This window comes from Pseudomonas brassicacearum, from assembly GCF_000585995.1.
GTDB classification, from domain to species: domain Bacteria; phylum Pseudomonadota; class Gammaproteobacteria; order Pseudomonadales; family Pseudomonadaceae; genus Aquipseudomonas; species Aquipseudomonas brassicacearum_A.
Window position 1 is genome coordinate 3,831,272 of record NZ_CP007410.1, and the last position, 230,686, is coordinate 4,061,957.

The window sequence follows — 230,686 nt, forward strand, 5'->3', positions numbered from 1 at the left end:
GTGCGGGCAAGCCACAGGGCTTGTTGTCGCGACCGCTACATCAGCCGAAATCGGCCGCATCAGCAACTTGCTGTCAGGCGTTGAAACACTGACGACACCGCTGGTGCAGCAAATGAACATTTTCGCCCGCTGGCTGACGCTATTGATTCTGTCAGTCGCGGGTCTTTTACTCGTCTACGGTCACTTTGTCAGGCACTACCCCTTCACCGAGATGTTCATGGTTGTGGTGGGGATGTCAGTGGCCGCGATACCCGAAGGGTTGCCCGCCGTACTCACGATTACCCTGGCGGTCGGGGTTCGAGCGATGGCCCGCCGCAATGCCATCGTCCGGCGCCTGCCGGCCATCGAAACGCTGGGCTCGGTATCCGTCATCTGCACGGACAAGACCGGCACCCTCACCCGCAACGAAATGATGGTCGCGTCGGTGGCCGTCAGTGACCTGACCTTCACCGTCGACGGTGCGGGGTATCAGCCGGAAGGCAACATGAACCTGGAGGATCAGTTGATTGATACCGCCAATCATCCGGTATTGGCCGAGCTAGGGCATGCGGCCAGCCTCTGCAACGACGCCGCGTTGAGACAGCATGAGCGGGCATGGAAGGTCGAGGGCGATCCGATGGAGGGTGCCTTGCTGGCGTTTAGCGCAAAAGCCGGCATCGACCACGAACAAGCACGACGCACGTGGGTTCGCACCGACGCCATTCCGTTCGACGCAAAACACCGCTACATGGCCACGCTGCATCACAATCACGAGCGGCAGGCCACCATTTATGTGAAAGGCGCGCCCGAGCAGATCCTGGCCATGTGCACGCAACAACGCTCCAGCACTGGCGCGGTTGAGCGGCTCGATACCGACTACTGGCACAAACAGGCCAATGCCATCGCCAGTAAAGGCCACCGAGTCTTGGCGTTTGCAATCAGGCCGGTACAGCCCGAACACACCGTGTTGGAATTAGGTGACGTGCAAGGGACACTGACCCTGCTTGGCCTGGTGGGCATGATCGACCCTCCTCGCGCGGAAACCAGGCAGGCCGTCGCACAATGCCAGGCGGCCGGCATCGCCGTGAAAATGATCACCGGGGACCACTCCGGCACCGCCCGCGCCATCGGCCATCAGATTGGCTTGCAAAACCCCGACAGGGTCCTGACCGGCGTCGATCTGGACACCATGAACGACGCCGTGCTGAAAGAAGCGTTAAAGGAGGTGAACATCTTCGCCCGCACCAGCCCTGAACATAAGCTCCGGCTGGTGATGTTGCTGCAATCGAATGGCATGACCGTGGCAATGACGGGCGATGGCGTCAATGACGCGCCAGCACTCAAGCGTGCAAACGCCGGTATCGCCATGGGTGACAAAGGCAGTGAAGCCGCGAAAGAAGCCGCGGACCTGGTGTTGGCCGATGACAACTTCGCCTCCATCGTGGCCGCTGTGCGTGAAGGACGGACGGTCTACGACAACATCAAGAAAGTCTTGAGTTGGACATTACCCACCAACGCAGGCGAGACCATGACCATCATTGTCGCGCTACTGTTTGGCTTTACGCTGCCAGTGACCGCCATACAGATTTTGTGGATCAACCTGATCACCGCTGTGACGCTCGGTATCGCCCTGGCGTTCGAACCGACCGAAGAAAACAGCATGCGCAGACCTCCCCGCTCAAGGCACGAGCCTTTGATCGGCGGCGCGTTGGTCTGGCATATGGTGCTGGTTTCCATTCTTTTTCTTTGCGGGGTCTACGGCATTTTCGCCTATGCCCTCGACCGGGGTTATTCATTGGAATTGGCTCGCACCCTTGCCGTGAACACCTTGGTCGTCATGGAGATTTTCCATCTGTTCTTCATCCGCAATCTCTATGGAACGTCGCTGACCTGGAAGGGCGTTCGCGGTACGAAGGTAGTGTGGGCGACCGTCGCGGTGGTGACGTTGGCTCAATTCGCCATCACCTACGCGCCGCCGCTGCAAGCCGTGTTTGCGACGCAAGCGGTCCCTTTCATGGATGGGCTGCTGATCATCGCGGTGGGCATTGCACTGTTCGCCATCATCGAGATTGAAAAACAGATTCGATTGCGTCTAACCGAGTCCACGCGTGTCGTCGCCTAAGACTCACCCCGGATTTCATTGGGTACCGATACAGCCGCTCAATGCAGGTACTTCAACCCCGCAGCAAGCACCAGTGTCCCCAGGCCTGCCCAACCGGAAAACAGCCATCGCCAGGCAATGGCTCGAGGGACAAAACCCACCCCCCTCACAAACGCCACGCTCATGGCGGCGAACAATGCGCCAGCCAACCCATGATCGACGCTCCCATCGGGGGTAACCATCATGGGAGGATAAAGCGTGCCAGCGAGCATGATGGTGACGGCAACACTCAAGCTCAACCCATGGATGCTCGAAGATGGTTGGACCTCTGACCCTTGTGCCATCACCGCGGTACCTCATCATGTTCAGACGAAGCTCGACCCGCTTCGTTCTCGCCCCACATCGCATTCAAGATCGCCAACAGTAAGGCGAAACCGACTCCCAGCATCCAGGCGAAATACCACATGTCTTTGATTCCTTTGCTGGCCTAGTAGGCTGAATGTTCGTTGGCTTTGATTTGCGCAACGGTGACCTTGCCGCGCATGACGCGATAGGCCCACGAGGTATAAATCACGATCATCGGCATGAAGATCAACGTGGCCCAAAACATGATGGCCAGGCTTAGATGACTGGAGACGCTGTCCCACACGGTAAGACTTGCGGCAGGCATTGTTGATGACGGCATGATGAAGGGAAACATGGAAACGCCCGCGGTGCTGATGACACCGATCACCGCAAGCGATGACGCAACAAATGCCGCCAGCGTGCGGCGCATCATCAACAACATGGCGGCACAGACGGCACCTGCCAAACCAAGCGCGGGCAACAGCCACAGCAAAGGATAATGGCCATAGTTCGCCATCCACGCCCCCGGTTCGCGTACCACGGATTTACTGAGGATGTCGGGTAGCCCAGCGGTATCAACGACCGAGGTAATGCGATAGCCCTCGATCCATTGCAGCCAGATCCCCGCCACAATAAACGAGCACACCAGCACGATCGCAGCGCCCACCGCGCCTTTTATGGCCCTGGACTGAATGCCACCTTCCGTACGATGGGCCAGATACGTACCGCCCTGCAGCGTAATCATGGCGCTGCTGACAATGCCGCTCAGCAGTGCGAAAGGGTTGAGCAATTGCCAAAAGCTGCCGGTGTAGGTTGACACCAGATACTCACTGAAGTGGAACGGTACGCCCTGGAGCAAGTTGCCAAACGCGATGCCGAACACCAATGGCGGTACGGCCCCACCCACGAAAAGGCCCCAATCCCAGGTGCTGCGCCAGGTCGGATTGTGAATCTTGCTGCGATAGTCAAACCCCACCGGACGAAAGAACAGCGCCCAGAGGACCAGAATCATCGCCCAGTAGAATCCGCTGAACGCAGTGGCGTACACCACTGGCCATGCGGCGAACAATGCGCCGCCGGCGGTAATGAACCAGACCTGATTCCCATCCCAATGCGGCCCCACGGTGTTAATGACAACCCGCCGCTCCATGTCATTGCGGCCAACGAATGGCAACAACGTGCCGACGCCCATGTCATGGCCGTCCATGATGGCGAAACCTATCAGCAGGACGCCGACCAGCGCCCACCAGATGATCTTGAGGGTGAAGTAGTCAAGCATGGTGAAGCTCCTTCAACTTGGCGTCGTGGACATAACGGCCTGTGCCGAGGCTGCCGGGCCCTTGGCGGGCGAACTTGACCATCAGGAACATCTCCACCAGCAGCAGCACGGTGTAGAAAACGACGAACCCCGCCAACGAGCCGTACAGGTTATTGACGCTGAGGGTCGAGACACTCATGTGGGTCGGCAGCACGCCGTAGATGGTCCAGGGCTGACGACCATACTCGGCGACGAACCAGCCCAGTTCACAGGAGAGCCACGGAGCAGGCAGCATGAGCAGCGCCCAACGGAGTAACCAGCGGCTTCGTGAGCAAGTCGATTTCAGTGTGCTCCAGAAGGCGAGCGCGAAGAGCAGCAGCATGGCAAAACCCAGGCCTACCATGATTCGAAACGCCCAGAACATGGGGGTGACACGCGGTACGGTATCGTTTACCGCCTTTTCTATAATGGCGGGTGTCGCTTGGTTGACGTCTTCGACATACCGTTTTAGCAACAAGCCGAAACCCAGATCAGCCTTGTATTCTTCAAACGCTTGAAGTGCCGCCAAGTCGCCGCGATTGGCCCTGAGCGCTTCAAGTGCATTGACCGCGGGAATACCGCGCAGGATTCGAGCCCGGTTCTTTTCCTTGATCTCGTGAATACCTGGAATTTGCTTGCTCACCGAGCGCGTTCCAATCAGGCCCATTACCCATGGCACCTCAACTTCCCAGTTATTTCTGGACTCGGCTTCGTTGATGCTGGCCACCAGCGTAAGGCCGGCTGGCGCGGGCTTGGTTTCCCACATTGCCTCCATTGCGGCCAGTTTGGTTTGCTGTGCTTCACCCACCGTGTAGCCGGACTCATCCCCGAGCACGATCACACTCAGCACTGACGCCAGGCCAAAGGCCGCCGCAACGCGAAAGCTACGTTTGGCAAACTCGACATCACGATTTTTCAGCAGATACCAACTCGAAATCGACAGCACGAACATTGAGCCGGTGACGTAACCTGCCGAAACCGTGTGGACAAACTTGGCTTGCGCCACGGGGTTGAAAACCACTGCCCAGAAATCGACCATTTCCATGCGCATGGTGATGTAGCTGAACTCCGAACCCACCGGGTTCTGCATCCACCCATTGGCAATCAGGATCCACAACGCCGACAGGTTCGTGCCAATCGCCATCAGCAGTGTGACCAGCAAATGATGCTGTTTCTTCAGGCGGTCCCAACCAAAAAAGAACAACCCGATCATGGTTGACTCAAGGAAGAACGCCATCAGCCCCTCGATGGCCAGCGGAGCACCGAAGATGTCTCCGACGTAGTGCGAGTAGTACGCCCAATTGGTTCCGAACTGAAATTCCAGGGTGATACCGGTGGTCACTCCCAGGGCGAAGTTGATGCCGAACAACTTGCCCCAGAACCGCGTCATGTCTTTCCAGATGACATTGCCGGTCATCACGTAGACGCTTTCCATGATGACCAGCAGCCACACCATGCCCACGGTGAGCGGTACAAACAGAAAGTGGTACAGCGCAGTGGCCGCGAATTGCAGCCGTGACAAATCCACCAGTTGTTCTGAGATCACTTGCTTGCCCCTTGAGCCGAGGTGGGTCCGCCGAACCTGTCGCTGATGGTGTTCGAGTCGACGCTGACGCGCGAATCCTTGATGAACAGCCACCACAGCACGGTCAACACAACCAGCTTGATCAGTACTGCTGTGAGCAGATGGCGACGTAGTCGTTTATCGGAAATAGTCATGACCCGGCTGTAGCACGGGCCATGCCAAAGGCAAGATCTGATTTTTTATTGATATAAAACAATCAGTTACTTAAACCGATAGGAGTCCTTCGTTTACCTTGGAGAGGAAAAGGCCCTGCCAGACTGCCGGCATGGCAGTCGCTGGCAGTCATTGGCAGTCGGGCTCGTTGGTGCTCAGGCCAGCCCCTGCTCTTTCAAGCGTCGGTACAACGTGCGCTCACTCACACCCAAGTATTTGGCCAGTTCACTGCGGGTCCCTTTGAAGGACGCCACTGTCTGTTCCAAGGTTCTGTTATCGGGTATTGGCGTTAATGACTGAGCCGATATCGCCGCAGTGGCCGGGGGTAGGTGCACAGCGTGAATAACGCCGTCATCGGCGAACAGACTGGCTCTTTCCAACACATTGCGCAGCTCGCGGATATTGCCCGGCCAGGAAAACCGTTGCAGTTGCTCCAGGGCCTGGGGATCGATGGTCAGCCGGCGTTTACCCGCACCGGAGCGTTGCAGGAATGAGTTCACCAGCAAACCGATGTCTTCAAGCCGGTTGCGCAAGGGAGGCAGGTGAATGGGAAAGACGCTGATACGGTAGTAAAGGTCTTGCCTGAACTCACCCTTCGCGACCATTTGCTCCAAAGGCTTGTGAGTCGCAGCCACCAATCTGAAATCCGCATGCTGGGTTTCTACGCTGCCAACACGGCGATAGGTTCCAGACTCAATCAGGCGCAGCAATTTCACCTGCATGGCCAAGGGAACGTCGCCGATTTCATCGAGAAACAACGTACCGCCCTGGGCCGTCTCTACCAGGCCCACCTTGCGCATGGTGGCGCCGGTGAACGCGCCCTTCTCATGGCCGAACAGCTCGCTCTCGAACAAGGATTCGGTCAGCCCGGAGCAATCAACTACAACAAAAGGCCCCGTGGCGCGATCACTGCCTTCATGCACGGCGCGGGCGAACAACTCCTTGCCCGTGCCGGATTCTCCCAGCAACAGTACCGGCAGCATTGATGGCGCTACCCGTTGCAGTTCCAACAGGGCCTGGTTGAAGGCCGGTGAGCGGCCCACCAGCCCTTCGTTGCTGGGCCGCGCCGACGCACTGCGCACCTGGGTGAGACGTTCCACATAAGCGGTAATGACGCCCTGCTCATTCAGGATGGGGCGCAGCTCCACGTCGACATGCTCTGGTCCGCGGGGCGTGTGGTGGATGTGCAGGACCCGATCCGGACCGCGCATCTCCCTGGCCTTTTTCATCGGGCAATTCTCACCGGCCTGGTCGCAGGGGACATCGTAGTGGTGGGAAACCTGATAGCACTTATGGCCAATGAAAGGCTTGTCGGCGCTGCCGAACTGACGCAAGTAAGCCGTGTTCGCCGCCAAGATGTTGTAGTCGGGGTCGAGGACGATCATCGGCTGCGGCTCGTGCTCGAGAAACGAAACCAGGGACTGCACCTGTTCGGGGTGCGGAAGCGGCGTTAACGACGTCTGCAGGGTGTTTGTCATCGTGGCTCCTGTGACTCCATCCCAGACTGAGGTGGCACTGCCACTATGCCAATAAATACTGCCAATGGCAGTGATTTTCCACGCGCGCGGCAGACGCTGCGCCAGAACCTGAAAATAAAACCATAAAAATCAATTAGTTAATTACAAAAATTCGGTTCATGCAGGCATGGCAGATTTATTGCTGTATCCATCCTGTGAGCGGCTCGCAGAGTCCCCAAGGAGACAAGTCATGCCCGTAAAACTGCACGTCGAAGGATTTTTCGATCCTGAAACCCACACCGTCAGCTATCTGGTTCTGGACGAATCGACCCGCCACTGCGCGTTGGTCGACAGCGTCCTGGACTACGATCCCAAATCAGGCCGTACCCAAACCACTTCCGCAGACAGGCTGATCGCCCGAGTGGCCGAACTGGATGCAAAGGTCCAATGGATTCTGGAAACCCACGTCCATGCCGATCACCTCACCGCCGCGCCGTACCTGAAAGAAAAACTCGGCGGCAAGATAGGCATCGGAAGCCGGATCGCCACCGTGCAGGAAGTCTTTGGCACGCTGTTCAATACTGGCGGCGACATGGCCCGAGACGGGAGTCAGTTCGACCATCTGTTTATCAATGACGAGCCGTTCACGCTCGGCACGTTGCAATGCCACGCCCTGCATACGCCAGGCCACACGCCCGCCTGCATGACCTATGTCATCAGCGACGGCAGGGAAACAGCCGCGTTTGTCGGCGATACACTGTTCATGCCGGACTACGGCACCGCACGCTGTGACTTCCCCGGCGGCGACGCTCGCGCACTGTTTCATTCAATCAACAAGCTCCTGAGCCTGCCGGCCAACACCCTCCTCTACACCTGCCACGATTACCAACCGGGTGGCCGCGAGGTGCAGTTCGCCAGCACCGTGGCCGAGCAACGCGCCGACAACGTTCATGTGCGTAACGGCATCAGTGAAGAAGAATTTGTCGCGATGCGCACCAAGCGCGATGCGTCGATGGACATGCCGACGCTGCTCCTGCCATCGGTGCAGGTCAACATGCGCGCCGGGCACTTTCCCGAGCCGGAGTCGAACGGTACACGCTACCTGAAGATCCCCCTCAATAGGCTCTGACGTCCCCATAAGAAAAATACTCATCACGGAGACATTCATGGACATCCGCCACCTTGCGTCCGGCTTATCGGTATCCGAGCAGATTCTTCCCAATCAACTGAGCGAACTCAAAAACAGCGGCTTTCGCGCCATCATCTGCAACCGACCGGATGGCGAAGGCAGTGATCAACCCTTGTTTGCCGAGATCAAACGCGCGGCGCAAGCGATGGGCATCGAGGCGCACTACTTACCTGCCGAGTCCGGCAAGGTTACCGACGAGCAAGGTGTTGCCTTCGGCAAGCTATTTGAATCGTTGCCAAAGCCGGTGTTGGCGTATTGCCGTTCCGGCATGCGTTCGACAACGATGTGGGCCCTGTCGCAAGCCGACCATCAACCTTTGCCGCAGATCGTCGAAACAGCCAAGAAGGCCGGCTTCGACATGAAAGGCGTCATCCGCAGGATTGCCAACAAGGGACGCACACCGGTTGAAGTGGCCGAGGCCGAACATGCCGTGGTCATTATCGGTGGCGGCGCCGCGGGCATCGCGACAGCGTCGAGCTTGTTGGCACGCGAACCAGGCCTGGACATTGCCATCATCGACCCGGCGGACGTGCACTATTACCAACCTGGCTGGACGCTGGTCGGCGGCGGAGTGTTCGAGGCGTCCCGAACGGCCCACACGATGGCTGCGACCATTCCCCGGGGCGTGCATTGGATAAAAGCGGCCGTAGCGGCTTTCGAACCGGAAAAAAACGCCGTCATTCTCGATGGATGCAGGGTTGTCCGATACCAACAGTTGGTCGTGTGCCCCGGTCTCAAGCTGGACTGGCACGCCATTGAAGGCTTATCGGAAACACTGGGGCGCAATGGCGTCACTTCAAACTATCTGTATCACCTGGCCCCCTATACCTGGCAACAAGTACAGCAACTGCGCAGTGGCCGGGCCATTTTCACGCAACCGCCCATGCCGATTAAATGTGCGGGTGCCCCTCAAAAAGCGATGTATCTCTCTGCCGACCACTGGAAGCGTCAAGGGCTGCTCAAGCATATCGAGATCGATTTCTGCAGTGCCGGCACGGTGCTGTTCGGCGTTTCTGACTACGTGCCGGCGCTGATGGAATACATCAAGGCCTATGGGATCGACCTGAGTTTCGGTAGCACGCTGACTCGCGTAGACGGGCCGGCGCAAACAGCCACTTTCAGCTGCGTTAAGTCCGATGGCAGTACTCACCTGGTGACGCACGACTTCGACCTGCTGCATGTGGTGCCACCCCAGATTGCGCCGGACTTTATCCGCATCAGCCCCCTCGCCGACGCGGCGGGCTGGGTCGACGTCGACCCCGACAGCTTGCGTCATAAAACCTGGACGAATGTTTACGCGTTGGGAGATGCCGCCAACACCAGCAATGCCAAAACCGCGGCCGCAGCGCGCAAGCAAGCGCCCGTGGTCGCCCACAACGTGCTGGCGGCAATGGGCAAGGCCAAAGGCAGCGCCCATTACGATGGCTACGGTTCCTGCCCGCTGACGGTGGAACGGGGCAAGATCGTCCTTGCTGAATTCACCTATGGCGGCAAGGTTGCCCCCAGTTTCCCGTCCTGGCTGATTGACGGCACCCGACCATCGCGGCTGGCGTGGCTGCTCAAAGAGCGGATTCTTCCACCCCTGTATTGGAAGGGCATGCTCAAGGGCCGTGAGTGGTTGGCAAAACCAGAGCTGGCAGACCTATGAAATCCACGCTGACCGCCAGGAGACCGAGATGATTGCAGTCTTGCTGCTGGGCTTGACGGTGGGCGTGATCCTGGCGCTGACCGGCGCGGGCGGAGGCATACTCGCGGTCCCGTTCCTGGTCTTTGGCGTGGGATTGAGCATGGCCGAGGCCGGGCCGATTGGTTTGCTCGCAGTGGGCTTAGCCGCCACCCTGGGCGCGGTGATGGGCCTTCGAAACGGCATCGTGCGCTATAAAGCTGCGCTTCTGACCGCCGGCGCGGGGATCGTTTGTTCCCCCCTTGGCCTTTGGTTGGCTCAACGGACACCCAACGGCCCCTTGACGATCATGTTTGCCCTTTTGCTGATGTACGTGGCATTCCGGGCCTTTCAAAAATCACTGCATTCTCGCGCCGGAGCAAAGCTACCCGGCACGCGCAAACCACCGCCCTGCGTCTTGGATGAGAACCGAGGCAAGCTGAACTGGACCGGCCCCTGTGCCTGGGCGCTCACGGCTTCAGGCGTAGTCGCAGGGGTGCTTTCCGGCTTGCTCGGAGTCGGCGGCGGTTTCGTCATGGTCCCGGCGCTCCAGCGCTACACCAATTTGAGCACGCAGTCGGTGCTCGCCACCTCTCTGACGGTGATTGCACTGGTTTCCATGTCAGGGGTTGTGGCGAGTTCGGCGGCCGGCCACTTGCAATGGGCGGTAGCCGTGCCATTTTCCATTGGCGCAATCATCGGCATGGGCGGCGGGCGCCTGATCGCGGCCCGGCTGCCGGAACCCTACCTGCAAAAAGGCTTTGCCCTTTTGTCTACGCTGGTGGCGATGGCCCTCCTGGTGAAGGCCCTGGGTTGAATATCAACGATGATGTACCGGAGAACACTCATGAATGTTGACTGGCTCAACTTCACACCTTGGTCATCCCTGGCCGGCGGCATGCTGATAGGCCTGGCTGCCAGCCTGTTCGTCGTCGCCAACGGGCGCATTGCCGGCATCAGTGGGCTGATCGGCAGTCTCCTGCAGCGTGGTAGCGAGGGCGTCGGCGAGAAAGCCCTGTTTCTGCTGGGCCTGCTGGTTGCACCGCTTTTATGGGGGCTGTTTGCCACGTTGCCGACGATTGAGTTCCACAGCGGCTGGATCGGGCTGGTCGTCGCCGGTCTGTTGGTGGGTATCGGCACCCGCTATGGCTCGGGCTGCACCAGTGGCCATGGGGTATGCGGCCTATCCCGCCTTTCACCGCGTTCAATGATCGCCACGGCATGCTTCATGTTCAGTGGTTTCGCGACGGTATTTGTCCTGCGTCATGTGATAGGGGCCTGAACATGCTCAAACTGACCGCATTCATAGCCGGCCTGTTGTTCGGCTTGGGCTTGCTCCTGGCGGGCATGGCCAACCCGACAAAAGTACTGGCCTTTCTGGATCTGACTGGCGCCTGGGACCCTTCCCTGGCCCTGGTGATGATCGGGGCGATCGGCGTTGCCATCGGCCCACTGACTTGGGCACGCCAGCAGTTCCGTTCACTGCTGGGAAGCCCTATGCAGTTACCGGTCAAGCGTGAGCTGGACCCGCGCCTGATCGGCGGTAGCCTGGTGTTCGGCATCGGCTGGGGAATAGCGGGTATCTGTCCCGGCCCCGCCGTGGCGATCCTGCTGACCGGACACTGGCAAATCCTTGTGTTCATGCTAGCCATGCTGGCTGGCATGTTGTTGTTCACGGCGCTGGAGACCCGGCGCCCCCATTGATCGGGAGATCAGCATGAATGCCAATATCGGAACCATCGACCGTAGCCTGCGCATCATCATTGGGCTTGTACTCATCGCCTTGAGCCTGACCGGCGTGATCGGCTTGTGGGGCTGGATCGGCGTGGTGCCGTTGGCCACCGGCATTTTCCGCTTCTGCCCGGCCTATCGGTTGCTGGGCATCAGAACCTGTAAGCGTTAATGAGACAGGCACTGCCCCTTCCGTCGTAGGGGCACAACGCCCCTGCAAGCACACCTCAAGGCTCACCGTCATGACTCATTCGAGCGCCGGCCAAGTAGACGTCGTCATTGTCGGCGGGGGGCAATCCGCCTTGGCGGTCGCCTACTTCCTGCGTCGCACCCCATTATCGTTTGTCATCCTCGACGCCGAGCAAGCGCCCGGGGGCGCCTGGCGACATGGCTGGAATTCGTTGCGCCTGTTTTCTCCGGCCACCTGGAGTTCGATTCCTGGCTGGATGATGCCGCCTACGCAAGAGGGCTATCCATCGCGCAACCATGTCATCGACTACCTTCAACAATACGAACAGCGCTATCGATTTCCGGTGGAGCGCCCCGTGCGGGTCACTCGCGTGGAGCGTACGCAGACGGGTTTGCGGGTGTGTTCTGACCACAGGCATTGGGATGCCAAGGTGGTGGTCAGCGCCACCGGCACGTGGAGCAACCCTTACATCCCGCACTACCCGGATGCCGAACTGTTCGCCGGGCAACAATTGCACTCGGCCCACTACGTCCAGGCGCAGCCGTTCGCGGGCAAGCGCGTGTTGGTGGTGGGAGGCGGCAATTCCGGGGCGCAGATACTGGCTGAGGTTTCCAACGTCGCACAGACCACCTGGGTGACGCCCGTCGACCCCTTGTTCTTGCCCGACGACGTGGATGGGCGCGTGTTGTTCGAGCGCGCCACCGAGCGCTGGAAAGCCCAACTGGAGGGACGCATCATCGAGCAGCCCGTGGGTGGGTTGGGTGACATCGTCATGGTCCCGCCCGTGGTCGATGCGCGGGCGCGCAACGCACTCGAATCCGTGCGGCCTTTCGAGCGCTTCACGCGAAACGGCGTGATCTGGGCCGATGGCTCCGAGTCCGCGGTGGACGTGGTGATCTGGTGCACCGGCTTCAGACCCGCCCTGCAGCACCTCGATACCCTGGGAGTGATCAACACCGAAGGCCGTGTCGAGGTCCAAGGCACCCGCTCGACGCTAGAACCCCGGCTATGGCTGGTCGGCTATGGCGAGTGGACAGGTTCGGCTTCCGCCACGTTGATCGGCGTCACCCGCACGGCCCGCAGCACGGTCAACGAAATCACCGCCGTCCTTGTCGATCAATCGGTTGCCTAGCCCGGCTACACCTCTGGAGGTGTGGACATGAACGAAATGACTGCGCGCTGGCCGCAGCGTAATCCCCGCCTTTTTTTGGCGGCGGCCGTGCTTGTCTGGTTCGGCATGTACGAGGTCCTGACTCCCGTTTCAGAGTTTCTGGTCGCCACGCTGCCTGTTGATCGTGATAGCCGCTTGGGGGATGCCTTACAGTTCTTTCTCTATGACACTCCCAAGGTGCTGATGCTGCTGACCGGCATCGTGTTTTTAATGGGCATGATCAACACCCACTTCACACCTGAACGCACCCGCGCAATATTGGCGGGGCGCAGCGCGGGCATGGCCAATGTCATGGCGGCGTCACTGGGCGTGTTCACTCCGTTCTGCTCCTGCTCTGCGGTTCCTCTGTTCATTGGGTTTGTCCAGGCAGGCGTACCGTTGGGGGTGACCTTCTCGTTTCTCATTTCCGCCCCCATGGTGAATGAAGTCGCGTTGACGCTGCTGCTGGGCTTGTTTGGCTGGAAAGTTGCGCTGCTGTACCTGAGTCTCGGTTTGTTTATCGCGGTGGTCGCAGGCTGGATCATCGGGCGTTTGAAAATGGAGGACTACCTGGAGGATTGGGTTCGTGACATGCCCAAGGTCCAGGCATCCGCTGGAGACGCGAGCATGCCGCTGCATGAGCGCATGCAAGCCGGGTTCAGCAGCGTGCGTGAAATCGTCGGGAAAGTATGGCCTTACATCCTCGCGGGCATCGCCATTGGCGCTGGAATTCATGGCTATGTGCCTGAAGACTTCATGGCCAGTTTCATGGGTAAAGAGGCGTGGTGGTCTGTCCCCGCGGCGGTCCTGATCGGCATACCCATGTACATCAATGCCGCCGGAATCATTCCCATTGTCCAGGCGCTACTCGGCAAAGGTGCAGCGCTGGGCACCGTTCTGGCCTTCATGATGAGCGTCATTGCCCTCTCCCTCCCTGAAATGGTGATTTTGCGCAAAGTGCTCAAAGTCCGCCTGATCGCCACATTCATTGGCGTCGTCGCCGTCGGCATTCTCGTCGTCGGTTATGTGTTCAATTTGGTTCTGTAGGTCCACCTGTCGAGGTTTCCCATGAAAGACATCAAGGTGCTAGGTACCGGTTGCTCCAACTGCAAATCGACGATCGCCATCATCGAGCAAGTCGCTCAAGCGAAAGGCGTCCCTGTGAAGGTGGAAAAAGTGGAGGATCTGCGTGAGATCATGAGCTATGGGGTTATATCCACACCCAGTGTTGTCGTTGATGGCAAGGTCGTTCATTCCGGAGGCATCCCAAGCCGGGATAAGGTTGAGCTGTGGCTTGGCGCATAAACTGGCTGACAGTCGGCAGCTGCTGTGAGCGGGCCTCTGGCAAGACGGGCCTCCCCGCGCTGCGCCACCCATGATAGTTTCTCTGCTTTCAGTCGCAGGTCTGACCGCCGGCCTCTCTGTTGCGCTACTCCTTGCGCGGTCGGAGTGACTCCCGCCAGTAAACAATGAGATACGACTCATGAGTAAAACGCCCTATGCTCCGCCCAGGGTCTGGAAAAACGAGGCCCCGTCCGGCGGCCATTTCGCCAGCATCAACCGCCCGATTGCCGGGCCGACCCACGAAAAGACACTGCCGATCGGCAAACATCCGTTGCAGCTCTATTCGCTGGCCACGCCCAATGGCGTGAAGGTGACCATCCTGCTGGAGGAGTTGCTGGCGCTCGGGCATGCCGGCGCGGAATACGACGCCTGGCTGATTCGCATCAACGAAGGCGACCAGTTTTCCAGCGGCTTTGTCGAGATCAATCCCAATTCAAAAATCCCGGCTTTGCAGGATCGCAGCGTAGAGCCGCCCGTCCGCGTCTTCGAGTCCGGTTCGATCCTGCTTTACCTGGCGGAAAAATTCGGCGCCTTCCTGCCCACCGACCTGGCCGGCCGCACCGAAACCCTGAACTGGCTGTTCTGGCAGATGGGTGCAGCGCCCTACCTGGGTGGCGGCTTCGGGCATTTCTACGCCTATGCGCCGGAAAAGTTCGAGTACCCCATCAACCGCTTCACCATGGAAGCCAAGCGTCAGCTGGATGTCCTGGATCGGCGCCTGGGCGAAAGCCAGTACCTGGCCGGCAACCACTACACCATTGCCGACATCGCGGTCTGGCCCTGGTACGGCCAACTGGTGCGCAACAACGTCTATTCAGCCGCCGAGTTTCTGTCTGCACACGAGTACACCCACGTGCAGCGCTGGGCGGAAGAAATCGCCCAGCGGCCTGCGGTCATCCGTGGGCAACGGGTCAATCGGACGTGGGGCGATGAGGCGAGCCAGGTGCCGGAGCGGCATCAGGCTGAAGATTTGGGCTGAACCTGCCCTGTCGCTACCGGCAGCCTAGAAACCGATTTGGCCGATTGCGCCCTAGAGTCTCCAGTCTCGAAGGCGCAATGGCCCAGGTTCCCTTGCCTGGATGGCGACTAATCGTAGAACGGTTCAACCGCCGCGCGGCTGCCGACAAAAAAGCTGTCCGCGACCAGGCGCAGCGGCTGCAAGTCCACGTCGCTGGTTTTGTCGGCAATCAGCTGTTGAAAATGGCGATACACCGCCGCGTACTCACCCTCGTGCGAAACGGCCTGGCGCACACCGTCAATGCTCAACAGTGCACCGCCGTTGTCCAGGCGCAAGACGCCTTCGCGACAGCGAATCTCGATGCTCCAGAGCTCATCATGGCCGTGGTCGAAATCAAACTCCGCGCGGACATCGAGATGGCGCGCGTCGGACATCTTGATGCTGGCGGCGATGGGCGACTGGCAGTTGCTCGGAACCCGCAGTTCCGCAGACTCGACGAACAACGGCAGCGCCAGCAGATGGGTCGCAATCGACAAGGCATTGATGCCGGGATCAAAGACGCCCAAGCCGCCGGGTTGCCAGATCCACGCCTGACCGGGGTGCCATTTGCGCACGTCTTCTTTCCAGTCGATCTTCACGCTTTCCAGGGTGCGGGTGGCCAGCCAGTCACGAGCGACTTCGATGCCGGGCGCGTAACGCGAATGCCAGGCGAACAGACCGCTGACGCCTTGCGCCTGGATCTGATCCACCAACACCATCGCCTCACCCAACGTGGCGCACGGCGGTTTTTCGACCAGCACGTGTTTGCCAGCGGCCAGCGCTTGCTGCACCAACGCGAATCGACCTTGCGGTGGCGTGCAAAACGCGATGGCGTCGACCTGCGGCCCCTTGTCGAGCAGTTCGCCCAAGGACCGGAAATTCTCTACGCCGGGGCAAGGTTGCCCTTGCGTGGCGACAGACACCAGCTGGAACGCGGGGTTGGCGAGGATAGCGGGATGGTGTTGATCCTGGGCAATCTTGCCGTAGCCCACCAGACCGAGACGAATCGGTTGCATCAATGACTCCAGTTTTTGTCTTTATGATGGGTCAGCAAACTAGACGTAAATCGCGTGGCGGACAATGGGTTGTCGAGCCTTCGCAAGTATTTCAAGCCTGCTCCTGTTCGCGCCGTTGTTCGCGGGCAGCCGTCATGACATTCGAAATCCGGCCGAAAAACGGCTTCAGGCGCTCACGGGGTGCATCGTGTTCCACCACCAGGGCGGCGACCTCTTCACACGCCGCCACTTGATAGTGAGCCACGCTGGACAGCTTTTCATTGGTCACGGCCGCCACCACCTGACCGCTCGCGGCGACCACTGCGCGCTTGAATTCTGCGTCCTCCAGACCGAACGCCGTGACGCCGTTGTCCGGGTCAATGGCGCAGGCGCCGAGAAAGCACACGTCAAAACTGAATTGGCGCAATTGCTGTACCGCCGTCAGCCCGATCGCGCCTCCCGCCACCGGGTTCAAACGGCCGCCCAACAGGATGACCTCGGCATGAGGCAGCTTCATCAACTGCACCGCAATCAATGGCGAATTGGTCGTGAGGGTCAACTGCAGTTGCGGGTCGATGGCGCAGGCGATGGCCAGGTTGGTCGAACCGGCATCGATGAACACATGCTGGCCGTTTCGCAGCAACGAAGCCGCCGCGTGCCCAAGACTGTGCTTACGCGCGGGGTCTTGCTGCACCCGAACGTCCAGCGGCCCTTCAGGGCCGGGTAACAGGATCGCGCCGCCGTAGACGCGTTTGCACAAACCTGCCGCCGCCAAGGCGCCCAGGTCGCGCCGGATCGAGTGTTCGGAGACATTGAATTCGCTGGCCAGATCAGCGGCGATCACCCGGCCGTACTGGGCCAGACGCTGGCGGATCAGTTGCTGGCGTTCGCCGGGAAACGCTTCGTTAGGTGAAGTCATGGGATTAACAACCTGCATGAACGAGCATAAATAATCACAAACGAGCAAAATATGCCGACTATTCAGCGAGGCGTCAAATCGAAGGTTGGCGAGGTTGGTGTACAGGGTTGAGATAAATCCTACGGCATAAGCGAGCCGCGCTATGCCCTCTGGCAACAAGAAAAAATCGACAAGTTCCCTGCCCAGCGAGACAAGGCCCTGATCGAGTCCGGCGTAAGGTTCACCAATGGCTACTGGCAGCGAACCTACAACCTGCAGGACGGTGACCTACAACAAGCACCGACCAGGGGCGAAAAAACCGAATTCGCCGGAGCCACACAACACTCGGCGCGATGCGCAAAGGAACTGTTTAGTTGAGGCAGCTAAAAAGCTTGGAGTAGATGCTTGGCCTGAAGAAATGGGAATTATCTGACACGGCGCATTCGACAAGTCATGAAAGGCAACATGGCCGGTTGATGACCTTCAGCATGGACAGCAATCGTGTGTTCACCGCTGGGCACCGCAGCATCGCTTGCGGGCGACACGACCACTATCTTACCGGTATCGATCACGTACCGTGCCGACACTACTGAGTAACCCTAGACCAGATAGATAGCAGTTTGATATCTTCAGGTTCTTGGAACTTTTGGAAATGGAACTTCATGAAGATTTTCTCAGCTCTGGGTATTTGCACCCTCACAGTATCGCTTGTGGGCTGTGCTGCGTTGGAAGTGAAACCCTATCAGCCCGCGCCTGATGGCGTTTCTATTGTCAAAAATCAATACGGCAGTTACAGCGTAGAGTCCATTAGGATCACGAAGGCAGGCCCGCAGGCGGGCACTGATGCACTTCAGTTCTGCTTTGCGCAGAATGTGCCTGGGATTAACGGCACCCCGTTGCTCAACCCATCCAAGACCAGAATCACTGTTCAGGGTAAGGATCAGGTAACATTCATTGTCCCAATGACGATGGGTACTCCTCTAAGTTATGTAATAGTCTTTTCCCTGACTCAAAGCCAGTCTGCTATAGGTCAAATTTACGAATTCACGAATCTAAAAATTAGAGGAACGTGGACTGCTAATGAAGCTCCCCTGCCGGGAACGAGTGAGGCAAACCAATACGTCGATAGCGCCCGCGCCAAAGCAGAAAGCATCAGCAGCGCCATCAGTAGCTGCCTTGCGGCGGAGGCATAGCTCAGCCGCTTTCTGTTCCATGCAGAACCCCGCCAAGTGTTTTTTTGTGTCTAAGCATGGCGCGGTGCGCAAACCAATGCCAAGCCACCGTCCAGATCACCGCTGCTGCTGATCGGACCGGTACGCTTGACACCAAAACCGCGGAAGGCAGCCGAATCAATGGAATCGGCAGACAGCAGTTTCTCCCCTGAGCGCCGGTGAAATGTAGTGTTCTTTACGGGTCGATTTCGATCAGTCGTGACAGACAGGAGCCGGCCATTAGCGGACGAAATAGTTGAGCGCCGGTCTACGAGTTGCAAACGTGGACCGGCGTCTCATCCTCAAATATCTAGGTTCGATAGGTAGTCTCTAGTTTTCTGGGAGTACTCTTTGGCTTGGGCATCTTGGAATGATATTCCAACTTTTGCACCAAGCTTGTTAGCGTCCAAGCAATACATTGGCCCCTCTGCCCAAATGATCTCATCATCGATCAGATTTTGAAGTAATGCTTCCCCAACCCTACCCTTGAGCATCCTGAAGTGGTCAATCTTGTCACGGAAGCGGGCGAGTTGGCCTTTGCTGTGAGAACGAAATGCCATAACCAATCGCCGGAGGGTGCGTAATCCCTCTGAGACATGAGCTGCTTCTCCCTGCCCATCTGTGATATTGAAAGAGGTCCATGGGTAAGCTTCAGAGCCGGGCCAAGAGACTCTAAAAATTGCTGTAGGTCTTACTATCGGCGCTGAAACACTGTTTCCAGCGAGTAGCTCTTGCGCCTCCAAAAGCACTACCTCCTCAGTGCTTTTTGGATCGGTTTTCACAACGACTTGATCGCAGGTGAGAAATAGTTGTTGGCATTGCACGATAGCTGGAGAAATAAGTTCCAGCTGACCTCCGAGGCCCAACTGAACGTTAGTGTGTTCACAATCTATTGATACACCAGATACTTTCCGCCCCAGAGTAATCAATCCCTCCGCAGGGGAATTCAATACGTAGGAGTTCGACCGCCCACTATCTCTTTCAACTATTATTTCGCTCGCCAATGTATCATCTGCATTTTCACTTATATACAGTCGCACCTTATCCCCAGTGGTAGCTTTTGAAACTACAGAATCAAACAGGAAGCCTAAATGCTCCGCAGGTGCGTTGCTCTGCCCATCATCGAAAGCCAGGTAGAAATCAAATAGGAATGGATTTGCAGTGTGCTTTGCTGAAGAGATATATTTTTCTGCACTTTCTCTTACATTTTTAAGCTCGCTCTTAAGAGCTGCGGCAATGATAGCAGCTTCAAAAACGGAACTGGAGGCACCTTTGCCATCTCCGTTTAAAAAAGGATGCTGAGGCAGTAAGTTCTTAACTGCATGCTCGTAAACCGCTACATGTTTTTGTGCCACGACATCGGGAACAGGTGGTGCAGGCAAATTAAGCATCTTGCAAGCCAGCCGATGTAACTGCTCTTCCGGCGTATAAAGATCTTCAGGAAAGTCCGGATGGGCATTCTTAAGCTGAATTGTTAGCTTACCCGCTTCTCGGCTCAAAATCTCACTAGCAAGACTAGTGAGAACCTCGCCCTCAAGCACTCTCCGCATGTCCTCATTGATTCGAGCAGGATTTTGTTCGGCCGCGATCACCTTTGCCACCGCGTCCAGTACGGGCGCATAGCCAACAAAACGATCTGCATCAGCCTGAGACAACCTACTTATCCCGGATATTACCTCTGTAACTGCCTCATCATAAACTTTTGCATGATTGGCCAGAGAAGAAGATAAATGCGGATACTCCAATAAATCATTTTGAGTCATGTGCGAAAGAGCAACGAGCCTTGCCATTACGAACTTCTTCGCTTGCTCTGTATCAAAAAATTCAATGTCAAAAATAGGAGCTGCGACCCCCGAGTTTTCATTTATTAGTAGCCACGCTTCTTCTATTATCCCAACTCGACCAAGCAAAACAATCGGCGCGCTACCTTTTGTTGCAACCTTTGCTACGTCGGCAAGAAAATCTTCGAATCCAGATTGGGTCACTCGCAATCTAGCTTCATCGAGAGCGTCTATTACAATGGTTGTAGTACCCTCTGACCACGCGGCGAGAAGATCTGTATATACTAGCCCGCCTATTAGATAATTCCCTGCAACAGTGGACGCCTCTGCCAAGTCGAGATAGACAGCACCAGTTAAAGCGCATATTTCCTTTGCGTGTGTTGATTTACCTACCGCACCTGGTGCCGCAATCAGCCAAACACTCTGGCTTAAATCTGAAAAACCGGACCGCGGAACAACATTTGCAGGAACGAATGACTTCATTGGTGTCAGATCGCCATACCAACCGGGGAGATCCAACGAGTTTTGCCGTTTTATTACGCCGGCTAAATGAGTTGACCAAAATTCACTGAACGAATATTCCATTTCCTTCCCCACGTATGATGTCAAATTGACAGTCGGCTGCAGCTCGCAGAGAACATTATCAGTTTTACGAACTTATGCCAGCGTTATGCCATTACCTACATCGAAGGTCGTACACCACCTCAAACGCACTCTGTTTGGGCTGGTAGACGGGCCTGAGCGACTGCTATTGGCTATTGTGTTGAAAAAGTCGCTCCTTCCAGGCTGCGCACGTACTGACTGCTGAAAATTCCTTTTCTTGCGCGCATCTACGCGAAATCTGAACCCGGAACCCTCTGCTCAAAGCGAAGATTTCAAGCTCAGACGCGTACTTTTCTGCCGTGGAAACCATGGTCGACTTTTTCAACAGAATCGGCCGAAAGCAGTCGGTCGCGGCTGACCACTATCGAGCCAAACCTATCGGTCGCGGACAGCGAGTGCTTGGGGGAGAATTGTCCCGGCATTGACTAATCCAATTCAGCATCTACAGTGATGGCCATACGATTTCACGGTAGGGACATCATGCAGATCGAGCGCGTTGAGATTCAAAATTTCAGACTGCTTCAGAACGTCGACCTTGGCCTAGAAGACGGCACGACGCTGATCGTAGGACGCAACAACTGCGGCAAAACCTCCATCGCTGAGGTGTTCCGCCGGCTCCTTTCAGACCGGACTCCCTCATTCAGGCTTGAGGATTTCTCCCTGGGAAGTCACGAAGAGTTTTGGACGGCATTCAATGCGTTTCACGGCGGAGTAGCTCGCTCCGACGTTGCTGCCATGCTTCCCGTTGTAAGGGTCACATTGGACATTTCCTATGACGTAGGTGCTCCAGACTTGGGGCCGCTGAGCGAATGCATAGTAGACCTAGATCCAGATTGTTCTTGTGCGCGCATCGTCTTGACGTATGGACCGCGTGCGACAGGCCTTGAGTCGCTTTTCGCGGAAATGAATGTCCCCGACGCTGAGCAGGAGGATCAACGTCCTAGCTTCTTCAGCCTGATCAAAAAACGTTTGGCGGCGGCCTACGAGCCCCGTCTGGAAGCGATTGACCCCAACGATCCTACGAACCGAAAGGACCTCGACCTAAAATCACTCACTACGTTGATCCGCGGCGGATTCATCAATGCGCAACGGGGCCTAGATGACGACACACACCGAGAGCGCGATGTTCTTGGGAAGGTGGTGGAGGTGCTGTTCCAATCGGCATTGACTGACCCCACAGATCCCGAGAAACGGACCACAGCCGAACAGCTCCATGGAGCGGTGGAGAAAATTCAAAAGGAATTGCATGACGGTTTCAACGCGGGACTGACTTCGCTGCTCCCTACGTTCGAGCTTTTCGGCTACCCAGGGTTAGATGACCCAGGCCTCACCACGGTGACGACCTTCGATGTCGAGCGCCTGCTTAAAGACCACACGCAGGTTAGATACCGGGGTGTAAACGGCCTAACCCTCCCGGAAAGCTACAATGGACTCGGCGTCCGCAACCTGGTGTACATACTTCTGCAATTATTGAAATTCTTCAGGGAGTTCCAAGCTACACCGGCAGCAGCAAGCGTACACCTCATCTTCATTGAAGAGCCTGAAGCTCATTTGCATCCGCAAATGCAGGAGGTCTTCATCCGACAATTACATCTCATCAAGGACGCGTTCGAGCAGCAACTGAATGACAGCCGTCCTTGGCCAGTGCAGTTTGTAATTTCCACCCACTCTCCACACATGGCCAACGAAGCGCGCTTCGAGACCATGCGTTACTTTCTCTCGGTGACCAACGAAAACGGGATCCGGCAGTCCAAGATCAAAGACCTGAGGCAGGGTATGCGCGGGGCTCCCGCACCGGACAGAGATTTTCTATATCAGTACCTGACGCTCACCCGCTGCGACCTATTCTTTGCAGACAAAGCCATCTTGATCGAGGGGACATCAGAGCGCTTGCTGCTGCCAACCATGATCGCCAAAACTGACGCGGCGGCGGTCGGTGAGCCTCAGCTGGCAAGTCAGTATTTGACGGTTATGGAAGTTGGCGGCGCGTATGCACACCGGTTCCATGACCTGCTTACTTTCTTGGAACTGCGTACGCTGATCGTGACTGACATTGATTCCGTTAAGCCGAACGCAGATAGAAAACGAAAAGCCTGTCCTGTTGCTGAGGGGCTGTACACGAGCAATGCCTGCCTCAAAGACTGGTTTGAGGCCGAAGTCACTCCTGCCCAACTACTGGCGAAAACACCAGCAGAGAAGACCAGAGGGTTAACGCGTCTCGCCTACCAAATTCCGGAAGGGGTTGAACCAGGGCCCTCAGGCAGAAGCTTTGAGGACGCATTTATCCTGGCGAACCTTAATCGATTCGAGCTGGGCCAGGGTGATGTTGCATCCCTAGCTTACGAGCATGCAGCAGACCAGAAAAAGTCAGCCTTCGCATTGAACTACGCGATCGATGATACGAACTGGAGCGTACCTAAATACATTGCTGAGGGATTACGTTGGCTTGCAGTTGGGGCGTCGGTCGTCGATGCCCAAATGGCTGCTCGGGCCATGGCCGCAGTGGTTGAAGCTGCTGGCGAGGCAGTGGCCGCTGAAGGGGAGCAAGGCGATGCCTAACAATCACGAAAGCCCCGCGGACAGAGCCGGGCGGGAAGCGTTGGAACGTATGTTCGCCTGTTTGGAAGAAGGTCAAAGCTTTCGCCTGGAAGCAGGTGCTGGAGCTGGTAAGACGTACTCACTGGAGAAGGCTCTGAGCCGATTGATTGAGCACAGAGGTCAGGCATTGATCCGGGAGCGTCAGCAAGTCGCGTGTATCACTTACACCAATGTGGCAAAAGACGAGATCATCTCTCGGTTCCAGGCGCACCCTGCGATCCGAGCCGAGACCGTGCATGGTTTCTGTTGGTCATTGCTCAGAGATTTTCAAACATCACTGAGAGAATTCCTTGGTGCTGAATCTTTTTGGCGAGAGCGCCTTGAAACGGTTGGTGGCGTAGGCAATAGGCGAATCCATTACGAAATGGGTATTCCACGCGTATCCGAGGACGAGGTCTCGATTCGGCATGAAGATGTCCTGACCTTGATGGTTCAGGCGCTTCCGTCTCCGAAGTTCAGGGCCGTATTGACCTCCCGATATCCCATCCTCTTTGTCGACGAATATCAGGATACGGATGAACACTTTGTCGGAGCACTGAAATCGTGGTTTCTAGATCGCGGTGAGGGGCCGATGATTGGTTTATTTGGTGACCATTGGCAAAAGATTTACGATGACGGCTGCGGCCTGGTAGAGCATGAGGCACTCCAGCCAATCGAAAAAAATGCGAATTTTCGCTCAGCATCGCGGATTGTCGATGTGTTGAATCAGATGCGACCAGGTTTGCATCAGGAGGTAAGAGATCCGGAATTGATCGGTGAAGCCCGGGTGTTCCATACCAATCGCTGGCCTGGAACAAGGCGCACAGGAATCGGGGGTGGGCACTGGACTGGCGACACTAGTCCTGAAGCAGCTCGTGCTTACTTCGAATGCTTGAAAGCTCAGCTTAACGTCGAAGGATGGGACCTCTCTCCCCAGAAGACCAAGATTCTGATTTTGAACCATAAGGGTATTGCTCGTGAGCAGGGGTACTCCTCGATCCCTCCAATTTTTGGACAGTTCAACGATCCGTGGCTGAAGAAGGAAGATCCGCACATCAAGTATCTCGCAGATCAGCTTGAGCCAGCATGTGTCGCATATCAACAGCGTAGATACGGCGCCATGTTTGGGCACCTGGCGAGTGATCGGCCAACGATTCGAAGGCACAGCGACAAAGTCGCTTGGACTGAGGCAATGGATACGCTCCTCGAACTGAGATTGACCGGTACCATCGGCGAGGTGATTGACCACATCATAGCCGTACCGCAGATGCAACTCCCCAATGCGGTGCTACGAAATGAGCAAGGGTTACATGCCGCCGGTGTTGAACCAGGTGAGGACGAGCCACGCAGGATTACTCAGCTTCGAAAGCTAAGGGAAGTTCCTTACTCGGAGCTGATAGCGCTAGACCAATTCATTGATGGGCATACGCCGTTCGCGACAAAACACGGGGTAAAGGGAGCCGAATTCGAAAACGTGATCGTTGTGCTGGGCCGCGGCTGGAACCAATATAATTTTGCTGAAATGCTCGAGTGGTTTCAGCTGGGGCCACCGGCGAACAGGCGTGAAAAATTCGAAAGCAATCGGAATCTCTTCTACGTTGCGTGCTCTCGTCCCAAGGTCCGTTTGGCTCTGCTTTTCACTCAACTGCTGAGCCAGGCAGCGATAGCTCAGATCACCGCGTGGTTCGGCGCTGAGCATGTATTTGAGTTGCCTGCTGACCCTGGGTGAGAATTTTCGTGCTGCTCTCATTGTGAAGGTTAGTCGGTGCATGTCACATCCGACTAGCCGCCATCCCGTCCTCGTAATCATTCAGAGCCCCTGCTCAACGATTGGTCCAAGGTACAACAGTAAAGCGAAATTTCGCAGTGCTGCGCGTCCTGATGGCCGCTCATGCCCGATTGCTCCCTTTTGGCAAAGACAGCTTAGGGTCGATAACGGCCCTTGACGAAAAAACTATCGGCCGCACCACGGCCCATGCAGCGAAGGCAGTAACTGCAAAGGGTTGGCTTGCTTCCACTCAGGCGTGCCTGGTTCCCTTGACCTTTACACCAACGATCCAGGCTCCATGAGCAATCACGAAGAATTCCCACAGCAGTGGGGCGACCACCTCCACGCTGAAGCTCCGATTACCGCACAAGAGTGCGTACCGCCTAAGACCTCTAGCACACTGCGGCTTGAGGACATATACCCCGAGCCATTCGAGCAGCTGTGCAGGTGGCTGCTTTAGAAAGAACACACGCTCACGGGCTGTCAGCGCCTGGGTAATAAAGGAAAGGTTTCCCAGCACGGCATCGACTTATTCGCATTGATCGTCTGAGCAAGGACCGTTTATTGGTATTCGAATGCAAGTGTTGGAAGATTTCACCGGCCGCGACCTGACCACTGCGGTGGACCGTTTCCTAGCTGGCAGGTGGGCAGAATCCGCAGGACGCTTCACACTAATCCTGGCGCAAAACACCATTAGATCTCTTGATGAACCTTGGGTTGAAGCCCAGCGCAAATTATCGGCGCGTGGAATCGAGGCAGATTTATGGACTGCGGAACACCTAACGGAAAAGCTCAAGAATGCCCCTGACGTGCTCACCCGTTTTTTGTCCGGGCCGCATGTCGATCAGTTCTGCAATCAGTGGATGCAACGAGTGGGATTCCAAGAGACATTGCTAAAAGCGATTAAGGATCCAAGAGCAGAAGTTTCAGCGTTGGCACATGAGTTTCTGGACAGCGCTGGTACTTGGATCCCTCTCATGAAGAAACAGGTCGCTCCGCCCGATGTTTGATGCGCTGTACGCCGGGCCCCTAGACTTCTGGCAATGCCCAGTTCTCCAGTCTACTCCGGCTACAGCGGCCATCTTTTTAGCGCCCCGGCTACTTATGGTGGCTGTGCGAGGGTTCAACTGACCGCATCGAACTGCGACCTCTTTGCTGGTGACCCCGTACAGCTGCCTCCCTCTGCAAAGCATCAAAGCCCAATGAGTGACGTTGAAGGCGGCAGCCAGACGCCCACATGGAAAACCCGACCTCCCGCCCCCCCACAGAACGCACCGTCGTTGCGAGCGCGTTCTCGGCTAATCCCTGAAACCTTCCACTGTCGTGTTGTCTGCGGCGTGATTTCGTTTAAGCATTTAAGCGCACACAACTCCGCGCAAAGCACTGTGTTTGCAGTAATACAAACCCAAGATAACAACGAAGATACGTCGCCCCGTTTAATTGTCGTAAACACACCGGCGCGGACACGTTTAAATACATTCGTAATTACACCCTAAAGGCTACGAAACCTTGCACCCTTACTTACGTGTGCGTCAGAATCCGCTGGCTTGTGCGCTTTGCCCCCGGCCTCTATCGTTTACCTGCCACTGCCCATCAGTGGTCGGGTTTAGTAGCCCATCAGGTTTGGTAAGGTGCTTGAGCACCGTTCAGTCAGGTCCTTTCTGTTCCTGCACTAAATGGTGGTTGTGCGCAGGGCGTCCTCGGGCGCGCCGGGTTTTGCCAATTCCTACCGGTCTACTAACCTGCGTACAGCCGCCACCCTTCTTTTAGTAGAGAACGGTTGCAGCTCCTATGTAGGAATTGTCAATTATGTTCAAAGTAACTCCGAACCCCCCGGATATCGATCCGGTACTCTACGGCGACTCTCTCGACCCTAAAAAGCTGAAAGAGGCGGCAGACCGCGCGCTCAGCTTCTACCTCAATCCCGGGGCAACGAAAACGCAGATACTGCCCCGCAAGCCCAGCACGATCTTCACCATCGACGCAGCGGTGGATGACGAAACGTTGCTGGTCGAGGCATGCGAATCCCTGGCATCCGCCAGCGTGATGGTCAGCGATCTGGCCGACTTAACGGACGGCCCACGACGCCAAACCATGCTGGTGCTGCAACGGGTCATCATGTTGGGTGAGTTAGCGGTCAATCGAGTACTGGACAACCACAAGCCTGGGTAGTCGCCAGGCGGATAGCGAGGGCGCTTGCGCCCTCGCTATTTAGCACATTCAAAGGTCCTCTGTTGACCGCTGCTCTCCATTCGATTCAGGTGGCAGGCGCGACTTCCTGACATGCCCCCTCCTCGGCCCACAGCTAGACCACTAAAGATTTCCAGCCCAGATCCCAGGTTTGCGTGCCGCCCACGGCAAAGCACGCTCCAACTGACCAGCCAGGCGAAACAGCCGGTCCTCCCGAGCGAACCCCGCTGAGAACTGCAGGCCAATGGGCAAGCCCGTTTGCGGATCCACTGCCAGAGGCACAGACATCGACGGGGAGCCGGTCACATTCGCCAATGCCGTAAACGGTGAATGGGCAAAGACCCGATCCATCCAGCCCCTGCCATCCAGAAGCGCCTGCCCATCGTTATAGCCGCCTATCACCGGAGGCAGCGCCGGCAGCGTCGGGCTCAACAAAATGTCGTACTGGCTGAAGAAGCGCCCCATGCTGCGGGTCACCAGGTTTCTCAGGTGCATGGCTTCGAGCAGGTCGATGGCGGTGAGTTGGCTGCCCCACTCATGCAACGCCAGCGTGGCCGGTTCAAGCGTGCTGGCGTCGATGGGACGGCCGGTGCCTGCTGCGAGGGCGTTGATCCAGGCGGCGGTATTGGCTGACCAGAAGCGGCCATTCAGCTCCACGAAACCTTCCCAGCTCAGGCCCATGTCCAGGCTGATTTCTTCCACGCGATGCCCCATGTCCTGGAGTTGCACAGCGACGTCGCGGGTGGCGTTGACGACCGACTCAACGGAGCGAGCGCCATTGAGCGGATGCAGGAGAAGACCAATGCGCAGTGGTTCGGGCTCGCGAATCGTTTGCGACAGATAGGTATGCTGCGGCCTCGCGATTTCAAAGGGATCGCCGACGGCTGGGCCCTCGATTGCATCCAGCAAAGCCGCGCTGTCGCGCACCGTACGACTGACAACACCGTGGACGGCGAGCCCGGCCCATACCTCGTCCACCGCCGGTCCCATGGAAACCCGGCCCCGGCTGGGCTTGAGGCCGAAGAGCCCGGTAGACGCCGAAGGGACGCGGATGGAACCGCCGCCATCCGTGGCATGGGCCGCAGGCACCAGGCCGGCCGCCACGGCGGCGGCCGAGCCACCGCTTGATCCCCCGGCACTGCGGCTCGGGTCCCACGGATTGCGAGTCGGCCCTGAAAACAACGCTTCGGTGGTGGTACTGGCGGCCAGTTCCGGTGTGGTGGTCCTGCCGAGGGTGATCAGGCCGGCCTGGCGCAGGCGGATCATCAAGTTGGAGTCTTCCTCGGCGATGCAGCCGGCGGCCAAGCGACTGCCCAGCTCATTCAAGCGGCCCTTGGCGGTAAGACCCAGGTCCTTCACCAGAAAAGGTACCCCCTTGAACGGCCCGCTGGCGGCCTGCGACTCATCCCCCCACACCTCGACCAATGCGTTGATCTGCGGGTTGAGCTGCTCGATGGCGGACAGCGCCGCAGCGCTGACTTCGGCCTGAGTGACTTGGCCCCTGGCGATCAGCTCAGCGAGCCCGAGTGCGTCGTATGCTGCGTATTCAGTGATTTTCATCAAAATTCTCCCAGCCACTTTCCTGATAAAAGCGCTATGATTTGTACTTACCAGTATCGGACGATACTAATGAGTATAGTTAGATACCAGATAGTATCGCTGTCAAGCGGAGAAAGACATGCGGCCCGAACGAATTCCACAACTGGCCCCCCGAGAACGCATTCTCGATGCAGCCGAGGAGCTGTTTTTCAATGAAGGCATCAGCCGGGTCACGGTGGACGCCATTGCGGCGAAGGCCAAGTCGACCAAGATGACCGTCTACCGGCATTTCGATTCGAAAGACGCCTTGGTGCTGGAGTGGATACGGCTGCTTGTCGATCAGTATTCCGAGGTCTTCGAAACGCTTGCGACACGGCATGCCGGCGATCCCAAGGCGCAGATCCTCGGCTTTGCCGAGTTCATCGCGCAGGACCTTTCGGCGGCGTCCTACCGGGGTTGCCCGTTCACCAATTCGCTGGCGGAAATACCCGAGCCCGGGCATCCCGCTCGCCAACTGATCGAAGCGCATAAGCAGCGCCAGTTCCTGCGTTTGGCGGCGCTCTGCACCGAGGCCGGTTTAGCCGAGCCGAACGAAGTGGCCATGGAGCTCACTTACCTGATGGAGGGCGCCCAGGTTGTTTCGCAGAACAAAAGCATCGAGCGCGTGGGGGAAAACCTGATCAGGATGATCCAGAAAAAAATCGACGGATAAGCCGGGTAATGCGGTGGCCGAACAGTGTCGGGGCTGCCGTTGGCAGTTCGATTTTGAACAGGATGGTTCGCGCGTCGCGCCTGATGCCTGCCCCAGTGCCAACAAATCCTTGGGTTTTAACCGCCGACTCATGCTTGAGCTCCGCCAATCGTCTACGATGTCCCAACGGTCACTCTTGCGGCGGTTCGTCGTTGCAGCACGATAAACCTTCAACTCAAAAACCCGACTTCAATGGGCAAAACTCAAGCAGGCATTAACCCAGCCGATAACCATTGTGTTAATGGATCCCAGCCCTCGCCGGGTTCTGCTGGTTGCATAGGGTAACTATCGATGTTTTTACCACTCAGCCGCCTATTCATGTGTGGCCTTCTGATGTTCCTGGCGGCAAGCGGATCTGCGGCAGAGGCCCCGCTGCGCATCGTGACGGAGGAACTCCCTCCCTACAACATGACGCAGGATGGGCGCGTGACGGGCATGAGCACCGAGGTGGTCCAGGCCGTACTCAAGGAAATCGGCGTAGAGGCCTCCATCCAGTCCATGCCGTGGGCGCGAGCGTACGAACTGGCGCTCAACGAAAGTAACGTGTTGATTTATTCCATCGTCCGTACGCCCGAACGCGAATCGCTTTTCCAGTGGGTTGGGTCCATTGGCGGTCCAACCAAATGGTTCATGTATTCGCTGGCTGACCGCCCGATAAAACTCAATTCGCTGGCCGATGCTCATGGTCACCAGATCGCCACCGTCAATCAGGACGTGGGCGAGCAGTATCTGGTTTCGAAGGGTTTTCGCATCGGTGAGGAATTGCAGTCGAGCACCAAGTACGAGCACAACTACCGCAAGCTCAAGGTCGATCACGTGGAGCTCTGGATTTCCAACGAACTCAACGCGTTGTACCTGACGCGCCAGAACGGTGATGACCCGGCAAAAGTGCTGATTCAGTCGCTACCGCTTCCCGAACTGAGCAGCAACGGCGGCTTGAACATGGCATTCAGCCGCAAGACGCCCATCCAAACGGTTGAAAAATTCCGTGCCGGCCTGGAGACGATCCGGCGCAATGGCGTTTACGACGCCATCGTGCGCAAGTGGTTGTGACATGGCCAGCCATGTCAGAGCGATGACCGCCCAGCGACCAAAGAACAAGGTATTCAGCTCACTGGGGCGACGCCTGGTGCTGGCCACGTTGTTGTTCTGCCTGATCTTCACCTTGGCCATGGTCACCTTGCGGACCTGGATGGCTTGGGAAAACAATCTGACGGAAATGAATTCGGAGCTTGTCCTGATCGATCAGGTGTTCCAGAACACCCTCGCCCACGCCATCTGGGAAATGGACCGCGAGTCTTTGGACAAACAGCTTTCCAGCGTCGCGAACGCCGCGCCGGTGGGGCGTGTGGTGCTGAATATTCTGCGACCGGGCCAAGCACCTGAAGTTATCGAACTGAATCGGTATACCGTCGATTCATCAGGCGTGAAGCCCGTGCTGCATCGCCAACTCGTTGCGCAACCCTACATCGGAGCCAACGAAAAGGTCGGCGAGCTGACCATCGAGGGCGACAACCGATTGCTTTGGGAACGCCTCTGGGACGAAGCACGCAGCATCGTCATTACCCAGGTTATCCAGTCGTTGCTGCTGGCCGGCCTGGTCATGACCATGTTCAACCGCCTGGTGACCGTGCACGTGGTCCAGATCGCCCGGCACCTGAGCGGGCTCGCGCCGCAAACACTCAAGCATCACCTCAAGCTGCAGCGCTCGGTAGACCGCCAGGACGAGCTGAGCCTGCTCGAGTTTCAAGTGAACCAACTCCAGGACAATCTCCATACCCATTTGGAGCGCCAGCATTCGGATGAACTGGCGATTGCCGCCAGTCGCGATCAGTTGGCCGAATTGGTCGAGGCGCGTACCGCGGAACTCAAGGCTGCCAACCAGGCCCTCGAAGCCCTGTCGCGTCACGACGCTTTGACGGGCCTGGCCAACCGTCGCTATTTCGACGAATTGAAGGAAGTCGAATTTCGCCGCGCGGTCCGCCACAAAACCCCGCTGGCAGTGCTCATGTGCGACGTCGATTTTTTCAAAATCTACAACGACACCTACGGCCACATACAGGGGGACCAGTGCTTGAAACAGATCGCTGAAACCCTGAGCAGCGTTTTCGGACGCTCCGGCGAAGTGACCGCTCGCATAGGCGGTGAGGAGTTCGTCGTGCTACTGCCAAACATCGATGCACAGCAGGCCTGCGAAGCTGCCCAGCGGTTCCGTGAAAGCCTGGCCGCCCGCGAATTGCCCCATAGCGGCTCGGCGGTATCGTCTTTCGTCACCGTAAGCATCGGCGTCGCCGAGCTCGACCCGCAGACCATGGATCATTTCGATCAACTGCTGCAACGCGCCGACCAGGCGCTGTACCGGGCCAAACACCAAGGGCGCGATCGCGTCGTTTTATAAAGCCATCGTGGCAATGAGGTCTCTATGCGCTATCGCCTGATGCTCTGCTCCTGCTTACTCCTGGCCCTGGTCAGTTTCAAAAGCCACGCCGAGGCGATTGAAGTGGTGACCGAAGACTCCCTGTACGCGCATGCCCGTGACGGCAAGCTCGTCGGGCCGGGCATCCGCATCGCCGAAGAAACCTTGGAACGTGCAGGACTCACCGACCATCAAATGATGTTGTATCCGTGGGCACGGGCTTACGAAAAGGCCTTGCACGAGCCCAATGTGTTGATTTTCCCATTGGATCGTACGCCGGCCCGGGAGCAGCTTTTCAAGTGGGTGGGAGAAATACATCGGGTGACGACCCACCTCTATAGAGTGCGGGGAGACGAGGCCATCACCATCAACAACCTTGAAGATGCCAAGCAATACAGCATCGGCGTGGTGCGAAATGACGCCAAGCAAATTTACCTGCAACAGAAAGGCTTCACCCGGCTGGTCGTCTCAACGGATAACCACGACAACTTTCAAAAGTTGCTGAATCATCAGGTCCAGTTGCTGGCGATGCCTGAGAACACGGCGCGCCTGATGAGCAAAGATACCGGTGCGGACTTCACCTCCCTGGAGGCGGTCTATTCGCTCACTGAGCAGCCCCATAGGGTCAACATTGCCTTCAGCCTGAGCACCCCGGACGAAATCGTCGCCAGGGCCCAACAGGCGTTCGAACAGCTCAAGGCTTCCGGCGAAGTGGCGCGGATCATGAGCGAAGAGCGGTAAGCGTAAGCGTCCCGAATCGGCTGTCCGTCGCGGCAGGTGCATGGACGCACGCTGCTGGTTAGTACCCGTGCGCTGTTGATGCTTGAGCGTTAAAACTTCACCGCGGGGCTATAGAACCCAGGACAGCCCTGGCTTCTCGCATGAAGATTTCCAGCGTCTTGGGCCCGATGCCCTCAAACGTCAGTAACCACCGCTCAACGTCTTTTATGCCGTCAGTACCGCGACGAATAGCTTCCAGGCGCATGGGCATTTCTTTGTCTATACGAGCAGCCAATACGCTTAGGCGTCGCGCTGTGGATTCGTCATAACGGGCATAGCCTGCCTGGCCCAGCAGCCTGACCAGCTCACGATGAGTGCACTGGCTGAGCCTGCCGGGCGTATCGAGGCCATGATGATCAACCAATATCCGATAGGCCTGCAACGCCACGCTGGAACGTATTCGCTTCCCCAGGAGAAAACTTGCGAGCAGCCATTTGTACAGGCCATGACGACGCTGATCGGCGACTTCGATGCCCAGATCCGTTGCGTTGACAGGGATCACTTTTGCGTCACCTCAACATTGCCTATTTCCGTCAGCCAGATAGTAACTGTCTGCCTTGGATCAAAAAACACCAGGCCGTCGCCGTAGCTAGGCCACCTTGAAGCGATTGACCAATTGCTGCTGGTACTCGGCCAGGCGCGCCAGTTCCTGGCTGGTGATTGCCGTCTGTTCGGCACCGGCACTCACTTGGATAACCAGGTCGTTGATGTCATTCACGTTGCGATTGATGTCCTCGGAAACCGCACTCTGTTCTTCGGCCGCAGAGGCGATCTGAATGTTGCGGTCGCTGATAGTCGCCACGCCCTCGGCGATCTCCATCAGCAGCTCGCCCGCTCGCTCGACTTTGTCCGCGCCATCCTGAGCCTTGCCCAGGGTCTGTTGCATGGAGATGGCCGCACGATCCGAACCGGCCTGCAGGTTGCTGATCATCCGTTGAATGCTGCCCGTGGACTCTTGGGTCTTTTGCGCCAGGGTACGCACCTCAGACGCCACCACCGCAAACCCGCGGCCATGATCACCGGCCCGCGCCGCTTCAATGGCCGCATTGAGGGCCAACAGATTGGTTTGTTCGGCAATGCCGCGAATCACATCGAGCACGGAAGAAATGGCATCGCTTTCATGTTTGAGGTCGCCAATGATGCCCGCCGTTTCCTCGGCCTGCCCGGACAACTGGCGAATCAGCCCGATGGTACTTTCGATCTCTACACGTCCTTGTGCCGTACTGATATTGACCTGCTTGGACATCCGCGCGGCATCGTTGGTACTTTGCGCCACCTCGCGCACTGTAGCGCTCATTTGATTGATCGCGGTGGCCACCAGCTCGGTGCCTTGGCGCTGCTGTTCGACACTTTGGCTGGTCTGAATCGTTACCGCGGAGGACTCTTCCGCCGCGGTTGCAACTTGTGCCGTGGCATTGCCGATTTCCTGCACGACCCCGCTGATTTCTTCGGCCATGCGATTGAGGTTGCGCGAGATCTGGCCGAATTCGTCATTGCTCACATACGTTGCCCTGGCAGTGAGGTCACGCTGTGCCAAGTCATTGATGACCCGATTCACGTCACGTACCGCCAGATCGATCGTGCGAATGATCACATACGACAGCACCACCACCGCCAGCAGTGCCACGACGACCGCACCGAGGGTCAGCCATAAGGCGCGGCTTGCGGCATCTCGCTCCTGCATGGCCAGACTGCTGACATTTTGGCCGAGGGTTTCCTCCACTTGGCTCATCATGTCGATGCGCTGCGTGGCGACTTCAAACCAGGCCTCGGGTTTGATTCCCAGCGATTGACCCAATGGCACTTCGAACGCCAGGCGCTGCAACTTGCCCACTTCAATCGCAGCGGGCTTTTGCATTTGCTCATCGAACTGTTGGAGCAACGCTGGCTGGGCCTTGCGGCGGAACGCATCGGAGTAAGCAGCGAACTCCCCCAGATTGCGACTAAAACGTGATAACAAGGTTTCGTCGAAACGATCCTGGCTGAACACCAGGCCGAGCATAACGCGTTCGCGTCCGGCGCGCTCTTTCATCTCGATAAACTGATTAAGGGCACCGAGGGCATGAATAATGTCCGCGTTATTGATCGTCGCTTCCAAAGAGTGGGTATACCCCACCAGCGCTTGAATGATCGCGGTATAACGAACACCCGATTCGGTGCTGTTTATATTTAGCTTATCCACCTGCCCACGGATGGCGGGCAACTCATCCAATGCGCGAAGGACATTGTCCAACTGCTTGCCCCCCGACACCGACAATCCGCGCACCGCCTCGACCGACGCGTTGGAGTCCTTGCGCATCTGGGTCATTCGCTCGCCCATGGACTTGCCAGCGCTGCCCAGGAATACGCCGCTGGCGCCCCGCTCGCGCTGCAGTGTGGTGATCAGTTGACTCAACTTCTGCGCCGTGGCGCTGGCGGTCACCGTCGCATCCATGTCATGTAGCGTCTTATAGTTATCCACTACAAAGACGCCGGCCAACGTCAGGAAGCCCAATAAAGGAAGGACCAGGATCAATAAAAGTTTCAGACGCAGCGGTGCATTCTTGAGCATGTCCGTTCAAGCCTCATTTCATACCAAATGTATTAACGCGTGAACTTGTTATTGAGCAGATTTATACACGCTGATCGTGAGGCCATCTTAACGCAATATCAAAGAGCCATCACTCTTTAATAATGAATAACTTCGTCTTTATACTGCTGTGGGCACAGGGTTTTTAGTTGCATTGATCAAGATCAATAACTGGCCGTTTATTGGATGCCGCACATCTGACATTCAAACGATTCATCAATAAGCGGCCATCATCCAGTGCGAACCGGCAGCCGAAACACCGTGCTGTTTCTCGACGAGAGCAGCTCGACCCTGGACGCTGCCAACGAAACGCGCTGCTATTAATCAAACAGGTGCTACCGCAGACGATCCTGATCAGCGTTGAACTCTCCCCTCCCCCGTAACGTCTAGCCCAAGAGAGGTCAGATATTCAGCCTGGGAAATCATTCGATGAGTCAATCGAACGCAGTGTCCGACTCCATGCAAGTCCTGATGCTGGAACGCAACGACTGGGTGCCCAACAACCCGCGCCTTCCAGTGCTTTTCTACCCCGCCGCCATCGCCGTCCAGGGCAGCGATGCGGCAGCGTTGATCGAGGAGACGTTCAATGCCAATGGATGGCCGCCGCAATGGCGCTACGGGATCTATGACTTCCATCATTACCACACCGAAGGCCATGAGGTACTGGGCATCGCCAGCGGTCAGGCGCGCCTGATGCTTGGCGGCCCGGATGGGCATGTCCTGGAGGTAAAAGCTGGCGATGTATTGCTGCTACCCGCCGGTACAGGTCACTGTAGCTTGCAGGCCAGCGAGGACTTCCTGGTTGTCGGCGCCTACCCTCCCGGTCAACAGGCCGACATTTGCCAGGAAGCACCGAGCAAGGCGCAACTGGCGAAGATCGACACGTTGCCGTTTCCCGACCAGGACCCGGTGCAGGGTCCCGAGGGTGCCGTCGCCCATTACTGGGTAAGTCGGCGATAAGCCCTGGCGCGGGACAGAAGAGCGTTGGCTTTGGAGTTCGCAAACGACGTTGCAACACGGCGTTCCTGCACGCGTACTGGCAGGCACGGTTTGTGGTCTATAGTTCCTAGCAGATCCAAATCCTTTTGCTCGGCGGGCAGGAGCACATCCCTCGAGCCGTAACCGTGTCGGATACCCAAGCGCCATCAATAGTGACCATGCAGGGAGCACACTATGCCGATCCAGCGGCCCCATACACTGAGGTTGGCCCCTGGCATTGCCAATTCCGCAGAGCCCAGTTCAAGTCCCAGGACCAGCCTGTTTCGGCGCAGCTTCGACCAGGCCAAAGAAGCCTACATTCTGTTTCCACTACTGGCCGTTCTCCTGTTGCTGGCTATCTGGACGGCCACCCTGTACCTGATCAAGGTCGAACAACTGCGCGCGCAGCAAGGCGCAGCGACGGCCAGCCTGGAAATGGGCGCCACGTACGAAGCGCAGATGCTGCGCGCCATTCACGAAATTGATCAAACCCTCAAGCTTGTCAAATACACCTTTGAGACCGAGGGTGAGCCTAATCCACTGCGCAAACTGCAAGAGCGGGCTTTGTTGCCGCCGGCCTTGGTGTTTGACGTCAGTGTGGTCAGTCCGGGCGGCGGGCTAATCGCGAGCACACGGGCACACGACAGGGAAAATATCGTTGACCCGGATGAGCAGCAGGCGCTGCGGCAAAACGACTTGCTGTCGATCAGTCGCCCCTGGAAAAACCCTGCCACCGGAGAATGGCGACTGCGCTTCAGCCGCCGACTCAACGCAGCAGATGGCGGGTTCTCCGGAATCGCCAGGGTCGAAGTCGACGCGGCCTATTTCGTCAGCAGTTATGACGCCTCGAAACTCGGCGACCAGGGTGCGCTCGGACTACTCGGAACCGATGGCATCTTCCGCGTACGACGTACCGGGGAAACCGTATCGGCCGGCGATACGGTGGATTACGCGGCGGTGGTACCAGACACCGAAAACACCGAAGCCGTACTCTCGATCAACGGATGGGACGGCGTGCGGCGCTATACCAGTGCCCGCCAACTCTACGATTTTCCACTGGCGGTGATTGTCGGGTTGTCCGAGGAAGAACAACTGGCCGTGGTGACCCGCCAGGCGCACACCTATCTCTGGCGCGCTGCGGGCGGCAGCTTGTTGCTGGTGTTGTTGGTGGGTCTGCTCGCCCGAATGAGCTGGCAATTGGCGCAAAGCCGTTTGCGCGCAGCCGAAGTCCAGACCCAACTGGCCGCTGCGGCGCGCCAGGCCGGTATGGCCGAAATCGCCACCAACGTCCTGCATAACGTGGGCAATGTGCTTAACAGCGTGAATATTTCCGCAGACCTGGTCACACGCAAACTGCGCACCAGTAAGGCCTTGGGGCTTGGCAAGGCGGTGCAACTGATGAACCAGCATGCCGACGATCTTGGTGACTTCATCTCCCACGATGAGAAAGGCAAGCTTTTGCCGAGCTACCTGAACCAGCTGGTGGACGCGCTTGCGATCGAACAACAGAGCATGACCGACGAACTCGAACAACTGACCAAAAGCGTTGATCACATCAAGGAAATCGTCTCTGCCCAGCAATCCTATGCGGGCGCATCCAGCATCGCCGAGACCGTGCAAATAAAGGCTCTGATCGAGGATGCCCTGCGCATGAACGCCGGGATACTCGCCGCGCGCCAGATAACCGTGGTGCGCGACTTTGCAGACACGCCTTTGCTGCAACTGGACAAGCACCGCGTGCTGCTGATCCTGGTCAACCTGATAAAAAACGCCAGCAGCGCGATGGACGAGCGACCGGAGCCAGGCCCGCAGATCACCCTTCACAGCGAGGTCCAGCAAGGCATCACCTTGGCCATCAAGGTGATCGACAATGGCGAAGGCATTGCGCCAGAAAACCTGACGCGGATTTTTGCCCATGGATTCACCACGCGCAAAGATGGCCATGGTTTCGGGTTGCATAGCTGCGTGCTGGCAGCCATGGAGATGGGAGGTTCGCTGGAAGCCCATAGCGAGGGGCCGGGGAAAGGTGCGACGTTTACGCTCAAGCTGGCGATCAATGCTTCTGATCAGGCTAAGTTTTCGTAATGCCAGGTCCTCGCATCCGGCAACGCCAAACAGCTCCGGTCATGGCGTCGCATCTAAATGACAGGTGCTTTATTTTCCGATGAGGTCGCGGTGATCCTATGGTGGCAAGACTTAATACACTGGCCTTGGCAATGGCGACGTTGTATGTCTGTCCCGTCAGTGCCGAGGATTCAGAAAAGTCGATATTTTCGCTGAGCAGTTTCGGCACCGTGGGGATCGTCCACTCAAGCGAAAATAAAGCCGATTTCACCTCCAGCATCTTCAAACCCAACGGTACGGGGCATGCGCGCAATTGGAGCGCCGATGTCGATAGTCTGGTGGGGGCGCAGCTGACCGCCAATTTCTCACCGCAGCTTTCGGCCGTGGTGCAGGTCATTTCTGAGCAGCAATATGACAACAGCTACGAGCCCTCCATCGAATGGGCCAACATCAAGTATCAGTTCACACCGGATTTCAGCATGCGTGTCGGCCGTACCGTGCAGCCGGCTTTCCTGTTCTCCGACAGTCGCAAGGTGGGTTACACCCTGCCGTGGGTGAGGCCACCAGGCGAGGTATACAGCCTCATACCGGTGACGAACACCGATGGTATCGACCTCAGCTACAGGCTGCATTTTGGTGATCTCACCAATACGGTCCAGGGCAACTATGGTCGCAGCAATCCCCACATGCCCAATGACATGGGCAAGATCCTGGCCAAGGGCTCGTGGGGCGTTTCCAATCTGACCGAATATGGGGCCTTGACCACCCGCATCACCTACCTGGAGACCCATCTGACCGTGGAGTCTTTCAACCCACTCTTCGATGGTTTCAGGGAATTCGGCGAGGAAGGCAACCGCATCGCGGACCGGTACGATACCAAGGACAAGCGCATGAAGTTCGTGGGCGTGGGGGCGATCTATGACCCAGGCAAATGGTTCGTCATGGGCGAATGGGGGCACTTCAACAGCCAAGCGGTAATAGGTACGGTCAGCGCCTGGTACCTCAGCGGTGGATACAGGCTTGATGAGTTCACGCCTTATGTGACTTACGCGCGATCAAGGACCGACAGCGAAACCTCCACCACAGGTTTGAGCACATCGGCTTTACCGCCAGACCTGGCGGGTGCGGCGACACAGCTCAACGCCGCGCTCAATTCGCTCATGGCCGCGAACAGCAGCCAGCAAACCCTTTCGGTAGGCATGCGCTGGGACTTCACAACCAATATGGACGCCAAAGTCCAGTATGACCACACCCGCCTGGGCCCGCGGGCAACCGGGCCTTTAGTGAATCATCAGCCGGGCTACGAGCCCGGCGGCAACTTCAGTTTGCTTAGCCTTTCTGTCGATTTTGTCTTCTGATGGAGCCGATCATGCGGTTTCTCAAACGCATTGGGTATGCGGTGCTAGGGACAGTCCTGTGCACAGGCAGCAGCTCCGTCATGGCCGATGTCGTGGTCGTGGTCGCCACCGCCAGTCCATTGAAAGCGCTCGAGCGCAATCAGGTGGCGGATATTTTCCTGGGTAAAACCAGTCGTTTTCCCAGCGGCGCACAGGCCATTCCAATTGATCAGACTGAAGATTCGGCGACCCGCAATGAGTTCTACTCAACGTTCACGGGCAAGTCCGCGTCCCAGCTCAAGGCGCACTGGTCGAAAATCATCTTCACCGGCAGGGGCCAGCCTCCCCTGGCTGTTTCAAGCGGCGCCGAAGTCAAGAAACGAATCGCAGAGAACCCCGACACCATTGGTTATATCGATGCACGCGAGGTGGACAGCAGCGTCAGGGCACTGTCGATCGACCCGCAATGATCTTCAGGCCGTTGGCCCCTTTAGGTAGCGACACCCGGATGGGCCGCCTGGGCTTGTAGCAACACCTTGAACTGATCGGCCGGTACCGGCTTGTTGAAGTAAAACCCCTGGAATTCATCGCAGGCATTGTCCCGCAGAAAATCGGCCTGCTCCTTGGTTTCCACGCCCTGGGCAACCACGGTCAGGCTCAGGGTCCTGCCCATCGCGATAATGGCCTCGGTCAAGGCTTTGTCTTCCGATACGCTGCTGACATCACAGATAAATGAGCGATCGATCTTGATGGCGTCGAGGGGAAACTGCTTGAGTGCAGAGAGCGAAGAATAACCGATACCGAAATCATCAATGGCGATCCGGATTTTCAGGCGTTTAAGCCCAGTCAACACGCTCAATGCCCTTTTGACATCCTGCATGAGCAGGCTTTCGGCGATTTCGAGCTCCAGCAGACTCGCTTCCATACCGGTTTCAGCCAGTATCTCGGCAAGGTCGACGAGTAAACGCTCATCGGCAAACTGACGGGCCGTGAGGTTCACGGCGATTCCCAGGTGCGGCAGCCCTTGCTGTTGCCAGGTAACGTTTTGCTGGCAGGCGGTCTTGAGCACCCATTTGCCGATCGGCACGATCAGACCAGTCTCCTCCGCCACCGGGATAAATTGCATGGGCGCGACGATGCCCAGGTCGGGATGATTCCAGCGCAAGAGCGCTTCCATCCCGGTGATCTGGCCGCTGCGTATATCTCGCTTGGCCTGGTAGTGCAGCTGGAACTCCTGGCGCTCCAGCGCGTGGCGCAAGCTCAGCTCAAGCGTCATCCGCTCCAATGAGTCCGCGTTCAGTTTCTCGGAGTAGAACTGAAAGTTGTTTTTGCCTTGTTGCTTGGCCTGATACATCGCGATATCGGCGTTTTTCTTGAGTGTCTGCTCGTCCAGGCCATCCTGTGGGAAGACACTGATACCGACACTGGCGGTCACACGAAACTCCTGGCCCTGAAGGTTGAACGGCCGGGCAATGGCGCCCAGGATTTTCTGGGCGGTGATCGCCACGTACTTGTCCTCGGACAGCTCCGGCAGCAATATCACGAATTCGTCGCCGCCCAACCGGGCCACCGTATCGCTGGCGCGCAGACAGGCCTTGAGTCGCAGTGCGACTTCCTGCAGCAGTTGGTCGCCGGCATCGTGTCCAAGCGTGTCGTTGATTTGCTTGAAACGGTCGAGGTCGAGGAAAAGCACCGCCAGTTGCCGATGATAACGGTTTGCCTCGCTGATGCTCTGGCTCAACATCTTGCTGAACAGACTGCGGTTGGGCAGCGACGTAAGGCCGTCGTGATAGGCCAGGTACTCGACGCTTTCGGCATAGGCGATTTTGGCTTCGGCGGCGCGCACGCGGCTTTGCACCAGTTGCCAACTCATCCGGCTCAGCAGACTGACGAACAACACCAGCAACAGGCTAGCGCCCGCCGCCCGCCACAGGTAGGCGCGTGCCTGCCGAGTCACGGCGGCCAATTGTTCCTCTTCGGACAATCCGACCACCACCGCCAGCGGATAATCATAGAGTTGGCGAGCATTGGTATAGCGTCGCACGCCGTCCCATCCAGTGATCGAGCGTACGGCCTCGGTATTTTCAGTGTCCGGCACCACTGCCGCGTAGTCGACCTCGTCGCCGGCCACTATGGCTTCGCCGGTGCGCCGCGCCCGGAAGACACCGTCGACGCCCAGCAAGCCGAGCAGGCCGTGATTGCCGAGTTTTGAAGCGTCATAACTGCTGACGAAATAGGCCGCATCGACCTCGACCATCGCCATCCCGGCGAACGCCCCGGCCCCCGTATTGAGAGGCCGGCTGAAACGCAGCTTCCATTCCCCCGTTGCAGGGCTTCTCCAGGGACGACTGATCGACAACCCATTGCCACGCCACAGCGCTTGCAGCTCATCCTGGGCGATCCTGCTGCCGGCTTCACTCGGCTGAGTACTCGCAACGATCAGGCCGTCAGCATCGACCACGCTGACGTCAAACAAGTAGGAGGATGGCAACAGCGCACGGGCCTTGAGCTTGGGCAGCGGGTCTTGCTCGCCCTCGGACTCGTAGGTGTATTTGACGAGTTTGAGGGTCTGATCGATTTCACGCACGGCCCGCAGAATTTGCGCTTCGTAGGTGGCACCGATCTCCAGGCTCGCCTCGGCAATGCCCCGCTGCGCACGAACCTGTTCGACCTTGATCAGGTACAGGGTACCCGCCCACAGGGCCAGCAACAGGAAAACGGCCAGCAGCGGGAACAGAAAGTAGGCTTCCTTGACTTGGTCGAAGCCGCGCTGAAGCAGATTGTTCGGCGTACCGGAAATGGCGTGCTCGGAATGGGCGATACCTGGGGCCGACCTCAGTATGTTCGACCGTTGGATCGCCATGGTGTGCTCCCTGCATTGTTCACGACTGACGGCTTGCGGATATCCAACGGGGTGACGGCACGAGGAGTCTGTCGTGCCTGACTGCCCTCCACGCAAGGATTTCCGGCGCTGGTAAAAACTATAGACTACAAACTGCGCCTGTCGTGGCGAGGGGATTTATCCCCGCTGGGCTGCACAGCAGCCCTAAACCCTTACATCCCGGTGTGCCTGGTTAATAGCGCCGGCAGTGTTGGGGCCGCTTCGCAGCCCAGCGGGGATAAATCCCCTCGCCACAAGATTTTGTGTCGATTAACTGATCGGCGTTAACATGCGCGGCCCTTACTCACTCAATCACCTTCGCATACACCGGCCTGTCCATATTCCCGCCGGACAAAATCACAGCCACCCGCTTCCCTGCCATCGTTTCACGCTCCTGCATGAGCGCGGCCAACGCAGCGGCACCGGCGCCTTCGGCGAGGTTATGGGTGTCGGTGTAATAGACGCGCATGGCCTCGGCAATTTCCTGGTCGCTGACCGATACGATCCGCGTCGCCGCCGCTGCGTAGATGGCGAACGCCTCGGGGATCGGCCGACGCACGGCCAGGCCGTCAGCAAAGGTATTGGCCGAGGCGGTTTCGCACAGTTCTCCCGTTTCAAACGATAACTTTGCCGCCAAAGCCTCAGTGGAAACCACGCCTACCACCTGGGTTTTCAGGCCCAAGGCATCACGGGCGGCAATCACTCCACAAATCCCCGATCCACAGCCAATCGGCACGTAGACGGTATCCAGGTCCGGCGCAGCCTTGAACAGTTCAAGCGCGTAAGTGGCCACGCCCTTGACCAACTCGATATGGAACGGCGGCACCAGGTAGAGGCCATGCACTCGCGCCAGGCGCGCAGCCTCTTCGCGGGCCTCATCGAAATCGCGGCCGAACTCAACCACCTCGCCGCCAAAGCCGCGCATGGCTTTGTTCTTTTCCACCGAATTGCCTTCCGGCACCACGATCAATGCTTTCAAACCCAGCGCGGTTGCCGACAGCGCCAGGCTCTGGCCATGGTTGCCACGGGTGGCGGTGACCACGCCTTTCACGTCGGGGTGAGCGTGTTTGAGCCAATGCATGAAGGTGATGCCGCCGCGCACCTTGAAAGCACCTGTCGGGGTATGGTTTTCGTGCTTGACCCACACCGTGCAACCCAGCCGCTCAGCCAGCAAGGGCCAGGCATATTGGGCGGTTGCCGGCATGACTTGGTAGACAGCGTGGGCAGCGTGTTCGATAGCGTCGAGCGTCAGTTTGTGCATGGGGTGACCTCCAGGTTTTGCCCAGTCTAGAGGCGGACGCCATACGACGGCTTTCAGAAAACTGACCTGACTTTTGTGCCCACTCTTCTCTACTATGGGTCGCATGAGCCATCGAAACCGCCTGCCGTCATCGCCCCCACCGGAACCGGTCCGTCGTATCGAGGCCGGCCCATGGGCGATCGAATTGTTACCCGGCTGCGCCTACGCGGCGCGATATGTCGCGACCCAGGCGGCGATCGGTTTTGCCTTTGACAGCCAACGCGGCGTGCATGCCATTGGCAGCGACCGGGTGCGGCCCTTCGAGGCCATGCCCAATGGCCTGGCGTTCGTCCCGGCCGAGTGTGATGTGTTCTCCGAATCACCCTGCGGCGGTGAATACCTGCGGGTCATGCGTACGGACGCTCGTCCATTGGTAGGGGATCGGGCATTCAACAATCGCATTGATCAGCAGGCCATTACCCTCGCACAGCGAATGCGCGGCGCGTTGTTGCAGCCATCGACAGAGGACGATTGGGAAGCCTGGGCCCTCGGACTGGCTGAACGGACGCTGGAGCACCAGGCGTTGTCGACACCGCCTCCTGGATCGATCACCGGCAGCCGGATGCGCCTGCTCGATGAATTCATTGACGCGGGGCTCGACGGCCCACTGAGTGTATCGGCGATGGCGGGATTGCTCGGATTGTCCGAAGGCTACTTCATGCGCGCCTTCAAGCAGGCGACAGGCAAAAGCCCCCATAGCTACCTGATCGACCGACGCCTGGCCAAGGCCCGAGCCTTGATGCGCGATTCAACAGCCCGGCTGGTGGAGATCGCCCACATTTGCGGCTTTAACTCCCAGGCGCACATGGCCACGGTCTTCAAGCAACGCCTTGGGGTCAGTCCGGCGCAGTTGCGTAGTCAATGGTCGACGGCCTACCGGGCAATCCTGCCCACTTGAATTTCAAGCCACCTGTTTATTTTTTGATCGTCTGTTGAAACGCTCCAACCGCCTGGCCGCGGTGCGGTTATCCACAGACATACTCACGGTTTTTCTGGATAAGTCGGGGCAAGGTGACTGAGCGGTCATCGCCTCAAGGGGGTTGAACCGCCGCCGGGGTGCGTTGCTCCAGCCGGGGCCCGACGCTGGTTTGCGCCCTGTCCACCAGCCGTTGCATCCAGGCGGCATCCTCCTCGTTGACCACGGCATAGCGGTTCGGCGGGAAAAACATCCAGTGATGGGCGGCCTCGACAAGGCGCTTGAGCTCATAGGCAGACAGCCAATACGGCGTCTCGATCAAGGGCATCGGCGCGCCGCTGAAACGCCGACCGAGGGACAGGTTGGTGCCGGGGGCAAAGGCGATCGCCAATTGCTGGCGGGGCTGCATCTGTTTGTCCAACGGCGGTATTCGCCCAACCGGTCCATAGCTGAAGTCGCCCGGATACTCTTCCTTGAGCACGAGCCAGTGACCCGCCGCCGTCTGGGCCAGGAGCCACTGCGATACGCCGGAGCCTTGTACGCACTTGAGTTCGCCGTCGGTCCATTGCATCAGGGTGTTGCAATCCGGGTCATAGTCGCTAGACCACAGGCTGGTGCCAGAGACCAGGGTATGGTGTTCAAGCTCGACCTGCCCTTGATCCGGCATGGACTTCCAGTAGCGTTTGGTCGGGTCACGTGTGTCGCGCAAGTAGTTGTGCAGCCCCCAACCGGCCATGAACAGCAGCGTCGCGAAGGTAAGCCAGCCAAGGGAGTCACCGACGATCCGGTCAACATCCACGCCCGGGGCGGATAGCGCTTGATAGAGCCACAGGCCCAGTAAAAACGCGAGGCCCGGCAGCACCGGCCCCAAGCACAACGGTGGCACCAGCACCTCGATCCAGCTGAAACGATGCATAAACGCACCCTCACGCGCCCAGGCGCGCTCCTCGTCGAGCATCGGCGCCTGTTCACGGGGGCCAATCGCGGGATCAGGGGTCTGGAAGCGCTTGAACAATGTGTAGGGGTTGTCGCTCATGGATCGAATCAGGCTCTAGGAGTCATCGTTCATCGGATCGTTGATCATGCTTGGATCAAGAACTGCTTGCATCATACGCGTGGGCTTGTAGGATCCCGGCGGTGCGATTAACAGAGGTTTACCGGGTTGACCAAAAACGGTCGGTAGGGCTCCCATTCGTCTACCCTCACAACGCGCCCTGCCATCCCCAGGCCAGGCGCTTAAACATTCTTGCGTTAATGTACCGGAGATCTTCCATGCTTAAGCGTTCCCTGGCCCTGGCCGTCGGCTTGACCCTGTCTTTTTGCACCCTGCTGACGCAGGCCGCCGACACGCTGAAAGTCAGCGCGATTCCCGATGAAGCCCCTACCGAACTGCTGCGCAAGTTCAAGCCGCTTGGCGCGTATCTGGAGCAGCAAACCGGTATGAAAGTCGAGTTCGTGCCCGTGAGCGACTATCCGGCCGTGGTCGAGGCGCTGGCCACCGACCGGATCGACATGGCCTGGCTGGGCGGCTTCACGTTCGTGCAGGCACGCCTGAAAACCGGCAATGCCATTCCGTTGGTACAGCGTGAACAGGACGCCCAATTCACCAGCAAATTCATCACGGCCGACCCTGCCGTCAAGTCCCTCGCCGACCTCAAGGGCAAGACCTTTGCTTTCGGCTCGGTGTCTTCGACTTCAGGCAGCTTAATGCCGCGCTATTTCATGCTCCAGGACGGCATCAAGCCGGAAACCTATTTCAGCCGCGTCGGCTATTCGGGCGCCCATGATGCCACCGTAGCCTGGGTCCAGGCCGGTAAGGTCGATGCCGGGGTCCTCAACGCCAGCGTCTGGGAAAAACTGGTCGCCGCCGGCAAGGTCGACACCACCAAGGTCAAGGTGTTTGCCACCACCCCGGCCTATTTCGACTACAACTGGACGGTGCGTGGAACCCTCGACCCAGCACTGGCCGCCAAGATAAAGGCCGCGTTCCTGGCCCTCGATCCGGCGAACCCGAAGGACAAGGAAATCCTCGATCTGCAAGCCGCCAGCCGCTTCATCGAAACCAAGCCTGAGAACTACAAGGGCATCGAGGAAGCCGCACGCGCCGCCGAACTGCTGAAATGACACTCCACCTGACCCAGGTCAGCCTGTCCCACGCCAACGGTGTCCAGGCGCTGCGTGGCGTGGAGCTGCACATCGGTGCCAATGAACAGGTCGCCATCATCGGCCCGTCCGGCGCGGGTAAGTCGAGCCTGCTCAACGTACTGGGCGTCGCCCTGCGTCCGGGGAACGGCGACGTGCAGGTGCTCGGCGAGCGAGCCTGGCAATTGTCCGCCCGCCAGCGCCAGCGTCTGCGCAGTCGCATCGGCCTGATCCATCAGTCGCCGCCGCTGCCACCACGCCAGCGCGTGATCACTGCGGTTCTGGCCGGCAAGCTGGGTCAATGGGGCGTTGGCAAGGGCCTGCTGAATCTGTTGCACCCGCTGGATATTCCAGGTGCGCGCGCGGCATTGTCCCGGCTGGACCTGGGTGACAAGTTGTTCGCGCAATGCCAGCAGTTGTCTGGCGGACAGCTGCAACGCGTGGGTATCGCCCGCGTGTTGTATCAAGCGCCCGACGTGCTGCTCGCCGATGAACCGGTCTCGGCCATGGACCCGGTATTGGCCGAGCACACGCTTTCGGTGCTCTGCCGCCATGCCCGGGAGCACAACGTCACCCTGGTCGCCAGCCTGCATGCGGTGGAGCTGGCCCTGGCCCATTTTTCACGGATCATTGGCCTGCGCGATGGACAGATCCTGTTCGACTTACCAGCCGATGCGGTCAACCGCGAGCTGCTCGACAAGCTCTACGCCAATGAGCAGTTGCAGTCCTCGCCACCGCCTGGGTCCACCTTGAGCGTGCAGATTCCCCGATGCTGACACGCGATACCCGAGACCCCGCCACCCGCCCTCGCCTGCTGCTCAGCCTGCTGGCGCTTGTTCTGCTGTGGCCGGGCATTCACCTCAGCGAGTTGGACCTCAGTGTCCTGCTGGCCAGTGACAGCCAGAGCGAGATGGGCCGCTTTGTCTCGGCCTTCTGGCCTCCGGCACATGGCAAGGAATTCATCGAGCTGTTGTGGCAAGCCACCTTGCAAACCCTGGCCATCGCCACGGCGGGTATGGCCCTGGCGTTGCTGTTGGCCGTTCCTGCCAGCCTCCTGGCCAGTCGTGCGCTGTCGCTGTCGGCGGCCTCCCGGGCCGGCCACCCGGGTTATTGGGGCCAACTGCTGCGTTGGCCCGTACGCGGCTTGTTGATCTTCCTGCGCAGCGTGCCGGAGATTGTCTGGGCCTTGCTTTTCGTGCGCGCCGTCGGCCTCGGCCCGACGGCTGGAGTACTGGCCATTGCGATTACCTACAGCGGCATGTTGGGCAAGGTCTACGCGGAAATCTACGAGTCGGTCGACCAGCGTCCGGCCCACACGCTGTTGCAGGCCGGCAGCGGTCGGCTTGCAGCCTTCTGCTACGGGATCCTGCCCAATGTGGCGGCGGAACTGTTGTCCTACACGGTGTACCGCTGGGAATGCGCCATCCGCGCCTCGGTGGTGATGGGCTTCGTCGGGGCCGGCGGCCTGGGCCAGCAAATGGATCTGTCGTTGCGCATGTTCGCCGGCGGTGAAGTGGCCAGTTTGTTACTGACGTTCCTCGTCCTGGTGCTGCTCGCCGATCAACTCAGCCGCCTGCTGCGCTGGAGGCTGGCATGAATCGGCTGATCAACGCGGTCATTGTCCTGTGCATCGGCGCAGCAGTTGTCGCCTCGTTCCTCTATCTGAGCATTGATCTCGGCGAACTCGGCGACAGCGGCAACCTGGCGCGGATGGGGGCTTATGCCCAGCGCTTCCTCAGCCCGGACCTGAGCCCGGGTCACCTGCGGGCGATCGGCCACGGCGCCCTGGAAACCCTGGCCATGTCCGCCATTGGCACGCTGCTCGCGGCGGTGTTGGGCCTGTTATTGGCCTTGCCCGCGGCCGGGCGCTATGGCTGGCCTTTCCAGAGCGCCTCGCGCCTGGTGCTCAATGCCTTGCGCGCGGTTCCAGAACTGGTCTGGGCCGCGCTGATGGTCCTGGCCGCCGGCCTGGGCCCGAATGCCGGTACCCTGGCGTTGGCCCTGCACACCACGGGAGTGCTCGGCCGATTGTTCGCCGAAGCGCTGGAAAACACCCCGCCACAACCCGCCGAAGCCATCCGGTTGCAGGGCGGCAATGCGCTATTGGCATTTTGCTACGGCACACTGCCAAACCTGCTGCCCCAGCTCCTGGCCTACGTCCTGTACCGCTGGGAAAACAACATCCGCATGGCCAGCGTGCTCGGCTTCGTCGGCGCCGGGGGCTTGGGGCAAATGCTCTACGTCAGCCTCAGCCTGTTCCAGGAAGCGCAAGGCAGTACAGTGATTCTGGCGATGCTCCTGCTGGTTTTCGCGGTCGACACCCTAAGTAGCTGGAGTCGTCAGCGCTGGGTCAAGGCGTGACTGCAGCGTCTCCCTATCAACCGAAATAACGTGCTATTCCAATGCCTGTTCCTTGGGGTGACATCTCAACCGTACCGAACAACACTATTTTTCCGTCGGGTTGCACAGCAATATCCCTGGCTTTATCTATTCCCGACATATCGGTCCTTACCCTGCCTTGCGAGCCGAACTCCATATCCAGTGCTCCGCTGGGATGCAACCGCATCAAGTTGAATGAACCATCCGTAAATGTGACTACCAGAATTTTATCGTCGAGCTGAACAGCTACGGCATTGCCCCGAGAATAGTATGGAGGACCCGTAAGATAAGGAACTCCGCTATTAAAGGCACTGTCCAGGCTTCCGTCGGAATTGATTCGTGTTATTAAAGTGTAGTACCCCTTCTCTTCAATTCTCACAAATCCCACCGCCACGATTTTCCTATCTCTCTGCTGCACAGCACTCAGGACATACGCTGAAGCAGTGTTTTTAACATCGATCGTCACCTTGCCATTCTCACCATAGGTCCCATCTACTGCACCATCGGGCAGAAAACGTGCAAACTGCATAGCGCCGTATTCCAAGCCTGTTTCAGACTTTGATCCAGCTAAAAGCAGTCGATTATCCGAAAGTACGATCAGAGAAAAAAAATCGTCCTGTCCGGCATACACGATGCCGCCGTTGCCGAAGGTCGGATCAAAATCTCCTTTGCTGTCAAGACGAATGAGCAGTTCTTCGTTAGTGGTTACCGAGAGGATGATTTTCCCGTCGGATCGGATTGCCAGAGCATTAGCCAAATCAGCTCCAGGCGTCAGATCCAAAAAAAGAAATCCTTGCGTCCCAAATGAAGTGTCGAGTTCTCCCGCAGGCAGCAGCTTGCAGAGAAAGAGCATTTGGGCCCCGTACTCTCCAAAGCTGCCAAATATTAGCGCGCTGTCATCCGAATCAAGTTCTAACAAGCACCTCACTATGCGGTACCCTGGAACAATACTGATGACCTTTACTCCACCGTCACCAAAAGAATCATCCAGATCACCATTGCTTAGGTGCCTTACTAAGACAAGGTCACCTAGATTGATATGGTACCCGGCCGTGAACATTTTCCCGTCGCTGCGTAATCGTGATGTACCCGACATGCGGAGTGTGGGGGTCGAGGGGGGAGGAAAATAAAGCACCTTTCCCTCGTCACCAAAACTTGGGTCGAGATCGCCCGCCGCTTGAGTTGCTTTCTGCGTAGCCATATCCGCTGCCCTTTAAAGGAAGGATGGAGCTACGGGTATAGAGGAAAGCCTTCTCGTGTCGCTACTGTCAAAGATGACAGTAGCGACAGATGGCGCGGGTGCCGTTGCATCCTTCCAGCCGACATTGCGGTGCGCTACCAAAGATCAGGGGTACGTCGAATAAACCCTGTCCTATCAACCGAAATAACGTGCTATCCCGATGCCTGTTCCCTGGGGTGAGGCGATCACCCAACCGGACACCACTATCTTTCCATCGACTTGCACAGCCACGTCCTGGGAGATGTCCACGCCCCCCATATTGGTCATGACTCTGCCTTGCGAGCCAAACTCAGTATCCAGTGTTCCGTTTGGAAGCAATCGTATTAACGTGAAGTTAGCGGTTTCGACGCTACCCAGGGATGCGCCTGCCGCCAGGATCTTATTGTCGGGTTGGATGGCCACGGCGCCATGTTTTACTTCGTAACCCTGGAAACCGATAAGTGCGGGAGAGCCGTTATTAAACGTACTGTCCAGGCTTCCGTCGGGATTGATCCGAGTAATTAAAGGATGAAAGCCTTTTGATCCAAGGTCCGCGGAACCCACGGCGACGATTTTCCCATCGCGCTGCCGTTTAGCTGCCGCTATTTGCACGAAGCGACTGGAGTTTATTTCAATCGTGACAAAGCCGTTTTCGCCGAAGTCAGTGTCGGGTCGACCATCGCTCAAATAGCGTGCGAACAGCACTGCGTTATTGTCAAACCCGGCTAAAAGCAGGCGGTTATCCGCAAGTGCGAGCACGGATGAAAACTCGCCCTGGCCAATCACCACGATGCCGGTCTTGCCAAAGGTCGGGTCAAGTTGCCCTGTGCTGTCGAGGCGAAGGAGCACTTCGTCATAGTCTTCAAAATCTCTCTGGACCCGCGCAGTGAGAACAATTTTCCCATCGGGTTGGATCGCCAGGGCGTGAACAGCATCCTCTCCAGCCGGCACATCAATGAACACCCGCCCTTCTCTGCCAAACGTGCTGTCCAGCTTCCCGTCAGACAGGGTCCTGATGAGATAGAGCATTCGTCCAGAGGCGTCTCCAACACTGCCAAATACCAATGCTCGATCATTGGATTGAAGTGTTAGAGAGGCCTGCAATGGGCGGCCATGCGGAATGAGACTGATGCGTTGAATGCCTTGATTGCCAAAGGCACCATCCACATCGCCATTGCCCAGATGACGGACTAAAACAAGATCAGCGGCATTGACCCCCACCGTGAGTATTCTTCCGTCGCTGAGTAATTTGGATGACCCTCCAAAAGCGCTTCGGTCGAGCGTGAAAAACACCCTCCCCTCGTGACCAAAGCCTGGATCAAGAGCGCCAGCGACTTGAGTTTTTTGCGTAGCCATTTGCGCTGCTCTTTAAAAGGAAGAATGGGGCTACAGGTATAGGGAAAAGTCTTGCCCTCTCACTACTGTCAGAGATGACAGTAGTGACGAGCGGTACGGACGCCACTTTGTCTCTCTGCGCCTACCAATCGGGTCATAAAGACTAGCAGAGGGTCATTTTGACTTGGCTCCACGCGAGTCAAAATAACCCTTAACAACTCCAACTAATTGATTTAAATAAAAATATTATCTGGCACGATTTCTGATCAAGTCTTATGCCCTTTTGGCGAATCTAGGAAGAGAGCCCATGAGTAATGAATGCAACCCTGGTCTTGGCGTAGTCACCGGTGCCAGTTCGGGTATCGGTCTGGCCGTCACCCAACGCCTGCTGGAGCGCGGATCGAAGGTCATCGCGATGTCGCGACAGATCGGTGGCCTCGGCGAGCTGATCGAGCGCTTTGGTGAGAAACTGTCCTGGCTGCCTGGCGACGTCACCCAGGCAAGCGATCAGGCCAGGCTGGCACAACTGGCCGCGTCCATCGGCCCAGTGGATTTCCTGGTGCCCAATGCTGGAATCGCGCAATTGGCCGACGGTCTGGACCTGACGGCTTTTGACCGCCAATGGGCCGTCAATGGCGCGGGTGCGCTCAATACCTTGAGTAGCCTGCGCGGGCATCTGGCGGCCCAGGCGTCCGTGGTCTTCATCGGTACGTTTCTGGAGCAAGTCACCTTCCCAGGGCTGGCCGCGTACATCGCCTCGAAGGCGGCATTGCGCGCGCAGATGCGCACCCTGGCCGTGGAGCTGGCGCCCTTTGGCGTTCGCCTCAACATGGTTTCGCCGGGGCCTACCGCCACACCGATCTGGGGCACCCTGGGCCTCAATGAAGAGACCCTTGGCTCAGTGGCCAGCACCGTCAACCAACGCTTGCTCAACGGTCAATTCCTGGAACCGGGTGCCGTGGCGGATGTCATTCTGTTCCAGTTGGGCCAGGGTGCACGGGGCGTGTATGGTCAAGACTGGGTGGTGGACAGCGGCTACACCTTGCGTTGATTGCGGCGAGTCCTGGCTGGAAGAGACAGCGGTTCGGCACAACAAAAAAACCGTCCTGAAATACCAGTCAGGTGCAGCGTGACCCCGTGACGAGGGAGCTTGCTCCCTCGTCACGGTGGTCGCCACGATAGACACGTTGAGCGGTTGGAGTCGCCAGCGTTGGGTCAACGTGTGATCTCGGGCGCTGTCTCATTGGCTGAGGTAACGCACTATCCCCACGCCTCTGGATAAGCCCAAAACCCACCCGGACACCACTATCTTTGCGTCGGCTTGCAAAGAGATGTGCATTGCCAAATCCAAACTGCCCAGGTCTGTCATGACTCGACCGTGCAATCCAAATTCGAGGTCTGGCGCACCATTGGGGAGGAACCGCATCAACGTGAAATTGGCGGTTTTTTCGGTCCCCAAGGAGGCTCCCGCCGCAATGATTTTATTGTCCGGTTGAATAGCCACAGCGTGATGCTGAGCTTCGTAACCTTGGAAACTGATGACAGCAAGTGCTCCGTGATTGAAAGTCTCGTCCAGGCTTCCATCAGGATTGATTCGCGTTGTCAGCGTATGGAACCCCTTTGACTCAAAGTTCGCAGAACCCACGGCCACGATTTTCCCATCCGACTGCCGCTCAGCGGCAGAAATTTCCGCGTATTGGCTGTTTTTTACTTCAATCGTAACAACGCCTTCCTCACCAAAAGAACGATCAGGTCGTCCATCATTCAGGTAGCGTGCAAACAACAAGGCACCATCTTTTGCCCCGGCGAAAAGCAGCCGGCCATCCGGGAGTATGATCAACGATGAAAAGTAAACCTTCCCGACAAACACCATCCCGGTTTCACCGAAGGTCGGGTCGAGTTCCCCTTTGCTGTCAAGCCGAAGGAGAACCTCATCATAATTCTCATATCCCCTCACAACCCTTGCGACGAGGACGATTTTTCCGTCGGGCTGGATCGCTAGAAGACGAGCAACATCTTCGCCAACCGGCAAATCAATAACGACGCGCCCTTCCTTGCCAAAGGTGGTGTCCAGTTTTCCGTCAGGCAAGATTTTGAGGATATAAAGGATTTCAAATTCTTCCCCAACATGGCCAAATATAAATGCTTGATCATTGGGTTGAACGGTTAAGACGTTTTTCCCTAGGCGCACGCCGGGAAAAATATTGAGGCGTGTGATTCCATGGTCACCAAAAGAATCATCCAGGTCGCCATTACTCAGGTGTCGCACCAAAACAACGTCATCGACATTGACGCCAGCCGATAATATTTTTTCGTCACTGAGTAATTTTGATGTTCCTAAAAAGCCGCCTTGGGCAAGAGTGAACAGCACTTTTCCCTCGTCACCAAAGCTTGGGTCAAGATCACCCGCCGCTTTAGCTGCTTTTTGCGTAGTCATATCCGCCGCTCTTTAAGGAAAGGATGGAACTACAGGTATAGGGGAAGTCTTTTCGCGTCACTACTGTCAGAGCTGACAGTAGTGACGAGCGGTTTTATGCCTTTATCAGCAACTCCCGTCGCACATCCGCCTCTCCCTGCAACAGCTCAACCACCCAATCGATAAACACCCGAACCCTGGGCGACAGCTGTCGGTGCGGCGGGTACACCGCTGAGATCGGCCACGTCGGCACGCCGTACTCGCTCAACACTTCGACCAGCCTGCCCTCGGCCAACTGCCGTTGCACGTGGTAACGCGGCACCTGGATCAAGCCGAAGCCCGCTTCACAGGCCGTTACATAAGCGTCGGCATTATTGACAGTCAACTCACTCGGCAATTGCAACTCGCGCACCTGCCCCGCCACTTCGAACTCGAACGGAAAAAATCGTCCATTGCCCGAGGCAAAGTTGATTGCCCGATGGGCCGGTAGATCTTCCAAACGCTGGGGCGTACCTGAGCGGGCCAGGTAGTCGGGGCCGGCGCAGGTCAGTTGCCGTAGCCGCACAATGGGCCGTGCCACCAGGGCCTGATCGACAATGTTGCCGGCCCGGATTGCACAATCCACACCCTCGCGCTGCAAGTGGACCTGCCGGTCGTGAAAACCGAGGTCCAATTGCAGCCCTGGATAGCGCCGATAGAAATCCGCCAGGTGCGGCAGGATCCAGGTGCAACCAAAGGCAATGGGCATGTCCACCCGCAAGATCCCGCGGGGCTGGCTGCGCTGGACCGACAACGAGCCTTCGAGGTCATCGAGGTCGTCCAGCAGTTGGCCGCAGCGCTGATAGTAGGCTTCGCCATCGAGCGTCGCGCGCACTTGCCGTGTGGTGCGCTGCAGCAGTTGCACGCCGAGGTGGGTTTCCAATTGCTGTATCAGCAGGCTGACGGTCGCCCGGGGCAGCCCAAGGTCATCGGCCGCCTTGCCAAAACCACCCAGTTCGACGATGCGCCTGAACACCTGCATGGCCTGTAATCGATCCATGGCTCGACTCACTATTTAGATATTACGAATAGTTAAACCAAAAATCGCGGGTTTATCCAGAAAACAGCTTATTGGAGACTAAACCGGTCATTTATTTCCAGGAGCAGTCAGCATGATCACCCGCCAACTCGGCCATCGCGGCCCCCACGTTTCAGCCATCGGCCTGGGCTGCATGGGCATGTCGGACTTCTACACCACTGGCGTCAACGAGCAGGAGGCCATTGCCACGCTCCACCGCGCCGTGGAATTGGGCGTAACCCTGTTCGACACCGCTGATATGTATGGACCGCACACCAACGAAGAACTGCTCGGACGCGCCCTGCACGGCAAGCGTGAACGCATTTACCTGGCCACCAAATTCGGCCTCGTGCGCAGCAGCGATCCCCATGCCCGCGGTGTCAATGGGCGCCCTGAATACGTCCGGCAATCGGTCGAAGGCAGCCTCAAACGCCTCGATACCGATTACCTCGACCTCTACTACCAGCACCGCATCGACCCCCAGGTGCCGGTCGAAGAAACCATCGGCGCCATGGCCGAGCTGGTCAAGGCCGGCAAGGTCCGCCACATTGGCCTCTCGGAAGCCAGCGCCGAGACCATCCAAAGGGCCCATGCGGTTCATCCACTGGCGGCGGTTCAAAGCGAATACTCGCTGTGGTCCCGTGATCCTGAACACAATGGCGTGCTCGATACCTGCCGGCGGCTGGGCATTGCCTTTGTCGCCTACAGCCCCCTGGGCCGCGGCTTTCTGACGGGCGAACTGAAGAGCCCTGACGACTTCGCCGCCGATGACTATCGCCGCTTCAGCCCGCGCTTCCAGGCTGACAACTTCAACCGCAACCTGGCGTTGGTGGACCGGGTCAAGGCATTGGCGGCGAACAAGCACATCAGCGCTGCACAACTGGCCTTGGCCTGGGTCCTGGCTCAAGGCGATCACGTCATCCCCATCCCGGGAACCAAGCAGCGTCAATACCTGGAGAGCAATGTGGCGGCCGCCGCGGTGGCCTTGAGCGCCGGGGAATTGGCCCATCTGGATGAGATTTTTACAGCCGAAGGGGTTGTGGCCGGCGACCGATACGCCGCTCAGACGATGACTTTATTGAACGGCTGATCGAGTCGCCGGGTTTCCCCTGGGAGGGGTACGAAAGTCGCTAATCAATTGGGCGCAGTCAACACAGACGAAAGGACACTGTGGGCTGGGGATGGAAATCGATAATTTGAGACTGGGTTATACGCAGAGGATCCTGCACTGGCGTTGCTGCACAGCCTGAACGCCGCCAGGCACCTCTGCGTAGCCACTGCTGCCCAATTCGCTCCTGCATACCCAGCCGTGGCCGATACAGAGTAAGGCCTCTGCACGTATACCTCGTATGCGTCACGTCGCACTCAACGAGTCCAGCCATGAACCTACTGAATCTCTTCAAGACGTCCCGAGCCCACACTCAAGGCGCTGCAAGCGTGGTTTGCACTGCAAGTGGGCTTGACCAGGCGCTGGCCAGCGTGCGCGTAGAACCGGTGCTGGTCACCGGATTTATCTCCCCTCATCTGGACATCGACCAAGTCGCCGCCAAGATCAAAAAGCGCTTCGCCCACAGCGCCATCAGCCTGTGCACGACGTCGGGCGAGCTGTGCAACGGCGCTAACGCGCTGTATTGCCAGACCGGCGATACGTGGGACCGGGTGGTGCTGCAACTGTTCGATGCCAGCGTGATTGTGTCGGCCGAGGTAGTGATGGTGCCGCTGGAGTGCGAAGACATTCGCGGCGGTGGCAAACGCCTGGCCATGCGTGAGCGCATCGCCAAACTGGTGAACAACATCAAGCGGGTGCAGGTGAACACGCCCATTGACCATCGCGACACCTTGGCCTACGTGGTGTTCGACGGTCTTTCGGCATCCGAGTCGTTCTTCATGGAGGCGCTTTATGAGTCTGGGCGTTTCCCTTGCCTGTTCGTCGGCGGCTCTGCCGGGGGCAAACTTGATTTCAAGAAAACCCTGATCAGTGACGGTCAACGCAGTTATCAGAACCATGCACAGATCGTTTTCCTCAAGACCGCAGCGGATGTGCGCTTCGGGGTCTTCAAAAGCCAGAACTTCCAACCGGCCGGACTGACTTTCAGCGTGTTGACCGCTTCGGTGGAAGACCGCACCATCGATCAGGTCATCGACAGCCGTGGCAACATCAAAAGCATGGTGCAAGCCCTGTGCGACGCCTTCGAATGCACTGCCCAGATGCTGGAAAAGAAACTGGCGGATTATTCATTCGCCATCCGCGTGGGCGAAGAGCTGTTCGTGCGCTCCATTGCCCGCATTGACTATCAACAGCAAATCATCCAGCTGTTCTGCGACGTCGCTCCTGGCGAAGAACTGGTGATGGTCAAGCGCACACCCCTTCGCGAAGCAACCCGACTCGACTACGAGAAATTCCTCAAGGGCAAAGGCGGCCGGCCGGTGGCGGCGATTCTCAACGACTGCATCCTGCGCCGGCTCAACAACAGCAACGAGTTGGGCAGCATGGCCGGTATTTTCGGTGATGTGCCTTTGGCCGGCTTCTCGACGTTTGGTGAAATCCTCGGCCTGAACCTGAACCAGACACTCACGGCGATTTTCTTCTTTCGGATGAGCAAGGGTGCCAGTTTCACCGACGAGTACGTCGACAACTTCATCGCCCACTACGGCGAGTTCAAGGCCTTTTTCCTGCGTCGTCAGATCAAGAAGCTGGCGGGCCTGAACCATGTCGTGGTCAAGCAGATCATGGCGTTCAAGATGAAAGACTTCAGCAGCGCCTTGGACACCCGCGGCCTGGACAGCACGATCCTGCCTGTATTCAACGGCCTGACGGACCTGGGCCAGGTCTTGGCCCACGCCAGCCAGCAGCAAGAGGAGATGGCCACGCAAATCAAGCATTACTCGGGCGAGCTGCACCTGTCGATGGATGACCTGACGGGCACCATCGATCGGCAAAACACCGTTGCCGAGCAGGCGGGCACGACCGTGGAGCAGCTTGCCACGCAAGCGGGTGAAGCGGTGGTCGGCGCTCGCGCCCTCGCCAGCTCAAGCCTGCGTATTCAGTCGATCGTGCAAGTGATTCAGCAAATCGCTGGACAGACCAACCTGCTAGCCCTCAACGCCGCCATCGAAGCGGCGCGGGCCGGTGAAATGGGCAGAGGTTTTGCCGTGGTGGCGGACGAGGTGCGTAAGCTCGCGGAAATCACCCGCAAGAATGCCGCTGAAATTGGCGTGGACATCGACCTGCTGTCAAAAGAGATCCAAGGCGTCGCCCAACAGATCGAAGACCAGTCCGTAGCCGTGAGCGCCCTACGCGAGATGCTCGATGTCTTGGAGGACTCCAGCCGCACCACCGAAGGCACGGCGCAACGCACGAAGACCATCGCTGACACCTTGACCGGGCTGACCCATGCCAGTGCTTGAGCCGCCACTCAAGGCGCCTTGATTAGGCAGGCGCGTCAGGGTATCGCCGTGGGCAATACCCTTAACGACAAGGTCAGTGCCGACGCCGGCTCAGGCCTTTTGTTCCTGCTTCAGCCGCTTGACCAGCGCTTGGGCGGCGGCCTCGGATGAAGCCGGATTCTGCCCCGTGATCAAATGTCCGTCCTCGACCACATAGCTCGCCCAGTCCGCTGCCTTGGAATATTCGCCGCCTTTTGCCTTGAGCATGTCCTCCACCAGGAACGGCACCACCTGCGTCAGCCCCACGGCCTCTTCCTCGGAGTTGGTGAACCCGGTGACTTTCTTGCCCTTCACCACAGGCTGGCCATCCGGGGCTTGAACGTTCTTGAATACGCCAGGGGCGTGGCAAACGGCGGCCACGGGTTTATTAGCGGCATAAAAGGCCTCGATGAGAACTTTCGAATCCATGTCCTCCGCCAAGTCCCAGAGCGGCCCATGACCTCCGGGGTAAAACACGGCATCGAAGTCATAGGGGTCGATCTCACCCAGCAGCATCGTATTAGCCAATGCCGCTTGGGCTGTGGTGTCGGTGCGAAAGCGACGAGTCGCCTCGGTTTGAGCGTCCTCTTCATCGCTTTTGGGGTCCAACGGTGGCTGTCCGCCCTTAGGGGAAGCGAGCGTGACGGTCGCCTCGGCGTCGACAAACACGTAATAGGGAGCGGCGAATTCCTCGAGCCAAAAACCGGTTTTCTTACCGGTGTCACCCAGCTGATCGTGGGATGTAAGGACCATTAAAATGTTCATGTGAGCCTATCCTCCAAGTGTAAAAGGGCGACGCGGGTCGTCCTGCATTACTTTCAGAGGCTACGCTGGCGTAGACGTTCCCCCCCATGGCTCAAGCCAGCAACTCAGTGATCCACCGGGCCTGCCGGGCGACTTCCTGGACCTTTTCCTCGGGCACCGCCTGACGCGCCCGGGCAAACTGAGCCAGGGTCCGTTGCTTCAAGCGCAGCATCCGCTGCCACTTGACCAGGAACGCCGGGCTGCGGGCCTGCATCTGCAGCGGGCCGAAGTACAGCTCCTCGGGGGTATACAGCACCGGCCCGACGCGCTCGGCGACGATGATTTCGTAGTCGAAGCGATTCTCTCGCAGCACTTCCTCGCAAAGGATGCGGTAACCATTTTCCATCAGCCATTGGCGCAGGGGCTGCTCGCCACCGTTGGGCTGCAGGATCAACCGCTCCTGGCCACTCAGGCGTGCCTTGCCGCTGTCGAGGATGTCGCGGATCGTCTCGCCGCCCATGCCGCAGATGCTGATCGCCGTAATGCCGTCTTCCGGTTCGATCGCCGCCAGGCCATTGGCCAGGCGCACGGTGATCCACTGTTCCAGGTCGTTCTCGCCCACGGTGCGTTCGGCCGAGCGAAACGGCGTCAATGCCACCTCACCGGCCACCGCCGCCACGATGGCACCACGGCGCATCAACGCCACCGGCAGGTAGGCGTGATCCGAGCCGATATCGGCCAGGCGTGCACCGGCTGGTACCTGTGCCGCCACTCGCTCCAGGCGCATGGACAATGTTTGTTCGTTCAACTACAGCCCCTTTTTCACCACGAACGTCCGGTCGCTTTGGCCGGATCGGGAAGCGATTCTGTCGAGCCACGCCGGGCATTTCAAATTCCCGCGACCAAAGCGGAACCTGGAGTACCCCACCGGCCTCACATGTTGGTAGGGGGTTTCCGATAAACCCTATGCACCAGCAGGTCTTTTGCTACCCTATGACATGATGCATGTAAGACATTCCCTGATAGCCAACCTCTTAAAGAGTGCCTCTGTGTCAGTGATTCCCCTAGTAGTGTGTGACGATTCCAACATGGCTCGCAAACAAGTGTTACGAGCCCTGCCAGCGGACTGGCCGGTCTCGGTCACCGAGGCCATCAACGGTCGCCAGGCCATGGACGCCATACGCCAGGGTTTGGGACAGGTGGTACTGCTCGACCTGACCATGCCGGAGATGGACGGTTACCAGGTGTTGAGCGCGTTGCGCGACGAAGGATTGAAGGCACAAGTCATCGTCATCTCCGGTGACGTCCAAGAGGAAGCGGTGCGCCGCGTGCTTGAGCTGGGCGCCCTGGCCTTCCTGAAAAAACCTTTCGACGAAGACGAGCTGCGCCAGACCCTCAGTCGGCTGGGGCTGCTGACGAAACCCGGGCAGACGCCGCAGCAGAATCGCTCGGAAACAAACACCGTCATCAGTTTTCACGATGTGTTCCGCGAGACGGTCAACGTCGCCATCGGCCAGGCAGCCGCCCTGATCGCCAGGGTACTCGGGGTCTTTGTGCAGTTACCCGTGCCGAACGTGAACATCCTCGAAGTCGGTGAGTTGCACATGGCGCTGGCCGATGCCGGCAGCTCCCAGCAACTGACGGCCATCTGCCAGGGATTTATCGGCAGTGGCATCGCCGGTGAAGCCCTGCTGATCTTTCACGACTCGGAAGTCTCCGATATCGCGCAATTGATGCAGCGCCAGAATGCCGATTACTCGGACCTGGAAATGCTGCTGGACCTCTCCAGCGTCCTGATCGGCGCTTGCCTGAGCAGCATTGCCGAACAGATCGACGTGGTGTTCTCCCAGGGCCACCCGCAGATTCTCGGCCAACACGCGGCCATTGATGAGCTGATCCTGCTCAACCAGAAGCGCTGGAAAAAGACCCTGGCCGTCGAGATCAGCTACAGCCTGGAGGGGCATGACATTCGCTTCGATCTGTTGCTGCTGTTTACGGAAGACTCGATCGAGCGCTTGACCCACAAACTTGCCTACTTGATGAATTGAGCCATGAATGATCCTGTTGATCTGACCGAATTCCACTGGTTGCTGACGATTGTCCAGAGCATCGATGTGGGTGTGGTCGTGCTCGATCGCGACTACCGTGTGCAGGTCTGGAACACCTTCATGGAGAACCGCTCCGGGGTCCAACCCAAGGACGCCCACAACCAGAATTTCTTCACGCTGTTCCCCGAGGTCGACCGCCAATGGTTCAGCCGCAAGGTGGAAAGCGTCGCCACCCTGGGCACACCAGCGTTCACTATCTGGGAGCTGCGTCCGTATCTGGTGCGGTTCAAGAACTACCAGCCGATCACCGGCCAGGAAGAGTTCATGTACCAGAACACCACGTTGCTGCCGCTGCACTCCCCTGACAGCAAAATCAACCATGTCTGCCTGGTGATCTATGACGTCACCGACGTCGCCACCAACCGCCATCAGCTCCAAGCCGCCAATGCGCAACTGCAACAACTCTCCAGTACCGACCGGCTGACGGGCTTGTATAACCGTGGTCACTGGGAAGAAAGCCTGAAAGCCGCCCATGCCCGCCACCAGCGCTATGGCAACGCCTTAAGCCTGGTGATGTTCGATATCGACCACTTCAAACGGGTCAACGACACCTATGGCCATCAGGCCGGCGACAAGGTGATCGAGCGAATTGCCAAGCTGGTGCGCGAGCATGTACGCGAATCCGATGTGGCCGGGCGTTACGGCGGCGAAGAGTTCGGCGTAGTGCTGTCGGATACCGATAAGGCCGGCGCACAAGTTTTCGCCGAGCGTCTGCGCCAGGCCGTCGAAGAACTGGAAGTGCGGCACAACGACCAGGACATCCGCTTCACCATCAGCCTGGGGGTGGCCGACCTGAGCCAGCCCTCTAACTCCCACGCCGACCTGATCGCCTGGGCGGACAGCGCGCTGTATACATCGAAGAAGACCGGACGCAATCGGGTGACGGTGTATGAGTAGATGATAAAGCGCGGAGCACGGGACCACCGCCGGTCACGTGCTCCGTTGGTGCTCGGAACGGCCTCCACCCTTACGCTATCGGAGAGAGAGTCGAGCAGGCCTCACACTTCATTCATCAATGGGCGCTGGGGAGCTTGCGCCATATTTGCTCAGCAGTTTTAGCGTGACGCCGTTCGTCCAGCCGAAGCCGTCCTGCAATTCATACTCGCCACCTCCCCCGCCATCTCCCCGTCCGGATAGATCGTATTTCTCTACGAGCTTGTTTTCGTTGCGATAGAGGTTCTGGACCTGCTGCAAAAAACGGCTGCCAATCTGTTGCGCCAGCGCGGTTTGCCGGTACCGGTCCAACCCCTCCACTGCGACCCACTGCAACGGTGCCCAGCCATTAGGCTCATCCCACTGCTGACCATTGCTGACCTGGGTCGTGGCGATGCCGCCGGGACGCAACAGACCGTCGCGCACCGCATCGGCCGTGCGGTTTGCATGCTCGACAGAGGCAAGACCGGTGTACAGCGGAAAAAGCGTAGCGGCGGTGAGTGACTGGCGCTGCTGGTTGCGTTGCCAGTCGTAATCCACGTAGAAACCGCCATCGGCATTCCAAAGGTGCTTCTCGATGGCCCGCTGGCGCAGCTCGGCGCGCCGGCCATAAGCCTGGATGCAGGACGTGTTCTGAATGGTTTCACAGGCTTTGGCGATGGTGCGTTCCAGGTGATAGATAAGACTGTTCAGGTCCACGGGCACAATCGACGTGGTGCGTATGGTCGTCAGGTTCTGACCGTCGCCCAACCAACGGGAACTGAAGTCCCAACCACTTTCGGCGCCAGCGCGCAGGTCACGCCAGACCTCCTGCTTGGGCCTCTGCGGCACCTGCTCGGCGGTGCTGACGTCTTGCAACCAGGACTCCTGGCGCGGCGTTGCGCTGGCATCCCAATAACGATTCAGAACGCTGCCGTCCGCGAGTTTGACGACGTGCCGGGCGGCCGCACCGGGCTTGAGCGCCTGGGCACCCTCCATCCAATAGGCGTATTCCTTCTGCAATTGTGGAAGGTAGCGTCCATAGGCCTGGTCACCTTCAATACGGGCCTGCAACTCGACCATGTAGGCAAAGAACGGCGGCTGCGACCGGCTCAGGTAATAAGTGCGATTGCCATTGGGAATGTGACCGTAGGTGTCGATCATGTAGGCAAAATTGTCGGTCATCTGGCGAACCCGTGCCTTCTCACCACTTTGCTCAAGCCCAAGCATGGTGAAATACGAATCCCAGTAATACATCTCGCGAAAGCGTCCACCTGGCACCACATAGGGTTGCGGCAAGGGCAACAAGCTGCTGTAGATCGGCACCTGGCTGTAGGTTCGGCTTAACACGGGCCAGAGGCTATCGATGTGTGCTTCGATCGAAGCGCCGGGTTTTGATGCCGGGCTTTCAGCTTCGCCGGATTCGATGAAATTGTCCTTCACGAAAGTGTTGATATCGAAGCCATCGCTGTCACGACGGGCCAGGTAATCGGCACGGATTTGCGCGGGGTCACGGTTGGGCAACGCGTCCACGAAGTGTTTCTGGTCTGTGAAAATCTGCTGGCGTTGCACCGCTTCAAACAGTTCAGGGTAAGCCTGATCGGGTGGCAGGTTGGCTCGCCCCTGGGCATTTTCATAGCTCCAAGTCGCGGGCGGTTGATTTGAGCACGCCGCGCAGAGCAACGCGGCGAAGGACAAGCTGGTGAAATATAAAGGTCGCATCAATGGCTCCATGTTGTCGTTCCTGACAAACGAGTGACATGAGCGGACGGGGCTGGGTTCACTTGAATCAGTTCTACAAACTTCATATTGGTCTGTCCAATATCACTTTATTAAAATTGGTCTTGCCAATATTTTTTCCGGCGTGTAGTTTTTAGGCGAAGATCCTCCGAGCGGGTCATTGCCCGCCTACAACAAAAAAGAGAGTCTCGGTCCCGGCAGCCGTGCGCTCACAACCCTCCTCCCGCCTGCAGGCATCCACTGCCTGCACGCCCGCCAAGGAGCATCAACATGCTGACTGTCATCTGTAACGAACCCGGCTCGTTAACCGCCATCGAGACTGAAAAACCCCTCAGGAAACCAGGAGAGATCCTCATCCGGGTCAAGCGTGTCGGGGTCTGTGGCACCGACCTGCATATTTTCACCGGCAATCAGCCCTACCTCGAATACCCGCGAGTCATGGGCCATGAGTTTTCCGGGGTTGTAGAAGAGACAGACAGCGCCAGCGACCTGGCCGTCGGTGACGTCGTCTACGTGATGCCTTACCTGTCCTGCGGGACCTGTATCGCCTGTCGCCAGGGCAAGACCAACTGCTGCACTCGTATCCAGGTGCTGGGGGTTCATTGCGACGGCGCTTTTACTGAGTACCTGAGTGTTCCGAACGAATTCGTACACAAGGCCGTGGGGGTTTCCCTGGACCAGGCAGCGATGATCGAATTCCTGTCGATCGGGGCGCACGCCGTACGTCGTTCAAATGTCCAGGCGGATAAGCACGCGCTGGTGGTCGGCACGGGTCCGATCGGCATGGCGGCGGCGATCTTCGCCAGCCTGCGTGGGGCGAAAGTCACGGTGCTGGATACCCGTGAGGATCGCCTGTCGTTCTGTAAAGAACACCTGGATATCCATGCGGCAGTGCAAATCGGTGAAGGCGACAAGCAGACCCTGGCTGAGCTCACCGGGAACGATTTTTTCGACGTCGTGTTCGATGCCACCGGCAACGCCCGGGCCATGGAGCGCGGGTTCGAGTTCATCGCCCATGGCGGCACCTATGTGATGATCTCGGTGGTCCGGGACTCCATCACCTTCTCCGACCCGGAGTTTCATAAGCGTGAAGCCACGCTGATGGGCAGCCGCAACGCGACCAAGGAAGACTTCCACTACGTCGAGCAGTGCTTGCGCGACGGGCTGATTCCGGATGCGGCCCTCAACACCCATCGACTGACCCTCAGCGATGTCGCCCACTCGTTCACCACCTTGCTCGACCCCAAACAGGGTGTCGTCAAGGCCATCATCGAGTGTTAGGACTGGGAGGACGAACCATGAACTTGCCTTCTTCTTTGTTGGTCTTGGCGTCCGGCGATGATGTCGCGGTGGCGCGAGGTGATATCGCCGAAGGTCAACGCCTGAGCGCCGATGGCATCGCGCTGATCGCCCGACAGGCCATTCCATCCGGCCACAAGATCGCTCTGCGCGCCGTGTTGGCGGGCCAACGGGTGCTCAAGTACGGCCAGACTATCGGCCAGGCAACCCAGGACATCGCACCCGGCGACTACGTTCACGTGCACAACCTCGACATGCCCACCACCAACGCCGAACACAGTGTGCGGAACGTCTACGTCCCCACCGTGCCCACCAGTGACGGCGCGACGTTCGAAGGTTTCGTCCGCGCGGATGGGCGGGTTGGGACACGTAATTACATTGGCGTCATTTCCAGCGTCAACTGCTCGGCCACCGTGTGCAAACACATCGCCAATGCGTTTTCTGCCGAGCGCCTGAAAGACTTTCCCAATGTCGACGGCGTCGTTGCAATCACCCATGGCAGCGGTTGTGGCATGGGGGCCAAAGGTGAAGGCATCGATATCCTCAAGCGCACGTTGCGCGGGTATGCCGATCACGCCAATTTCGCCGGAGTCCTGTTGATCGGCCTGGGTTGCGAGGTCAACCAACTCACCCCGCTGATGAACGAACTCGATGATCGCCCAGCCGCGCTCAAGGCTAGCCTGATCATCCAGGACGCGGGCGGTACTCGCGAAACGGTGCAACGTGGCATTGCCCATATTGAAGCGATGTTGCCCATCATCAACCAATGCCAGCGCACGCGCGTGGCCGCCAGCCATTTGTGCGTCGGCTTGCAGTGCGGCGGCTCGGATGGTTACTCAGGGATTACGGCGAATCCCGCACTCGGCGCGGCCGTGGATCTGTTGGTGCAGCACGGCGGCACGGCCATTCTTTCGGAAACGCCGGAAATCTATGGCGCTGAACACCTGCTGACCGCCCGCGCCGCGTCCACCGAGATCTCGTCTAAATTGATGGAGCGGATCCATTGGTGGGAAGCCTACGTACACCACAACGACGGTGACATGAACAACAATCCCTCGCCCGGCAACAAGGCCGGGGGCATCACCACCATCCTGGAAAAATCCCTGGGGGCCGTGGCGAAAGCCGGCGCTACCGGGTTGATGGGGGTTTACCAGTACGCTGAAACGGTCCAGGCCCGAGGCCTTGTGTTCATGGACACGCCCGGCTACGACCCGGTGTCCGCCACCGGCCAAGTGGCGGGCGGCGCGAATCTCATCTGCTTCACCACGGGTCGCGGCTCGACCTACGGCTGCAAGCCCACGCCGTCCTTGAAGATCGCCACCAACACTGGCCTGTTCCAACGCATGGAGCTGGACATGGACTTCAACGCTGGAGGCATTGTCGATGGCCTGGAGTCAGTGGCCGAGGCTGGTGAGCGGTTGTTTCGACTGATGCTGGAGACGGCTTCCGGACGCCGTACCTGCAGCGAGGAAAACGGCTTGGGCGATAATGAGTTCCTGCCCTGGCAGATCGGCGCAGTGATGTGAATCAAGCGCCTATGGTAGCCTTCGCCGACTATCTGATGGACGCCGCCCCATGGTCTCACCGCTAAATACCTCTGAGCGAAAGCCGTACCAGAAAATCGCCGACCAACTTCGCCACTACATCGCCCAGGGTGATTTCAAAGCGGGCTCCAGGCTGCCCCCCGAGCGCGATTTGACCCAACTGCTGGGGGTTTCCCGACCTTCGCTGCGCGAAGCGCTCATCGCCCTGGAGATAGAGGGCGACATTGAAATCAAGATGGGCTCAGGCGTATACGTGCGCGCCAGGCCCAAGGACGGGAAAAACACCAGCGTCACCTTGGGCGAGAGCCCATCGGAACTGATGCAGGCGCGCGCCTTGATCGAAGGTGAATCCGTGGTCCTGGCCTGTTTGCACGGCAAGAAAAGCGATTATCGCTATTTGCAGGAATGCATCGACGCCATGCGCGCCAGCATCGCCAACGGCCAGCCGCCATTGGAGGACGACCGTAAATTTCATCAACGCCTGGCCAAGATGAGCGGCAACTCCGCGCTGGTGCGGATCATCGTCGCGCTCTTTGATGAACGACACAATCCGATCTCGGCGCACCTGAGCAAACACTCAGAGAATGCCCTGACCTGGGAAGCCGCCGTCGTCGAGCATGAAGCGATCCTGCGCGCGGTAGCCAACAAGGATGTGCTCGGCGCGCAAACCTCGATGCGCCAGCATTTGAGCCGCTCGGAGAACCGCTGGCTGCGCGCCCTGGAGCCGGAGGAGTAAATAGATTGGCCGCTTTTGTGGCGAGGGAGCTTGCTCCCGCTGGGTTGCGCAGCGACCCCAATCAAGTTGAACACGGTCTGTCTGATGCACCGCGGGGTCAGGTTTTGGGGCTGCTGCGCAGCCCAGCGGGAGCAAGCTCCCTCGCCACGGGTTTGTGTTTGGCTGAACGACGGGGGGAATTGACCTGCCGACCTGGTGGCGAGGGGATTTATCCCCGCTGGGTTGCGCAGCGACCCCAATCAAGTTGAACACGGTCTGCCTGATGCACCGCGGGGTCAGGTTTTGGGGCTGCTGCGCAGCCCAGCGGGGATAAATCCCCTCACCACAAAAACGGCGCGGCATAGCTTTTGTGGCGAGGGAGCTTGCTCCCGCTGGGTTGCGAAGCGACCCCAATCCAGTTGAACACGGTCTGTCTGATGCACCGCGGGGTCAGGTTTTGGGGCTGCTGCGCAGCCCAGCGGGAGCAAGCTCCCTCGCCACGGGTTTGTGTTTGGCTGAACGATGGGGTGAATTGACCTGCCGACCTGATGGCGAGGGGATTTATCCCCGCTGGGTTGCGCAGCGATCCCAATCCAGTTGAACACGGTCTGTCTGATGCACCGCGGGGTCAGGTTTTGGGGCTGCTGCGCAGCCCAGCGGGGATAAATCCCCTCGCCACAAAAACGGCGCGGCATAGCTTTTGTGGCGAGGGAGCTTGCTCCCGCTGGGTTGCGAAGCGACCCCAATCAAGTTGAACACGGTCTGTCTGATGCACCGCGGGGTCAGGTTTTGGGGCTGCTGCGCAGCCCAGCGGGAGCAAGCTCCCTCGCCACAAAAAACGGCACGGCGGGGCTTAGGTGTTCTTGAGCTAGCCCAACTGCCGACGCACGGCCAGTTCCACGCCGCGAATCTCCGCCAGGCCCTTGAGGCGGCCGATCAGCGAGTAGCCGGGATTGCTTTTGCGGTGCTGGTCGTCGAGCAGTTGATGTCCATGGTCCGGACGCAACGGCAAGCGCGGTCCGCCTTCGCGCTCACGCCTGCGCTCTTCTGCCACCAAGGCACTGATGACCCCCACCATGTCGACGTCGCCATCCAGGTGATGGGCTTCGTGGAAACTGCGTGGGTCCGCTTCCCGGCGGGTTGAGCGCAGGTGGGTGAAGTAGATGAAGGGCGCAAAGTGCTTGGCCATCGCCACCAGGTCGTTGTCTTCGCGCACGCCATAGGAGCCGGTGCAGAAGGTCAGGCCATTGGCCGGGCTTGGAGCGGCGTCCAGCAACCATTGGGCGTCTTCAGCGGTGGACAGGATGCGGGGCAAGCCTAGCAGCGCACGGGGCGGATCGTCCGGGTGGATCGCCATGCGCACACCCACCTCCTCTGCCACCGGGATCACCGCGCGCAAGAAATACCCCAGGTGTTCACGCAACTTGGCTTCGTCGATGTCGGCGTAGGTGCGCAGCAAGGCCCGGAAATTTTCCAGGCTGTAATGTTCTTCGGCGCCGGGCAAACCCGCGATCAAGGTATTGACCAGGTTTTCGCGCTGAGCGGGCGTGAGTTGCTCGAAGTAGGCCTTGGCCTGCTGGGTATCCTCGGCGCCGTATTCGCTCTGCGCCCCCGGGCGCTGGAGGATGAACAGGTCGAAAGCAGCGAACGCGGTTTGATCGAACCGCAGTGCCCAGCCGCCATCCGCCAATTCATAGGTCAGGTCGGTGCGGGTCCAGTCCAGGACCGGCATGAAGTTGTAGCAAACGATATCGATGCCACAGCTCGCCAGGTTGCGCACGCTTTGCTGGTAATTGGCGATGTACTCGTCGCGCCGGCCGCAGCCGCGCTTGATGTCCTCATGCACCGGAATGCTTTCCACCACCGACCAGCTCAAACCGGCCGCTTCGATCATCTGTTTGCGCGCCGCGATGGCCTCCACCGGCCACACTTCGCCGTTGGGAATTTCGTGCAACGCCGTGACAATACCGGTCGCACCGGTTTGACGGACGTCCTCCAGGGAGATCGGGTCTTTGGGGCCAAACCAACGCCATGTCTGTTCCATGTTGTTCTCCTTGTTATCAGTTGGGTGCGGCAACGGTATGCAGAAGGCTGCCGACGCCATCGCGAACCAGGGCGCCATAGGCGCCTTGCACGGCATCGCGAAAGGCGGAGCGAGCCGACAGCTCGGCCGGGAAGACTTCATCCAGATCAAGAAAAGCATCCACCAATGACGGGCCTTCGAATCGCCCGGCAAGATCGGCAAAGGTGGCGCTCAATGGATCGTCAATCACCTGCACCGAACCAGCGGGCAACGGCTGCGTGCAGTAGCGAATCCAGGCCGCGATGCCCAATGCGGTACAGCCGATGCCACTTCCCTGGTCGAGCAATTGCTGCGCGCCAAGCAACCAGCGTTGCGGCAGTTTCTGCGAGCCGTCCATGGCGATCTGACGCAGCCGATGTTGCAGGCTGTCATTGGCAAAGCGCGCCTTTAGATCGTGGGCATAGACCGAAAGATCGATACCCGCTGGCATGTCCAAAGTGGGCGCTGCTTCCTCGGCCATGTAACGCCCGATCAGGCGCAACAGGTTCGCGTCACTGACGGCATCGAAAACCGTTTCATGGCCCACCAACAGTCCCACATACGCCAGCAACGAATGGCTGCCATTGAGCATGCGCAGTTTCATCGTTTCGAACGGGCGTACGTCCGCCACCATCTGCACGCCCTCCACTTCCCAATCCGGGCGGCCGAGAGGAAAGTGATCCTCGATCACCCACTGGCTGAAGCTTTCACAGACCACTGCCGCCGGGTCGTGACAGTCCAGTTGCTCCAGTCGCTGGAAGGATTCGTCATCCATGGCCGGCACGATGCGGTCGACCATGCAGCTGGGAAACGCCACCTGTTGGTCGATCCACTGGGCCAGTGCCTCATCCTGCCTCGCCGCCAATGCGCTGACCGCCTGGCGGGTGCGCTGGCCGTTGTCGGGCATGTTGTCACAGCACAACACGGTGAAGGCCGGGATGCCTGCGACGCGGCGCCGGCGCAGGGCTTCAAGGACAATGCCGGGCGCTGAGCGTGGCGTTTGCGGATGAGCGAGGTCATGGGCAATCACCGGGTCTTCGCTGCGCAACTGCCCGGAGGAAGGGCTCAGGCAATAGCCTTTTTCGGTGACCGTGAGCGTGACGATCCGCGTTTGCGGCGCGGCCATGCACTGCAGCAGCTGCTCCAGGTCAGCGCCGCCCTCGCCCACATACAAGGCCTGGCGCAGTACCCCGATCTCACGCAGCGTCACCTGTTCGCGGTCGCGGTACTCGGCAACAGTGTAGCGGCCGTCCCGCTCGCGCAATTGATCGACCAACCTGCGATTGGAGCGCAGGTTGGCACTGCACAGTCCCCAGTCACTTTCTCCATGGCGATTGAGATGGCGTTGCAGATAGACCGCCTGGTGGGCGCGATGAAACGCCCCCAAGCCCAGGTGCACGATACCGATCTGCGCCGCAGCGCCGGTGGAAGGTACACGTTTCACAACAGGCATCGACACGCTCCTTCTGTTCAGGGATGGCTCAGGGCCGAAGCCGATTGGGAACCTTGTGCACCCAAGTCGCCGGTATCAGCTACCGACAGGGGTTTTACATAGCGCGCCACACATACGGCACCGATCACGGTCAACAGCCCCGCCAACAAGAACGCACTGGTGAACGAACCGGTGAATTGCACCAGGAAACCGGTCAAGGTCGGGCCGACGATGCCCGAGGTGTTCGCCAAAAAGTGCATGAAGCCACTGACGCCGCCCACCCGCGCCGCCGGTACGGTGTCCTGGATGATCGCCCAGTAGATCGCCCCGGTGAGGTACAGGAAGAACACCGCCAAAGCCACGAGAATGACCGCCGGATACAGGGTCTTGACCATCCCGGCACAGGCGATACAGACGGCACAGGCCAGCAGGCACGTCACCAGCACCACTTTGCGGGAGAACATCATCCGCCCGGTTTTCTTGAACACGAAGTCGGAAATGAAACCGCCCAAGGCCAGGCCGAGGAAACCCAGCACCCAGGGAATGACTGTGGCGATGCTCATGTCCTTGACGTTCAGGCCGTGGGCCATGGTCAGGTAGCTCGGGAACCAGGTCAGGAAGAAGAACAGCGTGTAGTTATAGGAAAAGAACGCCAGGGAGGTAAACAACACTGTCGGCTGCTTGAGGTAGAAGCGCAACGGGAACACCGGTTGTGTCGCCAGCTCGCTTTGCCCCTCGGCCCGAAGAATCTCCTCGGCCCGCTCGCCCTCGGGCTTTTCCTTGACGAACTTGTACCACACCGCCGCCCAGATCAAGCCGACCACCATGATAATGATGAACGAGACCTTCCAGCCGTAGGTGACGGCGATAAAGCCCACCACCGGGCCGGAAATCGCCCCGCCCAGCGGCGTGCCGGACATCGACGTACCAATCGCCCGCGCCCTGCGCTTGGGGGCGTACCAGTTGTTGACCATCTTGCTGGTGGTCACGCTCAGTGGTCCTTCGCCCATGCCGAACAGAATCCGGATAAGCACCAGCGAAGCAAAGCCTACCGTCAGTACGGTCAGGCCGCTGAACAGCGACCACAACACCATCGCCAACAGCAACGTGGTCTTGGCGCCGTAGCGGTCGGCAGCCCAGCCGCCGATGAAGTTGAAAGCGGCATAGCCGACGAAAAAGCTACTGAAGATCATGCCCATCTCACCCGTACTCAGACCGTAGTCCTTCTGGATGAATGGAGCCGCCACAGACAATGCCGAACGGTCGAGGTAATTGATGACCCCGGCCAGGAACAGCATGATGATGATTAAGCTACGTCCTTGACCAAACATGGTGGAGCCTCCCGCTTGTTGTGTTTATTCGGTGAGGATGCCCATAACAGGCACGATGAAACCGGTGGTACAAACGGCTCAGTGATGGGCGTTCGTCAGCTCCACCAAGACCTTGCGGGTTTGCTCGGGGTGTTGCTCGATCAGCTCGATGGCGCCGGGCATCTCGTCGAAGGTGACGCGATGGCTGATCAGGTCCTGGACCTGTAACTGGCCGCTGGCAATCAGCTCGATCACCTTGGGGAACTTGCGGTTGTTGAGCCGCGAACCCACCAGGGTCAGTTCCTTCTTGATCATCTCCAACTGCACCAGGTCGCTGGGCGTGGCCGTGAAACCCAGTAGCCCGATGCGGCCGGCCGGCGAGGCCAGGCGCACCATCTGCGGCATCAGCGCCGGAATGCAGGCGGCATCGACAATCAACGGCACGCCCTCGCCCTGGGTGAGCTCACGCATCGTCGCTTCGACATCGACTTGCTGGCCGTTGAGGGTCCGGCTCGCGCCCAGGGCCCGCGCCGTCTCCAGGCGGCTGTCGATGACATCGGTCACCGTGATGTCGGTCAGGCCGAGCGCCCGGGCCATCTGCACCAACGTCAGGCCGATCACCCCGGCGCCGTAGATCAGGATGCTGTCCCCCGGATGGGGCTGCATGCGATCGAGCACATTCAGGGCAATGGAATAAGGCTCGACCAGAGCGCCGTGGCTGAGGGACATCGAGTCGGGCAAACGATGGGCGTTCTCTGCCGGCACGCAGACTTGCTCGCTGAAGCCGCCATCGCGGTGCACGCCGATCACTTGCAGCCGGGTGCAGACATTGGGCCGGCCGATGCGGCAGGGATAGCAGGTGCCGCAGCTGATCACCGGATCGATGCACACCCGGTCGCCCACTTGCAGGTGCTCTACCCCTTCGCCGACTTGCCGGACCACGCCGGAAAACTCGTGGCCGGTCACACGGGGAAAGCGCACGAATGCGTTCTGCCCGTGAATAATGTGCATGTCCGAGCCACAGATGCCGGCATACGCCACATCCACCTGGACCTCGCCAGGGGCAACCTGGGGTGAGTCGACCTGGGCCAACCCGAACTCGAAGGGTGCTCTTACCTGAAACGCTTTCATCGGGTTACTCCTGACGGGACATCCGCCCCGCTTTCTATGTGGTGGAAACGCTTTACCAGTGCCAGAGCGTGCCGTCTTCGAGACGGTTGACCGGCAGGCTGGCGCGTTTGTAGGGGTATTGGCGGGCGAGGTCTTCATCAATGTCGACGCCGTGCCCCGGTGCTTCGCCCGGCGTGAAATGGCCGTCCTCGAAGCGATAGGCATGGGGGAAGACTTCATCGATGCGCGCTTCGTGAGGCATGTGCTCCTGGATGCCGAAGTTGGGCACCCAGGTATCGAAATGCAGGGCCGCGCCCATGCACACCGGCGACAGGTCGGTGGCGCCGTGAAAACCGGTGCGCACCTGGAACAACGCGGCAAAATCGGCAATGCGTCGCACATGGGTAATGCCGCCGGCATGTACCAGCGTCGTGCGGATGTAGTCGATCAACTGTTCCTGGATCAGCTCGCGGCAGTCATGGATGGAGTTGAACACCTCGCCAACGGCCAACGGCGTGGTGGTGTGCTGGCGGATCAGGCGAAAGGCCTGCTGGTTCTCGGCTGGCGTACAGTCTTCGAGCCAGAACAGGTTGTACGGCTCAACGGCCTTGCCCAGGCGCCCCGCTTCGATCGGCGTGAGGCGATGGTGCACGTCATGGAGGATGTGCAGGTCGTCGCCAAAACGTTCGCGCACGGCGGCGAACAGCTTGGGTACGTAATTGAGGTATTTGGCCGTGTCCCAGACGTGTTCGGCCGGCAGGTCGCTGTCGGCCGGCTCGTAGCGCTCGCCGCTGCGCTTGGCGACGCCGTAGGTGGTGGCGATACCGGGCACGCCGCATTGCACACGCACGGCTTTATAGCCCAGCTCGACGTGGCGGGCGACCTCGTCCAGGCAACCTTCGATGTCCCTGCCGGTGGCATGCCCATAGACCATCACCCGCTCGCGGCTCTTGCCACCCAGCAACTGATACAACGGCATGTTCGCCGCCTTGGCCTTGATGTCCCAGAGCGCCACATCGACGGCGGCGATGGCGGTCATGGTCACCGGGCCACGGCGCCAGTACGCGCCGCGATACAAGTACTGCCAGATGTCCTCGATGCGGTGGGCGTCGCGGCCGATCAGCGCGGGAAGAACGTGTTCCTCCAGATAAGCGACCACCGCCAGTTCGCGGCCATTCAACGTCGCGTCGCCGATGCCGTAGATGCCCTCGTCGGTGACGATCTTCAGGGTGACCAGGTTGCGACCCGGGCAGGTAACGATGACGCGCGCTTCAATGATTTTCATAAGCTCAAACCTGTGCAACAGAAGGAAATGAGGGCGTTCCCATGCTGGGCATGGCCGCTTGGGGAATCAGCGCGCCTCGGTACTGGACAACCTGGGCAGCCAGGCGGTGGCCCCAGCGCGCGGCCTGCTCCGGGTCCCCGCCTTGCAGGCGGCAGGCCAGGTAAGCGGCGCTGAACGAATCGCCAGCGGCGGTGGTGTCGATGACATGGGCAACGTTCTGCGCGGGCACCTCGAAACGGCCCGCCGGGGCTTGGATCAAACAGGACGCGGCGCCGCGCTTGAGGGCCACTTCGCTGACGCCTGCCTGCGCATAAGCGCTGAACAAGGCGTCGGTATCGCGATAGCCGAACAGCATCGCGTCATCGTCCCACGTGACCAAGGCCAGGTCGGTCAGGCGCAGCAGATCGCGATAGGCCTGTCGGGCGATGTCGGGATCGGGCCAGAGGTGGGGACGGTAGTTGTTGTCGAAGACGATGCGGGTGCCCGCTTGGCGAGCTCGCTGCAGGGCCTGCATCAGGCGCTCGCGCCCTTCGAGCGTGAGGATCGCCAGGCTGATGCCACTCAGGTAGACATAGTCGAACCCCGCCAGCGCTTCCAGCATGGCGTCGGCCTCGGGACCGTCGAACATGCGCCGCGCCGCCGCTTCCCCACGCCAGTAGAGGAAACGCCGCTCGCCGTGTGGGTCGGTCTGGATGAAATACAACCCCGGCAGCGCGCCTTCGATCACCCGGACATGGCCGTCCGAGATCCCCTCGTTTCGCCAGGATCGGCCCATGGCCAGGCTGAATGCATCGCCACCCACGGCCGTCATGTAGTCCACGGTCACCGCGGTGCGCGCACTCAATCGGGCCAAATAGACCGCCGTGTTGAGCGTGTCGCCACCGAAGGTCTGGGTGATCGCAGCGCCCGGCTCACCGAGCATCTCGATCATGCACTCCCCCACCAGCGCCACCTTCAAGGGGCGGGTGTGTGAGCCATGAGTCCGTGTTTCATCCATCATTACGCGCCTTTCTTATGTTTTTAAAACGGCGTTTCATTTTTCTTTCAAGGCCCGAGTCTAGCCAGATTTCTCGCCCCGTCAAGCAAAAATGAAACAGCGTTTTGTTCTGCTTGCGTATATCCTTGGGTTTTACTTTCACGTTGGAGCCTTCATGGACAACAGCGTCATCCCAAGCAACGATCTGGTGTCGGCGGTTGGCCGGACCATGGCCGTACTCGAGGCTCTGGCCGAGCATCCGGAAGAAAGCGGCGTCTCGGAAATCGCCACCAAACTGGACATGTCCAAGGCCACGGTTTATCGCTTTCTGCAGTCGCTCAAGGCGCGGGGGTATGTGGTGCAGGATGCCGAGGATCGCTATCGCCTCAGCGTCCGGCTATTCGAGCTGGGGGCCCAGGCCCTGCCCCACCTGGACATCGTCCGGGAAGCAGAACCGGGCATGCGCCGGATCAACGAGCTGACGGGCGAGACGGTTCACCTGGGGATTCTCGACGAAGGCAGCATCGTCTACGTGCACAAGATCGACTCCAAGTACAACCTGCGCATGTACTCGCGCATTGGCCGGCGGGCGCCGTTGTACTGCACCGGCATCGGCAAGGTGCTGATGGCCTGGCTGGAAGAAGATGAGCTGCTGGCGCACCTCAAGGAAGAAAGCTTCGAGCGCCGCACGGCCAACACCTTGACCAGCGTCGAAGCCTATCTGGAAGAACTGGAAACGGTTCGCCGACAAGGCTATGCCGAAGACCATGAAGAGTTCGAAGACAACATGCGCTGCCTGGCGGCACCGATTCGCGACCGTTTCGGGCACGTGATCGGCGGCATGAGCGTTTCATTCCCGTGTTTTCGCTTCAGGGAAGAATTGAAGCAGGACTACGTCAAGCAACTGATGGAGGCCACGCAGCAGATTTCAGCTCAGTTGGGCTGGCACCCGCGTTGAGTCGCTGCGGGTGCTGAGAGTCAGTTCGGGCCTGATCCAACCTCACTCATACGGGACGTCGATATGAACCCTGTGATGGCCGCGACGACCTCGGCACCCCGCTCAAGGTAGGGCACATGCCCGCAATCCTCGATGACCTGGCCGCAGGCATCGGGCAGTTGCGAGAGCAGGTCCTCCAGGGCGGCGGGCAGGAACACTTGGTCATGTCGCCCCCAGATCACCAGGGTCCTCGAAGCGATCTGCGGAAGCCGTTCAAGAAGGACGTCCAGGCCTTCACGGCGAAAATCCTCGACGGCCCGCTGCACCGCAGCAAACTTCGATTTGCCGCTGGCCGCCATGGCCTGGGCCAGGCGTCCGCCTACTCGGGGCGGTTCCTTGAACACCAGGCTCCAGAAGCGCTTCATCTCCGCCACCGTACGATAGCCGAAGAGCGTTCCCTGCCCTTGCAGGCTGGCCTGCAAGGCCGGGCCGAGCGCCGCCGAGCCGAGACCGGCGGGTGCCAGCAAGACCAGATGACTAACCCGTTGTGGGTGTTTCGCGGCATACAGCCCCGCCACGCAACCGCCCAACGAGCTGCCGACCAGCACGAACGGCCCCTCGCCTAGCGTTTCCAACAACCCCTCCAGCTCCGCCAGCAAGGCCTGTGGTCCGAAGCCTGCGTTCGGCTCATAGGAGGATTGGCCATGCCCTGGCAGATCGACGAACACGCAGGAGTGATGCCGCGCCATCCCCAGAATCGCGGGCCCCCACTGGTCCTTGCTGGCGCCCAAGCCATGAAGGATGACCAGTGTCGGCCCCTTCTGACAGGCAGTGCCCTGAAGATAGGCCAAGCGCCCCTGCCCGCTGGTGTGCCAGCGCAGTTTCAAACCGAACTTCCAGCGCTGGACCTGGCGCAAGGTACCTAGCAACAGCCGATCAACGCTGTTCATCCGCCACTCCTCGCCCTTTGCTGCTGCCAGCCTTGAGAAAGAACTTTGCGGGTAGCCGGAGTTGGCAGAGCGCCACGCCGGACAACGTCAACACCGCCCCGATCACCAGGCGCTGGCTGATGCCTTCGGCGAGCATGATCTGGCTGACGGCGATTGCGAACAGCGGCACCAAGAGCAGGTACGGGCTCAGTTGCTGCATCGAGTTGCGTCCAAGCAACCAGAACCACAGGCCGAATCCCAGGAGACCGCCACTGAGCGCCGTGTAGAGGACTGCCCACCACGCCTGTGCGCTGGCCGTATAGACGCTCGCCCATTGCCCGCCTTCCTGGACGAAGGACCACAACAACAGTTGCGGCGCGGCGATGACCGCGGTCCAGGCACTCAAGGCCAGCGGATCCAGCGGCCCGAGACGCTTGGTCAACACCGATCCGACAGCGAATGCCAAAGCCGCCAGCGCTACCAGCAGCATACCGACGAATGTCCCGCTCGCCGACGGTTTGGCCAGCAGCACCAAGACACCGGCGAACGCCAGCAGAATGCCCGCCAGTACCCGCACCTTCAGGACTTCACCCAATAATGCGAACGCCAGAATCAGGGTAAAGGGTGCCGTCAACTGATAGATGATTGCCGAAGTAGAGGCATCTACCCGGGCGATGCCGCAATACAGCAAGCCAAAATGCAAAGTGCCGGTAATCGTGGCAATCACGGCCACGGACGCGAACTGCTCGCGCTTGATCCGCTTGAGCAGAGGCATGAGAAACAGCGCCATGATCGCGTAGCGCATAGCGACCATGAGGATAGGCGGCAGCTCGGCGCCCCCCATCTTCACGGCGGTAACCTGGGCGCCCCAGAGCAATGCGACCAGCAGCGCTAGCAATGAATCTTTCAATGGCATGACAGTTATCCCTTCTGAAATTGAATGGGCCGCAGGATTCTTTCCGGCTTGCTTGTGGCAACCCCCGCTGGATTCAGTCGACGGTAGTGCTCACAGAGCCGGTCCAGCGTCTCGCACAAGGCCTGCTCCGCTTCAGGATCGTGGGCCAGCTGTGTCTGGAAGCACGGCGGGAATCCCGATCCGACCAGAATCATCTTGTTGAGCAGTACGTTCAGCGCGACCTGGGAGAAAACAGCTGTGTGCCCATAGCGCCGACCGACGACCGCAATCGCCGCGAGCTTGTCGCGCAGCGGGCGTTGGCGTGGACGCAAGAAGCCATAGCCGACCCGCTCCAGAAACGCCTGGAAACGACTGTTGGTGCCGTAGGCGTGCATGACGGGGAGATAGAGCACCGCATCGGCGCGGTCCAGCCGCGCCACCAACTGTCCGACGTCGTCCTGCAACGCGCAGTCCTGGTCTGAACAGGCGTTGTCGGCATCGCAATAGTCGATCCGGTAGTCCTTGAGCCAGATGGCATCGACCTCGACCTCCTCGCCCAAGTGGCGGCGCACCAGCGCCACCACCCGTGCACTGACACCACAAGGTCGGCTGGAGCCGACAATGATGGTCAGGTTCATGATTCAGCAAGCCTCCCGCAGCCCTTCTTCGCCAGCCAGATAGGTGCGCAGCGCTTCTTCCATCAACTGCCCGGTCAACCACAACGTGACGCTGGCGACTTCCTTGATCTGGCGACGATCTTCCTCGGTCTTCACCGCACGTTGCATGGCCAGGCGTACTTCTTCGGCGTGCTTCTCATCGATGGTCGAGTGGGCAACGAAGAACGTCATCTGCTCGTCCTTCAAGCCCAGGTCGGTGCGGAACCTGTCCAGGATCGGCTGGATGTGCTCGTAGACGTCTTCGGCCCAATAGCTGTAGCCCAGCCGTGCGATCGGCCCCTTGCGGATAGCCACATCATTGAGGAAGGCGATCAGCGCCTGGGTTGGCGCCAGGGGTGCCGGCATGTCCTGCGGCAGCAGCCCGACAGACTCGAGGTCGCGCAGCACCATGCGCTCGTGACCCAGCTCTTCCAGGGCGTGCTTATAAACGAAGCGCAGTAGCGTCGTTTCTTCCGGGTCGCTACTGAAGGCGCAAGCGGCCTGGTTGACCGAGTTGTAGCGAGTGTAGTGGTACACCTGCAACATCAGTTGTTGGTAGAGGGCTGGCGGCGTGGGGTTGTCCAGGCTGAATTTCCAGTAGGCACCCTGCTTGATCTGGGCCCAGCCCGCTTCGACGATCGCGTCGAGTTCCTTGAAGAATGCTTGCATTTCAATTGGCTCCTTTAACGTTGTGGTAAACACTTTCGAGTTCCAGATACACGAGGCTGTAGCACCGCTCCACCTGCTCCCCGGTCCAGGTCACGTCATCCTTCAGCACACGCCCGCCCAGGCCGACATACAGCGCAGCCAGTTGGCCGCGACACAGTGCCGAGATGAATCGCAGGTGGGTGTTGGCTTTCAGCCAGATGGACGCCTGCAGGAGAAACATGCGCAGGTGCCGTCCTCCGCGGTAGCGCTCGTCCAGCACCAGCCGATTGGCATCGAAGGCATCTGTCGACTGTTGAAAATAGGCGTGCACATTGACGGCCCGCTCGACGAAGCTCAGGCCATGGCCCAGCGGTGTGACGCGCAATGTCCCGACCACTTCATCGTTGTCCAGATAGATCAGGTGATAGGACATGGCGTCGCGCAGCTGCTCCCTTCGATCGAAGTCATCCTCCTTCGCCGGGTTAGTCCCCAGGTAGCGACTGCGCAGTTGCCTGACGGACTCGAACAGATCACTGGCGCTGTCGATCACGCGAACAGACAAGCTCATCGGTGACCTCACTGGCCTTCGCGTTGATCGACGATGCGGGCTTCTTTCCAGCTGAACCAACTGCCAAGGTTCACGTGTTCGGCAAGATCGCCAACCACCATGACCGTGGCTTCGACACCCAGCCGTTCGCGCAGGCGCTCCTTGATCAGCAGCACCAGGCGTGCACGATCACCCTCGAAGAAGCGCGACATCTCCAGCTTGGCGATGACGGTATCGCGATCATTGGCGCGGCTAAGGACGATCTGATAGCCAAGGCACTGTTCGACGCCTTCAAGCAGCGCCTGCTCGATCTGCGCGGCCGAAAAGGCGCGATCGTTCAACTGCACGGCATCTTTCACTCGACCGACAACCTTGACGGTCTGGCGCATCGATTGGGGATAGCCCGGACGCGACTGGATCGAAACCAGGTCGCCTGTGCGATAGCGGATCAACGGCTTGCTGCCAGGGATCAGCATGGTCACGCACAACTCGCCGTCGCCGGTGCTGCCCAGGCTTTCACCGGTCTTGGGGTCAAGGACTTCGATGATGTAGTTCAGACGATGCGGCACCAGTTGGTCGTTGGCGTTGCAGGCCGCGATGATCATCGCTTCCTGGGAGCCATACAGGCTGTTGTAGGCCTGCGCGCCCCACAGGCTGTAAAGGTTGTTCTTCAACGCAGGGGTGCACAGCTCGCCACTCATCATGAAGGCACGCAGGGCGAAGTCTTCGCGTGGGTTGAAGCCCTGGCGCTCGGCTTCCTTGGCCATGGCCAGCAGAAGGCCCGGCGCCGAGGCGAGTACCCCGATGCGCAGGTCCTTGAGCAGCTGGAGCGCCTTGGGCCAGCCAATCACCGGTGAATGTGGCCAGATCTTGGCATTGCACAGATCGAGCTGGGTGCAGACATCGCCCAGGGTGTCACCGAAGGAATGAACCTCGGTGGGTCCCATGATGCCGACCACGGTCTTTTCACCCGGAAAATGCTTTTCGATCACCGCCTGGTAGGCCATGGCCAGTTGGCGATTGCTCGCGTAGCTTTCCTTGCGGTCCCGCGGGCATGGCGTAGCAGGCCCGGTAGTGCCGGTGGTTTCGTAATAGAAGATGCTGTCTTCCAGCGGGCCGGACAAGATGTCAAAGCCTGCCTCGCGCAAGTCATCCTTGGTCGTGAATGGCAAGGTGACGAGGTCATCCAAGGTCAGCGAGCGCTCGGCGATTTGGGCGAGGTGCCTGGCATAGAACGGCGAAGAACGCTTCACATGGCCGATCACCTCCCGCAACTGCTCCTGATGCCAGGCAGCCAGGGCGGTGTCGCTCAGGACATCGGTCCAATAGGCATGATGAATCGGATCGTACCGCTTCTTGAATGTGTCTAGATGCTCTTTCATTTCAGCCGCTCAGGTTTGATGGGTTACTGCAAACTCAACGGCCGCTACATTAGTGACAGAACTTACCAATACCCAGCTGCGGTATTGCACAGTTGTGCGCGCACGCGTTTCTTGTTAAAGGCACGCGCGATTACATATACGCAAGCACAGTTCCTGCTCCTGCCGACATTAAGAAATGACCAAATGATTAATATCCGTCGAGCAGTTGACAGCCCAGGGGCGCACTGGTAATTTCGCCGCACTGCCGTTCATTTCCCGCAGTGCCTAGCCAAGACTGGGATGTCTAAAAATGTACTATCACCTTTCTGCTATCAGTTCCTCCCACAGCTATCCCGACAGCTGTTCCCGGGCCATTCTGGCCATCTTCAAAAGCAATATCTGGCGTCGCTAATCCAGCGAAGACCGGAGCCTGTCTGCTGCTTGCCAGCAACATCCTGATCATTCACCCATGAAATCGAAGGCGCTCGCGCCTTGTGTCCTGCACATTGCCTGGCTGCAATCCGTTGCATGCCTTGTATTGCGCGCGGCATGAAAAGCGTCCGCCTCGAATATTCAGGATATCCGTCACTCCCTATTTAAAGTGTTCACGCACTTTATATTCCCGTGGCCCTCTCTTAATGGAGTGCCTGAATCGTTGCACCTTGAAAATGGTATTAGCCGTGAATAAACATTTAATTGACGTCAATGTTCTTCGCCGTGAGGAACGTCGATCTACGGATGCACTTGGCATATATGCAAATGCGCGGGCACAACTGGGTCGCGAGTCTGTCTTCATTCTTGAATCACTCTCCGGTCCGAGCCGTGATCGCAGGGCGACGATCATCGGGCTCGAGCCCCTGTTCGAGGTGTGTATCGATGAAGGCCAGGCGCAGCTGCGCGGCTGTCCTGCGCTGTGTGAACATTTGTCCGTCAGCCTGCGACAAATGGATGTGCAGATCGATCACCACCACAAAATCCATCTGCCGGACAGCGAGGCCGCATGGAACCTGCTGCGGGCTATCCAGGCTACCTTCCAGCCCGCGGCCAATGCGCCGTCCAGCCTGGCGTTCTTCGGCTATTTCTCCTACGACTGCGTGCGCCTGATCGAGCGACTTCCCGATCTGGCTGAAAAGACCTACGACTACCCGCTCATTGCCTTGTCGGTCTATCAGACACTGGTGTATTTCCACAGCAATGGCATTGTCGAAACCCTGATCAACAACCACCCGTTGTGGACGCCCCGCACGTTGGAGGACTACCCCTGCCTCACCACGCCTGCGGCGTGCGAGGCGGTGGACCTGCCAGCGTATCCAGAGGCCTTCGAGGAAGTCCGCACAGTCACCCCGGAACAGTTTTTCGAACGTGTCGAAGTCGCAATGGAGCACATCCGTGCCGGCGACGTGTACCAGATCCAGCTCGGCCACGAGATTCGCATCCGCTCGCAGGTATCGCCGTTCGATGTGTACCAGAACCTGCGCCTGCGCAACCCCTCTCCTTACATGTACCTGGCCCATGTGGGCGGTATCGACCTGATCGGTGCCAGTCCTGAGCTGTTCGTCAGGATCAAGGACGACTTGATAGAGATGCGCCCAATCGCCGGCACCGTTGGCAAGAAACCCGGTGTCGATCCCACTCAGTTGGTCCTGGAGCTGACCCGATCGGAGAAAGAGCGTGCCGAGCACCTGATGCTCATCGATCTGTGTCGCAATGATATCGGTCGCGTCTGTCAGGCCGGCTCGCTGGAGGTCGACGAGTTCATGCTGGTGGAGGAGTACTCGCACCTCTATCACATGGTATCGAACGTTCGTGGCCTGCTGCGCCCGGGCCTGGATGCCTATGACGTGATCAAGGCGTCATTCCCCGCTGGGACCATGTCCGGCGCGCCCAAGGTCAGGGCGATGGAGCTGATCGAGGGGATGGAGAGCAACCGCAGGGGCATCTATGCCGGGGCCTTGGGCCTGGTGGGGTTCGACGGCAGCGTCAATACCGCCCTGTGCATTCGCTCGACAGTCTTCGACGAAGGCACCTACCACTTGCGTGCATCCGCCGGGGTGGTCGCCGACTCGGTGCCCGAGATGGAGTGGAAAGAGACGTTGTACAAGATGGGTTCTGTATATCGGGCGGTGACCGGCCAGGAGATCGCACTGTGAAAGTATTCCTGATCGATGCCTACGACAGCTTCGTCTTTATCATCAGCCAATACCTGGAACAACTGGGGTTGGAAACCCGCGTCGAACGTCACGACGTGCCGGACCTCATCCAGCGCATCGAGGCTTTCTCGCCGGACTTCTGTGTGCTGGGTCCAGGTCCAGGGCATCCGGCCGACGTTGGCTACATCGAAGTGATCCGGCATTTCCAGGGCCGTTTGCCGCTGCTGGGCGTTTGCCTGGGTCATCAGGCCATCGGACTGGCCTTCGGCGCCCAGGTTTGCCGGGCCCCGCACGTGATGCACGGCAAGGTGAGCACGATCGAGAACGATGGCAGAGGCGTCTATGACCATACCCAAGCCCGTGCCATACAGGCCACCCGTTATCACTCGCTGATGATCCGCGACGAGCAGGTACCCGACTGTCTGGAGGTCACTTCGAGGTCCACTGACGATGGGTATGTGATGGGCGTGCGGCATCGCCACCTGCCGGTGGAGGGGGTGCAGTTTCACCCTGAAAGCATCCTGACTGAAAACGGCCTGGAGCTATTCCGCAGTTTCATCCGCTGTTACGTGCACCCGTGATTCGCCAGGAGGGGCGCACGCCCCTTCTTTTTCCATGCTCCGACTGTTTCATTCCCGCGATAACAAGAGCGACTCGTTTATGGACAAACTCAACTCCCCCGTCTGCGACCGGACCCAGGCCGGGCGTACCGCACCGCTGACCGCCTTCATGAGTCTCGCCAAAGATGCCAACCGTTGCGATTGGGAGCGTCTGGTCAACAAAGTACTGCGCCAACTCGGCTTCGGCAGCTACCTCATCAGCCTGGGACCGGTTGCACGCCGGGATACCGACCCGCTGGCCGGCCTCATCACCACCTTTCCCAAACGCTGGCTGGAACACTATCGCGGTGACGGGCTGATCGAGATCGACCCGATACTCAGGCACTGTCGACGCGAACTGGTGCCTTTTTTCTGGGACAGCGAGCGCAGGCGCGCCCGTGGACGCTCCCGGCACTTCTGGCAGCAACGCGAGCAACACGGCCTGCGCAGCGGCCTGAGCATCCCGTTGCGCTACGAGCTGCTCAGGGGAACACTGAGCGTGGCCTTCGATGACACCCAGATCACCGAACAGGAGGGTTTTTCCAACCCCGCCGTCTATCAATTGTTCATGCTCATCCCGTACCTGCTCGCCGGGATGCGCCATCAATTGCAGGGGCCTGCCCAACCCCGCCAGGACCTGACGCCCAAGGAAATGGACTGCCTGTATTGGGCCAGCGTCGGCAAGACCACCTGGGAAATCAGCCACATCCTGACCTGTTCCGAACGCACCATCGACTTCCACCTACTCAATGCCCGACGCAAACTCGGTTCAGTGAGTCGCCAGCAGGCCGTCAGTGCTGCGGTGGCCTGCGGGCTGGTCATGCCGACGGTTGTGGCGCCGATTTACAGCTGCTAGAAATAAGCACGATCACCGGGATCATCCATTGATCCCGACTCATACCTCACAGGGAGCGTCACCGTGTTTCCAATGGACATCTGGTTCACCTACACCACCGCCTGCGTATTGCTGGTGCTGTCTCCGGGCCCCGACAATCTTCTGGCGATAGGCCGCGGACTCAGCCAGGGTCGCTTGGCCGCCCTCGTGTCAGGCCTGTCGTCTGGCCTGGGCATCCTGTTTCATGTCACCACCGCCTCGCTGGGGCTGACGCTGCTGATCCAGACCTCGACGGTCGCCTTCTGGGTCGTCAAGTTGGTGGGGGCCGCCTATCTGCTCTGGCTCGGGGTCAAGGTGCTGCGCTCCAAAAGCCTGATCACCTTCGCGCCCGCCGCACGACAACCCCTGCGCAGCATCTTACTCACAGGCTTTCTTTCAGCAGCGCTCAATCCCAAGCCAGGGTTGTTCGTGCTGGCGTTCATCCCTCAATTCATCAATCCAGCGCTTGGCTCGGTCACTGTGCAAATGCTGGTCTACGGGTTCTGGTTCGCCCTGCTGACGGCCGTGGGATTCTCGCTGATGGGCATCTTCGCCACGCGCCTGTCGCAATACATTTATCAACGCCCGCGTCTGGCCAACGGACTCAACCTCGGCGCTGGGTTGACCTTCATCGTGTCAGGACTTTCCATCGCTGCGCTCAGCCAGAAATAGCGGCTCCAGGCGTCAGCGTTGCTCGGTACCCGGTGCACCGAGCGAAGTCGCGAGCAATGCTTCCAACCCCATCGGCTTGGCAAAATAATAACCTTGGGCCTGCCCTGCCCCCATCTCGCGCAGCAAGAGCAGCGTCGCTTCATCCTCGACGCCTTCGGCCACCACGCTCAGGTCCAGCGATTCGGCCATACGCACAATCGCCCGGACGATCGCGCGACTGCGGGAACTGGTGGTCAGCTCGAAGATAAACGACTTGTCGATCTTCAAGCCGCTGAAACGGTATTGATGCACATAGCTCAGGGATGAAAATCCCGCGCCGAAGTCATCGAGCACCACTGACATGCCGTTGTCGGCCAATTGCTGCATGGTCAACCGGGCAATGGCTGGCTCAGCCACCAGCGCACCTTCGGTCAATTCCAGGCAGATTCGCGATGGCGCGACGTTGTACCGGGCCAACAGCGCAAGCACATCCTCGGCGAAGTCCGGGCGCGCCATGCTGTAGCTGGAACAATTGACATGCACCGGCGGCCAATTGGCGTGCTGGGGCTCTGCGAGGATCACCGCGATGCTGGTGAGCATGTACAAATCCAGCCGACCGATCAGGCGCAACCCCTCGACATCCGGCAAAAACTGGCCTGGGGCGATGATCCGGCCGCCCGGCTGATGCCAACGGATCAGCGCTTCAAGGGCCAACAGCTCACCGGTTTCGACGCTGACAATCGGCTGGAAATACGGCAGCAGCTCGTCAGTGCGCTTGAGCGCATTGCGCAACGCCCCTTCGCGCTCGACCTGGTCAGAGACTTCACGGCGCACCTCCTGGTTGAACACCGCGTAGCTGTCGCGCCCGGCACTCTTGACCCGGTACATCGCCGCATCGGCATCGCGCAACAAATCGGCGGGAACCAGGTGGAACTGCGTGTCGGCGCTGACAATGCCGATACTGCAGGACGAAAAAACCTCATGGCCATTGATGAAAAACGGCAGGTCAAACACCGCCAGGATCCGTTCGGCGATCTCGATCACCACATCCAGCGACGCCTCGGGAGCCAGCACCGAAAACTCATCGCCCCCCAGGCGGGCCAGCATGTCGGAGTCGCGCAGACAACTGCGCAAACGCTGGGCCGCCTGCATCAACAACAGGTCGCCAAAATGGTGGCCGAAGCTGTCATTGACCCTCTTGAAACGGTCGAGGTCGATGAACATCACCGTCAGTTGCGCGCCTTCCCGCTCGAACCGCGACCAGGCCAGGTTGAGGCGCTGTTGCAGGTAGGTACGATTTGGCAGCCCGGTCAGCGCATCGTGGGCGTTTTCGTGTTGCAACTTGGCGTTGGCGTGATCGAGCTCGCGGGTGCGGTCCTGCACCCTCGCTTCGAGCTTGAGGTTGGCGGCATGGATCGCTTCTGCGGCCGTGCGTCGCGACAACGCGGTGTCGATGTGCCGTGACACGAACGTCAGCAGTTCCTGATCGCGCAGGGTATAGCGCACCTGCGAGGTATAGCTTTGCACCGCCAACACACCACGTACTACATCGCCATCGAACAACGGAATGCCCAGCCAGGAATGGAATCGGACGGACTCGTAGGACATTTCGAGCTCACCCTGCGCTGCCAAGCGATCCGCGTCCTCGGGGTCGATCAGGCAAGGTCGACGCTGACGAATAACATACTCGGTCAAGCCCCGGCAGCCACGCCGCGCCGCCGGGTGGGTTATTTCCCGCTCATCGACATAGTAGGGAAAGGTCACTTCACCGATCGTGTCGTCGAACAGCGCGATGTAGAAGTTCTGCGCGGACAGCAGGTCACCGACGATACCGTGCAAGGTTTGAAACAACTCAGCCATGTCCCCGGGCTGGCTCGACAGTTCCGCAATCTGGAACAGCGCGCTCTGCAGATGCTCGGCGCGCTCGCGGTCCGCCACTTCCTGGCGCAATGCGTCGTTGACTGCCGAAAGCTCCAGGGTGCGACGCCTCACCGTCTCTTCCATGCCCTCCCGGTTCAGAATCCGGTCCAGCGCCATGGCCACGTGACGGACCACCACCAAAAACAGCGCGCGGTCTTCGGCGCTGTAGGTTCGCGCAACGTCGTAGACCTGCATGGCGAGCATGCCAAACACCTCATCCGAGGCATTTTTCAACGGCGCGCCCATCCAGAACTCCGGGCGATCACCCACGCAGTAGAAACGGCCCTCGTCCTGGGCCGCGCGAATACCGGCGGCGTCGATCAGCAATGGCTGGCCGCTGGTCAACACCTGGCCGGTCAATGACAGGTGCGAAGGGTCAAGGTATTCGTAGTGTTGGGACTCCACCGCATCCACATCGATGATGTCGACGTAATACGGATAGTCAATCTTGCCGCTGCGCGGGTCATACAACGCCAGATAGAAATTCTCGGCGTCGATCAGGCTGGCGAGCAACTGATGAACGCCCACCAGAAATACAGACCGATCACGGGTCGAGCTGGCCAGATAGGTAATCTCATACAACACACGCTGAGTGATCTGGGCCCGGGCAAGGGTATCGGTCTGTACCCGAATGCCCAGGCGCTGGGCAAACTCGGCGAGCGCCGGTTCCCCGGCTTCGTCGACGGGCGCCAATAGCCAACCCAGCACACTTTCGCCTTTGCCGGTCGGCCAACGGTGCAGCTGCCAGGTCTGGCAGAAGGCTTCAAACTCTCCATTGGCAACGCTTGACGGCCATTGCACCCCAGCGTCGCCTTGCCCGACCAAATGCATTTGTTCGCCGGCGCGATAAACCGCCCACTGGGTGGTGTGAGCCCAGTGACGCGCCGAGTCGAGCAGTTGTTCAATCGTGTCTTCGTCGCCCGCGTACGCCATGCCGAAAGCATCCGAGTTTTCTTTCTGGTGAGATGTGGCAGTGTAATCGTTGAATTGCCGCGGGGGATCGCTCAATGGACGAAGACTCATCAGCGCTCCCTGAGCCAGAAGTGGCGAAATTGACTGACAGATTGCCAACAATGTGCCAGGGAGCCTTCGGTGTAAAGGCTCTAGTGTGCTGTCTCACAAATAAAGCGCCTCATGCCTGTGAGGCCATCGCCGCTCGGGCCCGTTGTATCTTGTTCGAAATATCTTCCCCCTTGTCTCTTTTACCCCAGGCGAATGAATGCCTGCTTCTACAGAAACACTGAGCTGAGAGGCTTGCTCATCAGAACACAGAAAAAGCGACTAACAGCATTTTCTTCACAATCTGCGGATCCTCACCACGAGATATCTGTGACGCAGCATTACTTAACTGCGCATCGATATAGACAGATGCAAATTCTGATGACATATCTGCAGAAAACTCACCTTTGGCCTTTGAACGCTCCACCCACTTACTGTAAGCAGTTAATGCTTGCTCCTGAATGAAATCGATTTGTGCCCGTGTTGCTTCACCCAAGTGCATGCGTGATTCGCGCATCTTTATCAAAAGACATCCTTTTGGGATCTGTTGATCATCACTCACTGAGGTGGCAAATGACACCAGGTTGTCAAGCGTCTCTTGAAACGGCATTTCTGTGTTTAACATCTGCAGCACAGAATCCAGTACCTGCTCTTGATATTTAAGAATAACGGCTTTCATCAAGCCATCTTCATTCCAAAATTCACGATAAAGACCTGGCTTCGATATATCACATCTTCTGCAAATTTCATTAAGGGATAAGCTGCGTACGCCCTCTTTCCAATAGGCTTCCATTGCCACATCCAAAACGTGATCACGGTCTAGGGTCTTAGGTCGTCCCCTTGAAGGTTTTGTTGGGTTTAAGCTCATTTTGTACCGCCCGGTATTTTAAATTGACACGCGATGCCCCTGCCCCTTATTGTACCGACCGGTACTTAATTGACAACCCAGCAGGAAAGAGAAATGAGCCAAGCACAAAAAAACGTCATCATCACTGGTAGCAGCAGTGGATTTGGCCTGAAGGCAGTGAAAGCCTTTGCGGACAAGGGCTACCGAGTGTTCGCCACCATGCGCGGCACAGAAGGCAAGAACGCCGCAGTCAAGACCGAGCTGGAGGCGTATAGCAACCTCGTCCATGTCGTTGATATGGATGTCACCAGCGACGAATCCGTCAAAACAGCCATTGCTGGTGTGCTGGCTAAAGCGGGCCAGATTGATATTTTGATTAACAATGCGGGCGTAATGTACCTTGGTATTACGGAGGCATTTAGCATTGCCCAAGCCAGGGAGCAGATGGAAACCAACTACTATGGCGCCATGCGCATTATACAGGCCGTCTTGCCTGCTATGCGGGAAGCCAAGTCCGGACTGATCATCAACACCTCATCAATGGTCGGCCAGATTTCGGCGCCGTACTTCTCTACATACGCCGCCACCAAGCATGCTTTGGAAGGCTACGTCCAAGGCTTACGTTACGAAGTGGCGCCCTTCGGTATTGACGTTGCCATCGTGCAACCAGGCCCGTTCCCTACAGGCCTGAGTGCGGGAGGGCAAGCGCCTTCCCGTCTTGACGTACTGGAGAGCTATGGTGACTTGGCCAAGATACCTGCCGCCATGTTCACAGAATTCGCGAAATTCATGCAGTCTGACCAGGCACCCGATCCACAGTTGGTCGTCGATACTTATTTAGCGCTAGCAGATATGCCTGCTGGCAAACGCCCTACACGTACAGCGGTCGGCATGGTTTGGGGGGTTGATGAAATTAACGCTGCCAAGCAACCCATTCAAGACCGTGTTTTAAAAGAAATGCAACTAGAGGATATTTTAGGCGGCGCTGACGCGTAACTTCCAGTAACAGGGCAAACTATTTTTTGCCCTGCCTCAGCTATATCACAAACGCTTCGAAGCGAGCGACTTTAGCCACCAGCCAGGCCCCTCCTGGGACAGGGATCACATAATGAAAGTTACACTTCTCTATAGCGGCCTACTTGCAATTTTGTTCATCGCACTGAGTGTTCGAGTAATTATTGGAAGAATAGGCCCTGGCAGTCCCAGTCTTGGCGATGGTGGTAATCCCGTCATGTTTCGGCGCATTAGAGGGCACGGCAATTTCGCTGAGTACGTTCCACTGGCGCTCGTGCTGATTGGTTTTCTAGAGTTAAGCGGCTCACCGCAATGGCAACTACACACACTCGGCTCAGTACTATTTTTTGGACGCATTCTGCATGGCTATGCCCTTTCGTTTACAAACGACAATCCATTTGGTCGTAACGTCGGCATTCTTGCATCTCTTTTAGTACTGTCTATCTCGGCAGTCCTTTGCATTTGTAGGTATTTTGGCTGGGCCTAACTAAGTGCTCAACGCGATCAGACTGCAGTGGGGCTACGCTCGATAGCAATTGGGCGTCGCCTTCGATTCGAGCGAGCAGCGCTCGCCATCACCCATTCCCAACCATCTGCCACAACGACGCCCCCACCCCGGTAATGCTCTCGCCGGCAATCAACCCCGCCGCCGCAGTGATGGCGAAGCGTTCTGTGAGACTCGGCCAGCGGCAGTTCACGACCCAAGTGAGCACGGCGCCCAAGGCCATCATCAGCGACACCGAGGCCGGCAAGACGAAGGCCAGGCCCAGGGCTGCGGTGCTTGGCAGGTAACGGGCGCGATGTTCAGGCAATAGGCTGTCGAGAATCCCTAGCAGCAAGCCGGCCACGCCGCCGATGAAAATCGCCCAGCGGATGCTCGCTGACAATGAATCCAGCCCCTGGGTCAGGGTTTGCGCCACAGCTTTCCAGGTCGCGACCGCCGGGGCCGGCCACTCTTCGGTCAGCAGCATGGTTTGCGGGTCCGGAATCAGGGCCAGGTAGGCCAACACCCCGACGATGCTACCGACGAAAATGCCCAGTGTCTGGGCGATCAACTGCTTGCGTGGCGTGGCGCCTATCGCCCGGCCCACCTTGAAATCGTTCATCAAGTCCGTGCACTGCCCGGCCGAACCGCCGGCGGTGTTGGCGCTCATCAGGTTGATCGGCACCTGCCCCGGCGCGATGATGCCGAAGCTCAACTGGGACAACTGTCCGATGGCGCCGATGGGCGGAATGCCCGTGGCGCCGACCACCCGGGCAGCCACGGCTGCCAGGCAGATCGCCAAGGGAATGGTCAATAAGGCCATCCACAGATTGATGCCGAACAACAGCGCTTGCAGGCTCACCACCAACACGATCGCCAAGGCGAAACCGGCAGCCGGCCCAGCCTTGGGCAGCGCCCAGATCACCCCACCGTCGGCCCTGGTGGACTGGTGCAAGGCCCACAAGCGAATCGCCAGGGAGGCCAGGGTCGAGCAGACCATCAGACTCACGCCCGGCCACAGCAGCCATTCCACCAGCGCAGCGAATTGCGGGCCGCTGCTGTCGGGCGGCAGCTGCACCAGGCCTTGCTCCAGCAGCCATGGCGCCAGCCCGCCCCACGCCAGCAAGGCGCCGAGCAGCAGGGTCAGGCCGACACGAATGCCGATGATCCCGCCGAAGCCCATTAACAGCAGCGAAGGGTCAGCGGTAAACGTCAGGCGCTCCAGATGAGGGGTCGGCGACCAGCGCGGGAAAGCCCACATGAAGGTATCGACCCACTTGACCAGCGCGGACAACAACGCGGCGCTGAGCAGCACCTTCAAGCGCGTCGCGGCTTCGCGACCGTGGTTGTAGATATGCAGCAGGGTTTCCAAGGTCGCCATCCCCTCGGGAAACTTCAGCGCCTTGTCATTGAGCAGCGAGGGCCGCAGGTACCAGGCGATCCAGATCCCGAGGAAGCTCACCGAAAAGACCCAGGCGATCATCGGGATGACGTCCAACTGTTGACCGGTCAGCAAGGTGTAGGCCGGGATAGGCGCGACCAGCCCACCGGAAATGATCGACGCGGCGGCGGAAGCCACGGTCTGGTTGATGTTGCTTTCGTGCAAGGTCCAGGGCAGTCCTGCACTCGAACGCTTGGCCAAGCCTTGCCAGAGGCCATAACCGATCAACAAGGCAATGATCGACATGTTGAACGACCAACCGATCTTCAACCCAGCGTAGACATTGGAAGGTGTCAGCAGGATACCCAGCACGATTCCCGTGGTGACTGCGCGCAGGCTGAGCTCGCGTTCGACAGGAAGGCTCAGGGGAATCGATGGCGAGGTTTCAAGCATGCGAATTCCTTATCGGCAATGAGACAGCGCGCTCACTCAACGGGGCGACCTAACAAGTGAACGCAGTATTGGCCCAAGGTTCACATGGCAGAGGGGAACCGTTGCGAGCCTGGTGCCGTGCCCAAGGCCATTCACCGGCATAAAAAAGCCCCGTAGCCGAATGGGGTACGGGGCAAGGAATTGGTTGGTTGCGGCCAACCAAAGGAGCACGGTAAGAAGCGTCGGCGGGACTTAGATGCAATCCTGGGCGGCACGTCCAAAACTCGAAGGCAGGAGGCTCGAGGCCAGCAAATGCCGCTCGTAGATGAAGACTTTGCCGCCATTCCCGGCCTTGTAGGCCTCCAGCACGTTGTCCGCTGCGACTTTGCTCGGTACGACGATCCGGTAGCTACGCTGAGTCTGGGAGACCGTCGGGTTCAACTTGCCGTCCTGCAGTTTCGGTACGACGCATTCGGCATATTCGGCGGGGGTCTTGTGGGTCTGCAAGGTCAGTGTCGGATCGTTTGGCGCGGAGGCACAACCGGCGAGCAGCAAAGAGGCAAACGCCATGACAGGCACGAATAAAGGGCGCATCAGTCTCATCCTGAAAATAAAAAGTTCGATTCATCTGACTAGGGAGCGGCGTCACGGGCTTGCCTTGTCAGCGCAATACCTTGAGCCGCGTGTTCGATGGGTGCGATTCTGCGGTGACGGCCCAGAAAGAAGAACTTGCATTTCTTGATGGTCATTATTACTTCTAGCAATAGTTGCGCGCCGTGCAGATGGACGCACACCCAATCACCACTGAAAAAGATTGCCGAGGCCTCTTCCTTGAGAACTTTTGACCTGATCCGCGACGCGGTCTTGCCCGACTTTCGTGATCGAGTGGCGGAGTACCTGATCCAGTACGAAACGGTGCTGCTGTCCGAAAACGCAACCGACCCGGAGCTTATCCGGGACACCGCCCACCAGTTGCGCGGCTATCTGCGCGGGTTGAACACCACCCGGGTATTGGGCATGGCGGATTGGGAGGAGCTGGACAGGCGAGTGGTGAACACGTGGCTGTAGGGCACGATCAACCAAGGGTGTCGACGCTGAGCAGCGAAATCCTGCTCTGAACAAAGCAGGCCATGTGGCAGTCGGAACAACAGACCTTCGGCAAAGAAACCTGGCCCATGCCTCTACGATCTGCTGTCCTCGCCACGTTGTTCACGTTGGCTGCCAACACTGCGGCCGCTGCCCCCGGGCCACTTCGCCTGGAAAACCTGGCACGCTGCGGCGACCTGCTGGATGGCCGGCGCCAGGACTGGTGCCTGACAGTGCGCGGGCTGGGTGAGGGAACACCGCAACTGAAACTGGGGGACAAGACGATCCCCGCCAGTACTGTCCAGCGCGAAGGGGACAAGCTGCGGTTGCGCCTGGACAGTGCCGAATACCAGAGCGGCCCTCTCTGGCTGGAGGACGGCCCGCGCACCAGCAATGCCGCCTGGCTGACCCTGCGTAACAGTCACGTACTGGCCGCCGGGCCGGACGACGTGGCGAAGAACATGGATGGCCTGAGCACTTACGTTGATCTGGTCAGCGTGCTGATCGAGGAAGATCGCGATGGTCCCCAGGAAGCCGAACGTCTTGCCAGCAAGTACGGGGCGAAAGTGGTCGGCAGCATCGCGCCCCTGAACCTGTACCAGCTGCGCCTGCCCGCCAGGGACCTGGTGCAGCGCGACGCGCTGGTGCTGCGTCTGGGCAGCGAGACCGGCGTGGATGCCGTGGTGGTCGAGGAGTCTGCGGCAGAAGAGAGCGAGCAAGCCCCCGTTCGCCCCGAGGAGCCGAAGAAACCCGACCCGGACTCCGACGAATGGGCTGCAAACCGCTTTCTCGACGCGGTGCATTACTACCAGCGGCGCATCCCCGGGCAGCAGGCGCCCAGCCGACCGCAACCGGTGCGCGTTGGCCTGATCGAGCGCGACGTGGATTTCGACACCGCGGATTTTGCCGACTACCTGGGTGCCTGCTCGATGCCGCGCACCTGCGTCTATGCCCGCGATGCGGATAAACCCGACAACCATGGCACCACCGTCGCCGGCATCCTCGCCGCGCGCTGGAACGACGGCGGCAACACCGGTTTTCTCCGTGGCCTGGACAAGGCAAGCGGCGGCTTCGAGGTCATCGTCGACCGTAATTCCGATGCCGGGATCACCGCTAACATCGCCGCCTCGGTCAACCTCGTAGAGGACGGCGTACGCGTGCTCAACTGGAGCTGGGGCATCCACCGGGTGGGCGCGAAAGACATCAAGGGCGATGACGTGGACTCCCTGCTGCGCTCGGGCATCGCCATGGGAGGCTACGAGGAACTGCTGGAGGAATTCTTCCTCTGGTTGCGCAAGGAACATCCCGACGTGGTGGTGGTGAACTCCGCCGGCAATGGGTCTTCATTCTCAGGCACCGATGAGTACCGCCTGCCCTCCTCCTTCATCACCGAGCAATTGCTGGTGGTCGGTGGGCACCAGCGCAACGAGCGCGCCGGGGTCGCCATCGACGACCCGGCCTATGCGCGCAAGCGCAGCTCCTCGAACATCGACATGCGCGTCGACATCACCGCTGCCGCTTGCACCCACGCTTCGACGACCGACGCCGGCCAGGACGGTGCCGTGCATTGCGGTACGTCTTACGCCACGCCGATGGTCGCCGGCCTGCTGGCGGCGATGCTGTCCATCAATCCGCAACTGCAACCCGAGCAGCTGCGCATGCTGCTGCGCCGCAGCGCCATGACCATCGGTGACAATCACGACTTCGAACAGATGGACGCGGAAGACCTTACCGCACCGATCCTGCCGTCGGAGCGCCGCTATCAGCTCAACGACAAGGACGTGGGTCGTTCGGCACGGCTGGATATGCAAAAAGCGTTGGATCTGGCGGAGCAGAGCCGCAAGCGTGTGCGTTGAATCCGGCCTGATAGTTAAGCTGATATCATCTGGAAAACGACAGCCGGGTAGCACAGCATGAATCGCCGCAAAAAAATCAACCAGCTATTAAAAGCCAACGCCAAAAAGGCCAGTGCCAAATTGGCGCCCAAGAACAAATCCAAGTACATCAGCAAAGCTGACCGCTTGAAGCTGGCAGCTGAATCCAGTGACGACTCGATGGTTTCTGCCGAAAGCTGATTGACGTAACCTTCGGCACCACTCATTCGCTTGTACGCAGCGCAGGGTTTCGCCCCCTACTCTGGCGCTGTCATTCGGTCATCAAGCAGGTTTTTTTGTAAGCCGGCAACCCTCCTGTTTGCCGGCGCATGGTCCCCTTGCCCTAGCTGTTCAAACCCCTGCAATGGCTTCGCGAACGAAGTCTTCATAGGTGCGCAGCGGGTGCCCAATGATGGCCTCCAGCCGTCCCACTGCTCCTTCAGCGGCTTGCATGCCGAACGCCTGGATACCCGCCATCATCAGGCGCATGTCGTAGGCCAACCAGGCGGGGCCGTATGCGGCCATTTGTCCTTCGAAGGCCGTTACATCGTCACCCCCATAGGCGATCTCGCGACCCAGGGCGGCGCTCCATATCTGCGCCACGGAAGCACCGGTGAGTGCTTGCGGCCCGACCAACTCCAGCGTCACACGATCCAGGGCAGAAGGTGCCTTGTCGCGTCGCAGCAACTCGGCAACGGCCACATCGGCAATGTCACGCGCATCTATCATCGAGGTACCCGCCGAGCCGATCGGCATCGGGTAGACCGAGTAGTCCTGAATCGTCTGTTGGACCATGCGTTCGTTTTGCATGAAGTAAGCCGGACGCAGGATGGTTGCAGGCATATCAAGGCTCTCGATCATGCGCTCAACCGTATGCTTGCCGGTGAAATGCGGAACATTGGTGAACTTGTCGGCATGGATCACCGACAAGTAGACGATGCGCTCGATGCCAGCCTCGCGAGCGAGGTTCAGCGCGATGAGGGCTTGCGTGACCTCGTCGGGCACCACGGCGTTGAGCAGAAACAGCGTACGCACTGACGAAAGCGCGACGCGTATCGAAGGGACATCGGTGAGGTCTGCGACAACCTCAGTGACGCCTGCCGGGAAGGTCCGTTTACCCGGTTGACGCACAAGGGCCTTGACCTCGGCGCCCGCGTCGGCAAGGCCCTGGGTGACGAGAGAACCAATGGTGCCCGTGGCACCGATCACGAGAATGCTCATTTTTGAATCTCCTGCATTGAATGTATGGATGGGTCAGCGAAAAACGTCGGTAACTATCGGGTTTCGATGACGAGACAGTATTTCGTTGCACTTACAAAACAAAGACCACAAAATCCAGACACCTCGTTTCAAAAATGGAACACCATGAATCTGAACGCGCTGATCGACTTCATCCTCGTCGCAACGAATGAGGGGTTGGGAAAAGCAAGTCGTGCGAGTGGTATTTCCAAGGCCACCTTGTCGCGGCGAATTTCCGATCTTGAAGAACAACTGGGGGTGAGGCTGATCGAGCGTAGCGCGCGCGGCCTGAAACTCACTGAAGCCGGCGAGCGGCTGATGTCTCGAACTGAAGGCCCGCTGAGTGAAGTCACCGAAGCCATGACGGCGGTCCGCGAGGGTGTTTCGATACCGCGCGGACGCTTGCGCGTGGCGGCCCCGGTGCTGTTCTCCCAGCTCGCGATGGGTCGTATTGGGGCCGAGTTCTGTCGGGCCTATCCGGAGGTCGAAATTGAAGTGGTGGCGGAGGATCGCCAGGTGGATCTCGTCGAGGAACAGTTCGACGTCGCCATTCGGATCAACCCGAGCCCGGACAGCAATCTGGTCGGCCGGTGCTTCGCCAAGGACCGGCTGGTCGTCGTGGCTGCGCCCGAAGTATCCAAGCCCGTGCCCGGTGCGATCAGAGCCGTTCCCGCTATCGTGACGTCGACGTTCCAGCCCACCCAGTGGAGTCTCGATGGTGGGCAGTTGGTTTTGGAGCCGATCCCAAAGCTGCGGTTCTCTTCGCTACTGATGGTCCGCGATGCGGCGATCACCGGGGGTGGCGTTGCCCTGATTCCACAGTCCATCGCATGGAACCAGCTTGCCCGTGGCGAGTTGGTCCAATGGGGGACGGTATTGGGTATAGAACCCCAGCTCTGGGTCCTGCACACCTCCAGGCGCCTCGCGGCGCCGAAGGTTCGCGCGTTCGTCGATTTCATCTGCGCTCAATACCCGGACATGTCCCTGGTGCTGAAGGGATAGCGGACCGCTCACGGGTCTCGGGTATTGATCCGCAGGCCAACAATCGCCACCAAGTGCCGAATCGTTGCCGCTGACCAACACCTCAACAGACCCGCTTGGGTGAATCGGTCAGGCGCCGAACGCACCGTCGATCGTATGCATCGCTCCCGTTACAAAGCTCGCTTCCGGCCCGGCCAGCCAAGCCACCATTGCCGCCACCTCTTCAGGACGACCGTGACGCTTGATTGCCATGAAGCTGTGCATCAGGTCCTTCATTGGACCGTCCTCTGGATTCGCGTCTGTGTCGATCGGTCCCGGCTGCACGATATTGATCGTGATACCGCGCGGCCCAAAATCCCGTGCCAATCCTCGCGCCATGCCTTGCAGTGCGGATTTGCTCAATGCATAGGACGCCATGCCGGGCACCGGCATGCGATCTCCGTTTACCGATCCGATCACGATGATTCGCCCGCCTTCCGGCATCTGCCGCGCCGCTTCCACCGATGCGTGGTACGGCGCGTGCACGTTGATGCGTAGCAGGCGATCGATCGCATCGGGGTCCTGTTCCAGCGCGTCGCCGAAGATGGCGATGCCGGAATTGACCACCAGCACGTCCAATGGACCGCTCTCCCGGACCCTGGCGATGACCGCGTCGCGGTCAGCGCTGTCCGTCGAGTACGCACTGCTGCCCGTTTCGGTGGCTAGCAGCTTGGCTGCCTCCGGCGAGCCCGAGTAGGTGAACGCCACATTCGCCCCCTCTGAGGCAAAGCGCCTTACTATCGCCGCACCAATGCCCCGACTGCCACCCAACACCAACACTGACTTGCCTTTGAAATCTGACATGATTTACGCCTCCTGATTAATGTAGCGCATGCTACAATACGCTCCATTCCATCTGTCAAAGCTTTTTTTGTAATCATGACTACAAATACTTTACCCACGCGTGGCCGCCCTCGCCGGTTCGATCCGGACGAGGCGGTTGCCACCGCCCAGCACCTGTTCCACGCCAAGGGCTACGACGGCGTAAGCGTTGCCGACCTGACCAAGGCACTCGGCATCAATCCGCCCAGCTTCTACGCAGCCTTTGGCAGCAAGGCGCAGCTGTACGCCCGAGTCCTTGATCGGTATGCCCTGACCGGGGCCGTCCCTCTATCGCAGATCCTGGCGGCCGACCAGCCGTTGGCTGTCTCGCTTGCGCAGGTGTTGGAGCAGGCTGCGCGCAGCTATGCCGCCGATCCTATGGCCACCGGCTGTATGGTGCTGGAGGGAACACGATGCAACGACTCGCAGGCGCGGGATGCCGCCTGCGGCTTTCACGTTGCTGCACAAGACTTGATTCGAAACAGCATCGCCGAGCGCTATCCGCAGGAGGCGGCTCGACTGGCGGATTTTGTCAGCACCACCATGGCCGGACTCTCCGCGAGCGCGCGCCACGGCCAAGGCCTGGACCGCCTCCTGGCCACCGCAGGGCTTGCCGGTATGGCGATCGCGCAGGTTCTTGCTGCCTGAGTTGTCTGAAGTTGTTGTCAGGACAACGTGTCACGCTTGGCAAATATGTTTGCCATCTCCGCCATGTGCTCGGTTCCCCAAGTGCACAGCGGGACGATCGCTTCAGCCAAGCTATGACCGAGCGGCGTCAGCGTGTAGTCCACACGCGGCGGCACCTCCTTGTAGTCGGTCCGCGCCAGCACGTGATCGGCCTCCAGATCTTTCAATGCCTGGATCAGCACCTTGTCACTGACGCCCTGGACCAAGCGCTTGAGTTCGCCGTAACGCTTGGGACCGTCACGCAGGAAAAACAGGACCAGCGGTTTCCACTTACCCGAGATGATGCGGAGCGTGGCGTCGAGCCCGCAGGAAAAACCGCCGGTACCGCAGGTTTGAATAGGTGTCGTCATTTGATACTTACCAAAAGGTGCATACTTGTCCTCAGGTTATCAGGCTTGCATAGTGGTCCTCAAGCGAGCGATTCCCTGCTTGCGCCCAACGCTAGAGGAATACACATCATGACCAGACTGAATGGAAAGACCGCGGTGATTACCGGCGGCGCTACTGGAATCGGCCTCGCCGCAGCAAAACGCTTCATTGAGGAGGGCGCCTTCGTGTTTATTTTCGGCCGCCGGCAGGAAGCGCTCGACGCCGCTGTGGCCGACCTCGGACCGAAAGCCCGCGCGGTGAAGGGCTCAGTCTCCAACCTGGCCGACCTCGACCGACTCTACACAGCGGTGAAGGCCGAACGTGGAAGCCTCGACATCGTCTTCGCCAACGCTGGGGCGGGAAGCCCGCTAGCGCTCGGCGAGATCACCGCCGAGCACATTGACGAAACCTTCGAGACCAATGTGAAGGGTACGATTTTTACGGTCCAGAAGGCGCTGCCGCTGATGGGCCAAGGTGGTTCGATCATTCTGACCGGCTCCAGCGCCGGCGCCACGGGCGCCCCGGCATTCAGCGTCTATAGCGCGAGCAAGGCGGCCGTGCGCAACCTCGCGCGGACCTGGGCGCAAGATCTGCAAGGCACCGGCATCCGCGTCAACGTGCTGTCGCCCGGGCCGACGGCGACCGAACTCGCGAAGACCGCGCTAGGCGAGGAAGGCATGAAGGTCTTCGCCTCGATGAATCCACTCCAGCGCATGGCTGATCCGGCTGAGATCGGCGCAGTGGCGGCCTTTCTCGCGTCGCAGGACAGCAGCTTCATGACCGCCAGCGAGGTCGCCGCCGACGGCGGCCTGGCGCAAATCTGACGCGCTAAACCCGCCCGGTTACTCCCCGAGTAACCGGAGCGTCGCTTGAGGGGACCCAATCTTGCGTTCAGTGAAAGGCTCGTTCTTCCCACGATCGACTGACCGGGGAACTACTTGATCTCTACCAGCCGGAGCGAATTGGAACCCTCCAAAGACAGGTGAATGACGGCGGCTTTGCTAGGGAAATTCGGCGCATCGTCATCGGTATTTTCCATCACCGGGAGGTCGATCAGAATCCGCTCTCCCGCCGGGTCACTGACCAGCTTGGCGTCCAGTTTGTCGATCGCACGCCAACTGTCGCCGCCAATACGGACCACGTCCAACAGGCTGTAATGTGACGCGCCATCTTCGCTCTCCTCGGGGGTGAAAGCGGCGAGGTATTGGCTGTAGTTGTTGCCCATGCCAAACCCCTCGACCGTAAAGACCGCCAGCGTTACCTGACTGTCCTCACCAGTATCCAGTGTCTGCGTCAGCGTCGCTTCAGGATAGCCGGTGGCATAGCTGTCCTTGACGAGTGCCACCAGGCGCTCGATTTGCTGCTCCAGGACTTTTGGTATGGGCGCCGGCTCGGCGGCATGACTCAGGGTACTGGTGAGAAACAGGCTGGCTGCAAGCAGACGCAAATTCATCAAGTGAAGTCCAAGGGTGTGGAGAGATCGACGCGGATACTAGCGGATTCTCTGCACCACCGTCTCCTGACAAAGTAGCCTGAGCTATCCGCACCACCCCTCCGAGCGAAGCCCGCGCACTGTATCTGCGACACACTCCAATACAAATTCCCCCTCGGACCGAAACATCCGGGACACATCGCAAACGCCAAATAGCCCCGTCCGTACACACCTGTCCCCTTGCCGGCTCCTGACGACTTACTCGCAGGGCCGGGTTCCGGGTATCAAGACAGCCGTCACGGTACAAGCCCCGCGCAACGTTGCCGGGGACACATAGCGCTTCTCAGGAGAAATGACACATGCACGCTAAAAACACCTTGAATACCGCTCGACTTGCGCTTGCCGCGCTGGCGATTTCCGGCGGCTTCAGCCTGGCCCAATCGGCCTTCGCAGTGGAGGCCCTGCCCCAGGGCTACCAATTGGCTTCAGCTGAGAAAACCTCCGAGGGCAAATGCGGTGAAGGCAAGTGTGGCGCGGCCAACACGACCAACAAAGTCAGCCAGTCGGAAGGTAAATGCGGTGAAGGCAAATGTGGCGACGCCTCCTTTGCCCGTACCGATAACGACCATGACGATCGCGTATCACTGAAGGAATTCCTGGCCGTCGCACCGACCCAGCAAGCTGAATTCGAAAAAATGGACAGCAATCACGACGGGTATCTGTCCGAGGCGGAAACCTACAAGTACTGCACCGGCCAATACACTGCCAACGGTAAGAAGGTGCCCACCGAGTTGTTCACCCGCATGAGCCAGGCCAAGGAATAATTCATCCATGCCCGCCCTCCTCGGCCACGCCAGGAGGGCTTTGTCATGTACGGAGACAGCCATGACTATTCTCGTCCCACCCACAAACGCGGGGCTCGGCCTGCGCCGAGCCATGCTTGGGGACCTCATGACGATGGACGCCGACGCTGTGGACTTTCTCGAATGCGCCCCGGATAACTGGATCGGCGTCGGCGGGGCCTATGTCCAACAGCTGGACCGGTTGGCCGAGCGGTACCCGCTCACCTGCCATGGGCTGTCGCTGTCGCTCGGTGGCGCCCAGCCGCTTGACCTTGACCTGCTGCGCGGGACACGTGAGTTTCTGAATCGCTACGCGGTGACTATCTACAGCGAGCACTTGAGCTACTGCGCCGATCAGGGCCATCTCTACGACCTGCTGCCGATCCCCTTCACCGAGGAGGCCGTGCATCATGTCGCGGCGCGCATACGCCAAGCCCAGGACGTACTCGGCCAGCGCATCGCGGTGGAAAACATCTCCTATTACGCCGCGCCCTTCCAGGCCATGAGCGAGATCGAGTTCATACGGGCCGTGCTCGATGAAGCCGATTGCGACCTGCTGCTGGACGTCAACAATCTCTACGTCAACGCCATCAATCACGGGTACGACGCCAGTCAGTTCCTGGCGGCTGTCCCGACGCAACGGGTCACTTACCTGCATGTCGCCGGGCATTACGATGAGGCCGACGACCTGAAGATCGACACCCATGGCGCATCGGTCAAGCAGGACGTCTGGGCGCTATTGCATCAGGCCTACCAACGACTGGGGCCCGTGCCGACGCTGCTGGAACGAGACTTCAATTTCCCACCCTTGCCGCAGCTCCTGGCGGAGGTCGACCAGATCAAGCACCTCCAGCGGCTCGGCCTGCCAACTGGATTGGAGGCGCAGCATGTCCGAACGATTGCTTGAACAACTGAGCTGCATGGCCGATTACGTGCGCGATCCGCGGCGTCCGGGCCCGCCGGGGGTGCAAACCCGGCGCCTGGCCGTCTATCGGCAACTGTTTCTCGGTAATATCGACTCACTGTTGGCGGGCAGCTTTCCAGTCATCCGGCGCACCCTGGCAACGGCCGACTGGCAGAGGTTGGTCAATGATTTCTATGCCGGGCATCGGTGCCGGACACCGCTGTTTACCGAGATCGCCGGTGAGTTTGTCAGCTACCTCGAACAACGCGCCGATAGCCATGGTTTCCCTGCGTGGCTGGTCGAACTGGCGCACCATGAATGGAGTGAAAGCGCCCTCCTATTGAGCGACGCGAAAGACCCCGCCCATGATCCGCGCGGCGACCTGATCCAAGGCACACCCGTGGTTTCGGCGCAGGCCTGGACCCGCGCCTACCTTTGGTCAGTGTGCGACATCGGGCCTGGTCACCAGCCTGTTGAACCGCCACCGGCGCCTACCTTGCTCCTGCTTCGGCGTCATGAAGGCCAAGTGACCTTCTCACGCCTTGCACCACTGGCGTACAGCTTGCTGGTATCGCTGACGGAATTTCCGCGCAGCGGCCACGAGCACCTGATCGCCCTGGCCGAAACGGCAGGTGTCCCCGCGCAGGAACTTCTTCCTGCCGGGGTGGCTGCGCTCAATGATTTCAGGGCGCAAGGCATCGTGCTGGGCACCGGTACGGACTGAAGCGAAGCGCCCCTAGGACGGCTTGCGCTTGTAAGCCTCCCGACGAGCCGTGCGCTCGTCCAGAAAGCGTTCGCTGATGGACGCTTGCAGGTCCTTGCGTTCCACAGCGACACCGCAGTTCGGACAAACACTGGCCACACCCACGTCATGACCACACGCGCGGTGCACAAAGTGCATCGCCAATCCATCGTCCTCGTGCTTACACCATTTTTCGCCCCAGGCGCGCAGCGCATAAATCACCGGGTAGAAATCCCATCCCTTATCTGTCAGGTGGTATTCGTAGCGTAGCGGCCGTTCGCTATAGGGCCGTCGCTCGACCATGCCGTCGGCTTCCAGTGCCTTGAGGCGCGAGGTCAGCATCTGCGGCGTCGCGCCGGTCTGGATCTGGATTTCCTCGAAGCGGGTCGTGCCCAGGTACAACTCGCGCAGTACCAGAGTCGTCCACTTGTCCCCCACCACATCGACGGAGCGCGCCACCGGGCACATCGTTTCGCTCGTCTCGTCTCGCATCTTCTGCTCGCTTTCCAGCCACTATTTTTTTCATAGTAACACAAGGACAGATCAGGTTATTTCGTTTGAAAATGCCATGTAACCCCATAAATCATTGACTATATGATTTTCATAGCTACTATGATCCATGCCTATCCAACCGGAGCATCCAGCAATGACCCAGCCTGTGTATTCCCCAACGCGAACCGGCCTGCTGTTGGTCGACCCCTATAACGATTTCCTGTCCAACGGTGGAAAGCTGTTTCCCCTGCTGGAGAACGTTGCCCAGGACGTCCACTTGCTCGACAACCTTCGCGCAAGTGTCGCGGCCGCCCGGCAACAGGGCGTCCAGGTGTTCTACGTTCCTCATCGCCGCTGGCAGCCCGGCGACTACGACAATTGGCAACACCCCAACCCGACCCAACGCCTGATCCAGCAACGCCATACGTTCGCCAAGGGCACCTGGGGCGGCGAATGGCACCCTGACTTCGTGCCTGAGGATGGCGACATCATCATCCAAGAGCACTGGGGCCAGAGCGGATTCGCCAATACCGACCTTGATTTCCAGCTCAAGCAACAAGGCATCACTCATGTGATCGTCGTAGGCCTGTTGGCAAACACCTGCATTGAATCCACAGCGCGCTTCGCCATGGAGCTGGGGTACCACGTGACGTTGGTCCGTGACGCAACGGCAGCTTTCAGCGCGGAGATGATGCACGCGGCGCACGAATTGAACGGGCCGACGTTTGCCCACAGCATCGTCGATACCCGCACGCTGACTCTGGCTTTGCAACAGCACTGAAGGGCGCGCCATGTCGTCAATCCCAGCGGTATCGAACACGATCCCTGCTCGCCTGGTTGTCGTGATGGCGGTGTGTTGCGCCCTCGCCGTAGCGGCCATTTATTACCACCAACCACTCCTGCCACTGATGGCCGCCTCATTCGGGCTGACGCCAACACAAGCTGGCCTGATCGCCACCTTGACACAACTCGGCTATGGCATCGGCCTGCTGCTCATCGTGCCACTCGCTGATTGCCGGCAGCCACGCAGGCTGGCGCTGTGGGCCATCGGCGCGAATACCGCCGCGTTGCTCGCCTGCGCCGCCGCGCCGAGCTTCGCGCTGCTGTGCGCGAGCAGCTTGGTGGTGGGCGTGACGGCGGTTACCGCACAGCTCATCATTCCTGCGCTATCGGGGCTGGCCGCACCGGTGGAGCGAGGCCGGGTCGTGGGCACCTTGCTGAGCGGCCTGTCGGCGGGATTATTGCTTGCACGAACGGTCGGCGGCGTGGTCGGCGAGCACGCGGGTTGGCGTGCGGTATTCCTGATGGCCTCGCTCGTCGATGGGCTGTTACTGGTCATCGTTGCCAAAAACCTGCCGGCCATGCCCCGCGTCGCCTCGATCCGCTACGGCGAATTGATGCGTTCGTTGGGCAGCCTGTTACGCGAGGAGCGCGTGTTGCGTTTCAGCGCAGCGAGCGGCTTCCTGATATTCGCCGCCTTCAGTTCCCTGTGGGCCACGCTGGCTGCGCTGCTGACACAACCACCTTACGGCTTCGGTTCCACCACCATTGGCCTGTTTGGCCTGGTGACTGTGCTGGGTATCGTCGCATCGCCACGCATAGGCGCATTGGCCGACCGCCTGGGCGCACGCACCGTAGCCCTGGCCGGCGCGATTTTTCTGGCCGTGGGCTTCGCTTGCATCGCCGCCGGCGGACGAAGCCTTGGTTGGCTGATCATCGGCATGGTGCTGTTGGATCTCGGCAATCGTACTGGTCTGGTCGCGAACCAGGCACGGATTCATACCCTGCGCCCAGAGGCGCGCAGCCGACTCAATACCGTGTTCATGGGGTCATACTTCCTCGGCGGCGCGGTCGGTGCGGCACTGGGCAACTACGGCGTGCACCGGGCTGGCTGGATCGGTCTTGCCGCAGTGGGTGCGCTGCTCGCCGTGGCGGCGACAACCATCAGCGCCCTCTCACCACGCGACTCACGCGTCACGCTGATGGACGCGTGTCCGTAAGTCATAGACGGCAACCGGTTGCTCAGCTATCAGGAAGCAGGGTTGATTCCAACGGCAGATGGCGGATATCCGACACGAGCCCGGGCGTGTGAACTGCGGTCAGCGCCCGGACCATGCCTGTGATGCCGCGTGAGTTTATGCCCGCGGCGGATACCAGGACTCAGGCTCTGGGTAATCCCAATCGGCAGGAAAAGCATAGGTTTCAAACACGGTGGTGGTATCGGCCTCGGTGCCGAAGAACGCGAAATGATTCACGCCCATCCAGGAGCCGGACTGCACGCACTTGAAGCCGCGGCGTTGCAGTTCAGCGATACGGTCTTCAAACGGGATGTTGTTGCAGTCATACGCAACGTGCTGGATACCTTCGCCATGCTTGTCCAGGAAATCGGCAAAAATCGTCGGGCCGGACACCGGTTCCATCAACTCCCAGATCATGTTTCCGGACTGGGCGAAGCAGACTTTCAGCACAAACTCGGCCGGCTCACCGTGGTAGGTCTGGTCCTGGGTGTTTTCCGGGCTGAAGGTGTATACCCGCCACGGGCCGATCCCCAGCTTGAGCAAGCCATCCATGGTGCGCTTGTGGTCACGGGTCACAATCGCAATCTCCACGACATTACCCAGGAACGCATCGATCTCGACGCCGGCATTCAACGCGGCCAGTACATTGGTTTGTTCAAGATGAGACATTTGCAATAACCTCTTTAATGATTGAATCGTTTCACAGCACTAACGTTTACTTAACCATCACCGTCGAGTGAACAACTTCTATTCGTCGGGAACGGTGCAATACGTAATAAATACCGCCGCCCACGCCAAACCCTGCCAGCCAGGATAAATCAATACCGCCCAATGCCATGGCGAGAGGGCCTTGAAGCGATTTAATGGTGCCCACTTGAAATAACCATGCCGCCAGCACACCGGCCGCAAGTGCAAATACGCCTTTCCAGTTCACGTCAGTGCAGGCACTTTCCAAGTGATGACAATAAAGCGACTTCAGATCGACCTGTCCCCGGCGAATCAGAAAGAAATCCACCAGCGTGATGCCCGCCCAAGGACTGATCCACACCACGAAAAACACCATCAGGTTTTCGAAGGCATGCACAAACTCGCCCGATTGCAGGAACAGATAAAGGAGGAACAGCGCCACCACGCCTGAGATCGTCGATACCGCCCAGCGCGGCAATCGTAGATCCAGGGACAACGTTGCCAATGCGGCCGAGTAAATGACCACGATGTTGGTGGCCACCGGACCATGTAACAGCACCAGGAGTACCGGCAACGCCATCGTGCCGAAGACGGCAATGATCAGTTGTGCTGGATCCGAGCCGGCACCCGCGGACGCAATCGCCGCGCCAAGAAACGCCAGCCACACGGTAGGCAGGAACATCCCGAGAAACGTCGACCGGAACACCTGGCCATCGGACAGTTTGGCCTGGGTGAAACGGGTGTAGTCCGAGGCGTATACCAGCCACGAAATACCCCAGCCGATCCCGATTGCCGTCATGAGGCTACTCATGGCAGACAGCTTGCCAATGCCCGCGACCGTGGAGGTCTGCCACTGGATATCCACATGGGTGAAGGCCAATCCGGTCATCACCACCATGATCAGGAGAATCACCGGCATGGTGTAGCGTTCAAAGCACTTGATGGCATTGAAGCCCCAGGCCGCGATACCGACCTGAAGGACCATGACGGCCAAGGCAATAGCGTACTTGAGCTCCATGCCACCGTTGATGCCGACTCTTTCCAGGGCGGCCACCGCCAAATCAAGCACTACCCAGGTGTTGGTGGCGACCCATCCCATCGGCATCAGTACCTGCATGAGGGTGGGCAAGTAGGCACCGCGTCGGCCGAACGCCAGCCGGGAGAGCACCATTTGCGGCACCCCTGTGCGGTGACCCATGATGCAGATGCCGCCGAACAGGGCCGCGCCCAACAGATTGCCGACCACGATCACCAGCAGGGTTTCAATCAGGCTCAGCCCCAGCTGGATACCGATGGCACCCAACACCCAGTTGATCGGAGCCACATTCGCTCCCGCCCAGATCCAGAACTGGTCCAACGGTGTAGAAGTACGCTGGCAATCGGGCACGGGCTCAAGGCCCAGTGCATCATAATTGGCCTCATTCATTAAGCTATTTTCAGATTCACGACGCGTTGACATTATTGTTTTCCTCGCTGACCGGCGACCACGTGAATCGCCCCGAGCCATTAAAGCGAGGCCTGCATGTTTAGGTAATTGATAATAACTAAACCGGCCTTTAGAAAAATCACCGCATTAAGTTCTTCTCAATTGCACAAACAAACCAAACATGAAACATCCACGCCCGCAGCGAAAACCAAAGAAGTTTCCAGACCGACCGACAAAGAAAAATCGCTTATTGAGTTTTATTTAACTGCATTCAAATAAATGTCAATAGCCGAACACCTGAGGGCGTGGCCAACTTGCTCCAGTCGCTGAAGTAATTCCACTTCAGAATGAACGGGAAACATGAAATGACCACCCTTCTTCACATCGATGCCAGCGCACGATCCGACCGCTCACTGAGCCGTAAATTGTCCCAGGCATTTGTCGAAGCCTGGCTTGAACGCGACGGCAAGACCCAGATCATCGCCCGTGACGTTGGACACAACCCTCCGCCCTTCGTGACAGAAGCCTGGATTGCCGCGGTCTTTACGCCCGAAGAGCACCTGACACCCGAAAAGCGCGAGGAGATTCGCCTCTCGGATGAACTGATCGATGAGATCGATCGCGCCGACGTCATCGTGATCGGCACCCCGATGTACAACTACGGGATGCCGGCCGCCCTCAAGTCCTGGTTCGATAAAGTGATTCGCATCGGAAAGACCTTCACCTTTGACTTGGCCCGGGGCGACTATCCGTTGGAACCCATCATGAGCGGCAAGAAGCTGGTGATCCTGTCTTCCCGCGGTGAATTCGGATTCGGTCCCGGTGGCGTTCGTGAAACCATGAACCACCTGGACACTCACATACAAACCTGTGCGCACTATCTGGGCGTAAACGAAACCCATGTCATCTCCATCGACTATCAGGAGTTTGGCGACGCTCGCCATGAAGCCTCCATCGCCAATGCCTTCGATGCCGTTCCGGTTCTGGTCAGGCAAATGATTGAAGAACGCCACAGCCAGCTATCTCCGGCCTGACTTTCTCCTCAGGACGTGAGCGCCAGTTGATGTCCTGCCAGGTCATTCAAGGCAGTGCCCCTGAATGACCTAGCCTCGCCCAGGAGCCATTCCCTGAACAATGCCAGGCTGCGCCGTGGACTGCCGTTGTGGCCTTCGATCAGATGGTAGGTAAAACCTGGCAAGGTGGGGCCCTCCACCCGACGAATGCGCCCGGAGCGAAGCTCATCGTCAATCAACACATCGCTGCATAGCAAGGGCCCCAAGCCCCGCTCCAGCGCATGCAGCGCGAGGGTTTCCTCGCTGTACCAGGAGATGCGCAAATCCCCGGTCGTGCCGTGCTTCATCCCGGCCAGCCAGACCGACCATGAGGGCGCCTCGAGCGCCTGGTTCTTCCATTTGAACGCCAGTAGCGGGCGATTATGAAAGTCGCTCATCGTTGCGTTGCGGTCGACCGGGCAAATACGCCTATCGGCGACTGCGATGAACCGGTCCTCGAACAGCACGGGGCCCTGCACATCAGCATCGACCGGCCCATATCGAATCGCCAGATCGACAGCGTCTGAACGCAGATCCACGACTTTCTCCGAGGCGTGGATGGACACTACGATGTTCGGATAAATCTCGTTGAACTTCGCCAGGCGCGGCATGAGCCATCGCTCCGCGAATGCCCGCGTGGTGGAAACCTGGACGGCATCACCCTCCTTTGCCCCGCCTAACAGGGCGAACGCCTGGGCAATCTGGTCAAAACCGTCTCGCAACAGCGGATAGATCGCTTTACCGGCGGGCGTGAGGGTCAATGTCCGGCCCCTTTCCAGAAGCTTCTGCCCCAACCCGTCTTCCAATTGCCGAACTTGATGACTGACCGCGGCGACCGTTACAGAAAGCTCGTTGGCAGCGGCAGAAAAACTCTGGTGACGTGCGACAGCCTCAAACGCTCGCACGGAATTCAGAGGCGGTATTTTGCGCATGGCTTTCTCCGGACACCCGACTGAGGTGCTTGTGACGGCTTCAGTGTCCTGCTGACAGACCACTTCCGCCAGCAGGTTTGGCGGTCTGTCAGAGGATGCAGTAGTGAACGTCCTGGGGCCACATCCCATTGACTGCCGTGATGTCTTGGGGGCAAGCGGACAGCACCACAATAGCGTCCATTTCCGCTTTGAGGCAGACATATTGCCCAGGCTGACTGACAGGCTCGGCGAACGCAATCCGCCCGTCCTGATGAACGGGAACGTTCATGAAGAGGTTCAAGGGGCTCGGCGTTTCGGGCGCAACCAAGCCGATGGCGTCCAGGGCCTGAAAGAGGTTTTCATTGCAACTGTCATGATGGCCGACAACGCCCAGTTGAACGTAACGAGTCGGATCACAAGCGGCGACCAGTGTGTCGTGGACACCCGGCGTGGTGTCCTCGATGAGCGTCAGGATCTGACGGCGTTTGTTGGTCAGGAAACTGTCACCTTGACCGGGGTTGAGCTTCAACCAGTAGGGACGACTGTGCTCCATGGACATGGCTTCCCGGAGGTCGTCCGGGTTGAAGGCCCAGGTGTCTACGACCTGTTTGCCATGGGTGTTGATCACCTGGAGGGCTTGCCCCTGATTCAGCCGGATCGCGACACCCCGCCGAGCAGGCAAAAGGACCCGCTCACCGGGGCAAGTCGAAGCCATTGTATTCATGTCGCTGTTCTCCTCTGCGAGCTGATGGACGGCGGACCGTGTACCTGCAATCCAAGGAAAACACAGAAGAAACCCTCAAACCAATAATATAAAGTGGCCCCGGTATAAGTTAAATCTATAGGGTGGCCCATGCGAATCCGGCAGCTTGAGTGCTTCAGAACCTTGATGATCCACGGCACCATGACCCGCGCGGCAGAGCTTTTGAATATTTCTCAGCCGGCCATCAGCAGTACCATCGCCAACCTGGAACATGAAACCGGTCTCAAGTTGTTCGTGCGCAAAGGCGGACGCTTGCAACCCACCCCTGAAGCCCGCTTGTTTTTCGTCGAGGCTGAGCGGGCGCTGGAGGCCGTGGAGAAAACCCAGCGCATCGCCAAGGAAATCCGCACAGGAAAACGCGGCCATCTGGCGATCGCCGCCTACGCCAGCATTTCCATCAGTCTGCTGCCCCGCTTGATGGCCGAATTCGCTAAAGAGCGCCCGGGCCTGGAGCTCAAGATCATCACCCGAAACTCCCAGTCCGTTCGCGAGTTGATCACTACGCAGCAATTCGACATGGCCATTGCCGAACTGCCGCTCGACTACCCGACATCGTGCATGGAGGTGATTTCCTATGAATGCCAGTGCATGGTGCCGATCGGTCACCCCCTTGCAGAACTGGACGTGATTACCCCGGCGGACCTGGATGGCGTGCCATTCGTTTCGCTGTTCAAGGGCGACCCGATCTACCAGCAGTTGGCCATGGCCTTTTCGGCGTACGGGTCATCCTGGAACGTGGTGGCCGAGACAGAATTCTTCGCCACGGCATGCGAATTGGTCGGCGCCGGAATGGGTGTCGGGATCGTCGATCCGGTGGTCAGCCGACCCTTCACCCGCAACCTGGTCCTCAAGCCCTTCAAGCCTGCAATCAAGTACGACATCGCGCTGCTGCTCCCCTCGCAGGAGGAGCCGTCACAACTGGCGCGTGAGTTTGCGCACTTCCTCAAGCAGTCGCTTTGAAGGGCCTGCTGATCGTTGAGCGCCGCGGCCCTAAGCGCAAACTTATAGGACCGCGATATGGGAATCCGCCCTCGGTTCGGTCCCACCACACAACACACCGCTGACAGGGTCGCGCAGTATGATTTGACCGCGCCCGTAGTCGGTCAAGTCGCTGGCGATCTGCACCTGATGACCACGCCGGGCCAAGGCATTGGCCAAGTCGCGGGGGGCACCTTGCTCAATCCCGACCTTCATCCCGCCCAGCCATTGCCAACGCGGCGCGTCCAGGGCCGCCTGCGGGTTGAGGCCGAAATCCACCAGGTTCATGACCATCTGCACGTGCCCTTGGGGCTGCATATAGCCGCCCATCACGCCGAAAGGACCGAGGGCCTGGCCGTTCTGGGTGAGGAAGCCAGGGATGATGGTGTGGAAGGTCTTCTTGCCCGGGGCCAGGCAGTTGGCGTGTTTCGCGTCGAGACTGAACTCCTGTCCACGATTCTGCAGGGCGATACCGCTGTCGGGCAGCACCACGCCGGAACCGAATCCGTGGTAGTTGCTCTGGATGAAGGAAACCATGTTGCCCTCTCCGTCAGCGGTAGCCAGGTACACCGTGCCGCTGGCATGGGGATCACCGGGCTTGGGAGGCTGGGCCTGTTCACCGATCTGCCCGCGGCGTCGGGCGCTGTATTCGTCACTCAGTAAATCAGCCACCGCCACGCGCATGTGCAACGGGTCGGTGATGTAGTGCAGGCCATCGCTGTAGGCCAGCTTCATAGCCTCCAGTTGGCGATGCCAGGTCTGCTGGCTGTCACGGTGATCGAAGCTGAAGCCTTCGAGTATCTTCAGCGCCATCAAGGCCACCAGGCCCTGGCCACTCGGCGGGATCTCCCAGACATCGACCCCGCGGTAGTTGACGTGGATCGGCTCGACCCACTGGGCTCGATAATCCTGGAGATCGGTGGCCCGCAGGTAGCCACCCGTGGCGCGGGAATGGGCATCCAGGCGCTCGGCCAACGTGCCGCGATACAGGCTTTCGCAGCGGGTGGCGGCCAGTTCTTCGAGGGTGCGGGCTTGGGCGGGGTTGCGGAAGATCTCGCCGGCCCGGGGCGCGCGGCCCTCGATCAGGAAGGTATCGAACCAGGCCTCCAGGACCTGGTCGCGATCGGGTGCGAGCTCGTCCACGGCGACCTGCCATTGATGGGCAACCACCGGTGACACGGCAAAACCGTCCCGCGCGAGGCTGATTGCCGGTTGCAACAACTGGGCAAAAGGCAGCTTGCCGAAGCGTAGCGACAACTCGGCCCAGGCCGATGGGCAACCCGGAACAGTCACCGGGGTCCAGCCATGAATCGGCATCTGCTCATGACCGGCCGCCTTGACCGCTTCGACACTCAGGGCTGCCGGGGCATGACCGTTACCGTTGAGGCCATGCAGTTGGCCCTTGCACCAGACCAAGGCGAAGGCGTCACCGCCAATGCCGCAACCGGTGGGCTCGACCACCGTCAGCACCGCCGCCGTGGCGATGGCGGCATCGATGGCATTGCCGCCCTTTTGCATCATCTCGATACCCGCCTGGGCCGCCAGGGGCTGGGACGCGGCGACCATGCCCCGACGGGCAAAAACGCTCTGGCGTTGCGAGGGATAAGGGTACTCGTGGGCAGAAAATTTCAGCATGGCTAAGGCTCTTCAACACAAGGGTTCATTGACCGGATTTTGATTCGGTTGCGTTCCAGGGGCATCGGCTGGACGGGTCATAACACCCGACTGAGGAACGCCCGGGTACGAGGGTGAACGGGATGACTGAAGATCTGCTCCGGCGGACCTTGCTCGATGAGCTCGCCCTGATCCAGGACCACCACACGGTCGGCCACCTCGCGGGCAAACCCCATTTCATGGGTCACCACCACCATGGTCATGCCCTCCTCCGCCAACGCCTTCATCACTTGCAACACCTCGCCAACGGTTTCCGGGTCGAGGGCACTGGTGGGCTCGTCGAACAGCATGGCCTGGGGTTTCATGGCCAGGGCACGGGCGATCGCCACCCGCTGTTGTTGCCCGCCGGAGAGCATGGAGGGGTAGTGGTTGGCCTTATCTGCGAGGCCAACCCGCTCGAGCAAAACACGGGCCTGCTCCAGCGCTTCGGCACGAGGCATCCCGAGCACCTGGATCGGCGCCTCAATGATGTTCTCCAACGCCGTCATGTGGGGGAACAGGTTGAAGCGTTGGAACACCATGCCGATATCCCGGCGCTGGCGGGCGATGTTGCGCTCCGAGTCGCGCACCAGGCTGCCATCGGCCCGTTCGCGATAGCCCATGGCCCGGCCATTGACGCGGATGCGCCCGCCCTGGATGTCTTCCAGCAGATTGATGCAGCGGATAAAGGTGGTCTTGCCGGAGCCGGAGGCCCCGATCAGGACCACCACTTCACCGCGCCGCACTTGCAGGGAAATGCCCTTGAGGATCTGCAGCTCGCCAAAGGATTTGTGAACCTCCAGTGCCTCGATGATCAGTTCTTCACTTTTGTGCGCCATGGCTAACGTGCCCTCAGCAGGTTCAGGGTGCTGCGACCGAACATCCGCGTCGACGCCGGCGGTGGTGACGAGGGCCGGTCCGATTGGCCGAAGCGGGCCTCCAGCCAGCGCTGGAAGAATCCCCAAAGGGTGGTCAGCAGCAGGAAATAGATCGCCACCACCAGGTACAGTTCGAACACCCGGAACGTCGCCGAAGTGACCATCTGGGTGCTGAGCAGCAGTTCCTGTACGCCGATCACGCTGACCAACGTGGTGTTCTTGAGCATCACGTTGAACTCGTTGCCCAGCGGCGGAACGATGACTCGGAACGCCTGGGGCAGGACGATGCGCCGCATCAGCTTGGCGAACGTCATGCCCAGGGAGCGCCCGGCCTCGTATTGGCCCTTGTCCACCGCGCCGATCCCGGCCCGGATGATCTCGGCCATGTAGGCACCTTCGTTGAGGCCCAAGGCAATGATCGCCGCTTGGATATTGCCGGGAATCACCAGGCCGAACAGGTCGATGTCTTCGAAACGAAAAATCCCGCCGGCGGCCAGTGCGGTGTAGAGAAAGACAATCTGCACCAGCAACGGCGTGCCACGCATCAGCCACACATAAAAGCGCACCGGCAAATGCAGCAACGGATTGCTCGACAACCGCAGCAACGCCGCGGCCAGCCCGAGCGCACAGCCCAACAGCATCGCCAACACACTGATCAGGCAAGTCAGCCACAGCCCGGTGAGGTAGACCCCGCTGGGCTGCAACAGGTACTGCCAAAACACATCCCAATTGAAATTCATCGACGCCTTACCTCAATCGAGAGTGTCACTGGCGACATGCCATTTGCTGAGGAGTTGGCTATAGCTGCCATCGCTGCGCATGTCGCTGATCACCTGCTGCACCGCCGCCGTCAGTTGCGGATCGTCCTTGCGGATCCCGAGGCCGGTGAGAATCCGGCTGAACGCGGGAACCCCTTCCTCGAACAAATCCGGGGCCATGGCGGCGTAATAACCGGCGGTTTCCACGGTGGTGCCGTAGGCATCGACCTGGCTGATGCGCAGGGCCTGGAAAGCATCGGTGTCGGTGTTGTAGACCACCAGCTTCATCCCAGGCTTGCCGGATTTGGCCAGGGTTTCGTTCTCGGCGTCGAGCAGGGTCTTGATGGTGGAACCATTGAGCACCGCGACCTTGTGTCCGGAGAGGTCCGGGAGCGTCTTGAGGCCCTTCGGATTGCCCTTGGGCACGACCACCGCCTGGCTGGAGTACATGTAGTTGACGATATCGATCACCTCGCGGCGCTCGGGCTTGTCGAACAGCTGGTCGACGATCATGTCGCACTGCTTGGCCAGCAAGGCCGGGAGCAATCCGGAAAAGGGAATGACGCGCCATTCGACCTTTTTGTCGCCCAGGCGCTTGGCGATTTCCAGCCCCAGGTCAACGGTCAAGCCCCTGGGCTTCTGCGCTTCATCGAAGGACACCAGGGGCGGCGAATCCATGCCCGAGCAATAGACGAGTTTGTCGACCTTGAGCAAGCGCTCCGGAACCACGGGCGCGGCAACCGCCCATTGAGCACAGAATCCCAAGGATAAAGCGGCAACCAACAGGTGAGGCTTATGCATGACCAGACACTCCAGTTCAGTTAGTAACGGGCAGTACTCAAAGTCAAAACACGGGCAGGTTCATGGCCTGCTCTCGTTATTTTTTCGCTTGCAGAAACTTGATCAACTCAGGGACGGTGCCTTCGATGTGCGCGCGGACCACCGCCTCGGCCTTATCGGCATCGCCAGCGCGAATGGCGTCGAGAATCACCGCGTGCTCCTCGCGCGCGCTCAAAGGCTTTTCCACGTGCTGCAGCCATAGACGCATGGGCGCCTCGATCAGGGCGTAGAGGGCACTGATCTGCTTCAGCAATCGAGGCCGGCCGCTGAGGCTGCACAGGTACTCATGAAAGGCGCGATGCCGGCTGACCCACTCAGCGCTTTCCTCGCGGTAGTCGTCCATCTCGTCCAACAAACGCTCCAGGGCGGCCAATTGGCGCGGGCCAATACGCTCCACCGCGACGCGCACTGCCAGGCCTTCGAGGGCGCTGCGCATCTCGAAGACTTCGTGCAACTCATCGATATCCAGGCCGCTGACGATGGCGCCGCGATTGGGCCGAAGCGTCACCAGGCCTTGGGCATCCAATCGGCGAAAGGCCTCGCGTACCGGCATCCGGCTCATACCGATCTCGTTGGCGATGTCCTCGGCGATCAGCCGGTCCCCCTTGCGTAACCGACCGCCACAAATGGCGTCCAGCAAGAAGCTGTACGCCTCCTCCTCGGCGGTCATCGGCGGACGTTCAGCAAAAGTCGGAACGAATTGCATGGCAGCACCCTTTGAATTTTTGTATCCAATTATCCATAAATTCAAAAAAGCAGAATACGTGCCAACAGCTTCCGCCACGGCGCAAGTGATTGATTTAAAGGAATAGAAGCTGAAAACAGGCCTTTGGGGCTTCCATGGAACCGCAGGTTAATCCCACAGATGTGCTACCAAATGGCTCAGGCGCCGCCCATTAACGTGCAGAGCGGTAGCCAGGTAACACCGCTGGAAACGATTGGGAAGTATCAGGCCCCTTGCAAGCCAATTATCCCGCCCGCGGTGTATCGGAGGGGGACTCACCGAACAACGCTCGGTAATGGGTCGCGAAGTGGCTCAGGTGGAAAAACCCCATCGCTACGGCGATCTCACCGACGTTCAACGCCGTTGCGCGGGTCGTGATCAAACGTCGCCGCACGGCATTGAGCCTAAGGTTGCGCAGGTACTCCACCGGACGCATCCCGGTAACCGCCTGGAAACTGTTCTGAAGGGTCCTGCGGCTCACCCGCAATTGCTCGCACAAATCGAGAATGCTCAGTGGTGTATCGCCGCTGGCTACCACCAGTTCCTGGCAGCGCTTGACCAGGTAGGCACTGACGGTAACGTTGCCGCGACGGCCACGCACCTCATCCGAGGCGTGACTGAACAAATCGAGGAAGGCGTTGAGCAGAACATCTTCCAGCATCTTTTCCGAGGCTGGATTGATGGCATCCGTTTGCTCCAAGAGCTGACGAAACAGCGGATGGATCCTTTGCTGGACCCTCGACAGCACCGCCTCGTCCACGCTGATCTGCGACTCGCTTTTCAAGCGCTTGAGTTGTTCGTTCGACAATTCGCAAGCCGCCAGCTTGGCAAAACGTACCGTGTCGACGTTAACCGCGAAGAAGTGCGTACCGGCCGGGGCATGCAAGACAAAGTCCTCGCCATCGCGCAATAGCACCACGCTCCGGGACCCAACCTGATGCCCTTGGACCACTGGTGCACTGCCCAGCGACATGGCAATGCACAAACGCCCTTTCGGTGCACAGCCTCGCTGCACCACACGCTTATCCAGCACTTCCTGGAAAATCTGAAAACGATCGGCGCAGATCTGCCGCAGCTCGCTGGAAAGGCATCCGCGACCGAGTTGGTCATAGACTTGTTGCCAGCCCAGGATGGACCCAGCGTGTTGTTGGGGATCATTGAAGGTACGGACTTCGGCGAACATGATCATCGTTCCTCGGTGGCCCGGTTTTTATTCTCACCCGGTCATGAGCTGCGCGGCCCTCCCTGACAATGGCGTTACTTCACAAGTCGTCAGCGCCTGCCTGGAAAACCAAAGCCAGTTCCATGCCAAGCATGTGTAACCGGTACTCGGCGGCCTGGATAGCCATGGGTGGCAGCAACGCCCCGGACAACACGACCTGGCCCGCTTCAACGCACTGACCGTCAGCCAGCAATCGCCGAATCAACCAACACAGGTTGGCCAACGGCGAGTCTTCCCGCGCCTGAGTATCACCGATGCCGCAGAACACCCCATCACATTCCAGACGGTAGGTCAGGCGAGCCAGTTGAGCGGGATCGCACCTGACCCGCGAGCCAACGCAATAGAGGCCTGCCGCCGCGTTGTCAGCAAGAAAAGCCCCAACGCCAAAGCTCCAACCTTGCCACCGGCAGTCGGCGATCTCGAACGCGGGCGCGACCTCGGACACGGCCGCCAGAATCGCCTCATCAGTGTAATCGCCAGGCACCAGCGTGCGTCCCAGGACAAACGCCAGTTCGATCTCCAGCTTGGGCTGGATCAGCCGTGCGAGCGCCACCGAGCTGCCTGGCTGGACGGCCATGGCATCGGTAAGGCCGCCCAAGACCGGTTCATGGACACCCATTCGTTTCTGTGCCGCGCTGCCGGCGAAGGCGACCTTCCAACCGGTCAGTTGCTCACCACGCACCTGACGCTGACGCAATGCCTCGCGCTGTAGGGCGTAACCCGTCGGCAGATCGAGTTCCAGGGACGCCAACGGCGGCAAGGCTTGCACAGATCGCTCGGCATGATGGAGCCGGGTCACGAGTTCGTCTTCCTGCCTCATGAGAGTTGCCCCGCCAGTTTGCGCAACACGCCATCAAGCCGCTCCGGCGTAGTGATGGCGGCAACGAATCGGTCCGGCCGAACGACGACGATGCAATCACGCACCTTGGAAAACCACTCGCCCAGCCGGTTATCCACGTCCTCGACACAGATCGCGCCGTTGGCCGATAACGGTTGGTTGCGGCCTTTGCCGCTGCGAGACCGATTGACCTGGATGAAGCGCGTGTCCCAGCCCGCCCAATAGGCCGCGGTCTGCTCACTGAGCTGCTCGCTCGGATTGACCCGATACCCCAGCACCGCATAGGAGTGTCCCAACACCTCGTCCAAGCGCCGCCGCTGGCCTTGGGCATCTTCGATAGCCGGCTGTATGAACAGCTGCCCGACCAGATCATCCTCGTGCAGCTCGGTACGCTCGTGATAAACCAGGCCCTTGGTAATGGTGGCCTTGGGTTTGAACTTGAATTCAAGCAAGTGGGAGCGGAGGTTGTCGACGCTGTTGACGGCCTGGAACAGCCAGTCCCGTACACCCGCCATCAGCGGATTGGTCAACCCCAGTACCGCGCCCATGTTGTCGGCCAATGCAATGAGGTCCGTCGCATGTCCACGACGCTCCTGGTCGTAGCTGGAAAGAATCGATGGCGACGCTCGTCCCTGGAGGATGGCGGCGATTTTCCAGGCGACGTTGGCGACATCCCGCAGGCCCGAGTTGAGCCCCTGCCCGGCCCAGGGCGGGGAAATATGCGCTGCATCCCCCACCAACGCCACACGCCCCTCGACAAAACGCGCCGCCACCCGGGAGTTATGGGTGTAGGCGCGGATCCGAATGATCTCCAGTTGGTCCACCGCATCGCCGATCTGTCCACGAATCAAGCCCCGGATAGTGGCCTCTTCGCACATCAGGGTTTCGTCTTCACCTTCCAGAAGCATGAACTCCCAACGACGTTGCTGGTACGGCAGGTAAATGCAGACGAAGGGCCGCTGCGGGTCGGCATGCAAGGCCGTATAAGGTGCATCCAGGGTGTCGTTGGCCGTATCGATCACCACCCACTTGCGCGGATGGGTCAGCCCCAGCAGCTCGATCCCGAGCTTCTTGCGCACGCTGGAACGTCCGCCATCCGCGCCGATCACGTACTGCGCCTGTAACTGATACAGCTCACCCCGGGCGTCGCGCACCTGCAACGTCACGCCTTGCGCATCCTGCGTCAAATCAAGCATTTCATGGCCCTGGCGCAACTCGACATTCGCGTGTTTGCCCAGTTGCTCACGCAACGTCCCTTCAAGCAGCTGCTGCATGAAGATGTTGCGCATCGGCCAGCCATAGTGGGCAGTGCTCGGTTTGACCTCGGCAAAACAGACGCCTCGCGCATTGTAGTAACGCAAGGGCACATCGCAGATCATGTCACGCACGGCCAGTTCAGCGATGCCGATGCCCTGCAACACACGCAGTGCCTCATCATCCATGCCCACCGCGCGCGGATACGGCAGTATGCCGTCCGCCAACTCAAGGACGACGCAGTCGATCCCGTACAGCCCCATGTAATGGGCCGCGGTGATCCCGTTCGGGCCGCCGCCCACGATGACAACCTGGGTTTTCTCCTGCTTCATCGCTATTCACCGCTTATTTGTTGTGGTTGTAGGCGTTGCTCGTGCAAGTAGTCCACGACGACACGGTTGAACATCTCGCCCTGGTCATCATGGACGTAATGACTGGCGTCGGCGATTTCCGTTGTTTGCACCCGCGGGTTGGCCGCCTTTATCGCCTCGAGGGTCGCCAAGGGCAGGAAATCGGAACGTGCGCCACGAATGAACAGCGCCGGACAATCCAGGGCCCGCACCGCAGGCCACAGGTCCGTAGGCGTAATGCTCAGGCGCGCCTGGGCAATACCTTGCTGGTCGTGGCGCCATTCGATTCCCGCAGGCGTTTGCTTCATGGAGTGCATCAGCCTGGACGCCAGCCCCTCCTGCGACAGGCCAGGTCGCGCTTGTCGCCAGAATTGAGCGGCACTCTCCCAATCGGGAAACAACAGCGGCGTCTGGCTCATCTCGCGTCGAATGCGCTCGGCGCCATCACCGCTGACCGAAGAGCCAGGGCCGATATCTTCGATGACCAAAGCTTGCAGCCGCCCAGGATTGAGCCGCGCATACTCCAGCGCATTGGTGCCGCCAAGGGAATGCCCCACCAGGACGAACGATTGCAGTCCCAAATGAGCGACCAAATCCTCAAGGTCGCTGACATAGGCCTCGGTCCGGTAGCTGGTGGACTCTGCCCAGTCGCTGTTTCCCCGGCCGCGTTGGTCAAGGGCATAGCAGCAGTATTGTTCACCCAGCGCATTGGCCAGGGAGTCCCAAGTCTGAGCATAGGAGCGCAGCCCGTGCAGGAGCACCACCGCAATGCCCGAGGTGTTGCCCCAGGACAAATAGTGCAGGCGCATCTGCGAACGATTGGTGAAGAAATGGCTGTGTGCAGGCATTCGTTTGGTCCCCACGATCAACGCACCTCAATGCAGGCCGTCATTACCCTTGACGTCGGCGGCCTGAAGGCCACCCAGACGCGCATGCAAACGCCCGCGCGTGGCGAAGGCCCAAATGATGATCAACTCGTCCGCGGACGGCCCATCACCAAACGACAGCGAAATACTGTCGTAATGCGAACGGACGTACAGCGCATCCTTGTGGGCCAGCGGCACATCGATGGTCACGCCTGGCCCGCCGCGCTTGCCCGTGGACGGGACCCAGGACTTGCCGCCGCCCAACGCGACACGGATCGGATCCGCCGCCGGATTGGTCAGCAGGGCATTGCCATGCTCGTACTCGCCCTGACTGCCGACCAGGCAAGCCTTGCCGTAACTGACAACCTCACGCTGGCCTGCCAGTTCCTGGATGCGACGACCAAACTCCTGGCCCAGCAAGGGTGACGGTTCTATCAGCTCGGACAAGCTTTCGCTGTAGCGTCCGGCGTAGGGATTGGCGATCACGGCGGCAATGGCGTATTTGAACAAGGGTTCACCATCGGCCAACTGGCCACTTTCATTGGCCAGGGTTTCCTCAACGAAGCTATACCATTTGCGGATGTGGTAACTGGCGAAATTGGCGGTTTTCATCGGACAGGTCTCTTCAAAGGGGATCGAATCAAAGGGGATCGAGATCAAACTTTCGGCTGGGTGCGCCGGCGGCCTTGAAACGTGCCTTGCCTTGCGCGTCGTCGTGCTCAGTCTCGAGAAAAAATTCCATGCGATTGCCGTCGGGGTCGTTGAAGTAGACGCCGTTGCCGATTTCGTGGTCGGTGATCTTCACCACCTCGATGCCCTTGCCGAGCAACATGCCGTAGAGCTGGCGCAGGGTGGTCATGTCGCCAGCGATCTCCAGCCCGTAGTGCTGCAGGCCCAGTCCGCCCTGATGGGCCCCCGGCTCTGCGCGGATCAGGGCGATGTCGTGATGCTTGGCACCAAACGCCATCATGATCCAGCTTTCACCCCGGGCGCTTTCGTGCATGCCCAGGACATCGGCGTACCAACGTGCCGACGTTTCCGGGTCACTCACGAACAGCGACAGGTGAGTACGAACGACCTCGACTTTCATCGCGCGATACCTCAGTTCTTTTTGATGATGGATTGGTGCCCGGACTTGATCTGCGCCACGGCCGGCGTCCAGAGCACATCAGCGATTTCACTGAACTCACGCCACTGCTTCTGCCAGCCGTCACCGCCATTCTCGGACGTGAACAGGTGCCCGTACTTGGTGCCGGCGACTATCTGGCGCGGGTCGGCAGGATTGATGGCAATCGCCCAGACACACGAGTTGGGTTGCTGTGACAGCGGTAACACCTCCCAGCTGAGGGCCGCATCCCGGGAGATCAGCACTTTGCTGGTGGTGCCGGGGGTGCCGTCGGAAATACTCAGGTAGAGGGTGCTTTCACTGCCCAGCGGAGCGTTCATGGCGCGCACGTAGTAGAGGCCGAAGGTTTCGCGGGCCTCGATGCCGGTCCACGTCAGCCCCTCATCGACGCTGCGGTAGACAGCGTTGACACACACCACCACGATGACCTTCTGGCCGTGGTTGGGCAGGACCAGGATGTTGTGGATGTCCGAGTTGTAGTCCCACAACAGCCGATCGTCGACACGGGTCCAGCTGTCGCCGCCATCACGACTGTGAAACAACCCGCCCTCTTCCAGGCCGAACCAGACCTGGTCGCGATCTGTCGGGTCATAAGCGAAGGCCAGCAAACGCGGGCGACTGACGCCGTCGCAGAACTCCGGGATTTCCACCGGCGCGCGATCCCAGCGCTGGCCGCCGTCGAGGGTGCGCCACAGCACGGCCCGCGAAGGTGCGCCCGTGCCCACGAAAATACGCAGTGGATCTTGCGGGTCGACGGCAACCTTCCAGACAGTCTGCCCATTGAACGGCGAGTCCACTCGCTGCCAATGGCCACCGGTGTCATGACTGACGCACAGACCGACGTCGGTGCCGGCATAGATCACTTCGGGAGCACCCGGATGGACACTCAGGGAGCGCGTGATCGCATCGAACTCAAGGTCTTGTCCCAGGCCAAGGCGATGCCAGGTACGCCCATCGTCGGCACTGCGGATCACCGCCTGTCCCACGGTTGCAACTAAAAGGGTTCCGTTACTCATCACTGCTGCTCCTCAAATGAAGATGCCACGCGTCAAGCCGCCATCGATGCCAATGGATTCCCCGGTCACGGCGCCCGCCTTGGGGGATGCCAGGAAACCGATCAGCCAGCCCATCTCGATGGGGGCCAAGGTGCGTCGAATCGGCGTCGCGTCGATGTAGCCCTGTTCGACCTGCCCGGGCGTCTTGCCCTGCTTGATGCCTTCGCGCTCGTACAGCTCCTGGATGTGTGGGGTGTCCACCACACCGGGGTGGATCAGGTTGACGGTGATGCCGGAAGGGCCCAACTGGTCGGAAAGCGTCTTGGTCATGTGGGCGATGGCCAGGTTGCGCATGCCCGAGAGGACCTTGCTGCCGCGCCCGGTCAAGCCACCGATGTTGATGATGCGACCGAAGCCGCCGGCCTTCATGTGCGGGGTCACGGCCTTGGCGCAACGGAAGTAACCGATCACCTTGGTATTGAGGTCCGACAGCAACTCATCGTCGCCGGCATGTTCGATGTCATTGCGCACCACGCCCGATGGCGCCGCGGCACCGTTGACCAGGATGTCGATGCGACCGAAGTGCTTGTGCGCGGCATCGACCATGTCCGATACGGCCGACATCTGATTGGTGTCGCAGAACAAAGGCAGCACTTCGTTGCCGGTCTGTGCGGTGATCTCCTCGGCGGCCTGCTGGAGAAACTCCATGCGCCGTGCGCAGATCACCACCTTGCAGCCTTCCTGGGACAGAAAACGCGCGACTTCCTTGCCGATGCCCATACCACCGCCCGTGACGATCGCCACGCGGCCTTGTAATTCCAGATCCATAGCAGTTCCTCTTGTGATTATTCGGCTCAGGCCAGATCGACGAAGACACTTTTGGTTTCGGTGTAGGCATCGATCACGTTCTTACTCATTTCCCGGCCCCACCCGGATTGCTTGTAGCCACCAAATGGCGAGGCCGGGTCGACGACGTTCCAACAGTTGATCCACACCGACCCGGCCTTCAGCTGTGCCGCCACGCGATGGGCGGAGCGCAAGTCACGGGTCCAGAGACCGGCCGCCAGGCCGTAGGGCGAGTCGTTGGCGCGCAGCACCAATTCATCGATCTCGGTCCAGCTCATGACGGTCAGCACCGGGCCGAAGATTTCTTCCCGGGCAACACAGGCGCGCTCGGCGCGGTCGAGAAACACGCTGGGGCGGATGAAGTGGCCGCGCTCCAGGTGGGCCGGCCGGTCACCGCCGCAGATCAGTTCGGCACCCTCTTCCTGGCCCCGTTGCAGGTAGCCACGCACCGTGCCCAATTGCCGAGCCGAAACCAGCGGGCCCATGCTGCTGGCCGGATCCAGGCCTGGCCCCAACACATGGGCGGCCGCGTGGCGCTGGAGTTCTTCGAGTACCTGATCAAGGACGCTGGCGTGCACGTACAGCCGCGATCCGGCGGTGCAGACCTGGCCCTGGTTATAGAAAATGCCATCGGCGGCGCCTTTGGCGGCACGGACGATATCGGCGTCCGGCAAGATGATATTGGGCGACTTGCCCCCCAGTTCCAGCGACACTTTCTTCATGTTGCCGGTGGCCGCCTGGGCGATCAGCCGCCCCACCTGGGTCGAGCCGGTAAACGCAATTTTGTCCACGTCGGGATGCTGGGCCAGGGGCCCGCCGGTATGAATGCCAAGGCCGGTGACCAGGTTGACCACCCCGGGCGGAAAGCCGGCGGCCTCGATCAATTGCACCAGGCGAATCGCAACCAGTGGGGTCTGTTCGGCGGGCTTGAGCACCGCGACACAACCGGTCGCCAACACCGGACCGAGCTTCCACACGCACATGGTCAATGGGAAGTTCCACGGCACGATCAATGCGCAAACGCCCACGGGTTCACGCAAGGTGTAGTTGAGCATTGGCGCGCCACTGGAAGGCGACACGGGGAGCGTGCAGCCCTCGATCTTGGTCGGCCAACCGGCGAAGTAGCGGATGATATTGGCCGCGCTTGCCGCTTCACCACGGGCCGTGGCAATCGGCTTGCCGTTTTCCAGGGTGATCAGTTGGGCCAACTCTTCGCGGTGCTGATCGAGCAGTTCGGCCAGACGAAACAGCAACAGGCCGCGTTGGGCCGGTGACTGCTGCGCCCAAACACCGGTGAAGGCCGCACGGGCGGCGGCGACCGCCGCATCCACGTCGCGTTCGCCGCCTTCGGCGACTTCAGCCAGCACAGATTCATTGGCCGGGTTTTCCACGGCAAACCGGCGGCCGCTGGCGGCGTCCTGCCAGGTGCCTCCAACAAACAGGCGCCCAGGTTGCGACAGGAATTTTTCGACGGCAGGTAGCAATTGGATCTGACTCATATCCCCTCCTTCACAGCGCCATTTCAATCAGGCATGGACCGCCGTCGGCCTTGGCGTTGGCCAGGGCACGCTGCAATTCGGCATTGGTGTGTACGGTGCTGGCCGGCAAGCCGTAGCCTTTGGCCAGGGCCTTCCAGTCAATACGGGGACGGTCCAGCACGGTCAGGCTCAGGGCCTCGGGACCCAACTCGGTCATGCCAAAGCGGCGCAATTCGTTCTGCAGGATCGCGTAGCGATGGTTGGCCGCGATCAGGATCACCACCGGCAATTGCTCGCGGGCGATGCTCCACAAGGTCTGGATGGTGTATTGGGCACTGCCGTCGGATTGCAGGCAGAACACCCGGTTTCCACGCTCCGCCAGGGCTGCGCCAAATCCCACCGGAATGCCTTGGCCGATGGCCCCACCAGTGTTGGTCAACACCCGATGCCGCGCGGCATGGGCCGAGGCGGTGAAGAACGGGTAGCCACAGGTGCCACCTTCCACAGAAACAATGCAGTCGTCCGGTAGCGACGCGGCCAACACCTGCCCTATCGACTGAGGCGTCAGTTCGGCTTCAGCGATCGGCAGCTCGACGCCCATCGACGTGGGCACAAAAGCCGGCGCTTCAAGTTCATTGGCCAGGGCCGTCAGCGCGCCCGCCACGTCGTCCCCCACTTCTGCCAGGCAGAGCAGGCGGTCACGTTCCGCCAGCCGAGAAGGGATGCCTTCGTAACCGAAGTAACTGATCGGATCCGGAACGCCAGCGCACACCACCACGTCGTACTGATCAAGGATCTCAATGGCCACCTCGGGGAAGTAAGGCAAGCGATCCAGGTCAGGCAAACCACCACCGCGATAGCTCAAGCGCGGAAAGGTTTCGGCGAACATACGCACGCCCGGCAATTGCGCCAGACGCCCCGCCGCTTCGAGACCCGCCACCGACAAGCCCTGATCGCCGACGATAAAAACCAGACGCTGGCCATTGCGCAGCGCCTGGGCCACGGCTTCGATCCGGTCACCGGCAAAACGACGAACCGGGGCCTGCAACGTAGTGAAGGCGCTCTCACGTTCCACAGGATTGGCTTGCAGGTCCATCGGCAGAATCAGGCTGGCAATCTGCCCCTTGGCTTGCCAGGCAGCACGCACCGCTTCCTGGAAGTCGTCCCCTATCCCTGAGGCTGTGCGCGAGGTGCGCACCCACCCGGAAACACTCCCGGCCAGCGCCTGGATATCGCTGGCCAGCGGCGGGTCGTAATTGACGTGCCATGACGCGTGGTCACCGATGACGTTGACGATCGGCGTATTGGCGCGACGGGCGTTGTGCAGATTGGCGATGCCATTGGCAAAACCGGGCCCAAGGTGGGTCAGGGTCATGGCCGGCTTGCCGGCGATCCGGCCATAACCGTCCGCAGCCCCGGTGCATACCCCCTCGAACATGGACAGCACCGGCTTGAGGGCTGGGGCACTGGCCATGGCTGCCACCAAGGGAATTTCGGTCGTTCCGGGATTGGCAAAGCAGTACTCGATACCGCTTGCCACCGCCGCCTTCACTATCAGTTGCGCACCATTCATTTCCAGCCCTCTTGTCCGAGCGATTGCAGTGGCTGAGATTTATCACACATGCAAACCCACAAAACAAGCTGTTTTTTTTACATAAAGCTCTTATTTTGAGATTTTAAGTAGTTTTTAGGCAAATCCAACCGATAAATATGTTTGTATTTCTCAAGCACTGAAGTAACGTGACAGCGCCTTTCTCAGCGAGTGAGCAGGCTTTCCATCACAGGCGCGTCTACCTATAGTGCTCACCCAACGGCCACCTGCGCGCCTCTCCCCCCTTAGGAGCCAAATGAGCAGTCTGAGTAAAATGCTGAGTGTCCTGGACCTCTTCGGCCCACAACGGCTGAAAATCGACCCCGACACCATTGCCGAACACATGGGCCTGTCACGGGCGACGGTGTACCGCTATGTAAAGGATCTGTGCGACGCCGGCCTGCTGGTCCGGGTGGATGCCGGTAGCTACAGCCTGGGGCCGCGCATCATCGAGCTCGACTGGATGATGCGTCAGTACGACCCGATCCTCGTGGCCGGTCGCGAATTGATGCACAAGCTGTCCGAAGAGACCGGCCTGGCGGTGTTCGCCAGCGTTTTTTATGACGGTCACATCATCAATACCTACATCACCGAACCCAGTGACACTTACCGCTTTTCATTCGGCCGTGGCCATCCACTGCCGTTTTTTCGCGGCGCGCAGTCCAAGGTGCTGATTGCCTTCCAGAAGGGTCGACGCCTGCAGCGCCTGTTCGAAGAACATATGGCCAACGACCCCGAGAATACTTACGACTGGGCAAGCTTTTCCAAAGCGACAAAAAAGATTCGCAAGGACGGTTACTGCCTGACGCACGACGAGCTCAATCAGGGCCTTACCGGTATCGCGGCACCGATCATCAATCCCGAGCTTGACGAGGTGGTGGGTAGCCTTTCGGCGGTGGGCAGCACCCACAGCTTCAAACTGCTGCGCCAGGAGACCGTGATTGAAATGGTGATGGACACCACCCGGCGAATTGCCGAGCGGTTGCACTGAACCTGTGGCGAGGGAGCTTGCTCCCTTGCCACAGGGTTTATCGAACAACCCCGGCCTCAGAACGGCACGGCCACGGTCACCTGGCTGTACAAATTGGTGCCATTGCCCGCCACTTGATTGCCTCCCGTCGTTGCGTCCCGTTCCGGTTTGTAGAGACCGACCAGCGGGGTGATGATCAAGTGCTCGTTCACCGCCCACTCGGCATACAGATCCAGCTCACGGGCATCCAGGTTCAGGGCGTTGTCCTTACGTACGGTGTTGTAATCGAAGTACAACGCACCAAGGGTCAGGTTCTCCAACGGCGTGGCTGTCAGGCCGACATGGTGAATGCCCGTGTTGCTGTTGAAGGGCCCGGCGTAGTTACCCGCGACTTCGCCTTGGAACCAAGTGCCGTAGCCCGTGCTCTGCCCAGTGAACAGCGAATCCCACTTCTGCGAATAGCGGGTGTAGCGGTACGTCAGCTTGGGTGCCCAGGCGAGATCGGCAAAGGTGTAGCCGGCCTCGGCGTACCAGGCGTTCTGCGGACCGGCGTCCTTGTCCTGCCAGGCGTATTCGAACGCCAGGCTCGCATTCTCGATGCCGGCGTCGCCTTCACCGCGAATACTGTAGACGTCCATGCCCTTGCGTTGCCGCTGGAAATCGCTCGCCCAGCGATCATTCACATCAAGACCATGGATCCAGGTCAACCCCAATGTCCCGGCCTTGGTGGTGTAGTCCAGCGTGCCGGCGGCCAGTTCGGTTTCGGCCTGGGCACGGTTGTCGGACTTGAGCCAGACCACACTGCCATGCAGCCCCTCCTGCCCGCCCAGACGCAATACGGCGGTCTGATCGAACGCGTGCCGGGCAGCCAGGTAATACGCCCCACCGCGATTCAAGCGACCATCGACAGGCCCTTTGCCCAGGTTCGGCCCGTCATCGTTGATCAGGAACCCCCTGCCCAGCTTGACCACCTGACGGCCGCCGGAGATATCGACACCGTCCTGCCCCAGCACGGGGAACAGATCGGCGGAGCGCCAACCCAGGTAGGCGTCTTCGATCTTCGTCGTGCGCTCGCTGCCCAGCGTATTGCCGGCCGCGTCGCCATCGCCCCAGGTGGCGGAACTGACCAGGCTGAACGCGCCATAAGCGGTGCCATGCCCGGCCAGGCCTTGGTCACCGCTGACGCCATACTTGATGAAGCCTTCGCGCCAGGTCGAACCGCCTGGCCTGCCGTCGTAGTTCTTGCGACTGTTGAAATGGCCGAACACGGCCAGCATGTCGGCGTTGAGGTGAGTGTCGTCATCGGCATACAACTCATAGGCCTGGACCTGACTCGCGGCGCAAAGCGCCAGCGTACAGGCAAGGCCACTGCCGAAAAATCCCATACGCGATAGGTTCCGCATGGCTGGAGCTCCTTGTGGTGCGCCTTTGAAGGCTGTCTTTATATTCAGGAGCCGACGCAGCACGCTGCGCCGGCTTACAGGCTAGCGGCAGTCGGCGAGCGCGCTGTCCAACACACTCACCATCAGGGCGGCCTCGTCAGCGGTGAGGGTCAGCGGTGGCGACATCACGATTTTGTTGCCTATCGGGCGCACCAGTACGCCGGCGCGGCGCATGTGCTCGGCAATGCGTGAGGCCAGGCCGTTGGCCGGGTCAAGCGGCTCGCGGGTGACCTTGTCCGCCACCAGGTCCACGGCGATCATCAAGCCCTTGCCGCGCACTTCGCCCACCACGGCATAACGCTCCATCAGCGGCTGCAGTTGCTCCAGCAATTGGGCACCGACTTTCCCGGCATTGCCCGGCAAGTCCTCGGCTTCGACGATGTCCAGCACCGCCAGGGCCGCCGCACACGCCGTCGGGTGTCCGCTGTAGGTATAACCGTGCATGATCACGCTGCTGAAACCCGGGCCGTTCTCGATGGCGTCGGCGATGCGCTGGTTGAAGACCGTGGCGCCCATGGGGATGTAGCCGGCGGTGATGCCCTTGGCCAGGCACAGCACGTCGGGCGCGACGCCCCAGCCCCGACTGCCGAGCATGCAGCCGGTGCGGCCGAATCCCGTGACCACTTCATCGGCGATCAACAAGATGCCGTGGCGATCACAGACTTCACGCAACCTCTTCCAGTAATACGCCGGCGGCACGATCACGCCACCGGCACCTTGCACCGGCTCGGCGACCAACGCGGCAATGGTCTGCGGACCGAGCAGCGCGATCTGGTCTTCCAACTGGCGAATGCAGTGAGCGGTCAACTCCTCTGGATCGCGGCAGTCCCAGGGGTTGCGGTACAGCCACGGCGTATCGAGCAGATGACAGCCCGCCAGCAGTGGCCCGTGGTTGTAGTGATACACCCCGTTGCCGCCCACCGATGTACCGCCCATGTGCACGCCATGGTAGCCGTTGCGCAACGACAAAAAGCGCGTGCGTCCTGGCTCACCGCTGGCGATCCAGTATTGACGGGCCATTTTCAGGGCCGTCTCGACTGCATCGGAACCGCCGGAACTGAACAGCACCCGCGCCATGTTTTCCTGGGCGAACATCGACGTCAGTCGCTCGGCCAGGTCGAACACCCGCGGATGGGCGATGCCGTCGAAGGTCTGGTAATACGCCAGCTCGTCCAGTTGCGCGGCGATGGCCGCCTTCACCGAAGGCCGGTTGTGGCCCACGTTCACGTTCCAAAGGCCGCCCACACCATCGAGCATGCGATGGCCTTCGATATCGGTGATGTAATTACCGTCACCACGGGCGATGATCAACGTTTTGGATCGGTTGGCCGGCGCCGAAGAACTCATCGGATGCCAGAACTTCTTCTGCGCTGTCTTGTATTTCTCATACATGATTCAAGTCCTCACTCAGTTTCACGCTTGCGTACATACAGCAGTTGCTGGCCCGTAAACTCCAGCAACCCTTCAAGACCGAACTCGACACCGAATCCGGACATCTTGCTGCCGCCAAATGGCGTATTCGGTTGGATTTGCGCGTGGCAGTTGACCCACGCCACGCCGCTTTCAAGGCGACAGGCCAATGCCTGGGCCTGCTCGACATCCGCGCCCCAGACCGATCCGCCCAAGCCCATATCGCTGGCATTGGCGCGGCGCAGGACATCCTCGACATCCTGGTAGGCAATCAGGGGCAGCACTGGACCGAACTGCTCCTCATCGACCAGGCGGTGCCCGTCTGTCACATCGGCCACCAGGGTCGGCGGATAGAAAAAGCCCGGGCGGTCCAGGCGTGCGCCACCGCACAACACCCGAGCTCCATGGGCACGGGCATCAGCCACCAGTTCCTCCACCAGCTTGAGCTGTTCGAGGTTCTGCACCGGGCCGAAATCCACGCCTGGCTCCAAGCCGTCCCCCACCGTCTGACGCGCGGCGATACGCGTCAGGGCCTCGGCAAAGTCTTCGTATTGGGATTGGTGTATGTACAAACGCTTGAGGGCGGCGCAGGTCTGCCCCATGTTCAGGAATGCCGCCTGGAAAATCTCTTCGGCCACCGCCTCGACCGGCGTGCCAGGCAGTACGATGGCGGCATCATTGCCGCCCAGCTCCAGCGTCAAGCGCTTGAGATTGCCGGCAGCGCCACGCATCACGCTTTGGCCAGTGGCTGTCGAGCCGGTGAATACGATCTTGTCGATACCGGCGTGCGCGGTGATCGCACTGCCGAAACCTTGTTCACCGGTCACGACATTGATCACGCCCCGGGGCACATGGCAGGCGATGATTTCCACCAGGCGCAGCGTGCTCAAGGGGGTCAGGCTTGACGGTTTACTGATCACGCAGTTGCCGGCACGCAGCGCCGGCATGATGTGCCAGACGGCGATCATGAACGGCCAATTCCACGGAGTGATCGACGCCACCACGCCCAGAGGCTTGCGATGCAGCTCAATGCGCTGGCTCGGGGTGTCTTCCACCAGCTCCACGGGAATCTGTTGCTCGGCGGCATAACGCGTCCAGGCCGCCGCCCCCATGACTTCGAAAAACGCGAGCGCCAGTGGCTTGCCCTGCTCCAGCACAATGAGCCGGGCCAATGCGTCAGCGTCCTGCTCGATGTCGGCAGCGATGCTCAGCAGGCGCTCGCGGCGGTCCTCGTGAGTACTGTGACGCCACTCACTGAAGGCCACCCGTGCCACGTCGACAGCAAGATCCAGCTGAGCCAGGGAACCTGCGGGGCATTGGGCGAACGCGGTGCCCGTCGCCGGATTGAGCACGTCAAAGTGGCCCTTTTCACCACTGACCTGAACCCCATTGATGAGCATTTGATAATCGTGCATAAAAACCTCCCTTTCGCGCGCTGACGGGCCGTCCCGAACAGCGCGGACAGGTATTTCGTGAAAGTTGAACGGTGCGGCGTGATGCCCTAGAGCTTGTGGCTACCCAGCGCCATGAATCGCTCGGGCGATACTTTGCGCAGCCGGGCTGCCAGAAACACGCCTGCGATCAACGCTGCGGGGATGACGGCACAGAGGGCGTAAGACAAAAGCTTGCTGGCACCGGTGAGCACATCGAAATGAACCACTGCAAGCACCAGGACCGCCAACAACGCCAGGCAGGAAAAGCCCGGCAAGATCCGACCGCGCCAGACGCCCAGCTTCAGTTCCGGATGGCGCTGGAAATAGACAAACACCGCGGCCGAGGTCAGCGCCATGAGCAGAATCACGCACAGCGTGGCGAGGTTGGAGAACCAGGCGAACAGTTGAAGGATCGGATCGGCATCCAACGCGGCGAAAATCAGCACCACCACGGCAGCGATCAGGCTTTGCAGAGCCGAGCCCATGTGCGGACTCTGGTGGACGCGGTGGGTGGTCCCCAACCGGTGAGGCAACAGGCCGTCACGCCCGATAGCATAGAAGTAACGGGCGGCGGCATTGTGGAACGCCAGCAACCCGGCGTAGATGCTGACCATGAACAGCACGCGGATGATCTGGGTCAGGTGCGGGCCGACAAAATGATCGGACATGCCATAAATGAAGGTAGTGGGATCCTGCAGTGCCTGCAGGGTCGGAACGATCTTGTCGACCCCAACACCCACCACCATCGACCAGACCGACAGGGCGTAGAAACCACCGATCAACAATACCGAACTGTAGGTGGCAATCGGAATGGTGCGGTGCGGGTTCTTGGCTTCTTCACCGTAAATGGTAGTGGCCTCAAAACCGATAAAGGCAGCGAAACAGAACAGCAGGCCAATTGACGGCGTCCCACTGAACACATGGCTGCGGTCAAACGAATCGAGATTGATGCCACTGTCACCACCCGCCTTGAGAATGGCGAAATCCAAGGTCAGGATAGCCAGGTACTCGGCAATGACCACCACCGACAGCACGCGGGCAGAAAGGTCGATCTTGCGATAGCCAAGAATCGCAACGCTCGCCATCGCCAGGAGCGAATAGCACCACCAGGGCAACTCCAGCCCGAAGACACTGGCCATCGTGCCACTGACGACACCGCCGAACATGCCGTACAGACCGACCTGCAGAATGTTGTAGGCAAACATCGCCAACACCCCGCCGCCCCACCGGCCAGGCCACCGAGGCCACGGGCAGTGAACGCGTAGAAACCACCCGCGTTGGTCAGGTGGCGGGACATGGTGGTGTACCCCACCGAGAAAGCCAGCAACACCAACAGCGCCAAGATCAACAAGGCGGGCGTGCCGGCGCCATTTCCCAACATGATGCCAATGGGGAAGCCCCCGGCGATGACGCTCAAGGGGCTCGCCGCCGATACCACAAAGAAAATGATGAAGCCGACACCCAAGGCGCCTCGCCTCAACTCCGTCGAGCTGTTGATCGGGATAGATACACTCATTTTTTCTTAACCTTATTGTATGAGGCAGTTGTTGCGGGATCGGGGTACGGCCAGGTTCACCGTTCTCCAGCAGCTTATTGTTTTGGTTGCACGCTGGTTTCGATCCTATGCCCTCGCCAAAACCCTTCGCTATCCCAAATTGGCAGCATCACAAGCACCGCCCCAAAGTAGGTCAACACGATGCTCGTCACCCGACAGATGTTGCCGATTCGGGATAACCGCCCCGCGCGTCCTCCTGCAAGATAGCCTTGCCCACCCCTCAAACCGGGTGCCGGCCACAAACAATAAAAACCAGTGGGTCGCCCCTTTCCAATGCCCGAAACAGGCCTTGGCCCGCGCAACTTGAAGCCCAAGCGCAGGAATATCAGCATGCTTTTCGCTCGCCTCACTATCCAATGGCGGATCACCCTCTTGAGTGGACTGTCCCTGCTGGCCGTCGTCGGCGCATTGACCGGTGCCTCCGTGTACCAAAATCAACAGAGCGCAAAACTGTTGAAAATGCAGAGCAGTCAGTTGCTTGGACAATCGGCCCTGGAGCGTCTACAGGCCCAAGCCCTCGCTCACGGCCAGCGGGTAGAACGCTTTTTCAACGAAACGGCGCTCTACGGGGAAGGATTTGCCGAACAGGTTCTTCAGTTGCGCACCCAGACCCTGAACGGGAGATTGACTCCCGAGCAACTGCGCCACGACCTGATCGGCGTGACCCGCCAGGCGCTGCTCAAACGCGAGAAAGCCCTCGGCCTGTACGTCGTGCTGCTCCCCGATGCGCTGGCGGGTGAAGACGCAGGTTTCTCCGGCCAACGCAGCTTGGCCAGTAACGAAACAGGCCGCTTTGCCCTCTACTGGTCGCAAAGTCAGCCTGGAAACCTGGTTCAAGAAGTGCTCAGCGAAGCCCAGATCGCCGCCAACGATGCACCAGCGGGCAGCGAACCGGCGAACGCTTGGTACGTCTGCCCACAAACCCAGGGGCGTACCTGCGTGACAGAACCTTATGCGGTCGAAGTCGAGGGCCAGAAAACCCTCATGAGCAGCATTTCGGTCCCGTTGATAGACAAGGGCAAGACCATCGGCGTCGTGGGCATGGACATCAGCCTCGACACACTCCAGAAACTCGCCGCCAGCCTGGCCGAGGACTTGTACCCCGGCCACAGCGAAATCAGTATTCTTTCTGCTTCCGGGCAAGTGGCCGGTCACAGCGGCGCCGCATCGGAAGCTTCCGTGGACGTGCGGCAAGCGGTGCAAACCCTCGCCACAAACGCCCCTTGGCAACTACAGATACGGGTGCCTGAAGCCCTTGTGCAGGCACCTGCCCTGGCGATGCAGGCACAGTTGGACGACAAGCAGCGCCAAGCGAACTGGTTCAACCTCAGCCTGGGATTGCTTGCCAGCAGCCTGGGACTGCTACTCATCTGGCTCACCGCCTACGGTGTGACCCGACCGCTGCTCACGGTGGCGCATATGCTCGATGCCATTGTCGAGGGCGACGGTGACCTCACCCAGCGCCTGCCCAACGAGCGCAGCGATGAACTGGGCCACCTGGCCAATGGGTTCAATCGCTTTCTCGACAAATTGCAGCCCATCATCCGCGATATCCAGCAAGCGTCCCTGGACACACGGGACACGGCCGACACGTCGGCGCGGGTTGCCCGGGACGTCAGCGCGGGCATGCACAAACAGTATCGGGAGGTCGAGCTGGCGGCCACCGCACTGCATGAAATGAGCACCAGCGCCCAGGAAGTTGCCCGCCACTCCCACCAAGCGGCTGATGCCGCCACCGTCGCGGAAAACGCCAGCCGATCAGGACGAGCGTTATTCGCCGATGCCGTCAACAGCATCGACACCCTCGACCGGCGCCTGGAGACAACGCTGGGGCAAGTCAAGACGCTGGCTGACAACAGCCAACAGATCAACCAGGTACTGGACGTCATCTGCGCCATTGCCCAACAGACCAACTTGCTGGCCTTGAATGCAGCCATCGAGGCGGCCAGGGCGGGTGAACAGGGCCGTGGCTTCGCGGTGGTGGCTGACGAAGTTCGACACCTGGCCAGCAACACCCAGAACTCGGTCGAGCAAATACGCACGGTGATTGAAGCGCTACAACAGTTAAGCCAAGACGTGGTGCACAGCACCCTACTGAGCCGCGAACTGGCCAGGGGCAGCGTCGTTCAAGTCGAACAAACCCATGCGGCGCTGCAGCACATCACCGACGCCGTGGAAGTGATCGAACAAATGAACCAGCAGATCGCCAGCGCGGCCCTGGAGCAGAGTTCAGTCGTGGAAGACATCAGCCATCGCGTCAGTGACATTCGAAGCATCAGCGAAACATTGACCAGCCAGATGCAGGACGCATCGCAGACCAGCCATTCGCTGTATGACATGGCTAATCATCAGCAGCGGTTGGTGGGTCATTTTCGAACGTGAGGGCGGGACGTGCTCTGGATGCCTCTATTCAGGCGATTTCACCATCAGGCACGGGCTGAGAACTGGACGGTGAAACACGACTTGGCGTGGAAGTTTCCGGCATGACCAGCAGCAGTCCAAATGCCAATGTCGCAATCGCCGCCAGCGTCAGGAACGCAGCGCTGTAGCCCGCCCCTTGCACCACGAAACCGGCCAGGCTGTTGCTCAACGCGGCACCGAGCCCGAACACGGTCGACAGCACACCGAGGCTGACATTGAAGTGCCCGGTGCCCTGGGTCAGGTCCTTGACCACCAAGGGGAACAGCGCGCCAAACAGCCCGGCGCCGATGCCATCCAGCAATTGCACGGCCACCAGCCAGTAAGGGTCGTCCGAGAGCACGTACAGCACGCCTCGAATCGGCAGGATCAGGAAACCCGCCAGCAGCAGCGGTTTGCGTCCCCAGGTATCGGCCTTCACACCGACCAGCCAGGCCATGGGCACCATCACCAATTGAGCTGCGACGATACACGCCGAGGTCAGCGGCGTGGCCAGATGCGCGTTGGCCAGGGCGAGTTTCTGGCTGACCAAGGGCAGCATTGCCGCGTTCGCCAGGTGGAACAACCCGCAGCACATGGCGAACAGCAACAGCGGGCGGTTATCCAGCAGCACACGTCGCGTCGAGGGCATCGGCCCCTGGGCCGGTTGCCCGGCCTCGAGCCCCCTTGCCACGTCATGATCGATGGCCTCGGCCGACACGCAACTGACCGCCACGATGCTGGCCAAGGCCATCGCCGCCATCAGGTAGAACACGGCGATGGGCCCGAACAACCAGGCGAATCCGCCGGCCAGTAATGCGGCACAGGCGTTACCCGCATGGTTGAAGGTCTCGTTGCGCCCGGTGCGCCGCGTGAAAGCCCTGGGGCCGGTAATGCCCAGGGAAATCGCCGCAATGGCCGGGGCGAATACCGAAGCCGCCACCGCGCTGACCGCCTGGGTCAATGCCACGAGGCTGAACGAAGAGGTGAATGGCAGCACCAGGCAAGCCAGCGTCACCAGCAACGCCGCAGCAGCCACCACGGTGCGCTTGCTGCGAACCCGGTCGATCAACGCGCCAGCGGGCGCCTGGGCAACGAGCCCGACGATGGCCGCCACCGTCATTACCACACCAATGCTGGCCGGCTCCCAACGGTGTACCGCCAACAGATAGATCGCCAGGTAAGGACCCAGCCCATCGCGTACATCGGCGAGGAAAAAATTCAAACCATCCAGGGAAAGGTCGTTACGACGATTTTGATCCACATCGGCCTCGGCGAGAGCAAGCCCCAAAACAACTGACATCCATGATGCCAGAGTGCGCATCAGACATTGAGGATACTCCCCTACAACGAGACAGCTTGCCTCGCTGCCGGGTTCCTTCTTGCTGGCCGTCTATTGGGAAATCGAATGCGTACCATCCTGCCCAATGCCGAGGACCGCAGGATCAATCCGCCTGCACCGTGACCTGATGCTGTTCGCCCAGCCCCGAGATCCCCAAGCGCATGGTCTGTCCCGGGCGCAGGAAAACCGGTTGGGGCTTGATGCCCAAGCCTACACCGGGTGGTGTCCCGGTCGAGATCACATCCCCCGGTTGCAGGCTCATGCAACGGCTCAGGTAAGCGATCAGCTGCGGCACACTGAAGATCAGCGTTCGAGTATTGCCGTTCTGATAGCGGTGCCCGTCGACCTCCAACCAGAGATCCAGGTCATGGGGATCACCGACTTCATCCTGGGTGACCAACCACGGTCCAAGGGGGCCGAAGGTATCGAAGCCTTTGCCTTTGTCCCAAGTGCCGCCGCGTTCCAACTGCCACTCGCGCTCAGACACATCGTTGATGACGCAATAGCCCGCGACATGTTCCAGGGCGTTCGCTTCATCGATGTAGCGCCCGCCTTTACCAATGACCACGCCCAACTCCACTTCCCAGTCGGTCTTGTGCGAGCCCCGTGGAATCTGAATGTCGTCGTTCGGCCCGCAGATGGCGCTGGTCCATTTGTTGAAGATGATCGGCTCTTTCGGCACTTCCATGTTCGACTCGGCTGCATGGTCGGCATAGTTCAGGCCGATGCAGATGAATTTGCCGACTTGCCCGACACAGGCGCCGATCCGAGGCTGGCCAGAGACGATCGGCAGGCTGCGTGGATCAAGGGCGGCGAGCGCGGCCAGGCTGTCCGGACTCAGGGCTTGTCCGGCGATGTCCGGCACATGCCCCGACAGGTCGCGGATCTGATGATCGGCATCCAGCAGACCGGGTTTCTCCGAACCTTTTTCGCCGTAACGCAACAGTTTCATGGAATTCTCCTGTTCAAACTCAACGTGAAAACCGGGCTCAGAGCGTCATGCCGCCATCAATGACATGTACGCCACCGGTGGTGTAGGTCGACGCATCGCTGCCCAGGTACAAGGCCAACTGCGCGATTTCTTCGGTGCTGCCGATACGGCCCATGGGCTGGCGTTCGAGGAATTGCCGGTAGACCTGCGCTTCATCGACACCCTGTTGCGCGGCCTGGGCGGCGATGCGCTGACGCAGCGACGGAGAGTCCACGGTACCCGGACAAATCGCGTTGCAGCGGATACCCTGGCTGACGAAGTCGATGGCGACGGCCTTCGTCAGGCCCACCACCGCCGCCTTGCTGGCCCCATAGGCAAAACGATTCGGCACGCCCTTGATGCTCGAAGCCACCGACGCCATGTTGATGATCGAGCCGCCGCCACGCGCCAGCATGCCCGGCAGGAACGCGCGGATCATCCGGTACATGGCCGTGACATTGAGGTCCATCGAACGCGCCCAGGCCGCTTCGTCGCACTCCAGGATGTTGCCGCTGTGCACGTAGCCGGCACAGTTGAACAACACGTCCAGTCCGCCGATTCGTGCGCAGGCGGCGTTGATGGCATCGGTCGAGGTGACGTCCAGGGTCATTGCGGTGATCCCGTCGATGCCCGCCAGCGCCTGGATATCGATGTCACTGGCAAACACTTCGGCACCGGCCCCGGCGAAAGCCATGGCGCTGGCCAGGCCGATGCCCTGCCCCGCCGCCGTGACCAGTACCCGTTTGTGCTGCATGTTCATGCGGTCTCCAGTTTCGCCGCCATGGGCGCGTCTTTCGGCGTCCTGCCGAGCATCGACGCAGGGATGGCCAGGATCAGCCCGCCACTGACCAGCAGACACAAGGCCAGTACATAGGTGCCGTTGTTGATGTTGCCCGTGAGGGTTTCCGCCACGGCGGTGATCATCGAGCCGGTGAACCCCGACAAGTTGCCGATGGCATTGATCATCCCGATACCGGCGGCGGCGGCGACACCCGACAGCACCGTGCCGGGCAGGGTCCAGAAAATCGGCATCAGGCTGAGAATCCCCGAAGCGGAGACGCTCAGGAACAGCACGGACAACACCAGGTTGTCAGCGAAGAAGGCGCTGAGGATCAGACCGACGCCACCGATGAAGGCCGGAATGGCCGCGTGCAGGCGCCGCTCCCCGGTGCGGTTGGAGTGGCGGGCGTTGAGCAGCATCGCCACGATGGCCACCGAGTAAGGAATGGCGGTGAGCAAACCGATGTGCAGGCTGTTGGTGATACCCGTGCTCTTGATGATCGAAGGCATCCAGAAGGCCAGGCCGTAGAAGCCGGTGTTGAAGGTCAGCAGGATCAACACCAGCAGCCACACACGAGGGTTGAAGAACACTTCGCTCAAGCGTGTGGCCTTGCCCCGGTTGTCGGTGTGCAGGTTGGCCTTGAGCAAGGCTTTTTCCGCCGCGGAAAGCCACTTGGCTTTGTCGATGTTATCGGCCAGGCAGGCAATCACCACGAACGCCATGATGATCGAAGGAACGCCCTCGATGAGCAACATCCACTGCCAGCCGGATAAGCCATGCACCCCTTGCATGCTGTTCATCAACCAACCGGAAAGTATGCCGCCCAGGGTCAAACTGACCGGCAGCGCCAGCAGGAAACCGGACATCACGCGGCTTTGTCGATGGGTCGGAAACCAATAGTTGAGGTACAGGATCACCCCAGGAAAAAAGCCGGCTTCACAGATGCCCAACAAGAAGCGCAACACGTAGAACATGCTGCTCGATTCGATGTGGAAGAAGCCCGCCAGCGGCACGGTGTAGGCCACGGCCATGGAGACCACCGCCCAGGTCAACATGATCCGGGCAATCCAGAACCGCGCGCCAAAGCGATGCAGCAACAGGTTGCTGGGGACTTCGAAGAGGAAATAGCCCCAGAAAAACATACTGGCGCCCAAGGCATACACGGTGTTGCTGAATTGCAGCTCGTTGAGCATGTCGAGCTTGGCGAAACCGATGTTCACCCGATCAAGGTACGCCGCCATGTAGCACAAGAGCAGGACAGGAAGGATGCGCCAGATGACCTTGCGGTAGGTTCGGTCTTCGAAATCCGGTTCGCAAGCGGCCTGGGCGGGCAACGGCTCGGAGATGGTTTGCATGAGGTAACCCCTGATTGTTTTTATTGGGTCACGTCGAATGAGTGACTCATTCGGCGATTGAACGAGGACTCTACTGTCGGGAATCGATTCTTCCCAATGGCATTTTTGGATTAGTCGATAACGTATTGTTATCGAGGCTTGGGTTTGGCAAGGGGGCTACGGCGTAGCCCAGCGGGAGCAAGCTCCCTCGCCACAGGGTTCAGCGCTGGCTGATCCGACGCCATCGCGAGCAAGCTCGCTCCCACAGGGGGCGGGAGTGTGGCGGATCTTTCAGTCAACACAAAACAACTGTGGGAGCGAGCTTGCTCGCGATGGCGGCGGCACATTCAACCGCTCAGACGGGCGTTGTCCTTGAGAATCTCGGCGAACTCCAGCGCCGCACCTACCAGCGGTTCGTCCTTGCGCGTAAGGATGCCGTAGTCCTGTGGCACCAGGTGCAACGGGGTGTCGAGGGTCTTTAACTGGCCGCTTTCGAGCAGCGGATGAACCATGGCATCGGGCAGCATCCCGATCATGGGCCCACGTTGCAGGACCTGGAGGAAAGTCTGCATGGAGATGGTATCGATGGTATTGCGCGGCATCCCGACCCCGGCCTCGGCGAAGGCCAGTTCCATGCGAGCACGAATGGGCGTACCGACCGGATAGAGAATCCACGGCAAGTCCACCAATTGTTGCAAGGACGTGGGCCCGGCGTTTGCCAGCGGATGGCGGCTATTGACCACGATGCAGAACGGTTCCGGCGCCAGGGGCTGGAAATCATAGCGCTGCTGCTGGCTTTGATCGGTAAAACGGGCCACCGCCAGGTCGAGCTTCTTCTCCTCGAGCATCTCCATCAGGTGATTACTGGTCTGCTCCACGACTTCAATCGACAGCAACGGCCACCGCTGTTTGATTTGCAGGATCGCCTCGGGCAAGGCCACTGCCGTCGCGGCAAAAATCCCACCGACCTTGAGGTAACCGTGACCGCCCTCGCGCAGGCTGCTGATTTGCTCAACGAACGAACGCGCGTCATTCAAGGCGATCTGCGCATAACGCAGCACATGCTCGCCCAACGCCGTGGGCGGCATGCTCCGCGGCAGCCGTTCGAACAGCGCGAAGCCGAGCAGGCTTTCGATCTCCTTGAGCATCTTGCTGACGGCCGGCTGGCTGAGGTTCATCTGCTGCGACGCCACATGCATATTGCGGGTGCGCCCCAAGGTGTCGATCAGCAGCAGATGCCGAAATTTGAGCCACCCGCAAAAGTTGGAAAAGGACAGATCAGACATGGATATCCCTCGGGCCGGCAATAACCTGGCGTTATCGAATACTGAATATATCTCATTGGAGTTTATCGGCAGCCCACCCTAGCGTGAAAGCACTACAAAAATCAGGAAGCCTCTCTATGTCGCCATTGCTTACTCCCGAGAACACCCTGCCGGCCGATGGGGTGGCCGGTACCCTGATTGGCCGCGCCTGGGTGCCTGGCCGGATCGCCGGGCCTTCGCCCATCGTGCTGCGCAGCGACGGCGTGTTCGACCTGTCGGATCGTTTTGCGACATTGAGTGACTTGCTGGAAACAGAATCGCCACTGACCGCCGTGAGGCAGACACCCGGCACCTTCATCGCCAGTGTCGAAGCCCTGCTGGCCAACACAGGCCCTGACGCCGACCCGTCCAAACCGTCGCTGTTACCGCCCCTGGATTTGCAAGTAATCAAGGCCGCCGGCGTGACCTTCGCCGCCAGCATGATCGAGCGGGTGATCGAGGAACAGGCCGGCGGCGACGCGGCCAAAGCCGAAGCCGTACGCGCCACCGTGCACAGCGTGATCGGCGACAACTTGCGCTCGATCGTGCCAGGTTCCGAGCAAGCCATGCGCCTGAAAGCCTTGCTCATCGAACAGGGTATGTGGTCGCAGTACCTGGAAGTCGGCATCGGTCCGGACGCGGAAATCTTCACCAAGGCTCCGGTGCTGGCGGCGGTCGGCACTGGCAGCCGCATCGGCATTCATCCGGGCTCCCAATGGAACAACCCGGAACCCGAAGTGGTGCTGGCCGTGAATAGCCGCGGCCAGGTCCACGGCGCCACGTTGGGCAACGACGTCAATCTGCGGGATTTCGAAGGCCGCAGTGCGCTGTTGCTGAGCAAAGCCAAGGACAACAATGCATCCTGCGCCATCGGGCCCTTCATTCGCTTGTTCGACGAGCACTTCGGCCTGGATGATGTGCGGGCCTGCGTGGTCGATCTGGAGGTACAAGGCGAGGACGGTTACCGCATGCACGGCTCCAGCTCCATGAGCCAGATCAGTCGTGACCCGCTGGACCTGGCAGGCCAGACCCTCAATGCCAATCACCAGTACCCGGATGGTTTCCTGTTGTTCCTCGGGACGCTGTTCGCCCCTACTGAAGATCGTGATCATGTCGGCAGCGGCTTCACCCACAAACTGGGTGATCGGGTCAGTATCAGCAGCCCATTGCTCGGGAGCCTGCATAACCAGGTCACCCACAGCTCTGACGCTGCCCCCTGGACCTTCGGCGTCAGCGCCCTGCTGCGTAACCTCGCCTCCCGGGGGTTGCTCGCCCGCTGACGCAAGACAGTCTGTCGACTCAACTAATTACAAGAGAGAAATGAATCATGAGTGACACGCCAAGACGCCGCCTGCGCAGCGAGCAATGGTTCAATGATCCTGCCCACGCGGACATGACAGCCTTGTACGTCGAGCGCTACATGAATTACGGGATGACCCGCGAAGAGCTGCAATCGGGACGCCCGATCATCGGCATCGCCCAGACCGGCAGCGACCTGACGCCCTGCAACCGTCACCACCTTGAGCTGGCGCAACGGGTCAAGGCTGGTATTCGTGATGCCGGTGGGATTCCCATGGAATTCCCGGTGCACCCGATTGCCGAACAGTCGCGCCGTCCCACCGCAGCGCTGGACCGTAACCTGGCCTACCTGGGGCTGGTGGAAATCCTCCATGGTTATCCATTGGATGGCGTGGTGCTCACCACCGGTTGCGACAAGACCACGCCCGCCTGCCTGATGGCGGCGGCGACCACCGACCTGCCGGCGATTGTCCTGTCCGGCGGCCCGATGCTCGACGGCCACCACAAGGGCGAACTGATTGGCTCAGGCACCGTGCTCTGGCATGCGCGCAATCTGATGGCTGCCGGCGAGATCGATTACGAAGGCTTCATGGAAATGACCACCGCGGCATCGCCGTCGGTAGGCCACTGCAACACCATGGGCACCGCCCTGTCGATGAACGCCCTGGCTGAAGCGCTGGGCATGTCGCTGCCGGGCTGTGCGAGTATTCCGGCGCCCTATCGCGAGCGCGGGCAAATGGCTTATGCCACCGGCAAGCGCATCTGCGAACTGGTGCTGCAAGACGTACGCCCCTCGCAAATCATGACCCGGGAAGCCTTTGAGAACGCCATCGCCGTCGCCTCGGCACTGGGCGCGTCGAGCAACTGCCCGCCGCACCTGATCGCCATTGCGCGGCACATGGGCGTCGAGCTGAGCCTGGATGATTGGCAACGGATTGGCGAGGACGTGCCGCTGCTGGTCAATTGCATGCCGGCGGGCAAATACCTGGGTGAAGGTTTCCATCGGGCCGGCGGCGTGCCAGCGGTCATGCATGAACTGCAAAAAGCCGGGCGCCTGCATGAAGACTGTGCCACGGTCAGCGGCCGGACCATCGGCGAAATCGTCAGCAGCAGCCTGACCAGCAACGCCGATGTGATCTATCCCTTCGACACCCCGCTCAAGCACCGCGCCGGATTCATCGTACTCAGCGGCAACTTCTTCGACAGCGCGATCATGAAGATGTCGGTGGTGGGCGAAGCGTTTCGCAAGACCTACCTCTCCGAACCGGGCGCCGAGAATAGCTTTGAAGCCCGGGCCATCGTGTTCGAAGGCCCGGAGGATTATCACGCTCGCATTGATGACCCGGCGCTGGACATCGACGAACGCTGCATCCTGGTCATCCGCGGTGTCGGCACCGTGGGCTACCCTGGCAGTGCCGAGGTGGTGAACATGGCGCCGCCCGCCGCCCTGATCAAACAAGGCATCGACTCCCTGCCCTGCCTCGGCGACGGCCGCCAGAGCGGCACCTCGGCGAGCCCGTCGATCCTCAACATGTCCCCTGAAGCCGCCGTGGGTGGCGGCCTGGCGTTGCTCAAAACCAACGATCGCCTGAAAGTCGACCTCAATACCCGGACCGTGAACCTGCTGATCGACGAGGCCGAGATGGCCCAGCGTCGACTCGAATGGACGCCCAACATTCCGCCGTCGCAAACGCCTTGGCAGGAGCTGTATCGGCAACTGGTGGGACAACTTTCCACGGGGGGCTGCCTGGAGCCTGCCACGTTGCATCTGCGCGTGATCGCTCGTAGCGGTGAGCCGCGACATTCTCACTGACAAGCCTGCAATGCAGCAGGAATCAAAAGCCTCTCTGCCGCAGCCCGGACGCATACCGCCGGGCTGTTCACTTTGCAGCGCGGGAAAGAAGCCAGCCCCTATAGCCCACTCGTCATCAATGCTACAGTCGCGTACTTTCAGGATGAGGCGACGTTATGCGGATGGTAGTAACGGCTTTGGCGTTGGCACTGCTGACGGGATGCGCGACGGTCAACGAAAGCTCGAGCTACGGGCACATGTGCGGTCTTCACCCTTACTGCGGCGTTTCTGTCGACATGGCGATCATCAAAGACTCGACGAGCGGAAACGCGGGGGCCATGAGTGCCCTGGCACCGTTTGCAGTCATCGACCTGCCGTTCAGTTTCGTCGCCGATACGCTGATCCTGCCCTATACGATTTTTCATATGAAGGAAGACGACGAGTAGGGAGATCCCGAAATGTCTTCACGAATCGGCCACTGACAGCCGATAGCTCGCCCCGCTCCTTCATCGTGTTCCAGCCTCAGTCGTCCTGTAGCACGCCCCGGATCAGCGAAGCGAAAGCTTCAATCACCGCCTCCTCGCCATAACGCCCCCGTACCAACGCCCCCGCAAGCGCTTCCCCCGCGCCGACCAGGCCAGTACAGCATCGCTCGAGCGCTTCCCCTGAGCAGGTCGCGTGAGGCTCGAGCACGGCCACGAACATTTGCACGCAGTTATCCAGAAGCTCCTGGAAAACCGCCGCCTTCTCCTCGCTGCCTGCCAGGGCGGCGCCCACTGCATGGAACTCGTCGGTGTTGTCTGCCGCGCATTGGATGTAGGCACTGGCCAGGACTTGGGCCGTCTCCTCCACACTCCTTACAGCCGTGGACATCGCGTCGCGGAAAGCGTTGACCCGCTCGGTATCGATCCACTTATAGAGCTCGATCAACAGGCTCGACCGGGTGCCGAAATGATCGTAGACAACCGGTTTGGATACTCCTGCGCGAACGGCCAGATGACCCAACGTCAGCCGATCGGCGTTTTCCTCACGCACGATCAGTAACGCGGTATCCAGCAATTGTTGTCGCCGTTCGGCTTTCGAAAGCCGGCGCGCAGCTGTATTAGAGACGGCGTCTTTTTGCACTTTGTCGTTTCCAGATAAAAAACCTACCAATGGTAGGTTGAAAGGTGTGAAGTCGTGCTAGGGTACCTACCAATAGTAGGTTAAACCCAAGCAAGAAGGAGAATATACGATGTCACTTAATCCTATCCTTTTAATGGGCGGATCTGGCGCTATCGGCCACCACACTGCCCGTGCGCTGCGCGCAGCCCATCCCGACGTGCCGCTGCTGATCGGCGGACGCGACCTTGGCAAGGCTCAGCGGGCCGCAGAGCAAATCGGCGGTGCGCAGGGCGTGTTGATCGATCCCACGGCAGAAGATCTGGGCCTTGGAAATCGTTCGGTCAGCGGTGTGGCAGTCTTCTATATGGACCATGCCCTTGCCGGACTCCGTTACGCCCAAAAGCGCGGCGTGCCACACCTCAGCATCTCATCGGGGGTTTTCGAGATCGCGCCGGAAATCGCGACCTACATGCACTCTCCCGGAGCCTCGGCCATCGTCCTCGGTTATGAATGGCTGGTCGGCGCAACAACCGTATCGACGCTGGACATTGCCAAGGCATTCGGCCGGATCGACGATATCAGCCTCAACGCGTTGGTCGATGAACAGGACACCGGGGGTCCCACCGTCGCCACCGACTTCGAACACCTGAACAGAATGCTGCCCGCCGCGTTGACACGGCGCGATGGCGTGTACGTCTGGCGCGAAGGTGAGGATTCCAAGGTCAGCTTCCGTGCGCTGGATGGTACTGAAATCGAAGCTTCCGGCTTCTCGTCCATTGACGTCGTCGGCCTGGCGGCTGCAACGGGTGCGCCCAGTGTCCAGTTCAACTTGGCCATCGGGGTGAGTTCGACCCGACGCGAAGGTAAGCCGATGTCTACCGAGATCATTATCGAACTCAGGGGCGAGGACCTTAACGGCGAACCGCTGCGCACACGTCATGCCGTCGTCCACCCGAGAGGTGCGGCACCACTGACTGGCCTCAGCGTCGCCATGAACCTGGAACGACTGCTCGGGCTGGACGGTCGCCCCGCCACTCCGCCAGGCCTCTACTTTCCTTATCAACTGCTGGACGCCGCCACATATCTGGAGCGCTTGAAGCAAGAGGGAGGTGAGTTGCGCGAGCTGCAGGTGCAATGAATGACCAAGCACTTGGCTATCGCCAGGTGATGCCACATATAGGAATTGGTCGACAGCTGTCATTTTTCCTGACAGTCCGCTGCCCGGAATGATAGCCGTCGACCACTATCAATCTTTATAGAAACCCAATCGGATAACTGACAATCAACCGATTCTCATCGTAATCGGAACTGTTGAACCCTCGACGCACGCTCGCATTTCGCCAGCGCAAAGCCAGATTCTTCAGGCTGCCGCTCTGGACCACATACCCCAGCTCGGACTCGCGCACCCATTCCGAGCCATCCTGGACGTTTTGCAACCGTACGCCGTCGCCGTGGACATAGCGGGTCATCAACGACAATCCTGGTACGCCATAACCCGCGAAATCCAAGTCGTAGCGTAGCTGCCAGGATCGCTCCCGTGGGTTGTCGAAGGCATGGTTGAAGGTGTTGTTCGCCAGGTAGATACCGCCGGTACCGGCGATTCTCATCCAGCCCGTTTCACCGCTGACCTGCTGCAAACCCAGGCTGAATGTGTGCTGATAGATGCCCAGGCCGACCAGCAACGATGCCGTACGGTTATCCAGACGTCCGGCCTTGGCGGCGCCGTCGTCCTTGCCCCAGAAATACCCCAGGTTGGTGTTCAATGCGACGGCCGGGGACAAGGACCAGCGCTGGTTCAGGCCGACATAATGCTGCTGGTAGATATCCTCCAACTGGCCGCTCCATAAACGAACGGTGGTGTTTTTCGAGGCTGAACGGTAGTCGGCGCCCAAGTAGTTGAACCCATCGCTGCGAGCACTGCCGAACGCGAGGTCTTCCATGGAGGAATCATTGCGCAGGCTGGTTTTGTTGAGCTGCCCGGCGAACAGCGTCCAGTTTTTCACGTCCTGGGACGACAACTGCGTACCTTCGAAGGTTTGTGGCAGTGCGCGGAAGTCATCGGCGGTAACGATGGGGAGATTGGGCATCCATTCACCTGCCTTCAACTCCGTAGCGGAGATTCTCGCCTTGAGGGCAACGCCTAGCCGGCCGAAGCTGCTGGCCGGTTCCCCGTCGCCATCCTTGGGCAATAACAACGCGCCGTAACGCCCCGCGCCGCCGTCCAGCTTGACCGCGTACTTGCCCAGGATATCGGCACCGAACCCGACAGCGCCGGAGGTAAAACCTGATCGAAGATCGAAAATGAAGCTTTGTGTCCACTCCCGCGCATGGTCTTGTGCGGCATCAGGCGCGGTGAAATGGCGTTCGAAGAAGAAGTTCCGGAGGGTCACCGTGGCTTTGCTATCGTCAACCAGCCCCTCGGCGAACAAGCGAGGCGACGACAGCGCGACACACAATAGAATGCCCGCGAAACGCAGTGTGAGTGTTTTCAAGACCGTGATTCCCCTGTTGTTGTTATTGAAGGGCACAAGCGGTCCGCTCCCGGGCCAGACGAATCACCGAATCGTTGGCGGGACGGAATTGATCGAAGGTTGCAGCGGTTATCTCAATGGGTGGGCCAAAAGGGTCCCGAGAACACGAGACCCTGTGCGGCTAGAACAATGGGAGGGGCACACCGTCCCCTCCTTCCTGGGTCAGATCAGGCCGGCGGAGCGCAAGGCGTCGGCGATTTCGCGGTCAGCGCCTTCAGCCAGTGGAAGCAACGGCGAGCGCACGGTGGCATGCTCCAGAATGCCGCGCGCCACCAGGCCGTGCTTGAGCGCCACGGTGCCTTCCATATGCGAGCCACGGTGGTAGACGTTACGGGTAACGGGCAGCAGTTTGTCGTGAATGGCACGGGCCGCAGGATAATCCCGACGCTTGCCGGCGGCGATCAGTTCGATCAGGGGTTCGGGGGTCAGGCTGCCGTAGCCTACCAACGCCCCGTCCACGTCGAACATGGTGTGCAACAGGTATTCGTCATGGCAGGTGAGAATCTGCAGATCCGGGACTTCACGACGGACCACCGGGATCTCGGTGTCCCAACGGCGCATGTTACGCACACCGTTTTTCATGGCGAAAACGCCAGGCTGTTTAGCGATCTCCAGCTGAGTTTCCAAGTCGTAAGTGGCCTTGGTCACATCGGGATATTGAAACAGGATCAGTGGCAGGCCGCTGTGCTCGTAAATCGCGCGATAACGATCCTGGGCCGCGCCTTTCTGATAGCCGAAGCGCAGCCAGCCGTGGGAAGGATAAACCAGGCCCGCACTGGCACCTGCGTCGACGGCCCGCTGGGCTTCTTCGGCGGCCACTTGGGTGCCTTCGCCGGTGATGCCGGCGATGATCGGGATCCGCCCGCCGACCGACTCCTTGAAGCTCTGGATCACCGAGGCTTGCTCGGCCTGGGTCAGGAAGGTGCCCTCGCCCGCATGACCCAGCACCACCAAGCCTTTGACACCCTCGAAGCTGCCCAGCCAGGAACCCAGTTTCTGAATAGCGTCATGATCGACCTTGCCATCACGGGTGAACGGAGTGACCGGCGCTGGTACCAGGCCTTTGAGATCGATTGTGTTCTTAGTGCTCATGTTATTTCCTCTGTTTACTCAGTGTCCGCAACTGACGCGTGCAGGAACGCAAGCCATATAAACAACTATCGCTTGGGGTTTATTGAAATTTAACGGTGCAACGGATTAATCAGAGATCTCGCGTATCTTTATATCAAGGTGAAAGTTCCTCCAGTATTCGGCCCTTGGTTTCAATGGCAAACAATGCAGTGATACAGCCGGTGAGGATTAATATCACTGCAAATATTCCAAATACGTAATGCACGCCAACTTGGGATACCGTCATTCCCACAATCAACGGCCCCGTGGCCGACCCCAGGCGCAGCCAGGCACTGCCCAGGCCGGTCCCCAACGCACGCAGACGCGTGGGGTAAAGCTCTGCCGAATAGAGATAGAGCGAGAACGTCACGGTCTGTACCAGGGCGTACCCGAGACCGGCCAGCAGAAGAATCTGCAGGGGTGATGTCGCACCCGTCAGGGCCAGCACCGACAAGGGTATGGCGCCCAGGAACAAAGCCCCCATGTACCAGCGACGGCGCCCGAACCGGTCGATCAACAAAGCGCAGATGACCGCGGCGACCACCCCGGCGCCCGACGTGATGAAGCCATAGGCCAGACTGGTGTCGAGCGGCAGATTGAAATGTTGGCGATACAGCGTCGGCAACCAAGTGATTAGGCCATTGGCAACCATATAGGCCCCGAACCACATCGCCCAGATAACCATTGAGCGTTTGAAGTACATGCCATGGAACAGCTCTCGCCAGCCTTGAGCCCCGGCAGGCTTGGGTATTTGTGGTACTTCCACTGCGGGGGCGAGCTGTTTGCCGGATTTCAACACGCTACTTTCCAAGCGCGTCACAATGCGATCAGCCTCCTGGAGCCGGCCCTTTGACGCGAGCCAGCGCGGCGATTCAAAGAGAAAGAAACGCAGTGGAATCAAAATCACGGCCGGGACCAGACCCACCGCGAACATGGCCTTCCAGCCGTAGACCGGCACCAACAGGTACCCAATGATGCCCGCGCCGACCAGCCCGAGCAGAAACATGACCTCGTAGAGCAGGAAGAACTTGCCGCGCTTTTTCGAGCCGATCAATTCATTGACGTAAGCGCTGGCCACCGGCACCTCGCCCCCCGTGCCGATGCCCTGCAGGAAGCGGAACAGGATCATCGATCCCGCGCTCCAGGCGAACAGGCAGGCCACATCCATGGCAACGAATAGAAGAATGGTGAAGGTCAGCACCTTCATCCGACCGATGCGTTCAGCCAACCAGCCGAAGAACACAGCACCGAGCAATTGGCCGAGATAACCAAATGAAAGAATCATGCCGATTTGCGTCGCGGTCAGGTTCCACTCCTTGGCCAGCACCGGCATCGCATAGGCAATCGCGATAACGGTATAGCCATCGAAAAACGTGGCCGCACCAATAATGTTCCGGGCCCAGAAGACTTGTCGGGTAATCGGTAAACGTTCAAGTCTTGCACTGATATTTGCCTGGCTTTTCACCTCTTCAGCGACAGGCTCTATTTTTAAGTTCTGCATCAACATGGCACTTCCTTTATTATTTTCACATTGTCGGGGCGTGCAGGTGCGAACATCGTAAATACTTACAATGCTTAAACTCATGCGGACTTCAGTGTGAGTCCGCGTAACTCAATATGAATACCTAAACGTTGGAGCCAATACTTCCATTGGCTTCCAATGCCTTGCCGATAGACTTGGCCGCTTCCAGCGTAGAACCCAATGCCCGGCTTCTAAGTTCTTCCGCCGTACACCGGATAGAGGGGGCTGCGATACTGATCGCCCCGACGGGATGTCCGTCGATGTCCAGCACCGGTACCGCGAGAATTCTCAGGCCATCGGTGAACAGGGATTCGGTCAACACAAAGCCATCTTCACGAATTTGCCCCAACAACTCCAAAAGCGGACGCTCCATGGCATGCGGACGCATGCTGAAGGGCATCGTCGGGGTGAGCGCCTGCACTTTGTGGACCTGCTGCTCCGGCAGAAAAGCCAGAATCGACTGGCCTATCGCCGTCTGGGTCGCGGGCACAGTGGTGCCAATACGGATATCCACGCCCAACCGAGTGATACCTGCCCGCACCCGCTCCAGATACAGCACATCGGCGCCTTGCAGTACGGCGAAGCTGGCGGCCTCATTGGTTTCACTGACCAGTCCTCGAAGAATGGGCCGCACAATGCTGCGCAAGTCTGTGCGGGCAATGGCGTGAAAACCCAGGTCAAGCACCTTGAGCGTCAGCGCAAAACGTCGACTCTCCGGGATCCGGGACACGTAGCCCAAGTCCACCAGCGTATTGAGCATGCGAAAAGTGGTACCCGGATCGAGATCGGCAGTGACAGCGATCTGGCTCAGGGTCAACTCATCGTTCTCGGCGGTGAACGCCTCCAGCACACGAAAGCCTTTGGCCAGTGACTGGACGGTACTGCGGGCTTTCTTTTCATCCAGGTCCGAGGACAGTTCGGAATCGCCCGCTTCATGCCTTGATGTCTTGATCATTTTTTTTCGCTCTTTTTTGTTTTTTCGGATTGCGAAATAATTTTCTTTCAATTAGAGTATTATTTTGCGACGACCTTGTCCTATATCTATTAGGTCGTTTATTTTTATTTATTATTTATTTTAGTTATAAAAAATTATTTCATTCTTATTATTCAACCACTTAGCATCGACCAGTCTCCCCCTCTCTCCGCTTCCTCCCCGCCCGCCTCTCTACCTTCGCGCTTCCGACTTTTGCTGCACTCCTTTTTGGCCACTGCGCCGATTGTTCTCTCTCATTGAATTCACATGGCAACATCTGAAGATTTATCTCCTCGCCCCAAACAAGAAGAATGGCGCTCGAATAATCCGAGGCGCATCGACCCCGCACGCCATGCCGGGGTCGTTACAGAAGCCACATATCAGCACGTCAAGCAACCTTGCCAGGAACGACTCATGACCACTGAAAACAGATCGTCGCCGGGCTCCATTTTGGCCGCCGTGAGTACTTGGGGCGCCCGTTTCGAACCATATTTTTACACCCTGCTGCGAATCGCCTTCGCTGTCGTCCTTTTTACCCACGGATTGCCGAAGGTTCTGGGAACTGCCCATGGATCGATGGCCGACCCCATGACCGCGTCAATCAATCTCATCCAGAACGTGATGGGACTGCCCTTCGCCGCGCAGCTCGCCTTTCTGGTCATGCTCCTGGAGACGGCCGGCGCACTCATGCTGGCGATGGGGCTGGCCACGAGGCTGGTTGCCCTGCTCATCACCCTTCAAATGCTTGCAATAAGCTACGCCCTCGGACCGACATGGCCCTGGATAGACCGAGGCATTGAGTTTCCGGTACTGATGGGATTTCTTGCCCTCTACCTCGTCGCACGCGGAGGCGGCGCCTATTCATTGGACGCACGCTTAGGCAGGCGCCTGGGCGCGACGAGCCACTGCTGACGCCAGGAAGATGGCCAAGTGGACAATTGCAAGCAGTACTGGAACGTGCCAGGCATGACCCCAAGCTTGGTATTCAAGGCGCAATAAGGGGATCCGGTCGAATATTTAAGCTGGTCACCTCCGAAGTTCATAAGCATTGATAGCACAATGCAATCGCGGTATAACCCCCATCAGCCACGCTGCAGCACGCCCTCGCCATCAAGCGGCGTACGAGGGCCGCAACGAAGCTGCCACCTGGCTCTCCTGATCGACGAAAAAGAAGCTGGCTCGGCTCAAGGTTTTCCCCGTGGGACCGACATAGCGGCAGATCGCAGGCGCCCCGAGCGCCGCATACGAGCAAACGTTTGCATAGGGATAGGAAAACGCTGACGTAATAGAGGCTTGTCATCCGAGTCCTCTAGGGGGTTGCGCAGGACGCTTAGCACCTTGAAAGGGTCATACTTGATTAACGGCTGCCAGAAAAAAATCTAATAAGATCAACAAGCCAGGATCAAACCGGTGAAAAGCATCCACTCCCGTACCCATGCGTCCCCCGTGTCACGCAATAGGTTGTTCGCGCTCGAACAGCGGATGCTTTTTGACGGTGCGGCGGCTGTCATTGCCGATACCGCCGTCGTGCCGCGCAGCGGTGCCGAAGATGCTCATGTAGCGATCAGCGGCGTCAGTGTCAGCGATGACACCGCCACACAGCACATCACCTTGAATGCCAGCCACGGCACGTTGAGCCTGGCGAACACCAATGGCCTTACCGGGCTGACGGGCAACGGCGGCACAAGTATCAGCTTCAGCGGCTCCCTGGCGGACATCAACGCCGCCCTCAACGGTATGTCGTTCGCAGGCGACCAGAATTTCAATGGTGGTGCCTCGTTTACCCTGACCAGCGATGACGGCAGCAGTATCACCAGCAAGACCATCAGCATCAACATAACCCCCGTCAACGACGCACCTGCGATTACCGGCAGCGGCCCGGCGTTGCAAGTGGACGAAGGTGGCTCCGCGAGTTTCTCCGGGGCAATCAACACCGCAGACGGCAAAGGTTTCACCCAGGCCAACCTGGGTTTGAACGATGTCGATAACGTGCAGCAGCAAGTCATCGTCAAACTCACGTCATTAGCCAGTGACGGCACCTTGCTGCTCAACGGCAAGGAATTGGGCATCGGTTCGAGTTTTTCCATCGATCAGATCGCCAACCTGAGCTATCGCCACAACGGCGACCAGGTCACCGCCCCTGCCGGCCTCACCGACACCTTCACCATCACCATCGATGACGGTGCCGGTGGCGTCCTCCGCGACCAGGTCGTACAGATTCACATCAACCCAGTCGATCAGGCGCCCACATCGAGCGGCACGATCACCATTATCGAGGGTGAGCAGAACGTCAGCCTCACCGATAACGGCAACTTGATCACGCCCATTGGCACCCCACGCGGGTCCATTCAGATCAGCGATCCGGACCAGGCCCCTGGTGTCGATTTCAGCTATACGCTGGATTCCCTGCCGACCCATGGCACGCTGTTCTACAACGGTGTGGCGATTACCAATACCGGGTTCGTCATCAACGACCTGAGCAAGCTCACCTACAGTCACAACGGCAGCGAGCCCAGCGCAACGGGCACGACTGACAGCTTCAACCTCAAGGTCACCGACGACGGCGGCGGCACGAATGTTCCGAAAACCTCGACGCTGACCGTCAACCTGACTCTCCTGCCCAATAACGACGATCCGGTCCTGGACCACAGCATTACCCAGACCCTGGCCCCCGGCGAAATGACACGGGTAGTCACCAGCGGCATGTTACAGGTCACCGACACCGACTCTTTCTCGTCCAGCCTGAGTTACACGCTCACCGCGGTGCCCGACAGGAACATTGGGTATTTCACCCTCAACGGTGGCCTGCTGGTGGTCGGGTCGAAATTCACCCAGGCCGACGTCAATGCCGGCAACGTGGTCTACCACGTCCGCGCCTACACCGGTGCGGCGCGAACCGACAGCATGAGTTTCACAGTCAAGGACGGCGGCGTTCGCCTGTATCCAAGCTCACGGGATGGCGGCATCTACGACACCGACGCCGCCAACAGTACGTTGACGGTCAATACCTTCAACGTCAACGTGCCGCCCGAGACCGTGACCGTTCCTGGCCCGATCCCCGCCGATCCACCGTCCAATACCGCGCCCGTCGTCGGTGGCGACAAGGCCGCGACGCTTGATGAAGCCGGCACTTACACGCTGACCGCCGCCGACCTGAATACCAGTGACGATTTCACTGCGGCCGACGGGCTGACCTACCGCGTCCTTGTAACACCGGGCAGCGGCACCCTGCTGGTCAATGGTGTCGCCATCGGCGCCTTCGGCACGTTCACTCAAGCCGACGTGAACAACGGGCTTGTGACGTTCCAGCACAGCGGCGATGAACACTTCGTCGACAGCTTCCAGTTCTCGGTCTCCGACGGCACGTTGACCACCGTGACCGAGAACTTCAGCCTGAACATTGTGCCGAAGAACGACACGCCCACTGCCATCAACGATGGTCGGGTATTCACCGCCGAAGGCGGCACCGTCACCGTCACCGACCGCAATATCGTGGTCGCCGACCCGGACAGGCAAGGCGATGCCAGCGGCGGCACCCAATACGCCGCGACCAACGATGTGCTGCTGCAAGTCACCGTGCTGCCGCAGTTCGGTCATCTGACTTTGAACGGCGTGAACGTCACGTTGAACCAGACGATCACCACGGTGCAACTCGCTGCGGGCGATCTGAAATATGTCCATGATGGCAGCGAAAACTTCACCGACAGTTTTACCGTCGTACCGGTCGACGATCAGGGCGTAGCCATCGCGGCCGGCACCAATCAATCGAGTACCGGCGCGGTCCTGGTCGTACCGGTCACCATTTCACCGGTCAATGATGCGCCTGAGTTGAGCTCAAAATCCCAGTTGATCGATGGTGAGGCCGGCGCTATCCACGAAGGTCAAGCCGTCGTGATTGGTGGCTCCACCGGCTACGCCAATGGCGATGGCTCAGGGACCGTGAATGGCCCGGTGGCGGGTGCACACCTGGTCTATCGCGACGACGACAACTCGAGTGTGCAGCGGCAGTACCGACTCACCGTAATCCCGCAAAACGGCAACCTGCTGCTCAATGGCGGCGTGCTGGGGCTTGGCTCGGTGTTCACCCAGGCCGATCTGGACGCCGGCCGTGTCTCCTATCAGCACGACGGCAGCGAAACCAGCAACGACTCCTTCTCCTACATCGTCAGTGATGGTGATTTCAGCGCGAACGATAACGGCTCGTTTGCCCAGGGCGCTGCAGCCACTGCATCGACCTACAACATCGAAATCCTGCCGACCAACGACAAGCCAACGGTGACCGCCCCTGGCAGTCCCATCAACCTCGACAGCACCACCGCCACCCACAATCCGGTCGGTGGCTTCGTGGTGAGCGACCCGGATGACTTGGGCGGCAGCCCCAGCACACCGGATGCGGTGCAAGTCATCGTGCGCTTGACCCAGACTGACGGCACGGCCTTTACGGCGGGCGACTATGCGGGTGTGACCTTGTCGGTCGGCCTCGGCGGCGGCGCTACTCGCGATGGCGATAAAGACGGCAATGGCGATTACCTGGTGCTGCGCGGCACGCGCGCCGAGGTCAACGCGGCATTGGCGACCCTCAGCGCCAGCGTCAATGACCCCAGCAACGAAGATCATCAATACCGCATCCAGGTCGTCGTCGATGACCGCTTGCGTGACACCGGCGGCAACCTGATCGCCGGTGCCAATGGCGGCTTGGAAAACCAGGCGGCAGTCCCGGGTGGCAGCGGGCAACCCATATCCGCCGTGGAATTCGACGGCTATGCCGACAGTGTCGCCGGCACGGATCTCAACCTTGCCCAGGCCAGCGTGTTGATTCGCGTCTCCACCATCAATGGCGCGCCCAGCGTAGCCATTCCGGCTTCCGTGCAGATCAACGAAGACCGTCGAACTGCCATCAATGGCATCTCGGTGGTGGACACCGAGTCCACGGCGTTCGACATCCCTGTCTCTGTCACCGTCAGTGTTCCAGGGGGGCAAGGCGTGCTGGGGATCGCCGGCACCGGCGCACAAACGTCCATTACCCTGGCCTCAGGGCGTACCGTCACCATCAGCGGAGACAACAGCAACAGCGTGACGCTGGTCGGGCGCGCCGACGATATCCAGTCGCTGCTCAACGACGCCAGCAACGGCTTGACGTACACCAGTGCAACCAATGCCAACCATGACGTCAACGGCGTGGCGGCGGGCGATGTCACGCTCAGTCTGCGAATTGACGAAGGCGCCGCCGCCATCGGCGGTGACACGGGCAGCGGCAGCGTCGCCCCGGTGTCTCAGACAAGCCAACTAGCCATCACCCTGCAGGCAACGAACGACGCGCCTACGGTCACGGCAAGCGGTGGCAACCTGTCGATCGGCCAAGGGGGTGTAGCCGTAGCCGTGACCGGTTTCGCTGTCGCCGATCCGGACTACAGCGACGGCGGTGGCATTACCGCGCCCGCCGGTGAAACCAATTCACCCGAACAGGATTTCATCCAGGTCACCGTGCGTCTGACCAACGCCAGCAGCGTCCCACTGAACCAGGCGGCGTATGCCGACATCGTGCTCGGGTCGACCAGTTCACCGACCGAAGACCACACCACGTTCGAGGTCGATGACACCCACACCGGCACTGGCAACGCGCTGGTGATCCGTGGCACCCGGGCCAATGTCAACGCCTACCTCGCCGGGCTCCAGGTCACACTCAGTGGCAGCCTCGCCAACACAGACACAAGCTACAGGGTCCAAGTGATCGCCGATGATCGCGTGCGTGACGTGGCGACTGGGACGCTGGATCCTGCCGGCCTGGCCAACGGCGGCTTGAATCCGTCGGGCGCCGCAGTGGTGGGCGCGCCCACCACCGTGATCAATCCCTATGCTGCCTTGCCTGGCTCTCTGACGCTCAATATGGCGAGCAACACGCGCAACCTGTTCGTCTCCAGCATCAACAACCCGACCAACATTACCGCGGGTGATGTCACGGTCAAGGAAGGCTCGGCGACCCTGAACCTGACCGGCAGCGTGGGCGCGTTCTCGATCAGCGACCCGGATGCCAACGGCGCCAACACCTTCTCTGCAACCATTCACGTCAGCCAAGGCGTCATCTCTGCCGTGGGCGGCAGCGGCGGTACCGTTGGCGGACTTGGCAGCGATACGATCACGCTCACAGGTGCCACCCAAGCCCAGGTCAATGCACGCTTGCAAGCCTTGACCATCACCTATCCGACCGCTGCGGGCGCGCCGGCGGGAGCCGACTACACGGGCACCTTCACTGTAACGGTCACCGTCAACGATGGCGGCAGCATCGGTCAGCGCCCCGGTGCCCTGGGCGGCGACACCAACGATGCCAGCCAGAACCCCGGTGATTACGCTTACGCGGATGCCTCCAGCGCCCAGTTGATCACCACCCGCACGATCAATGTGACAGTGACCCCCGTCAATGACGCGCCGCTGGCCTCAGGGCTGAGCAATGTCCAGACAGTGACCAAAGGTGGCAGCCCTATCCGCCTGGACGGCGATGGCAACGTGACCGTCAGCGATACTGAGCTGGATGTGAGTCCGGGCAAATGGCTGGGCGCGACCCTGACCATCAGCCGTCAGGGCGCCAGCAATGCCAACGATGTCTTTGGTCTCTTCGACAGCGACACCAGCAATGACGCGGTCGGCGTCCAGGTCAATGGCAACGACCTGATCGTTGACGGCGTGACGGTCGGCACCCTCAGCAATGCCTCGGGCAGTTTGCAGGTCACCTTCAATGGCACTGCCGACCGCTCGGTAGTCGGCAAGGTCATGGGCGCGGTGACCTACAGCAACACCAACCCTTCGACGTCCGCCAGTGCCGACGTGCAAGTCGATTTCGTCCTCAATGACCAGAACCCGAACACCGCCGACAGTGGCACTGCCGGTAGCGGTCAGGACCAGGGGGCCGAAGGCCAGAAGAATACGACCCGTTCGATCACCGTCCACCTCAATACCGTACCGCTCGCCGCCGATGACGGTTTGCAAACCGTCCAGCAAGGGAACCCGGCCAGCGGCAACGTGCTGTCCAATGACACCGATCCGGAGGGCAATGTCCTCAGCGTGACGGGGTTCACCCTCAATGGCATCGCCGGCAGCTTCAACCCTGGCGACACCGCGACCCTTACCGGCGTCGGCACCTTCACCCTGAATGCCAACGGCAGCTACCTGTTCACGCCGCTGTCGACCTATCACGGCGATGTACCGGTGGTGACCTACAGCCTCAGCGATGGCACGGGCGGCACTGACAGCGCCGACTTGAGCATCCGCGTCAATGCACCGCCCGTGGCGGTGGATGACGGGCTGCAAACCATTCAACAGGGTGATCCAGCCAGCGGCAACGTGTTGCCCAACGACAGCGATCCGGAGGGCAATGCCCTCAGTGTCAGTGGATTCACCATCACTGGCGTCGCCGGTAGCTTCAACCCTGGCGATACCGCGACGATTACCGGTGTCGGCAGCCTCACCCTGAATGCCGACGGCAGCTACCTGTTCACGCCGCTGTCGACCTATCACGGCGATGTACCGGTGGTGACCTACAACCTCAGCGACGGTGTGGGCGGCACTGACAGCGCCAACCTGACTATCCGCGTCAACGCACCACCCGTGGCGGTGGATGACGGTCTGCACACCGTTCAGCAAGGTGATCCGGCCAGCGGCAATGTGTTGCCCAACGACAGCGACCCGGACGGCAATGCCCTCAGTGTCACGGGCTTCACCATCACTGGCGTCGCCGGCAGCTTCAACCCGGGCGACACCGCAACCCTTACCGGCGTCGGCACCCTCACCCTGAATGCCGATGGCAGCTATTTATTCACGCCGCTGTCGACCTATCACGGGAATGTGCCAGTGGTGACCTACAGCATCAGCGACGGTGTGGGCGGCACTGATAGCGCCGACTTGAGCATTCGCGTCAATGCGCCACCCGTGGCGGTGGATGACGGCCTGCAAACCATTCAACAGGGTGATCCAGCCAGCGGCAACGTGCTGCCCAACGACAGCGACCCGGTGGGCAATGCCCTCAGCGTCAGCGGATTTACCATCACTGGTGTCGCCGGTAGCTTCAATCCTGGCGACACCGCAACGATTACCGGCGTCGGCACCCTTACCCTGAATGCCGATGGCAGCTATTTATTCACCCCACTGTCGACCTATCACGGCGATGTACCGGTGGTGACTTACGGCCTCAGCGATGGCGCAGGCGGCACTGACAGCGCCAACCTGAGCATCCGCGTCAATGCACCGCCCGTGGCGGTGGATGACGGCCTGCAAACCGTTCAGCAAGGTGATCCGGCCAGCGGCAACGTGCTGCCCAACGACAGCGACCCGGATGGCAATGCCCTCAGTGTCACGGGTTTCACCGTCAATGGCGTTGCCGGTAGCTTCAGCCCTGGCGACACCGCAACGATTACCGGCGTCGGCACCCTCACCCTGAACGCCGATGGCAGCTACCTGTTCACGCCGCTGTCGACCTATCACGGCGATGTACCGGTGGTGACCTATGGCATCAGCGATGGCGTGGGCGGTACTGACAGCGCCGACTTGAGCATCCGTGTCAACGCGCCACCCGTGGCGGTGGATGATGGTCTGCAAACCGTTCAGCAAGGTCATCCGGCCAGCGGCAACGTGTTGCCCAATGACAGCGACCCGGATGGGAATGCCCTCAGTGTCAGCGGATTTACCATCAATGGCGTCAGCGGCAGCTTCAACCCTGGCGATACCGCGACGATTACCGGCGTCGGCAGCCTCACCCTGAATGCCGACGGCAGCTACCTGTTCACCCCGCTGTCGACCTATCACGGCGATGTGCCGGTGGTAACGTACGGCATCAGTGATGGCCTGGGGGGTACCGACAGCGCCACCTTGACCATCCGCGTCAACGCGCCACCCGTAGCGGTGGATGATGGCCTGCAAACCGTTCAGCAAGGTGATCCAGCCAGCGGCAATGTCTTGCCCAACGACAGCGACCCGGAGGGCAATGCCCTCAGTGTCACAGGCTTCACCATCACTGGCGTCGCCGGCAGTTTTAACGCTGGCGACACCGCGACCCTTGCCGGCGTCGGCACCCTCACCCTGAATGCCGATGGCAGCTACCTGTTCACGCCGCTGTCGACCTATCACGGGAATGTGCCGGTGGTGACCTACAGCATCAGCGACGGCGCGGGCGGCACTGACAGCGCCAACCTGACTATCCGCGTCAACGCGCCACCCGTGGCGGTGGATGATGGCCTGCAAACCGTTCAGCAAGGTGATCCGGCCAGCGGCAATGTCTTGCCCAACGACAGCGATCCGGAAGGCAATGCCCTCAGCGTCAGCGGGTATACCATCGCCGGCGTCAGCGGCAGCTTCAACCCTGGCGACACCGCGACGATTACCGGCGTCGGTACCCTCACCCTGAATGCCGACGGCAGCTACCTGTTCACCCCGTTGTCGACCTTCCACGGTGATCTACCGGTGGTGACCTACAGCCTCCGCGATGGCAAGGGCGGCACTGATAGCGCCGACCTGACGATCCGGGTCAACCCCAAGCCAATTGCCAACGACGACGGTGTCTTGCTGACGGACCGCGACACACCGATCCGGTCCATCAATGTGCTGGGCAACGACACCGATCCGAACGGCTCGCCACTCACCGTTACCCACGCCACAAGCCCGGACGGCAGCGTCTCGATCAACCCCGACGGCACTCTGGATTTCACCCCGGCAGCCGGTGTGACGGGAGATGTGCTCATTACCTACGTGATCAGTGACGGTCTCGGCGGCAGCGACACCGCCCAGGTTCGAATCCATATCAACGAGCCCCCCGTGGCGCTCAATGACGGTGTCCAGACCGGACTTCAAGGCGAGCCCATCAACGGCAGCGTGTTGGGCAACGACAGCGACCCAGAGAACGATACGATTCACATAGTCGACTTCACTATTAATGGGGTTACCGGCACCCATGCGGCCGGTAACAGCGTGGTGATCGCCGGCGTCGGTACCTTTACCCTGGCGCGCGACGGCAGCTATCGATTCGTGCCGAACACCAACTATCTTGGCGCGGTACCGACGATCAATTACCGGATAACCGACGATCATGGCGGCTTCTCCACGGCACAACTGCAGCTGCGCATCGATTCTTCGGTGTTACCGCAACCGCCGGCCTCCGGAATGACCCCAGATCAACACTTGCCACCGACAGGCGTGGACCGCTACGACTATCCGGACCGACACCTGGACCTGGCGAGTGTGCAGCGTTCGATGGTGCCCGGCTTGTTCGTCACGCTGCCAGTGATGGACTCCCAAGCCCAGACCCATGACCGACTCGACCCCCTTTTGTCAGGCTATAACGCTGCCATCAGCGGGCAAATGCAATCGGAGTCGATTGGCCTGGGGCTCGGCTTCGTTCCTGACCTGCACGTCACACTGGCGGTACAAAACTCGCAAGAAACCGTTGATGACCAAGAGCGGTCGCTCAAATTCAAGGACAGCGCATATTTCACCGGTGGCGACAGTTTGTTCGATGACTTCAACACCTGGGTACCCCGCGTCAACGAAGTTTCCGCCGATGACGTCGCCTCCCCTCTACCCAAGACCGCCGTTGCTTTCAGTGAGCAAGTGAAAAAGGCCGCCGCCGAGCGCCATCCTCATTTGTTCAGTGAAAACAAACCGTCACCCGCACCGCAAAGCAAAGGCTGAATCCACTTCTTCGCACCTTATGAAACGGTAATAAAATGCGCTTGATGAAAAAAAATCGTTCAGTGCTGGCCCTCAGCCTGGTCGCTGCCGCCGTGCTCGTGGGTGTGGCGGGTTGTTCCGTGGCCCCGCAGCCGTTGAAAGAAGATGAAGTCCATCAGCGCGTGGCCGGTGACCAACTCCAGCTCTACGCAGACCAGGAGCCGATCACGGGACCGCTGACCTTCGCCGATGCGTTGGCGCGCTCGCTCAAGTACAACCTTGACTACCGCCTGAAGCTGATGGAGTCCGCCCTCGCGGCTGGGCTGCACGACGTGTCGCGCTACGACATGCTGCCCAAGATGCTGGTCTCGGCCGGCTACGCCTCGCGCAGCAACGAGTCCGGCGGTACCAGCGTGGGCATCGAGACCCACACCGTTTCGTTGATCCCCTCCTCCTCTGTCGAACGCGACCGCACGCTGGCCAGCGCCGAGTTTTCCTGGAACCTGCTGGACTTTGGCGTCAGTTATTACCGGGCCAAGCAAAGTGCCGACCAGTATCTGATTGCAGAGGAGCGCCGTCGGCGTGTGATGCAAACCGTCCTGCAAGACTTGCGCACGTCCTACTGGCGTGCCCTGGGCGCCCAGCGCCTCGAAAGCCAGGCCGACGATTTACTTGACCGCGTGCGCGTCGCCTTGGGTAAATCCCGGGAAGCCGAAATACAGGGATTGCTGCCTCCAGCCCAGGCCCTGGCTTATCAAAGTGCCTTGTTGGATGCGACCACCTTGCTCAACGCTCGACGCCAGGACCTGGAGTTCGCCAAACGCGAACTGGCGGCGCTGATGAGCATCCCGCCGGGCAGCCAATTCACCTTGGCTGAAGAAAGCGAACCGTCGCTGCCCGGCGTCCCTCCCGACATTGCCAAGCTGGAGGAAATTGCCCTGCAGGCGCGCCCTGAATTGCGCGAAGAGGACTACCGCAAACGCATTTCAGCCGACGAAGCCCGGCGCCAGCTATTGGCCCTGCTGCCCAGTCTTGGCATCAATATCAACAGCCAGTACGACTCCAACAAATACCTCTACAACAACAGTTGGGTCGACAGCGGCGTGCAACTCAGCGCCAATCTGTTCAGGCTGGCCGCCATTCCGGCCACGCAAAAGGCCAGTGAATCGCAAGAAAAGACCGACAACGCTCGGCGCCTGGCGCTGTCGATGGCGGTGCTGACGCAGGTACGCATTTCGGTCGAGCGCTACAAACTCGCCCTGGTCGATTTCGACCTGGCCGATCAATCAAGCCAGGTCGATCAGCGCATGGCCAAGTTCGCCCGGGCTTCGCTGACCTCGCGTACCGACTCCGAGCTGGAAGTGATCCGCACCGAAACCCGCGCCCTGCTCGCACAGTTCCAGCGTTACTCGGCCTATGCCACCGCGCAAACCGCATTCGGGCGCATCTATAACTCCTTGGGCCTGGACGTGCTGCCCGAAAACGTCGACGACTCCAGCAACCTGCGGCAGCTTTCGCAACAACTGCAAAAAAGCCTGAGCAGCTCAGAGCGACAGGCTTTCACCACGGCGATAGGTGACCTGCCGTCCCAGCAACCGCTGGCCATCCGCCTTGAATACTCAGGCGATGCTCAAGCGACCAAGGGCATGCTCGAAGTGGCTCGCCAGGCGCTCAAACGCAACCAGTTCGTGCTCACCGAGCAGGACCCGCAGGCGCCCACGCTGGTCTTGCAACTCCATATCTCCAACGTTCAGGACGGCATCCGGCGCGGCCGATGGCGTGTCAGCCTGCTCCGTGCCGATGGCAGTGTGGCAGGCACCAGTGACTACCAAAGCACGTTGCGGGCCCAGCCGGATAACGATTCATTGAACGCGTTCTGCGAAGCCGCCACGGTGGCGGAAATGCCGAACTTGCGAGAGTGGTTGAAATCAGCCTCCATACAGGTCGCCTCGAAATGAGCCTCCGATACCGTTGTCTTTCATTGTTCATGCTGACCGGCCCGTTGCTCGGCTTGGCGGTAGCGGGTCAATCGGCCTGGGCTCAAACCGAAGCCGACGCCGGCGTGCGCGTGTTGCTGGTGGCCGATCAGGAAACCACCCTGGCCAGCCAACTGGTGGGTCGGGTGCGTGCGGTCAACGCGTCGCTGGGCTCGGCATTCCGCAAGGGCGACGTGCTCGTCAGTTTCGACTGTGACGAACAGGTCGCCCGCCTGAAGATGGCCCAGGCCGACCTGAGTTCCGCGAAAGAATCCCATGACGCCAAACTGCGCCTGCAAGGGTTGCAGTCGGCCGGCGAGGTGGAGGTCTCACTGGCGGCCAGCGCGGCGGAAAAAGCCTCTGCCCAGGTCGCCCAGTACCGTGCCCAGCAACAACAATGCACGGTCCTGGCGCCGTTTGACGGGCGTGTGGTCAAGGTACAGGTCAAGGCCTTCCAGGGCGTTAACCTGGGCCAGCCCTTGCTCGACATCATCAGCAATGGGCCGCTGAAGATGCGCGTTAACGTGCCCTCCAAATGGCTGGCCTGGCTCAAACCCAAGCAGACCTTCCAGGTTGATCTGGGGGAAACCGGCAAACGCTATCCAGCCAGGATCAAAGCCATCAACGCTCAAGTCGATGCGGTCAGCCAGACCATCGAGCTTGAGGGGGTGATCGAAGGTCAGCCGACTGATTTGCTGGCGGGGATGAGTGGCACCGCGTTATTTGAAGCTCCGAAATGAACGCCCAAGCCACGCCTGTAAACCCCGTCGCGGTGCTGCTGCATCTGGAACAACGCGCCCAAGAGGCTCGCAGCACCGCAGAACTGGGTTTCGTGATGGTCAACGAAACCTGGCAGCTTTTGCGCTATCGCCAGGCATTTATCTTCGTCAGCGACGTGCTGGGCAAACCGGCCCTGAGCAATGTCTCGAGCCTGGCCGTACTGCCGGAGGAATCGCCGTTTACCGTTTGGCTCAAACGCCTGGCCCATCATCTTTGGCGGCCATCCGCGGCAACGGGTGATTCGGCCCTTTTGCCCACTGTGCGCCTATGGCACGTCTCGGAGCTTACGGAAAGCTTCGCTGAGGGCTGGGCCGAGTGGATGCCGACGCATCTCCTATGCCTGCAACTGCCCGGTCGAGACAATTCGCGCCGCGGCATGCTGCTGCTTGCCTGCGACACCGAGCCAGACGAACACACCCAGGCGCTGCTCGCCCGGCTGGGGCAAACCTATGCGTACTGCCTCGCGGCGCTGACGGACAAGCGCCCCACCCTCGGTGCTCGCTGGCAAACCTGGCGACGACGCCCGTTGCGTATTTTCGGATTGGGTTGCGCCGTCGCCCTGGCCTGTCTGTTCCCGGTCCGCCTGAGTGCCCTGGCGCCGGCCGAGATCGAAGCACACAACGCCATGGCCATTGCGGCCCCTCAAGACGGCGTGGTGCGTGAGTTCCTGGTCCAGCCCAACCAGATGGTGAAAAAGGACCAGCCGCTGTTCAGCCTGGATGACACGACCCTGCGCAATCGCCGCGCAGTGGCGCGGCAAGCGCTGGAAGTCGCCCGCTCCGAAGCACTTCTCGCGGCTCAAAAAGCCTTCGACAACACACAAAGCAAAGGTGAATTGGCCGCCCTGAATGGGCAAGTGCAGGAGAAACAGGCTGAGGTCACCTGGATCGATGAAATGCTCGAGCGCAACAGCGTTCGGGCGCCACGGGACGGCATCGCGATTTTTGGCGACAGCAATGACTGGGTCGGCAAACCCGTGGTCACGGGCGAACGCATCATCCAGCTCGCCGACCCGCAAGATGCCGGGGTGTTGGTCTGGCTGCCGGTGGCCAATGCCATCAATCTCGATGCCGGCTCCGAGATTCGTCTGTTCCTGCACGTGGCGCCGCTGTCACCGCTGACCGCCAGCCTGGTCCAGACCAGCTACCAAGCCACCCTGTCGCCGGACAACATCCCCTCCTATCGGATTCGCGGGCAATTCCAGGGCGACGCCAGCCAGCTGGCGCGGATCGGTCTCAAAGGCACCGCCAAGCTCTACGGCGAACAGGTGCCGTTGATTTACTACGTCCTACGGCGTCCTTTGGCCGCATTACGTGAATGGAGCGGTCTGTGAGTGAGCACGACTTCATAGCCATGCTGCCGGCGCCTTCCACCGGCGCAATGGCAGACGATTCGAGCATCGAGCTGCCGGAACACTTGCCTGCGATACGGGAGGACTTGCGCCTGATTCCGGCGGCTACGCAACGCGATGGCTCGCCGGCCTGGATGATTCAGGATCCGGTCGGAAACCGTTTCTTCACTATCGGCTGGCTCGAATTCGAGATGCTGTCGCGCTGGTCCCTGGGCAGCCCGACCGAGTTACTGGACGCACTGGCGGCGCAAACGCCCTTGCACGTCAGCCGGGCGGAGCTGGCCGCTTTATTGACCTTCCTCAGTCGCCATCAGTTGCTGCATATCAGCGACATGACCGGCACCCGACGCCTGGAAGAAATGGCCAGGCAACGCCAGCACACGGGCTGGCAATGGTTGCTGCACAACTACCTGTTCATGCGGATACCGCTCTGGCGTCCACAACGCTTGCTGCAAAAAACCTTGCCCTGGGTCGCGCCCTTGTTCAGCAGGACGTTTCTAGGGGGTGTTGCCATCGCTATCCTGCTTGGCCTGTTCCTCGTCGGGCAGCAGTGGGACGTGTTCGTTGCCAGCTTCCAGCAAAGTCTTTCCCCCGAAGGATTGGTCGGGTACCTGATAGCGCTGGCCGTTACCAAATGCCTCCACGAGCTTGGACACGCCTATACCGCCACCCGTTATGGCGTGCGGGTCGCGCACATGGGCGTGGCGTTTCTCGTGCTGTGGCCGGTGCTCTACACCGACACCAGCGAGTCATGGAAACTGGCCGACCGACGTCAGCGCTTTCACATTGCCGGTGCCGGCATTCTCGTGGAGCTGATCATCGCGGGGCTTGCCACCCTGGGCTGGGGGCTGTGCGAAAACCCGATGCTCAAAAGTGCCCTGTTCTTTCTCGCCACCACCAGTTGGATGATTTCGCTGGCCCTTAACGCCAGCCCGTTCATGCGCTTTGATGGTTACTTCTTGCTGTCCGACCGGCTCGACCTGCCGAACCTTCATGAACGTTCAGGGGCATTGGCGCAAGCCTGGATGCGCCGTCGCCTATTGTCCTGGGACGAACCAGACCCCGAAGTCCTGCCCTCGCGCCTGCGGCATTTCCTCATCCTCTTTGCCGTGATCACCCGAATCTATCGCCTGGTGGTCTTTCTCGGGATCGCCGTCGCGGTGTACTACCTGTTTTTCAAGGCGCTGGGCATCTTCCTGTTTCTGGTTGAAATTTCCTGGTTCGTCATAATGCCGATCCAACGTGAACTGAAGGTCTGGTGGCGCCGCCGCAAGGAAATACCCGTGCGCCGTGGCCGCGTACTTTTGCTCGGTCTCGGCGCGCTGATGCTGATGGCGGCCCTGCCCTGGAGTAGCCAAGTGCAAGCGCCGGCATGGCTGCATGCGGAAGTCCAATACACGCTCTACAGCCCTATGCCTGCAAAGCTGCTGGAAATGCCGCCAGCCGGGCAAAGAGTCGAAGCCGATGCCGTCCTGGCCGTTCTCGACTCTGCGCAAATACGTGACAGGGTCGACCGGTCACGCAAGGCCGCCCTCGCGTTGCGCGCACAATTGGACGGGCTGACAGGGGCGGCCAACGGGGCAGAAAAATATGCCTCGATTGCCAATCAGCTCAGCCGCCAGCAAGCCGAATCAGCGGCGCAATCAGCCGAGCTTCAACGCCTGACGCTACGCGCCCCAATGGCGGGCATGCTCACGGATGTCGACCCCTCCGTGCAGCCTGGCGTCTGGGTCAAACCCAATCAGCCGTTGGGGGTACTGGTCAATCCTGATAGCTGGACGGTGGAAGCCTTCGTCCGTCAACAGGACCTGTCACGGCTGACCCTTGGCGCCCGTGCGCGTTTTTATGCCCACGGTGACAGCGGCAGCGCCCTCGAAGGCAAAGTGATCAGCATCGATGATTCACGGACTCAAAACGTACCTCACCTCATGCTGAGCACGGCCTATGGTGGACCGATTGCGGTTTCCGGCAAGTCGGACAGCAACCTGCAGGTTCGTGACGCGCTCTACCGGGTCAGAATCAAGCTGGGCGCCCCGCCCGCTCAAATGATGATGCGCCTGGGCAACGTTTCGATAGAGGCTACCCGCGCCAGCCCGGTTACCGAGTTATTCACCGATACGTTGTCGATCCTGGTGAGGGAAAGCGGTTTTTAACAGCATTGCAGTTTCAGCACAGCACTACTGCCGCGCGCACAAAGAACTGGATAAAGACTCTTCAAGCATGTTGTTGCGTGATACCTGCTAGCAGAAACACCGATTGGTCTGGAGAGCAATTTTGCTCTTATCTTCTATTTACGCATCTAAAAAAATATGAGGCTGCAGCGCTAAGTTCAGCCTGAAAACCGTATTCGATGTGTAGCGAGATAAAAACAATTAACCCTTACCAAACGCGAGCGCCCTCATGATTAAAATCCTAGCCGCTGTACGCCGAAAACCCGGAATGACCCATGCTGAGTTTTTGGAATATATCGAGCACGAGCATGGAAGAATCGCCAAGGCCAAACCCCTAGGGGTCAAGCGATACGTGCAAAATCATGTTATCGACTCCGCTTTCGGCGTTGACGCCGACATCGCCTACACACAAACATTTCACAGAGACTCGATCACCGAGTTATTTTTTGCCGACATGCCAGGTTTAATTCAGACCTTCAGCGATCCCTATACCCAACAAACCACTGGGCCTGATGCAGAAAACTTCGCTGATCTTTCGCAACAAGCCGCTCAATTGATGGACGAAGTGGAGACATCCACTGACGGTACCGCCCGTCTTCAATGGAAGGCGATGGTCTTCATCAAAAAGAATCCGGCGGTGACGCTGGATACTTTCTTTACCGCCTGGGATCTGGCCCACGACGCCATAGCCGATCAGCATCCAGACTTCCAACAGGCGCTACGTAGGCATGTCCGCTCCAAGTATCTTCCCGAGGGTGACAGAGTGACCGCTTACTTCGGGCCAAACGTGGCGGTCTACGAAGGTGTTTCCAGCATGTGGTTTGCAAACGAAGCCGATCTTTCGCTCTTTCGTCAGTATCAGAGAGCACTGTTCCAAAGACTTTCTGATAAAGGGGTCGCAGCGTCGTCAGAATCTTTCTTCGTGTACGTTAAAGAGGTTGTGATTCTGGATCTCTAGAGCGAGTCGCAGTAGGACAGCTCTTCGTGGATGGGGTAGCCTGGCCTCCCCATCCAACCGAAGAGTCGATCGTTCAGATTGGCTCAGCCAACGTCGCCATGGAGTCACCCATGATCTGAGCATGCTCCTGCTTGTCACCGCCGCTTTTTTCGATCTCGCACAATCGTGCAGAATTCTCGACCACCAGTTGGCAACGCTCCCAACGCCGTGCTTCAAACCGGCTCAGGGCAACCTGTAGATCGCCATCGGCGAACAGCTCTTCGGCGAGCACGATGGCACTCTCGATGCCAATTCCGGCCCCGGAGGCCAGATGGGGCGTGGTGGCATGCACCGTATCCCCAATCATCACGATGCGGCCCTTGTGCCATGGCAACGGTACCAACAGATTGGCCAGCGGACGATAGTCGATATTGGCGCCCGGCTCGTACAGTTGCGGCACAAGCGCTTGCAAGATCGGGGCTGGGAACTCACCCAGCAGACGCGCCATTTCGCTTGCCCAATTGGCCGGGTCAATCCACTCGGAAAACTCGCGATTTTCCATGAGGAACATATACATATGCGTTGAGGAGATCGGGTTGACACCGACCTTGGTGCGTCCCAACCAATGGCTGGGACGTACAATTTCCTGCGGACGCTTCAGCACTGCACGCCAGACGCTCTGGTGAATGGGTTTTGGCGAAGGGGCTTGCGGGAAAAACTCCTTTCGCACCCGCGAATGCACGCCATCGGCGGCAATGACCAGGTCATAACGCCCGGAGGTCCCGTCGGTGAAACTCACCTCGATGCCATCCCCCTGCTCGACGATGCTGTCGAACGTAATACCAAGGCGTACGTGAGTCCCCACCTCCCGCGTCTTGTCGGCAAAAATTCGAGCCAGCACGGGGCGCAGGATGCCACCGCCACAGGGAATCTGTTTATGACTGACCGGAGGTCGAAGCGCCAACTGCACGATCAGGTCGCCTGCCGGTGAAAACACATCGAAATCGGTGGACAGATACCCTTCCTCGGCGACCCTTCCAAGGATGCCAACGGTATCAAGCGCTCTTAACGTGGGGCCGCTAAGCGTAATGCCAGCCCCCAGGGGACACCACAAGGGGTCTATTTCCACCAGATCCACTTCGACGCCCTGTCGGGCAAGCTGGATAGCCGCTGTCATACCGGAAAAACCGCCTCCGATAACCAGGACCTTATTGACTGCTGCAATCATCACGCTCTCCTAATTATTCTTATTTCAATCGGGCTGACATTGCATTGCGCACCGACGAGTTCAGCGGCGCTATCGACCGGGGCTGAAGCTCATGAAATTCCGGCTCACATGCCGGATCAAGGAAGAGACTATCGAATTGGGTATCCGCGCTGAAATCGCATTCCACAATCCGAGGTATCGCTGACGGTGATGGGTGTCGCGAGTGAGCCTGTGCGATGACTCGGGGGCCTGCCCTTGCGGCAGAACCAGGCGTTTTCAGCCTGCGCCAGGCAACTTGTCTGCGCAGATAAATATCGGAGGCCGATGAAGTACGGTTCATGCAAACCACCCTCCATCGCCCCCTGGCTACGTCAGTTCAGACGCTTTCCAGGCCATCCCAGCAGAGGTATTTCACCTCAAGGAACTCGTCGATCCCAAGGTGGGATCCTTCTCGTCCAAGACCGCTCTGCTTCACCCCACCAAAGGGGGCGACTTCATTGGATATCAAACCGCAGTTGATCCCGACCATGCCTGATTCAATGCGTGCAGCGGTACGCCAGATGCGCGCCGCATCACGGCTGTACAAGTAGGCGGCTAGGCCATACTCGCTGTCGTTGGCCATCGTGATCGCTTCGTCATCCGTGTCGAAACGCAACAGTGGCATGACCGGGCCGAAGATCTCCTCCCGGGCAATCCGCATCCCATGCGTCACATCGGCCAGTACCGTGGGCTGGAAGAAACACCCGCCGATTGCATGACGGGTACCTCCGGACAACAGTCGAGCACCTTGTGCCAGGGCATCCTCTACAAACGCTTGAGATTTCTGCACCGCGGCCTCATCGATCATTGGCCCCACCTGCACGCCAGGTTCCAGGCCATTCCCCACTTTAAGCCGTGCCACGCGCTCGACAATGCGCTCGGTCAGCGCATCATAAACCCCGGCTTGCACCAACACCCGATTCGCGCCGATACAGGACTGGCCGCTGTTGCGAAACTTGGCCAACATCACACCGTCGGCGGCGGCATCAAGGTCAGCATCATCGAAGACAATGAAGGGAGCGTTGCCGCCCAACTCCATCGAGCACTTCTTGACGGTCTGCGCCGCTTGCGCCAACAGCAGCCGGCCCACTTCCGTAGACCCCGTGAACGTGAGCTTGCGCACCAACGGGTTGGCCGTGAGTTCGCCCGCGATGTCTCGGGTGTCATTACCGGTGATCACGCTGAAGACACCGGCCGGCACTCCGGCGCGTTGGGCCAGTTCGGCGAGCGCGAGCGCGGTCATCGGTGTCTGGCTTGCCGGTTTCACCACCATCGTGCAGCCCGCTGCAAGCGCCGGAGCCGCCTTGCGGGTGATCATGGCCGCCGGGAAGTTCCAGGGGGTAATGGCGGCACAGACCCCGATGGGCTCGCGCAATGCAACGATACGCTGGGTGTCTTTCACACCGGGGATCACATCACCGCGCACCCGCGTGGCCTCTTCCGAAAACCATCGCACGAAGGAGGCGGCGTAATCGACCTCACCACGGGCCTCGTCCAGTGGCTTACCCTCCTCCAGGGTGATCAGCGTGGCGATATCTTCGCGATGTTCCACCATCAGCTCATACCAACGGCGCAACACCTCGCCACGGCGTTTAGCCGTCAGGCGACGCCATGGGCCAAAGGCCTCATGCGCGGCATCGATGGCACGGCGCACTTCGGTTTCGCGACAGCGCGGCAGCTCGATGAGTACCGTTTGATCGACTGGATTACGTAGCGCGTACCGGCCGTGCGGCGTCTCGTCCAGCCATTCGCCACCGATGTAGGCGCCCGTACGCCACAGGGTTGGATCTTTTAGTAAATGCTTCACTTTGCAATCCTCGTGCTCAGCAAGGGTGACGCCCGATCATGAAGGCGCTATCAGGATCCGAAGTCACCGGCAGGCCCGCCGCAACCAGTCCTTGACGCAAAGACTTCATGAGACGATCCGGCACGCGCATCGCTGGCGCACGCAGCGGGCCGCCGTTAAACCCGGCCAGCCAGTCCTGATATTTCCACATCGTGCGATTGAGCACGCCGGTGCCGCCCGCATAGGTCTGGGCGGCGGCGCCGTTGGCGCTGCGTGCCGGGTTGACCTTCCAGTACAGTTCCATCGCCTCCTCGAACCGACCCGTGCGTGCCAGTTCGAACGCTTTGGGGTAGTAGTCGCTCATCCAGGCAGTGTTGCTGGTGCCGGAAAATTGCAGCTTCATCAGGCTCATCAAAGGAATCGCATCGCCTTCGATCGGGCAGCTGATCACGACCTGGTCACGGAAGTGGTAGTACATCTCACAGATGCCGGCCGGCAGCGGGAAGCCCTGCTCCGACTTGATGGCCGCGATGTTCGGACAATCGGCCAACAGACGACGGACCAACTCCAGCGACATGCCCGCCGGATGCACGCGCTCAAAACCCCAGAGCGGAATCGGGAACAGCATGACTGCCAGCTCCGTCGCGTCGCAGAATGACTTGGTGTAGTCGTAGATTTCCTGCTCACTGGTCGGCCAGAACTGCGGTGGATATGAGAGCAGGACGATGTCCGCACCCGCCTTCTCGGCGAGCTTCACCGCCTCGATGTTCTCAGCCAGCGTGCCAAAAGCCGCGTGGAAGAACAGGATCAGATCTTTCCCCGACTCCCGGGCCCAGGCGGTGAATTGAGCGTTTTCCTGGGCAGAGATCGCCAGCTCGCTGCACAGCAATGTGCTGCTGTAGCCCAGGCCAACCGTATGTTCGATGTCGTGGCGTATGCCGCGCTCATTGAGACGCTTGAGGTCGGCGCTGAAACTGGGGATGGTAACTGCCGAGCAGCCAATCAGGTTTTCACGGGCCCAGGCACGGGCATCGACTTTCTTGTAAGTGGCCATGATGATTTCCTTCGAACAGTGGAGGGTTTATTTCGAGACAGGGACAATGCTGGCGGGCAGCTCGATACCGAGGCCTTGTTGCTTGGCGCGCTCGTACAGCGCTTGTGCAATGACGACGTCCTGCAACGCCGAGCCCACCGACTTGTAGAGGACGATTTCGCTTGCGTTCTGACGGGGCGTGACACGACCCGCGACCAAATCCGCCAGAGCGACCAATTTGTCGGCGACATAAACACCGGCACTGATCGCTGCAATGGCGTCACCGGTATCGTGAAGCACCTCTTGCGGCATATCAGCGACGATGCAAACAGCTCGTTCCATCGTCACCGGGTCAACTTCCCGTTGTTCAGGCAAGGTGGAACCCAATGACACGACCGTAACGCCGGCAGGCAGCCACTGCCCCAGCAACACGGGAGATTCGTCGCGGCTGCGTGCGGCACAAATCACCACATCGCAGTCCTGCACCGCCTCTTGTGCGCTGCTGACCGCCTGGATATCCAATGCAGGTCGGAAGCTTTCGGCAAAACGCTCGCGGCTCGCCGGCGTTGGACTGAACACGCGTACACGCGCCACTTCTCGCACAGACTTAAGGCAGTCAAGCGCGCCACGCGCTTCAAACCCCGCCCCAATCACGCCAACCCGCAGCGCGCGTTGAGGGGCCAGGAGGTCTACCGCCAGCACCGCAGTTGCAGCGGTGCGCAAACCCGTCACCCGATTGCCGTCGATCAACGCACTCAGGGCCATGGTTTGCTGATTGAACAACGCGATCAGATAGCTGGCGCAACGGGCGCGCATAGAGGCCGCGATCAACTTGCAGCCCATGTGGCCGCCGGCGGGGGGCACAGCCGTCAAACTGCGCAGCCAGATACCGTCGCCCCGAGCCATGGAGCGAGGGGGCACCATGGCATCGGAGGTGGGACCGGCATAAGCCTCGGCGAGCGCGGCGACGGCTGCATTCCAATCACAGAGCGAGGCAACATCGGCATCGCTGAGAAAGAGTGTCGGGGCAATTACTGGGGGCATTGGGGAGTCATGCATATCGCTAACCTCGCAATCGGGTATCAGCCATTGATTGACTGACACCCTACGAGGCGCACACCACGCCGAATACTGCTTGGCATCGAAAGCAGCTATCGCTTAATTCGATGGCATGGACAGACTACAGATCAACCGTCGTACCTCACGGGAGGCACGGGTCACAGGACGGCGGGGAGACTCGGCAAGCACGACAAAACGCTCAAGAACGGGGTCGACGATGCGCGATGACATCAGTCGTTGATCCAGCGAGCCCGGTAGCACTGAGGCAATCGCATAGCCTCCGCCCGCCGCGACGACTTCATACTGGAGCTGTACAGAGTCGGCTTCCACCGCAACGCACAATTCCACGGCCTGCTCGACCGCCAACTGATCTAGCCTGGCCCTGAGCAAATGGGGGCGCCCCGGCACCACCAATCGCAATCCGGCTAGCTGTTTGAGTGCGATATCTCGATGGGCGAAGATTGAGTCGGTGGCGGGTCCTACCAAATGCAGGGGAAGCCTGGCCAGCAGATACGCCTCACCGATGCTGGCTTCATTCTCGCGCAGCACCAACGCCATATCGAGACGACCGTCATGCAACTGCTCTTCAAGTTGAGCGCTCGCGCCCTCGATCAGGTGCAATCTCACGCCCGGCATCTGTGCTTGCACGGCGGCAAAAAGTGTACCGGCAAACCGGCGGACCGCAGAAGGCAGCATGCCTACGACCACCTCCCCCACCGGTTTTCCACGCCGAGTACGAATGTCATCGGCCAGGCCTTCAGCGTCCGCGAGAAGACTCGATACGCAAGGCAGCAACTGCTCGCCAAACTCGGTCAGGACCACCCCACGTCCGGTACGCTGAAACAACCGCTCGCCACACTGTGCTTCGAGCTGAGCGATATTTCGACTCACCATCGACTGGGGCATATCCAGTAAAACCGCTGCTTTGCTCAGGCTTCCAGCCGCCGCGACCCGTACGAACAATGTCCATCGAGGATCGACGATCGTCAAAGCAGTGGCCACAGGCACGCTCACTCCTCGAAAATCGCCACGGCGCGGACGAAACCGGCCGAGGCGTGCCTGATCTTGTAGGGGAAACAGGACACCTGGAAACCGTTGGCTGGCAGACACTCGAGGTTGGCCAGTTTCTCCATCTGACCGTAGCCGATGTCGCGCCCGGCCTTGTGCCCCTCCCAGATGATCGAGGCGTCCCCCGTGGCGGCGAAGCGCTCGCGCGTGTATTTGAATGGCGCATCCCAGCTCCAGGCGTCAGTGCCGACCACGCGCACCCCGCGCTCCAGTAGATACAACGTCGCCTCACGACCAATGCCCACCCCGGCATCCAGATAGCCCGGCTGCCCGAACAATGCACCGGCGCGAGTGTTGACCAGGACGATGTCCAGTGGCTGTAGCTCGTGACCGATGCGTGCCAGCTCGGCCTGGACTTCGGCGGCGCTGACCACATGGCCATCCGGCAGATGACGAAAGTCCAGTTTCACGCCGGGTTGCAGGCACCAGTCCAACGGCAGTTCGTCGATGCCAAAAGCCGGCTTGCCGCCGTCTGTGGTCGAGGCGTAATGCCAGGGCGCATCCATATGCGTGCCGCTGTGAGTGGTGATCTGCAGGCGTTCAGCGGCCCAGGACTCATCGCCAGGCAATTGCGCCTTGGACAGGCCGGGAAACATCGCGGCCATCTCCGGCCAGCCTTGCTGATGGTCCATGTAGTCGATTTTCGGCAGCAACGGCGGTGGATCGGTGTAAGGGTTGTTATCCAGGGTAACGGACAGGTCCACCAGGCGGCGTTTAGTTGATTGCATTTTCGCTCACTCCAAGCGCCACCCGCCCACGCACACGACGCGCCGGGGCAGCAGCTTTCAAACTGTTACGTATCAAGGCGCCGGCAGAGCCGTCATGGCGAAAGCCAAGGGCACGGGCCAGAGGGGTCTTCATTGCGGGGAAGTTGCCGAATAGCGCTTGCAGTCCAGCATCCGGCGCGAAGCTGATCAGCGCGCGGCGCTCCTGGCCGTAGACAGCGGCCAGGGCATCGATGACCTGGGCAATGGACAGGTGCAACAACGGTAACTGCCAGACACGTGACTCGCCGAGCTCGGCGGCTGGCAGTTCGGCTGCCCGCAACAGGTTATCCACGCAACACCGCACGGACATCCACCATGCCTGCGCCTGCGACGAAACCGGACAGCAATACGGCTGGCCTTCGGCGAAGGCGTGCAACAGATCGCTCATGAACGCCGAACGCAGTCCATTGGGTTCACGGGGACGGGCGACAATGCCGGGCAAGCGCACGGCACGACCGTCCACCTCGCCTCGTCGGGCCAGGTCGCTGAGCGCCATTTCCACCATCACCTTGTGGGCGCCGTAACTCAGTTGCGGGCGCGGTGCGGCACGCTCGTCGATGCGCGTCGGCAGGTCGCCGCCGTACACCGCCACGCTGCTGGCATACACTAGCACTGGCGTGCCAGGCTGTTCGCGTAATTGGTCAAACAACTCCAGGCTCGCCAGCAAGTTGACCTGGTAGCCCAGAGAGTAATGCTCCTCGGCCGCCCCGCCCGGAATGCTCACCAGGTGAAAAACCACGTCGATGCCATCGGCCAACGCGCGACGCAACAACGCCGCGTCGGTGACACTGCCGTAATGCAGGCGCAAACGCTTGTCCTCGGCAAACCCCACCAACTCTTTATCCAGCAATATCAAGGTGCTGATGGACTGGCCGCGTAGTTCATTGGTTTCGAGCAATCGCCTCACCAGTGTCCGCCCGATAAAACCATTGGCCCCGGTAATCATCACACGCATGGCAGGTCTCCCTGCACGACACGTTGGTCTATCGCGCCGAAGACCGGCTGCCCTTGCTGATCGAGGACTTCCATGAACACGCGGTCGCCAAAGCGCATGAAGGGTGTTTGTGGTGCACCTTGCTCAATCATCTCGACGGCACGACGTTCGGCGATGCAGGCAGCGCCAACGCTGGGATCGGCATTGGAAACGGTGCCGGAACCTATCAGGCAGCCGGCCCTGAGGCGCCGGGTCAGCGCTGCGTGAGCAATCAATTGATGAAAGCCAAAATGCATGGCACCGCCATGGGCGTGACCAAACCACTGGCCGTTCCATTGCACTCGCAGCGGCAGGTGCACACGCCCGTCGCGCCAGGCCTCGCCCAGCTCGTCTGGGGTAACCGCCACCGGGGCAAAACTGGATGAGGATTTGGCTTGGATAAAACCGAAGCCGGTCTTCATTTCACGGGGTGCGAGCGCTCGCAGGCTGACATCGTTGACTTGCAGGATAAGGCGAATATGGCTTGCGGCCGCTTCTGCCGAACAGCCCATGGGCACGTCATCGACCAGCACCGCGTATTCACCTTCGAAGTCGATGCCATGGGCCTCACTGGGCAGCACGATGTCATCGTGGGGCCCCAGGAAATCGTCGCCGCAGCCCTGATACATCAGCGGTGTGTGTTCGACGCCCTCGATGGGATCAAGCGCAAAAGCCTTCTGCATCCGCTCCCCATGGCTGAGGAAGGACGACGCATCCAACCACTGCCAGGCACGTGGCAACGGTGCAGCGGCCTGCCGCGGATCGAAGGCAAAGGCACTTGCCAGTGCCCCCTCGTTCAAGGCGTCATAGCGGGCGCGCAAAGCAGTCTCGACGCTTGACCAATGATCGATGGCCTGCTGCAGCGTCGCGGCAATATCGCTGGCATCCACCGCCCAAGCCAGGTTGCGCGATACTACCAATAGACGACCGTCGCGACTGTGATCCTTGAGGGTGCTCAGCTTCATGGTTGTTCTCCGTGCAGTTCGGGGGCGAAGCGGCCATCGAGCAGCACGAACAGCATGCGCGCCATCTGCTCGGTGCGATTACTCCAGGCGTGATTGGTGCCTCGCTGCACGACAATGTCACCACGCTTGAGATGCACCTCCTCGCCGTCCAGCACCAGCCAGACCTCGCCTTCCGTGACCACGCCGTAATCGAGCGTTTCGGTGCGGTGCATCAGTTTGTGTTTGGAATCAGCCTGGCCCGTACCGGCATGGGCCTGGCCGATTTCGACGAAGGTCGCCGCGGCATCTTCGGCACTGACCTGGTTCTGCACGCTGTCAGGTGGGATATCCACCACGCGGATCACACTGCCCAGCGGCCCGGGACTCAATTGAAGCGGCTTGCTGGTGGGATCGTCACCGTTATCCAGAACGGCCGGGCTGGCGGCACTGTTCCAGATCTCATGGAAGACCGTGCCGGGGACCGCCTTGAGCGGGAAACTGTTGGGCGTCGGTCCGCTGAGCGCGACCACCGCCTGGCCCTGGGCATCGTGCCCGGTGACCACGCGTTTGAAACCTGGAAGTTGTTGCATGTTCGATTCCTCAATCAGTTTGCCAACGGGCATGGCGAAAAAATGGCGTCGTAACGGGCATAGATGGACTCATGAAAAAACCTTAAAGATCGAGAACCAGTCGCGCGCTCTTGGCGCGAGAGCAGCACGGCGTGAACTGGTCATTGCGGGCCCTCTCGGCATCGGTCAGGAACATGTCGCGATGCTCTGGCTCACCCTCCAGTACGCGCGTCAGGCAGGTGCCGCAGATGCCCTGTTCGCAGGACAAGGGAATGTCGATGCCGGCCTCAAGCAGCACCTGGGCCACGCTACGATCGGCCGGCACTTGCAGACACTGCCCGGTGCTGGCCAGCTGCACCTCAAAACCACCCGTCTCATGGGTCGGGACCGCGACGGCGGCAAAATACTCACGGTGCAATTGCGCCTCGGTCCAGCCCTGCTCGCGCGCGGTACCAAGCACGTGCTCCATGAAGCCGTTCGGGCCACAGACATACAGGTGACGGTCGCGGGTCGGCGCGGATAAAACCCGAGCGGCGTTGAGACGCTGGGAACCTTCACCATCGTCGACATGGACATGCACACGGTGGGCAAATGGCGAATGGCGGATGTACTCAATAAAGGCCATGCGTTCAGCTGAACGGCCGCAATAGTGCAGCTCGAAAGCAGCGCCGCTTTGGGCCAGGCGCTCGGCCATACAAAGGATCGGCGTGATGCCGATACCACCAGCGAACAGCAGGCTGTACCCTGCCCCATGCTCCAGCGGGAACAGGTTGCGTGGCTCACTGATACTCAGCCGGCTACCTTCCTGCACCTGCTCGTGCATGGCCTGCGAACCGCCGCGAGACGCCGGGTCGAGCAACACGCCCAGCAGGTAGCGGTGACATTCTTCCGGGTGATTGCACAGCGAGTACTGGCGCACCAGGCCATTAGGCAGATGCACGTCGATATGCGAGCCGGCGCTGAAAGCCGGCAGCGAGCGGTGATCGACCGCGGCCAATTCGAAGCTGTAGATTCCATCGGCTTCGCGACGCTTGCGGGTCACAACGACGTCGATCATCACGGGGTACCCACCGGCTGTTCAGCGGCCGCCCGCTCGGACTCGATCAAACGACGCAGGACCCGGCGGCAGCGCACGGCACCGGCATCGACCGGCAGCAACACAGGGTTAAGGCCAAGCAATTCAACCTCGCCAATCTGACGCTGCTGGGCCTCGACCATGGGTTTGTCTTCATCGGAAAAAATGCCGATCAACATCTTCTGGACAAAGGCATTCAACTGTTCATTGTGCTGCTCGAAACTGCGCGTGTTGGCGAAGAAGTAATGGGTATTCGTTGCGTCCTGTGGGGTCATCAGGTGCAGGTTCCAAGTCACCGGCCCCTCCTCCCTCGGGCGCCCTGGCGCGGTGGCGCCACTGCCCAGCAGCATCAGGCCGGGCGCATGCCAGATCACCTCGGCCCAGACGTCTGCCCGAGTCGGGTCTTCAAGATGCGCGCCGAACGCCGGCGGGGGCACGTCGTCAGGGGCCCACCAGCTGATGCGCACGCGATCATTGGACAGTTCCTCGACGCTGGCGCGCACCCGTGACAACGCACCGCCACCCAGCGTATCGGGGTGCAGGAAATCAACATGGCTCAGATCCATGATGTTGTCCGACAGCAGCTCGTAGTGGGCGCGGGTAGGCAAATACCCATTGCCCTTGGCATGGGTTGGCGCCTGCTCAAAAAAGGAAAAATCGGGAATCAGCGCATCGCTGGCCAGTGCCGGATCGCCAGGCCAGACCCAGATCGCCCCATGGCGTTCAACGGCAGGGAACGAGCGCACACAGGCGGCCTTGGGGATACTGCCTTCGCCATGGGGATTGTGCGTGCATTGGCCGTGGCCATCGAAACGCAAGCCGTGGTACGGGCATTGAACGCTGTCGCCGACAATCTTGCCCATGCGCAGCGGGGCAAACCGATGTGGGCAGCGATCATCGATCGCCTGGACCGCGCCCTGGCTGTCGCGAAAGAACAGGATGGGCCGCTCGACAATGGTTCTTCCAAGCAGCGCTCCCGGCACAAGCTCGTCTGCCCAGCCAGCGATGTACCAGGTGTTGAGCAAATAATTCATGATGATCTCCTCGTTGTTCTTATTTTGATAAAGCGCCGAATGGGGCAGATCAGCGTTCAGGGTCCACGGCGACGATGGCGGGAAAAGCTGTCCCGCGGCCACGCAACCGAATGCAAGCCACGGCCACCAAGAGTTGAACGCCCGCAACGATCCCTAGCGCGGCTGGCAAAACGCTGCTCACCCCACCCGTGATAGCCAGCACCACCAGCGGGCTGACGAACTCACCGGCAAAAAACATCGACGTGAAGCCGCCGGCGGCGCGGCCGCGCTGGTGGAAGTCAACCTGGGCCATGATCCAGGTGAGCAAGGTCGGCATCATCAGGCCAATGCCCAGGCCATTGATCAGGACGGCGAACACCACCAGCCCGTGGCTGCCGGCCGCCGCCATCAGCCCGCCGCCGATACCGGCCGTGGCGAAGGCCAGGAGCATTTTCCGGTACACCGGCATGCCGCTCAGCAAGCGAAAACCCAAGGCGCCGGCCAGCACGCCGAGCTGACTGGCGCCCATGGTCAATCCGATCTGCTGCGAGCCGTCGACATGCAGCAGGTTGAGCAGGAAACCGACCTGTACCGGCACGATGAACAGGCTCAGGCCTGCCAGGAACGCCAGTCCATACAATGGAGCCAGGACGCGCCAGGGGAACGCCGTTCTTACCGCCGTTGCCGCTGTGACTTCACGCGCACGCGGCTCCCATAGCAGCCAGGCCATCAACGGCAGAAGCACCAGTCCTAACCCATACAGGGCAAATGGGGTGCGCCAACCGTGCTCGCCGAGCACGCCACCGACGGCAATGAAAATCGCCGCCGCCAGCGAGGTGGCGACCATTTGCAGGGCGAACATGCGCTCACGCCGCGCACCGCTGTAGTAGTCACCCATCATCGTGGTGCAACAGGTCATGATCGCCGCCTCGGCCAAGCCGATACCGGCGCGGCTGATCACGATGGCCGACAGCGACTCCAACCAGAAAGGCAACACGCCACAGAGGGTGTAGAGAAACATCGCACCGATCAGCAACGGCTTGCGCCCGAGCCGGTCGGCGATGATTCCCGCGACGGGGGCCAGCAGCGCAATCATCAGCGCCGGTAACGTCAAGGCCACGGGCACCAGCACCGCCACACCCGGTGTGTCGGCGAAATGCTCTTGCATACGCGGCAATACAGGCGCCAGCAGGACCGCACCCAGCACCGGCAAGCAACTGCCGAGCAACAGCAACAATGACTGCGGCAAGCCCGCCTGGCGCTCAACGTTCATCGCGCACCTCCGAGGGTTGGGCCGCGCAAAACGCCATGCCGAAGGCGCTCAGGCCGGCGATGAGGTCAAGCCAGAGAGGCTGCTGGAACAGATACAGACGAGGCATGGCATGGTCCTTTCTTGTTATGGCGCGACTTGATTAGCCGCTGCTTGTTCGTGGCCGGAAGTCTTCTTGCTCTGCGAGCGCTGCACACGGGCCGCCTCCGCCGTGGCGCCGATGAGCGGCACATTCATCGGGCGACTGGTCTCATCCAAGGGTTCAGGCGCGGCCCGTCCCTTGCTGACACGCTTGCTCGGCAACAGGAAGTGCGCCAGGGCCGGCAGCAGCACCAGCGCCCCGACCATGTTCAAGACGAACATGAAGGCCAGCAGCACGCCCATGTCGGCCTGGAACTTGATCGGCGAAAGCATCCAGGTGGCCACGCCAATCGCCAGGGTCACACCGGTCAGCATCACCACCTTGCCGGTGGATAGCAGCGCCCGGTAATACGACTCCGACAGGCTTGTACCCTGGCGCATATGCCCGAGCAGGATGCTCATCACGTAAAGCGCGTAGTCGACCCCGATACCCACGCCGAGGGCGATGACCGGCAGGGTCGCGACCTTGACGCCGATGTTCAGCCAGACCATCAGCGCTTCACAGAGGATCGAGGTGAGCATCAGCGGAATCACCGCACAAATCGTGGCGCGCCAGGAACGGAAGGTGATCAGGCACAGCAGGATCACCGCCCCGTAGACCCAGAACAGCATTTCGCGATTGGCCTGCTTGACCACGATATTGGTCGCTGCTTCGATCCCGGCATTGCCAGCGGCAAGGAGGAACTGCACCTCGTCGGTATTGTTCGCAGCGGCGAACCGTTCGACGTGCTCCACCAGGCGGGTCAGGGTTTGCGCCTTGTGGTCGGAGAGGTAGACATACAGTGTCAGCAGGCTGCAGTCTTCGTTGTACAGCCCGCGGGGCGCACCGGCGGTGACCATGTTGAGCATCGCCTGGTTGTTCTGCAGCTCGTACCACTTCGGGTTGCCTTCGCTGAGGCCGACCAGCATCCGACGGTTAAGCAGCGCCAGCGAATTGGTCGAATCCACACCAGGCAAGGTGCGCAGTTGCCAGTCGAGGGCATCGACCTTGCTCAGGATGTCGTAGCGCGAACAGGCGCTGGCCGGCGTCTTGATCATGACCGCGAACAGATCGCTGCTGGCGCCGTAATGCTGGGTCAGGAACGCGTCATCCTGGTTGTAGCGCGAGTCGGCCCGCAACTCCGGGGCACCGGCGTCGAGATCGCCGACTTTCAATTGCAGGCTGACCACGAAGCCGACAGTCGCCAGTGCCAGGCTCAGGGCAATGCACAGCGCAGCCCAGCGACGCTGGGTGAACAGGTCGAGGAAGCGCCAGAACCCGTGGCGATTCTGGCCGGCTTGTTCGGCGTGTTCGCTTTTCAGACTCAGGCGCGCAGCACGGCGGCTGACGCCCACATAGGAAAGCAGCACTGGCAGCAGGATCAGATTGGTGAAGATCAGCACAGCCACGCCGATGCTGGCAATCATCGCCAGGTCCTGGATCACCTGGATCTTGATGATCATCAGCACCGCAAAGCCCACCGCGTCGCAGAGCAATGCGGTGAGACCGGCGAGAAACAGGCGGCGGAAGGTGAAGCGTGCGGCGACCACACGGTGCATGCCACGACCGATGTCCTGCATGATGCCGTTCATCTTCTGTGCGCCATGGCTCATGCCAATGGCAAACACCAAAAACGGCACCAGCACCGAATAAGGGTCCAGTTGATAGCCCAGCAACGGCAGCAGGCCGAGCTGCCAGACCACCGCCACCAGCGAGCAGAACACCACCAGCGAGGTGCTGCGTATGCAGCGGGTGTACCAGTAGAGCACCACGGCGGTGATCAGGATGGCCACGGCAAAGAACATCAGGATCTGCCGCAGGCCGGCGATCAGGTCACCGACTTTCTTGGCGAAACCGGTGATGCGAATGTCGATGCTATCGCTCTGGTATTGGCTGCGCAGCGACTCCAGTTGTTGCGACAGTTTGGTGTAGTCCAGTGGCTGGCCGTCGGGGGTGCGCTGCAGCAGCGGGACATGGATGATGCTCGAAGCGTGGTCGAAAGCCACCAACTGACCGATCTCGTTAGACAGCTGCACATTGCGCCGCAATGCCGCGAGGCTGGCGTCGCCACCATCGTAGTTGTCCGGAATCACCGGTCCACCGTCCAGGCCCGCTTCGGTCACCGCCACCCAGCGTGTGGCCGGTGTCCACAGCGACTTCATGTACGCTCGGTCGACACCGGGCAGCAGGTAGACTTTGTCGCTCAACGCCTGCAGGGTCTTGAGGTAGGCGCTGTCGTAGATGTCGCCTCGCTTGTTGACCACGGCAATGCGCACCGCGTTACCCAGCCCGCTCAGTTCCTGTTGGTGCTCCAGGTAGTTGGCGATATAGGGATGATGGGTGGGGATCATTTTTTCGAAACTGGCATTCAACTCGACACGGCTGGACTGCCAACCGAGCACCAGCGTGGTCGCCAGGCACAACAGCAACACCCACAGACGATGGTTGAACAAGGCTCGCTCAAGTACCGAGCCGGAACGCGGATCAAAGTCATCGAAGGCATTGTCAGGGGACGGGGTGAAATGGATAGGGGACGTCATGATCTCACTCCGAAGCGGCAGTGGATGGCTGCGCAATACGCTGCAGCCCAGTGAAACCGGCGACGATCAGGCTGCCATCGGCGGCCTCGACCAGACTTGAAACAGGCCTGCCCAAGGGCTTGCCCAGTGGTAGCAGTGCCGCCCCGGTCAGCTCACTGTTGCGAAACAGCACACCGCTCTGGTTGACCAGGAGCACCCGGCCGTCGGCCAGGCGGGTGGCGTCGTTGAAGGAAATCGGCATGGGGACTGACAGGCGTTGGAAGCTGTCGCCACCATCCTTGGAGATAAAGGCGTTGCCCCTCAGACCGCCAACCAACAGAGCGCCATCGGCGCGGCTCTGCAGGGTGAAGAAACTGCCATCGTAAGGACTTTCCAGTTGACTGAACGAAACCGCGTCGTCATCCGAGCGCGCCAGGTAACCCTGCTCGCCAGCGAGGAACCAGCGTGACCCCTGATGACTGATGGCGTACAGGTGCATCCCGTTCGGGTTGACGATGTGTCCCATCCGCGATTGCCAGGTGGCGCCACCATCGGTGGTCCACAGCGCCAGCCCGTAGGCCCCCACGATCAGCCCGTGTTGTGCATCGATGAAATCAAGCGCCAGGAAGGGCTTATCCGCGCCATCGGCGACGAGACGCTCGGCACTTTGTACGCGTGCCAATGCATCCTCCGGGTTGGCAGCCGTGGCCTGGTCGGCCTTGGCTGTCTCCAGTTCGAGCTGCGCCGCACGTGCGCCGTCGAGTTGCAGCGTCCAGTGCTCGCCACCATCGCGGGTGACCAATACCACGCCAGCGTGACCCACTGCCCAGCCATTGCGCGCATCGACAAACTGCACCGCCGTCAGGCTGACCGAAACCGGTACCGGGGCCTGACGCCAGCTTTGCCCGTTGTCGTCGGAGAGCAGCACCAGGCCGCGCTCGCCCACGGCCACCAGACGTGTGCCGGCCCGCGCCAGATCGATCAATACGCTCTTCTGCGCCGCCGGCACCGGCATGGCCGGAGTGCTCAACGGTGCACCCACGGCAGTCGGCCCTGCCAAGCACTCGCTCGTGGCGAAGGGCAAATACAGGGCCAAGAGCACAGCGCTCGCCTGACTGATTCTGTTCATAACCTAACCTCGGAAAAACACTCGCACCCCAAGGGCAGACCGACAGGCCTGCCCTTCACGCTCAGCTCAGACTCAACGCACGCCGCGACCGGCCATCGCCGCTGGCGAGAACTCCGAGGCCTTGTAGCGATCGACCGCGTGATACTGATCCGGCAATCCGGCGTAGACGTTCTGGATAAACCACGCACCCGAAGTCAGGTCATAAAAACCGGCAGACAGTTGCACCACAGCTGGCAAGTCGGGCAGTACGGAAGGCAGGGACCAGAGGGTCTTGGCCAGTTGGCCGCTGGCGTCCCAACGGTCGCCGAGCAGGGCTTGCCAGGTGTCTTCGTCGAGGTAGTAGCGACCTTTGGGCAGCTGGTGACGCTTGCCGGCGGCCAACGTCGCCTCGACTACCCAGACGCGGTGCAACTCCCAACGCACGTAGTCAGGATTCAGATGATGCTTGGCGAACAGGTCTTGCGGCTGGGCAGCGGTCTGCACCTTGTTGGTGTTGTAGGGAACATACATTTCCTGCTTGCCCACCAATTTCCAGTCGAACCGGTCCGTACGTCCCTGCCACACGAACAGTTCGTCGAAGGACATGACCCCGGCGGTGGACGGCGTCGGTGTATCGCAGCAGGCGTTGGGCAGCGTGCGCACCCGGCGCTGACCGGCCAGATAGACATGAGCCTGGGATTTTTCGCCGTTGATGTTCTCGCGTCCCAGGATCTGTTCGCCGGCACGAATCGCCGGGCCGGAATTGACAAAGTGCACCTGCCAGTAGTCACCCGAGTAGTTTTCAGGGCCAGCCTCCTCGTAGTAGTAGGGCATCTCCTGGGTCAACAGGCCGTCGCTGGTCATTACCTGATTACCGTCGGCCGTCATCAGATAGTGGCGAAAATGCGCCGCCACCGAGGTGCCGCGCCAGTTCAGCAGGTGGTTCCAGATGGCTTCGGTACCGTTTTGTGGAATCGGAAAGGGGATTCCGCCATAGGCGCCGTCGGGGATCAGGCCGGCGCTGCTGTCGACCAGTTTGGCGCGGGTCGCATTCTTGAACGTGTTGTCATAGACCCACTGCGGCGCGGCGGCTGTGCGCCGGGTCGGATAGACATCGATGCGATAGCTGTCCGGGAAGCGTTTGAACAGCTCTTTGGTGCCGTCGCTGAGCTTGTCGGCGTACTTGGCCAGGTTCTGGGCGGTGATGCTGTACAAGGGTTTGTCCGCGGCAAACGGATCGCCCCGCTTGCCGCCCGGGACGTAGCCTGGATCGACCTTGGTGTAGCCACCGTCCCAGGCCGGGATGCTGCCGTCGGCATTGCCCGCCTTCTCGGCACCGAAGGGTGTCAGGGTCTTGCCCAGCGCGGCCGCTTGTTCAGCGCTGGCGGCCAGGGTCATCGGCGCGGCAGCGGCCAGCAGGGTTAAGCACAAGGCCTTTAGAGTGAACTGAATGGTCATGCGCAAATCCTCTTAGAACGTGGTCTTGACGGAGAAAGCCAGGTAATCCCGGTCCTTCAACGACTGCTTGTAATTGAACTGGTTGGCGGCGTTGAGGCTGGTGTCCTCGGGACCGTAGAAGTGGGTGTAGGTCAGCCCTACGGTCACTTGGTCCAGGTAGGTGGCGGAGACGCCGATGTTCATGTCCCCTCCTCTATCGGGGCCAAACCCGCTGATCACCGCCGACTTGCCCATGGGGAAGTAGCTGATGCCCAGCGGCACGCTGATATCGACGCCAGGGAAAAACTGGCGATAGGTGGGCGTGTACACCAGCTTCAGGCCCAGGCCGTCATCGGTGGCGTTAGGGTCGAGGGCTGCGCGGTTCCTGGTCACGGCCAACAGGCGGTTCCAAGCCACTTCCCCTGTCAGGCTCGCTTCATTGGCGACGAAGGAAGGGCCCAGCGACGCCAGGACGTTGAGGTTGACGTGGGCCGTCCGGCCAACGGCGTACAAGGCGTCATCGTTGTTGTCCGCGTCGACACCCGCCAGGACGGTCTGGGCGTTGGACACCAGCGGCATGTTCCAGCGCATGGATGCCTCACCGGCAAAGCTGTACTCGTCCACGGAAGTCGCGAAACTGGCGCCCAGGACGCGGATATCTTCCGGGTAAACCCAGGAATATTCGCCGACTTGCCCGGTACTGAAGTTCGGCCCGGTGGCATTCGGCTTCAAGTACAGCGTTGGGGTTTTCTCGTGATATTGGAGCGCGTACAGACCGTAATCCGTCGTCCCGGTGTTGTACTTGAGCTGCAGGCCGCCTTGGCCGGAGCTCCTGGCTTTCTTGTCCTTGCCATGGAAAAACGCGGCCGGGCTGTTGGCATTGCCGCCAAGAAAATCCGGAAACGGCCCGCCAGTGATCAGCCGTTCATTGCCGTCGCCGATGGTATCGCTGGTGGAGAAGTAGCTACCGGCACCCGGTAAGCGGGTGGCTTCCCACTCCAACTGGTAGAAGGCACCCAATGACACGTCATCGGTCAGTTGGTAGGCGGTCGAGAGTTGATTGACCGGCCGGGTGATTTCCTTGAATTGGGTGTTGGGTACCGATTGCGCCTTGACCACGTCCACTGGCGCCATGGCACCGGCAATGCCGTTGCCGCCAAAGAACAGGCTCTCACCCCAGATCAGGCCATGACGCCCCGCGCGAACCGATAAGGCACGGTCGGCCAGCTCACCGTTCCAGTAGACAAAGGCATCCAGCAGCTCACCGTCACCGCCGTGCAGTTGACGGGTGTCGCTGGTGAATTCGTCGAAGCCCACCGAACGTTGGTTGGCACTGGCCGCGTCGTTGTTGTCGTTGCGGTCCTGGTAGACGGTGTCGTACCAAGCTGCACCGCTCAGACGGGCCCCAAAGTTGTGAAAACCGATGTCCAGTTCGGAAAGAATATCCAGGCGATTGGAGATCAGCCCCTTGCCGAAGTTGTGATCGCCGTCATTCTGGTTCAGCGCCGTCTGCCCTTCGCTGAGTTTGCTGCTGGGGTCCTTCAGGCGCCAGGCCGCGCTGTACTTCAGCGTGTTGTCCCAGCGCAAGCTGAGATCGGGATTGCCGGTATCGATCTGAAACGCCTGGGCAGCCGAAGCGCCAAGCCCCAGGCTGGCAGCAAGGGTCAGGGTGAAGGGGACACGCCGCGAGGCAGCGAGCTTGCGAGTAGCCATCGAAGTAACCCTCTTTATTGTTGTTGTATGTCAGCTCTTCAGGTAAACAGCGCCCGCCGTCGAGCCAGGCCAGACCTGCACGGGCATGAACATCCTTGGGAAAGTGAAATCAGTCCTGCCGGCGCCTCAAATGGGCTCTGCCGTGACCTCGAGCATCCGCCTGACCAGGCCGATCCGGTCGAAGCTGCGGTCGTGGTCCATTTCCTTGTCGCCGGCCAGCACCGAGCTTTCGCTGATGAATTTGCAGCGCTCATAACGGCGCGCCATAAAGCGTTCGAGCTGCTGTTCGACGCTGCCACCGGCGACCAGCTCTTCGCCCAGCACGACGGCGTCTTCAATGGCCATGCCAGCGCCCTGCCCCAGGTGCGGCGTAGTGGCGTGCACCGCATCGCCGATCAGCACGACGCGGCCGCGGTACCAAGGCTCGTTGACGAACACCACCTCCAACGGTTTGTAGACGACCATGTCGCTGTTGCTGATCTGCTCGCGCAGTTCGCCGATCAGACCGGTGAAACCGCTCAGGCGCTGGCGCATCTCGGACGCCAGCGTGGTGGCGTCCATCCTGGGGTTACCGGGCTCATGGGAGGTCATGAACATGTACATCTGGTCGTGCCCCAGCGGCACCAGCCCGGCATTGCCGGCGGGTCCCTGGAAGGTAGCCAGGTGATCGACGCCAGGGGTACGTGGAAAGTTGTAGCGCCACACCGATTGACCGGTGAAGCGCGGCTGGTATTTCTCACCGAACAACAAACCGCGCAGATGGGAGTACAGGCCATCAGCCCCCACGACCAGGTCATAACGACCGCAGCTGCCTTCGGTGAACAGCACGTCGACGCCCTCGCCCGCCTGCTCCAGCGTTTGTACGCTCAGGCCCAGGCGAATCGAGGCGCCCAGGGCCATCGTGGTTTCACTGAGGACTTGATGCAGGGCCAGACGGGAGATGCCGACGTTGGCGGGGTACTCGGGGCCGGCCAGGCGCTGCCCGGGAAGGCGTGCCAATTGCTCGCCGGCGGTGTTGGAGATGGTCACATCCTCGAATGCGAAGGCGGCATCCAGATAGCCGTCCAACACACCCAGCTTGGCCATCTCACGCACGACGTTGCTCTGCTGGATGATGCCGACGCCGTAGACGGTCCACTGCGCCTTGAGTTCGACAAGATCGACTTCGATGCCCTTGCGACGCAACGCGATTGCGGCACATAGACCTCCGATACCACCGCCGACAATAAGCACCTTCTTCACTGGGTTCATGCTTGTCTCACTCTTATTCTTGTTATTCACGCTGGCGTTCAGCAGGAGCGACTCAAGGCTTCGCTACCGGATATTTCTGCACGCATTCGCTACCGCGTTGTGTTCACTTTCTCGGCAAAGCAGGCGTTTGACTAATCGCATGTAGGGATACGATGTATCAGAAACCGCGATACGTTGATTACGGTGCGCACGCCTCCAACTGAGCCGCGTCGAGCACCAGCCAGTCGGCCTGCAAATACCATTGCAGAGCGCTCAGGCGCTCCCCCAGGCATGGCCCGTAGACGCACAGGCCACTGTCCGGAAGGAATCGGGCACCGTGGGCGTAACAGATGATCTGGCTGCCATCGACGCTGAGAAAACGGTCCTTGCGGTACTCCAGGGACACAGCCAGATGCGGGCAGCTGTTGCGATAAACCCGCACCTCACCGTGGTGACGCAGGGCAAACACGCTGTCCTTCCCCGAACCCAGCGGATCGAACCCGCGGGCCTGCCCTTCAAGCAGCTCATCCAGGCGACACAGGGCAACGGCGGCGTGACTCATGGCCGACATCCCCATTCAGGCCTGCTTGGGCGGCGGACCGCTCGGAAACCATTTCTCCCTGGACGTGAACAGGAACAACTGCGAGTTATCCGCCGACAACGGCGCCTGGCGTGCTTGCCAGGCATCATCGTGCTTGTCCATGTCTGCGTCGTATTCGATGTGACAGCCCAACGGGCTGTTGAAGTACCAGAACCAGTTGGAGCCAAAGAGGTGACGGCCCGGTCCCCAGAAGCTGGTCCAGCCGTTCTGCTCGAAACGTCGCCCGGCTAGCAGCACTTCCGTGCCGCTGCCCATGTGAAAGGTGAAGTGCTCGCAGCCCTTCATGTGCGGGGGCGTCTGGATCATGAACAGGCAGTGGTGGTCATCGGAACCGGCCGGGCGCATGAACGGACCGGCGCCAACAAAGGTGTCGGTGGTCACGAAGCCCAGGCGCTTGTAGAAGGCTTCGGCCTTGACCGCATCCGGCACGAAATACACCACATGGGAAAGGGTGCGCGGCAGGGCCTGCATATCGGGGTGGATGCCCGGTTGGTTGACCGGGCGTTGGGGGGCATGGCCCGGTGCATTGGTCAGGTCAGCCGGTGCACTGTAGGAACGCCGCACACTGATCTGGAAAGCAATGGCAAACCCCATGTCGTCAACGCTGTGCACGGAACCATTGGCACCGCGGGTCACCGGGCGATCACGCCCTAGCTCATCGGCGATGGCCTCAAGATCAGCCACGCCAGCGACGCCATAAATGGTTTCACGAATCGAGGGGGCAGGCCCGATGGCCGCCGGCAGAGAGGCGTCGTCAGCCCGGCGGATAATCACGGCAGTGCCATCGAGGGCTTCGAAACGGCCGCCCTCGCTGTCGACATCGACAGGTTGCAGGCCATAGTCACACAGGCAATGGGTACAGGCTTGAATGTCGTCGACGCCAAAAACCAAGGCATCAAGGCCGATGATGTTCATTGCTACCACTCCATTGAAATTATTCTGCGCAAGGCCAGCACCTCGCTGTGGGAACAGTGCCCAGGCGATGCGCTGCTAATGCTGTTTTTTAGAGTCGATACAGCGTCACGGCCAACCGACTGCGTGCCGATACTGACGCGGGGGAAATCCACTGACTAATCGCTTGTCGGGATGCGACCTATCGGCAAACGCGATACTTGACTGCATAGAGCCAACGACGGGGAAAATCCAATATTCATCGGTCGGCGCGCCCCTTCAGGGGACTTGACGGCGTGATAGGAACGCCGGAAGGTATTTACAAAATAAATACAAAAATCGAGACCGCCATGCGTTTTAACCACTTGGATCTCAATCTCCTGGTGGCGCTTGATGTGCTACTGGAAGAGCAGAACATCACCCGCGCCGCCGAACGCCTGCACATGACCCAATCCGCCACCAGTGGGGTACTGGGCAGGCTGCGGGTCTATTTCGAAGATGAACTGCTCGCCCAGGTCGGGCGCAAGATGCAGCCCACGCCCTACGCCCGTGAACTGGCGGCGCCAGTGCGCCAGATATTGCTGACGATCCAGTCCTCGATCACCGCCAAACCGGTGTTCGACCCCGCCACCAGCAAGCGCCATTTCCGCCTGATTACCTCGGACTACCTGATCAGCGTCCTGTTTGCCCAGGTGATCCAGAAGATCTACCTGGAGGCCCCGCACATTACCTTCGAACTGCTCGGCCCCGGCGACACGTCCACCGAGCTGCTGATGCGCGGCGAGGCCGACATGATGATCGTGCCAGAGCGCTACCTCATCGAAGGCCACCCATCGCAGCTACTGTTCGAAGAAGAGCACGTTTGTGTTGTATGGGACGGCAACACCCAAGTGGGCGATAGCATCACCCTTGATCAGTACATCGAGATGGGCCACGTATCGGTGATTTTTGGCCGCAACCGGCAACTGAGCGTCGAAGAATGGCTGATGAGCCAATACGGTTTCACTCGTCGCATGGAAGTGGTCACCCACGACTTCAACACCTTGCCGCAGTTGATCGTCGGCACCCAGCGCGTCGCCACCATGCTCCAGCGCATGGCCAGGCTCTACGCCAACTACCTGCCGCTGCGCATCCTGCAACCACCGGTGAAAATCCCGGTGATGCGTGAGTTCATGCTCTGGCACCGCACAATGGATGGGGATCCGATGCACCGTTGGCTGCGGGCGAAGATCAGTCAAATCATCAACGAGCTGGAGCAGTAGTTGCTCCCGCTGCTGGGTGGCGAATCAGGTGCGGAAATGTCCGACGGCCGCTTTCAACTCGCCGCTAACCTGTTGCAGATCGGCCGTTGAGACTTGCAGTTGCAGGCTTTCCCTTGCACTCCCTTCGGCCACCTCGCGCACCCGCGTCATGCTCTGGCTGACTTGCTCGGCCACCACGCTCTGCTGCTCGGCGGCGGCGGCAATCTGCTGGTTCATTTGTTCGATGCTGGATACCGCCCGGGTAATCCGCGCCAGTGCCTGGGAGGCTTGGGCGGCAAGGACCACTGTTTCATCGCTCAGCACATGACTGCCTAGCAAGCGCTCGGCGGCGTGTTGGGCAACGCTACGCAGACGAGCGATCAGCCCTTCGATTTCCGTGGTTGAACGCTGAGTGCGCCGAGCCAGACCACGCACCTCATCGGCAACCACGGCGAAACCGCGACCGTGCTCGCCGGCACGCGCGGCCTCAATGGCGGCGTTTAGCGCCAGCAGGTTGGTCTGCTCGGCCACCGCCTTGATGACATCGAGCACCCCGCCAATCGCTGCGCTCTCCACCAACAGGGACTCCATGGCTTGCGCGCACCCACTCATCTCCACCGCCAGATGGTCGATCTTGCCACCCGCCTGACGCACCAGTTCATCGCCCTCACGGGCCTGTTCATCGGCATGCGCCACCGCTTCGCTGGCGTCACCTGCATTGCGTGCGACCTCCTGTGCCGTGGCGGCCATCTGTTGCATAGCGGTGGCCGCCAGTTCGGTCTCCTGGCGTTGCTGCTCGACACCCCGACTGTTGCTCTGGGTCACTTCGGCCAGGCTGCTGGCCATGCCGTTAAGCGAGCCAACACCACGATCGATGCGCCCGACCAACCCGCGCAGGTTACCCAGCATGCTGCCCACTGTGCTCAACAACTGGCCCAACTCATCGCGGCGAACGCTGTCTGGCGCCGGCTGACTCAGATCTCCCGCCGCGACACGCTCGGCCAACTGCACGGCCTGGCGCAGCGGCTGCAGAATCAACTGGCGGATCAGCAGGCTGGCCCCCATGCCTAAGGCCAACGCCAGCGCAGTGATCAGGCCCAACTGACGATAGGCGCTGCGATTATCGTCCAGTACTGCCTGTTTCTGCTGTTCCTCGGCCTGAGCCAGCAACGTGCTCACCTGCTCTGTTTGCGCGTTCATCGCCGCACTGTTTCGCGCACTTTTCTTACGGCTGTCGGCGAACTCGACGAAGGCCTTGCGGTAGTCGCCCAGGGCGGTGCTCGCCTCCTGCAGTGACTCGTCTTGCTGCTCGCCAAGATCGAGCGTCTGCATGGCGGCCAGCAGGTCACTCATGCTCATTTCCCAGTCGCTGCGGTAACGCTCCTCGCCGTCGAGCGAGTAATACAATTCGCTATCACGCAACTTGGCGAGCTTGTCCCGCAGCGCGGCGGTCTGCTCAAGCAGCACCATCTGATCGCTGTTCGGCGGTATACCCTGCCCCAACTGGACGTTAAGCGCATCCAGTTGATCAAGAAACAGTAAGGTGAAACTGCCACCTGCCGTCTGCGCAAGCGCCTGCATATGCAGACGGGCCTCGCGGGCCCGACGCAACGAATCCGCATAGCCGAGAAACTGCTCCAGGTACGCGCTGACAGCCGTGCGCATGGTGGCGCGGGACGCGCTACTGGCTGGTTCATCATCGAGTTGCTGGCTCAGTTTCCCGATAATCTCGCGCACTTGGTCCAGGCGCTGCGGAGCAAGTTCCAGGGCGAATTCCTTCTCGGCGATGCGGGCACGCAGGATCAGCGCCTGGATCGATGACTCCTGACGCGATTGCTCACCGCGCTGCTGCAATACTCCCAGAGAACGAAAAGCGGTGGCCGCCACCCCCAGCGTCACCAGCAGTACCAGGCCGAAACCCAGCGACAGCTTGGCCCCCACCGATAGATTGCCGAGCACACGGCTCAGTGCAGACATGCCCATCTCCTTACACAGCAGGGAAAAGAACGCCGTGACGGACGATGTCTACAGCTCATCAAGCGGCGGGATCGAGTGGCGCTATTCGCCAACGGCGGTACGGTATGCGGGGGACTTTAATGAATCGAATCTCGACATCACCAATCGCATCCCTCGCTAGGAGCAATCGCGAAGTACGATGATAGGTATCTGGATTTACGGCTTGAAGTGTGAACGTGGAACTCATAGACCCGATGCAATTCACACACGCCATCGTTGTTCGCGATACCTGCCATCCCGACTCGCGATTGGCCAAACAATAGGCCTCCCTTTAGCCTGCTTCAAACCGCCTTAACCGGATCCAGCTGGCCCGGAGCTGGCTGCCTGCCTTTGCTTGCACAAGGACAATAACGATCATGTTCCGCTACTTCCCAACCAACTACGTGTGGAATCTTTCCGTCGACCTCGCCATTGAAATGGGTGCCCGCATCGGCGAAATCGAGGAGATGTGCGCGCCGCTACAGGAGGCTGCCAAACAACCCGACGCCGCCGGCAGCAAGGCCTTCCGTGAAACGTGGGCAAAAATGGCCGATAAGCTGTGCGGTTTGGCTGAGGAAGACGAAGCCAATGGCCGACTGTTGTCGGCCGGGGAAAAATACAACCGCGCCGCCACCTATTTCCTGAGCTGCGAACGCCTGCAAGCCCATGGCGCCCCGGGTCGCGCCGAGCTGTACCAGCGTTTCCTGCGGACCTTCCAACGGGGTGTCGAACTGTCGCAAGAGAACTGCGAGCGCGTTGAGATACCTTACGAGGGCAAGCACATTTCCGGCCTGCTGGTACGTGCTGAAGGCGTGACCGGCCCGGCGCCGATTCTGGTGCAGGTCAACGGCTTGGATTCCACCAAAGAAATGAAATACCGCGTCGGCCTGCCCGCCTGGCTGGCCAAACGCGGCGTGTCGTCGCTGATCATCGACCAGCCCGGCACCGGCGAAGCACTGCGCCTGCATAACCTGACTGCGCGTTTTGACAGCGAACACTGGGCCAGCCGGGTTGTGGACTGGCTGGAAACCCGCAGCGATGTCGACGCCAAACGCATCGGCCTGGAAGGCGTGTCGCTCGGCGGCTATTACTGCCCTAGGGCGGTAGCTTTCGAGCCGCGCTTCGCTTGCGGCGTGGTCTGGGGTGCCAACCATGACTGGCGCGATGTGCAGAAGCGCCGCATGGAAAAAGAAGGCAGCTTCCCGGTCCCCCATTACTGGTCGCACGTGGCTTGGGTATGGGGCGCCAAAGACACCGATGAGTTCATGGCCATCGCCGAGAATGTCCACCTGGACGGCATACTGGATCGCATCAAGGTGCCCTTCCTGGTCACCCACGGTGAAAAGGATTCGCAGATCCCATTGAAGTGGGCACACCGCACCTACGAGCAGTTGGTCAACAGCCCGAAACGCGAGCTGAAGATATTCACCGAACGTGAAGGCGGCGTGCAGCACTCGAGCTTCGATAACAGCATCAATGCCGGCCAGTACATTGCCGACTGGGTCGCTGAGGTGCTCGGCGGTCGTACGGCATGATGGACGTGAAATCGCCCTAGACTCACCGCTGGTGTTAGCTTGGCCTTGCAGTGAAACTGCACGACTCGGCGATCTTCCCCCCTGGCGACCTGAGCCCTGTATTCCACAGGTCCCAGGTCGCTTAGCTTCAGCCCGATACGTGATTGCCTGATGCGCCGCCGATAGCGACATCAACCCCTCCCGATACCTACGCAAGCCAAGGGTTAAAACACGCTGCAACCTCGGCAACGTGACACTCGACTTCAATAGCTGACGGAATGAACTCCAGACCAATCATCGTTTGTCGCCCTGCTCGATGGTGCTCAGAATCCATTGCACAGCACTGTGCTTTTATTTGAGCGCGGTCGCTCTGTCATTGATCGAGTCAGCACCTGCCAGAAAGCGAGCCGTCTACCCTATTCATACCGAACCAGTCGATTAAGGAGAAAACAATGAATAAAACCATTTCTCGTCGCAGCGGAGGTCAAATATTGGTGGATGCCCTGTGCATTCATGGCGTCAAAAGGGCTTTCTGTGTTCCAGGAGAAAGCTACCTCGCGGTGCTCGACGCCTTGCATGACGTACAAGAAGAAATCGATCTGATCGTGTGCCGCCAGGAAGGTGGAGCGGCCTACATGGCCGAGGCCTACGGCAAGCTGACGGGAGAGCCAGGCATCTGTTTCGTGACCCGCGGGCCAGGGGCAACAAACGCCGCTGTTGGCGTTCACACCGCGTTCCAGGACTCTACTCCGATGATCCTCTTCATCGGCCAGGTCGCTCGCGATCAACAGTATCGCGAAGCCTTCCAGGAAGTTGATTTCCGCCAGATGTTTGGCCCCTTGGCGAAATGGGTCGTGCAAATCGACGACACCCGCAGGATTCCCGAATTGATCAGCCAGGCATTCCATCGAGCAGTCAATGGCAGGCCAGGGCCAGTGGTGGTCGCACTGCCGGAAGACATGCTGACCGACATGGCGCAAGTCAGCGATGCCGGGGCTTTCAAGCGTGTCCTGATGACGCCGGCAGCCGAACAAATGGCGGCCATGCAGCAACTGCTCGAGCGCTCGGAGCGTCCATTGATGGTGCTGGGTGGTAGCGGCTGGGATGTCGAATCAGTGCAGGACATCCGGCTTTTTGCTGAACGGCAGAATATCCCGGTGGCCGCCTCCTTTCGCTGTCAGGACCTGTTCGACAATCGACACCCTCACTATGTCGGCGACCTTGGATTTGCGGCGTCGGCACAGCTGTCATCGGCCGTGAAAGAGGCCGACCTGCTCCTGGTCGTAGGCTCGCGAATGGGAGAGGTTTCGAGCGGTGGCTATGCGGCTTTGGATATTCCCGTCCCCCAGCAAACCTTGGTGCACATCCACCAGGGGATCGAGGAGCTAGGACGGGTCTACCAACCAGCGTTGGCGATCAATAGCAGCATGTCGACCTTCGCAAAACTGGCAGCGAGACTCCCGGCGGCAACCTCGCAAAGAGACAGTGAATGGACGCGCACGCTGAACCAAAACTATCAGCGGAACCTGGAGCGTACGTCCTCGCCTGGCCCCGTCCAAATGGCCGACATCATTGAGTGGTTGAATCGCAGGCTGCCGGATGATGCGATCCTGACCAATGGCGCTGGAAACTATGCGGTCTGGCTTCAACGTTTCTATCAGTTCCGCCATTACCGCACCCAGCTGGGGCCTACCAACGGCTCCATGGGCTACGGCGTGCCTGCTGCCGTGGCCGCCAAACTGACGTGCCCGGAGCGCGTGGTGGTGTCGTTTTCCGGCGATGGCTGCTTCCTGATGAATGGCCAAGAGATCGCGACCGCAGCGCAGTACGGGGCCCATGTGATTTTCGTGGTGATCAACAATGGCATGTACGGCACCATCAGAATGCATCAGGAACGCAACTACCCTGGACGCGTATCAGGCACGCAATTGCACAACCCGGATTTCGCCGCCCTTGCCCAAGCTTACGGACTGCATGGCGAGGTGGTAACCGCCACGTCGGAATTTGCGCCAGCGTTTGAACGCTGCCTGGCGGCATCCCGGCCCTCCCTGATTGAAATCAGAGTCGATCCTGAAGCATTGACACCTCGACTCAGCCTGACTCAGATCAGAGAGCAATCGAGCAAAAGGTAAGCGGATCGCTCGCCCCTAGATCGCCGCCCGCAAATCCCGTGGCGACAGGCCGTAGTGCGAGCGAAAGCGCACGGCAAAACGCGAGGCCGACGCATACCCGCTGGCACCGGCAATTTCACCGATGGGGCGAGAAGTGGTTTGCAACCATTGCAATGCCATTGCAAGTCGAACGCTTTCCAGAATATTCCTGAAACTGTCCCCTTCATTGGCCAGTTGCCGGCGCAACGTCGACTCACCGAGGTTCAGTTGCTGTGCAACGCTGGCAACGGTCCAGTCTTTCTCCGGGCTGCCCAAGATCAGTCGCTGAACGCGTTCGCACAGTGGATCGTCGCGATCCATCAGAAGCGGTCCGGCCAAGCCGCCAAGCCCCAGGCTTAGTAAAACCGCTTCCCCATAGTGGGTGCGCAATGCGTGTGGAGCCTGCGCATTGATGGCCGCCAGCAACTGGTCCCACGCCTGCGTGATATGCCGGTCCAGCGGAACACACAAATCGGCCGTCGGAGCTTGCTGGCGACTCATGATCTGCTGGCCATACCGGGAGCTGAAATCCCGTAGGACCGAAGCGGGAAAGGTCACTGCATCGGCGATGTAGTGACCTTGAAGACCCGGGAAGTTCGAAATACCTAGCTCGCGTCCGGCCGGCATCAGGATCAGGTGTTGCGGCCCGACGCGCATCGATCGGTCATCCCATTGCAACAGCTTTTCCCCCTGGCGTACTCGACACAGGGTGGTCGCAAAGATCGATACCCGCTGCAAGGTATGGGGCTGACGCGCCCGAATGACACACGCATCGATGATGTTTTCCCGGTGCTGTATGCCGACATTTGGGCGCATCGTTTTAACGTCCGTAAAGGGGAGTGATCGTCGCTTTGGCCAGGACATTGGCATTAAGCATATAACCTACCAAGGCGCCACTGGCCTGATTGTCGAGGGGTAGCTTATCGACTTTCAGCGCCCATACGGTGAATTGATAGCGGTGTGGCTTATCCCCTACCGGAGGACAAGCCCCGCCAAATCCAGGCTGACCATAATCGGTCCGACCTTGTACCGCGCCAACAGGCAGGTTCGAGCCCACGCCCCTGGGCAGACGGGTGGTTGAAACGGGCAAATTGACCACCGTCCAATGCCACCAACCACTGCCGGTCGGTGCATCAGGGTCGTAGACCGTGATTGCAAAACTCTTGGTACCGGCGGGAGCATTGCTCCAGGAAAGCTCGGGCGAAGTATTGCCCCCTTCGCAACCGAAGCCTTGGAACACTTCGCGCTGGGTCAGCGGTCGATTTTCAGCGATATCCTGACTCGTCAGCGAAAAATCGGCGGCGTGCCCCGTAAGGACTACGCCCATGGACAATGCGGATAGGATTGTTCTGATGTTCATCGTGACCTCATCTGAGTCTTGGCGAGAAGCACGAGTCTAGAGAGCGCACGGGGTGAATACTGTGCCGAAACGCTCAACTATTATGCCGAAACGCTCTGTCGATTCAGAGGCTCACTCAATCTGCTCAAGCCCATGCTGAAACTGGATCATTTGCGGCGATGTGGCTATTTTTTGATCGTCGGGTAAAAGGCCCTATCCACTTGGCGGCAGCGTGGTTATCCACAGACATACTCACGGATTTCTTGGATAACTAGGTGAGTTTCAACGCCACGTCTGCCGCAGCAAACCTTTCGACGTTGGGCTTCATCAGGGGCTCGTCCATTCGAATGCCTGACTTCGACCAAAGGCAGTCATGGTACCCACTAGCGAACGTAGCTGCTTAATTGGCAGCACGCTGTCGGCGCCCCCACTCATCAACGAGATCGCCCATGGTCTTGGCTTCTCCATTCCGTATCCAGGCCATAAAGTCCCTGTCGAACTTGAAGCCCGCGCCGCAGTGCTCCGTCATGAATCTGCGAACATTTTGCGTGTTTTTATAACGCTCACAGACGTTGGTATTTCGTGTGAGCGGGTCACTGTGCCAGTTAAAGGTCATGAACGTGGATTCCATATGCAGCGTTTGATTATGGATTTATAGCAGAGTGTGCGACCGAAGCTGCCGGCTCGTTAACGATGGGGCTGGTCAAGGTGGGAGTGTTCGGTGGTTTCCAACAGCTCAACGCCGAACTTGTATGGCGCAGGTGCGGCCGAACTCCGTCTGATACGGAAAGTCCTGCCCTCAGGCATGGATGGGCAAGGCCAACCCAAACAGTACAAAAAACCCACCACAGACTTTATTGAATCGGCGGCCCGTTCGAGCTAACCAAGGCCTGACCCGGTGCGCTGCGCTGGCCACTGCATACTCAACGATGAACTCCACGACTGCGTAGGTCAGCGCGATGGCGATCGTCTGCGCGATGATGCTCCGCTGCGGGTCCAGGAAGGGTGGAATGAACGCGGTGAACAGCAGCAGTGCCTTGGGGTTTGAAATGGCCGATACCAGCCCTTGGCGGAACAGCGACCAATGTCGAAAGCTGGTAGCACCGGTCGTCTCAAGGCTGACGGGAGCAGATCGCCACAGGCCGAAACCCAGCCAGATCAGATAAAGCCCGCCGACAACCTTCAATACGGTGAACCCGGTGGCCGACGCCTGGATCAGTGCACCCAATCCCAACGCGCAAAGCGTCAGCACGAAGGCAAAACCCAGCACGCCGCCCGTGATCGTGAACAGTGTTTTCCGACTCCCGTGAATGGCTCCATGGGTCAGCACCAATAGCGCATTGGGCCCCGGCACTACCGCGATGCCGCAGCAGGTAACCAGGTAGAGCAACCAGGTCTCGAATGGCATGATCAGATCCACGATGTGTTGATTCAAGCCAGCATCTTGCGGGCGAGTAGCTATCATGAAAAGCGCATAATTCACGTCTTAGCCATTCGATTAACGAATAGAGGTCACACCGATGCCTGCCAGTGATTTGCAGATCGATTGGCTCAAGTGCTTCGTGGCAGTGGTGGATGCAGGTTCGCTCTCTGGCGCCGCCCACGAGGTCAACAGATCGCAGTCTGCTGTCAGCATGCAGATGAAGAAACTGGAGACCGCGCTTGGACGGCCATTGTTGAGTCGTGGCCCGAGACACCTTCAACTGACCGACGACGGCCAGACGCTGCTGGGCTATGCCCGTCGCATGCTCGCACTCCATGCCGAGACCCAAGCGGCTTTTCACGGTGAAGAGTTAACCGGACGAATCCGCCTTGGCGTCGCGGAGGACTACGCGGCCAGGTACCTCACACCCGTCCTGAAGCGTTTTTCGCCGCGCTACGCAGGCGTGGAAATAGAACTCACCTGTGAACAGTCGACCACGCTTATCCCGCGTGTGCGAAGCGGCGATCTTGACCTGGCGCTGGTTTCCAGGGACTCACCTCAAAGCGGTACATTTCTCTTCAAGGAGCCCATGGTTTGGGTGGGCTCGCCACAGTTCGAATTGTGGCGACGGGACCCGTTGCCCATCGCAGTCTACGAAAGTGAAAGCCTGGCCCGGCGGTATGCGGTGAACTCATTGAGCCAACAGGGACGCCAATTCAAGGTGGTGTACAACAGCTCCAGCCTTGCGGGCCAGGTGGCCGCCGTCGAGGGTGGTCTCGCCATTGCCGCGATCACCCAGTGCACCGTGCAGGCATCGCTCCAGGTCCTGAGCAGCGAGCACGGTTTGGGAAACATCGAACCCATGGATGTTTCGATTCTGCGCAGCCGGGCCTCTCGCGGGTCCAAGGCGGTCAATAGCCTTCATGCGTTCATCATCAGTGCGCTAAGAGTTCAGGCATGATCACCCAGCATCATCGATTCCGAATGGCCGCAGGTCAAAGCGATGCTAGTGGCCCAGCTAGCATCACTGATGCGCCCTTCCCCTACCAAAGGGCAATGTCGTAGGAAACGTAAATCCGGTTGCTGTCCCGACCGCGTGAAAAATCCGAGCGATAGACGTAATTGCGCAGCTTCACACCCAGCCCTTTGAAGGTGCCTTGCTGTACAACGTAGGCAATTTCTACGTCACGTTCCCATTCCTTGACTGCAGTATTGGACTTGCCATCGTTACCGCTAAGGTAGCGGCTGGAAAAAGTCAGGCCGGGAACACCGAGGCGGGCAAAGTCGTAGCCGTAGCCGAGCATCCAGGTCTTCTCGTCCTCCTCGATGAACTTGCCGATCCCGGCATTGCTGAAGGAATAGACTGTGGCACCGCTGATGTAAGGCAAACCGGCCTCACCACTGAGTTTCTGGTAACCAGCGCTGAACGTGTGGCCGACAACCGCATAGGACAGCAGACCGCTGAGCATGTCGTTGTCAATCTTACCGCCGTAGGCCGAACCCGAATCGACACTGTTGAAGTAACGCAGGTCGCTGGTCAGAACCCCGGCACCCAGCGGCACATCGTGCTGGATGCCGGCAAAGTTCTGCCGGTAGAAGTTCTCCAACTCACCGTAGAAGTAGCTCAGGCGGATGTTCTTACCCAGCTTGTAATCGGCGCCGGCGTAATTGAAATCGCCTGACTCATCGCCGCCATAGCCGTCAGGCACAATCGGCATGCTGTCGCTCGAGTCCCGCAGCTTGAAGCGTTCCAGGGAACCTGCGGTGAGGGCAAGATTGTCGATGTCAGTGCTGCTGATCTGTGTGCCTTGGTAAGTCTGGGGCAGCAGCCGCGCATCGTTGTAGATCAGCACCGGCGTTTTGGGCAACAAGGTGCCGTACTTGACCGTGGTCTTGGCCACCCTGGCCTTGGCGGTCACGCCAGCGCTGGCAAACTCATCGGCCGCACGGCCGTCGTCGTGCACCGGTAACAGGCCGGTGCCGCTGCGGCCAGGTCCGGAGTCGAGCTTGACCCCGAGCAGGCCCAAGGCATCGACGCCAAAGCCGACGGTGCCTGGCGTAAAACCTGACTGGTAATCCAACAGAAAGCCTTGGGCCCATTCAGTGCGCTCGCTCTTCGCGGTTCTCGCCGCGCGTGCGCTCATGCCGTGCTCGTCGCGGAAATTCTCATTGAAGTAGACGTTGCGTAGTTGCAGCTTCAGCTTGCTGTCGTCGATGAAGCCTTCGGCGCTGGCGGTGGCCAACGGCAACAAGCCAAGCATTGGAAACAAAGCCCCACGGGTAAGAAAAGTAGTCATGTCAAACTTCTCGTTGTTGTTATTTGGCGTGCGGGCCAGCGCACACCTCGATAGCGAGGCGTGTCAGGCAGAACAGCAAAAAGTGTCGGGTGGATCAGGAAAACAGCGTCAACGCCCCGGTCAGCAAGGCCAGCGCGGTAATCACCAGGGACGTGAGCACGGCCCACTTGACGGTGGCTTTCTGGAAATCGCCGAGATCGCGATCAACCATGCCCACCAACAACAGGGTCGAAGCCACCAGCGGGCTCATCAAGTGCACCGGCTGACCGAGAATGGAAGCCCGTGCGATTTCCACCGGATCGATCCCATACGCAGCCGCAGCGTTGGCCAGGATAGGCACGACCCCGAAGTAGTACGCATCGTTGGAGAGCACGAAGGTCAACGGCATGCTGGTGATCGCAACCACCAATGGGAACAGGTGCCCCCAGGATGGCGGAATCCAGTCGACCAGGGTTTGCGCCAGCGCATCGACCATTTTCGTCCCGGAGAAAATCCCGGCGAAGATACCAGCGGCAAATACCAGCAGAACCACTGTCATGGCGTTGCCCGAGTGCGCGAGGATACGTTCCTTCTGAATATCCAGTTGCGGATAGTTGATCATCAGCGCCAAGACGAAACCAATCAGGAACAGGATCGCCGAGTGCATGAGCCCCATCACCAGCGCGACCATCACCGCAATCACCAACAGCAGATTGACGTAGGCCAGTTTCGGACGCTTGTGCGGGGTATCCTCGATGATCGCCTTGATGTAGCAGTTATTGCCGCCACTTTGCAGCTGCACATTGCCAATACGCTTGCGCTCGGCCCGGCCCAGCAGAAAGGCAGTGAACACCACCCACATGGCGCCACCGATCATGGTGGGCAGCAACGGAACGAAATACTCACCGGCATCCAGGCCCAAGGCGGCGATTGCACGGGTCGCCGGGCCACCCCAAGGGGTCATGCCGCTCATGATGCTCAGGGAGAGCATTGCAACGGTAGCCAGAATCATGGGGTTCATGCCGATGCGCTTATACAGCGGCAACATGGCGGCGCAGGTGATCATGTAGGTCGTGGTGCCGTCACCGTCCAGTGCCACCACCAGCGATAACAGAGCCGTGCCTACGGCGATTTTCATCGGGTCTCCATTGACCCGTTTGAGCAATTTGCGAATCAACGGATCGAACAGGCCGGCGTCGATCATCAGGCCGAAAAACAGGATCGCGAACAGCAACAGTGCCGCCGAAGGAGCGACCATTTTCAGGCCGTCCAACATCATCTTGCCGGTGGTACCGCCAAACCCGCCGATGACCGCAAAGACGATCGGCACGACCGTCAGGGCCACGATGGGCGACAAACGTTTGGTCATTATCAGGAAGGTGAAGACCACCACCATGGCCAAGCCAAGTAAAGCGAGCATATGTTTGATCTCTTGTTGTTATGAGTACTTCACCAACACCCTGGCGCACGGCCTCCAACCTGCCTGGCAACACGCTCAGTGTGCCTGACTGGACGCGAACGCCAATGATTGTCTGGGCTATCCGGCGAGGCGATGCGAAGTCGTGGCGTAGACGAAACCTGAAAAAAGCCTGCGGGCGGTACGCACCACCGAGGCACGAATGGTCTTCCCCTCGTCGCCGGTGTAGGACAACACGACATCTATTCCACCGCTTGGGTGCTCGATGCGAACCTGCTGCAGGCGTGGCTTGCGGGTTCCGCTGAGCAATTGAGCGGCTACGCTGCCTTCGGTCACACAAGCGGTGGCCAGCCCGATGGAGCCCGTGATCGCCAGAGCGCGATGGCAGCTATGCGGCATGAAGTAGCGCACGTGAAGCGTTCCGCCAAACTTCGCCGGCGACACCAGTACCGGCTTGGGGATCACCTTGTCGCTGACGTCACCAAGGCCCATGGCCAGGCCGGCTTTCAGCCGCAGGGACTCCAGGCGCTGCAGGAAGACTTTATCGGCGTCCAGCTCGGCGGGGCTTTCGTCGCCGCGCTTGCCAAGCTGACTCGCCTCGACGACCAGCATCGGCATCGCCATGTCGATGCAAGTCACCGGAATCCCGTCGATCATATCCAGCGGTTGCCCGGTGGGGAAAAGCTTCCCCGTCTTGCTGCCTGCCGCATCGAGAAAGGTCAATTGCACCGGAGCGGCGGTGCCTGGCACGCCGTCGATGGCGGTGTCGCCTTCATAGCAGACCTTGCCTCCAGGGGTTTGCACATCGGAAATGACAAAAGTCCCGGTATTGAGGTTGCGAATACGCACCTGGGTCAGGTCACCGCAGGCCTTGACCAATCCTTGCTCAATGGCGAATGGGCCAACGGCGCAGAGCATATTGCCGCAGTTGGGCGCGGTATCGACCCGACGCTGGGACACCATGACCTGGACAAAGAGATAATCGACATCCGCCTCGGAATGCAGGGAGGGGCTGACGATCGCCACTTTGCTGGTCTGCGGACTGCCGCCACCGATGCCGTCGATTTCCAGCTCATGGCCGGAGCCCATCAGGTTGAGCAGCAACTCGTCACGTTCGGCGATTGCGGTGGGTAGATCCCAGGCAAGAAATACCGGTCCTTTGGATGTACCACCACGCATTAGCACACAAGGAATTCGTTGCATGAACACTAACTCTTGTTGATCAATCTGGATAATTGATGTTCTAGAAACAAGAGTGGCAGGCTTTCAAAAGTGTTTCCAATGCAAAGATCAGAGAGATTATTGCGTTTCACGAATTAATTATTTTAGGATAATTGGAGCCACGTAGGGCTCTTTCTGGTGGGAAAAGACATGGAATATGAGCTTCAGGACATTCGATCTTTCGTGAAAATCGCTGAACTAGGCAGCTTTCATGAAGCCGCCGATGCGCTGCATCTGTCTCAACCGGCCCTGAGCCGACGGATGAAAAAACTTGAGGAAGGTTTGGGTACAGCCTTGCTTGATCGCACAACGCGCAAAGTCAGCTTGACCAGCGTCGGACGGGATTTCTTGCCCAAGGCGAGGCGCTTGCTGGACGATTTCGACGACTCGATTCTCAATATTCGCGAGTTGGCGGAGCGACAGATCGGCCGGGTGACCTTGGCTTGCATCCCGACTGCAGCCTTCTATTTTTTGCCTTCGGTGATCCGCTTGTATAACGAGCGCTATCCAAAAATTCGCATTCGCCTGCTCGACCTCAGTGCCAACGAAGGCCTGGAGGCGGTGCTACGAGGCGAAGCCGATTTCGGCATCAACATGATGAGCGGCCAGCATCCGGACATCGAATTCGTCCCCCTGGTCAACGAACCCTTCGTATTGGCGTGCCGACGCGACCATGAGTTAGCTGATCGCAGCGCCGTCACCTGGTCGGAACTCAGTGATTATCGACTGATCGGGGTCGGTCGCCTGAGCGGCAACCGCATGCTCCTCGACCATGCCTTGTCGGGCCTGAGCTGGCGTCCGCAGTGGTTCTACGAAGTGCAACACTTGTCCACGTCGCTGGGGTTGGTCGAGGCGGGCCTGGGGGTCTCGGCAATGCCCAGCTTGGCAATGCCTGCCGGGGACCATCCAACCCTGGTCAGCGTGCCGCTGATCGAACCGGTGGTAAATCGATCGCTGGGCCTGGTCTATCGACGGGGTGCCTCGCTGTCCCCCGCCGCAGAGAAATTTGTCTCGATTCTGCTTGAGCAGTGGCCGCAGTGAGGCTTATTTAAAAGCTGCGCTGAACAGCGCAAACCGCTTCTATCGACCAGAAAAACCCCGGATTTCAAGGCGACTTCCGTTGCTTGATCCGGGATGCCTTCCTCATAGCATTTACCCTCTTCAGCCGGCCAAAACGCCAACATATTGGCGACTATTTTGACGAAACAACAAAAGTTAGAAATAGTGCCATTTTTCCGACAAAAGGCATCAATACGCCATTGCTGGGGGTCTGAACGAAGGCTCATCATCCGCCTGTCATTGCTACTCGTTTGGGCCCATCAGGGCTAACGCAGGACGCATCAATCGCATCGCTTCGATGGGAGCAACACAGGATGATGACCGTATACTTTGTGGTTATGGCGATTTGCAGTGGCAACGAAGGCTGTGTGGAAGAACGCAAGCCTGGACCTACCTATGCCACCAAAGAAATATGCATGGAAACGACCAGGGACATGGCGCCGCGCAAAGGCGTGAAATTCAAATGTCGCCGTGAGCGGTTGCTGGTGGTGCCCAATGAAATGCCCCACGCAGCCGGTCTCGAAAGCGTCGTCTCAACCGGCGCCAAAGGACAGCCCTAGGCCGTGCCAATTTGCGCGGGGAACGCTGGACAGATCGCCCCGTTACAGACGCTCAGACACTGCAAAAGAAGATGCACACAAAGCGTGAATCTGAACTACGGTACGCTCTTCAATCGTATCCGGAGATCAGCATGCTGAACGCTATAGCGCAAGATCACGTGGCACTCGTCAGTGGCGTTGGAAGTGAGATCGGAATAGGCATGGCCATCGCCCGCAGGCTTGGCGCAGCCGGCGCCAAATTGATCGTCACGGCGAGTAGCGCCCGCATCCTTGATCGAGTCGAAGACCTGCGCGCCGAAGGGTTCGAAGTCGAAGGGCGGGCCATCGACCTCACCGATGAAAATCAGGTGCGTGAGTTTTGTCTTTGGGCGGAATCCCTTTGGGGGCATGTCGACATACTGGTGAACAACGCGGGCATGGCCATGCAAGGAAGCCCGGAGACTTTTTCGGAATTGGCGAGCATGGATCTGCAGACGTGGAACCTTTCGCTGGCTCGAAACCTGACAACAGCCTTTCTTCTTACACGAGCTGTCCTGCCGGGAATGCAGGCGCGCCGTTACGGGCGCATTATCAATATCAGCTCCACGACTGGCACGCGATGCAGCAATCGCGGCGAAACGGCTTACAGCGCCGCGAAGGCTGCAATGGTCGGGATGAGCATGGGCCTGACGCTTGAAGTGGCCCAGCAGGGAATCACTGTGAACAGCGTCGCTCCCGGCTGGATCGCTACAGGATCGAGCACCCCCGAAGAAGCCCAGGCCGCACGGTACACACCGATGGGCCGGGCCGGACGTCCCGATGAAGTGGCCGCACTGGTTGCTTTCCTCGCGTCTCCAGACGCGAGCTACATCACCGGCGAAGTCATCGTGGTGGATGGCGGCAACTGTCTGGTCGAGAACAAGGCCGTTTAACCCAACCCTGCCGCCATGGCCTGAGGCCTCAGAGCTTGTGGCTACCCAGTGCCCGGTAGCGCTCCGGCGCTGCCTTGCGCAGTCGCGCCGCCAGGCACACCCCCACCAGCAGGGCCGCGGGGATGATGGCGCAGAGGGCATAGGACAGAACCTTGCTGGCCCCGGTGAGCACATCGAAATGAACCACTGCCAGGATCAACACCGCCAGTAGCGCCAGGCAGGATACGCCCGGCAGGATCCGTCCGCGCCAGAGACCGATCTTGAGTTCAGGATGACGCCGGAAGTAGGCCCATACGGCCGCCGAGGTCAGCGCCATCAACAAAATCACACAGAGGGTGGCCAGGTTCGAGAACCAGGCAAACAGCTGCAGGATCGGATCGGCATCCATGGCGGCAAAAATCAGCACGACCACGGCAGAGATCAGGCTCTGCAACACCGACCCCATATGGGGACTCTGGTGGACCCGATGGGTCGTACCCAACCGGCTCGGCAACAAACCGTCACGCCCGATGGCGTAGAAGTAACGGGCCGCTGCGTTATGAAAGGCCAGCAGCCCGGCATAGATACTGACCATGAACAGCACTCGGATAATCTGGGTCAGATACGGGCCGACAAAATGGTCGGACATGCCATAAATAAACGTCGTTGGGTCTTGCAAGGCCTGCAGCGTGGCGACGATTTTGTCCGCCCCTATGCCGACGACCATTGACCAGACCGACAGCGCGTAGAAACCACCGATCAGCAATACCGAGCAGTAGGTGGCAATCGGGATGGTCCGTTGCGGGTTCTTGGCCTCTTCGCCGTAGATAGTCGTGGCCTCGAAGCCGATAAAGGCGGCGAAACAGAACAGCACGCCGATTGAAGGCGTACCGCTGAACACATGGCGACTGCTGAACGAATCCAGGTTGATACCGCTGTCGCCACCGGTTTTGAGAATGGCGAAATCCAGGGTCAAGATGGCCAGGTATTCGGCAATCACCACAATCGAGAGCACCCGGGCAGACAGATCGATCTTGCGATAGCCGAGGATCGCGATACTGGCCATCGCCATCAGCGAGTAAGACCACCACGCCAGCTCCAGCCCAAACACGCTGGCCATCGTGCTACTCACCACGCCCCCGAACATACCGTAGAGTCCGATCTGGAGAATGTTGTAGGCGAACATCGCCAGCACCCCGGCGGCACCGCCAGCCAAACCACCCAAGCCGCGAGATGAGAAGGCATAAAAACCACCGGCATTGGTCACATGACGGGCCATGGTGGTATAGCCCACCGAGAAGGCCAACAACACCAGCAGCGTCAATATCAGCAGGGCCGGCGTGCCCGCACCGTTACCCAGCATGATGCCAATGGGAAAACCACCGGCGATGACGCTCAAAGGACTGGCGGCCGAAACCACGAAGAAGATGATGAAGCCGACACCCAAGGCACCGCGCTTCAACCCAGTCGAACTGTTGATCGGAACAGATACAGTCATTTTTTCTTGACCTTATTGTATGAGGCAGTCGCTGTAGGATCGGTGCAGTCAGCCGCTCACCATCACCGAATAGCTTGTCGCTCTTGTGCATGCTGGACCTGATCCTATGCCTCCCCGTGAACGCCCCGATATCCCAAATCGGTATCTCGTTCCAAACAGGCCAAGGCAACGACTCACTGCTGGGCGATACGCGCCGTCAGTTTCGCCGCCGCGCCAGTCACCAGCTCACACAGGTAGCTCTGCTGAAACGCACGGAACCGCTCGCTGTTCCCAACCAGGGTCATGCTTGCGAGGATTCGCTGCTTTTCGTCGAAGATCGGCGCCGCGACGCCACTGCGTCCCGGGTGCAGCTCGTTTTCGCTGATGCAGTAGCCCTGCTTGCGGATGGCGAGCAGGCTCTTGCTGAACGGCTTCCAGTCCAGCAATCGAGACTGGTTCGCGTGAGCGTCGTAGAGGCGTCGGATCTGGCGCGGCAGCAGATAAGCCAATACGACCCGAGAGGTCGCGCTGTGGAAAAGATCGATCGACCGCCCTCGGTCACCACCGACAGGGCCGGCATCCGAGCCACGCCGAATCAGCACGTTGACCACTGAGTCGCCATGCCACTCGCTGACCAGTGCATCCAGGCCGGTGTCGGCGACCAGTTTGTCGACCAGGTCCCGGCTGCATGCCAACAACGGATCGTAGTGGGTCATCTGATGCTCCAGCGCGACGATTCGCGGGCCGAGTGCGTAGCCGCGCGGCAATCGCTTCAACAAGCCCGCGTCACCGAGTTCGCGCAGATAGCGGTAGGCCGTGGCGGGCGCGTAGCCGAGCTCCCGGCAAATGATGTCCACATCGATGACCGGTTGTTCCGGACGAAACAGGTCGAAGACCATGAGCAGGCGGCGAAGACTATTCATCTTTTTCTACATCCTTGTGGCGTCAACGGCCGCCCGACACTGAGTGCAGCGGGCTGATGTTCAGGCATGGGCGCAACCGGGGATGGCTGCGCGCGTGGTATGGGATGGCAACTCGGCGAACAGCTCCTGGTACTCCGCCGCGAAATGGCTGAGGTGATAGAAGCCCCACTGGGCAGCGGCATCGCCAATCGAAAGATGCGACGCGGGGGTAGATATCAAGATTCGGCGCACACCGTTGAGCCTCACGGAGCGCAAGTAGTTCAGCGGCGTCGTCTCGGCAACCGAGCGGAAGCTGTTCTGCACGGTACGCCGGCTCACCTGGAGTCGCTGGCACAGCTCGTTCACGCTGGGCACGGTGATCATCTCTGCGGTCGCCAGACGGTGGCATTTCTCGACAATGAAGCTGCGCGTGGAGCTTGCGATGCGCTGCTGCTTATTGCAGGCCGGATCGGTCATGAGTTGCAGCAACTCACCGAGCATGGCCTGCTCCAACGCCGGATCATCCGCGCTGTCGAGCTCTTCGTGCGCCAGGGCCTGGGAGAACACCGCCAGCAATCGGCGGCGAGCATGGGCGAAGCGCTGACTGGAAACCCTGATCACCGGTTGACGCAACAACTGGCTGATTTCCTTGGCCGACGTCGTTTGCGCCAACGCCTGCTCGAACCATTCACGTTCGAACGTGATGGACAGTAGCTCCATGCCCATCGGCATATGGAACATGAACTCCTCGCCACCATGGAGAAAGAACAGGCTGCTGTCGTCCACTTCCCGCCCCTGCATCCGCGTCGAACCCGGGACGGTGACCGGCACCGCGAAGCACATCCTGCCCCGGGGGGCCACGCCGTGCTGCACGACACGCTGGTTAATCTGCTCGCGAAAAACGTGGCATCGCGCAGTGGTCAACTGCATGAGCGAACTCTCGGCCAAACCGGCGGTTAACTGGTTGTAGTCCTGGTTCCACTCCTGGATGGTGGCGGCATGGACATGAATGTCTCGAAAATGGCTTATGCTCTGATTTCTCATAATGCGCGAAAGCCTCTGCAAATATTATTGTTTTTAGGTCGCTTTCCCGTGTGATATTCGCACATAGATAAAATATTGCACAATTCTCTGACGAACAGTCAATCCACTGGAGCTCGCGTTCGGGGCGGTCCACCCATGTGCCGATTCGGGCTACCGGCCAGGAGCACGCCACGAGGATGATCGGCACACTGAAACCGACATTCTGAGAGGCCGTCATGAGCGAAACCAAACTTGAATCCCTGCACTTCGCGGATGCCCCGCGGATTACCTCCGGCACCGTGCCTGGTCCCAAGACCCGCGAGGCCCTGGCGTTGTCGGAGCGCACCGAGTCGATGGCGCGCGGCGGCGGACGCATGCCCGTGGCCATGGACCGTGCGTTTGGCGCGACCTTCAAGGACCCGGACGGCAACACCTACATTGACCTGTCCGCAGGCGTGGGTGTCAGCAGCGTAGGCCGCTGCCACCCGAAGGTGGTGCAGGCCATCCGCGAACAGTCCGAGGTGCTGATGCATGCCTTGGAAGTCAATAGCACCCGGCGCACCGAACTGGCAGCCAAGCTCTCCGAGATCGCACCCGACGGTTTGCGTGGCGACTGCATCACGTTCTTCACGCAAAGCGGCAGCGATGCGCTGGAGGCCGCCATCAAGTTTGCCAAGCGCATCACCGGGCGGCACCAGATCATCGCCTTCCACGGTGGCTACCACGGCGTGTGGAACGCTTCGGGTTCCCTGACCACAGGCACGGCCTACCGCAAGGGCTATGGCGCCCAAATGGGCGGCGTCATTCACGCCCCCTACCCTTATGCCTACCGTTTTCCCTTTGACACCACTCACAAAAGCGCCGAGCAGATCGCCGGCGAATACGTGGACTACCTGCTGAACACGCCCTACACCGCTGCCGATGACGTGGCCGCCGTGATCGTGGAACCGGTGCAGGGCGAAGGCGGCTACGTGCCCCCTTCGGCAGAGTTCCTGCAACTGTTGCGCAAGGCCTGCGACCGCAGCGGCACGCTGTTGATCGTTGATGAAGTGCAGTCCGGCGCAGGGCGCACCGGCAAGATGTGGGCAGTCGAGCACTCCGGCGTCAAGCCCGACATGCTCACCTTCGGCAAGGGCATCGGCAGCGACCTGCCGATGGCCGGCCTGATCATGCGTTCGGACCTGGCGGCCGCGATTCCTGACGGCTCGATGCCCAATACCTTCGCCGCCAACTCGTTGTCCGCGGCAGTGGCGCTGACCAACATCAGCATCCTGCAAGACCCGGAGCTCGATCTGCTCAACCGTGCCCACGCGCTGGGGCTGGAGGCGCAGGAACGCATCCGCGGATTCCACAGCCCGTTGGTGGGTGAAGTACGCGGCCGCGGCCTGATGATCGGTATCGAGCTGGTGGAAGACCCGGTCACCAAGGCCCCCCTGGAACCCCAGAAGATCGGCCAGCTCATGGGCTACCTGTTGAACCACGGTGTGCTGATGATTCCCTGCGGTCGCTACAGCAATGTGATGCGGGTCATGCCCTCGCTGACGATCTCACGCTCGCTGTTCTTCAAGGCCCTGGACATCTTTGGCGACGCCTTGGCTTCCCTCAAGGCATGAGGCGAGCAGCCCCGACCCTTCCCTATCACACAGGCTCCCATATGAATCAGCACTTGAATCACTTCATCCAAGGCGCGTCCTTCGAAGCCTCCGACGGTCGTCGCATACCCCTCATCAACCCCGTGACAGAACAGGCATACGGCAGCTCCGCACGCGGCACGGCCGAGGACGTGGACCGTGCCGTGAGCGCGGCGCTCACCCAACTCGAGCGTGGCGCCTGGAGCCAGCTTGACGGCGCTCAGCGCGCTCGACTGCTGTCGAAACTGGCTGACCTGGTCGAACGCGACAGCGAATTGCTGGCCGACCTGGACGCCAACGCCATCGGTCGCTCACCGCTCGAACCGCGCCGGATGGACCTGCCCAACGCGATCGCCAACCTGCGCGCCGCCGCCGGCTGGGCCAACCAGCTCGAGGGGCGCACCATTCCCACCGGTGGCTACTTCGGCGCCAAGACCCTCTCGTACACGATACGCGAGCCGGTGGGCGTGGTCGGCGCCATCGTGCCCTGGAACTCACCGCTGATGATCACGGTGTGGAAGCTCGCCGCGTTGCTGGCAGCAGGCTGTACCGTGGTCATCAAGCCTTCGGAAGAAACCCCGCAGTCAGCCCTGCACCTGGCGGCGCTGGCCCAGGAAGCGGGCTTCCCTGACGGCGTGATCAACGTGGTCACCGGCTACGGCAACGAGGTGGGTCGCGCGTTGTGCGAACACCCGCACGTCGCCAAGATCAGCTTCACCGGCAGCCCCGAGGCTGGACGCGAGATCCAGCGCACCGCCGGCGTGCTGTTCAAGCGCGTGGCACTGGAGCTGGGCGGCAAGAGCCCACAGATTGTCTTCGACGACGCCTCCTTCGAGGACGCGCTGCGCGGCTGCGCGCTCGGCCTGTTCGTCAACCAAGGCCAGATCTGCGCAGCGGGCTCGCGCATCCTGGTACACCGCAGCCTCGCCGATCGCTTCGCCGCGGCGCTTGCCGATGCTGCCCGTGCGGTCAAGGTGGGCGATCCCCGGCAACCCGACATACAGATGGGGCCGGTGGCCAAGAAAGCGCAATTCGATCGCGTCAACCGCTACATCCAGCTGGGCATCGACCAAGGCGCCTCGCTACTGGCCGGCGGTGTATCGAGCCCTGAACAGGGCTGGTTTGTCCAACCGACGATCTTCGCCAATGCCCGCAATGACATGGCGATCGCCCAGGATGAGATCTTCGGGCCCGTCGGCACAGTGATCACCTTCGACAGCGAAGATGAAGCGGTCGCCCTGGCCAACGATTCCACCTACGGCCTGGCGGCCACGGTCTGGACCGCCGACCTGGTGCGAGCGCACCGCGTAGCCGCTGCGGTAAAGGCTGGCGCCGTGGGTATCAACTGCTGGAGCCCGCTGGACGCCAACCTGCCCTGGGGTGGCGTCAAGGCCAGCGGCATTGGCCGTGAGGGCGGGTTTGGCGGCGCGTTGGCCTACACCGAGGAGAAGGTCATCACCGTCCTGCTGCCGACCTGAAAAACAATCACTGCACCGACCACCCTCGAGGCCTTGTGTCGCCGAGGGTGGTATTGAACCGTGCATTTTCGATGTCTTGATGATCAATGAAGAGGCTGCGATGAACGCCATAAAACAAGCGACAATTGATCGGTACCCAGCATCCCTGCGAGTTTTGCACTGGGTACGCGCCGTGCTTATCGCCGGCCTCCTCTGGGTCGGCTGGCATATGACCGGCATGGACGATGAAGTGGCGAGCAAGTACGAGCTTTATTACCCATGGCACAAGTCCTTCGGAGTGCTGGCGTTTCTGCTGGTGCTGGTGCAAATCGCCTTGCGTTGGCGCGCCCCCAGACTCCCGTTGCCGCCGGAAACATTGGCCGCCCATGAGCGGTTTTTGTCACGCCTGGTGCAACGTTCCATGTACGTACTGATCGTCGCCGTACCGCTGATGGGCTACTCGATGTCCAGCACCTACACAATGAGCGACGGCGTGTTCTTTTTTGGCGTCAACCTGCCCGAGCTCCTTCCGAAAAATGACGATTGGTTCGTCGTCTTTCAATGGTTGCACAAGGTGCTCGCCTATACCCTGCTCGGGCTGATCGTGTTGCATGTCGCGGGCGCCCTCAAGCACCGGGTCTTCGACCGCGACCCTCGCAACGACGTCCTGCGCCGCATGCTGTGATTGGATGAGGCTGCGTTTTACCGTACGCCGAGTCATCAATGCCTGGGCATTTGACTGCCCGGGCCTTTTACATCGCGCTTTTGCCTTGCCGAGTCAGGGTTCGCAACGCGGCTCGATTGAGGCAACCGAGGCGTACGCAGCAACAGACCGACTTCCTCTGCGCTGACCGCTTTGCTGAACAAGAAGCCCTGGATTTCATCGCAGCCGTTTTCATACAGGAACGTTCGCTGTTCTTCAGTTTCGACACCTTCGGCAATGACCTTGAGGTTCAGTTTGTGCCCCAACGAAATCACGGCGGTGGCAATGGCTTTGTCGTTCTCGTTGTCGGGCAGGTCGCGCACGAAAGACTGATCGATCTTGAGTCTCGCGATCGGGAAGGTTTTCAATGCGGCGAGGCTGGAGTACCCGGTGCCGAAGTCGTCGATCGAGAGGCTGATCCCCATCGATTGCAGCTCCTTCATTTTGCTGATGGCTTGCTGAAGGTCTTGCATGATCAGACTTTCGGTCAGCTCCAGCTCAAGGTACATCGGGTCCAGCCCGGCTTCTTGCAGGGCATGCCTCACCCGGTCGATCAGGTTCCTTTCGATGAACTGGCGTGCTGAAATATTCACCGACATGGTGATCGGCGGCCAACCCGCATCCTGCCAGGCTTTGTTCTGTCTGCACGCGGCATGAATCACCCAGTCACCGATGGGCACGATCAACCCGGTTTCTTCGGCCTGCGGAATGAATTTGATTGGAGACACCATGCCGAGCTCGGGGTGCTGCCAGCGGATCAACGCCTCTACGCCGATAATCCGGCCCGAATGCAAATCCACCTGTGGCTGATACAACAGGAGGAACTCGTCATGGTTGAGCGCGTTTCGAAGCCCGTCTTGCATGGCGAGCTTGCCCTGGACCTTGTTATTCATCTCGCTCGTATAGAACTGGTAGCTGTTGCGACCCAGTTCCTTGGCCCGGTACATGGCGGCGTCCGCGTTGCTGAGCAATGTATCGGTATCGCTGCCGTCGGCGGGATAGCAGGCCAACCCCATGCTACAGGTGACGTGAAGTGTATGTCCGCCGAGCTGGATCGGCTGCAGGATGGCTTCCTGGATTTTGTGTAGGGCCGGGGTCACGCCGTCGAGGTCTGATGGCTGATCGAACAGGACGATCACAAACTCATCGCCACCCAGCCGCACGACAGTATCGGTGCGGCGTACACACCCCTGCATGCGCTGGGCGACGGTTTTCAGCAGTTCGTCTCCTGCGCTGTGCCCAAGGCTGTCATTGACCAGTTTGAACTTGTCCAGATCAAGAAACACCACCGTCACCAGACGGTTATAGCGCTGGGCATAAAGTATGGCCTGCTTGAGACGGTCTTCGAGCAGCGTGCGATTGGGTAATCCGGTCAGCGCATCATGGTCACCCATGTAACGAATGCGCTTTTCCGTCAGTTGCCGTTCTATCGCAATGCCGGCAAGCGGTGTGGCCATGTCGATCAGCCGCGCCTCGAACGCGCTTGGGCTGCGTACGGTGCTGGAATACAAGGCAAACGTACCCAATACCTTTCGCTCATGGGACAAAATCGGCGTCGACCAGCATGAGCGAATGCCATAGAGTGCTGCGATCGAGCGGTATTCCTCCCACAGCGGATCCAGCTCGATATCCGTGACGATGACCGGTTCTCGTCGATACACCGCGGTGCCGCATGAACCGACGTTCGGACCGATCGCAATCCCGTCGATAATCTCGTTGTAGGCTTTCGGCAAACTGGGCGCAGCCCCGTGTAGCAGGTGCTTGCCCTCTTCATCCAGTACCAGGATCGACACCCTTATCCCTTTCAGCTGGGACTCGACCAGGTGAGCCAGGCTCTCGAGGACTTCTGCCAGCTCGGTGCTCCTGGCGATCAGCTCCAGGACATGACCCTGCCCGGCCCGGATGATGGCTTCTTGCTCCAGTCGATTGTTTTGCACAGCGAGCCGCTCGGTGGCGATGCTCAGTTGGACGGTTTTTTTTTCCAGCTGAATTCGGTCCTTGAGGAACTGATTCACCGCGCGAGCCATGTTGCCGATCTCGTCCTTCCCATGTTCGGCCATCATCAAATGGGTTTTTTCCGTATGTTCCTGACGCAATTGCCGGCTTATTTCATTCAGGCGTACGAGCACATGACGGCCCATGAAAACCCGGGTCACGAACCAGGCGAACACCAGGCTGGCGCCCAACATGATCAGTACCCATTGCTGGCTACGATTCGAGGCCTCGACCAGGCGCTGCACGGCTTCGCGATAGTCTTCGGTGTAAGCGCTGGATTGAGTACGGGCCACCGTCACCAGAACCCCTGCCTCATTCTTCAGTTCCTCATTAAAGCGCTGTATGACGTTGTGCTGATTGATGAGCCTCAAGCGCTGGGAAAAGAGATCGGACGTCACCCCATCAGCGTCGGGTAACTTGCCTGCGGCCTGTGACAGGTGTGCATATCGGATCCGCAGCCGTTGCACGGCATCACTGTCGACAGCCTGCGGCAGCTCGAAAAGTAACACCGCCAGTTCCAGGTTGGCCCGGGTCTGGGTCGCGGTTAACCGGGCAGTCTGATCCTTCAGGGTTTGCTCGAACGTGACCTCGGTTTGCAGCAGGCTTTCTCGCAACTGCGCAACGATGTTGGCGGTATTGCGGAACATCTGACTCGACTGATGCATGTCGAGTATCGCCACGCCACTGTTCGCGGCAGTCAGCTGCTGCACCAATTGATCGAGGGCTTCAAGCTGTTCGACGGTCGCCGCATAGCTTGAGCGCAGGGTGTCAGGGGAGCGGGTTGTCAGGAGCTGATCGGTCTGGCGTTCGATCAACGAAGTACGATGCAGCATGTCTTGCCCATTTTGCATGCGAACCAGTCGTTCATCCGTCAGCTGGCGGGTGGCGCTGTTTGACGTGCGCAGCGCGTAGACCGCCGTTGCACCACCCGCCAGGATCAGCAGCGCCAGCGTCAGAAACGCCAGTGTGAACTGTGCGCGGAGCGATTGCGGCAATAGCCGGCGATACTGCCTTGCGAGCCGGGAAGTCACGTTCAAATTCAGGGATTCCATAGGTGCCGATAGATGTCTCGATAGCCATTGTCAGGGTCGTACTGAAATTTTTCCCCGCCGTCGAAGGCGATATTGTCGGCATTGACCAGATGAACCGGCGCAACGAAGCCGCTCACCGGCAGCCCTGCAAACAACCGGTTCAATTCATCCATCAGTTGCCAGCCATGCAAGTTGAGCGGCTCGGCCACGGTGACGGTCTGGTAGGTTTTTGCCTGTATGCGCAAGAAAGCCGAAGCGCTGCCATCACCGGCAGACAACAGGCTGAGGCCGTCACTGGGTATTGCGGCGCTGGTCAATGAGGCAATCGAGTAGTCGAAATAGATATCGTTGATGGCCAACGTGTGGGTCCAGCGCTTGCCATGGCGCTGAAGCAACTCCTTGGTGATCGCCGGCATCTTCTCGCTACTTTCGGAGATCGCGACATCGCGCACTTCCAGCAACGTACATTCCCGACAGGCCCGAATGACGTTTTCCATGGCCTTGGCTTTCGCCATGGCGATGCTGTACTTGGAGTCGGTCAGGATGACCACCCCGGCGTGTCCGTTTGACTGTGCCACTGCTGCCATGGCCGTGAGGCGAGCCACTTCGAGCGGGTCAGTCGTAACGTTCATCGCCACCGGCGTGTCGTCAATCGGCCCGGGGCGTACCCCGGCGTGCCAGCCCACCACCGGCACCTCCTTGTTGGCAAAGAGGGTCAGCGCCGCCTTGTTCTCAAGGGCATCGGAGCCGCACAGAATGAGGCCGTCGGGTTTCGCGGCCAAGGCATCGGAAAAAGCCTTTGCGCGCCCGGCCGATGAGCCGGCGCCATCGAATATCTTCAGCGTCCAACCCATCGCCTTGGCGGCCTCGCGAGCGCCCTGCGCCACCCCGACAATGCCTCCGTTTCGCAAATCCTCTGCGACAAGGGCGATGCTCTTGCCCCGCGGCGCTTGCGGGCCGGATTCAGGACCGCTCCAGCGAACGGCTCCGAGGCTGGCCCTGGAAACCATTTCCTGTGCTTGAATCACCGTAACCGTGGCGTTTTCTCCACCCGCGGCGGTGGGCAGGCTCTGGCCGTACCCCGGAGATGCCGTGACAAGGCAGAAAACCGTCATTGAAACCATCCAAAGTGGCCAGGGCCTGAGTAACCAGGGCCTGACCAGACAGGTTCGATGACCGCATGGAATGCCGGGTCCGGAGCCGATAGCGCGATCATGGTCTGGCATGGCGTCCCTTTTTGCCAAGAGTGCAGTGTTACGAAAGGATAGTCGGTTCTGCTGTCATCTGGTTTTTTGTGGGTAAAGTACAACTGAGGAGCCAGAAACGTCCCGTCCAGTGGCATGCCTGGGTTGAGCTTCAGTCCGTCAGGTTCTCACTCTGCAGCACTCAAATTTTTCCATAGGCCGTCGATACATTGCCTACTTCGGACGTCCAGGGAATGACGACATGACCGTTTCTTTTAGCGCTACGTTTACCCAGCCATCAGCCACTCAACTGCGCCAAACCAGCCAACCATTGACCGCGAAGACGCTCAGTGAAGACCTGCTGAAAACGTCGGTTAACATCAATCCGGCGGCGATCTACCATCCGGTCAATGAAACCCCAGTGCCGATCCCGACAACGGAATCGATCGAGAGCATGATCGCTCGGACCCAGTCGCCGGACTTCCCGCAAATTGCCGCGCAACACAAAAACGCCCATCAATCGCTGAAATTTGCTTTCGAAGAGTTCCAGTCAGCATTGGCCTACACCTATCCGGATCTGGCCGACAAAAAATTTGGCTTCACCATTGAAGCGGATGGCAACCTCAAGGCCCTCGACAGTTCAGGCCAGCTCAGCGCTGCCGACATGGATCGGCTGAACCAACTGCTAAATGCCTCCAGTGCGTTGCAATCGGCAGCGAGCAGTTACCGCGATGCCTCCATTGACTTGGTGGCCGCCGACGCTACGTGGGGTGGCAACTTCACGGGTGGGTACATCCTGAACAAGGACAACTTCGCCAACACCATCGATCTGGGTGCCTTGTTCCTCAAAAAAGGGGCAATGCCAAACGCTGAGACTCTGAACGGTTTCTTCTCTTCTCAGTTGTGGAGTAAAGGTGAGCGGATGACGCATGAAACAGTCACGCAGATGACTGAGCGCAGCGCCAGTGTGGTCGACGTCACGGTCTGATTTTTTCAGGGCATCTCCACAGCTCCAAATAGTTAGTAGTTCCTCATGAAAAAGGTATTCCTGGATACGGGCGCCAGCTCGCCGAACGCGAGGGTTGGCGCCGCTCGTTCAGTGGCTGACTATCCGTGTTCGTATTTCACTTGCAGATGACGGCTCGTTCCTGCGCTGTCCATTGATTCTCGAACGGGCATGACCAGCTTCATCAACAGAATAAAATCTGTCCAAATCCAAGAATAACCAACTGTTTTTTTAAAGGTTTTTAAATAACCAGAAAAATCAAGATTGAAGAATCTGGTTCGACCAGCCAAACAACACATGGACAGTAAGACGCGCCGGACCAATGATGTAAGTCAGCTGTATCCGGAAACGGACCTCTAATAAAAACAACTGAGCGTCGTCCACCGACTATGAACATTCTCTACGATGAACGCGTTGACGGTGTCCTGCCCGACGTCGATAAAAACGCCCTGCTGCAGGCCCTGCAAACCCAGTGGCCCGATCTGGAAATCCTGCATCAGCGCGAAGAACTCAAGCCGTACGAATGCGACGGACTCTCCGCCTATCGCACCACGCCAATGCTGGTGGTGCTGCCGCGCCACATCGACCAGGTCCAGGGCGTGCTCCGGCTCTGCCATGAACGGCAGGTACCGGTCGTCGCCCGCGGTGCGGGCACGGGTTTGTCCGGCGGTGCATTGCCGCTGGAAAAAGGTGTGCTGCTGGTGATGGCGCGCTTCAACCACATCCTCCACATCGACCCCGCCGCCCGCACCGCCCGCGTCCAACCAGGCGTTCGTAACCTGGCGATTTCCCAGGCCGCCGCACCGTTTGGCCTGTACTACGCGCCAGACCCCTCCTCCCAGATTGCCTGTTCGATCGGCGGTAATGTGGCGGAGAACGCCGGCGGCGTACATTGCCTGAAGTACGGACTGACCGTGCACAACCTGCTCAAGGTCGACATCCTCACCGTCGACGGCGAGCACCTGACGCTGGGGTCCCAGGCCCTCGACTCACCCGGTTTCGATCTGCTGGCGTTGTTCACCGGTTCCGAAGGTATGCTTGGGGTGATCACCGAGGTCACGGTCAAACTGCTGCCCAAGCCACAAACCGCCAAAGTACTGCTAGCGGCCTTCGATTCCGTCGAAAAGGCTGGCCGCGCAGTGGGTGACATTATTGCCGCGGGCATCATCCCGGGCGGCCTGGAAATGATGGACAACCTGGCCATTCGCGCCGCCGAAGACTTCATCCACGCCGGCTACCCGGTCGACGCCGAAGCCATTCTGTTGTGCGAACTCGATGGTGTGGAAGCCGACGTCCATGATGACTGCGACCGCGTGCGCCAAGTGCTGGAGCAGGCCGGCGCCACCGAAGTGCGCCAGGCTCGCGACGAGGCCGAACGTGTGCGTTTCTGGGCCGGGCGCAAGAATGCCTTTCCGGCGGTGGGCCGCCTCTCGCCGGATTATTACTGCATGGACGGGACGATCCCGCGCCGGGAACTGCCCGGTGTGCTGCAGGCGATCGCGGCGTTATCAGCCGAGTACGACCTGCGCGTGGCCAACGTTTTCCACGCCGGCGACGGCAACATGCATCCACTGATTCTGTTCGATGCCAATCAACCGGGTGAACTCGATCGCGCCGAAGCCCTGGGCGGCAAGATCCTCGAATTGTGCGTGAAGGTCGGCGGCAGCATTACCGGTGAACACGGTGTGGGCCGCGAGAAAATCAATCAGATGTGCGCGCAGTTCAACAGCGATGAGCTGACCGTGTTCCATGCCGTCAAGGCGGCGTTCGATCCGAGCGGGTTACTCAACCCGGGCAAGAATATTCCGACACTGCATCGCTGCGCCGAGTTTGGTGCCATGCACGTGCATATGGGTCAGATGCCCTTCCCTGAATTGGAGCGTTTCTGATGCGCAGCGAACACGATATCGATGACAGCGCAGCGCTGCTGGAGCAGGTCAACCAGGCGCTGGAAAACGCCACCCCGCTGCGCATCCAGGGTTCCAACAGCAAGGCGTTCCTGGGGCGCAGCGTGGCGGGTGAAGTCCTCGACACCCGCTCCCATCGGGGCATCGTCAGCTACGACCCGACCGAACTGGTGATCACCGCTCGCTGCGGCACGCCATTGGCACACTTGTCTGAAGTGCTGGACGCGTCGCAGCAGATGCTGCCTTGCGAACCGCCCTCCTTCGGTGACGACGCCACGGTGGGCGGCATGATTGCCTGCGGACTCTCGGGGCCGCGACGCCCTTGGTCAGGATCGGTCCGCGACTTCGTCCTCGGGACGCGGGTCATCACCGGCCAGGGCAAGCATCTGCGCTTTGGCGGCGAGGTCATGAAGAACGTCGCCGGCTACGATCTGTCGCGCTTGATGGCCGGCAGTTACGGCTCGCTGGGCGTGGTGACCGAAGTGTCCCTCAAGGTCCTGCCAAAACCACGGCAAGCGTTAAGTATCAGCCTGGAGATGGACACCGATCGTGCCTTGCTACGCCTGGCGGAATGGGGGCAGCAACCGCTGCCGATCAGCGCCGCCTGTCACGACGGCCAGCGCCTGCACCTGCGGCTCGAGGGCGGCGAAGGCTCGGTGGCGGCGGCCCATGACCGTTTGGGTGGGGACTTGCTAGACGCTTCGTACTGGCAAGACCTGAACGAGCATCGATTGAGTTTCTTCGATGAGAGTCAACCGCTCTGGCGCCTTTCCTTGCCGCAGAACGCACCCCGACTGTCGTTGCCGGGCGTTCAATTGATCGATTGGGGCGGCGCCCAGCGCTGGCTCAAATCCGACGCCGAAGCGCCCCTCATTCGCGCGATCGTCGAAGAGGTCGGCGGACATGCGACCTGCTACAGCCATGGCCTGATCGACAGTCCATTCCAACCACTGCCCGACGCGCTGATGCGCTACCACCAGAATTTGAAACAACAACTCGATCCACGGGGCCTCTTCAACCCCGGTCGCCTGTACGCGGAGCTTTGAACCATGCAGACCACCTTGAGCGAAGAGGCCCGTCAACTGCCCCGTGCCGCAGAAGCCGAAAGCATTCTGCGCAGTTGCGTGCACTGCGGTTTCTGCAACGCCACCTGCCCGACCTATCAACTGCTGGGCGATGAACTGGATGGCCCGCGGGGGCGTATCTACCTGATCAAGCAGGTGCTCGAAGGCAATGAAGTGACCCGCAAGACCCAGGAGCACCTGGATCGTTGCCTGTCGTGCCGCAATTGCGAAACCACCTGCCCCTCCGGCGTCGACTATCACAACTTGCTGGACATCGGCCGGGCGGTGGTCGATGCGGCCGTCCCGCGCCCACTCGGCCAACGCCTATTGCGCGAGGGATTGCGCGGCGTCCTGCCCAATCCGGGGCTGTTCAAAGGGCTGCTGAGCAGTGGCCAGGTTTTCCGCGCATTACTGCCCAACACGCTGCAAGTCAAATTACCGCGCAACGTGTATCCGGCAAAACCACGCCCGACCACCCGCCATACCCGGCAAGTGCTCATGCTCGAAGGCTGCGTGCAACCAAGCCTGTCGCCCAATACCAACGCGGCCGCCGCACGCGTACTGGATCGACTTGGGATCAGCGTCACCCCGATTCGCGAGGCCGGTTGTTGCGGTGCGCTGGACTATCACCTGGACGCTCAGGCCGCCGGCCTCGCTCGTGCCCGCCGCAACATCGATGCGTGGTGGCCGAGCATTGAAAGCGGTGCCGAGGCCATTGTGCAAACCGCCAGCGGCTGCGGTGCCTTCGTCAAAGACTATGGCCACCTGCTCAGCACCGACCCGGCGTATGCCGACAAGGCAAAAAGGGTCAGCGCCCTGGCCAAGGATCTGGTTGAAGTACTGCGCGACGAGCCGCTGGATAAACTCGGCGTGCACAGCGACCAGCGCCTGGCGTTCCATTGCCCTTGCACTTTGCAGCATGCGCAAAAACTCGGGGGTGCCGTTGAAGCCATTCTGACAAGCCTGGGATTCAACCTGACCGCTGTTCCCGACAGCCACCTGTGCTGCGGCTCGGCGGGCACTTATTCGCTGACGCAACCCGAACTGTCTCGGCAACTGCGCGACAATAAGCTCAATGCGCTGGAAAGCGAGCACCCCGAAGTCATTGTCACCGCCAATATCGGCTGCCAGACCCACCTCGACGGCGCGGGCCGAACCCCTGTCAGGCATTGGATCGAACTGGTCGAAGCCGCGTTGCCTGAGTGACGTCGCGAAGTGAGCAGCGAGGCGTCGCCCTTGGAAAGTCGACCGTAGACCCCGGTCGACTCACAGGACCGCTGGCGATCAACCCGCGGCGATGACGGTGATTTCCACCAACAGGTCCGGGGCCGCGAGACGCGATTCGACGGTGGCGCGCGCCGGTGCATGGCCTTCCGGGGCCCACGCGTCCCACACCTCGTTCATACCGGCGAAATGGGCTTGGATATCCGACAGCCAGACTTGGGCGCTGAGGATGCGGGTCTTGTCCAGGCCAGCCTGGGCCAGGTAGCTATCGATTTTGGCCAGCACCTGGGCGGTCTGGCCCTTGATGTCCTGGGTCCGGTCAGTGGCCGTCTGGCCGCCAAGAAAGGTGAAGCCATTGCATTGAACGACGCGGCTCATGCGTTGATTGGTTTCGATCCGGGTGATGTCCAGCATGTGAACTCCTTAGTGTTGCGACAGGGTTGAGGTGGGTTGGACGATTGAAGCCGTCGCAGTGGCGGCGGCCTCGAAACGATCGATGGCGAAGGGTTCCAGGGAGATGTCCGAGTGCTCGCCCAGAATAAGCTGGGCCAGGCGTTTGCCGGTGCCAGGGCCCATCTGAAAGCCGCTGCCACAAAAACCGAATGAGTAACTGAGGTTGCTGGCTTTGCGACTGGCCCCTATCACCGGGAGGTCATCGGCGGTAAAGGCTTCAACGCCGGCCCAGACACGGTTGATGCCCAGGTGTCGCAGATGGGGGAACAAGTCGGTGACCGTGCGCGCGCTGCTGCCCAGGCGGGTCATGTCCACTTCGCCATGGCGCGAGAGAAAATCCAGCGACCCGATCAGCTTGCCACCAATCACTACGGTGCCGTTGGCAAACTGCTTGAACGACAAAGCCCTGGTCGTAGCGCCCAACACTGGGACACAGAACGGCGCGACCCGATGGGTGACCATCAACATCAGGCCTTCGGGATGCACCGGAACCGGCTCGCCAACCTGGGCCGTCAGGTCGGCGGCCCAGGCCCCTGCCGTCACCACCAGATGTTCGGCACTGAAACAGCCACCAGGCGTGTGCACTCGCCATCGAGAGCCGGTTTGCTCGATCCGCTGTGCCGGGGTGTTTTCGTGGATCCGTACACCGAGTTTCTGCGCAGCCAGGCGAAACGCAGTGACGGTCTTGTAAGGCACCGCGTACCCATCGCCCTTGACCCAGATGCCGCCCGCCACATGCCGGGAAATACTCGGCACTTTCTCGAACACCTGGTGCTGGTCGATCAGCACTTCATGGGTGAAACCCAACGCCTGGAGGTGTTCGACCCGCAGCCGACACTCCAGCAGCTCCGCCGTGCTCTCCGCCAGCTTGAGCTGGCCGCTGGGAACAAAACCGCCGTCGTCGCCCAAGGTGCTCTCAAGGTCATGCCAAAGCTCCCGCGAGGCCAGGGCCAGTGGAATTTCCGCGGCGTGGCGCCCCAGGGTGCGTACCCCTCCGGCGTTCACGCCAGAGGCGTGGCGACCGCAATACTCCGCTTCCAGCACCGCCACCTTGACGCCAGCTTGGGCGAGGAATAACGCAGTGCTCAGGCCATGGATGCCGCCGCCGATGACCAGCACGTCCGTCACACGCCCGCTCGCCTCACTCACCGGCCAACTCTCCCAGGGTGATGGGTTTGATCGGCGGTCGAATCCGGTAATACCCGACCTCGGCCGCCGACACACCACGGGCCTTGGCGATGACTTCAGTCACCGTCAGGCCGCACATGCGCCCCTGGCACGGTCCCATGCCACAACGGCCAAAGGCCTTGGCCTGGTTCGGACCTGCGCAGCCCAGGGCGACGAAACCGCGCAGCTCACCTGCCGTGACTTCCTCGCAACGGCAGACCATCACCTCGTCGGCGGGGATACGGTTTTGCTCCTTTGGCTGATACAGCGCATCGAGAAAGGGCCGGATCCGCAGGTTGGCCGCCAGTTTCAGGCGCAACCGGCGAGCCTCGTCATCACGTTCCGAGAGGCCGATCGACTTGAGCCGCGCGGCAATCCCCAGCGCCGCCAGTTGCCCCTGCAACGCCGCTGCCTGGGCCCCACCGATACCCGCTCCGTCTCCAGCGACATAGACCCCCGGCACATCCAGCTCCCCCCACGGATCGCTGACCGGGGTGAAACACAGCTGCTGCGGGTCCCATTCATGGCGGGCGCGCAATGCCTGGCTGAATTGGATGTTCGGCACCACGCCTTGATGCAGCAGCACGCAGCGCGTGGCGATGCGTTGCGCCTTGCCGGAAACACTGAATGTCAGGGCTTGCGCCGCCTGCTCGCCTTCGATTGCCAAGTCTTCGGCACCGCTGTGGTGAGCAATACCGGCAGCACGCAAACTGCGCATCAACTCCAACCCCTTGCGCAGGTACGGCCAGGCACGCAAGGCCGCAAACAAATGGCGTCGGGCGCGCCAGTAATCTTCTGGCCGCGTGGTGTCGACCAGGGCCTTGATCGTTACACCGGCCCGCAGGTACTGCCAGCCAAGCAGGTACAACAGCGGGCCGCAACCGGCCAATACCACCGGCTCGCTCGGTGCCAGGCCTGAGCTTTTCAACAGGATCTGCGCAGCGCCGACGCTCATCACGCCGGGCAGGGTCCAGCCGACAATCGGAAACGGCCGTTCCATGGCGCCCGTAGCCAACAGCACGGCCTTGGCGTCCAGCGTATACAGGCGGCCTTCACGCAGATAACTGACCTGACGCTCCCGGGTCACTTGCCACACCGATGCACCTTTCTCATAACGCACGCTCGAAGCGGCCAGGGCCTGGACCCATTCATTGCCCTGGGCATAATCGGGCCCCAGCAAATCCCGCCGTGACAGGGGTGCCAGGCTGATGCCCCGATAGATCTGCCCGCCCGGGCTCCCCTGCTCATCCAGCAACACCACCTGCAAGCCCAACCCGGCCAACCGCGTCGCCGCAGCCATGCCGGCCGCGCCCGCCCCAATCACCACGACCTCGACGCTTTCAGGGTTCATGACTGCACCTCCACGGCCTGGACATTCATCGGTTGATAGATCAGATCCCGCGCGCCCTCCTGGGAGTGGATACGCATGCCGTCAGCCACTTCGATCAGGCAGCTTTGGCGGTTCGGGACGCCGTCGATCTCCACCAGGCATTCGAAGCACACGCCCATCATGCAGTATGGCGCGCGGGGCGATTCACTGACCGGGGTGGCGCGAAAGCGATTGATACCGGACATCAGCAAGGCAGCGGCGACACTCACACCGGCGGGCACGTTCAGCGGTTGATCGTTGAACGTCAGGCTCACCGTCCGCGTCGCCCTGACCTCGCTGGTGATCGGTTGAAACAGCGGATCAGTGGGCATGTGAAAACACCTTGTCAGTTAGAAAACGGTCTCCGGAAAACACCTCCAGCTCCTCAGGCGGTGGCCCGCCCATGATCCACGGC

The 230,686-nt window shown here is 59.8% G+C and carries 196 protein-coding genes and 4 pseudogenes (2 of these 200 cut by a window edge); 86 read left to right on the top strand and 114 right to left on the bottom strand.

The window, feature by feature from the left end; translation table 11 throughout:
• Positions 1–2,101, top strand: partial view of a cation-transporting P-type ATPase gene (locus CD58_RS16110; RefSeq protein WP_038436650.1) — the 3' portion only. Its footprint begins 611 nt before the window's first position; the window shows 2,101 of its 2,712 coding nt (coding positions 612–2,712); its start codon lies beyond the left edge, outside the window; its stop codon occupies positions 2,099–2,101.
• A gap of 38 nt (positions 2,102–2,139) precedes the next feature.
• Here CD58_RS16110 and CD58_RS16115 read toward each other — a convergent pair whose 3' ends face one another.
• From CD58_RS16115 to CD58_RS16140, 6 genes are all read right to left on the bottom strand, one after another.
• Complete coding sequence (locus CD58_RS16115) at positions 2,140–2,424, bottom strand: cyd operon YbgE family protein (RefSeq protein WP_038436651.1); 285 nt, start codon at positions 2,422–2,424, stop codon at positions 2,140–2,142.
• Positions 2,424–2,546, bottom strand: coding sequence for a cytochrome bd-I oxidase subunit CydX (gene cydX / locus CD58_RS29325; RefSeq protein WP_025214029.1), 123 nt, complete (start codon positions 2,544–2,546; stop codon positions 2,424–2,426). The genes CD58_RS16115 and cydX overlap by 1 nt, the downstream gene beginning before the upstream one ends.
• 21 nt (positions 2,547–2,567) lie before the next feature.
• Entirely contained in the window at positions 2,568–3,704 is a 1,137-nt protein-coding gene (cydB, locus tag CD58_RS16125; protein ID WP_025214030.1) for a cytochrome d ubiquinol oxidase subunit II, read from the bottom strand.
• Positions 3,697–5,268, bottom strand: a complete 1,572-nt coding sequence (locus CD58_RS16130) for a cytochrome ubiquinol oxidase subunit I (RefSeq protein WP_025214031.1) — start codon at positions 5,266–5,268, stop codon at positions 3,697–3,699. Before CD58_RS16130 ends, cydB begins: the two co-directional genes overlap by 8 nt.
• Positions 5,265–5,441: a cytochrome oxidase putative small subunit CydP gene (gene cydP / locus CD58_RS31675; protein ID WP_025214032.1), complete on the bottom strand. Its 177-nt coding sequence runs from the start codon at positions 5,439–5,441 to the stop codon at positions 5,265–5,267. The genes CD58_RS16130 and cydP overlap by 4 nt, the downstream gene beginning before the upstream one ends.
• Before the next feature lie 174 nt (positions 5,442–5,615).
• The gene (locus CD58_RS16140; RefSeq protein WP_025214033.1) at positions 5,616–6,938 is read right to left on the bottom strand and encodes a sigma-54 interaction domain-containing protein; all 1,323 of its coding nucleotides are present in this window, start codon (positions 6,936–6,938) and stop codon (positions 5,616–5,618) included.
• A gap of 229 nt (positions 6,939–7,167) precedes the next feature.
• Here CD58_RS16140 and CD58_RS16145 point away from each other — a divergent pair, with 229 nt between their 5' ends.
• The 10 genes from CD58_RS16145 to yghU all read left to right on the top strand — a co-directional run bounded on the left by CD58_RS16145 (position 7,168) and on the right by yghU (position 15,163).
• Positions 7,168–8,046, top strand: a complete 879-nt coding sequence (locus CD58_RS16145) for an MBL fold metallo-hydrolase (RefSeq protein ID WP_025214034.1) — start codon at positions 7,168–7,170, stop codon at positions 8,044–8,046.
• 37 nt (positions 8,047–8,083) lie between these two features.
• Positions 8,084–9,754 carry a bifunctional protein tyrosine phosphatase family protein/NAD(P)/FAD-dependent oxidoreductase gene (locus CD58_RS16150; RefSeq protein ID WP_025214035.1) on the top strand — a complete coding sequence of 557 codons (1,671 nt, stop codon included), beginning with the start codon at positions 8,084–8,086 and terminating at the stop codon, positions 9,752–9,754.
• Positions 9,755–9,782: 28 nt separating this feature from the next.
• Entirely contained in the window at positions 9,783–10,586 is an 804-nt protein-coding gene (locus tag CD58_RS16155) for a sulfite exporter TauE/SafE family protein (protein ID WP_025214036.1), read from the top strand.
• A 30-nt stretch (positions 10,587–10,616) separates the two neighbouring features.
• Positions 10,617–11,051 (top strand): YeeE/YedE family protein, encoded by a 435-nt coding sequence (locus CD58_RS16160; protein ID WP_025214037.1) that lies wholly within the window; start codon positions 10,617–10,619, stop codon positions 11,049–11,051.
• 2 nt (positions 11,052–11,053) lie between these two features.
• A complete protein-coding gene (locus tag CD58_RS16165) occupies positions 11,054–11,473 on the top strand; it encodes a DUF6691 family protein (protein ID WP_025214038.1) in 420 nt (139 codons plus the stop codon).
• A gap of 13 nt (positions 11,474–11,486) precedes the next feature.
• Positions 11,487–11,672: a YgaP family membrane protein gene (locus CD58_RS16170; protein ID WP_025214039.1), complete on the top strand. Its 186-nt coding sequence runs from the start codon at positions 11,487–11,489 to the stop codon at positions 11,670–11,672.
• Between the two features lie 70 nt (positions 11,673–11,742).
• Positions 11,743–12,822 (top strand): ArsO family NAD(P)H-dependent flavin-containing monooxygenase, encoded by a 1,080-nt coding sequence (locus CD58_RS16175; RefSeq protein ID WP_025214040.1) that lies wholly within the window; start codon positions 11,743–11,745, stop codon positions 12,820–12,822.
• Between the two features lie 27 nt (positions 12,823–12,849).
• Positions 12,850–13,887 carry a permease gene (locus tag CD58_RS16180; RefSeq protein WP_025214041.1) on the top strand — a complete coding sequence of 346 codons (1,038 nt, stop codon included), beginning with the start codon at positions 12,850–12,852 and terminating at the stop codon, positions 13,885–13,887.
• A 21-nt stretch (positions 13,888–13,908) separates the two neighbouring features.
• The gene (locus CD58_RS16185) at positions 13,909–14,145 is read left to right on the top strand and encodes a thioredoxin family protein (protein WP_025214042.1); all 237 of its coding nucleotides are present in this window, start codon (positions 13,909–13,911) and stop codon (positions 14,143–14,145) included.
• Positions 14,146–14,323: 178 nt separating this feature from the next.
• Positions 14,324–15,163 (top strand): glutathione-dependent disulfide-bond oxidoreductase, encoded by an 840-nt coding sequence (yghU, locus tag CD58_RS16190; protein ID WP_025214043.1) that lies wholly within the window; start codon positions 14,324–14,326, stop codon positions 15,161–15,163.
• A 107-nt stretch (positions 15,164–15,270) separates the two neighbouring features.
• Here the strand turns inward: yghU and CD58_RS16195 are convergent, their stop codons facing one another.
• Both CD58_RS16195 and CD58_RS16200 read right to left on the bottom strand, forming a co-directional pair.
• Entirely contained in the window at positions 15,271–16,197 is a 927-nt protein-coding gene (locus CD58_RS16195; protein WP_025214044.1) for a Gfo/Idh/MocA family protein, read from the bottom strand.
• Positions 16,198–16,288: 91 nt separating this feature from the next.
• Entirely contained in the window at positions 16,289–17,095 is an 807-nt protein-coding gene (locus CD58_RS16200) for a DeoR/GlpR family DNA-binding transcription regulator (protein WP_025214045.1), read from the bottom strand.
• Positions 17,096–17,736: 641 nt separating this feature from the next.
• Here CD58_RS16200 and CD58_RS16205 point away from each other — a divergent pair.
• Positions 17,737–18,267: a hypothetical protein gene (locus CD58_RS16205; RefSeq protein ID WP_025214046.1), complete on the top strand. Its 531-nt coding sequence runs from the start codon at positions 17,737–17,739 to the stop codon at positions 18,265–18,267.
• A 320-nt stretch (positions 18,268–18,587) separates the two neighbouring features.
• Here the strand turns inward: CD58_RS16205 and CD58_RS16210 are convergent, their stop codons facing one another.
• Positions 18,588–20,651, bottom strand: coding sequence for a hypothetical protein (locus CD58_RS16210; protein WP_144238580.1), 2,064 nt, complete (start codon positions 20,649–20,651; stop codon positions 18,588–18,590).
• 498 nt (positions 20,652–21,149) lie between these two features.
• On the opposite strand from CD58_RS16210, the gene CD58_RS16215 reads away from it, so the two are divergent.
• The 4 genes from CD58_RS16215 (at position 21,150) to CD58_RS16235 (ending at position 27,186) form a co-directional block, all read left to right on the top strand.
• Positions 21,150–23,228 carry an ATP-dependent nuclease gene (locus CD58_RS16215; RefSeq protein WP_025214048.1) on the top strand — a complete coding sequence of 693 codons (2,079 nt, stop codon included), beginning with the start codon at positions 21,150–21,152 and terminating at the stop codon, positions 23,226–23,228.
• Complete coding sequence (locus CD58_RS16220) at positions 23,221–24,975, top strand: UvrD-helicase domain-containing protein (protein ID WP_025214049.1); 1,755 nt, start codon at positions 23,221–23,223, stop codon at positions 24,973–24,975. Before CD58_RS16215 ends, CD58_RS16220 begins: the two co-directional genes overlap by 8 nt.
• Before the next feature lie 614 nt (positions 24,976–25,589).
• Positions 25,590–26,024 (top strand): hypothetical protein, encoded by a 435-nt coding sequence (locus tag CD58_RS16230; protein ID WP_025214051.1) that lies wholly within the window; start codon positions 25,590–25,592, stop codon positions 26,022–26,024.
• A 799-nt stretch (positions 26,025–26,823) separates the two neighbouring features.
• On the top strand, positions 26,824–27,186 hold the full coding sequence (locus CD58_RS16235) for a DUF6124 family protein (RefSeq protein ID WP_025214052.1): 363 nt from the start codon (positions 26,824–26,826) through the stop codon (positions 27,184–27,186).
• Between the two features lie 141 nt (positions 27,187–27,327).
• On the opposite strand, the gene CD58_RS16240 is transcribed toward CD58_RS16235, so the two are convergent.
• The gene (locus CD58_RS16240; RefSeq protein WP_025214053.1) at positions 27,328–28,764 is read right to left on the bottom strand and encodes an amidase; all 1,437 of its coding nucleotides are present in this window, start codon (positions 28,762–28,764) and stop codon (positions 27,328–27,330) included.
• A gap of 118 nt (positions 28,765–28,882) precedes the next feature.
• On the opposite strand from CD58_RS16240, the gene CD58_RS16245 reads away from it, so the two are divergent.
• From CD58_RS16245 to CD58_RS16260, 4 genes are all read left to right on the top strand, one after another.
• A complete protein-coding gene (locus CD58_RS16245) occupies positions 28,883–29,455 on the top strand; it encodes a TetR/AcrR family transcriptional regulator (RefSeq protein ID WP_025214054.1) in 573 nt (190 codons plus the stop codon).
• Positions 29,456–29,785: 330 nt separating this feature from the next.
• Positions 29,786–30,547 (top strand): substrate-binding periplasmic protein, encoded by a 762-nt coding sequence (locus CD58_RS16250; RefSeq protein ID WP_025214055.1) that lies wholly within the window; start codon positions 29,786–29,788, stop codon positions 30,545–30,547.
• 1 nt (position 30,548) lies between these two features.
• Complete coding sequence (locus CD58_RS16255) at positions 30,549–31,892, top strand: GGDEF domain-containing protein (RefSeq protein ID WP_025214056.1); 1,344 nt, start codon at positions 30,549–30,551, stop codon at positions 31,890–31,892.
• A 24-nt stretch (positions 31,893–31,916) separates the two neighbouring features.
• Positions 31,917–32,651: a substrate-binding periplasmic protein gene (locus CD58_RS16260; protein ID WP_025214057.1), complete on the top strand. Its 735-nt coding sequence runs from the start codon at positions 31,917–31,919 to the stop codon at positions 32,649–32,651.
• 97 nt (positions 32,652–32,748) lie between these two features.
• On the opposite strand, the gene CD58_RS16265 is transcribed toward CD58_RS16260, so the two are convergent.
• Both CD58_RS16265 and CD58_RS16270 read right to left on the bottom strand, forming a co-directional pair.
• A complete protein-coding gene (locus CD58_RS16265; protein WP_025214058.1) occupies positions 32,749–33,192 on the bottom strand; it encodes a DNA methylase in 444 nt (147 codons plus the stop codon).
• Between the two features lie 87 nt (positions 33,193–33,279).
• On the bottom strand, positions 33,280–35,241 hold the full coding sequence (locus tag CD58_RS16270; protein ID WP_025214059.1) for a methyl-accepting chemotaxis protein: 1,962 nt from the start codon (positions 35,239–35,241) through the stop codon (positions 33,280–33,282).
• Between the two features lie 447 nt (positions 35,242–35,688).
• Here CD58_RS16270 and CD58_RS16275 point away from each other — a divergent pair, with 447 nt between their 5' ends.
• The 4 genes from CD58_RS16275 to CD58_RS16290 all read left to right on the top strand — a co-directional run bounded on the left by CD58_RS16275 (position 35,689) and on the right by CD58_RS16290 (position 40,108).
• On the top strand, positions 35,689–36,219 hold the full coding sequence (locus tag CD58_RS16275; protein WP_025214060.1) for a cupin: 531 nt from the start codon (positions 35,689–35,691) through the stop codon (positions 36,217–36,219).
• 213 nt (positions 36,220–36,432) lie between these two features.
• A complete protein-coding gene (locus CD58_RS16280; RefSeq protein WP_025214061.1) occupies positions 36,433–38,322 on the top strand; it encodes an ATP-binding protein in 1,890 nt (629 codons plus the stop codon).
• Between the two features lie 131 nt (positions 38,323–38,453).
• Complete coding sequence (locus CD58_RS16285; protein ID WP_235195266.1) at positions 38,454–39,659, top strand: hypothetical protein; 1,206 nt, start codon at positions 38,454–38,456, stop codon at positions 39,657–39,659.
• An 80-nt stretch (positions 39,660–39,739) separates the two neighbouring features.
• Positions 39,740–40,108, top strand: a complete 369-nt coding sequence (locus CD58_RS16290; protein WP_235195267.1) for a phosphate ABC transporter substrate-binding protein — start codon at positions 39,740–39,742, stop codon at positions 40,106–40,108.
• A 20-nt stretch (positions 40,109–40,128) separates the two neighbouring features.
• Here CD58_RS16290 and CD58_RS16295 read toward each other — a convergent pair whose 3' ends face one another.
• Complete coding sequence (locus CD58_RS16295; protein ID WP_025214064.1) at positions 40,129–42,501, bottom strand: putative bifunctional diguanylate cyclase/phosphodiesterase; 2,373 nt, start codon at positions 42,499–42,501, stop codon at positions 40,129–40,131.
• Positions 42,502–42,823: 322 nt separating this feature from the next.
• On the bottom strand, positions 42,824–43,780 hold the full coding sequence (locus tag CD58_RS16300) for a threonine dehydratase (RefSeq protein ID WP_025214065.1): 957 nt from the start codon (positions 43,778–43,780) through the stop codon (positions 42,824–42,826).
• Positions 43,781–43,883: 103 nt separating this feature from the next.
• On the opposite strand from CD58_RS16300, the gene CD58_RS16305 reads away from it, so the two are divergent.
• Complete coding sequence (locus CD58_RS16305) at positions 43,884–44,717, top strand: helix-turn-helix transcriptional regulator (protein WP_144238581.1); 834 nt, start codon at positions 43,884–43,886, stop codon at positions 44,715–44,717.
• Between the two features lie 133 nt (positions 44,718–44,850).
• On the opposite strand, the gene CD58_RS16310 is transcribed toward CD58_RS16305, so the two are convergent.
• The gene (locus CD58_RS16310; RefSeq protein WP_025214067.1) at positions 44,851–45,771 is read right to left on the bottom strand and encodes a hypothetical protein; all 921 of its coding nucleotides are present in this window, start codon (positions 45,769–45,771) and stop codon (positions 44,851–44,853) included.
• Between the two features lie 236 nt (positions 45,772–46,007).
• On the opposite strand from CD58_RS16310, the gene CD58_RS16315 reads away from it, so the two are divergent.
• The 4 genes from CD58_RS16315 to phnE are packed head-to-tail and all read left to right on the top strand — an operon-like array spanning position 46,008 to position 49,238.
• Positions 46,008–46,859 (top strand): putative selenate ABC transporter substrate-binding protein, encoded by an 852-nt coding sequence (locus CD58_RS16315; protein WP_025214068.1) that lies wholly within the window; start codon positions 46,008–46,010, stop codon positions 46,857–46,859.
• Positions 46,856–47,653, top strand: coding sequence for a phosphonate ABC transporter ATP-binding protein (locus tag CD58_RS16320; RefSeq protein WP_025214069.1), 798 nt, complete (start codon positions 46,856–46,858; stop codon positions 47,651–47,653). The genes CD58_RS16315 and CD58_RS16320 overlap by 4 nt, the downstream gene beginning before the upstream one ends.
• Positions 47,647–48,474 (top strand): PhnE/PtxC family ABC transporter permease, encoded by an 828-nt coding sequence (locus tag CD58_RS16325; RefSeq protein ID WP_025214070.1) that lies wholly within the window; start codon positions 47,647–47,649, stop codon positions 48,472–48,474. The genes CD58_RS16320 and CD58_RS16325 overlap by 7 nt, the downstream gene beginning before the upstream one ends.
• Positions 48,471–49,238: a phosphonate ABC transporter, permease protein PhnE gene (gene phnE / locus CD58_RS16330; protein WP_025214071.1), complete on the top strand. Its 768-nt coding sequence runs from the start codon at positions 48,471–48,473 to the stop codon at positions 49,236–49,238. The genes CD58_RS16325 and phnE overlap by 4 nt, the downstream gene beginning before the upstream one ends.
• 16 nt (positions 49,239–49,254) lie before the next feature.
• Here phnE and CD58_RS16335 read toward each other — a convergent pair whose 3' ends face one another.
• Both CD58_RS16335 and CD58_RS16340 read right to left on the bottom strand, forming a co-directional pair.
• Positions 49,255–50,457: a hypothetical protein gene (locus CD58_RS16335; protein ID WP_025214072.1), complete on the bottom strand. Its 1,203-nt coding sequence runs from the start codon at positions 50,455–50,457 to the stop codon at positions 49,255–49,257.
• A 174-nt stretch (positions 50,458–50,631) separates the two neighbouring features.
• Positions 50,632–51,831, bottom strand: coding sequence for a hypothetical protein (locus CD58_RS16340; protein ID WP_080712566.1), 1,200 nt, complete (start codon positions 51,829–51,831; stop codon positions 50,632–50,634).
• A 286-nt stretch (positions 51,832–52,117) separates the two neighbouring features.
• Here CD58_RS16340 and CD58_RS16345 point away from each other — a divergent pair, with 286 nt between their 5' ends.
• Positions 52,118–52,861 (top strand): SDR family NAD(P)-dependent oxidoreductase, encoded by a 744-nt coding sequence (locus tag CD58_RS16345; RefSeq protein ID WP_025214074.1) that lies wholly within the window; start codon positions 52,118–52,120, stop codon positions 52,859–52,861.
• 189 nt (positions 52,862–53,050) lie between these two features.
• Here the strand turns inward: CD58_RS16345 and CD58_RS16350 are convergent, their stop codons facing one another.
• Both CD58_RS16350 and CD58_RS16355 read right to left on the bottom strand, forming a co-directional pair.
• Positions 53,051–54,247, bottom strand: coding sequence for a hypothetical protein (locus tag CD58_RS16350; protein ID WP_025214075.1), 1,197 nt, complete (start codon positions 54,245–54,247; stop codon positions 53,051–53,053).
• 94 nt (positions 54,248–54,341) lie between these two features.
• Positions 54,342–55,265 carry a LysR family transcriptional regulator gene (locus CD58_RS16355; protein WP_025214076.1) on the bottom strand — a complete coding sequence of 308 codons (924 nt, stop codon included), beginning with the start codon at positions 55,263–55,265 and terminating at the stop codon, positions 54,342–54,344.
• 112 nt (positions 55,266–55,377) lie between these two features.
• Here CD58_RS16355 and CD58_RS16360 point away from each other — a divergent pair, with 112 nt between their 5' ends.
• The 3 genes and pseudogenes from CD58_RS16360 (at position 55,378) to CD58_RS31895 (ending at position 58,691) form a co-directional block, all read left to right on the top strand.
• Positions 55,378–56,373, top strand: coding sequence for an aldo/keto reductase (locus CD58_RS16360; protein WP_025214077.1), 996 nt, complete (start codon positions 55,378–55,380; stop codon positions 56,371–56,373).
• A gap of 290 nt (positions 56,374–56,663) precedes the next feature.
• Positions 56,664–57,818, top strand: a pseudogene (locus CD58_RS31890) (FIST signal transduction protein); the annotation flags it as partial.
• A 372-nt stretch (positions 57,819–58,190) separates the two neighbouring features.
• Positions 58,191–58,691: a methyl-accepting chemotaxis protein gene (locus CD58_RS31895; RefSeq protein WP_235195325.1), complete on the top strand. Its 501-nt coding sequence runs from the start codon at positions 58,191–58,193 to the stop codon at positions 58,689–58,691.
• A 90-nt stretch (positions 58,692–58,781) separates the two neighbouring features.
• Here the strand turns inward: CD58_RS31895 and CD58_RS16370 are convergent, their stop codons facing one another.
• Positions 58,782–59,474 (bottom strand): type 1 glutamine amidotransferase domain-containing protein, encoded by a 693-nt coding sequence (locus tag CD58_RS16370; RefSeq protein ID WP_025214079.1) that lies wholly within the window; start codon positions 59,472–59,474, stop codon positions 58,782–58,784.
• A 91-nt stretch (positions 59,475–59,565) separates the two neighbouring features.
• Positions 59,566–60,261, bottom strand: coding sequence for a tRNA (adenine(22)-N(1))-methyltransferase (locus tag CD58_RS16375; protein WP_025214080.1), 696 nt, complete (start codon positions 60,259–60,261; stop codon positions 59,566–59,568).
• 193 nt (positions 60,262–60,454) lie between these two features.
• Here CD58_RS16375 and CD58_RS16380 point away from each other — a divergent pair, with 193 nt between their 5' ends.
• Both CD58_RS16380 and CD58_RS16385 read left to right on the top strand, forming a co-directional pair.
• Positions 60,455–61,501 carry a response regulator gene (locus CD58_RS16380; RefSeq protein ID WP_080712639.1) on the top strand — a complete coding sequence of 349 codons (1,047 nt, stop codon included), beginning with the start codon at positions 60,455–60,457 and terminating at the stop codon, positions 61,499–61,501.
• A 3-nt stretch (positions 61,502–61,504) separates the two neighbouring features.
• On the top strand, positions 61,505–62,458 hold the full coding sequence (locus tag CD58_RS16385) for a diguanylate cyclase (RefSeq protein ID WP_025214082.1): 954 nt from the start codon (positions 61,505–61,507) through the stop codon (positions 62,456–62,458).
• A gap of 108 nt (positions 62,459–62,566) precedes the next feature.
• On the opposite strand, the gene treA is transcribed toward CD58_RS16385, so the two are convergent.
• Complete coding sequence (gene treA / locus CD58_RS16390; RefSeq protein ID WP_038436865.1) at positions 62,567–64,195, bottom strand: alpha,alpha-trehalase TreA; 1,629 nt, start codon at positions 64,193–64,195, stop codon at positions 62,567–62,569.
• A gap of 288 nt (positions 64,196–64,483) precedes the next feature.
• Here treA and CD58_RS16395 point away from each other — a divergent pair, with 288 nt between their 5' ends.
• From CD58_RS16395 to CD58_RS16405, 3 genes are read left to right on the top strand one after another with little or no spacing between them, the layout of a single operon-like run.
• Positions 64,484–65,494 carry a zinc-binding alcohol dehydrogenase family protein gene (locus tag CD58_RS16395; RefSeq protein ID WP_025214084.1) on the top strand — a complete coding sequence of 337 codons (1,011 nt, stop codon included), beginning with the start codon at positions 64,484–64,486 and terminating at the stop codon, positions 65,492–65,494.
• Positions 65,495–65,511: 17 nt separating this feature from the next.
• Positions 65,512–67,038, top strand: coding sequence for a UxaA family hydrolase (locus CD58_RS16400; RefSeq protein WP_025214085.1), 1,527 nt, complete (start codon positions 65,512–65,514; stop codon positions 67,036–67,038).
• Between the two features lie 49 nt (positions 67,039–67,087).
• Complete coding sequence (locus CD58_RS16405) at positions 67,088–67,792, top strand: FadR/GntR family transcriptional regulator (RefSeq protein ID WP_025214086.1); 705 nt, start codon at positions 67,088–67,090, stop codon at positions 67,790–67,792.
• Between the two features lie 847 nt (positions 67,793–68,639).
• On the opposite strand, the gene uxuA is transcribed toward CD58_RS16405, so the two are convergent.
• The 6 genes from uxuA to CD58_RS16435 all read right to left on the bottom strand — a co-directional run bounded on the left by uxuA (position 68,640) and on the right by CD58_RS16435 (position 75,967).
• Complete coding sequence (uxuA, locus tag CD58_RS16410) at positions 68,640–69,815, bottom strand: mannonate dehydratase (RefSeq protein ID WP_025214087.1); 1,176 nt, start codon at positions 69,813–69,815, stop codon at positions 68,640–68,642.
• A gap of 16 nt (positions 69,816–69,831) precedes the next feature.
• A complete protein-coding gene (locus CD58_RS16415; RefSeq protein WP_025214088.1) occupies positions 69,832–71,286 on the bottom strand; it encodes a mannitol dehydrogenase family protein in 1,455 nt (484 codons plus the stop codon).
• A gap of 17 nt (positions 71,287–71,303) precedes the next feature.
• Entirely contained in the window at positions 71,304–72,596 is a 1,293-nt protein-coding gene (locus tag CD58_RS16420; protein ID WP_025214089.1) for an MFS transporter, read from the bottom strand.
• A 78-nt stretch (positions 72,597–72,674) separates the two neighbouring features.
• Positions 72,675–73,706, bottom strand: a complete 1,032-nt coding sequence (locus tag CD58_RS16425; protein ID WP_025214090.1) for a Zn-dependent oxidoreductase — start codon at positions 73,704–73,706, stop codon at positions 72,675–72,677.
• A gap of 52 nt (positions 73,707–73,758) precedes the next feature.
• Positions 73,759–74,970 (bottom strand): D-mannonate dehydratase ManD, encoded by a 1,212-nt coding sequence (manD, locus tag CD58_RS16430; RefSeq protein ID WP_025214091.1) that lies wholly within the window; start codon positions 74,968–74,970, stop codon positions 73,759–73,761.
• 4 nt (positions 74,971–74,974) lie between these two features.
• Positions 74,975–75,967, bottom strand: a complete 993-nt coding sequence (locus CD58_RS16435) for a sugar kinase (RefSeq protein ID WP_025214092.1) — start codon at positions 75,965–75,967, stop codon at positions 74,975–74,977.
• Between the two features lie 154 nt (positions 75,968–76,121).
• Between CD58_RS16435 and kdgR the strand changes: the two genes are divergently transcribed.
• Positions 76,122–76,904, top strand: a complete 783-nt coding sequence (kdgR, locus tag CD58_RS16440) for a DNA-binding transcriptional regulator KdgR (protein WP_025214093.1) — start codon at positions 76,122–76,124, stop codon at positions 76,902–76,904.
• A 20-nt stretch (positions 76,905–76,924) separates the two neighbouring features.
• Here kdgR and CD58_RS16445 read toward each other — a convergent pair whose 3' ends face one another.
• From CD58_RS16445 to CD58_RS16470, 6 genes are read right to left on the bottom strand one after another with little or no spacing between them, the layout of a single operon-like run.
• The gene (locus tag CD58_RS16445) at positions 76,925–77,833 is read right to left on the bottom strand and encodes an alpha/beta fold hydrolase (RefSeq protein WP_025214094.1); all 909 of its coding nucleotides are present in this window, start codon (positions 77,831–77,833) and stop codon (positions 76,925–76,927) included.
• Positions 77,820–78,728, bottom strand: a complete 909-nt coding sequence (locus tag CD58_RS16450; protein WP_025214095.1) for a DMT family transporter — start codon at positions 78,726–78,728, stop codon at positions 77,820–77,822. Before CD58_RS16450 ends, CD58_RS16445 begins: the two co-directional genes overlap by 14 nt.
• A gap of 5 nt (positions 78,729–78,733) precedes the next feature.
• Positions 78,734–79,345: a flavodoxin family protein gene (locus CD58_RS16455; RefSeq protein ID WP_025214096.1), complete on the bottom strand. Its 612-nt coding sequence runs from the start codon at positions 79,343–79,345 to the stop codon at positions 78,734–78,736.
• Between the two features lie 3 nt (positions 79,346–79,348).
• Complete coding sequence (locus tag CD58_RS16460) at positions 79,349–80,032, bottom strand: iron-containing redox enzyme family protein (protein WP_025214097.1); 684 nt, start codon at positions 80,030–80,032, stop codon at positions 79,349–79,351.
• A gap of 1 nt (position 80,033) precedes the next feature.
• Positions 80,034–80,579 (bottom strand): hypothetical protein, encoded by a 546-nt coding sequence (locus CD58_RS16465; protein ID WP_025214098.1) that lies wholly within the window; start codon positions 80,577–80,579, stop codon positions 80,034–80,036.
• Positions 80,580–80,587: 8 nt separating this feature from the next.
• Positions 80,588–81,940 (bottom strand): phenylacetate--CoA ligase family protein, encoded by a 1,353-nt coding sequence (locus tag CD58_RS16470; RefSeq protein WP_025214099.1) that lies wholly within the window; start codon positions 81,938–81,940, stop codon positions 80,588–80,590.
• Between the two features lie 647 nt (positions 81,941–82,587).
• On the opposite strand from CD58_RS16470, the gene CD58_RS16475 reads away from it, so the two are divergent.
• The 4 genes from CD58_RS16475 (at position 82,588) to CD58_RS16490 (ending at position 86,214) form a co-directional block, all read left to right on the top strand.
• Positions 82,588–84,069 carry an anthranilate synthase component I family protein gene (locus CD58_RS16475; RefSeq protein WP_038436653.1) on the top strand — a complete coding sequence of 494 codons (1,482 nt, stop codon included), beginning with the start codon at positions 82,588–82,590 and terminating at the stop codon, positions 84,067–84,069.
• Positions 84,066–84,650, top strand: a complete 585-nt coding sequence (locus tag CD58_RS16480; RefSeq protein WP_025214101.1) for an anthranilate synthase component II — start codon at positions 84,066–84,068, stop codon at positions 84,648–84,650. Before CD58_RS16475 ends, CD58_RS16480 begins: the two co-directional genes overlap by 4 nt.
• Before the next feature lie 79 nt (positions 84,651–84,729).
• Positions 84,730–85,524, top strand: coding sequence for a helix-turn-helix transcriptional regulator (locus CD58_RS16485; protein ID WP_025214102.1), 795 nt, complete (start codon positions 84,730–84,732; stop codon positions 85,522–85,524).
• Positions 85,525–85,587: 63 nt separating this feature from the next.
• On the top strand, positions 85,588–86,214 hold the full coding sequence (locus CD58_RS16490; protein ID WP_025214103.1) for a LysE family translocator: 627 nt from the start codon (positions 85,588–85,590) through the stop codon (positions 86,212–86,214).
• A gap of 12 nt (positions 86,215–86,226) precedes the next feature.
• On the opposite strand, the gene CD58_RS16495 is transcribed toward CD58_RS16490, so the two are convergent.
• Both CD58_RS16495 and CD58_RS16500 read right to left on the bottom strand, forming a co-directional pair.
• Positions 86,227–89,136, bottom strand: a complete 2,910-nt coding sequence (locus tag CD58_RS16495; protein ID WP_025214104.1) for an EAL domain-containing protein — start codon at positions 89,134–89,136, stop codon at positions 86,227–86,229.
• 238 nt (positions 89,137–89,374) lie between these two features.
• Complete coding sequence (locus CD58_RS16500) at positions 89,375–89,905, bottom strand: TetR/AcrR family transcriptional regulator (RefSeq protein ID WP_038436654.1); 531 nt, start codon at positions 89,903–89,905, stop codon at positions 89,375–89,377.
• A 168-nt stretch (positions 89,906–90,073) separates the two neighbouring features.
• Here CD58_RS16500 and CD58_RS16505 point away from each other — a divergent pair, with 168 nt between their 5' ends.
• Positions 90,074–90,955 carry an SDR family oxidoreductase gene (locus CD58_RS16505; RefSeq protein ID WP_025214106.1) on the top strand — a complete coding sequence of 294 codons (882 nt, stop codon included), beginning with the start codon at positions 90,074–90,076 and terminating at the stop codon, positions 90,953–90,955.
• 112 nt (positions 90,956–91,067) lie between these two features.
• Positions 91,068–91,460: an MAPEG family protein gene (locus CD58_RS29335; protein WP_080712568.1), complete on the top strand. Its 393-nt coding sequence runs from the start codon at positions 91,068–91,070 to the stop codon at positions 91,458–91,460.
• Between the two features lie 88 nt (positions 91,461–91,548).
• Here CD58_RS29335 and CD58_RS16510 read toward each other — a convergent pair whose 3' ends face one another.
• Together CD58_RS16510 and CD58_RS16515 are read right to left on the bottom strand one after the other, a co-directional pair.
• The gene (locus tag CD58_RS16510) at positions 91,549–93,291 is read right to left on the bottom strand and encodes an OPT family oligopeptide transporter (RefSeq protein ID WP_025214107.1); all 1,743 of its coding nucleotides are present in this window, start codon (positions 93,289–93,291) and stop codon (positions 91,549–91,551) included.
• A 231-nt stretch (positions 93,292–93,522) separates the two neighbouring features.
• A complete protein-coding gene (locus CD58_RS16515; RefSeq protein ID WP_025214108.1) occupies positions 93,523–93,864 on the bottom strand; it encodes a hypothetical protein in 342 nt (113 codons plus the stop codon).
• 237 nt (positions 93,865–94,101) lie between these two features.
• Between CD58_RS16515 and CD58_RS16520 the strand changes: the two genes are divergently transcribed.
• The 3 genes from CD58_RS16520 (at position 94,102) to CD58_RS29340 (ending at position 96,431) form a co-directional block, all read left to right on the top strand.
• Positions 94,102–94,338 (top strand): hypothetical protein, encoded by a 237-nt coding sequence (locus CD58_RS16520; RefSeq protein WP_025214109.1) that lies wholly within the window; start codon positions 94,102–94,104, stop codon positions 94,336–94,338.
• A 107-nt stretch (positions 94,339–94,445) separates the two neighbouring features.
• Positions 94,446–96,212, top strand: a complete 1,767-nt coding sequence (locus CD58_RS16525) for a S8/S53 family peptidase (protein WP_025214110.1) — start codon at positions 94,446–94,448, stop codon at positions 96,210–96,212.
• Positions 96,213–96,269: 57 nt separating this feature from the next.
• Positions 96,270–96,431, top strand: coding sequence for a DUF2986 domain-containing protein (locus CD58_RS29340; protein ID WP_080712569.1), 162 nt, complete (start codon positions 96,270–96,272; stop codon positions 96,429–96,431).
• Positions 96,432–96,581: 150 nt separating this feature from the next.
• Here the strand turns inward: CD58_RS29340 and CD58_RS16530 are convergent, their stop codons facing one another.
• Positions 96,582–97,451 carry an NmrA/HSCARG family protein gene (locus CD58_RS16530; protein ID WP_025214111.1) on the bottom strand — a complete coding sequence of 290 codons (870 nt, stop codon included), beginning with the start codon at positions 97,449–97,451 and terminating at the stop codon, positions 96,582–96,584.
• Positions 97,452–97,595: 144 nt separating this feature from the next.
• Between CD58_RS16530 and CD58_RS16535 the strand changes: the two genes are divergently transcribed.
• Positions 97,596–98,471 carry a LysR family transcriptional regulator gene (locus CD58_RS16535; RefSeq protein ID WP_025214112.1) on the top strand — a complete coding sequence of 292 codons (876 nt, stop codon included), beginning with the start codon at positions 97,596–97,598 and terminating at the stop codon, positions 98,469–98,471.
• Positions 98,472–98,579: 108 nt separating this feature from the next.
• Here CD58_RS16535 and bdcA read toward each other — a convergent pair whose 3' ends face one another.
• On the bottom strand, positions 98,580–99,293 hold the full coding sequence (bdcA, locus tag CD58_RS16540) for an SDR family oxidoreductase (RefSeq protein WP_025214113.1): 714 nt from the start codon (positions 99,291–99,293) through the stop codon (positions 98,580–98,582).
• Between the two features lie 75 nt (positions 99,294–99,368).
• Between bdcA and CD58_RS16545 the strand changes: the two genes are divergently transcribed.
• Positions 99,369–99,959: a TetR/AcrR family transcriptional regulator gene (locus CD58_RS16545; RefSeq protein ID WP_025214114.1), complete on the top strand. Its 591-nt coding sequence runs from the start codon at positions 99,369–99,371 to the stop codon at positions 99,957–99,959.
• Positions 99,960–99,976: 17 nt separating this feature from the next.
• Here CD58_RS16545 and CD58_RS16550 read toward each other — a convergent pair whose 3' ends face one another.
• Entirely contained in the window at positions 99,977–100,348 is a 372-nt protein-coding gene (locus tag CD58_RS16550) for a winged helix-turn-helix transcriptional regulator (RefSeq protein ID WP_025214115.1), read from the bottom strand.
• A gap of 108 nt (positions 100,349–100,456) precedes the next feature.
• On the opposite strand from CD58_RS16550, the gene CD58_RS16555 reads away from it, so the two are divergent.
• The gene (locus CD58_RS16555) at positions 100,457–101,191 is read left to right on the top strand and encodes an SDR family NAD(P)-dependent oxidoreductase (RefSeq protein ID WP_025214116.1); all 735 of its coding nucleotides are present in this window, start codon (positions 100,457–100,459) and stop codon (positions 101,189–101,191) included.
• Between the two features lie 110 nt (positions 101,192–101,301).
• Here CD58_RS16555 and CD58_RS16560 read toward each other — a convergent pair whose 3' ends face one another.
• Positions 101,302–101,820: a hypothetical protein gene (locus CD58_RS16560; RefSeq protein ID WP_025214117.1), complete on the bottom strand. Its 519-nt coding sequence runs from the start codon at positions 101,818–101,820 to the stop codon at positions 101,302–101,304.
• Between the two features lie 338 nt (positions 101,821–102,158).
• On the opposite strand from CD58_RS16560, the gene CD58_RS16565 reads away from it, so the two are divergent.
• The 3 genes from CD58_RS16565 (at position 102,159) to CD58_RS16575 (ending at position 104,269) form a co-directional block, all read left to right on the top strand.
• Positions 102,159–102,623, top strand: coding sequence for a hypothetical protein (locus CD58_RS16565; RefSeq protein ID WP_025214118.1), 465 nt, complete (start codon positions 102,159–102,161; stop codon positions 102,621–102,623).
• A gap of 61 nt (positions 102,624–102,684) precedes the next feature.
• The gene (locus CD58_RS16570; RefSeq protein WP_025214119.1) at positions 102,685–103,548 is read left to right on the top strand and encodes a DUF692 domain-containing protein; all 864 of its coding nucleotides are present in this window, start codon (positions 102,685–102,687) and stop codon (positions 103,546–103,548) included.
• Positions 103,529–104,269 carry a DNA-binding domain-containing protein gene (locus CD58_RS16575; protein WP_025214120.1) on the top strand — a complete coding sequence of 247 codons (741 nt, stop codon included), beginning with the start codon at positions 103,529–103,531 and terminating at the stop codon, positions 104,267–104,269. The genes CD58_RS16570 and CD58_RS16575 overlap by 20 nt, the downstream gene beginning before the upstream one ends.
• Positions 104,270–104,281: 12 nt before the next feature.
• On the opposite strand, the gene CD58_RS16580 is transcribed toward CD58_RS16575, so the two are convergent.
• Positions 104,282–104,779 (bottom strand): winged helix-turn-helix transcriptional regulator, encoded by a 498-nt coding sequence (locus CD58_RS16580; RefSeq protein WP_025214121.1) that lies wholly within the window; start codon positions 104,777–104,779, stop codon positions 104,282–104,284.
• 154 nt (positions 104,780–104,933) lie between these two features.
• On the opposite strand from CD58_RS16580, the gene CD58_RS16585 reads away from it, so the two are divergent.
• Positions 104,934–105,560 carry an isochorismatase family cysteine hydrolase gene (locus CD58_RS16585; protein WP_025214122.1) on the top strand — a complete coding sequence of 209 codons (627 nt, stop codon included), beginning with the start codon at positions 104,934–104,936 and terminating at the stop codon, positions 105,558–105,560.
• A 10-nt stretch (positions 105,561–105,570) separates the two neighbouring features.
• Positions 105,571–106,779: an MFS transporter gene (locus CD58_RS16590; protein WP_025214123.1), complete on the top strand. Its 1,209-nt coding sequence runs from the start codon at positions 105,571–105,573 to the stop codon at positions 106,777–106,779.
• Between the two features lie 135 nt (positions 106,780–106,914).
• Here the strand turns inward: CD58_RS16590 and CD58_RS16595 are convergent, their stop codons facing one another.
• Entirely contained in the window at positions 106,915–107,466 is a 552-nt protein-coding gene (locus CD58_RS16595; RefSeq protein WP_038436656.1) for a VOC family protein, read from the bottom strand.
• A 46-nt stretch (positions 107,467–107,512) separates the two neighbouring features.
• Positions 107,513–108,943 carry a purine-cytosine permease family protein gene (locus tag CD58_RS16600; protein ID WP_025214125.1) on the bottom strand — a complete coding sequence of 477 codons (1,431 nt, stop codon included), beginning with the start codon at positions 108,941–108,943 and terminating at the stop codon, positions 107,513–107,515.
• Positions 108,944–109,275: 332 nt separating this feature from the next.
• On the opposite strand from CD58_RS16600, the gene CD58_RS16605 reads away from it, so the two are divergent.
• A complete protein-coding gene (locus CD58_RS16605) occupies positions 109,276–109,944 on the top strand; it encodes an FMN-dependent NADH-azoreductase (RefSeq protein WP_025214126.1) in 669 nt (222 codons plus the stop codon).
• A gap of 8 nt (positions 109,945–109,952) precedes the next feature.
• Here CD58_RS16605 and CD58_RS16610 read toward each other — a convergent pair whose 3' ends face one another.
• Together CD58_RS16610 and CD58_RS16615 are read right to left on the bottom strand one after the other, a co-directional pair.
• Positions 109,953–110,894, bottom strand: coding sequence for a LysR family transcriptional regulator (locus CD58_RS16610; protein ID WP_025214127.1), 942 nt, complete (start codon positions 110,892–110,894; stop codon positions 109,953–109,955).
• 88 nt (positions 110,895–110,982) lie between these two features.
• Complete coding sequence (locus CD58_RS16615; protein ID WP_025214128.1) at positions 110,983–111,597, bottom strand: DUF1989 domain-containing protein; 615 nt, start codon at positions 111,595–111,597, stop codon at positions 110,983–110,985.
• Between the two features lie 129 nt (positions 111,598–111,726).
• On the opposite strand from CD58_RS16615, the gene CD58_RS16620 reads away from it, so the two are divergent.
• Complete coding sequence (locus tag CD58_RS16620; protein WP_025214129.1) at positions 111,727–112,596, top strand: LysR substrate-binding domain-containing protein; 870 nt, start codon at positions 111,727–111,729, stop codon at positions 112,594–112,596.
• Positions 112,597–112,638: 42 nt separating this feature from the next.
• Here CD58_RS16620 and CD58_RS16625 read toward each other — a convergent pair whose 3' ends face one another.
• The 15 genes from CD58_RS16625 to CD58_RS16695 form a co-directional block, all read right to left on the bottom strand.
• Entirely contained in the window at positions 112,639–114,249 is a 1,611-nt protein-coding gene (locus CD58_RS16625) for a gamma-glutamyltransferase family protein (RefSeq protein WP_025214130.1), read from the bottom strand.
• A 77-nt stretch (positions 114,250–114,326) separates the two neighbouring features.
• Complete coding sequence (locus CD58_RS16630; RefSeq protein ID WP_025214131.1) at positions 114,327–115,106, bottom strand: amino acid ABC transporter ATP-binding protein; 780 nt, start codon at positions 115,104–115,106, stop codon at positions 114,327–114,329.
• Positions 115,107–115,108: 2 nt separating this feature from the next.
• Positions 115,109–115,885: an amino acid ABC transporter permease gene (locus tag CD58_RS16635; protein ID WP_024616527.1), complete on the bottom strand. Its 777-nt coding sequence runs from the start codon at positions 115,883–115,885 to the stop codon at positions 115,109–115,111.
• Positions 115,886–115,897: 12 nt separating this feature from the next.
• Complete coding sequence (locus CD58_RS16640; protein ID WP_025214132.1) at positions 115,898–116,704, bottom strand: ABC transporter substrate-binding protein; 807 nt, start codon at positions 116,702–116,704, stop codon at positions 115,898–115,900.
• A gap of 76 nt (positions 116,705–116,780) precedes the next feature.
• Positions 116,781–117,449 carry a GntR family transcriptional regulator gene (locus tag CD58_RS16645; protein ID WP_025214133.1) on the bottom strand — a complete coding sequence of 223 codons (669 nt, stop codon included), beginning with the start codon at positions 117,447–117,449 and terminating at the stop codon, positions 116,781–116,783.
• A 262-nt stretch (positions 117,450–117,711) separates the two neighbouring features.
• Positions 117,712–118,650, bottom strand: coding sequence for a helix-turn-helix domain-containing protein (locus CD58_RS16650; protein ID WP_025214134.1), 939 nt, complete (start codon positions 118,648–118,650; stop codon positions 117,712–117,714).
• A 79-nt stretch (positions 118,651–118,729) separates the two neighbouring features.
• Entirely contained in the window at positions 118,730–119,509 is a 780-nt protein-coding gene (locus CD58_RS16655; RefSeq protein WP_025214135.1) for a 2-keto-4-pentenoate hydratase, read from the bottom strand.
• Positions 119,506–121,113: a bifunctional 3-(3-hydroxy-phenyl)propionate/3-hydroxycinnamic acid hydroxylase gene (locus CD58_RS16660; RefSeq protein ID WP_025214136.1), complete on the bottom strand. Its 1,608-nt coding sequence runs from the start codon at positions 121,111–121,113 to the stop codon at positions 119,506–119,508. Before CD58_RS16660 ends, CD58_RS16655 begins: the two co-directional genes overlap by 4 nt.
• Before the next feature lie 2 nt (positions 121,114–121,115).
• Positions 121,116–121,979 carry an alpha/beta fold hydrolase gene (locus CD58_RS16665; protein ID WP_025214137.1) on the bottom strand — a complete coding sequence of 288 codons (864 nt, stop codon included), beginning with the start codon at positions 121,977–121,979 and terminating at the stop codon, positions 121,116–121,118.
• Between the two features lie 27 nt (positions 121,980–122,006).
• Entirely contained in the window at positions 122,007–122,609 is a 603-nt protein-coding gene (locus CD58_RS16670; protein ID WP_025214138.1) for an amino acid synthesis family protein, read from the bottom strand.
• Between the two features lie 28 nt (positions 122,610–122,637).
• Complete coding sequence (locus CD58_RS16675) at positions 122,638–123,087, bottom strand: VOC family protein (RefSeq protein WP_025214139.1); 450 nt, start codon at positions 123,085–123,087, stop codon at positions 122,638–122,640.
• A gap of 11 nt (positions 123,088–123,098) precedes the next feature.
• Positions 123,099–124,139: a YCF48-related protein gene (locus CD58_RS16680; RefSeq protein WP_025214140.1), complete on the bottom strand. Its 1,041-nt coding sequence runs from the start codon at positions 124,137–124,139 to the stop codon at positions 123,099–123,101.
• Positions 124,140–124,151: 12 nt separating this feature from the next.
• Positions 124,152–124,946: an SDR family NAD(P)-dependent oxidoreductase gene (locus CD58_RS16685; RefSeq protein WP_025214141.1), complete on the bottom strand. Its 795-nt coding sequence runs from the start codon at positions 124,944–124,946 to the stop codon at positions 124,152–124,154.
• A 26-nt stretch (positions 124,947–124,972) separates the two neighbouring features.
• Complete coding sequence (locus tag CD58_RS16690; protein ID WP_025214142.1) at positions 124,973–126,463, bottom strand: aldehyde dehydrogenase family protein; 1,491 nt, start codon at positions 126,461–126,463, stop codon at positions 124,973–124,975.
• Positions 126,464–126,473: 10 nt separating this feature from the next.
• On the bottom strand, positions 126,474–128,015 hold the full coding sequence (locus CD58_RS16695; RefSeq protein WP_025214143.1) for an acetolactate synthase large subunit: 1,542 nt from the start codon (positions 128,013–128,015) through the stop codon (positions 126,474–126,476).
• 274 nt (positions 128,016–128,289) lie between these two features.
• On the opposite strand from CD58_RS16695, the gene CD58_RS16700 reads away from it, so the two are divergent.
• Positions 128,290–129,024, top strand: a complete 735-nt coding sequence (locus CD58_RS16700; RefSeq protein WP_025214144.1) for an IclR family transcriptional regulator — start codon at positions 128,290–128,292, stop codon at positions 129,022–129,024.
• A 56-nt stretch (positions 129,025–129,080) separates the two neighbouring features.
• On the opposite strand, the gene CD58_RS16705 is transcribed toward CD58_RS16700, so the two are convergent.
• The 4 genes and pseudogenes from CD58_RS16705 to CD58_RS16720 all read right to left on the bottom strand — a co-directional run bounded on the left by CD58_RS16705 (position 129,081) and on the right by CD58_RS16720 (position 134,804).
• A complete protein-coding gene (locus CD58_RS16705) occupies positions 129,081–130,406 on the bottom strand; it encodes a hypothetical protein (RefSeq protein WP_025214145.1) in 1,326 nt (441 codons plus the stop codon).
• A gap of 81 nt (positions 130,407–130,487) precedes the next feature.
• Positions 130,488–131,837: an aminotransferase class III-fold pyridoxal phosphate-dependent enzyme gene (locus CD58_RS16710; RefSeq protein WP_025214146.1), complete on the bottom strand. Its 1,350-nt coding sequence runs from the start codon at positions 131,835–131,837 to the stop codon at positions 130,488–130,490.
• A gap of 11 nt (positions 131,838–131,848) precedes the next feature.
• A complete protein-coding gene (locus CD58_RS16715) occupies positions 131,849–133,270 on the bottom strand; it encodes an aldehyde dehydrogenase family protein (RefSeq protein ID WP_025214147.1) in 1,422 nt (473 codons plus the stop codon).
• 86 nt (positions 133,271–133,356) lie between these two features.
• Positions 133,357–134,804: pseudogene (locus CD58_RS16720) on the bottom strand (APC family permease).
• Positions 134,805–135,302: 498 nt separating this feature from the next.
• Here CD58_RS16720 and CD58_RS31900 point away from each other — a divergent pair.
• A pseudogene (locus tag CD58_RS31900) lies at positions 135,303–136,367 on the top strand (HAMP domain-containing protein); the annotation flags it as partial.
• Positions 136,368–136,469: 102 nt separating this feature from the next.
• Positions 136,470–137,225: a methyl-accepting chemotaxis protein gene (locus CD58_RS31905; protein ID WP_419178843.1), complete on the top strand. Its 756-nt coding sequence runs from the start codon at positions 136,470–136,472 to the stop codon at positions 137,223–137,225.
• A 28-nt stretch (positions 137,226–137,253) separates the two neighbouring features.
• On the opposite strand, the gene CD58_RS16730 is transcribed toward CD58_RS31905, so the two are convergent.
• The 5 genes from CD58_RS16730 to CD58_RS16750 all read right to left on the bottom strand — a co-directional run bounded on the left by CD58_RS16730 (position 137,254) and on the right by CD58_RS16750 (position 142,953).
• Complete coding sequence (locus CD58_RS16730) at positions 137,254–138,543, bottom strand: MFS transporter (protein WP_049866962.1); 1,290 nt, start codon at positions 138,541–138,543, stop codon at positions 137,254–137,256.
• A 142-nt stretch (positions 138,544–138,685) separates the two neighbouring features.
• Complete coding sequence (locus CD58_RS16735) at positions 138,686–139,534, bottom strand: ureidoglycolate lyase (protein WP_025214150.1); 849 nt, start codon at positions 139,532–139,534, stop codon at positions 138,686–138,688.
• 37 nt (positions 139,535–139,571) lie between these two features.
• A complete protein-coding gene (locus tag CD58_RS16740) occupies positions 139,572–140,312 on the bottom strand; it encodes an SDR family oxidoreductase (protein WP_025214151.1) in 741 nt (246 codons plus the stop codon).
• Positions 140,309–141,688, bottom strand: coding sequence for an MFS transporter (locus CD58_RS16745; protein ID WP_025214152.1), 1,380 nt, complete (start codon positions 141,686–141,688; stop codon positions 140,309–140,311). The genes CD58_RS16740 and CD58_RS16745 overlap by 4 nt, the downstream gene beginning before the upstream one ends.
• Before the next feature lie 326 nt (positions 141,689–142,014).
• Complete coding sequence (locus tag CD58_RS16750) at positions 142,015–142,953, bottom strand: LysR family transcriptional regulator (RefSeq protein WP_025214153.1); 939 nt, start codon at positions 142,951–142,953, stop codon at positions 142,015–142,017.
• A 116-nt stretch (positions 142,954–143,069) separates the two neighbouring features.
• Here CD58_RS16750 and CD58_RS16755 point away from each other — a divergent pair, with 116 nt between their 5' ends.
• From CD58_RS16755 to CD58_RS16765, 3 genes are all read left to right on the top strand, one after another.
• Positions 143,070–144,251 (top strand): fumarylacetoacetate hydrolase family protein, encoded by a 1,182-nt coding sequence (locus CD58_RS16755; RefSeq protein WP_025214154.1) that lies wholly within the window; start codon positions 143,070–143,072, stop codon positions 144,249–144,251.
• A gap of 47 nt (positions 144,252–144,298) precedes the next feature.
• Entirely contained in the window at positions 144,299–146,083 is a 1,785-nt protein-coding gene (locus CD58_RS16760; RefSeq protein ID WP_025214155.1) for an IlvD/Edd family dehydratase, read from the top strand.
• Positions 146,084–146,238: 155 nt separating this feature from the next.
• The gene (locus CD58_RS16765; RefSeq protein ID WP_025214156.1) at positions 146,239–146,508 is read left to right on the top strand and encodes a YceK/YidQ family lipoprotein; all 270 of its coding nucleotides are present in this window, start codon (positions 146,239–146,241) and stop codon (positions 146,506–146,508) included.
• Positions 146,509–146,584: 76 nt separating this feature from the next.
• Here the strand turns inward: CD58_RS16765 and CD58_RS16770 are convergent, their stop codons facing one another.
• A complete protein-coding gene (locus tag CD58_RS16770) occupies positions 146,585–147,187 on the bottom strand; it encodes a TetR/AcrR family transcriptional regulator (protein WP_025214157.1) in 603 nt (200 codons plus the stop codon).
• Between the two features lie 109 nt (positions 147,188–147,296).
• Between CD58_RS16770 and CD58_RS16775 the strand changes: the two genes are divergently transcribed.
• On the top strand, positions 147,297–148,304 hold the full coding sequence (locus tag CD58_RS16775) for an NAD(P)-dependent oxidoreductase (protein ID WP_025214158.1): 1,008 nt from the start codon (positions 147,297–147,299) through the stop codon (positions 148,302–148,304).
• 115 nt (positions 148,305–148,419) lie between these two features.
• On the opposite strand, the gene CD58_RS16780 is transcribed toward CD58_RS16775, so the two are convergent.
• The 4 genes from CD58_RS16780 to CD58_RS16795 form a co-directional block, all read right to left on the bottom strand.
• The gene (locus CD58_RS16780) at positions 148,420–149,643 is read right to left on the bottom strand and encodes an OprD family porin (protein WP_235195326.1); all 1,224 of its coding nucleotides are present in this window, start codon (positions 149,641–149,643) and stop codon (positions 148,420–148,422) included.
• A 216-nt stretch (positions 149,644–149,859) separates the two neighbouring features.
• On the bottom strand, positions 149,860–150,789 hold the full coding sequence (locus CD58_RS16785; RefSeq protein ID WP_025214160.1) for a dihydrodipicolinate synthase family protein: 930 nt from the start codon (positions 150,787–150,789) through the stop codon (positions 149,860–149,862).
• A gap of 133 nt (positions 150,790–150,922) precedes the next feature.
• On the bottom strand, positions 150,923–152,314 hold the full coding sequence (locus CD58_RS16790; RefSeq protein ID WP_025214161.1) for an MFS transporter: 1,392 nt from the start codon (positions 152,312–152,314) through the stop codon (positions 150,923–150,925).
• A 118-nt stretch (positions 152,315–152,432) separates the two neighbouring features.
• Positions 152,433–153,284 carry an IclR family transcriptional regulator gene (locus tag CD58_RS16795; protein WP_025214162.1) on the bottom strand — a complete coding sequence of 284 codons (852 nt, stop codon included), beginning with the start codon at positions 153,282–153,284 and terminating at the stop codon, positions 152,433–152,435.
• Between the two features lie 432 nt (positions 153,285–153,716).
• On the opposite strand from CD58_RS16795, the gene CD58_RS16800 reads away from it, so the two are divergent.
• The 7 genes from CD58_RS16800 to CD58_RS16830 all read left to right on the top strand — a co-directional run bounded on the left by CD58_RS16800 (position 153,717) and on the right by CD58_RS16830 (position 171,191).
• Complete coding sequence (locus CD58_RS16800) at positions 153,717–154,214, top strand: DoxX family protein (RefSeq protein WP_025214163.1); 498 nt, start codon at positions 153,717–153,719, stop codon at positions 154,212–154,214.
• A 498-nt stretch (positions 154,215–154,712) separates the two neighbouring features.
• On the top strand, positions 154,713–163,976 hold the full coding sequence (locus tag CD58_RS16805; protein ID WP_144238582.1) for an Ig-like domain-containing protein: 9,264 nt from the start codon (positions 154,713–154,715) through the stop codon (positions 163,974–163,976).
• A gap of 44 nt (positions 163,977–164,020) precedes the next feature.
• Entirely contained in the window at positions 164,021–165,913 is a 1,893-nt protein-coding gene (locus CD58_RS16810) for a TolC family protein (RefSeq protein WP_025214165.1), read from the top strand.
• Positions 165,910–166,671: an efflux RND transporter periplasmic adaptor subunit gene (locus CD58_RS16815; RefSeq protein ID WP_080712570.1), complete on the top strand. Its 762-nt coding sequence runs from the start codon at positions 165,910–165,912 to the stop codon at positions 166,669–166,671. The genes CD58_RS16810 and CD58_RS16815 overlap by 4 nt, the downstream gene beginning before the upstream one ends.
• Positions 166,668–168,044 (top strand): efflux RND transporter periplasmic adaptor subunit, encoded by a 1,377-nt coding sequence (locus CD58_RS16820; RefSeq protein WP_025214167.1) that lies wholly within the window; start codon positions 166,668–166,670, stop codon positions 168,042–168,044. Before CD58_RS16815 ends, CD58_RS16820 begins: the two co-directional genes overlap by 4 nt.
• The gene (locus tag CD58_RS16825; protein ID WP_049866963.1) at positions 168,041–170,215 is read left to right on the top strand and encodes an HlyD family efflux transporter periplasmic adaptor subunit; all 2,175 of its coding nucleotides are present in this window, start codon (positions 168,041–168,043) and stop codon (positions 170,213–170,215) included. The genes CD58_RS16820 and CD58_RS16825 overlap by 4 nt, the downstream gene beginning before the upstream one ends.
• Positions 170,216–170,462: 247 nt before the next feature.
• Complete coding sequence (locus CD58_RS16830; protein WP_025214169.1) at positions 170,463–171,191, top strand: EthD domain-containing protein; 729 nt, start codon at positions 170,463–170,465, stop codon at positions 171,189–171,191.
• Positions 171,192–171,264: 73 nt separating this feature from the next.
• Here the strand turns inward: CD58_RS16830 and CD58_RS16835 are convergent, their stop codons facing one another.
• The 19 genes from CD58_RS16835 to CD58_RS16925 form a co-directional block, all read right to left on the bottom strand.
• A complete protein-coding gene (locus CD58_RS16835) occupies positions 171,265–172,398 on the bottom strand; it encodes an FAD-dependent oxidoreductase (protein WP_025214170.1) in 1,134 nt (377 codons plus the stop codon).
• A 355-nt stretch (positions 172,399–172,753) separates the two neighbouring features.
• Entirely contained in the window at positions 172,754–174,223 is a 1,470-nt protein-coding gene (locus CD58_RS16840) for an NAD-dependent succinate-semialdehyde dehydrogenase (RefSeq protein WP_025214171.1), read from the bottom strand.
• Between the two features lie 16 nt (positions 174,224–174,239).
• Positions 174,240–175,256, bottom strand: coding sequence for a dihydrodipicolinate synthase family protein (locus CD58_RS16845; RefSeq protein ID WP_025214172.1), 1,017 nt, complete (start codon positions 175,254–175,256; stop codon positions 174,240–174,242).
• Positions 175,257–175,283: 27 nt separating this feature from the next.
• A complete protein-coding gene (locus CD58_RS16850) occupies positions 175,284–176,279 on the bottom strand; it encodes an ornithine cyclodeaminase family protein (RefSeq protein ID WP_038436661.1) in 996 nt (331 codons plus the stop codon).
• Positions 176,280–176,393: 114 nt separating this feature from the next.
• Complete coding sequence (locus tag CD58_RS16855) at positions 176,394–177,302, bottom strand: LysR family transcriptional regulator (RefSeq protein ID WP_235195268.1); 909 nt, start codon at positions 177,300–177,302, stop codon at positions 176,394–176,396.
• A gap of 2 nt (positions 177,303–177,304) precedes the next feature.
• Entirely contained in the window at positions 177,305–178,090 is a 786-nt protein-coding gene (locus CD58_RS16860) for a cyclase family protein (RefSeq protein WP_025214175.1), read from the bottom strand.
• Complete coding sequence (locus tag CD58_RS16865) at positions 178,077–179,084, bottom strand: NAD-dependent epimerase/dehydratase family protein (protein ID WP_025214176.1); 1,008 nt, start codon at positions 179,082–179,084, stop codon at positions 178,077–178,079. Before CD58_RS16865 ends, CD58_RS16860 begins: the two co-directional genes overlap by 14 nt.
• Entirely contained in the window at positions 179,075–180,067 is a 993-nt protein-coding gene (locus tag CD58_RS16870) for a fumarylacetoacetate hydrolase family protein (protein WP_025214177.1), read from the bottom strand. The genes CD58_RS16865 and CD58_RS16870 overlap by 10 nt, the downstream gene beginning before the upstream one ends.
• Positions 180,064–180,636 (bottom strand): cupin domain-containing protein, encoded by a 573-nt coding sequence (locus CD58_RS16875; RefSeq protein ID WP_025214178.1) that lies wholly within the window; start codon positions 180,634–180,636, stop codon positions 180,064–180,066. Before CD58_RS16875 ends, CD58_RS16870 begins: the two co-directional genes overlap by 4 nt.
• An 82-nt stretch (positions 180,637–180,718) precedes the next feature.
• Positions 180,719–181,672, bottom strand: a complete 954-nt coding sequence (locus tag CD58_RS16880; protein ID WP_025214179.1) for a PDR/VanB family oxidoreductase — start codon at positions 181,670–181,672, stop codon at positions 180,719–180,721.
• Entirely contained in the window at positions 181,672–182,724 is a 1,053-nt protein-coding gene (locus CD58_RS16885; protein ID WP_025214180.1) for an aromatic ring-hydroxylating dioxygenase subunit alpha, read from the bottom strand. Before CD58_RS16885 ends, CD58_RS16880 begins: the two co-directional genes overlap by 1 nt.
• A gap of 49 nt (positions 182,725–182,773) precedes the next feature.
• A complete protein-coding gene (locus tag CD58_RS16890; protein ID WP_025214181.1) occupies positions 182,774–183,976 on the bottom strand; it encodes an MFS transporter in 1,203 nt (400 codons plus the stop codon).
• Positions 183,977–184,099: 123 nt separating this feature from the next.
• Positions 184,100–186,634 carry an efflux RND transporter permease subunit gene (locus CD58_RS16895; RefSeq protein WP_025214182.1) on the bottom strand — a complete coding sequence of 845 codons (2,535 nt, stop codon included), beginning with the start codon at positions 186,632–186,634 and terminating at the stop codon, positions 184,100–184,102.
• Between the two features lie 4 nt (positions 186,635–186,638).
• Positions 186,639–187,742, bottom strand: a complete 1,104-nt coding sequence (locus CD58_RS16900; RefSeq protein WP_025214183.1) for a WD40/YVTN/BNR-like repeat-containing protein — start codon at positions 187,740–187,742, stop codon at positions 186,639–186,641.
• A gap of 72 nt (positions 187,743–187,814) precedes the next feature.
• Positions 187,815–189,179, bottom strand: coding sequence for a DUF1329 domain-containing protein (locus CD58_RS16905; protein ID WP_025214184.1), 1,365 nt, complete (start codon positions 189,177–189,179; stop codon positions 187,815–187,817).
• Between the two features lie 12 nt (positions 189,180–189,191).
• On the bottom strand, positions 189,192–190,871 hold the full coding sequence (locus CD58_RS16910; protein WP_025214185.1) for a DUF1302 domain-containing protein: 1,680 nt from the start codon (positions 190,869–190,871) through the stop codon (positions 189,192–189,194).
• Between the two features lie 126 nt (positions 190,872–190,997).
• On the bottom strand, positions 190,998–192,122 hold the full coding sequence (locus tag CD58_RS16915; protein WP_025214186.1) for an FAD-dependent oxidoreductase: 1,125 nt from the start codon (positions 192,120–192,122) through the stop codon (positions 190,998–191,000).
• 178 nt (positions 192,123–192,300) lie between these two features.
• The gene (locus CD58_RS16920; RefSeq protein WP_025214187.1) at positions 192,301–192,663 is read right to left on the bottom strand and encodes a Rieske (2Fe-2S) protein; all 363 of its coding nucleotides are present in this window, start codon (positions 192,661–192,663) and stop codon (positions 192,301–192,303) included.
• A 15-nt stretch (positions 192,664–192,678) separates the two neighbouring features.
• Positions 192,679–193,617, bottom strand: a complete 939-nt coding sequence (locus CD58_RS16925) for a VOC family protein (RefSeq protein WP_025214188.1) — start codon at positions 193,615–193,617, stop codon at positions 192,679–192,681.
• Positions 193,618–193,943: 326 nt separating this feature from the next.
• Between CD58_RS16925 and CD58_RS16930 the strand changes: the two genes are divergently transcribed.
• Positions 193,944–194,855: a LysR family transcriptional regulator gene (locus tag CD58_RS16930; protein WP_025214189.1), complete on the top strand. Its 912-nt coding sequence runs from the start codon at positions 193,944–193,946 to the stop codon at positions 194,853–194,855.
• A gap of 24 nt (positions 194,856–194,879) precedes the next feature.
• Here the strand turns inward: CD58_RS16930 and CD58_RS31910 are convergent, their stop codons facing one another.
• Together CD58_RS31910 and CD58_RS31915 are read right to left on the bottom strand one after the other, a co-directional pair.
• Positions 194,880–195,743 carry a methyl-accepting chemotaxis protein gene (locus CD58_RS31910; RefSeq protein ID WP_419178844.1) on the bottom strand — a complete coding sequence of 288 codons (864 nt, stop codon included), beginning with the start codon at positions 195,741–195,743 and terminating at the stop codon, positions 194,880–194,882.
• A pseudogene (locus CD58_RS31915) lies at positions 195,738–196,817 on the bottom strand (HAMP domain-containing protein); the annotation flags it as partial. The pseudogene CD58_RS31915 and the gene CD58_RS31910, both read right to left, overlap by 6 nt.
• 389 nt (positions 196,818–197,206) lie before the next feature.
• Between CD58_RS31915 and CD58_RS16940 the strand changes: the two are divergent.
• Together CD58_RS16940 and CD58_RS16945 are read left to right on the top strand one after the other, a co-directional pair.
• Positions 197,207–198,364, top strand: coding sequence for an alpha/beta hydrolase family protein (locus tag CD58_RS16940; RefSeq protein ID WP_025214191.1), 1,158 nt, complete (start codon positions 197,207–197,209; stop codon positions 198,362–198,364).
• A gap of 431 nt (positions 198,365–198,795) precedes the next feature.
• Entirely contained in the window at positions 198,796–200,475 is a 1,680-nt protein-coding gene (locus tag CD58_RS16945; RefSeq protein ID WP_025214192.1) for a thiamine pyrophosphate-binding protein, read from the top strand.
• A 15-nt stretch (positions 200,476–200,490) separates the two neighbouring features.
• Here CD58_RS16945 and CD58_RS16950 read toward each other — a convergent pair whose 3' ends face one another.
• The 4 genes from CD58_RS16950 to CD58_RS16965 all read right to left on the bottom strand — a co-directional run bounded on the left by CD58_RS16950 (position 200,491) and on the right by CD58_RS16965 (position 203,240).
• Positions 200,491–201,309, bottom strand: coding sequence for a helix-turn-helix transcriptional regulator (locus tag CD58_RS16950; RefSeq protein WP_025214193.1), 819 nt, complete (start codon positions 201,307–201,309; stop codon positions 200,491–200,493).
• 4 nt (positions 201,310–201,313) lie between these two features.
• Complete coding sequence (locus CD58_RS16955) at positions 201,314–201,853, bottom strand: kinase inhibitor (RefSeq protein WP_025214194.1); 540 nt, start codon at positions 201,851–201,853, stop codon at positions 201,314–201,316.
• Positions 201,854–202,232: 379 nt separating this feature from the next.
• Positions 202,233–202,448 carry a DUF6434 domain-containing protein gene (locus tag CD58_RS16960; RefSeq protein ID WP_025214195.1) on the bottom strand — a complete coding sequence of 72 codons (216 nt, stop codon included), beginning with the start codon at positions 202,446–202,448 and terminating at the stop codon, positions 202,233–202,235.
• Positions 202,449–202,631: 183 nt separating this feature from the next.
• Positions 202,632–203,240, bottom strand: a complete 609-nt coding sequence (locus CD58_RS16965) for a LysE family translocator (RefSeq protein WP_025214196.1) — start codon at positions 203,238–203,240, stop codon at positions 202,632–202,634.
• 112 nt (positions 203,241–203,352) lie between these two features.
• Here CD58_RS16965 and CD58_RS16970 point away from each other — a divergent pair, with 112 nt between their 5' ends.
• Positions 203,353–204,216, top strand: a complete 864-nt coding sequence (locus tag CD58_RS16970; RefSeq protein ID WP_025214197.1) for a LysR family transcriptional regulator — start codon at positions 203,353–203,355, stop codon at positions 204,214–204,216.
• A gap of 82 nt (positions 204,217–204,298) precedes the next feature.
• Here CD58_RS16970 and CD58_RS16975 read toward each other — a convergent pair whose 3' ends face one another.
• The 3 genes from CD58_RS16975 to CD58_RS16985 form a co-directional block, all read right to left on the bottom strand.
• On the bottom strand, positions 204,299–205,552 hold the full coding sequence (locus CD58_RS16975; protein WP_025214198.1) for an OprD family porin: 1,254 nt from the start codon (positions 205,550–205,552) through the stop codon (positions 204,299–204,301).
• 94 nt (positions 205,553–205,646) lie between these two features.
• Positions 205,647–206,951 (bottom strand): CitMHS family transporter, encoded by a 1,305-nt coding sequence (locus CD58_RS16980; protein WP_025214199.1) that lies wholly within the window; start codon positions 206,949–206,951, stop codon positions 205,647–205,649.
• Between the two features lie 117 nt (positions 206,952–207,068).
• On the bottom strand, positions 207,069–208,151 hold the full coding sequence (locus CD58_RS16985; protein ID WP_025214200.1) for a 4-oxalomesaconate tautomerase: 1,083 nt from the start codon (positions 208,149–208,151) through the stop codon (positions 207,069–207,071).
• 168 nt (positions 208,152–208,319) lie between these two features.
• On the opposite strand from CD58_RS16985, the gene CD58_RS16990 reads away from it, so the two are divergent.
• The 3 genes from CD58_RS16990 to CD58_RS17000 all read left to right on the top strand — a co-directional run bounded on the left by CD58_RS16990 (position 208,320) and on the right by CD58_RS17000 (position 210,699).
• Complete coding sequence (locus CD58_RS16990) at positions 208,320–209,210, top strand: LysR family transcriptional regulator (RefSeq protein WP_025214201.1); 891 nt, start codon at positions 208,320–208,322, stop codon at positions 209,208–209,210.
• Positions 209,211–209,542: 332 nt separating this feature from the next.
• Positions 209,543–209,788, top strand: a complete 246-nt coding sequence (locus tag CD58_RS16995; RefSeq protein ID WP_144238583.1) for a hypothetical protein — start codon at positions 209,543–209,545, stop codon at positions 209,786–209,788.
• A 131-nt stretch (positions 209,789–209,919) separates the two neighbouring features.
• Positions 209,920–210,699 (top strand): SDR family NAD(P)-dependent oxidoreductase, encoded by a 780-nt coding sequence (locus CD58_RS17000; RefSeq protein ID WP_025214203.1) that lies wholly within the window; start codon positions 209,920–209,922, stop codon positions 210,697–210,699.
• A 28-nt stretch (positions 210,700–210,727) separates the two neighbouring features.
• Here the strand turns inward: CD58_RS17000 and CD58_RS17005 are convergent, their stop codons facing one another.
• From CD58_RS17005 to CD58_RS17015, 3 genes are all read right to left on the bottom strand, one after another.
• Positions 210,728–212,176: an APC family permease gene (locus CD58_RS17005; protein ID WP_025214204.1), complete on the bottom strand. Its 1,449-nt coding sequence runs from the start codon at positions 212,174–212,176 to the stop codon at positions 210,728–210,730.
• A gap of 173 nt (positions 212,177–212,349) precedes the next feature.
• Positions 212,350–213,078, bottom strand: coding sequence for an IclR family transcriptional regulator (locus CD58_RS17010; protein WP_025214205.1), 729 nt, complete (start codon positions 213,076–213,078; stop codon positions 212,350–212,352).
• Between the two features lie 60 nt (positions 213,079–213,138).
• The gene (locus CD58_RS17015; protein WP_025214206.1) at positions 213,139–214,101 is read right to left on the bottom strand and encodes a helix-turn-helix domain-containing protein; all 963 of its coding nucleotides are present in this window, start codon (positions 214,099–214,101) and stop codon (positions 213,139–213,141) included.
• A gap of 215 nt (positions 214,102–214,316) precedes the next feature.
• Between CD58_RS17015 and CD58_RS17020 the strand changes: the two genes are divergently transcribed.
• From CD58_RS17020 to CD58_RS17030, 3 genes are all read left to right on the top strand, one after another.
• Entirely contained in the window at positions 214,317–215,693 is a 1,377-nt protein-coding gene (locus CD58_RS17020) for an aspartate aminotransferase family protein (RefSeq protein WP_025214207.1), read from the top strand.
• 41 nt (positions 215,694–215,734) lie between these two features.
• Entirely contained in the window at positions 215,735–217,189 is a 1,455-nt protein-coding gene (locus tag CD58_RS17025; RefSeq protein ID WP_025214208.1) for an aldehyde dehydrogenase family protein, read from the top strand.
• 100 nt (positions 217,190–217,289) lie between these two features.
• On the top strand, positions 217,290–217,853 hold the full coding sequence (locus CD58_RS17030; protein WP_025214209.1) for a cytochrome b: 564 nt from the start codon (positions 217,290–217,292) through the stop codon (positions 217,851–217,853).
• Between the two features lie 35 nt (positions 217,854–217,888).
• On the opposite strand, the gene CD58_RS17035 is transcribed toward CD58_RS17030, so the two are convergent.
• Positions 217,889–220,918, bottom strand: coding sequence for an EAL domain-containing protein (locus tag CD58_RS17035; RefSeq protein ID WP_025214210.1), 3,030 nt, complete (start codon positions 220,916–220,918; stop codon positions 217,889–217,891).
• A complete protein-coding gene (locus CD58_RS17040) occupies positions 220,906–221,925 on the bottom strand; it encodes a substrate-binding domain-containing protein (protein WP_025214211.1) in 1,020 nt (339 codons plus the stop codon). Before CD58_RS17040 ends, CD58_RS17035 begins: the two co-directional genes overlap by 13 nt.
• A gap of 418 nt (positions 221,926–222,343) precedes the next feature.
• Between CD58_RS17040 and CD58_RS17045 the strand changes: the two genes are divergently transcribed.
• The 4 genes from CD58_RS17045 (at position 222,344) to glcF (ending at position 227,264) form a co-directional block, all read left to right on the top strand.
• Complete coding sequence (locus CD58_RS17045; protein WP_025214212.1) at positions 222,344–223,069, top strand: hypothetical protein; 726 nt, start codon at positions 222,344–222,346, stop codon at positions 223,067–223,069.
• A 407-nt stretch (positions 223,070–223,476) separates the two neighbouring features.
• Positions 223,477–224,976: a glycolate oxidase subunit GlcD gene (gene glcD / locus CD58_RS17050; protein WP_025214213.1), complete on the top strand. Its 1,500-nt coding sequence runs from the start codon at positions 223,477–223,479 to the stop codon at positions 224,974–224,976.
• Entirely contained in the window at positions 224,976–226,040 is a 1,065-nt protein-coding gene (gene glcE, locus CD58_RS17055; RefSeq protein WP_025214214.1) for a glycolate oxidase subunit GlcE, read from the top strand. Before glcD ends, glcE begins: the two co-directional genes overlap by 1 nt.
• Positions 226,041–226,043: 3 nt before the next feature.
• Entirely contained in the window at positions 226,044–227,264 is a 1,221-nt protein-coding gene (gene glcF / locus CD58_RS17060) for a glycolate oxidase subunit GlcF (protein WP_025214215.1), read from the top strand.
• Positions 227,265–227,342: 78 nt separating this feature from the next.
• Here glcF and CD58_RS17065 read toward each other — a convergent pair whose 3' ends face one another.
• The 5 genes in view from CD58_RS17065 to CD58_RS17085 are tightly spaced (at most 9 nt apart) and all read right to left on the bottom strand, a layout consistent with a single transcriptional unit that may run on beyond the window.
• Positions 227,343–227,696, bottom strand: a complete 354-nt coding sequence (locus tag CD58_RS17065; protein ID WP_025214216.1) for a RidA family protein — start codon at positions 227,694–227,696, stop codon at positions 227,343–227,345.
• A gap of 9 nt (positions 227,697–227,705) precedes the next feature.
• Positions 227,706–228,884, bottom strand: a complete 1,179-nt coding sequence (locus CD58_RS17070) for an NAD(P)/FAD-dependent oxidoreductase (RefSeq protein WP_025214217.1) — start codon at positions 228,882–228,884, stop codon at positions 227,706–227,708.
• Positions 228,877–230,253, bottom strand: coding sequence for an NAD(P)/FAD-dependent oxidoreductase (locus tag CD58_RS17075; RefSeq protein WP_025214218.1), 1,377 nt, complete (start codon positions 230,251–230,253; stop codon positions 228,877–228,879). Before CD58_RS17075 ends, CD58_RS17070 begins: the two co-directional genes overlap by 8 nt.
• Positions 230,250–230,603, bottom strand: coding sequence for a (2Fe-2S)-binding protein (locus tag CD58_RS17080; protein ID WP_025214219.1), 354 nt, complete (start codon positions 230,601–230,603; stop codon positions 230,250–230,252). Before CD58_RS17080 ends, CD58_RS17075 begins: the two co-directional genes overlap by 4 nt.
• Positions 230,593–230,686 carry the final stretch of an NAD(P)/FAD-dependent oxidoreductase gene (locus tag CD58_RS17085; RefSeq protein WP_025214220.1) on the bottom strand. It continues 1,049 nt past the right edge of the window, so only the last 94 of its 1,143 coding nucleotides appear in the window; its start codon lies beyond the right edge, outside the window; the stop codon is at positions 230,593–230,595. The genes CD58_RS17080 and CD58_RS17085 overlap by 11 nt, the downstream gene beginning before the upstream one ends.

Coding starts and splice junctions, on each gene's coding strand:
- CD58_RS16115 (WP_038436651.1), bottom strand. CDS start 2,424: ATGGCACAAGGGTCAGAGGTCCAACCATCTTCGAGCATCCATGGGTTG.
- cydX (WP_025214029.1), bottom strand. CDS start 2,546: ATGTGGTATTTCGCCTGGATGCTGGGAGTCGGTTTCGCCTTACTGTTG.
- cydB (WP_025214030.1), bottom strand. CDS start 3,704: ATGCTTGACTACTTCACCCTCAAGATCATCTGGTGGGCGCTGGTCGGC.
- cydP (WP_025214032.1), bottom strand. CDS start 5,441: ATGACTATTTCCGATAAACGACTACGTCGCCATCTGCTCACAGCAGTA.
- CD58_RS16140 (WP_025214033.1), bottom strand. CDS start 6,938: ATGACAAACACCCTGCAGACGTCGTTAACGCCGCTTCCGCACCCCGAA.
- CD58_RS16145 (WP_025214034.1), top strand. CDS start 7,168: ATGCCCGTAAAACTGCACGTCGAAGGATTTTTCGATCCTGAAACCCAC.
- CD58_RS16150 (WP_025214035.1), top strand. CDS start 8,084: ATGGACATCCGCCACCTTGCGTCCGGCTTATCGGTATCCGAGCAGATT.
- CD58_RS16155 (WP_025214036.1), top strand. CDS start 9,783: ATGATTGCAGTCTTGCTGCTGGGCTTGACGGTGGGCGTGATCCTGGCG.
- CD58_RS16160 (WP_025214037.1), top strand. CDS start 10,617: ATGAATGTTGACTGGCTCAACTTCACACCTTGGTCATCCCTGGCCGGC.
- CD58_RS16165 (WP_025214038.1), top strand. CDS start 11,054: ATGCTCAAACTGACCGCATTCATAGCCGGCCTGTTGTTCGGCTTGGGC.
- CD58_RS16170 (WP_025214039.1), top strand. CDS start 11,487: ATGAATGCCAATATCGGAACCATCGACCGTAGCCTGCGCATCATCATT.
- CD58_RS16175 (WP_025214040.1), top strand. CDS start 11,743: ATGACTCATTCGAGCGCCGGCCAAGTAGACGTCGTCATTGTCGGCGGG.
- CD58_RS16180 (WP_025214041.1), top strand. CDS start 12,850: ATGAACGAAATGACTGCGCGCTGGCCGCAGCGTAATCCCCGCCTTTTT.
- CD58_RS16185 (WP_025214042.1), top strand. CDS start 13,909: ATGAAAGACATCAAGGTGCTAGGTACCGGTTGCTCCAACTGCAAATCG.
- yghU (WP_025214043.1), top strand. CDS start 14,324: ATGAGTAAAACGCCCTATGCTCCGCCCAGGGTCTGGAAAAACGAGGCC.
- CD58_RS16195 (WP_025214044.1), bottom strand. CDS start 16,197: ATGCAACCGATTCGTCTCGGTCTGGTGGGCTACGGCAAGATTGCCCAG.
- CD58_RS16200 (WP_025214045.1), bottom strand. CDS start 17,095: ATGACTTCACCTAACGAAGCGTTTCCCGGCGAACGCCAGCAACTGATC.
- CD58_RS16205 (WP_025214046.1), top strand. CDS start 17,737: ATGAAGATTTTCTCAGCTCTGGGTATTTGCACCCTCACAGTATCGCTT.
- CD58_RS16210 (WP_144238580.1), bottom strand. CDS start 20,651: ATGGAATATTCGTTCAGTGAATTTTGGTCAACTCATTTAGCCGGCGTA.
- CD58_RS16215 (WP_025214048.1), top strand. CDS start 21,150: ATGCAGATCGAGCGCGTTGAGATTCAAAATTTCAGACTGCTTCAGAAC.
- CD58_RS16220 (WP_025214049.1), top strand. CDS start 23,221: ATGCCTAACAATCACGAAAGCCCCGCGGACAGAGCCGGGCGGGAAGCG.
- CD58_RS16230 (WP_025214051.1), top strand. CDS start 25,590: ATGCAAGTGTTGGAAGATTTCACCGGCCGCGACCTGACCACTGCGGTG.
- CD58_RS16235 (WP_025214052.1), top strand. CDS start 26,824: ATGTTCAAAGTAACTCCGAACCCCCCGGATATCGATCCGGTACTCTAC.
- CD58_RS16240 (WP_025214053.1), bottom strand. CDS start 28,764: ATGAAAATCACTGAATACGCAGCATACGACGCACTCGGGCTCGCTGAG.
- CD58_RS16245 (WP_025214054.1), top strand. CDS start 28,883: ATGCGGCCCGAACGAATTCCACAACTGGCCCCCCGAGAACGCATTCTC.
- CD58_RS16250 (WP_025214055.1), top strand. CDS start 29,786: ATGTTTTTACCACTCAGCCGCCTATTCATGTGTGGCCTTCTGATGTTC.
- CD58_RS16255 (WP_025214056.1), top strand. CDS start 30,549: ATGGCCAGCCATGTCAGAGCGATGACCGCCCAGCGACCAAAGAACAAG.
- CD58_RS16260 (WP_025214057.1), top strand. CDS start 31,917: ATGCGCTATCGCCTGATGCTCTGCTCCTGCTTACTCCTGGCCCTGGTC.
- CD58_RS16270 (WP_025214059.1), bottom strand. CDS start 35,241: ATGCTCAAGAATGCACCGCTGCGTCTGAAACTTTTATTGATCCTGGTC.
- CD58_RS16275 (WP_025214060.1), top strand. CDS start 35,689: ATGAGTCAATCGAACGCAGTGTCCGACTCCATGCAAGTCCTGATGCTG.
- CD58_RS16280 (WP_025214061.1), top strand. CDS start 36,433: ATGCCGATCCAGCGGCCCCATACACTGAGGTTGGCCCCTGGCATTGCC.
- CD58_RS16285 (WP_235195266.1), top strand. CDS start 38,454: ATGGCGACGTTGTATGTCTGTCCCGTCAGTGCCGAGGATTCAGAAAAG.
- CD58_RS16290 (WP_235195267.1), top strand. CDS start 39,740: ATGGCCGATGTCGTGGTCGTGGTCGCCACCGCCAGTCCATTGAAAGCG.
- CD58_RS16295 (WP_025214064.1), bottom strand. CDS start 42,501: ATGGCGATCCAACGGTCGAACATACTGAGGTCGGCCCCAGGTATCGCC.
- CD58_RS16300 (WP_025214065.1), bottom strand. CDS start 43,780: ATGCACAAACTGACGCTCGACGCTATCGAACACGCTGCCCACGCTGTC.
- CD58_RS16305 (WP_144238581.1), top strand. CDS start 43,884: ATGAGCCATCGAAACCGCCTGCCGTCATCGCCCCCACCGGAACCGGTC.
- CD58_RS16310 (WP_025214067.1), bottom strand. CDS start 45,771: ATGAGCGACAACCCCTACACATTGTTCAAGCGCTTCCAGACCCCTGAT.
- CD58_RS16315 (WP_025214068.1), top strand. CDS start 46,008: ATGCTTAAGCGTTCCCTGGCCCTGGCCGTCGGCTTGACCCTGTCTTTT.
- CD58_RS16320 (WP_025214069.1), top strand. CDS start 46,856: ATGACACTCCACCTGACCCAGGTCAGCCTGTCCCACGCCAACGGTGTC.
- CD58_RS16325 (WP_025214070.1), top strand. CDS start 47,647: ATGCTGACACGCGATACCCGAGACCCCGCCACCCGCCCTCGCCTGCTG.
- phnE (WP_025214071.1), top strand. CDS start 48,471: ATGAATCGGCTGATCAACGCGGTCATTGTCCTGTGCATCGGCGCAGCA.
- CD58_RS16335 (WP_025214072.1), bottom strand. CDS start 50,457: ATGGCTACGCAGAAAGCAACTCAAGCGGCGGGCGATCTCGACCCAAGT.
- CD58_RS16340 (WP_080712566.1), bottom strand. CDS start 51,831: ATGGCTACGCAAAAAACTCAAGTCGCTGGCGCTCTTGATCCAGGCTTT.
- CD58_RS16345 (WP_025214074.1), top strand. CDS start 52,118: ATGAGTAATGAATGCAACCCTGGTCTTGGCGTAGTCACCGGTGCCAGT.
- CD58_RS16350 (WP_025214075.1), bottom strand. CDS start 54,247: ATGACTACGCAAAAAGCAGCTAAAGCGGCGGGTGATCTTGACCCAAGC.
- CD58_RS16355 (WP_025214076.1), bottom strand. CDS start 55,265: ATGGATCGATTACAGGCCATGCAGGTGTTCAGGCGCATCGTCGAACTG.
- CD58_RS16360 (WP_025214077.1), top strand. CDS start 55,378: ATGATCACCCGCCAACTCGGCCATCGCGGCCCCCACGTTTCAGCCATC.
- CD58_RS31895 (WP_235195325.1), top strand. CDS start 58,191: ATGGATGACCTGACGGGCACCATCGATCGGCAAAACACCGTTGCCGAG.
- CD58_RS16370 (WP_025214079.1), bottom strand. CDS start 59,474: ATGAACATTTTAATGGTCCTTACATCCCACGATCAGCTGGGTGACACC.
- CD58_RS16380 (WP_080712639.1), top strand. CDS start 60,455: ATGCATGTAAGACATTCCCTGATAGCCAACCTCTTAAAGAGTGCCTCT.
- CD58_RS16385 (WP_025214082.1), top strand. CDS start 61,505: ATGAATGATCCTGTTGATCTGACCGAATTCCACTGGTTGCTGACGATT.
- treA (WP_038436865.1), bottom strand. CDS start 64,195: ATGCGACCTTTATATTTCACCAGCTTGTCCTTCGCCGCGTTGCTCTGC.
- CD58_RS16395 (WP_025214084.1), top strand. CDS start 64,484: ATGCTGACTGTCATCTGTAACGAACCCGGCTCGTTAACCGCCATCGAG.
- CD58_RS16400 (WP_025214085.1), top strand. CDS start 65,512: ATGAACTTGCCTTCTTCTTTGTTGGTCTTGGCGTCCGGCGATGATGTC.
- CD58_RS16405 (WP_025214086.1), top strand. CDS start 67,088: ATGGTCTCACCGCTAAATACCTCTGAGCGAAAGCCGTACCAGAAAATC.
- uxuA (WP_025214087.1), bottom strand. CDS start 69,815: ATGGAACAGACATGGCGTTGGTTTGGCCCCAAAGACCCGATCTCCCTG.
- CD58_RS16415 (WP_025214088.1), bottom strand. CDS start 71,286: ATGCCTGTTGTGAAACGTGTACCTTCCACCGGCGCTGCGGCGCAGATC.
- CD58_RS16420 (WP_025214089.1), bottom strand. CDS start 72,596: ATGTTTGGTCAAGGACGTAGCTTAATCATCATCATGCTGTTCCTGGCC.
- CD58_RS16425 (WP_025214090.1), bottom strand. CDS start 73,706: ATGAAAGCGTTTCAGGTAAGAGCACCCTTCGAGTTCGGGTTGGCCCAG.
- manD (WP_025214091.1), bottom strand. CDS start 74,970: ATGAAAATCATTGAAGCGCGCGTCATCGTTACCTGCCCGGGTCGCAAC.
- CD58_RS16435 (WP_025214092.1), bottom strand. CDS start 75,967: ATGGATGAAACACGGACTCATGGCTCACACACCCGCCCCTTGAAGGTG.
- kdgR (WP_025214093.1), top strand. CDS start 76,122: ATGGACAACAGCGTCATCCCAAGCAACGATCTGGTGTCGGCGGTTGGC.
- CD58_RS16445 (WP_025214094.1), bottom strand. CDS start 77,833: ATGAACAGCGTTGATCGGCTGTTGCTAGGTACCTTGCGCCAGGTCCAG.
- CD58_RS16450 (WP_025214095.1), bottom strand. CDS start 78,728: ATGCCATTGAAAGATTCATTGCTAGCGCTGCTGGTCGCATTGCTCTGG.
- CD58_RS16455 (WP_025214096.1), bottom strand. CDS start 79,345: ATGAACCTGACCATCATTGTCGGCTCCAGCCGACCTTGTGGTGTCAGT.
- CD58_RS16460 (WP_025214097.1), bottom strand. CDS start 80,032: ATGCAAGCATTCTTCAAGGAACTCGACGCGATCGTCGAAGCGGGCTGG.
- CD58_RS16465 (WP_025214098.1), bottom strand. CDS start 80,579: ATGAGCTTGTCTGTTCGCGTGATCGACAGCGCCAGTGATCTGTTCGAG.
- CD58_RS16470 (WP_025214099.1), bottom strand. CDS start 81,940: ATGAAAGAGCATCTAGACACATTCAAGAAGCGGTACGATCCGATTCAT.
- CD58_RS16475 (WP_038436653.1), top strand. CDS start 82,588: ATGGTATTAGCCGTGAATAAACATTTAATTGACGTCAATGTTCTTCGC.
- CD58_RS16485 (WP_025214102.1), top strand. CDS start 84,730: ATGGACAAACTCAACTCCCCCGTCTGCGACCGGACCCAGGCCGGGCGT.
- CD58_RS16495 (WP_025214104.1), bottom strand. CDS start 89,136: ATGAGTCTTCGTCCATTGAGCGATCCCCCGCGGCAATTCAACGATTAC.
- CD58_RS16500 (WP_038436654.1), bottom strand. CDS start 89,905: ATGGAAGCCTATTGGAAAGAGGGCGTACGCAGCTTATCCCTTAATGAA.
- CD58_RS16505 (WP_025214106.1), top strand. CDS start 90,074: ATGAGCCAAGCACAAAAAAACGTCATCATCACTGGTAGCAGCAGTGGA.
- CD58_RS29335 (WP_080712568.1), top strand. CDS start 91,068: ATGAAAGTTACACTTCTCTATAGCGGCCTACTTGCAATTTTGTTCATC.
- CD58_RS16510 (WP_025214107.1), bottom strand. CDS start 93,291: ATGCTTGAAACCTCGCCATCGATTCCCCTGAGCCTTCCTGTCGAACGC.
- CD58_RS16515 (WP_025214108.1), bottom strand. CDS start 93,864: ATGCGCCCTTTATTCGTGCCTGTCATGGCGTTTGCCTCTTTGCTGCTC.
- CD58_RS16525 (WP_025214110.1), top strand. CDS start 94,446: ATGCCTCTACGATCTGCTGTCCTCGCCACGTTGTTCACGTTGGCTGCC.
- CD58_RS29340 (WP_080712569.1), top strand. CDS start 96,270: ATGAATCGCCGCAAAAAAATCAACCAGCTATTAAAAGCCAACGCCAAA.
- CD58_RS16530 (WP_025214111.1), bottom strand. CDS start 97,451: ATGAGCATTCTCGTGATCGGTGCCACGGGCACCATTGGTTCTCTCGTC.
- CD58_RS16535 (WP_025214112.1), top strand. CDS start 97,596: ATGAATCTGAACGCGCTGATCGACTTCATCCTCGTCGCAACGAATGAG.
- bdcA (WP_025214113.1), bottom strand. CDS start 99,293: ATGTCAGATTTCAAAGGCAAGTCAGTGTTGGTGTTGGGTGGCAGTCGG.
- CD58_RS16545 (WP_025214114.1), top strand. CDS start 99,369: ATGACTACAAATACTTTACCCACGCGTGGCCGCCCTCGCCGGTTCGAT.
- CD58_RS16550 (WP_025214115.1), bottom strand. CDS start 100,348: ATGACGACACCTATTCAAACCTGCGGTACCGGCGGTTTTTCCTGCGGG.
- CD58_RS16555 (WP_025214116.1), top strand. CDS start 100,457: ATGACCAGACTGAATGGAAAGACCGCGGTGATTACCGGCGGCGCTACT.
- CD58_RS16560 (WP_025214117.1), bottom strand. CDS start 101,820: ATGAATTTGCGTCTGCTTGCAGCCAGCCTGTTTCTCACCAGTACCCTG.
- CD58_RS16565 (WP_025214118.1), top strand. CDS start 102,159: ATGCACGCTAAAAACACCTTGAATACCGCTCGACTTGCGCTTGCCGCG.
- CD58_RS16570 (WP_025214119.1), top strand. CDS start 102,685: ATGACTATTCTCGTCCCACCCACAAACGCGGGGCTCGGCCTGCGCCGA.
- CD58_RS16575 (WP_025214120.1), top strand. CDS start 103,529: ATGTCCGAACGATTGCTTGAACAACTGAGCTGCATGGCCGATTACGTG.
- CD58_RS16580 (WP_025214121.1), bottom strand. CDS start 104,779: ATGCGAGACGAGACGAGCGAAACGATGTGCCCGGTGGCGCGCTCCGTC.
- CD58_RS16585 (WP_025214122.1), top strand. CDS start 104,934: ATGACCCAGCCTGTGTATTCCCCAACGCGAACCGGCCTGCTGTTGGTC.
- CD58_RS16590 (WP_025214123.1), top strand. CDS start 105,571: ATGTCGTCAATCCCAGCGGTATCGAACACGATCCCTGCTCGCCTGGTT.
- CD58_RS16595 (WP_038436656.1), bottom strand. CDS start 107,466: ATGTCTCATCTTGAACAAACCAATGTACTGGCCGCGTTGAATGCCGGC.
- CD58_RS16600 (WP_025214125.1), bottom strand. CDS start 108,943: ATGTCAACGCGTCGTGAATCTGAAAATAGCTTAATGAATGAGGCCAAT.
- CD58_RS16605 (WP_025214126.1), top strand. CDS start 109,276: ATGACCACCCTTCTTCACATCGATGCCAGCGCACGATCCGACCGCTCA.
- CD58_RS16610 (WP_025214127.1), bottom strand. CDS start 110,894: ATGCGCAAAATACCGCCTCTGAATTCCGTGCGAGCGTTTGAGGCTGTC.
- CD58_RS16615 (WP_025214128.1), bottom strand. CDS start 111,597: ATGAATACAATGGCTTCGACTTGCCCCGGTGAGCGGGTCCTTTTGCCT.
- CD58_RS16620 (WP_025214129.1), top strand. CDS start 111,727: ATGCGAATCCGGCAGCTTGAGTGCTTCAGAACCTTGATGATCCACGGC.
- CD58_RS16625 (WP_025214130.1), bottom strand. CDS start 114,249: ATGCTGAAATTTTCTGCCCACGAGTACCCTTATCCCTCGCAACGCCAG.
- CD58_RS16630 (WP_025214131.1), bottom strand. CDS start 115,106: ATGGCGCACAAAAGTGAAGAACTGATCATCGAGGCACTGGAGGTTCAC.
- CD58_RS16635 (WP_024616527.1), bottom strand. CDS start 115,885: ATGAATTTCAATTGGGATGTGTTTTGGCAGTACCTGTTGCAGCCCAGC.
- CD58_RS16640 (WP_025214132.1), bottom strand. CDS start 116,704: ATGCATAAGCCTCACCTGTTGGTTGCCGCTTTATCCTTGGGATTCTGT.
- CD58_RS16645 (WP_025214133.1), bottom strand. CDS start 117,449: ATGCAATTCGTTCCGACTTTTGCTGAACGTCCGCCGATGACCGCCGAG.
- CD58_RS16650 (WP_025214134.1), bottom strand. CDS start 118,650: ATGTTCGCCGAAGTCCGTACCTTCAATGATCCCCAACAACACGCTGGG.
- CD58_RS16655 (WP_025214135.1), bottom strand. CDS start 119,509: ATGAGGCAGGAAGACGAACTCGTGACCCGGCTCCATCATGCCGAGCGA.
- CD58_RS16660 (WP_025214136.1), bottom strand. CDS start 121,113: ATGAAGCAGGAGAAAACCCAGGTTGTCATCGTGGGCGGCGGCCCGAAC.
- CD58_RS16665 (WP_025214137.1), bottom strand. CDS start 121,979: ATGCCTGCACACAGCCATTTCTTCACCAATCGTTCGCAGATGCGCCTG.
- CD58_RS16670 (WP_025214138.1), bottom strand. CDS start 122,609: ATGAAAACCGCCAATTTCGCCAGTTACCACATCCGCAAATGGTATAGC.
- CD58_RS16675 (WP_025214139.1), bottom strand. CDS start 123,087: ATGAAAGTCGAGGTCGTTCGTACTCACCTGTCGCTGTTCGTGAGTGAC.
- CD58_RS16680 (WP_025214140.1), bottom strand. CDS start 124,139: ATGAGTAACGGAACCCTTTTAGTTGCAACCGTGGGACAGGCGGTGATC.
- CD58_RS16685 (WP_025214141.1), bottom strand. CDS start 124,946: ATGGATCTGGAATTACAAGGCCGCGTGGCGATCGTCACGGGCGGTGGT.
- CD58_RS16690 (WP_025214142.1), bottom strand. CDS start 126,463: ATGAGTCAGATCCAATTGCTACCTGCCGTCGAAAAATTCCTGTCGCAA.
- CD58_RS16695 (WP_025214143.1), bottom strand. CDS start 128,015: ATGAATGGTGCGCAACTGATAGTGAAGGCGGCGGTGGCAAGCGGTATC.
- CD58_RS16700 (WP_025214144.1), top strand. CDS start 128,290: ATGAGCAGTCTGAGTAAAATGCTGAGTGTCCTGGACCTCTTCGGCCCA.
- CD58_RS16705 (WP_025214145.1), bottom strand. CDS start 130,406: ATGCGGAACCTATCGCGTATGGGATTTTTCGGCAGTGGCCTTGCCTGT.
- CD58_RS16710 (WP_025214146.1), bottom strand. CDS start 131,837: ATGTATGAGAAATACAAGACAGCGCAGAAGAAGTTCTGGCATCCGATG.
- CD58_RS16715 (WP_025214147.1), bottom strand. CDS start 133,270: ATGCACGATTATCAAATGCTCATCAATGGGGTTCAGGTCAGTGGTGAA.
- CD58_RS31905 (WP_419178843.1), top strand. CDS start 136,470: ATGCACAAACAGTATCGGGAGGTCGAGCTGGCGGCCACCGCACTGCAT.
- CD58_RS16730 (WP_049866962.1), bottom strand. CDS start 138,543: ATGTCAGTTGTTTTGGGGCTTGCTCTCGCCGAGGCCGATGTGGATCAA.
- CD58_RS16735 (WP_025214150.1), bottom strand. CDS start 139,534: ATGAAACTGTTGCGTTACGGCGAAAAAGGTTCGGAGAAACCCGGTCTG.
- CD58_RS16740 (WP_025214151.1), bottom strand. CDS start 140,312: ATGAACATGCAGCACAAACGGGTACTGGTCACGGCGGCGGGGCAGGGC.
- CD58_RS16745 (WP_025214152.1), bottom strand. CDS start 141,688: ATGCAAACCATCTCCGAGCCGTTGCCCGCCCAGGCCGCTTGCGAACCG.
- CD58_RS16750 (WP_025214153.1), bottom strand. CDS start 142,953: ATGTCTGATCTGTCCTTTTCCAACTTTTGCGGGTGGCTCAAATTTCGG.
- CD58_RS16755 (WP_025214154.1), top strand. CDS start 143,070: ATGTCGCCATTGCTTACTCCCGAGAACACCCTGCCGGCCGATGGGGTG.
- CD58_RS16760 (WP_025214155.1), top strand. CDS start 144,299: ATGAGTGACACGCCAAGACGCCGCCTGCGCAGCGAGCAATGGTTCAAT.
- CD58_RS16765 (WP_025214156.1), top strand. CDS start 146,239: ATGCGGATGGTAGTAACGGCTTTGGCGTTGGCACTGCTGACGGGATGC.
- CD58_RS16775 (WP_025214158.1), top strand. CDS start 147,297: ATGTCACTTAATCCTATCCTTTTAATGGGCGGATCTGGCGCTATCGGC.
- CD58_RS16785 (WP_025214160.1), bottom strand. CDS start 150,789: ATGAGCACTAAGAACACAATCGATCTCAAAGGCCTGGTACCAGCGCCG.
- CD58_RS16790 (WP_025214161.1), bottom strand. CDS start 152,314: ATGTTGATGCAGAACTTAAAAATAGAGCCTGTCGCTGAAGAGGTGAAA.
- CD58_RS16795 (WP_025214162.1), bottom strand. CDS start 153,284: ATGATCAAGACATCAAGGCATGAAGCGGGCGATTCCGAACTGTCCTCG.
- CD58_RS16800 (WP_025214163.1), top strand. CDS start 153,717: ATGACCACTGAAAACAGATCGTCGCCGGGCTCCATTTTGGCCGCCGTG.
- CD58_RS16810 (WP_025214165.1), top strand. CDS start 164,021: ATGAAAAAAAATCGTTCAGTGCTGGCCCTCAGCCTGGTCGCTGCCGCC.
- CD58_RS16815 (WP_080712570.1), top strand. CDS start 165,910: ATGAGCCTCCGATACCGTTGTCTTTCATTGTTCATGCTGACCGGCCCG.
- CD58_RS16820 (WP_025214167.1), top strand. CDS start 166,668: ATGAACGCCCAAGCCACGCCTGTAAACCCCGTCGCGGTGCTGCTGCAT.
- CD58_RS16830 (WP_025214169.1), top strand. CDS start 170,463: ATGATTAAAATCCTAGCCGCTGTACGCCGAAAACCCGGAATGACCCAT.
- CD58_RS16835 (WP_025214170.1), bottom strand. CDS start 172,398: ATGATTGCAGCAGTCAATAAGGTCCTGGTTATCGGAGGCGGTTTTTCC.
- CD58_RS16845 (WP_025214172.1), bottom strand. CDS start 175,256: ATGGCCACTTACAAGAAAGTCGATGCCCGTGCCTGGGCCCGTGAAAAC.
- CD58_RS16850 (WP_038436661.1), bottom strand. CDS start 176,279: ATGCCCCCAGTAATTGCCCCGACACTCTTTCTCAGCGATGCCGATGTT.
- CD58_RS16860 (WP_025214175.1), bottom strand. CDS start 178,090: ATGCAATCAACTAAACGCCGCCTGGTGGACCTGTCCGTTACCCTGGAT.
- CD58_RS16865 (WP_025214176.1), bottom strand. CDS start 179,084: ATGCGTGTGATGATTACCGGGGCCAATGGTTTTATCGGGCGGACACTG.
- CD58_RS16870 (WP_025214177.1), bottom strand. CDS start 180,067: ATGAAGCTGAGCACCCTCAAGGATCACAGTCGCGACGGTCGTCTATTG.
- CD58_RS16875 (WP_025214178.1), bottom strand. CDS start 180,636: ATGCAACAACTTCCAGGTTTCAAACGCGTGGTCACCGGGCACGATGCC.
- CD58_RS16880 (WP_025214179.1), bottom strand. CDS start 181,672: ATGATCGACGTCGTTGTGACCCGCAAGCGTCGCGAAGCCGATGGAATC.
- CD58_RS16885 (WP_025214180.1), bottom strand. CDS start 182,724: ATGAATTATTTGCTCAACACCTGGTACATCGCTGGCTGGGCAGACGAG.
- CD58_RS16890 (WP_025214181.1), bottom strand. CDS start 183,976: ATGAACGTTGAGCGCCAGGCGGGCTTGCCGCAGTCATTGTTGCTGTTG.
- CD58_RS16895 (WP_025214182.1), bottom strand. CDS start 186,634: ATGACGTCCCCTATCCATTTCACCCCGTCCCCTGACAATGCCTTCGAT.
- CD58_RS16900 (WP_025214183.1), bottom strand. CDS start 187,742: ATGAACAGAATCAGTCAGGCGAGCGCTGTGCTCTTGGCCCTGTATTTG.
- CD58_RS16905 (WP_025214184.1), bottom strand. CDS start 189,179: ATGACCATTCAGTTCACTCTAAAGGCCTTGTGCTTAACCCTGCTGGCC.
- CD58_RS16910 (WP_025214185.1), bottom strand. CDS start 190,871: ATGGCTACTCGCAAGCTCGCTGCCTCGCGGCGTGTCCCCTTCACCCTG.
- CD58_RS16915 (WP_025214186.1), bottom strand. CDS start 192,122: ATGAACCCAGTGAAGAAGGTGCTTATTGTCGGCGGTGGTATCGGAGGT.
- CD58_RS16920 (WP_025214187.1), bottom strand. CDS start 192,663: ATGAGTCACGCCGCCGTTGCCCTGTGTCGCCTGGATGAGCTGCTTGAA.
- CD58_RS16925 (WP_025214188.1), bottom strand. CDS start 193,617: ATGAACATCATCGGCCTTGATGCCTTGGTTTTTGGCGTCGACGACATT.
- CD58_RS16930 (WP_025214189.1), top strand. CDS start 193,944: ATGCGTTTTAACCACTTGGATCTCAATCTCCTGGTGGCGCTTGATGTG.
- CD58_RS31910 (WP_419178844.1), bottom strand. CDS start 195,743: ATGCTGGGTAACCTGCGCGGGTTGGTCGGGCGCATCGATCGTGGTGTT.
- CD58_RS16940 (WP_025214191.1), top strand. CDS start 197,207: ATGTTCCGCTACTTCCCAACCAACTACGTGTGGAATCTTTCCGTCGAC.
- CD58_RS16945 (WP_025214192.1), top strand. CDS start 198,796: ATGAATAAAACCATTTCTCGTCGCAGCGGAGGTCAAATATTGGTGGAT.
- CD58_RS16950 (WP_025214193.1), bottom strand. CDS start 201,309: ATGCGCCCAAATGTCGGCATACAGCACCGGGAAAACATCATCGATGCG.
- CD58_RS16955 (WP_025214194.1), bottom strand. CDS start 201,853: ATGAACATCAGAACAATCCTATCCGCATTGTCCATGGGCGTAGTCCTT.
- CD58_RS16960 (WP_025214195.1), bottom strand. CDS start 202,448: ATGACCTTTAACTGGCACAGTGACCCGCTCACACGAAATACCAACGTC.
- CD58_RS16965 (WP_025214196.1), bottom strand. CDS start 203,240: ATGCCATTCGAGACCTGGTTGCTCTACCTGGTTACCTGCTGCGGCATC.
- CD58_RS16970 (WP_025214197.1), top strand. CDS start 203,353: ATGCCTGCCAGTGATTTGCAGATCGATTGGCTCAAGTGCTTCGTGGCA.
- CD58_RS16975 (WP_025214198.1), bottom strand. CDS start 205,552: ATGACTACTTTTCTTACCCGTGGGGCTTTGTTTCCAATGCTTGGCTTG.
- CD58_RS16980 (WP_025214199.1), bottom strand. CDS start 206,951: ATGCTCGCTTTACTTGGCTTGGCCATGGTGGTGGTCTTCACCTTCCTG.
- CD58_RS16985 (WP_025214200.1), bottom strand. CDS start 208,151: ATGCAACGAATTCCTTGTGTGCTAATGCGTGGTGGTACATCCAAAGGA.
- CD58_RS16990 (WP_025214201.1), top strand. CDS start 208,320: ATGGAATATGAGCTTCAGGACATTCGATCTTTCGTGAAAATCGCTGAA.
- CD58_RS16995 (WP_144238583.1), top strand. CDS start 209,543: ATGATGACCGTATACTTTGTGGTTATGGCGATTTGCAGTGGCAACGAA.
- CD58_RS17000 (WP_025214203.1), top strand. CDS start 209,920: ATGCTGAACGCTATAGCGCAAGATCACGTGGCACTCGTCAGTGGCGTT.
- CD58_RS17005 (WP_025214204.1), bottom strand. CDS start 212,176: ATGACTGTATCTGTTCCGATCAACAGTTCGACTGGGTTGAAGCGCGGT.
- CD58_RS17010 (WP_025214205.1), bottom strand. CDS start 213,078: ATGAATAGTCTTCGCCGCCTGCTCATGGTCTTCGACCTGTTTCGTCCG.
- CD58_RS17015 (WP_025214206.1), bottom strand. CDS start 214,101: ATGAGAAATCAGAGCATAAGCCATTTTCGAGACATTCATGTCCATGCC.
- CD58_RS17020 (WP_025214207.1), top strand. CDS start 214,317: ATGAGCGAAACCAAACTTGAATCCCTGCACTTCGCGGATGCCCCGCGG.
- CD58_RS17025 (WP_025214208.1), top strand. CDS start 215,735: ATGAATCAGCACTTGAATCACTTCATCCAAGGCGCGTCCTTCGAAGCC.
- CD58_RS17030 (WP_025214209.1), top strand. CDS start 217,290: ATGAACGCCATAAAACAAGCGACAATTGATCGGTACCCAGCATCCCTG.
- CD58_RS17035 (WP_025214210.1), bottom strand. CDS start 220,918: ATGGAATCCCTGAATTTGAACGTGACTTCCCGGCTCGCAAGGCAGTAT.
- CD58_RS17045 (WP_025214212.1), top strand. CDS start 222,344: ATGACCGTTTCTTTTAGCGCTACGTTTACCCAGCCATCAGCCACTCAA.
- glcD (WP_025214213.1), top strand. CDS start 223,477: ATGAACATTCTCTACGATGAACGCGTTGACGGTGTCCTGCCCGACGTC.
- glcE (WP_025214214.1), top strand. CDS start 224,976: ATGCGCAGCGAACACGATATCGATGACAGCGCAGCGCTGCTGGAGCAG.
- glcF (WP_025214215.1), top strand. CDS start 226,044: ATGCAGACCACCTTGAGCGAAGAGGCCCGTCAACTGCCCCGTGCCGCA.
- CD58_RS17065 (WP_025214216.1), bottom strand. CDS start 227,696: ATGCTGGACATCACCCGGATCGAAACCAATCAACGCATGAGCCGCGTC.
- CD58_RS17075 (WP_025214218.1), bottom strand. CDS start 230,253: ATGAACCCTGAAAGCGTCGAGGTCGTGGTGATTGGGGCGGGCGCGGCC.
- CD58_RS17080 (WP_025214219.1), bottom strand. CDS start 230,603: ATGCCCACTGATCCGCTGTTTCAACCGATCACCAGCGAGGTCAGGGCG.